Consider the following 230,686-nt stretch of genomic DNA (forward strand, 5'->3'; position numbering starts at 1 on the left):
ACTCTGGCCAACATCACCGCCCAGGACAACGCGGTGGAGCTGCCGATTCTGCGACCGCTGGTGGGCTGGGACAAGACCGAGATCATGGCCGAGGCCCGGCGCATCGGCACGCTGGAGATCTCGGAGCTGCCCGACGAGGACTGCTGCTCGCTGCTGGCTCCCAAGCGGGCCGAGACGCGGGCCAAGATCGAAGACCTCAAGCAGATCGAGAAGCGGCTCGACGCGGAGGAGCTGTGCGTGCAGCTCGCCGACTCGATCCAGGAGTACACCCTGTGATCAGGCGTCGACCTTGAACGGGTCGTGCTGGGTCAGGAGCTTGTCCAGCCGGGCCTGGTCGACGCGGTTGCTGACCTCCGAGAGCTCCTGCCGGTCCCTGACGACCTTGCACAGGGTGACCGTGGAGGTGACGACGTACAGGAGGCCGAGCCCGAGGAACGCCCTGATCCAGCCCTCGACGGGCAGGTAGACCAGGGCGATCACCACGGAGGTCAGCGAGACGGCGAACGACAGGATCGCCTGGACGTAGAACGCGGTGGTCTGCGTGGGTTGAATGGGCTTCGTCATGGAGCCATGGTGCGGCCCGGACGAGGGCGGGCACATGAGGATTCGTACTCAGGTTACCCATGAGTACGACCGGCGGTCCGCTTGTGGCGGCCGGTCGCACCCCGAGCGGATCAGGCCGTCGCGGCCGTCTTGCCGAGCAGCGCCGGGAAGTCGGTCATGATCTGCGCCAGCTCGCCCAGGTCGGCGTCCACCAGCGCCTGCGGCCCGTCACAGAGCGCCTGCTCGGGCTGCGGGTGCACGTCGATGATGACCCCGTCGGCGCCGACCGCGACGGCCGCGCGGGTCAGCGGCAGCACCAGGTCGCGCCGGCCGCCCGAGTGCGACGGGTCGACGATCACCGGCAGGTGCGACAGCCGCTGCGCCACCGGCACGGCCGAGACGTCCAGGGTGTTGCGGGTGGCCGTCTCGTAGGTGCGCACGCCCCGCTCGCACAGCACGATGTCGAGGTTGCCGCGCTGGGCGATGTACTCGGCCGCCATCAGCCACTCCTCGATCGTGGCCGTCATGCCGCGCTTGAGCATCACCGGCCTGCCGGCCGCACCGACCTCCTGCAGCAGCGCGAAGTTCTGCATGTTGCGGGTGCCGACCTGCAGCATGTCCGCGTACGAGGCCACCATCTGCACGTCCCGCGCGTCCACGACCTCCGTCACGATCGGCAGGCCCGTCTCCTCGCGCACGTCGGCCAGGATGCGCAGGCCCTTCTCGCCCAGCCCCTGGAAGGCGTACGGGGACGTGCGCGGCTTGAAGGCCCCGCCGCGCAGCAGCACCGCCCCGGCCGCCTGCGCCATCCTGGCCGCCGCGAGCGTCTGCTCGGGCGTCTCCACCGCGCACGGCCCCGCGATCAGCGTCACGGTGTCGGGGCCGATCGGCACGCCGCCCACGTGCACGGTGGAACGTTCCGGATGATTCTCCCTGCTGACCAGCTTGTACGGCGTGGACACGCGCATCACGTCGCGCACCCCCGCCATGCCCCGCAGGCTCGCCGCGTCGAGCTGCGTCACGTCGCCGACCAGGCCGACGATCGTGCGCGACACCCCCTTGCTGACGAACGCCTCCACCCCGGCCGCCTCGACGACGGACACGATCGACTCGATGTCGGCGGCGGTGGCCTCGGGCCCCATCACGATCACCATCTGCTTGCTCCTTGGAAGGGAAAACTCACCGGGAAACACAGAAGGCCCCGGGTCCGATCGGACCCGGGGCCTTCGTTCGCCTGTCTGCTAGCGCAGCATCAGATGGCGAACGGACTCGGGTCCGCCGCCATAGGAAAACAGGAACGCTGCGTGCATAGTGCGAAAGCCTACCGCACCGCACCCGCTCGCGAACCACTCATGACCCGATGGCAGGATGGCCCAAGACGCGAGACCGGTGAGGGGAGTGATCGTGGAGGAGTCGCGCCTGCCTCCAGGCCAGTACGTCCCGCGCGGCAGGCCCGTGATCCACTACGGCAGGGTGCCCGCGTTCAAGCCGGACAGCTGGGACTTCCGGGTGTTCGGGGCCACGGCGTCGGGCGAGGAGCACCGCTTCGACTGGGGCGAGTTCGAGCAGTTGCCACGCGCCACGCGCATCGCCGACTTCCACTGCGTCACCAAGTTCTCCCTCATGGCCAACGAGTGGCGCGGCGTCACCCCCGCCACGATCATGGCCGCCGCCCCGCCCGACCCCGGCGTGCGCCACGTGATGATCTGGGCCGAGTACGGCTACAGCGCCAACCTGCGGATGTCCGACTTCGCCGCGCCCGGCACGCTGTTCGCGACGGAGCTGGACGAGAAGCCGCTCAGCCCCGAGCGCGGTTTCCCGCTGCGCATCGTGGTGCCGCACCTGTACGCGTGGAAGAGCGTGAAGTGGGTGCGCGGCATCGAGTACCTCCTGGAGGACCGCAGGGGCTTCTGGGAGGAGCGCGGCTACCACAACGTCGCCGACCCGTGGCGCGAGCAGCGCTACTCCTACCAGGAAGAACCCGGAGAGGGCCCGCCCTGACACAACTCCGTGTTTTCCCCCGGGCACGGTCCGTTATTGGTTACGGTTTCCAGCATGCTGACCACCGTGTGCGTGGCGCTGTGCTCTCTGACCTTCCTCCTGGGCTACAGGCTCGCTCGCGCGCCGTGGCGCGGCCCGGCGGCACCGGAGGGACACAGGGCGGACGACGCCACGTACACCACGCTGCACATCGCCGCGATGGCCGCCCCCGCCCTGCGCGCGGGGCTCGATCGCGACTCCGCCCGTAAGGCCGTGCGGCACCTGCGCACCCTGCTCGGCACCTCGGCCGTCGCGATCACCTCGACCGACGCCGCGCTGGCCTGGGACGGGCCGTGCACCGACGACGTGCTCACCTACGCCCGCGCCACGATGGCCGCCGGGCAGGCCCAGGTGTTCCCCGGGCGGCCCGGGGGGCCTGAGCTGGGGGCCGTGGCGGTGCCGCTGACGGTGGACGGCACCGTGGTGGGCGTGCTGGCGGCCTTCGAGCAGGAGGTGAGCGCCGCGCTGGTGCGTACCGTCTGCGAGGTCGGCCGCTGGGTCTCCGGCCAGCTGGAGCTGGCCGAGCTCGACGCCTCCAGGCGGCGCGCGCTGGAGGCCGAGATGCGCGCCCTGCGCGCGCAGATCTCGCCGCACTTCGTCTACAACGCGCTGACGACGATCGCCTCGTTCGTCCGCACCAACCCCAAGCGCGCCCGCGAGCTGCTGCTCGACTTCGCCGACTTCTCCCGGTACGCGCTGCGCAGGGCCCACGACTTCACCACCCTGGCCGACGAGCTGACCTGCGTGGACCGTTACCTGCTGCTGGAGCGGGCCCGGTTCGGCGACAAGCTGCGCTTCAGCATGCAGGTGGCCCCCGAGGTGCTGCCCGTGCCGGTGCCGTTCCTGTGCCTGCAGCCGCTCGTCGAGAACGCCATCAAGCACGGCATGGCCGGCCGCGGCGGCCCCGGCGAGGTGCGGGTCGTGGTGCGGGACGCGGGCCCCGAGGCGCACATCACGGTCGAGGACGACGGCGCCGGCATGGACCCCGAGTGCGCCAGGCGCATGCTGGACGAGGACCCGGCGCGCGAGGGCAGCGGCATCGGCCTGGCCAACGTGGACCTGCGCATGCGCCAGATCTACGGCGACGGCTACGGCCTCGTCGTGGAGACGGCGCTGGGGGCCGGGACCAAGGTGCGGCTGCGCGTACCCAAGACGCAGCTTAGCTCTTTGTAGTCAAATCCTTACGCTATGCTAGCGTGGCGCTGATGGTCTCTGCTTTCATACGACAGCGTGGTGGACATGCTGAGGGTTCTGGCCGTAGACGATGAAGTGCCTGCTCTGGAGGAGCTCGCCTACCTGCTGCGCCAGGATGACCGGATCGAACACGTCACGACCGCGGCCGACGGCGTCACGGCGCTGCAGGACATGGTCCAGATGATCGGCGGCGGCGAGCGGCTCGACGGGGTGTTCCTGGACATCCGGATGCCCGGCCTCGACGGGCTCGACCTCGCCAGGCTCGTCGGCGGCTTCCCCAGCCCGCCGCGGCTGGTGTTCGTCACCGCGCACGAGGAGTGCGCGGTGCAGGCCTTCGAGCTGGAGGCGGTCGACTACCTGCTCAAGCCCGTCAGGGCCGAGCGCCTGTCGGAGGCGGTGCGCAGGCTGGAGGCCGCCACCAACCCGGCGCCCGAGCCGGGGCAGGACGACGTGATCCCGGTCGAGCTGGGCGGGCGCACCAGGTTCGTGCCGCAGCAGGCCGTGTGGTTCGCCGAGGCCAAGGGCGACTACGTGCGCCTGCACACGGTCGACGGCAGCTACCTGGTGCGCATGTCGCTGGCCGCGCTGGAGCGGCGCTGGTCGGATGCCGGGTTCATCCGCATCCATCGCAGCACGCTCGTCTCCGCCCGGCACGTCAGCGAGCTGCGCTTCGAGGGCGGGCGGGTGACGCTCACCGTCGGCACCGAGACGCTGCAGGTCAGCAGGAGGCACAGCCGTCAGGTGCGCGAGCAGCTCGTGCGCCAGCACAGGGGAGCGATCTCGTGACCGGCGGGCGCCGCGTCGTCGTGACGCGGCGGCCCCCGCCGATCGGCGCCAGGCTCGACTACGCGGGCACGGCGTGCCTGCCCGAGAGCCCTCCTGACGTGCCCGCCATGGTGGGCCTGCAGTTACGGCAGGCGCTGCGCACCGTGGGCGTCACGGCGGGGCTCCTGGTGGGCGTGCCGGTCCTCGCCATGTGGGCGCCGCACCCCTGGGTCTGGGTGGCGTTGTCGGTGGCGGTGCAGGGCGCCTGGGTGGGGTTGTCCGTGCTGCAGCTCAGGTGGGCGGAGCGGCTGGAGAGATGACCGTCGCGGTGCTGACCGGGATCGCCTTCGTGCTGGTTCTGGGCGTCATGGTGGGCGCCGCGCGACCGCGCCGCTCCAGCGGCGCCTCCGACTTCTACGTGGCGGCGAGGGCCGTTCCCCCGTGGTGGAACGGCGCCGCGATCACCTCCGAGTACACCTCGGCCGCCGCCTGCCTGGGCACGGCCGGGCTCATCGCCACGCACGGCTCGCCGATGTTGTGGTACCCGGCGGGGGCCGCCGCCGGGTTCGTCGTCATCCTGGCCCTGGTCGTCGCGCCGCTGCGGCGCTCCGGCACGTTCACGCTGCCCGACTTCGCCGAATGGCGGCTGCGCTCGGTGGTGCTGCGCCGCTTCACCACCTGCTTCGTGCTCGTCGTCGGGCTGGCGTTCCTGGTCGCCCAGTTCCACGCCGCAGGAGTGGTGGTGCGGCTGCTGACCGGGCTGCCGCCGTGGCTGGGCTGGGCGGCCGTGGCGGCCACGGCGCTGATCGTGGCGTTCGCGGGCGGTCTCGGGAGCGTGACGAGCGTGCAGGCCGCGCAGTTCTGGCTGAAGCTGGCGGTGTTCCTGGGTGTCGGGGCGGTGTGCTGGTGGATGGCCGGCAGCCGGTCCGCCGCCTGGTTCGAGGGGGCCTACCGGACCGGCGGCGCGGGGCTGGCGGGAGCGGGGGACCCGTCGCTGCCCGGGGTGCTGTCGGTGCTGCTGGCCTGCGCGCTGGGCACCATGGGGCTGCCGCACGTGATCGTGCGCGTCTACACCAGCAGGGACGGGCACGGCGCCCGGCGCTCGATCGTGGCCACCCAGGTCATGCTGGCCGTGTTCTGCGTCGTGCCGCCGCTGTACGGGGTCCTGGGCAGCGTTCACGTGCGGGGCGCCGCCGCGGACGAGATCGTGCTCCTGCTGCCCGCCACGCTGCTCTCCGGGCTCGTGGGGGACGTTCTGACGGGTCTGCTGGCGGCGGGGGCGTTCGCGGCCTTCCTGGCCACCTCGGGGGGCGTGCTGGTGGCCGTGGGCGGCGCGCTGTCGGCGTGCGTGACCCGGGCCGGGATCCGGCCGTTCCGCGCGGCCGTGGTCGCCGTCACGCTCGCCGGGATGGCGCTGACGGCGGTCAGCAGCCCGGGCGTGTCGGTGGCGCTGGTGCTGCTGGGCTTCAGCCTCTCGGCCGCCACGTTCTGCCCGATGCTGGTGCTGGGCATCTGGTGGCGGCGGCTGACGGACGTGGGCGTCGCGGCGGGCTTCGCCACCGGCGGGGGCGTGACCGCGGTGCTTGTGGTCGCGGAGCAGGCAGGCGTGAAGATGGGCTCGCTGACTTCCTGCCCCGCTCCGGTCGCGGTGCCGGTCTCCTTCGCCGCAATGGTGGTGATATCCCTGGTCACACCGGGTCGAGTGCCGCAGGCGGTGGGCCGGATGATGGCCAAGATGCATCTGCCCGAGCATCTCGCGGGCCCCCCGACCTGCCGTTCGTCGCTCGATGGCGACCGTTGGTCGTGACACCACTCTCCGCACATCGCTGACTACTAACCGTTCAACGAGCTGTCCGTAAACAGGGTTTCGCCCACAAGATCGCAACCGTAGTGTTTCGGCATCGGAAGCCTTCCCGGCGCACCGGGGGGACGGGCCGCAAGGTCCATCGAAAGGGTCGGTGCGCGGGGTTCTCCGGCGACACGCAGGTCGCCGCGGCGGTCGGGCCCCTTACCGGGGGGTGGGGCCCGCCACGCCGAACGTGAGGGGGCGCCCGCTGCGGCCGTTGAGTCGGCCCCGCGATCCGGCCTTCGGGGGCGGTCGGATCGCGAGAGCGGGCGCCCCTATCACGGTTGAAACCGCGATGGGCGTTTTATCCGGGGACTCCCGAGCGGCGGTGGTCAGCCGTCCCTGAGCTTCTTCAGCAGCGCGATGTCCTCCGCGTGCTTGGGCGCCTTGCCCGGCGTCTCGATGCAGATCGGCACCCCGGCCACCGCCGGATGCCGCATCATCTCGCCGAACGGCTCGGCGCCGATGTGACCGGCCCCGATGTTCTCGTGGCGGTCCTTCTTGGCGCCGCACACGTCCTTGGAGTCGTTGGCGTGGATCAGCTTCAGCCGCCCCGGCGCGATCGCGTGCAGCGCGTCGAACGTCTCGCGCACCCCGCCCTCGGCCGCCAGGTCGTGACCGGCGGCGAAGGCGTGACAGGTGTCGAGGCAGACGCAGGCCCGCGGGTGCCAGTCGAGGGCGGCGAGGTAGGGCTCCAGATCCTGGACGGTGGCGCAGAGCATCGCGCCCTGGCCGGCCATCGGCTCCAGCAGCAGGTCGGGCCCGCCCTCGGGGATCTCGTCGAGCAGCGGCAGCAGGTTGTCGTGGAGCTGGCGCAGCGCGTCGTCGCGCGGCTGCGTGACCGCCGAGCCGGTGTGCACCACGACCCCCTCGGCGCCGATCTCCACCCCGCGGCGCAGGCCGTGGCGCACCACCGCGATGGAGTTGGCCAGCGTCTCCGGGCTGGGCGAGCCGAAGTTGACCAGGTAGGGCACGTGGATGAACGCGGTGACGCCCGACTCGGCCAGCTTGGCGTCCTCGGCGGGCTTGCCGTCGTTGAGCGCCCAGCCGCGCGGGTTGGTGACGAACACCTGGATCATCTCGGCGCCGATCTCGGCCATGTACTTGAGGCCGCCCGTCGCCAGGCCGCCTGTCACGGACACGTGTCCGCCGATCAGGGAAGTTGGGGTCATGATGGCCCCCAGTGTAGGCGCAGCCCCCGACCGTTTCCGTCGCCGCGACGCGCGCTCACCTGCCGGATCGTCCGCCGGGCCGTCGCACGTGATTGGAGCATGACACCAAAAGTGCCCGGTATCCGGACCCCGAGTTGGGAGTTCTCGCGGATGGACCGGGCACGAAGCGCCTGTGTGTACTTCTGGCATGCTCACCGACTTCAACGCCCGGTCGCCGGCCGAGGCCGAGGCGGACCTGCTGGCCTGCTGCGCCTCCCGCGCGTTCGCCGGGAAGGTGGCCGCGCTGCGGCCGTACGCGGACCTGGAGCGGCTGCTCGACGCCGCCGGCGCGGCCGTGCTGGAGCTGGCCTGGGACGACGTCCTGGAGGCGCTGAGCGCCCACCCGAGAATCGGGGAGCGGCCGGGCGGGACGGACCGCGAGTCGGCGTGGTCGCGGCAGGAGCAGTCGGGCGTGGAGGACGGCCTGCGCGCGGCGCTCGCCGAGGGCAACCGGGCCTACGAGGAGCGGTTCGGGCACGTCTACCTCGTCTGCGCCACCGGGCGCACCGGCGCCGAGCTGCTGGCCAGGCTGCGCGAGCGGCTGGGCAACGACGAGGAGCGCGAGCGCGCGGTCGTCCGGCGGGAGCTGGCCGCCATCACCCGGCTGCGGCTGCGCGAGCTGGCGGGGGAGGCGGCGTGAGCTTCTCCACCCACGTGCTCGACGCGGTCACCGGCCTGCCCGCCGCCGGCCTGCGCGTCCGCCTGGAGCACGACGGCCGGGTCGTGGCCGAGGGCCGCACCGACGGCGACGGCCGCATCAAGGGCTGGAGCCCGGGCGCCGGCGTGCACCGGGTGATCTTCGACACCGGCGCGTACCTGGAGGACACCTTCTACCCCGAGGTCGTCGTCACCTTCATGATCACCGACCCCGAGCGGCACCACCACGTGCCCCTGCTGCTGAGCCCGTACGCCTACTCCACCTACCGAGGGAGCTGAATGATCGTCAAGCTCGGCGCCAACCGCTACGGCAAGGCGGAGACCAGGCTCGTGCACGTGCTGCGCGACGGCCCCGTGCACCACGTCAAGGACGTCAGCGTCAGCACCTCCCTGTCGGGCGACATGGAGGCCGCGCACCTGACCGGCGACAACTCCGCCGTCCTGCCGACCGACACGCAGAAGAACATGGTGTACGTCTTCGCCAGGCGCTACGGCGTCGGCCAGATCGAGGAGTTCGCCCTCCGCCTGGCCAGGCACTTCGTGGCGGCGCACCCCTCGATCCACCACGCCAGGGTGGAGATCGAGGAGTACGGCTGGAACCGCGCGGGGCCGCACTCGTTCGTGCGCGACGGCGGTGAGGTGCGCACCTGCGTGGTCCACCACGACCGCGACGGCCGCACCACCGTGCTGTCCGGGCTGACCGACCTGGTGGTGCTGAACTCGACGGGCTCGGAGTTCCACGGCTTCCTGACCGACGAGTACACCACGCTGCCGCCGACCACCGACCGCGTCCTGGCCACCGCCGTCCGCGCCCGGTGGCGGCACGCCTCGCCCGACGCCTCCTCCTACGCCAAGTCGTACGACGAGGCCAGGCAGTGCCTGATCGACGCGTTCGCCGGCACCCACAGCCTCTCGCTCCAGCAGACCCTGTACGCCATGGGCGAGCGCGTCCTGACCACCTGTCCCGAGCTCTGCGAGGTCAGATTGTCGATGCCGAACAAGCACCACTTCGCGGTGGACCTGTCCCCGTTCGGCCTGGACAACGAGAACGAGGTGTTCTACGCCGCCGACCGGCCCTACGGGCTGATCGAGGGCGGCGTGCTGCGCGAGGACGCCCCCGACGCCGCCTTCGCCTGGGAGTAGGGGGCGACGATGGACTTCCTACGCCCCACGACGTGGCAGGAGGCGCTGGCCGCCAAGGCGGACCAGCCGGGCGCGGTGCCCGTCCAGGGCGGCACCGACGTGATGGTGGAGATCAACTTCGGCGTGCGCAGGCCGCCCGCGCTGCTCGACCTCACCCGGGTGGCCGAGCTGCGCGAGTGGTCGATGACCGGCGGGCTGTGCAGGGTCGGGGCCGGGGTGCCGTACGCGGCGGTCATCGCCGAGCTCGGCGGCCCGCTGCCGGGGCTCGCGCAGGCCGCCCGCACGGTCGGCTCGCCGCAGATCCGCAACCGCGGCACCGTCGGCGGCAACCTGGGCGCTGCCTCGCCCGCGGGCGACAGCCATCCGCCGCTGCTGGCGGCCGGGGCGGTGGTCGAGGTGGAGTCGCGCGAGCGCGGCGTGCGGATGATCCCGGCCGCCGAGTTCTACCTCGGGGTCAAGCGTGCCGCCCTGGAGCCGGACGAGCTGATCAGGGCCGTGCACGTGCCCCCGGCCACGGGGCCCCAGTACTTCTCCAAGGTCGGCACGCGCAACGCCATGGTGATCGCGGTGTGCTCGTTCGCGATCGCGCTGCACCCGCGCGAGCGGCGGGTCGGCACCGGGCTCGGCTCCGCCGCGCCCACCCCGCGCCGCGCCCTGGAGGCGGAGGAGCTGCTGGCCGCCGAGCTCGACTGGGACGCGCCGCTCGACCCGGCGCTGCTGCGGCGCTTCGGCGAGCTGTGCGCGCGGGCCGCCGCCCCGATCGACGACGTGCGCGGCACCGCCGCCTACCGCGTGCACGCCATCGGCGTCATGGCGCGCCGCACGCTCACCTGGGCCTGGACCGACCACCTGGAGAAGAGGGCCGCCTGATGCGCGCACCTGGAGAAGAGGGCCGTCTGATGCGCGCACCTGGGAAGAAGGGCCGCCTGATGCGCGCGCACCTGGGAAGGAGGGCCGCCTGATGCGTGTCACCTTCACCGTCAACGGGCGGCAGGAGAGCGCCGACGACGTCTGGGAGGGCGAGAGCCTGCTGTACGTGCTGCGCGAGCGCCTCGGCCTGCCCGGCTCCAAGAACGCCTGCGAGCAGGGCGAGTGCGGCTCCTGCACGGTCTACCTGGACGGCGTGCCGGTTTGCGCCTGCCTGGTCGCCGCCGGGCAGGCCGAGGGGCGGCAGGTGCGTACCGTCGAGGGGCTCGCCGACGGCGACCGGCTCGACCCGGTGCAGGAGGCGTTCGTGGAGTGCGGAGCCGTGCAGTGCGGCTTCTGCACGCCCGGCCTGCTCGTGCAGGCACACGACCTGCTCGAACGCTGCCCCCGGCCGTCGGACGCCGAGATCAGGGAGGCGCTGGCGGGCAACCTGTGCCGGTGCACCGGCTACGAGAAGATCCTCGACGCGGTACGGCTGGCCGCCTCCCGCAAGGAGCACCGATGATCATCGAGAACGTCCACGTGGCCCCCGTGTCCGGCCCCGACCTCGAATCCGGATATATCCGCATCGAGGGTGATCGGATCGCCGAAGTGGCCGCGGGCCCCGCCCCTGACCCGCCCGGTGTCCCCCGCATCGACGGCACCGGCTGCCTGGCCACCCCCGGCCTGGTCAACACCCACCACCACCTCTACCAGTGGGCCTCCCAGGGCCTGGCCCAGGACGCCACCCTGTTCGAGTGGCTGGTCGCGCTCTACCCGGTGTGGGCCGCCATGGACGCCGAGGTGGTCGAGGGCGCGGCCACCGCCGGGCTGGCCTGGCTGGCGCTGTCGGGCTGCACCACCACCAGCGACCACCACTACCTCTTCCCCAAGGGCAGGGGCGACCTGCTGGCCGCCGAGATCGAGGCCGCCCGCGCCGTGGGGCTGCGCTTCCACCCGGCCCGCGGCTCCATGGACCTGGGGCAGTCCAAGGGCGGCCTGCCGCCGGACGTCGTGGTCGAGGAGCTGGACGACATCCTGAGCGCCACCGCCGAGGCCGTGGACGCCTACCACGACCCGTCGTTCTCCTCGATGCTGCGCGTGGCGGTCGCGCCGTGCTCGCCGTTCTCGGCCAGCGCCGAGCTGATGACCGAGTCGGCCGCGCTGGCCAGGGAGAAGGGCGTGCGGCTGCACACGCACCTCGCCGAGACCCTCGACGAGGAGGAGCACTGCCGCGAGCGGTTCGGGCTGCGCCCCCTGGACTACATGCTGAAGCTGGGCTGGCTGGGCCCCGACGTGTGGTTCGCGCACACCGTGCACCTCAGTGACGCCGACATCGGCAGGCTGGCCGCCACCGGCACGGGCACCGCGCACTGCCCCTCCTCCAACGGGCGGCTCGGCGCGGGCATCGCCCCGGTGTCGGAGCTGCTCAGGCGCGGCGCGAACGTCGGGCTCGGCGTGGACGGCAGCGCCTCCTCCGAGCTGACGCCGCTGGCCGGGGAGATGCGGCAGGCCCTGCTGTTCCAGCGCGCCAGGTACGGGCCGGAGGCGCTCACCGCCCGGCAGGCCCTGGAGCTGGCCACCCTGGGCGGCGCCCGCAACCTCGGGCGCCAGGACGAGCTGGGCACGCTGGAGCCCGGCAAGCTGGCCGACATCGCCCTGTGGCGGGTGGACGGCCCCTACACCGCCGCCGTCGCCGACCCGGTCTGCGCGCTGGTCTTCGGGCCGATGCCGCCGCTGGCCAGGGTGCTGGTGGGCGGGCGCACGGTAGTGGCGGACGGCGAGCTGCGGACCACCTCCCACGACGAGGCGGGGCGGGCCGGCGTGCGGGCGCACCGGCGGCTGACGCGGCTGGCGCGGGAACGCGGGATCACCCCCGCCGTACGGATCCACGGAGACCACTAGGCTGGACGTATCCGTAGAAACAGGAAAGGCGGTCCCGTGTCGGAGGAACTTCCCGAGGAGCGGCTGGCGGAGCTCAAGATTGCCTTCGCCGACATCGACACCGACGGCGACGGCTACATCAGCGAGGCCGAGCTGAAGCGGCACTTCCCCGGCCTCCCGGCCGAGGCGCTCGGCGCGATGAGCCAGGAGGCCGACTCCGACCAGGACGGCCGCTACTCCTTCGAGGAGTTCGTCCGCACGGTCTCATGACGCCAGCGTGCGCTCCAGCGGGGTGCGGAAGCGGGGCGTGACCCTGATCCCGCCGAGCCAGGCGGCCAGCCCGGCCGCCTCGGCCTCGATCGCGGCCACCGCGTCCGCGCCCACGTCCGCCAGCAGCCGCCAGACGATCTCCCCGTCCGGCCGCTGCGCCCAGCCGCCCACGACCCGGCCGTCCCACCACACCGTGGGGCCCACGTTGCCGTTGCGGTCGAACAGCTCGGCCCGGTGCTCCGGCGGCAGGTACCAGTCGCGGGCCTGCCAGCCCATCGGCGTCGGGTCGAGCGCGGGCAGCAGCGACGCCCACGGCGCGGACGGCGCGACCTCCTCGGTGTCGCCCGGCAGCACGTAACCGGTGCCCTCGTCCAGCTCGACGGCCACCGCGCCGACGGCCGACAGCGCCCGGCGCACGTCCTTGAGCGTCCAGCCGGTCCACCACTTCAGGTCCGACTCCGTGCCGGGCCCGAACGCCGCCAGCCAGCGGCTTACCAGCTCGGCCTGCGCCTCGTGGGCGGCCCATTCGGCCTGCTCCGGCGCCAGGCTCCAGTAGTGCGTGCCGCTGACCCACGTGCCGCCCGCGCGGCCCCGCCGTACCAGCAGGCCGTCGAGCGCCATCAGGGGCAGCAGCCGCGAGCCGATGCTCACCACGCCCTCGTACGGCTTGCCCACCGCCAGCGTGACCTGCTCGCGCAGCCGCGGCTCCAGCCTGCCCAGCTCGACGGTGGTCGCATCGCCCGAGGCCAGCAGGCGCAGCACGGACGCCTCCAGGTCCTTCAGCCGCGCCTCGTCCCAGCCGCCCGCGCCGAACGCCTTCAGCACCGAAGCGCGCTCCCTGCGGGCGATGGCCAGCGCCGTGGAGTGGTGCACGACCGGCGCCAGCGCCGCCGGCACCACGAACACCGTGCGCCGCATGCCGTGCATCCGCACCAGCGTGTGGTCGGCGTACAGGGCCCGCTCGACCGGCTCGGGGCCGGGCGCCGTCAGCCGCGCGCCCGCCGACAGGAACACCGTCGCCGGGTCCGTGCCGTGCAGCGCCACCACCGACGCCGCCACCTCCTCAGGGGTGGCGGCCTTGCCCGCCAGCCGGTGCCGCACCCCGATCCGGGCACGCCGCTGCTCCTGCGAAATCCGCACAAAGGCCCCCTTTCCTGCGGTGAGCCTACTTGGAGGATCACACATCCGGAGCCGGGTCCGGAGGGCGCCGGTTGATGAGCCCGTGCATAGGTTCGCGGGGGGAGTGGCGGCTTCACTGGAGATCACCCCCCGAACCTGGAGTGACCCATGAAGAGTGAGGTGCATCCGGTCGACGCCCGCCTGCCGGCCGCGCAACTCGGCACGCTCGGGCTGCAGCACGTGCTGGCGATGTACGCGGGAGCCGTGGCGGTGCCGCTCATCGTGGGCGGCGCGCTGAAGCTGCCACCCGACCAGCTCGCCTACCTGATCAACGCCGACCTGCTGATCAGCGGCATCGCCACGCTCATCCAGTGCGTCGGCGTGTGGCGGTTCGGCATCCGGCTGCCCATCATGCAGGGCTGCACGTTCGCGGCCGTTACCCCGATGGTGCTCATCGGCACCACCCAGGGCGGGCTGCCGGCCATCTACGGTGCCGTCATCGTCTCGGGGTTGCTCGTCGTGGCCGTCGCCCCGTACTTCGCCAGGATCGTCAGGTTCTTCCCGCCGCTGGTCACGGGCACCATCATCACGATCATCGGGATCTCGCTGCTGCCGGTCGCGGCCCGCTGGGCCGCCGGCGGGGCGGGCAGCCCGACGTACGGGGAGCCGCGCAACATCGCGATGGCCGCCGCCGTGCTGCTGTTCATCCTGGCGATCTACCGGCTGTCCAAGGGGTTCCTGGGCCGGGTCGCGGTGCTGGCCGGCATCGCGGCCGGCACGCTGGTGGCGATCCCGCTCGGGTTCACCGACTTCTCGAACGTGGGCTCCGCCGCCCTGTTCGGGATCAGCACGCCGTTCGCGTTCGGGCTGCCGACCTTCCAGGTGACCGCGATCATCTCGATGTGCGTGGTCATGCTCGTCTCCATGACCGAGACCACCGGCGACTTCGTGGCGGTGGCCGAGATGACCGGCTCCGAGCTGACCCCGCGGCGGCTGGCGGACGGGCTGCGCGCCGACGGGTTCTCCACCGCGCTCGGCGGCGTGTTCAACACCTTCCCCTACACCGCCTTCGCGCAGAACGTCGGGCTCGTCGGGCTGACCGGCGTGCGCAGCCGCTGGGTCGTGGCGACAGCCGGCGGCATCCTCGTGCTGCTCGGCCTCATCCCGGTGCTCGGCGCGGTGATCGCGGCCATCCCCCAGCCCGTGCTGGGCGGCGCGGGCATCGCGATGTTCGGCACGGTGGCCGCGTCGGGCATCCGCACGCTGTCGAAGGTGAGCTACGAGGGCAACCACAACCTGGTGATCGTGGCCGTCTCCATCGGCGTGGCAGCCATCCCGGTCGGCGCGCCCGACTTCTACGACGAGTTCCCCCACTGGGCCCAGACCATCCTGGACAGCGGCATCAGCACCGGCAGCCTGCTGGTGATCACCTTGAACCTCGTCTTCAACCACCTGCGCTCTGCCCCGGCCGAACGCGGGATGTGATGATGAGTCACGCCTTCCTGCCCGCTCGCACCGGGCAGGAAGGCGTGTCTGGACATTGTTCATCATCAGGTGGGAGTTCGTAGTGGTTCAGCATGTTCTGGTCGCCCCGGACAAGTTCAAGGGGTCGCTGACGGCCGCCGAGGTGTGCTCGCGGGTGTCGGCCGGGCTTGGTGTGCCCACGGTCGAGCTGCCCGTCGCCGACGGCGGTGACGGCACCGTGGACGCCGCCGTGGCATGCGGCTTCGACCGGATCACGATCGAGGTCACCGGGCCGACCGGCGAGCGTGTCCCCGCCTCCTACGCCTGGCAGCCCGCCGGCACCGCCGTGGTCGAGCTGGCGGAGGCGTCCGGGCTGCGCCGCCTGCCCGGCGAGTGCGAGCCGCTGACCGCCACCAGCTACGGCACCGGCGAGCTGATCGCCGACGCCGTGCGCCGCGGCGCCAAGCGCGTGGTGCTCGGGCTGGGCGGCAGCGCCTGCACCGACGGGGGAGCGGGCCTGGCCCAGGCGCTCGGCGCCCGCCTGCTCGACGGCGACGGCCGCGACCTGCCCAGGGGCGGGGCGACGCTGAAGGAGCTGGCCCGCATCGACCTGTCGGGCTTCCTCGACGTCTCCGGCGTGGAGTTCGTGGTGGCCAGCGACGTGGACAACCCGCTGCTCGGCCCGCACGGCGCCGCCGCCGTCTACGGCCCCCAGAAGGGCGCCACGCCCGACGACGTGAAGACCCTGGAGGCGGCGCTGGCCCGCCTGGCCGCCGTCGCCACCGCCACGCACGGGCTGATGGGCGCGGTCGAGCACGACGACGTGGTGCGCGCCATGGGCGTGGCGGGAGCGCCGGGGGCGGGCGCGGCGGGCGGGGTCGGGTTCGCGGCGCTGGCGTTCCTGCACGCCGAGATCAGGCCCGGCATCGACTACCTGCTCGACCTGCTCGGCTTCGGCGAGCTGGTGCAGGGCGCCCGCCTGGTGATCACCGGCGAGGGGTCGCTGGACGAGCAGTCGCTGCGCGGCAAGGCCCCCGTCGGCGTGGCGCAGGCCGCGGCCAGGGCCGGTGTGCCCGTGGTCGCCGTCTGCGGGCGGCGCACGCTCTCCGACGACGAGCTGCGGGCCGCCGGCATCGAGGCCGCCTACGCCCTGACCGACCTGGAGCCCGACCCGGCCCGCTGCATGGCCGAGGCCGGCCCCCTGCTCGAACGCCTCGCCACCCGGCTCGCCGCCGACCGCCACCTGGAGGGCAATGGATGACCCCGTTCGATCTCGTCGTAAGATCCCGCAGGACTGTCACGCCCGAGGGGGAGCGGTCCGCCGCCGTCGCCGTGCGGGGTGAGAAGATCGCCGCCCTGTACGACTACGCCGCGCCCCTGCCCGCGGCCGAGGAGGTGGACCTGCGCGACCTGGCGCTGCTGCCCGGCCTGGTCGACACGCACGTCCACGTGAACGAGCCGGGACGTACCCACTGGGAGGGTTTCGACTCCGCCACCAGGGCCGCGGCGGCCGGCGGCGTCACCACGATCGTGGACATGCCGCTCAACTCCCTGCCGCCCACCGTCTCCTGCGAGGCGCTCGACGCCAAGCTGCGGGCCGCCGAAGGGCAGTGCCACGTGGATGTCGGCTTCTGGGGCGGGGCCGTGCCCGGCAACGTCAAGGAGCTCGCGCCGCTGCACGCGCGCGGGGTCCACGGGTTCAAGTGCTTCCTGTCGCCGTCAGGCGTGGAGGAGTTCCCGCCGCTGGGCGACGGCGAGCTGCGGGAGGCGCTGGAGGAGCTCGCCGGGTTCGGCGGGCTGATGATCGTGCACGCGGAGGACCCCGCGCTGCTGTCCGAGCCCGCCGGGCCGGGCTACCGGGAGTTCCTCGCCTCGCGGCCGGGGGCGGCGGAGCGCAGCGCCGTCGAGCGGGTCGTGCGGCTGGCGGAGGAGACCGGGTGCCGGGTGCACGTCCTGCACGTCTCCGGCGCCGAGTGCCTGGAGGTGCTGGAGGCGGCCCAGGCCCGCGGCGTGCCGGTCTCCGCCGAGACGTGCCCGCACTACCTGACGCTGGCGGCCGAGCAGGTGCCCGACGGGGAGACCACGTACAAGTGCTGCCCGCCGATCCGCTCGCTGGCCAACCGCGACCTGCTGTGGGAGGGGCTGGCGCGGGGCGTGCTGAGCTGCGTCGTCTCCGACCACTCGCCCTCGACGGCCGACCTGAAGGTGCCCGACTTCGCCGCCGCCTGGGGCGGCATCGCCTCCCTCCAGCTCGGGCTGACGGCGGTGTGGACGGAGGCGGCGCGCAGAGGGCACGGGCTCGGGGACGTGGCCCGCTGGATGTCGGCCAACCCGGCCACCATGGCGGGCATCCCCGGAAAAGGCGGGATAAAGGCCGGTAACGATGCCGATCTCGTGGCATTCGACCCCGACGCCGACACCCTCGTGGACGCCGCCCGCCTCCACCACAAGAACCCCGTCACCCCCTACCACGGCCGCACCCTCAAGGGCGCCGTCCTGACCACCTGGCTGCGCGGACGACCGGTGGACGGCTCGCCGCACGGCCGACTGCTCCTGGAGGTGCGGTAGATGAACTCCTTCACCCGGCTGCCCGACCTGGCCCTGCGCACCCTCGGCGGCTCGGTGACGGCCGCCAGCGACGAGTCCTTCGCCGAGAAGGAGAGCCTCATCAGGCCCGGCAGACCGGGCTTCCGGCCGGAGACCTTCGGCAACAAGGGGCAGGTGTACGACGGCTGGGAGACCCGGCGCAGGCGCGAGCCGGGGCACGACTGGGCGGTGGTGCGGCTGGGGATGCCGGGCGTGATCCGCGGCGTGGTGATCGACACCGCCTGGTTCAGGGGCAACTACCCCACCCACGCCTCCGTGGAGGCGGCGGCCGTCGAGGGGCATCCGTCGCTGGAGGAGGTGCTGGCGGCGCCGTGGACGGAGATCGTGCCGCCCGCCAAGCTCGACGGCGACACCGAGCACCTCTTCGAGGTGTCCGACGAGGCCCGGTACACCCACGTACGGCTCAACATCCACCCCGACGGCGGCGTCGCCCGGCTGCGCGTGCACGGGGAGGTCCGGCCCGACCTGTCCCTCTACGACGGGCTCGGGCTCGACCTGGCCGCGCTCGCCAACGGCGGGCTCGTCACCGCCTGCTCCGACGAGTTCTACTCCGCGCCCAACAACGTCATCGCGCCCGGCACGGCCCGGCACCAGGCGGAGGGCTGGGAGACCGCCCGGCGGCGCGACGGGGGCAACGACTGGCTCGTCATCCGGCTGGCGGGGCGGGGCGTCGTGCGGCTGGCCGAGATCGACACCACGAACCTGCTGTTCAACGCGCCCGCCGCGGTGGCGCTGACGGGGGTGGACGGGGAGCGCGAGGTCGAGCTGCTGGCCAGGACCCGGCTGCAGCCCGACACGCCGCATCGCTTCCGGCTCGCGGTGGCGGAGCCGGTCACGCATGTGCGGGTGGACATCTACCCGGACGGGGGGCTGGCCCGCGTACGCCTGCACGGCCACCTGACCTGACCCTGCGGGGGCCGGGGCACACCGGCACAGAAACCCCGGCCCGAGCCTGCCTGGCCGGGGCGCGCCCGGCCCTCCGGCCCCGTCGGCGCGTGCCCCGCCCGGGGGCACGCGCCGACGGCTCACTGCCAGAGGTAGACGGTGCTGCCAGCCGGGCGCTCGCTGTTCGGGACCGGCCGCTGGTACTGCACCACGCCACCGCCGCCCAGCCGCTGCACCCGCACCTGGAACCCGAGCGCCTCCAGCTCGGCCTTGGCGTCGTTGACGTTCTTGCCGATCACCCCGGGCACCAGGGCGAACTGCTCGTCGTCCCTGGCCTCGCCGTGCCTGCGGAAGAAGTCCCAGATGTCGCTCTGGCAGCGCGCCACCGTCACCATGACCTGCGCGCCCTTGTCGACCTCGGCCTTGGCCTTGGGCGCCTGGGCGATGACCGTGCACGGCTCCGCGTCGTCGTCGACCTCGTTGACCTGCACGTTGAACCCTTGACGGCTGAGGAACTCGGCCGCCTGGTCCTTCGGCATCCCGTTCACGTCGGGCATGGTGAGCCCGGCGCTGACGTAGATGTTGACCTTGGCGCCCTTCTTGAGCTTCTCACCCGACTGCGGCGAGGTGCGGATCACCCGGTCGCGCTCGACCTCCGGGTTGGCCAGGCGCTTGACGGCGCCGACGGTCAGCCCGGCCCCGGCGATCTCGGCGCGGGCCTCGTTGGGGGTCTTGCCCTCCACGTTGGGCACCATGATGCGCTCGGGCCCGAGCGAGAGCACCAGCGTGATCGTGGAGCCCTTCTCCAGCTCGGCCTGGGCTCCCGGGTCGGTGCTGAGGACGAGGCCCTCGGCCACCTTCTCGTCGTACTGGCCCTCGGCCTTGCGCATCAGCAGCCCGGCGCCGGCGAGGTTCTTCTCCGCCGTGGTGAGGTCCTTGCCGACCAGGTCGGGCACGACGACGTACTCGGGCTGGGAGAAGTACCACCCCGTCAGCCCGACCGCCACCACCATCACGGCGGCGAGCGCCACCAGGAACCAGTTGGGACGGAAGCCGCGCCGCTGGGGGGCCTCGGCCCGCGGCTGGATCAGCGTGTGCGCCGGCGCGGGCTGCGGCATCGAGGGCGTGCCGAGCGGCATCGAGCCAGGGCCCCTGGGCGCGGCGAGCGGCTGCGAGTGCGACATGACGGGGCCGGTGCCCGGCGGGATCGTCGTACGCGGCAGCATGCGGTGCGCGTCGACGGCGGCCACGAGCATCGCGGTCGCGTCGGCGGGGCGGTGCTCGGGCTCGCGGGCGGTCGCGCTCGCCACCAGCGTGTCGACCAGCGGCGGCACCTCCGGCACCAGCGACGACGGCGGCGGCACCGTGTCGTGGACGTGCCGGTAGGCCACCGACATCGGGGTCTCCCCGTCGTACGGCTGCTGTCCTGTCACCAGCTCGAACAGCATGATGCCCGCTGCGTAGACGTCGCTGCGCACGTCGGCGGCGCCGGTGATGACCTGCTCGGGCGCCATGTAGCCGACCGTGCCGATCATCACTCCGGTGCGGGTCTGGTTCGTCGCCTCGATCGCCTTGGCCAGGCCGAAGTCGACGACCTTGACCCGGCCGTCGTCGGTCATCAGGACGTTCTCGGGCTTCACGTCACGGTGGACCATCCCGGCCTGGTGGGCCGCGCCGAGCGCGGCGAGCACCGGGATCATGATCTCGAGCGCCTCACGGGCCGGCAGCCTGCCGCGCTCCCGCAGGATGTCGCGCAGGGTCTTGCCCGGGACGTACTCCATCGACAGGTAGACGACGTCGTTGTCGGTGCCCTGGTCGAAGACGTGCACCACGTTGGGGTGCGAGAGGCTGGCAACCGATTTGGCCTCGCCGATGAACCGCCGGACGAACGCCGGGTCCTCGGCGAGCGAGCGGTGCATGACCTTCAGCGCCACCGTCCGGTCGAGCCGGATGTCCAGCGCGAGGTAGACGGTCGCCATACCGCCCCGGGCGATCCGGCTCTCGATGCGGTAGCGCCCATCGAGGAGCCGCCCGACCAGGGGGTCCGCAGTCGTCGTATCCACCCCGCTGAGTTTACGGGCGTTTTGCCACCGGCATGGCCTCGGCGCCCGAAACCGATGCGGAGACGTTCTCGGCGGAACGCCTCCGCCCTCCGTCTCCGGGGATCCCGCCCCGGCACGGCGCCTGCCCTCGGCGTGTCATCCGTGAGGGCACAGCGGCGGCCTCCGGGCGTCGCCAGGCCGCCTTCCGGCACGCCGTCGCCGGGATGGCCCGGCGGACGCCCTGCGGTGCCTCATGGAGGCCCACGCGCCGGTTTCGAGGGCGCCATCGGGCCGGCGCGGCGGGCGTGCCGCTGCCGTGTGGCGGCGGCCCGCAGGGCGTCAACGGGCGTGCCGCTGCCGTGTGGCGGCTGCCCGCAGCGCGTCCGCGGCGTGCCGCTGCCGTGCGGTGGCCGCCCGCAGCGCGTCCGCGGCGTGCCGCTGCCGTGTGGCGGAGGCGGCTGTCAGGGCGTCATCGGGGAGGACGCCTCGGCGTAGCGGCGGCGCGGGATGCGGCCCGCCTGCCGCGCCATCCGCCCGGCCACCACCGCCGCCTTCATCGCCGCGGCCATGAGCTCGGGCCGCTGCGCCCGGGTGACGGCCGTGGCCAGCAACACGGCGTCGCAGCCCAGCTCCATCGCCAATGCGGCGTCGCTGGCCGTGCCGATGCCCGCGTCGAGGATCACCGGCACGGACGCGGCCTCCACGATCAGCTCGATGTTGTGCGGGTTGCGGATGCCCAGCCCCGAGCCGATCGGCGCGCCCAGCGGCATCACGGCCGCGCACCCGGCCTGCTCCAGCCGCCGGGCCAGCGCCGGGTCGTCGCCGATGTACGGCAGCACCACGAACCCGTCGGCCACCAGCCGCTCGGCCGCGTCGAACGTCTCGATCGGGTCGGGCAGCAGCGTGCGCTCGTCGGCGATGACCTCCAGCTTGACCCAGTTCGTGCCCAGGGCCTCCCTGGCCAGCTTGGCCGTCAGCACGGCCTCGCCCGCGGTGAAGCAGCCCGCGGTGTTGGGCAGCACCTTGATGCCGCGCTCGCGCAGCACGTCCAGCACGGAGCCGCGGGCGCCGGGATCGAGCCGCCGCATCGCCACCGTGGTCAGCTCGGTGCCCGAAGCGACCAGCGCCTGGTCCAGCACCTCCAGCGAGGGGGCGCCACCGGTCCCCATGATGAGCCGGGAGGAGAACTTCTCCCCGGCGATGATCAGATCATCCACCTTGCACCGCCGTCAGAACCTCCACGCGGTCACGGTCGCGCAGCGCCGTCGTCTCCCAGGTGCTGCGCGTGACCACCTCGTCGTTCACGGCCACGGCCACTCCGGTGGTGGCCGAGGTCAGAGTATGTACGGCTTGAGCCACGGTCATGCCGTCGGCCACCTCGTGGGTGGAGCCGTTGATCACAACAATCATGAAATTTCCCGAAATCTCCCCGGCGTGCACAGTGCCGCCAGCTCGCTCTCCTCGCCCAGCAGGATCGCCGTCGTGAGCGGGGCGAGCAGCACGCCGCCCCGATGGTGCCCGGTCGCGTACACCAGCCCCGGCGTCCCGCTCGGGCCGATCAGCGGCAGGTTGTCCGGAGTCCCCGGGCGCAGCCCCGCCACCACGTCGGCGACCTCCAGCTCGGTGACGCCCGGCACCAGCTCCCTGGCGTCCCGCAGCAGCTCCCAGAGCCCGCCGGCCGTCACCCTGGTGTCGAACCCCATCTCCTCCTGCGTGGCCCCGACCACCAGCTCACCGTCTCCCCGGGGGACGAGGTAGACCGACGAGCCGTGCACGGTGCCGCGTACACACCGGCCGAGCAGGGGCTGGGGCGAGCGCAACCGCATGATCTGCCCCTTGACCGGCCGCACCGGCACCTCGGCCAGCTCGGCGCTCCACGCCCCGGCCGCCAGCACGACCCGCTCGCCCCGCAGCTCGCCGGGGAGGTCGTGGTGGTCCGAGCCGTCCTCGGCGGCCGGTGGCGCGAGGCGTACCCCTGCCACCCGGTCACCCTCCCGCAGCAGCTCGGTCGCGCGCGCCCGCACCACAGGGACGCCCAGCCGTTCCAGCGCGACCAGCAGGGCCGCCGTCACGCGGCGCGGGTCCACCCACGCGTCGCCCGGCGCCAGCAGGCCGCCGCGCACGGACGGGGCCAGCATCGGCTCCAGCCGGCGGCACTCGCGCCCGGTGAGCCGCTCGACCGGCAACCCCAGCTTCTCCATGTACGCGGCCAGCTCGCCCAGCGCCTCCATGTCGTCGGCCCCGAACGCCACGTCCAGCGTCCCGTCCGCCCGCAGGTCCAGCGCCCGCACATCAGCGAACCCCAGCCCGCCACCCGAGCCGACACCAGGATCGGCATCCGCAGGAGGGAAACCCGCGTCGGCGGCCAGTTCGGCGGCGAAGGCGGGCCAGCGGCGCAGCGACGCCACCCCCAGCCGCAACAACGGCCCTTCGGTGTAGGTCACCTCACTGACCGGCGCCAGCATCCCGGCCGCCGCGTACGACGCCCCCCTGCCCGGAGCCGGATCCACCACGGTGACGGGCCGCCCCGCACGGGCCGTCCGCCAGGCCACCGAGAGCCCGACGACCCCGCCACCCACGATCACATCCACATGCGCTCCCTTCGCCGGCATGATCCGGATCAGGTGTCTTGCGGTCGAAGGCCCGGTAAAGCCTTCCTCTCAGCCCGGTAACGGCCGGACTCCCGCGCGTCTTACATCGACCAGCCTACGGCCTCGGTGCGGCGTCCACGTACGCCCCCCGTTATGGTCATGAACGTGAACCATGTCGTGGTGGTGGGAGCGGGCCTGGCCGGAGTGCGTACGGTGGAGGCCCTGCGCGGGCGCGGCTTCACCGGCCGGATCACGTTGATCGGGCAGGAGCGCCATCGGCCCTACGACCGCCCGCCGCTGTCGAAGGCGGTGCTGAAGGGCGAGGCCGACAACAGCTTCGTCGACACCGACCTCGACGCGCTCGGCGTGGACTTCTGGCCGGGCGTCGCCGCCAAGTCGCTGCGCGCGGGCGTCGTGGAGACCACCGAGGGCGAGGTCGCCTACGACGGCCTGGTCATCGCCACCGGGGCCGACCCGATCCGGCTGCCCGGCGACGGGCCCCAGCACGTCCTGCGCACCCTCGACGACGCCCACGAGCTGCGCGCCATGCTCGTCCCGGGCGCCCGCGTCGCGATCATCGGCGCCGGCTGGATCGGCGCGGAGGTCGCCACCGCCGCCCGGCGCGCGGGCTGCGCGGTGACGGTCGTCGAGTCCGCCTCCGCCCCGCTGTCCACCGCCGTCGGCGCGGAGCTCGGGAAGCGCACCCTGCCCTGGTACGACGGGATCGACCTGCGGCTCGGCACCATGGTCGACTCCGTGGACGAGGGCGGCGTGCGGCTGGTGGGCGGGGAGTTCGTCGAGGCGCACGTGGTCGTCACCGGGATCGGCGTGCGGCCGGCCGTCGAATGGCTCGCCGACGCCGACATCGACCTGCACAACGGCGTGGTCACCGACGAGCACCTGCGGGCCTCGCTGCCCGGCGTCGTCGCGGTCGGCGACTGCGCCGCCTGGTGGTCGCGCCGCTGGCGGACCAGGCTGCGGGTGGAGCACTGGGACACCGCGCTCAACGCCCCTGAGGTCGCCGCCGCGACGCTGCTGGGGGAGGAGGCGGTGTACGACCCGGTGCCGTACTTCTGGTCGGAGCAGTTCGGGCACATGCTGCAGTACGCCGGCCACCATCCCGCCGGTGACCGGCTGATCTACCGGGGTGAGCCCGAAGGAAAATGGTCGGCCGTGTGGCTCACCGCCGACGACACCCTGGCCGCGGTGCTGGCCGTGGACCGGCCGCGGGACCTCGTACAGGGGCGCAGAATCATCGATGCAGGCTCCCGCCTCCAAGCCGAACGCCTGGTAGATCCACAAGTACCCCTACGGGATTGTGTTGTTTGAGCAAGCACGCCATGTGGTAGTTGTGGTTTCGTGACGCTTTCTGTTGCACAGATCGACCGGGAGACCGACCAGCTCGTAGACGAGTGGCTCACCCTCCCCGAAGTGGCCTCGCGCCTCGATCTCCCGATCGGCCGGGCCAAGCAACTCCTCAGGGACCACAAGCTCCTCGGCGTGCGCCGGGGCAGCGGCGGGCCACAGGTGCCTGCGGTGTTCCTCGATGGAAAGGACGTGATGAAGGGCCTGCCCGGCACACTGACCGTGTTGCAGGACGCCGGGTACGACGACGTGGAGTCGCTGCGCTGGCTCTTCACCCCAGACGAGTCCCTGCCGGGGTCGCCCATCGAGGCGATCAAGGCCGGCCGTCACACTGAGGTCAAGCGGCGTGCCCAAGCCCTCGCTTTCTGAGGCCCGCCTCTATCTCTGCACAGACGGCCGCCGCGACCGCGGCGATCTGGCAGAGTTCCTCGACTCGGTGCTGGCCGGCGGCGTGGACATCATCCAGCTGCGGGAGAAAGGCCTGGAGGCCCGCGAAGAACTCGCGCTCCTCGAAGTCTTCCGCGACGCCTGCGACCGGCACGGCAAGCTGCTGGCCGTCAACGACCGGGCGGACATCGCCTACGCCGCCCGGCCCGACGTGCTCCATCTGGGGCAGGACGACCTTCCTGTGACGGTCGCGCGAGAGATACTCGGCGACGACATCGTCATCGGACGGTCCACCCACTCCGCCGCCGAGGCTTCCGCCGCGGCTGTGGAGGAGGGCGTCGACTACTTCTGCTGTGGCCCCACCTGGCCCACCCCGACCAAGCCCGGCCGCCCGGCCCCCGGCCCGCCGCTGCTCCGGCACGCGGCGTCGCTGGAGACCTCGCGGCCGTGGTTCGCGATCGGCGGCATCGACCTCGGCAATCTGGATGAGGTGATGTCGTACGGGGTGCGGCGCGTGGTGGTGGTACGGGCGATCACCGAGGCCGACGACCCCGGGGCGGCGGCGGCGGAGTTCGTCAAGCGGCTGACTGGCGGCTGAACGCGCGAGGCGCCCGCTTCTCGCCGCGGGCGCCTTCGTCGTCGCCCACCTCGCCGCCGTCCTGCTGTGCTCGGCTCCCGGGCTCAGGCGGGCAGGGGCCGCCAGTCCTTGCGGGACGTGGCGGCGATGGCGAGCTCGGTGAGGGCCGTCAGGTCTTGCGGGACGTGGCGGCGATGGCGAGCTCGGTGAGCGCAGCCCGCGCCTCCGGCGTGACCGGCGCCGCGTCAAGGGCGGCCAACGCCTGCCCGAGATAGTCGCCGATCAGGTCCTCGCACTCCCGCAACGCCCCCGTGTCCTCGATGATCCCCCGCAACGTGGCGACCCCCCGCTCGTCCAGCCCCGGATCCCCCAGCAGCCGCCGCACCGTCTCGGCGTCGGCGGGGGAGGCGGCGGCCAGGGTGCGGGCCACGAGCATGGTGCGCTTGCCTTCCCGTAGGTCGTCGCCCGCCGGCTTGCCCGTCTGCGCCGGGTCGCCGAACACGCCCAGGATGTCGTCGCGCAGCTGGAAGGCGATCCCGACGCGCCGCCCGTAGCCGGTGCACAGCTCGTCCATCCACGGGGCGAGCTCGCGGGCGGCCAGGGCGAGGCCGAGCCTGAGCGGCTGCTCCACCGAGTACTTGCCGCTCTTGAACAGCGCCACCCGCAGCGCCGACTCGAACGTGTTCTCCCCGTGCGCCTGCTCCAGCAGGTCGAGGTACTGGCCGCACATCAGCTCGCTGCGCATGTGGTCGTGGACGGGCTGGGCGGTGTCGAGGGACTCGCGCGGCAGGCCGCTCGCCCGCCACATCTCGCCGGACCAGATCAGCAGCAGGTTGCCGAGCAGGATCGCGGCGCCCTCGCCGAACTGCTCGGCGGAGCCGTACCAGGCGGACTTCTCGTGCATCGCCTGGAAGCGGCGGTGCGCGGACGGCATGCCCCTGCGCAGGTCGCTCTTGTCCATCACGTCGTCGTGCACCAGCGCGCTGGCCTGCAGCAGCTCCAGCGAGGCCGCGGCGGTGAAGATGCCGGGCACGTCCGTGCCGCCGGCGCCGCGCCAGCCCCAGTAGCAGAACGCGGGGCGCAGCCGCTTGCCGCCCGACAGCAGCTCGTCGGCGGCCGTGCGCAGCGGCGCGAACTCGGGGTCGCCGGTCGCGGGCAGCTTCCGTTCGACGAACTCCGTGAGGGCACGCTCCACCTGCGCGCGCAAAATCTCCATGCCGGCGGCGTCAGTGGTCATGCCCTGAGACTAGTGGCCCCGGGGACAGGTCAGGATCTCCAGGTGGTTCTCTGACCCGCGGATCCCATGCATGTGACGGTAACCTTGGCTCATGGCGCTTGGTCGACCCTCCATCCGGCCCGATCGTGTTCCCACCGTCCGCGAGATGCTCGCCTCCGGTGGCCGGTCGTTCTCCTTCGAGTTCTTCCCCCCGAAGACCGACGAGGGCGAGCGGCAGCTCTGGCGCGCGATCAGGGAGCTGGAGTCGTTGCGGCCGACCTTCGTGTCGGTGACGTACGGCGCCGGTGGCTCCACCCGCGACCGCACGGTCGACATCGTCGAGCGGATCGCCCACGACACCACCCTCACCCCTGTGGCGCACTTCACCGCGGTCAACCACTCGGTGCGCGAGCTGCGTCACCTCGTGGGGCGCTTCGCCGACGCCGGGGTGCGCAACATCCTGGCCGTGCGCGGCGACCCGCCCGGCGACCCGATGGGCGAGTGGGTGCAGCACCCCGAGGGCGTGCTCTACGCCGAGGAGCTGGTGCGGCTGATCCGGCTGGCGGGCGACTTCTGCGTCGGCGTGGCCGCGTTCCCGTACAAGCATCCGCGCTCGCCGTCCATCGAGTCCGACACCGAGTACTTCGTGCGCAAGTGCCGGGCGGGAGCCGACTACGCGATCACCCAGATGTTCTTCCAGGCCGACGACTACCTGCGGCTGCGCGACCGGGTGGCGGCCGAGGGGTGTGACACGCCGATCATCCCGTGCATCATGCCGGTCACCCAGATGAGCACGATCGCCAGGTCCGAGCAGCTGTCGGGGGCGCCGTTCCCGCCGGACGTGGCCGCCAGGTTCGAGGCGGTCAAGGACGATCCGGCGGCGGTGCGGCGGCTGGGCATCGAGCACGGCGCCGAGCTGTGCCAGCGGTTGCTCGACGAGGGCGCGCCGGGGATCCACTTCATCACGTTCAACCGGTCGAGCGCGTCGCGTGAGGTCTTCCAGCGGCTGGAGCAGGTGCCCGCCTCCGCGTGAGCCGGCGGGCCCGGGGCGGGTGCTCGCCACCCGCCCGCAGGGGGACCGGGCGGATGGCCGAGCCGACGGCGCGTAAAGAGCCGGTTACTTTCCGTCATGGTTGATGCCCTGTGTCATGGCACGGCAAACCCACCGGTCACGGTCGCCCTGGCTCAGGTCAAGGGCAGCGGCCGGCCCGCGATCGCGTACTCCTCGGAGCCGCCGGGAAAGACGAACCTCGTCAGCAGGTCGGCGAAGCCCATGCTGGCGTAGAGGTGGCGGGCGGGCGTCGGCTGGTCGTGGGTGGACAGGACGGCGGAGCGCTCGCGGCGCCCGGCGCACAACGTCCGGATCATGGCGCGGCCGACGCCCTTGTTCTGGTAGTCGGGGTGCACGTGGATCTCGGCCAGCTCGAACGCGTACCCCATCCAGGCGTGGGCCGCCTCCTCGCCCAGCCGATCCTCCAGGCCGCGCAGGACGACGTCGTGCCACCACTGCCCCGGCGCGCCCCGGAATCCGTACGCGAAACCGACGATCCGAGGTTCCGGAGCGGGCATATCTGGGGATGAATCACGCAATTCTGCGAAATAACACTGAAAATGGGGATATGTCGCGTGATTTCGCATGATGGTCTTGCGGCCGGTGATCTGCTCCTCCGGCGGATTCATGGCCGCCGTGTAAACATCGATCACCGTCTCCAGCCGCTCAGCGAACTCGGCCGGCCCGGCCCCGCGAAACTCGATCACCCGTCGCACACTACTCGACGTCCACCGGCGTACCCCCGGTGATACGCACGAGCTCGTCGAACGTCGTCGGGAACACCGTGTGCGGATGCCCGCCCGCGGCCCACACCACCTCGTGCTTGCCCAGCCACGTGTCCACCAGGGTGCGCACGGGCGCGGGATGCCCCACCGGCGCCACGCCGCCGATGGGCTGCCCGGTGGCCTGCCTGACGAACTCCGGCGTCGCCCGGCGTACCTGCCCCACCCCCGCCGTGCGGGCGATCAGCTCGACGTCCACGCGGTGCGCGCCGCTGGTCAGCACGAGCAGCGGCGCGCCGTCGGCGTCGAAGATCAGGCTGTTGGCGATCGCGCCCACCTCGCACCCGAGCTGCGCCGCCGCGGCCGCGGCCGTGGGCGCCTTCTCGGGCAGGACCACGATCTCGCCGGTGGCGCCCGATGCGCGCAGGGCGGTTTGCACGATGACGGCGTTCGCGGGCAACTTCTCAGACATGGAGACACTCTAAACAGGTTGACGCCTCTATTACCCATTCCTGGTAAGTGGTGTAGGGTCCCCTGATCCGATCTTTAGGAGAGGTGGTACGGGTGCGGGTTCGACGGCTGCCCGGGGTGGCTGCTCTTCTGACGGCCGGCGCGGTCGTCGTCTCGGGTTGCGGCACGCAGCAGCCCGTACGGCAGGCGGTGGCCTCACCGCCGGTGTCCCCGCCCGCCGCCGCGGCCCAGCAGGGCCCGTCCATCGCCGCTCCCGACCCCGTCGTCGCGCCGCGCAAGACACTCAGGCTGGGCGCCAAGGGCAAGGCCGTCACCTGGATGCAGAAGCGGCTGACCGAGCTCGGCTACCGTCCCGGCAAGGTCGACGGCCAGTACGGCGGCACCACGCTGGCCGCGGTGTGGGCGTTCCAGAAGGTGAACGGCATCAAGCCGACGAGCACCGTCGCCAAGCGCACCTGGCAGGCCCTGGAGACGCCGCGGGCACCCAAGGTGCTGGTCCCCGACGGCAAGCCGACCCGCGCCGAGGTCAACCTGACCAAGCAGGTCATGGTCCTGTACGTGCGCGGCGAGGTGAAGCTGATCACCCACATCTCCTCCGGCAGCGGCATCCCCTACTGCGAGACCACCACCTGGCAGGGCAAGGAGCAGCGCTTCTGCGGCTCGGCCCGCACGCCGACGGGCAACTACCGCACCACGTGGCGGGTGGGCGGCTGGCACAAGTCGTACCTGGGCGAGCTGTACAACCCGATCTTCTTCAACGGCGGCATCGCCTTCCACGGCGCGCTGTCGGTGCCGCTCCACCCGGCCTCGCACGGCTGCGTCCGCATGCCGATGAACGTGGCCGAGGAGCTGCCCGGGCTGCTGGGCAAGGGCGTCCCCGTGCACGTCAGGGGCGCGTACCAGCGTGCCTGAGCCCAGATAACCCCCGTATAACCGAAATCGGTGACAGGCCGGTTATCCGGGCTCTGGTGAGCTTCCCCCGACTCTCAGGGGGATCTCATGACTACGGCTTTCATGGTGAGAACGCCCGCTTCGCCCGTACGGGGAAGTGTGGCGGGACCGCGGATGCGGTGGCTGCTCGCCGCCGGGTGGGTCGCGCAGGTGGCGCTGCGGCTGTGGCTGCACCGCTACCACACGATGCCCGTGGCGAACCCGGACGAGACCGGCTACCTGCTGGCCGCCCGGTGGCTGGCCGGCGGGGCGGGGGCCGATCTGACCGGCTCGACCTTCTACCAGGCGGGGTACGCGCTGCTGCTCGTGCCGATCTTCTGGGTGACCTCCGATCCGGGGCTCGCCTATCGGCTGGCCGTGGGGGTGGGGGCTCTGGCCGGGGCAACTGCCTACCCGGTGGCCTACGTGTTGCTGCGGCGGTTGGGGGTGAGCGGGCGGGCGGCGGTCGTGGTGGCGTTCGCGGCGGGGCTGTCGCCGGCGGTGCTGGTGTTCTCGGGGTACGCGCTGGCCGATGCGATCCTGCCGGTGATCGTGCTGGGGTGGCTGGTCGCGCTGCACGACCTGGTCGCGGGGCGGCCGGAGCGGCGGCAGACGCCGGCTGGGGTCGCGGGGCGGCCGGAGCGGCGGCAGGCGTGGATCGGATTCACGGCGAGCCTTGAGCGGCGGCAGGTGTGGGCCGGGGTCGCGGTGGGCGGGCTGGCGGCGTACGCGATGGCCGTGCACCTGCGGGGGACCGTCATCATGGCCGTCTGCCTGCTCCTGGCCGTCGCGTTGTGGCGCAGGCTGCCACGCGCCGCCCTGATCGCGACGCTCGCCGCGGCGGCCATCGGCGCGGTGGCCGGGGACGCGCTCAACGAGGCGCTGCGGGCCGCGCTCTACCCCGGCGGGCCCCGTGACCTCTCGGCGTTGCTGGTGGCGCGGCTCACGAGCCTGGAAGGGCAGGCGTGGGCGCTGTCGGGGGCGGCGGGGCAGATCTGGTACCTCATCGCCGGCACGTGGGGGCTGGCCGGGGTGGGGCTGGCGGGCGCGGCGGCCCTGCTCGTCCGTCGCTCCGCGCCGCTCGCGCCGCGCGTCCTGGCGGGGGCGCTGCTCGTGACCACCCTGGGCATCGCGTACGCGTCCTCGGCGGCCCTGCCGGACGAGCACCGGGTGGGGAACTTCGCCTACGGCCGTTACCTGGCGTGCGTCGCGGTGGCGTGGACCCTGGCGGGCCTGATCGTGCTGCTCCGCGCCAGACGGCCCTCGCCCGCCCGCCCTCTTCCGAGCGGAACGGGACGGTCTTCGGCGGCGCATCGTGCACCAGGTGGGGCAGCGAGCCAGGCCGCGAGGCGCCAGGCTGCGAGCCCGCCAACCTTGCACCAGTCAGCGGTGGGCGAGGCAGCGGCGCGTCAGGCGGCGGGCATGGCGACGGGCATGGCGGCGGGCATGGCGGCGGGCATGGCGGCGGGCATGGCGGCGGCCGGGCGTGGGTGGCTTTCTGCGGTGCGGCACGTGTCGGCCGCCGCCGGCCTGCTCGCCGTGACCGGCGGCGTGACCGCCTGGTACGCGGGCGACCGCCTCCACCGCCACGCCTTCATCGCCTTCGACTTCCCCGAAGTGATCTTCCTCACCCGCATCCCCGGCGCCCTCGACCTCGTAGCAGCCTCCCTCTCCGCCCTGGCCCTGCTGTCCTGCCTGGCAGCCGCGACCCTGGTCAGCCGGCCCCGGATGCTTCCCGTAGCCGTCCTGGCGCTGATCAACCTGGCGTTCGTCGCACACCTCGCACCATCCCCGCCCGCCCCCGGCCCCGGCTGGCTGCCGGAGCCGCCGCCACCGGGCCGGGTGGCGGTGGAGGCCGGCGTGCGGTGGAACATCAGGGTCCCGCTGGCGTACCAGGTGTGGTGGACCCCGATCGAACGCTTCGAGGGCACGCCTCCGCAGGACGTCTGCACCGCCGTGGTCGAGCAGGACGCCGGGCCACCACCCGAGGGCTGGACGGCCACCGGCGCCCGCCACGGCTGGACGACCTGGTCACGCTGCTAGTGCGGGCCGCGCTGCTCGTCCTCGCCCGGGTGATCGGCGTCCCAGCGGGCGCGGGCGTCCTCCATGGCGTGCTTGTGCTCGCGCGACCAGTCGGCCAGCCGCTGCACGGCCTCGGCGAGGCTGCGGCCCATCGGCGTGAGCCGGTATTCGACCTGCGGCGGGATCGTCGCGTACGCCGTGCGCACGGCCAGCCCGTCCCGGCACAGCCGACGCGTCGTCAGCGTCAGCATCCGCTGCGAGATGCCCGGCACGGCCCGGTGCAGCTCCCTGAACCGCCGCACCCCCTTGGCCAGCTCCACCATCACCAGCACCGTCCACTTGTCGCCGATGCGGTCGAGGACGTCCCTGATGCCGCAGTCGTCGTCCCCGCACGGGCCCGTGGCCTGGGGGGTTACCTCCGTGTGCGCGACTGACATGAGAGTGCCTCCTTACGGCGAGTGCGGGGGCTCGCCCATGCTGGGTCCGTTTCAACCTGGCATATCCACATTAGGGGGACCCATGATTGTCGTGACGGGCGTGTCCGGAGAACTGGGCGGGGCGATCCTCGGCGGGCTGCGGGCCGCCGGCGGGCTGGAGGTGACCGGGGCGAGCAGCTCGGGCGACGGCACGCTGGTGCGGCACGCCGACTTCGACCGGCCGCAGACGCTGCGGCGGGCGTTCGAGGGGGCGCGGGTGCTGGTGTTCGTCTCGGCCGGGTACGCCGAGGACGACGTGGTGCTCGCCCGCCACGGCGCGGTCGTACGGGCGGCGGCCGAAGCCGGTGTCGAGCACGTGATCTACACCAGCCTGGCCGGGTCGGCGGAGCGGCTCACGATCGCCCTGGCGCACCGGTGGACCGAGCAGCGGCTGGCCGAGGCGCCGTTCGACGTCACGGTGCTGCGCAACGCCCTGTACGCGGAGATCCCGGCGGGCCTGGCGCTGGCCGGTCTGCCCATGGCGGCGGACAGCGGGGTGTTCGCGGCGCCCCTCGGCGCGGGCCGGGTGTCGGTGGTGGCCAGGCAGGACCTGGCCGCCGTGGCCGTGCGCGTGGCGGCCGAGGCGTGGCGGGACGTCGTGTCGGGCGGGGATCGGCGGCACGCGGGCAGGACGTACGAGCTGGAGGGTGTCAGCGCGGTCGGCGGGCAGGATCTGGCGGAGGTGCTCGGCGAGGTGCTGGGCCGGCCCGTGGCCTACCAGCCGGTGCCGCTGGGGGCCGCGCGGCCGGGGCTGGCCGGGCTGGAGGCGTATCAGGCGGGCCACACGATCTCGACCTTCTCCAACATCGGCGCCGGCCTGCTGGAGGCCACCCGCAGCGACCTGCCCGCGTTCCTGCACGCGCCGCGCCCGGCCCGCGACGTGATCGCGGCAGCGGTGCGGGCGGCGGTCGATGCGGCCCCGGCCGCGCAAGCGGGCGTCGGCCAGGTCCGCTGACCACTGCGGCGCCGATCGTGCGGGCGGGCGTCGGCCAGGCCCGCTGACCACTGCGGCGCCGATCGTGCGGGCGGGCGTCGGAAAGGTTCGCTGACCACCGCGGTGCAAGCCGTGCGGGCGGGCGTCAGTCCGGCCCGCTGACCGCCGCCGCGTCGCGCCTGCGCCGGGTGGCCGCCCGCACCAGCCCCACCGCCTGGCACAGCCCACCGGCCAGCAACAGCCAGGCCGTGTACGGCTGCCACCCGGGCAAGCCGGACAGGAACTCGGGGGAGTCGTAGAAGTTCCCCATCATCACGGGCGGATTGAACAACGCCACCCCGAACCCCAGCGCGTACGGCACGATCAGCACCCCCGACATGACCAGGATCAGCGCCCGCCCCCGGCTCCCGCGCCGCAGCAGCACCCCGAAGACCGTGTAGAGCACCGACACCAGCCCCACGACCAGAGCGGTCCACCAGGTCAGCCGCCAGGTGTCCACGCCGAGCGTGGTCAGCCCGGAGGGATGCACGAGGCCGGTCCAGGTGGCGGGGTCGCCGATCTGCGCGCGCACCCCCGCCTCGATGGCCACGCGGCCGGCGCCCGCGTACGCCGCCACCATGATCGGACCCAGAGCCAGCAGGACGGCCCACCCCGGGCGACCGCTCCCCGCCATCCGCCATTCCTCCCCGTTCGCCGTTCGGGAGACAGCTTCTCAGAAGCACCCGCCGCTTTCCACGCGATGGCGCGCAGAGCGGACGCGCGCTAGTCCAGGGTGTGCAGGCCGGCGATGGCGAGCTCGGCCGCGCGGCGCGCGGTGCCCAGGATGTCCGTCAGCGACTGATCCTGCTCCAGGGTGGCCATCACCGACAGCTTGATCGCCCCGATGAGCGCGCCCACCGCCGCCGCGGCGTCGCCCGGCGTCAGCTCGGGGAACGCGCCGTGCAACGCCCTGCCCAGCTGGAGCTGGGTGTCGAACAGGATGAGCAGCGCCCGCGCCTGCAACTGGGGCTCGGTGAGGATCAGCCGCATCCGCAGCGCCGCCTCCTCGGCCGTGAGGTCCTGATAGGAGGCGGCCTGCTCGAAGCTCTCCTCGACGATCCGCAGCAGCACGGCCGTCACGGTCTCATCGGGGCGCCTGCTCTCCATCGTGGCGAGCGCCAGGCCCAGCCGGGCCGTGGTGTCGTAGAAGACCACGTCCTCCTTGCTGGCGAAGTAGCTGAAGAACGTGCGGGTCGACACGTCGGCCTGCTCGGCGATCTCCGCGAGCGTCGTCTCCTCGAATCCCTTCACCTCGAACAACCGCAGCGCCGCCTCGATCAGCGCCTGCCGCGTGCGCTGCTTCTTGCGCTCCCGGAGTCCTTCCACCATGCCGGAACTATACTGCACGTCCTTATTGTTTTCATCCATTGCAAATTTGCACTGCATGAGGTTTTCTGGAGGGCAGAGCTCGGAAAGGAGCCCCACATGCCAGAACTCACCATGCCCACCACCCGCCAGCGCCCCCTCGATCCACCCGACGAGATCACCGCGCTGCGACAACAGGCGGCGATCCACCGCATGACGTACGCCGACGGGCATCAGGGCTGGCTCGTCACCGGCCACGCCGCGGCCCGCGCCGTCCTGGCGAGCCCGTGCTTCAGCAACCGGCCCGAGCACGCGCACCCGCCGATCCCGTCCGCCAGGATGGAGCTGGCGACCAGGCCGGAGCGGCTCCGGGTGCCACCCGGCTTCTTCCTGCGCATGGACCCGCCGGACCACACGCGCTTCCGCCGGCTGCTGACCGGGCAGTTCACGGTGCGGCGGATGAAGACGCTGGAGCCGCGCATCGCGGAGATCACCGAAGCCTGCCTCGACGCCATGGAGGCCGCGGGGCCACCCGTGGACCTCGTGCAGGAGTTCGCGCTGCCGATCCCGTCGCTGGTGATCTGCGAGCTGCTCGGGGTGCCGTACGAGGAGCGCGAGCAGTTCCAGGCCGGCACCAAGGTGCTGGCGAGCCTGGAGTCCAAGGCGGACGACGCCGTCGCCGCGCTCGGCGAGATCTCCGCCTACCTGTACGGGCTCGTCGGCCGCAAGCGGGAGAAGCCGGCCGACGACCTGCTCAGCGGCCTGATCGAGAGCGGGGAGCTGAGCGACGAGGAGCTCACCGGGGTCGGCGTGCTGCTGCTCATCGCGGGGCACGAGACGACCGCGAACATGCTGGGGCTGGGGACGTACGCGCTGCTCACCAACCCCGACCAGCTCGCCGCCATGCGCGACGACCCCTCCGTGGTGGACAACGGCGTCGAGGAGCTGCTGCGCCACCTCACGATCATCCACCTCGGCCCGATCCGTACGGCGCTGGAGGACGTCGAGATCGAGGGCGTCACGATCCGCGCGGGCGAGAGCGTCACCATCCACCTGCCCGCCGCCAATCGCGACGCCGCTCGCTTCACCGACGCCGAGCGGCTCGACGTCACCCGGCCCGCCGGCGGCCACCTGACCTTCGGCCACGGCATCCACCAGTGCCTCGGCCAGCAGCTCGCCCGCGCGGAGATGCGCATCGCCTACCCTGCGCTGCTGCGGCGCCTGCCTGGCCTACGCTTGGCGGTAACACCCGAGGAGGTGCCGATGCGCTCGGACATGAGCATCTACGGAGTGCACCGCCTCCCTGTCACTTGGTAGGTCACGATGGAAATCAAGGCAGACACCACGGTGTGCATCGGCGCGGGCATGTGCGCGCTGACGGTGCCGAAGGTGTTCGATCAGAGTGAGGACGAAGGCACGGTCGTGCTCTTGCAGGACGATGTGCCGCAGGAGCTCGAGGACGCCGTGCGCCGGGCCGTGACCCTCTGCCCGTCCGGGGCGCTGTCCGTCTCCTGACGCGGGCCCACGCCTTGACGCCGTTCTGACAAGAGCCCTGACAACACCACTTCGCCGTCGCCGCATCCCGAACCCGCGGCGGCGGCTCTTTCGTTCTCGCACCTCGAACCGGGGGCTCTCGCTTGCGCATCGCCCCATTCGCTTCATGGTCATCGAACCTGTGTTCGTGGATCGGTTGACAACGGGCCGTGATCGAAATTATGTTCGACCTAGTGACGGTGAGGCTCGCGGCTCAGCGTCACCAGGACCTGGTCGCGGGCCGTTCGCTTCCCCAAGCGATTCCCGCGACCAGGCTCCTCGGGCGAAGGGCCCGTCCTCGTCGTCGGCGGAGACGAGTGGGCGTGTCCTGGCCGGACGGGGAGAGGGGAAGCTCCTCGTCCGGCCTGCCCGGCGGAAATGTCGGTGGCGTCTGCGATTGTTGCCTCCATCGGCACAGAAGCCGGACGCCGCCCACGACTCCAAAGGAGGCGCGCAAGATGGCACCACGGCCTAGAGAAACGCCCGGGCCCCGGCTGTCGCCTGCGGTTCGGGCACACCTGACCGACTCACGTTCCAGCCTGGCGGAAGCGACCGGCGCTCGCACCCCGGCATCCCGATATGTCGCCGCCCACCTGGGCGCCCTACGAGCGGCAGCGGCGATCCTCGCCGCCCGGCCCCGCCCCGCGGAGGGCCGCCGCCGCCGGCTGCGCAGCGCCTGGGAGCTGCTGCCCGAGGCGGAGCCCGAGCTGGCGCAGTGGGCCGCCTACTTCGCCATGACCGCCGCCAAGCGCGCCGCGGCCGAGGCGGGCATGGTGCGCCGGATCAGCGCGGCGGACGCCGACGAGATCCTGGCCGAGGCCGAGACGTTCGTCTCGACGGTCGAGGGCATCCTGGGGGTGCCGTCGCAGCCGCAACTGCCGGTGGATGTGCCACTGGCCGGCTGAAGAGTCGACCCTGAGGGGCCTTGACAGGAGGTTCTGCGCCGCCGGGAGGTGCTGGGGTGGTGCATGTGGTCGGCGCGGTCTCGGGGGGCTGCGTGGGTGGCGCTGTGGAGTGGCCGGCGCCGTGACCCGCTCCCTTGCGTGTGACCGCGTCGGTGCTTGCATGAGGTGCGGCTGACCCATGCGGGAGGTGTCGTGGCGCGAGGGGGCGTGAGCGGCCGGTGCCAGGCGGGCTGCCCGTGGCAAGGGGCGGGTTGGCGCGGTGCGGGGCCGTGGCACGAGGGCGAGCCGGTGGTGGCTGCTGGGGCAGGGCTTCCGTGATGCGCCGGCGAGGCGCCCGTGCCGTGGACGCGCCGTAGCCCGCGCACGGACGCTGCGTGCGCCCTCCCGGCGCCGGTGCGGCCCGTTCCAACCCCGTCGCAGAGCCCTGGAAATGCCGATGGGCTCGCCGAACATCCGGCGAGCCCTCGGTAGGAGCGGGCGACCTCAAAACCACAGGTCTGACAGGCCTCAGACCCAAGACAATCCGAACCGCCCAAAGACCGGACGTCGGACCGTCAAGAAAGCCCAGGACGTCAGAACGACTCCACGGCCCTGCGGGCCTCGGCGTCGAGCACGCCCCAGCTGATGAGCTCCTCGGTCAGCTCGCTCGGCGACTTGTCGTAGATCACGGCCAGGGAGCGCAGATCCTCCTGGCGGATCGACAGCACCTTGCCGTTGTAGTCGCCACGCTGGCTCTGGATCGTGGCGGCGTACCGGGCGAGGGCGCCGGCCTTCTCCTTGGGCAGCGTCGCGAGCCGCTCCAGGTCGATCACAAGCTTGGGCGTCGGCCCGAGCGGGCTGGGGGCGGCTCCGCCCGGCAGCAGCTCGGATACGGGCACCCCGTAGAAGTCGGCAAGCTCGGCAAGCTTCTGCACGGTCACCGCTCGGTCGCCACGCTCATAGGAGCCAACGACTACGGCTTTCCACCTGCCACGCGACTTCTCTTCGACTCCATGCAGGGACAGGCCCTGCTGGGTGCGGATGGCGCGGAGTCGTGCACCCAGCGACTTTGCGTACTCAGACGGCATCGTGTGGCCCCCCGGCTCTCGTATGTATCGCTCTCAGTAGATTGTGCTCCCTTGCGGCGTATGCCCGGGCCACCGGGGGGTCTGGTGCCAGGCTCGGCACCATCGGTAGCCATGGCTCTGGGTTTACCCCAGAACGCCGCGCGGTGTGGTTACGCACAGTGACGGTAAAGGGGTGGACGCCTAAGGTCAAGCTGATTGGAAAAAAGATGCCGAATCCGGTCCGGTAGGGAACGCCACAATCGCCCCGCATGTCCCACTGACAACGATGACTTCGTCAGAGTTTGACGAGAAATTCCTCCCGTCAGGGCTCCCTGGTGAGAATCATGACAGGGCAGGTGGAAGCCCGGACGATCTTGATCGAGGTGTCCCCGAGGAACACCCGCCTGAGTGGCCCCGTGTCGCTGGAAGCGCATATGATCATCTCGCCGGGCAACCACGAGGTCGTCCCGAGTGCCTGGGCCACGTTGCGGCCCTCCAGCACCTCGACCTCCACGGGCCGTCCCGCGGCCCCCGCCGGCCGCCGTCCCCGTGCCGCCGCGCGGAGGTCGGCCGCCGCCTGGTCGCGCAGGCGTACGAGCATCTCTTCCTCGATCCTCGCCCGCCTGCCGCTGCTGATCACCAGCGTGACCAGCCGCAGCGGCACGCCCAGCGCCGCGGCGGTGCCGGCCGCGTCCCTGACCGCCGCGTCGCAGCCGGGGCCGCGGCGGTAGGCGACGGTGAGGCGGTCGAAGGCGGGAGGCGGCTGGTCGCCGTAGCCGCGCGGGGCGAGCAGGACGGGAACGGAGGAGGAGTGCAGGAGCTGGTCGGCGGTGCTGCCCACCGAGATGCGGTCCTTGCCGCCACCCGGGGCCGAGCCGATCACCACCACGCCGGCGCCGCGCCTGCGCGCCAGCTCCACCAGCCCGCGCCCGCTGCCCCTGTGGGCGTGCGCGACATACTCGGCGCCCTCACTCGCCGATCCACCGCCCAGCTCGCGCACCAGCTCACGCGCCTGGGCGAGCGCGGCGTCCGCCTGCTCGCGCAGATAGGCCCGCCAAGCGCTCTCCTCGGCCCTGGCAGGCCCGGGCGTGGAGTGGGCGGGCGGCTGCACGGTCGCCACCGTCAGGCGCGCGTGCGCCTGCTCAGCCAGCAGTACGGCCAGCGCCAGCCCGTCCCGCCCCCTGGGCCCGGGGACGAATCCGGCCAGCACCTCGTCCAGCTTCATTCAGCGCACCTCGGAATTCAGCCGCGAATGGCCATAGCCGTACAGGAAGTAGCAGATCAGCCCCAGCAGCATCCACAGCCCGAACGCCACCCAGGTCACCCCGGCCAGCCCCGCCATGACCACCACGCACAGGATCGCGCCCAGCACCGGTGTGACGGGGAACAGCGGCGTGCGGAAGCTGCGCGGCAGCTCGGGGCTGCGGTAGCGCAGGACGAGCACGCCGACGTTGACGATGGCGAAGGCGAACAGGGTGCCGATGCTGGTCGCCTCGGCGAGCTGCCCGAGCGGCACCAGCCCGGCCAGCACGGAGATGAACGCGGCCACGATGAGGGTGTTGGCGACGGGCACCTGCCGGCGCGGGTCGACCTTCTGGAAGACGCGGGGGATGAGGCCGTCGCGGGACATCGCGAACAGGATGCGGGTCTGCCCGTAGATGACGGTCAGCACGACGCTGGCGATGGCGATGACCGCCCCGAACGAGACGATCAGGCCGGGCCAGGTGGCGCCCATGGCCAGGTCGGCGACGTACGACAGGCTCGCCTCGGTCTTGTCGGGATCGAACTCGGTCCACGGCATCGCGCCGACGGCGGCCAGGGCCACGAGCACGTAGACGGCCGTCACGATGGCCAGCGACAGGATGATCGCCAGCGGCAGGTCCCGCTTGGGGTTCTTGGCCTCCTCACCGGCAGTCGAGGCGGCGTCGAAGCCGATGTAGGAGAAGAAGACCTGCGAGGCCGCGGCCGTGATGCCGGCCACGCCCAGCGGGGCGAAGGGCGCCAGATTGCCCGAGTCGAACGCGGCGAACGTCACCACGCAGAAGAACAGCAGCACCGCGATCTTGATGAGCACGAAGATCGCGTTCGCCGTGGCGCTCTCCGAGGCCCCGTACAGCAGCAGCCAGGTGACCAGCAGCACGATGACGATCGCGGTGACGTTGATCACGCCGCCGTCCTGGCCGGGGGAGCGGGTGATGGCGTCGGGCAGCGCGAAGCCGAACAGCGAGCGCAGGAACGAGTTGAGGTACTCGCCCCAGCCCACCGCCACGGCCGCCACGGAGACCGCGTACTCCAGCATCAGGCACCAGCCGCAGATCCAGGCCACCAGCTCGCCCAGCGTCGCGTACGCGTAGGAGTAGGACGAGCCGGACACCGGGATCGTGCCGGCCAGCTCGGCGTACGACAGCGCCGAGAACAACGCCGTGATCGCGGCCAGCACGAACGCCAGCACCACCGCGGGCCCCGCCTTCGGCACCGCCTGCCCGAGGATCACGAAGATGCCGGTGCCCAGCGTCGCGCCGACGCTGAACAGCGTGAGCTGCCACAGCGACATCGTGCGCCGCAGCTCGCCGCCCTCGCCGTGACCGCCCTCCGCCACGATGCGCTCGGTGGGCTTGGTGCGCAGGAGCCGCTGGGCCAGCGTCATGGGGCACCCCCTACAACGTGCTCGTCAGCGGCCACCGGCCGTTGGGTGTGACGATGGTGCCCGCGCAGCCGCCGAGTATGCGCTCGGCGTCCTCCAGCCGGCCGATGGCGGCCATGTCGCCGGTCGTCTCCACGAACCGGCAGACCGCCTCCACCTTCGGCCCCATCGACCCGGCGGGGAAGTCGAGCGCGCGCAGCTCGTGCGGCGTGGTGTGGCCGATCTCGCTCTGGCCGGGCGTGCCGAAGTCCCGCATGACGCGCGGCACGTCGGTGAGGCTGAGGAACGCGTCGCACTCCAGCGCCTCGGCCAGCATCGCGGTGGTCAGGTCCTTGTCCACGACGGCCTCCACCCCGGTCAGCCGGCCGCGCTCGTCGCGCACGACGGGCACCCCGCCGCCGCCCGCGCACACCACGATCACGCCGTCGCTCACCATCCGGCGGATCAGCCGGGTCTCCACGACGCGCTGCGGGGCGGGGGAGGGCACGACGCGCCGCCAGTGCGAGCCGTCGGGCCGCACCGTCCAGCCGTGCTCGGCGGCCAATTTCTCGGCCTCCTCCTGCTCGTAGACCCGGCCGACGAACTTCGTGGGCTCGGCGAAGGCCGGGTCCACGGCCGACACCAGCGTCTGCGTGACCATGGCCAGCACCTGCCTGCCGGGCAGCGCGTTCTGCAGGGCCTGCTGCATCCAGTAGCCGATCAGGCCCTGCGTCTGCGCGCCGAGCGCGTCGAACGGGTACGGCCCGGACAGCCCCGGGTCGGCGGCGCTCTGCATGGCCAGCATGCCGACCTGCGGGCCGTTCCCGTGGGTGATGACCAGCTCGTGCTCGCCCGCCAGGCCGGCCAGCGCCCTGGCGGCGGCGCGCACGTTGGCGAGCTGCACGTCCGCGTCGGGCGGCTGCCCGCGCCGCAGCACCGCGTTGCCCCCGAGCGCCACGATGACCCGCATGCCGATCCCCCTCCAGCCGGTCTCTCAGACCGCGTCGCGCTCCAGCGGGCAGCTCATGCACCGCGGCCCGCCACGCCCTCTGCCGAGCTCGCTGCCCCTGATCGTGATCACCTCGATGCCGTTGTCACGCAGGTAGTGGTTGGTGGTGGCGTTGCGCTCGTAGGCCACGACCACGCCGGGCTCAAGCGCCAGCCCGTTGCAGCCGTCGTCCCATTGCTCCCGCTCGGCGGCGTAGACGTCCTGGGTGGGAGTCAAAACCTTGATGTCGGGCAGGTCAAGGGCGTGTGCGATGGCCTTGTGCATGTCCTCGGGCGGATGGTCGGTGACCTTCAGCTCCTTGGACGTCTCGCCCGGCTCGATCGTGTACGCCGGCAGCATCCCCAGGCCGGCGTACTTGGTGAACACGCCCACGTCCAGCATGGTCATCACGGTGTCGAGGTGCATGAACGCGCGGGCCTTCGGCATGTCGAGCGCCACGATCCGCCGGGCGGACCCGGCGCTGAACAGCCGCTGCGCCAGCATCTCGACGGCCTGCGGCTGGGTGCGCTCGCTCATCCCGACCAGCACCGCGCCCCGGCCGATGACCAGCACGTCGCCGCCCTCCATGGTGGCGGGGGCCACCGACTGGCCGGGCATCCAGCAATGGTAGCCGCCCTGCCCGGGCCGGTTGAAGCCGCCGGCGAACGTCGGGTGGTACATGTAGACGGCCTCCATGTTGACCGTCTCCCGCATGCGGGCCTTCTTGCGCATCGCGTTGATCGACACGCCGTCGTAGATCCAGCACGAGGTGTCGCGCGTGAACAGGTGGTTGGGCAGCGGCGGCAGGATGAAGCCGTCGTCGCCCGTGGCGTGGAAGGTCACCGACTTGGGGTCGCAGCCCATCGCGACCAGCTCGCGCTTGGTGATGCCGCCGGTCAGGTAGACCTGCAGCGTGGCCGAGTCCATCCCGTCGAGGGTGTTGCGGATGTCGTCGATGGCGACGGGGCCGAGCCAGCGCTCGTCGATGACCGCGTCCAGGATGTGCTTGCGCGCCTCGGGGATCTCGACGGTCTCCGTGAGCAGGTCGGCCAGCAGGTGGACCTGGATGCCACGGCTCGTCAGCACCTGCTGGAACTCCTCGTGCTCCTCGATCGCGCGCTGCACCCAGAGCACGTCGTCGAAGAGGAACGCGTCCTTGCTGGTGGGAGTCAGCCGTCTCAGCGCCAGGTCGGGCCTGTGCAGCAGGACCTGCCGCAGGTGCCCGACCTCGGAATCGACATGGAACGTCATCTGTGCTGTATCCCCCTTCAGGGAGCGGTAGTCACGCCCGATCCCGCTCCCGCGCGCCGGGTGGTCGTGCCCGCCGCGCGCCGCGCCGACACCGCGCGGCGCGGGAAATTACCTGATCCGGAAGGTCGCCCTGATCCGCGACCGCCTGGTCGCTCCCCGTACGGGAGCCACCGGAGGGCACTCGCGTTGTACCTGGTAGCCCCTGGTACTGTGTGTCCCGACCAACACCCTTTTAAGACCCGTCCCGTGAGGCGGGAAAGGTGGTGAGCTTCGCCATGTCCACCCCCATGGGTGACTCCAGGGCCGTGCTGGAGGCCCCGGACATCCACCGGGCGCTGACCCGGATCGCGCACGAGATCCTCGAGCGCACCAAGGGCGCGGGCGACGTCGTCCTCCTCGGCATCCCGACCCGCGGCGCCACGCTGGCGCGCCGGCTCGGCGACCGCATCGAGCAGTTCGAAGGCGTCAAGACACCCGTCGGCTCGATCGACATCACCATGTACCGCGACGACCTGAGGCGCGGTCCCGTTCGGCCGCTCGGCCCCACCGAGCTGCCCCCCGACGGCATCGACGGCAAGGTCGTCGTGCTCGTCGACGACGTCCTGTACTCCGGCCGCACCGTGCGCGCCGCGCTCGACGCGCTCAACGACCTCGGCCGGCCGACCGCCGTGCAGCTCGCCACGCTGGTCGACCGCGGCCACCGCGAGCTGCCCATCCGCGCCGACTACGTCGGCAAGAACCTGCCGACCGCCAAGAGCGAGAAGGTCAAGGTCTACCTCCAGGAGATCGACGGCCGCGACGCCGTCCTGCTGATGAAGGGGGGCGCCCGGTGAACCGGCACCTCATCTCGGCCGGAGACCTGGCCAAGGACGACGCGCTGCTCATCCTCGACACCGCCGAGGAGCTGGCGAGAGTCTCGGAACGTTCCATCAAGAAGCTGCCCACGCTGCGCGGGCGCACGGTGGTCAACCTCTTCTTCGAGGACTCCACGCGCACGCGGATCTCATTCGAGGCGGCGGCCAAGCGGCTGTCCGCCGACGTGATCAACTTCTCCGCCAAGGGGTCGAGCGTGTCCAAGGGCGAGTCGCTCAAGGACACCGCGCTGACCCTGGAGGCCATGGGCGCCGACGCGGTCGTCATCCGCCACGGCGCCTCCGGCGCGCCGCACCGCCTGGCCACCTGGGTGCGCGGCAGCGTCGTCAACGCCGGCGACGGCACCCACGAGCACCCCACGCAGGCGCTGCTCGACGCCTTCTCCATGCGCCGCCGCCTGGGCAGCCTCGAGGGCCGCAGGGTCACCATCGTCGGCGACGTGCTGCACAGCCGCGTCGCCCGCTCCAACGTGCTGCTGCTGCACACGCTGGGCGCCGAGGTCACCCTGGTCGCGCCGCCCACGCTGCTGCCCGTCTCCGTCGGCACCTGGCCGTGCGAGGTCTCCTACGACCTCGACGCGGTGCTGCCGAAGTCCGACGCGGTGATGATGCTGCGGGTGCAGAAGGAGCGGATGAACGCCGCCTACTTCCCGAGCGAGCGCGAGTACTCCCGCCGCTACGGCCTCGACCGGGACCGGTTCGCCAAGATGCCCGACGACGCGATCGTCATGCACCCCGGCCCGATGAACCGGGGCATGGAGATCGCCGCCGAGGTGGCCGACTCGGCGCGCTCCACGATCGTCGAACAGGTCGCCAACGGTGTGACCATCCGCATGGCCGTCCTGTACCTGCTGCTCGGGGGAGAGACCGCATGATCATCCGCAACGTGAGGATCCTGGGCGCCGAGCCCGCCGACATCCGGGTAGAGGACGGCGTGATCGCCGAGATCGGGCCCGGCCTGGCGGGCGGGGAGAGCGTCGACGGGGCGGGCGCGATCGCGCTGCCCGGCCTCGTGGACCTGCACACCCACCTGCGCGAGCCCGGCCGCGAGGACGCCGAGACCGTGCAGACCGGCACCCAGTCGGCCGCCCGCGGGGGCTACACCGCCGTGCACGCCATGGCCAACACCTCGCCCGTCGCCGACACCGCCGGCGTGGTCGAGCAGGTGTGGCGGCTGGGCCGCGAGTTCGCCCACTGCGACGTGCACCCGGTCGGGGCCGTCACCGTCGGCCTGGAGGGCAGGCAGCTCGCCGAGCTGGGCGCGATGGCCGACTCGGCCGCCCGGGTGCGGGTCTTCTCCGACGACGGCAAGTGCGTGGACGACGCGGTGCTGATGCGCCGCGCCCTGGAGTACGTCAAGGCGTTCGACGGCGTCATCGCCCAGCACGCCCAGGAGCCCAGGCTCACCGCCGGCGCCCAGATGAACGAGGGCGTCATCTCCGGCAGGCTCGGCCTGACCGGCTGGCCCGCCGTCGCGGAGGAGGCGATCATCGCCCGCGACTGCCTGCTGGCCGCGCACGTCGGGTCCCGGCTGCACGTCTGCCACGTCTCCACGGCGGGCTCCGTCGAGATCATCCGCTGGGCCAAGTCCAAGGGCTGGAACGTCACCGCCGAGGTGACCCCCCACCACCTGCTGCTCACCGACGACCTCGTGGAGGAGTCGCCGGTGGGCGCCTACAACCCCATCTACAAGGTCAACCCGCCGCTGCGCACCCGCGCGGACGTCGAGGCGCTGCGTGCCGCCCTGGCCGACGGCACGATCGACATCGTGGCCACCGACCACGCGCCCCACCCGGTCGAGGACAAGGAGACCGAGTGGTCGGCCGCGGCCATGGGCATGGTCGGCCTGGAGACCGCGCTCAGCGTGGTCCAGGAGGCCATGGTCGAGACCGGGCTGCTCGACTGGGCGGGCGTCGCCCAGCGCATGTCCGTCGTGCCCGCCCGCATCGGGCGGCTCGCCGGGCAGGGGCAGCCGATCGAGGTGGGCGCCCCGGCCAACATCACGCTGTACGACCCGTCCGTGCGCACGAAGGTGGACCCGTCCGCCTTCGCGTCCAAGAGCAGGAACACCCCGTACGAGGGGATGACGCTGCCCGGCCGGGTGGTGGCCACGTTCCTGCGCGGCAGGCCGACCGTTCTCGAAGGGAAGCTGGTTTGAACACTGCGGTGCTCGTCCTGGAAGACGGCCGCGTCTTCCATGGCACTCCATACGGCGCCGAAGGCGAGACGTTCGGCGAAATGGTCTTCAACACCGGCATGACCGGTTACCAGGAGACCCTCACGGACCCGTCCTACCACCGGCAGATCGTCGCCATGACGGCGCCGCACATCGGCAACACCGGCGTCAACGACGAGGACCCTGAGTCGGGGCGCGTCTGGGTGGCCGGCTACGTCGTGCGCGAGCCGTCCAGGGTCGTCTCCAACTGGCGGGCCAACCGCTCGCTCGACGACTACCTCAAGGAGCAGGGCGTGGTCGGGATCGCCATCCCGGGCACCCGCGCGCTCACCCGCCACCTGCGCGAGCGCGGCGCCATGCGCGCCGGCATCTTCAGCGCGCCGCAGGCGCCGGTCGAGGAGCTGGTCGAGCGGGTGCGGCAGGCGCCCCGCATGGAGGGCGCCGACCTGGCGCGCGAGGTGGCCACGGGGGAGAGGTACGTCGTGCCCGCCGTCGGCGACAGGCGCTTCACGGTCGCGGCCGTGGACCTGGGCATCAAGGGCATGACCCCGCACCGGATGGCCGAGCGCGGCTGCGAGGTGCACGTGCTGCCCGCCGACGCCACCTACGAGCAGATCATGGCGGTCGAGCCCGACGGCGTGTTCTTCTCCAACGGGCCCGGCGACCCCGCCACCGCCGACGTGACGGCCCTGCGGGGCGTCCTGGAGGCCAAGGTGCCGTTCTTCGGGATCTGCTTCGGCAACCAGCTCTTCGGGCGGGCCCTGGGGCTGTCCACGTACAAGCTGCGCTACGGCCACCGGGGCGTCAACCAGCCGGTGCAGGACGTGCGCACCGGGAAGGTCGAGATCTCCGCGCACAACCACGGGTTCGCCGTGGAGGCGCCGCTCGACGGGCCGTTCGAGACCCCGTACGGGCAGGCCGAGGTCAGCCACGTCAACCTCAACGACCGCTGCGTGGAGGGGCTGCGGCTGCTCGACGGCCGCGCCTTCAGCGTCCAGTACCATCCGGAGGCCGCCGCCGGCCCGCACGACGCCGCCTATCTCTTCGACGAGTTCTGCGAGGTCATGACCCGTGCCAAAGCGTGAGGACATCCAGTCGGTCCTGGTGATCGGCTCGGGGCCGATCGTGATCGGCCAGGCGTGCGAGTTCGACTACTCCGGCACCCAGGCGTGCCGCGTGCTGCGGGCCGAGGGCTTCCGCGTGATCCTGGTCAACAGCAACCCGGCCACGATCATGACGGACCCCGAGTTCGCCGACGCCACGTACGTCGAGCCGATCACCCCCGAGTTCGTCGAGAAGATCATCGCCAAGGAGCGGCCCGACGCGCTGCTGCCCACGCTGGGCGGCCAGACCGCGCTCAACACCGCCGTGGCGCTGCACGAGTCCGGCGTGCTGGAGAAGTACGAGGTCGAGCTGATCGGCGCCGACTTCGACGCGATCCAGGCGGGCGAGAACCGCGAGAAGTTCAAGGACATCGTCGCCAAGGTCGCCCGCGAGCACGGGCTGAACGCCGAGTCCGCCAAGTCCGTCATCTGCCACACCATGGACGAGTGCCTGGCCGCCGCGGGCGAGCTGGGCTACCCGCTGGTCGTGCGGCCCTCGTTCACCATGGGCGGCGCCGGCTCCGGCTTCGCGTACACCGAGGAGGACCTGCGCCGCATCGCCGGCGCAGGGCTCGACGCCTCCCCGACCACCGAGGTGCTCCTGGAGGAGTCCATCCTCGGCTGGAAGGAGTACGAGCTGGAGGTCATGCGCGACAAGGCCGACAACGTCGTCATCGTCTGCTCCATCGAGAACATCGACCCGATGGGCGTGCACACCGGCGACAGCGTCACCGTGGCGCCCGCGCTGACCCTGACCGACCGCGAGTACCAGAACATGCGCGACGTGGCCATCGCGGTCATCCGCGAGGTCGGCGTCGACACCGGCGGCTGCAACATCCAGTTCGCGGTGGACCCGCGCACCGGGCGCATGATCGTCATCGAGATGAACCCGCGTGTGTCGCGCTCCTCGGCGCTGGCCTCCAAGGCCACCGGCTTCCCGATCGCCAAGATCGCGGCCAAGCTGGCCATCGGCTACACGCTCGACGAGATCCCCAACGACATAACCAAGGAGACCCCGGCCTCCTTCGAGCCGACGCTCGACTACATCGTGGTGAAGGTGCCGCGCTTCGCGTTCGAGAAGTTCAGGGGCGCCGACCAGACCCTCACCACGCACATGAAGTCGGTGGGCGAGGCCATGGCCATCGGCCGCTCGTTCCCCGAGGCGCTGCAGAAGGCGCTGCGCTCGCTGGAGAAGAAGAACTCCTCCTTCACCTGGGCCGGCGACGTCGCGCCCAAGGACGAGCTGCTGACGGCCTGCCGCACTCCGCACGACGGCAGGCTGCGCACGATGCAGCAGGCCATCAGGGCCGGCGCGACGCCTGAGGAGCTGTACGAGGCCACCAGCGTGGACCCGTGGTTCATCGACCAGCTCTTCCTGCTGCACGAGGAGGCCCAGGCGGTCGCCGCGGCCGACGACCTGACCGCCGAGGTGCTCGGGCGGGCCAAGCACCTCGGGTTCAGCGACCTGCAGATCGGCGAGATCCGCGGCATCGACGAGGCCAGGGTCCGCGACCTGCGGCACGCGCTCGGGCTGCGGCCGGTCTACAACACGGTCGACACCTGCGCCGCCGAGTTCGCCGCCAAGACGCCCTACCTCTACTCGACCTACGACGAGGAGAGCGAGGTCCCGGCAGGGGAGCGGCAGAAGGTCATCATCCTCGGCTCCGGGCCCAACCGCATCGGGCAGGGCATCGAGTTCGACTACGCCTGCGTGCACGCCTCGTTCGAGCTGTCGCGGGCCGGGTTCGAGACCGTCATGGTCAACTGCAACCCCGAGACCGTCTCGACCGACTACGACACCTCCGACCGGCTCTACTTCGAGCCGCTCACGCTGGAGGACGTCCTGGAGGTCGTGCACGCGGAGCAGCAGACGGGCCCGGTCGCGGGCGTGATCGTGCAGCTCGGCGGCCAGACGCCGCTCGGCCTGGCGCAGGCGCTCAAGGACGCGGGCGTGCCCGTGGTGGGCACCTCGCCCGAGTCCATCCACCTGGCCGAGGAGCGCGGCGCCTTCGGGCGGGTGCTGGCCGAGGCCGGGCTGCCCGCGCCCAAGCACGGCACCGCGCTGACCGTGGCCGAGGCGCTGGAGATCGCCGAGGAGATCGGCTACCCGGTGCTCGTGCGGCCCTCGTACGTGCTGGGCGGGGCCGGCATGGCCATCGTGTACGACGAGCAGACGCTCACCACGTACATGGCGGCCCAGGAGGGCGGTCACCCGGTGCTCGTCGACAAGTTCCTCGACGAGGCCATCGAGATCGACGTGGACGCGCTCTACGACGGCGAGGAGCTGTTCCTGGGCGGCGTCATGGAGCACATCGAGGAGGCCGGCATCCACTCCGGCGACTCGGCGTGCGCCCTGCCGCCGATCACGCTCGGCGGCGCCGACATCAAGGCCATCCGCGCCGCCACCGAGGGCATCGCCGCCGGGGTGGGCGTGCGTGGCCTGCTGAACGTCCAGTACGCCATGCACGCCGGCATCCTGTACGTCCTGGAGGCCAACCCGCGCGCCAGCCGCACGGTGCCGTTCGTGTCCAAGGCCACCGGCACGCCGCTGGCCAAGGCGGCGGCCAGGGTGATGCTCGGCGCCTCGATCGCCTCGCTGCGCGAGGAGGGCATGCTGCCCGCCGAGGGCGACGGCGGCACGCTGCCGCTCGACGCCTCGATCGCGGTCAAGGAGGCGGTGCTGCCGTTCAACCGCTTCCGCGGCGTGGACATCGTGCTGGGGCCCGAGATGCGCTCCACGGGCGAGGTCATGGGCATCGACGAGTTCTTCGGCATCGCCTACGCCAAGTCGCAGGCGGGCGCGTACGGGCAGCTCCCGACCAAGGGACGCGCGTTCGTATCCGTGGCCAACAGGGACAAGCGTGCGATGATCTTCCCTGTGAAGGCGCTCGCGGATCTCGGATTCGAGATCCTGGCCACCGAGGGGACCGCCGAGGTGCTGCGCCGCAACGGCGTCCATGCCAAGATCGTGCGAAAGCACAGCGAGGGGACCGGTCCCGGAGGTGAGCCCACGAGCGTGCAGGCCATTCTCGACGGCGAGGTCGATCTGATCGTCAACACGCCCTTCGGCAGCCCCGGCCAGTCGGGGCCGCGGCTCGACGGCTACGAGATCCGCACGGCCGCCGTGCTGCGCGGCATCCCGTGCATCACCACGGTCTCGGGCCTGGCCGCCGCCGCGGCGGGCATCCAGGCGATCGTGCGCGGCGACGTCGGCGTACGGTCTCTCCAGGAGCACGCACAGGCACTCCGGGGCTGACCCCGCACGGGAGGTGAAGACGACTGGCCGGCACACCGGTGCAGGTGACGGGCACGGTGCTGACGACGCGCCGGGTCGACGCCTACCATGCGCTGACGGTGGTGGCGCCCGGCATCGCCGAGCGTTACCGTCCCGGCCACTTCGTCTCCGTGGCGGTCGGCGGGCCGTACTCGTCGATGGTGACGCGCCGCGCGCTGTCCATCCACGACGTGAAGTCCGACTACGGCGGCACGGTGGAGCTGGTCTTCACCGTGCGCGGCTCCGGCACGGCGTGGCTGGCCGAGCGGCGCGCCCGTGACACGCTCGACCTGGTGGGGCCGCTCGGGCGGCCCTTCCCGCTGCCGCGCGACCCCGTCCACTGCGTGCTGGTCGGCTCCGAGTACGGCTCCGCCGTGCTCTTCCCGCTGGCCGACGCGCTGCTGGCGCGGGGCTGCCGGGTGGACTTCGTGCTCGGCGGCGCCGGGGCGGAGCGGGTGTTCGGCGCGATGCGGGCACGCAGGATGGCCGAGACGACCACGCTGACCACCGAGGACGGCTCACTGGGCCTGCGCGGCAAGGTCACCGACGCGCTGCCCTCGGTGATCGCCGACACGCGGGCCGACGCCGTGTACGCCTGCGCGCCCATGGAGACGCTGCGGGCGGTCACGGCGGTGGCGATGGAGTTCGACATCCCGGTGCAGGTGGCGGTCGAGGAGGCGATGGCCTGCGGGATCGGGGTGTGCATGACGTGCGTGCTGCCCGTCATCGGTGACGACGGGGCGACCAGGATGGTCAGGGCGTGCGCGGAGGGGCCGGTGTTCCGGGGGGAGCGGGTGCGTTTCGAGGACGTGGGAACGATCCCGTTCGACGCGCTCGGCGCCCCCGGAGGCGGTGCGCGACATGTCAGTTGATATGCGGACATTTCTGGCGCACGTGGAGCTGGCGAACCCGATCACGACCGCCGCCGGCTGCGCCTCCTCCGGCCGGGAGCTGGCCCAGTTCTTCGACCTGCACCGGCTCGGCGCGCTGACCACCCGCTCGATCACCATGGCGCCGCGCGCGGGCCGGCCCACGCCCCGCATGGCCGAGACGCCCTCGGGCATGCTCAACGCCGTCGGGCTGCAGGGGCCGGGCATCGAGGCGTTCCTGGAGCGCGAGCTGCCCTGGCTGGCCCAGCGGGGCATCAAGACCATCGTCTCGATCGGCGGCGGCACCGTCGCCGAGTACTCCGAGCTGGCCCGCAGGCTCGCCGACGCGCCCGGGGTGACGGCGCTGGAGGTCAATCTCTCCTGCCCGAACATGGAGGACCGCGGGCGGGTCTTCGCCCGCGAGGGCAGCGCCGCCGCCGAGGTGATCGCCTCCGTGCGCTCGATCATGCGCTACGACGTGCCCGTGATCGCCAAGCTCGCGCCCGACGTGGCCGACATCGTCTCCGTCGCGCGCGCGTGCGTGGACGCCGGGGCCGACGCGCTGTCCATGATCAACAATCCGCTGGGCATGGCCATCGACACCGAGGCGCTGCGGCCCTCGCTCGCCGCCGTCACCGGCGGCCTGTCGGGGCCCGCCATCCTGCCGCTGGCCGTGCGGTGCGTCTGGCAGGTGCACGCCGCCCTGCCCGGCGTGCCGCTGATCGGCGTGGGCGGCGTCATGACGGGCAGGGACGCCTTCCAGCTCGTCCTGGCGGGCGCCTGCGTGGTCGCGGTGGGCACGGCGCTGTTCCACGACCCCTACGCCTGCCTGCGCATCGAACGGGAGCTTGAGGAGCTCCTGAGGGCCCGCGGCTTCCAGCGCCTGGCCGACGCCGTCGGCCTGGCGCACCGCCCGCCGGGGAGCGCACCCCGGCACCTGCTGGTCGACACCGAGGAGAGCACGCCTTGACTCCCGAACCTCTGGAGAGCACGTCTTGACCCCCGCACCCATCGCCGTCGCCCTCGACGCCCCGGACCTGGAGACCGCCGCCCGGTGGGCCGCCCTGGTCACGCCGCACGTCAGCACGGTCAAGGTGGGCCTGGAGCTCTACCTGCGCTACGGGCCCGACGTGATCGCCTCCGTGCGGGGGGCCAGCGGGGTGCGGGTCTTCCTCGACCTCAAGCTGCACGACATCCCCAACACCGTCGCGGGCGCCGCGCGGGCCGTGGCGCGGCTGCGGCCGTCGATCCTGACCGTGCACGCCGCCGGCGGACCCGCCATGATCAGGGCGGCCGTGGAGGCCGCGCCGCACACACAGATCGCCGCCGTGACGATCCTGACCTCGCTGACCGAGGGCGACCTGGAGCGCATCGGGATCGTCGGGCCGGCCGACGACGCCGTGCGCCGCCTGGCAGCGCTGTCGGTCGAGGCGGGCGCCACGGCGCTGGTGTGCTCGCCCAACGAGGTCTCGGCGGTGCGCGCCGAGGTGGGCCAGGACATCACGCTCATCACGCCCGGCGTGCGGCCCACAGGGGCGGACACGCAGGACCAGAAGCGGGTCGCCACGCCCGAGCAGGCCCTCGCGGACGGCGCCGACCTGCTGGTGATCGGACGGCCCATCACGGGCTCGGCCGACCCGGGAGCGGCGGCAGCGGCCATCGCCGCCTCGCTCCGGCGCGCCACCTGACGCACGCGCCTCGCGCACCGTCTGGCGCACGCGTCCGGCACACGGCCGGCAGGCTCCGCTCACAAGATCATAAGGCATCCGTGCGCCGGGTGACACAAGATCGTGGATCAGGTTTCGGCCCTGGTGCGGGCGGGGTTTCGGACATCGGCGACCGGCGCGAACGCGAGCGTCCTTGCGTTTCGCGACACCGGCGCGAGCCGACGCGCGAAGGCGGAAGTGAGGGCGATTTGATCAGCACAATGTGATTTTACGATCACGCAGAGTGATGAAGTGGATTTTGTCGCGAGAGAAACCGCTCTTGACGTTGCTTAGGGGGCGATGACCAGCTAGTTTCCCTTCCCGTCCGAGTACATCGACAGAAATTCGAGGTGACCCGGCGTGGCTCTTCCTCCCCTGACCCCTGAGCAGCGCGCCGCAGCTTTGGAAAAGGCTGCCAAGGCCCGTAAAGAGCGTGCCGAGGTCAAGAACCGGCTCAAGCATGGCGCGGTTTCTCTGGCTGAGGTGCTCAAGGATGGGCAGACCGACGACGTCATCGGCAAGATGAAGGTGTCGGCATTGTTGGAATCGCTCCCCGGCGTGGGCAAGGTCCGCGCCAAGCAGCTCATGGAGCGGCTCGCCATCGCCGAGTCCCGCCGCGTGCGGGGTCTCGGCGCGAACCAGAGGGCCTCCCTCGAGCGCGAGTTCGGTGGCAACGAGAGCTAATCTCTGTTCCACACGAAAGCGCAGGTTCAACGGGGGGTAGGAAGTGACCGACAGGTCCTGGTCCGGCGAAGTCAGTGCCTACGAGGCGGTCGGACCGGAAGTGGAGGTCGACTTCCCATCCCTGAGCGAACGACGGCTGACGGTCCTCTCAGGGCCGTCGGGCGTCGGCAAGTCCACGGTCGTCGCCGAGCTCCGGCGGGCACACCCCGAGGTGTGGCTGTCGGTCTCGGTGACCACCAGGAGGCCCCGGCCCGGCGAGGTCAACGGGGTCCACTACTTCTTCGTCGACGGCGAGGAGTTCGACCGGCTCGTGGAGTCGGGCGAGCTGCTCGAGTGGGCGGAGTTCGCGGGCAACCGCTACGGCACGCCGCGCGAGCCGGTGCTGAAGAAGCTCGCCGAGGGCGTGCCGACCCTGCTCGAGATCGACCTCGAAGGCGCCAGGCAGGTGCGCAGGAGCATGCCGGAGGCGCTGCTGATCTTCCTGGCCCCGCCCACCTGGGAGGAGCTGGAGAAGCGGCTGCGCGGCCGGGGCACCGAGCCCGAGGACGTCATCGCGCGCCGGCTGGAGGCCGGGCGGGTCGAGATGGCCGCCGAGTCGGAGTTCGACCTGACACTGGTGAACACGAGTGTCCAGGACGTGTGCCATCGGCTGATAGCCTTGATGACTGACCCTCAGGGGGTCACGACAACCACCAACCGAGAGGTCTGACATCGTGGCAGGCACCACCCCGGCCGCGGAGGGCATCACCAACCCGCCGATCGACGCGCTGCTCGACATCGTCGACAGCAAGTACTCCCTGGTGATCATGGGCGCCAAGCGCGCTCGCCAGATCAACGCCTACTACTCCCAGCTCGGCGAGGGCCTGCTGGAGTACGTCGGGCCCCTGGTCGAGACGCACGCCCAGGAGAAGCCGCTGTCCATCGCGCTGCGCGAGGTCTCGGAGGGCCTGCTCAACGCCGAGCCCATCGAAGGCGCGGCCTGACCCCTTCGATGCAGGTCGTCCTGGGCGTCAGCGGCGGCATCGCCGCGTACAAGGCGTGTGAGCTGCTGCGGTTGTTCACCGAGTCGGGCCACGAGGTGCGGGTCGTGCCGACCCGCGAGGCTCTGAAGTTCGTGGGCGCGCCCACCTGGGCCGCCCTGTCGGGCAACCCCGTGTCCCCCGAGGTGTGGGACGACGTGCACGAGGTGCCCCACGTGCGCATCGGCAAGCGCGCCGATCTCGTCGTGGTGGCGCCCGCGACCGCCGACGTGCTGGCCAAGGCCGCGCACGGGCTGGCGGGCGACCTGCTCACCAACACGCTGCTGACGGCGACGTGCCCGGTGGTCTTCGCGCCCGCGATGCACACCGAGATGTGGCAGCACCCCGCCACCCGCGCCAACGTCGCGACGCTGCGCGAGCGGGGCGCCGTCGTGATCGACCCGGCGGTGGGCAGGCTCACCGGCGCCGACACCGGCCCCGGCCGGCTGCCCGACCCCGCCGAGATCTTCCAGGCCTGCCTGCGCGTGCTGCGCGGCAGGCCCCGCGACCTGGCCGGCCGAAGGGTCGTCGTCTCCGCCGGCGGCACCCGCGAGGCCATCGACCCGGTCCGCTACATCGGCAACCGCTCCTCGGGCCTGCAGGGCTACGCCCTGGCCCGCACGGCCGCCGCCCGCGGCGCCGAGGTCACGCTCGTGGCCGCCAACGTCACGCTGCCCGATCCCGCGGGCGCCCAGATGGTGCGCGTGGAGTCCACGGCCGAGCTGCGCGAGGCCGTGCTGGCCGCCTCCGCCGACGCCGACGTGGTGGTCATGGCCGCCGCGGTGGCCGACTTCCGCCCCGCGACGCGGCACGACGCCAAGATCAAGAAGACCGACGGTGAGCCTGAGGCCATCCACCTGGTCAAGAACCCCGACATCCTCGCCGAGCTGGGCGAGCGCCGCCGCCTGGAGCAGGCCGGCCCGGGGGGGCCAGGGGTGTCACGGGTGCCACGGGTGATCGTGGGCTTCGCGGCCGAGACGCACGACGTGCTCGCCAACGGTCAGGCCAAGCTCGCCCGCAAGGGTTGCGACCTGCTGGTGGTCAACCAGGTGGGGGAGGGGCTGGCCTTCGGCACCGCCGGCAACGCGGCCACCGTGCTGGTGGCGGGCGGCGAGCCGGTGGAGGTGCCGTTCGGGCCCAAGGAGGATCTCGCCGACGTCGTGTGGGATCTGGTGGCCGTACGTCTCTCCTGAGTGGGCGGAAATCGTACAAAGCGTACAGATCCGATTACTCGATCACCTGTTGCAACATTCCTCCTTGCCTGCGGATACTTGGGGCGAAGGGGGATGGAATGCCGGTGGGTTCTGCTGTCAGGGAGCGTTGTAGAACATTGCTCGGCGATCAGGGGGAGATCCACTATGTCTTCCCCGCGTTCTCCGAGGGGCCCGCTGGGACGGGCAACTTCTTGATCGTGGTCACCGGCACGGCCATCTCCGTGCTGGCCACGAGGACGCTCAGGACCGACAGGCCGGTCTCGGTGTTCGCCGAGTTCCCTCGGCACACCAGGCTCGGCCCCATCCTGCCGGGGAACGTTCTCGAGCTCGGCTCGATCGTGTTCGAGTTCGACGAGGAGTACGCCGCTGTGGTGTCGGCCGCGGACGCGGAGATCTTCTCTCCGGAGATCTTGCCGGCCGATCCCCTGCCCGAGCTGTGATGGGAGACATATGGTGGACAGTTTCGCGACCTGGCGCCGGGTAGGGCTAGACTTCCCCGAGGCCCAGCCGCGCCCATGGGCGCCGGGTCCCACATCCGTCAGCAGCCGCTGCATGAGGAGCCACTGAGTTGTCACGTCGCCTGTTCACATCCGAGTCGGTCACCGAGGGCCACCCGGACAAGATCGCCGACCAGATCAGTGACGCGATTCTCGACGCCATGCTCAAGGACGACCCCAAGAGCCGGGTCGCCGTCGAGACGATGATCACTACCGGCCAGGTTCACGTCGCAGGCGAGGTCACGACCGAGACCTACGTCGACATCCCCGGCGTCATCCGCGAGAAGATCCTGGAGATCGGCTACGACGCCTCGCACAAGGGCTTCGACGGCGCCTCCTGCGGCGTCTCGGTGTCCATCGGCGCGCAGTCGCCCGACATCGCCCAGGGTGTCGACGACGCCTACGAGCACCGCGTCGACGGTGACGGCGACGAGCTCGACCGCCAGGGCGCCGGTGACCAGGGCCTCATGTTCGGCTACGCCTGCCGCGAGACCCCCGAGCTGATGCCGCTGCCGATCACGCTCGCCCACCACCTGGCCCAGCGCCTGTCCGAGGTGCGCAAGAGCGGCACAGTGCCCTACCTGCGCCCCGACGGCAAGACCCAGGTCACGATCGAGTACGACGGCGACACGCCCGTCCGCCTCGACACCGTGGTGGTCTCCACGCAGCACGCCGCGGAGATCGACCTCAAGGAGATGCTGGCCCCCGACATCAAGGAGCACGTCGTCGACGTCGTGCTCAAGGACATCGAGATCGAGACCGAGGGCTACCGCCTGCTGGTCAACCCGACCGGCCGCTTCGAGATCGGTGGCCCGATGGGCGACGCCGGCCTCACCGGCCGCAAGATCATCATCGACACCTACGGCGGCATGGCCCGCCACGGTGGCGGCGCCTTCTCCGGCAAGGACCCGTCCAAAGTCGACCGCTCGGCCGCCTACGCCATGCGCTGGGTCGCCAAGAACGTCGTCGCCGCCGGGCTCGCCGACCGGTGCGAGGTGCAGGTCGCGTACGCGATCGGCAAGGCGCAGCCGGTGGGTCTGTTCGTCGAGTGCTTCGGCACCGAGAAGCTGCCCGTGGAGAAGATCCAGGAGGCCGTGCTGCAGGTCTTCGACCTGCGGCCCGCCGCGATCATCCGCGACCTCGACCTGCTGCGGCCGATCTACTCGGAGACCGCTGCTTACGGGCACTTCGGACGGGAGGGCTTCTCCTGGGAGTCCACCGACCGGGCCGAGGCGCTGCGGACTGCTGCCGGGTTGTGACGGTTGTCTGACCGACCGGTGTCGTCGCCTCAGGGGGCGGCACCGGTTTTTGCTGGGCTCCTTGTCGTCGCCCGGGGGTCTGTGATCTTGGGTGGGGTAGTTTCCGGGTTGCCTTAAGAGGGATTCCGGGCTACCTGGGCGTGTCTTCCTGGGTGCGCAGTTCGCGGGGTGGACGTCTTCGAGCGTGCGCGTTTCGGGGGGTGTGCGTCTTCCGGCGTGCTCGCGCCGACGTGCTCGCCCGTGTAACGCTCGGCTGCCGGGCGGGGCGCCGGCCGGCTCGCTCCCGCACGCTGGCCGGGCGCTTGCTCCGGCACGTTCGCGCCCGGCGGCGTCCGGCTGCCGGGCGGGCCGCGCGGGGCGGTGCGTTGGCCGGCATACCGGCTCGTGCTCGGCGCGCACGGCGTGGGCGTGGGCGCGGGCGGGGGTCTGGTAGACCTTGTGCGTGACCCCTTCCTCCGACGACGCGCTCCTGCCGCTCGAAGCCGTACGGCCCGCGCAGTCGTCGAAGGACACCAAGGGAGCGCCCGTCCCCGCCCCGGAGAACCCCGTGGCCAGAGTCGTGGTGGACAGCCCGCTGCCGCACCTCGACCGGCCCTTCGACTACCTGATCCCCGAGACCATGCACGAGACGGCCGAGCCGGGGGTGCGGGTCCGGGTGCGGTTCGCGGGCAAGCTCGTGGACGGCTTCCTGCTGGAGCGGGTGCCCGAGAGCGAGCACGAGGGCAGGCTCACCCCGCTCGAACGGGTGGTCTCGCCCGAGCGGGTGCTCACCCCGGAGATCGCCGGCCTGGCCAGGGCGGTGGCCGACCGGTACGCGGGCACCCTGACCGACGTGCTGCGACTGGCCGTCCCGCCCCGCCACGCGAAGGCCGAGGCGGAGCCCCCGAAGGTCGCGGAACCTGCGAAGACCGCGGCTGAGCCCGCCACGACCGACCCCACCGGCGCGCCGCCCGTTCAGGATGCGAGCGCCTGGGACGCCTACCCCACCGGCCCGTCCTTCCTCGACGCCCTGCGCGACGGCCGCGCCCCCCGGGCCGTGTGGTCGGCGCTGCCGGGCGCGCGGGGCTGGGCGACGGCCATGGCCGAGGCCGTGCGGGCCACGCTGGACGGCGGCAGGGGAGCGGTCGTCGTGGTCCCCGACGGCAAGGACGTGGCGCTGGCCGACGCCGAGTTCGGGCGGCTGCTCGGGCCGGGCAGGCACGTGGCGCTCACCGCCGACCTGGGCCCCGCGGAGCGGTACCGGCGGTGGCTGAGGCTGCTGAGAGGGCAGGTGCGAGCCGTGGTCGGCACCAGGGCCGCCATGTTCGCCCCCGTCGCGGAGCTGGGCCTGGCGGCCATCTGGGACGACGGCGACGACCTGCACGCCGAGCGGCTGGCCCCGTACCCGCACGCTCGCGAGGTGCTCGGCCTGCGCGCCCACAGGACCGGCGCGGCCATGCTCATCGGCGGCTACGCGCGTACGGCCGAGGCCACTCAGCTCGTCGCGAGCGGCTGGGCCAGGCCGATCGTGGCGGCGCGGACGACGATCAGAGCCCTGGCCCCGCGCGTACGCCCCGCGGGCGAGGACGCCGAGCTGGCCAAGGATCAGGCCGCCCGCCAGGCCCGCCTGCCCAGCATCGCCTGGCGCGCCCTGCGGGCCGGGCTGGAGAGCGGCCCCGTGCTGGTGCAGGTGCCCAGGCGCGGCTATCTGCCCGCCCTGGCCTGCCAGCACTGCCGCGCCCCCGCCCGCTGCGCCCTGCCGCCCACCCGCACCGCGCCCAGGGAGCCGGAGGCGGCGCACGCCCCGTCGAACGTCCAGACGGCGGTCCCGCTGGACGCGCCGGGCGGGCAGGGGCCGCTCAACGGACCGCGCGGACACGAGCCGCTGCTCGGGCCAGGGCCGGGCGGGCAGGGGCCGCTGTGCCACGGGCCGCTGGCGCTCAGGGGCGGGCACGCGGCCCCGTACTGCCGGTGGTGCGGCCGGGTGGACGCCGGCTGGCGGTGCCCGTCCTGCGGCAGCCCGCGCCTGCGCGCCGTGGTGACCGGCGCCCGGCGTACGGCGGAGGAGCTGGGCAGGGCCTTCCCCTCCGTGCCGGTGCGCACCTCCGGGCGCGACGGCGTGCTGCCGACCGTGCCCGCCGCCCGCGCCCTGGTCGTCGCCACCCCGGGTGCGGAGCCGGTGGCGGAGGGCGGGTACGCGGCGGCGGTGCTGCTGGACGGGTGGGCGCTGCTCGGCCGGGCCGACCTGCGGGCGGGCGAGGAGACGGTGCGCCGGTGGATGAACGCCGCCGCGCTGCTGCGCCCCGCCGCCGAGCTGGTGGTGCTCGGGGACGCCGCGCTGCCGTCCGTACAGGCGCTGCTGCGGTGGGATCCGATCACCCACGCGGAGCGCGAGCTGGGCGAGCGCGCCGAGCTGGGGTTCCCGCCTGCTGTGCGGATGGCCACGCTCACCGGCGCGGCCGGCGCCGTCAGGCAGATGCTCGAAGAGGTACGCCTGCCGCCCGACGCCCAGGTGCTCGGCCCCGTGCCGGTGGACGAGTCCGGCCAGGAACGCGCCATGATCCGTGTCCGGCGGGGCGGGGGAGCGGCGCTGGCCGCCGCGCTCAAAGGGGCCAGTGGGGTGCGTGCGGCCAGAAAAACGCCAGATGTCGTGAGGGTGAGTGTCGACCCTCTCGACCTGATTTGAACCGTTTCCCCGATTCGCTCATCCGTGGGTCACCCGTTAGCGTGCCCCTGTGTCGATCGAATGGGTGAACCAGGCCATCGACGACCTGCGTGCTTGGGGTCGTACGCGGGAAGTCGAAGTGGACGCGGACGAGGTCCGCCTGCTCTGCGACTACGCCAGTGACTACCTCAACGTCAACGAACTGGGCGATTTCACTCCCGAGACCTTCGACGAGCTGCTGCTGTCCATCTACCCGCGCAAGGTCATCGCCCCTCCGGAGAGCGCGCCGGAGACCGTCGCCGCCGCCCGCACTCTCGTCGACTACCTCGCCGAGGAGGGCCAGGTGAGCGGCGACACGGCCACGCGGATGCGCGAGCGGCTCGACGACATCGCCTCCCGCATGCCGGAGGCGCTCGCCGACTCCTCCAACTTCGGCATGGCCAAGAGCCTGTTCAGCTCCATCGGGCCCGAGTCGCTGGAGCAGTCGGTCGCCATCCCCTCGGGTGAGCTGCCCGACCTCGGCGAGGCGCCCTGCGACTGCCCGGGCTGCACGCCGCTGCCCGCCGTCCGGCTGGCCGCGCCCGAGGAGCTGCGGGCCGCGCTGGGGAGCGTTCCCATGCTGGAGGAGGAGCCGCTGCCCGAGGAGGCCGGCGACCCGCTGGACGCCTGGGCTCAGCGCGTCACCCACCTCCTGGAGCAGGACACCGGCGGCGCGATCACCGGCTCGGCGGAGCTCGACGAGGGGCTCTACGACCTGTTCGACATGCTCTACCGGCTCCAGGCGCGGGTGCCCGTCACCGTGATCGGCGACTACCTCGACGACCTGGCCGGCGAGGGCGAGGCCGACACGGCCGCCGTGCTGGAGCGCCTGGAGCGTACCGGCATGGTCAGGGTCAGCGGCGACGGCGCCGAGCTGACGCCGCTGGCCGTGTGGGCGCTGCGCGAGCACTACCTCTCGCTCGGCATCGACGCCCCGCAGGCGCCCGACCTGGCCGAGGCCGACGCACGCGGGCTCATCGAGGGGCTGCTCGAAGGCGTGCCCACCGAGCTGGCCGAGGACGACATCGGCCGCTGGCTGTCCGGCAGGGAGCCCGCGGAGGCCGCCGCAGAGCTGCTGGCCGCCGCCTCGGGCGCGCCCGCGGTGGCCCGCGGCATCGCCATCACCATCGTCGACCGCCTCGACGTCAAGGCCGAGCCCGCCGTCCGCGACTACCTGGAGGACCAGGAGCTGCGCCCGCACGCCATCCACTGGCTGGCCGCCAGGAGGCTGCCCGCGCCGCCGCTGACGCAGGAGGAGCTGCTCTGGGTCAGCGTCGACATGCTGGCCCTGGCGATGCCCGCCGCCGAGGAGGACCCCGAGATCTTCGCCGAGAACATGGCCGCCTCCGGCCCGCCCGCCCACCTCATCGAGGAGATGTGGCGGGTGGACCACCCCGACGTCGTGGAGGTGCTGGAGCTGCTCGGACGTTCCATCCCCGACGGTACGGTGGCCAAGGCGGCGCGCAAGGCCGCGTTCAAAGCCCGCTCCAGAGGCATCCGTTGAGTACGCTCATGTGACCGGTGTGCAGTAAGTTTCGTGGGTGGCAAACAACGTCTTCGACCTCGCCGAGCTGCGTAAGCTGATCGATGAGCAGGCCGCCGTGCCTCCACGGCCCCCTGAGGAGACTCACGTGGAGCATGAGGCGCTGACGTTCCCGCCGGTGCTGCTGGCGCCCGACGCCGAGCTGGCCAGGGCGGTGCCCACGGTGCCGCTCGTGGCCGACGCCATCAGGCTCACCACGTGGACGGGCGAGCGCCAGGTCACCCCCGCCGGCCACCTGACCGACGACGACGCCGAGGCCGCCGCGCGCGAGCTCGGAGTGCCTCCCGCCCGCCTGCGGCTGATCTGGATCGTCGCGGTCAACACCGGCCTGCTGCAGATCCTCGGCGGGCGCGCCTCGCGGGGTCCGCTGTCGATGCAGCTCACGGTCGAGGCCACGCTGGAGTTCTGGGACGGCGTCGTCATGGACGTGCTCGACCGCGCCGACGAGGGCCTGACCGGCTCCGCCGTGGTCGACGGCCACCTCGCCGAGATGCTGGCCACCATCTATTCCGTACGGTCGGGGGTGGCCACCGCCAACCTCGCCCGCGGCATCCTCCAATCCCACGAGGTCGCCTGCGCGCCCGGCCCCGTCGAGATGCGCAAGATCGCCGCCGCGCTGCCCGCGGAGCTGCTGGAGGCGCTGTCGCTGCTGACGTACTGCGGCCTGGTCGAGCAGACCGCCGCCGGCCGCACCGCGCTGACCCCGCTCGGCGTCTGGGCCATCCGCCGCGACCTGCTGCGCGAGGGGCACGACGCGCCGACCGCCGCCGAGGTGGAGGTGTTCGCCGACCTGTCGGCGGCGGAGCTGGTGGACGCGCTGGTCAAGGGCAGCGCCACGCAGAGCGCGGTGGCCGGGTGGCTGGAGCGCCGCTCGCCCGAGTCGGCCGCCCGCGACCTGATCGAGATCGCCGCCACCGGCACGGCCGGGCAGCGCGGCGCCGTCGGCGCGATCCTGGAGGAGCTGGGGCCGGAGGCGGAGGCCCCGGTCAGGCAGGCGCTCGACCATCCGCTGATGCGCCGCTACGCCGCCTCCTGGCTGCACATCCGCGACCTCGAGGCGCCCACGCTCAGCCCCGAGGACCACACCTGGATCGCCGTCGACTCGCTGGCGGCCCTCATGCACCTGTCGGGCCCCGCCGCCGGCCGGATCGACCCGCCCGAGCCGGGCGAAGACCTGATCAAGCTGGTGGGCGAGATGCCCGCCGTCGGCCATCCCGACACGATCGCCGTCCTCGACATGCTGGCCAGCGCGCACGACGACAAGGCCGTGGTCAAGGCGGCGCGCAAGGCCGCGATGAAGGCCCGCTCGCTGGAGCACGCGCGCCAGAGCGGCTGACGAGGCCACCTGATCGGCCCCGCACCTGCACTAAACTGGGCTGATCCACGCTTGAGAACGGAGTGACCCCCTTGGCGATCCAGTCGATCCGGCTGTTCGGAGATCCGGTGCTGCGCACCCCGGCGGCCCCTGTCGTCGACTTCGACAAGGAGCTGCGCAAGCTGGTCAAGGACCTCACCGACACGATGATGGACGCTCCTGGCGCGGGCCTGGCGGCGCCGCAGATCGGCGTCGGGCTGCGGGTGTTCACCTACTACGTGGACGACCAGCTGGGCCACCTGATCAACCCCGACCTCGACCTGTCCGCCGAGCTCGACGAGGAGGGCGAGGAGGGCTGCCTGTCCTTCCCCGGCCTGTCGTTCCCCACGCCGCGCGCCGTCCGCGCCGTCGCCAAGGGCTTCAACATGCACGGCGAGCCGGTCACGCTGGAGGGCACCGACCTGATGGCCCGGTGCTTCCAGCACGAGACCGACCACCTCGACGGCGTCCTGTTCATCGACCGCATGGACCCCAAGCAGCGCAAGCTGGCCATGAAGGCCGTCCGCGAGGCGGAGTGGAGCGGCCTGTCCGCCCCCGTGATCAAGGTCTCGCCGCACGCCACCGGCGGAAAGGCACTCTGAGAGCATGCGTCTGGTCTTCGCGGGCACACCCGAGACGGCACTGCCGTCCCTGCGCACCCTGATCGACTCGCCCCGCCACGAGGTGGTCGCGGTGGTCACCCGCCCCGACGCCCAGTCGGGCCGCGGCCGCAAGGTCCACCCCTCGCCGGTGGCCGAGCTCGCGGAGGAGGCGGGCATCGAGGTGCTGCGCCCGCAGAAGGCCGGCGACCCCGCCTTCCTCGACCGGCTCCGGGCGCTGGAGCCCGACTGCTGCCCCGTGGTCGCCTACGGCGCCCTGCTGCCGCAGTCGGCGCTCGACGTGCCCCGGCACGGCTGGATCAACCTGCACTTCTCGATCCTGCCCGCCTGGCGTGGCGCCGCGCCCGTCCAGCACGCGATCCTGCACGGTGACGAGATCACCGGGGCGAGCACGTTCCAGATCGTCAAGGAGCTCGACGCCGGCCCCGTCTACGGCGTGGTCACCGAGGAGATCCGCGCCTCCGACACCAGCGGGGCGCTGCTGGAGCGGCTGTCGGTCTCCGGCGCAGGGCTGCTCGCCGCCACCCTCGACGGCGTCGAGGACGGCACCCTGGAGGCCCGCCCGCAGCCCGCCGACGGGGTCACGATCGCCCCCAAGATCGCCGTCGGCGACGCGCGGGTCGACTGGGCCAAGCCCGCCATGCACGTCGATCGCCTCATCCGGGCCTGCACGCCCAACCCTGGCGCGTGGAGCGAGTTCCGCGGGCAGCGGGTCAAGCTGGGGCCCGTGCGGGTGGTCGCGGGGGAGCGGCTGGCGCCCGGGCGGGTCGTCGCCACGAAGGCGTCGGTGCTGGTCGGCACGGCCAGTGACGCGGTGGAGCTGGGTGAGGTGCAGCCGCAGGGCAAGCGGCTGATGGGAGCCGTGGAGTGGGCCCGAGGGGTTCGCCCGGAGGGTGATGAGGTCTTCAAGTGATCGAGCGCGAGAGTCGGCGGGGATGAAGGCCAGGGGGCAGCAGGGGGCCGGCGGGAGAGGCGCCGACCGGGGCGCTGACAGAGGCGGTAGCCGGGGCGCCGATAGGGGTGGCGACAGAGGCGGTGGCCGGGGTGGCGGCGGCCAGGGGGGCGGTGGGGACCGCTCGGGAAGGCCGCGCAGGCCGTCGCGTGATCCCGCGCGCAACGCGGCCTTCGACGTCGTGCGCGCGGTGGACGAGCGCGACGCCTACGCCAACCTGCTCCTGCCGCGGATGCTGCGCGAGCGTGGCATCAAGGGGCGCGACGCCGCCCTGGCCACCGAGCTCGCCTACGGGACGCTGCGCGGGCTCGGCACCTACGACGCCATCATCGAGCTGTGCAGCGACCGCGCCCCCGACCCGGACGTGCGCGACGCGCTGCGGCTCGGCGCCCACCAGCTCCTGCGCATGCGCGTCCCCCCGCACGCGGCCGTGGGCACCACCGTCGATCTGGTACGTCTGCGCATCGGCCCCGGAGCCGCCAAGTTCGTGAACGCGGTGCTGCGCAAGATCGGCTCCAGGACTCTTGAGGAATGGGTGCCCATCGTGGCGCCCGACCCGGCCGACGACCCCGTCGGGCACCTCGCGGTCGCCTACGGGCACCCCCGCTGGATCGTCTCCGCCTTCCGCGACGCGCTGGGCACCGCCGATGAGATGGCCGACCTGCTCGACGCCGACAACGCCCGCCCGCTGGTGACACTCGTCTCGCGGCCGGGGCGCAGCTCGGTGGAGGAGCTGGAGGACGCCGGTGCACTCCCCGGCCGCTACTCGCCGTACGCCGCGTACCTGCGTGAAGGCGATCCCGGCCAGATCGAGGCCGTCGCCGAGACGCGGGCGGCCGTTCAGGACGAGGCCAGCCAGCTCGTGGCGCTCGCCCTGACCCGGGTGCCGGTGGGCGGGGATGGTGATGAGCTGTGGCTGGACATGTGCGCGGGGCCCGGAGGTAAGGCGGGGCTTCTGGATGCCATCGCCACCCATGGTGATCTCGCTGGGCTGGACGCGGAGGCTCGGCGGGGTGCGTCCGGGGATGCCGCGTCGGCTCCGGGAGCGGCGGTGGACGGTGGCGTCGCGGGTGATGGTGGTCCTGAGGCGTTTCCTGGTGGAGCGCGGGTGCTGGCCGCTGACGTGCAGTACCACCGGGCGCGGCTGGTCTGGGAGACGACCAGGAAGGCCTCCGTGGTCACCGCCGACGGCACCGAGCCTGCGTGGCGGCCTGGGGTCTTCGATCGCGTCATGCTCGACGCGCCCTGCACCGGGCTGGGTGCGTTGCGGCGGCGGCCTGAGGCGCGGTGGCGGCGCGATCCGGCCGGCATCGCCGAGTTGGGCAAGTTGCAGCGGCGGTTGCTCGAGACGGCGTTGGACGCCGTGCGGGCCGGGGGTGTCGTGGCGTATGTGACGTGTTCGCCGCATCTGGCCGAGACTCGGGTTGTGGTGGCTGATGTGATGGCGCGGAGGAAGGACGTCGAGCAGTTGGACGCCCGTGACTTTCTGCCCGAGGTCGAGGCGCTCGGTGATGGGCCGCACGCCCAGTTCTGGCCGCATCGGCACGGCACCGACGCGATGTTCCTGGCCCTGCTGCGCAAGACCTCCTGAGGCGGCCGGTCGCACAGGCCGAGCCGCCTGCCGTACCGCCGTCGGGCGGGGGCGGGGCGGGTCACTAGACTAGGGGGATCATGGCCGTACAGATCTCGCCCAGCATCCTCGCCGCCGACTTCGCCAGGCTCGCCGACGAGGCCGCCGCCGTGCCGAACGCCGACTGGCTGCACGTCGACGTCATGGACTACCACTTCGTGCCCAACCTGACCCTTGGGCTGCCCGTGGTCGAGGCGTTGCGCAAGGCGACCGACACGCCGCTCGACTGCCATCTCATGATCGCCGACCCCGACCGCTGGGCGCCGCAGTACGCGGAGGCCGGAGCGGGGAGCGTCACGATCCACGCGGAGGCGGCCAAGGCGCCCATCCGGACGCTGCGCGAGATCCGCTCGCTCGGCGCGCGGGCCGGGCTGGCGCTCAATCCCGCCACCGCCGTCGAGCCCTACGAGGACCTGCTCGGCGAGGTCGACATGCTGCTGCTGATGACGGTGGAGCCCGGGTTCGGGGGGCAGAAGTTCCTCGATGTGGTGCTGCCGAAGGTCCGGCGGGCCCGGGAGCTGATCGGGCGGCACGGCGGGCGGGTCTGGTTGCAGGTCGACGGTGGGGTGGATGCCGGCACCATCGAGCGGTGCGCCGAGGCGGGGGCCGACGTGTTCGTGGCGGGCAGTGCCGTTTACGGGACGTCCGACCCCGTGGCGGCGATCGACGGGCTGCGTGCTGCCGCCAATCGCGTCAGCTCCTGACATGAAGGTCGCCTCACCTGGGTAACCATCCACTTATGAGCGACCATGGCATCTTCGGGCCCCGCTCGGTGACGTGGCGGGTGATGGGTGAGCCGATCCTGCTCGTGGGCGGGATCCGCGCGCTGCTGATGCAGGGCCTGCATCCGAGGGCGATGCGCGGCGTGCTGCAGAACTCCGCCTTGATGGATCCGCATGAAGCCTGGTCCCGGTTCGTACGGACCACGGAGTTCGTCCGTGTGCGCACCTACGGCACCCACGCCGAGGTCGAGCGCGCGGGCCGGCGCGTGCGCAAGATCCATGCCAAGCTGACCGCGCACGATCCCGACACCGGGGTCACCTTCCGGCTCGACGACCCCGACGCGCTGCGCTGGGTGCACGTGGGCGAGGTCGACTCCTACCTGTCGGTCGCCCGCCGCGCCGGGGTCCGGTTGTCGGACGCCGAGGCCGACACGTTCGTGGCCGAGTGGCGGCGGGCCGCCGAGGTCGTGGGGCTGGCGGCGGAGGACGTGCCGGGTTCGGTGGCCGAGTTGCACGACTACATCGAGGCCGAGCGTCCGGACCTGCGGTTCGTGCCCGAGGCGGCGCACCCGCTGCGCATGTCGCTCAACGCCCCGCTGCCGCGCCTGCTCACCCCGCTCAAGCCGGCGATGCCCGCGCTGACGCTGCTGGCGTTCGCGACGCTGCCGCGCTGGGCCAGGCGACTGTACGGGCTGCCCGCCACGCCGATCGGCGACCTGTGGGCGACCGCGACGCTGCGTACCCTGCACACGGGGCTCGGCCTGGTCCCCGGGCACGTCCGCTACAGCCCGGCGGCGCGGCGCGCGCAGCGGCTGATGGCCGCCTGAAGCGAGCGCTTGCTAGGTTTTGCCGGGGTGGTCGCGTGCTCGGTCACCGGCATGGCAAACTGGTACGAGAAGAGAGCTAGCGTGCTCCGGGGTCGGTGAAATTCCGAACCGGCGGTGACAGTCCGCGACCCGGCCGATGCCATCGGCCGGTTGACTCGGTGAAATTCCGGGACCGACGGTTAAAGTCCGGATGGGAGGAAGCGCGCGAGGTTGTCCGGCGTCCCAGCCGGGCGGCCTGCTGTGGTGCACGTGTCGGCATCATGGCGAAATATCCCCCGGGGCCCGCCGTGGCTTGAAGCTACTGGCGAGTAGGAGACCCGGGGTTGCAGACACCCGCGCAGGACATCGCGCACATGGCGCGCGCCATCGAGCTGGCCGCGCTCGGCCACGGCACCACCAGTCCCAACCCCGTCGTGGGCTGCGTCGTGCTGGACGCCGCCGGGCAGGTCGCCGGCGAGGGCTTCCACGCGTACGCCGGTGGGCCGCACGCCGAGGTCGTCGCCCTGGCGCAGGCGGGGGAGCGGGCCCGCGGCGGCACCGCGTACGTGACGCTGGAGCCCTGCGACCACACCGGCAGGACGGGGCCGTGCAGCCGGGCGCTGCTGGCGGCGGGGGTGGCACGAGTGGTGATCGCCGTGTCCGACCCCAACCCGAAGGCGGCCGGTGGGGCGGCTCGGCTGCGGGAGCACGGGGTGGCGGTCACGTCCGGGGTGCTGCGGGAGGCGGCCGAGCGGGGCAACGAGGAGTGGCTGACGTACGTACGGCTCGGGCGGTCGCACGTGACCTGGAAGTTCGCCGCCACGCTCGACGGGCGGTCGGCGGCCGAGGACGGGACCAGCAAGTGGATCACCTCCGCTGAGGCGAGGGCCGACGTGCACCGGCTGCGGGCCGCCTCCGACGCGATCGTCGCCGGGATCGGCACCGTGCTGGCCGACGACGCCCGGCTCACCGCCCGCCCGGCCGGCCGCTCGGGTGGGGCGCCGGGAGACGGCACGGATGCCGTCCACACGATGCGGAGCGCCACGGAGGGCTCCGGCGCTGGGCGCGAGGGCGGGGCGGGACCTGAGGGCGCGGGATCTGAGGGCAGCGCCTGGCGCGAGGGCGGCCGGGGGCGGGTGCCGTTGCGGGTCGTGGTGGATCCGGACGCCAGGACACCCCAGTCCGCCCGCGTGCTCGACGACCAGGCCCCCACCCTCATCGCCGTCGCCGACGACACCGACACCTCGCTCAAGGCCGACCTGGTGCGCCTGCCCCGCCGCGACACCGGCCTCGACCTGGAGGCGCTGCTGCGGGAGCTGGCCGCGCGGGACGTGGTGAGCGTGTTCCTGGAGGGCGGCCCGACGCTGGCCGGCTCGTTCGTGCGGCGAGGGCTGGTCGATCGGGTGGTGGCGTACCTGGCGCCGGCGTTGCTGGGGTCCGGGCGGGCGGCGCTGGGTGCGGCCGGGGTGGGGACGATCGGTGAGCTCCACCGCCTGACATTTGACGAAATTTCCCCTATTGGGCCGGATGTGCGGCTTGTTGCCCGGCCCCTTACCCAACCAGGCAGGGAGAAGTGATGTTCACCGGAATCATTGAGGAAAAGGGCGAAGTGGTGGCCATCGAGCAGGCGGGCGGCGGCGCCCTGCTGTCGGTGCGCGGCCCGGTCGTCACCTCCGACGCCAAGCACGGCGACTCGATCGCCGTCAACGGCGTGTGCCTCACGGTCGTGGAGGTCAAGGACGACGTGTTCACCGTGGACGTGATCAAGGAGTCGCTCGACCGCAGCTCCCTGGGCGGCCTCGCCGAGGGCTCCGCGGTGAACCTGGAGCGCGCCGTACGCGCCGACCAGCGCCTCGGCGGCCACATCGTGCAGGGCCATGTGGACGGCACCGCCGTGCTGCTGTCCCGCGACCCCGGCGAGAGCTGGGACGACCTGCGTTTCTCCCTGCCCGAGCCGATCGCCCCCTACGTGGCGGAGAAGGGCTCGATCGCCATCGACGGAATCAGCCTGACGGTCACGACGGTTGACGACGACAGCTTCGGTGTGAGCCTCATCCCGACCACGCTGAAGCTCACCACGATGGGCGAGCGGCAGGTGGGCGACGTGGTCAACATCGAGGTGGACGTGATCGCGAAGTATGTGGAGAGGCTGGTGGTCAGGAAATGAACTGGCTCAACGCCGGATTTGAGATCTTCGACACGCATGTCCTCTGGACCGACCTGGTGGGCAACATCGCCGCCCTGGCCACGGTCCTGCTCGCCATGCGCACGTCGATGTGGACGTGGCCGGTGCAGTTCGCCGGGGCGGTGCTGCTGTTCGCCGCCTCGATCAACGCGCACGTCACCGGCAACGCGCTGAAGCAGGCGCTGTTCGCGGGCCTGGCGATCTACGGCTGGTGGGCGTGGCGGCGCGGCACCCAGGGCGGCGGTCAACTGGCGATCAGGCCCGCCCACTGGTGGGAGCGCTCGATGCTGATCGGCGTCATGCTGGTGGGCACGGCCGTCGTCGGGGTGCTGTTCTACGTGACGGGCCTGTCGTGGGGCGCTTCCGTGCCGGGGGTCAAGGGCATGGCGCTGGTGGCCGCCGACGCCTACATCTTCGTCGGCAGCGCGATGGCCACCTGGGCGCAGGGCAGGGCGCTGGTGGACTTCTGGATCGTGTGGGTGGCGGTGGACCTGGTCGGGGTGCCGCTGGCGTTCAGCTCGGGGCTGGTGGTCTCCGGAGCCGTGTACGGCGTGTTCTTCGTGCTGGTCCTGGTCGGATTCGTGAAGTGGCTGCGTGAGTACCGCACGGGGCCGCTGGGAGTGGCGGTGGCGCAGTGAACGAGATCAAGCTCGACCCCATCGAGCGGGCCATCGACGACATCCGCAACGGCAAGCCCGTGGTGGTCGTCGACGACGCCAACAGGGAGAACGAGGGCGACCTCATCTTCGCCGCGGTCAAGGCCACGCCGGAGCTGTGCACGTTCACGATCAGGCACACCAGCGGCATGATCTGCGTGGCCATGGAGGGCAAGGAGCTCGACCGGCTCGGGCTGCCTCTCATGGTCTTCCACAACAAGGAGCGCATGCGCACGGCGTACACGATCACCGTGGACGCCCGCGACGGCGTCAGCACGGGCATCTCGGCGGCCGACCGGGCGCAGACCATCCGCACGCTGGCCGACTCGGCCACCGAGCCCAACGAGCTGGTCCGCCCCGGCCACGTCTTCCCGCTGCGCTACCACGAGGGCGGCGTGCTGGCCCGGCGCGGCCACACCGAGGCGGCCGTCGATCTGGCCAGGCTGGCCGGGCTGTCGGCGGCCGGCGCGCTGGCCGAGGTGGTCAACGACGACGGCACCATGGCCAGGCTGCCCGAGCTGCGCCGCTTCGCCGACGAGCACGACCTGGCGCTGGTGTCCATCGAGCAGCTCGTCGACTACCGGCGGCGGGCCGAGAGCATGGTCACCAGGGTCGCCGAGACGCGGCTGCCGAACACGTACGGGATGTGGCAGGCGTACGGGTACGCCAGCGCACTCGACGGCGGCGAGCACGTCGCGCTCGTCTACGGTGACCTGTCCGACGGCGAGAACGTCCTGGTCAGGGCCCACTCCGAGTGCCTGACCGGCGACGTGTTCGGCTCGATGCGCTGCGACTGCGGGGTGCAGCTCGACAACGCCATGTCGGCCATCGCGCAGGAGGGCCGCGGTGTGATCGTCTACCTGCGCGGGCACGAAGGCAGGGGGATCGGCCTGCTGGCCAAGCTGAAGGCGTACAGCCTCCAGGACAACGGCAGCGACACCGTGGACGCCAACGTGGAGCTGGGCCTGCCGATCGACGCGCGGGAGTTCTCCAACGCGGGGCAGATCCTCGCCGACCTGGGCGTCAAGTCCGTGCGGCTGCTGACCAACAACCCGGCCAAGCTCAAGGGCATGGACGGGTACGGGATCAAGGTGCTCGGCCGGGAGCCGATGCCCGTGGCGATGAACCCGTACAACGAGCGTTACCTGAAGGCCAAGCGCGAGCGGCTCGGCCACGACATCATCGAGGAGAGTGCATGAGCGGGGAAGGACGGCCGGGCGTCGCGGTGCCCGAGGCGTCGGGGCTGTCGGTGGGCGTGGTCGCGGCCAGCTGGCACGCCAAGATCACCGACCAGCTCGTCTCGCGGGCCGTGCAGGCCTGTGATGACAGCGGCGCCAGCGCGACCGTGGTGCGCGTGCCGGGCTCGCTGGAGATCCCGGTGGTGGCCCAGGCACTGGCCCGCCGCCACGACGCGGTGGTGGCGCTGGGCGCGGTCATCCGTGGCGAGACGGCCCATTTCGACTACGTCTGCGACTCGGTGACGTCGGGGCTGACCAGGATCTCGCTGGATGAGGAGACGCCGATCGGCAACGGCGTGCTCACCTGCGAGAACATGGACCAAGCGCTCGACCGCTCCGGTCTGCCGGGGAGCAAGGAGGACAAAGGGTACGAGTCGACCATCGCCGCGCTCGAGACCGCCCTCCTCCTGCGGACCCTCCACTGACCTGCGGTAGGTTTCCCTCGTGTCAGAGCCCGTATCCCCTCCGCCCCTGCCCGTCACCTGGCGCCCGCGCCGGGGCCGCGTCGTCGCCTACGGCTTCGCGGCCGTGATCGTGCTGGGGGCGGTGGTGATGGCGGTCTTCATCGCGCAGCCGTTCAAGCTGCCCGACCGGGTGGCCATCGTGGCGTTCGGCTGCGCGGTGGCCTGGGTGCTGCACCTGCTGGGGCGGGTGCGGGTGGAGGCCGACGACGAGGGCCTGACGATCGTCAACGCGGTGCGTACGCAGCGGGTGACGTGGCCGGAGGTGCTCGGGGTCACGATGGTGGTCGGCGACCCGTGGCCGCGGCTCGACCTGTCGGACGGGCGTACGGTCGGGGCCATGGGGATCCAGGGCTCGGAGAAGGCCCGCGCCCGCCGGGCCACGGCGGAGCTGCGGGCGCTGATCCGGGAGCGCGGCGAGGCGCGCGAGGCCTAGCCCGGCTCGGCGAACAGCTCCTCCACCGTGTCGACGGTGAGGATGCGGATCAGCCACCGCTGGAGCAGCTCCAGATCCTCGCAGGTGGCGATGGCTTCGCGTTTCTCCTGGCTGACCCACAGGAAGCGGGTCTGCAGGGCGACGTCGATCGCCCTGCGGGCGGCGGTGATCTTGCGTTGCTCTCTCGTTGCCGGGGTCACGTGGTGGTCGTCCCACGACTCCGGCATGCCGGGGGGTACGGGCACGCCTGGTCGTCCTTTCGGTCGGTGAGCAAGAGCTTACATGCTGTGATGGTCACTTCGGGTGATTATCGCCGAAGCGAGTGGCGACGTAGCCTGAAGGCGTGCTGCGGCGGACAATCAGGGCAATGGACATCGAGTCGCCGGAGAAGCTCATCGAGCTCCTCGACCGGCACGCCTACCTGGCCGACGAGGGCCTGGCCACGGCCGCCTTCCTCGCGTTGCGGATGGGGCGCCCGCTCTTCCTCGAAGGGGAGGCGGGGGTCGGCAAGACGGAGCTGGCCAAGACGCTCGCCGCGCTGCTGAAGGCGCCGCTCATCAGGCTCCAGTGCTACGAGGGCCTGGACGCGGCCCAGGCGCTGTACGACTGGGACTTCGCCCGCCAGCTCCTCCACCTCAAGGCCGCCGAGGCGGCCGGGATCACCGACGTGAGCAGGCTGGAGGGGGAGATCTACGACCGCAGGTTCCTCATCGCCAGGCCGCTGCTGAAGGCGATCGAGACGCAGCCGAGCGTGCTGCTGGTGGACGAGATCGACCGGGCGGACGACGAGTTCGAGGCGTTCCTGCTGGAGGTGCTGTCGGACTTCACCATCTCGATCCCCGAGCTGGGCACGGTCAAGGCCGGCACGCCGCCGGTGGTCGTGGTCACCTCGAACAGGACGCGCGAGGTGCACGACGCGCTCAAGCGGCGCTGCCTCTACCACTGGCTGGAGCACCCCGGCTTCGACCGCGAGGTGGCCATCCTGCTGCGGCGGCTGCCCGGCTGCACCGAGACGCTGGCCGTGCAGGTGGCGCGGGCGGCCGAGCGGCTGCGGCAGGCCGACCTGGTCAAGCCGCCGGGCGTGGCCGAGACGCTCGACTGGACGGAGGCGCTGCTGACGCTGGGCGCCAAGGAGCTCGACCCGGACCGGGCCGCCGCCACGCTGGGCGCGGCGCTGAAGTACCGGGAGGACGTGGCGGCGGTGATCGGCAACGGGCTGCTCTCCCATGGATGAGCTGGCCGCCACCATGACGGGCTTCGCCAGGACGCTGCGCGCCGCGGGCGTCGCGGCCGACCACGAGCGCACGCAGAACCTGCTCAGGGCGCTGGACCACCTCGACGTCACCGACCAGGGCGAGGTGTACTGGGCCGGCCGGCTCACGCTGTGCGCCACGCCCGACGACCTGCCCCGTTACGACCGGTGCTTCGACGCGTACTTCGGCGGGCGCAAGGCGGTGCTGTCGCGCGCCGCGACCACCAGCGTCACCCGTCACCTGGCCGAGCGTCAGGACGACGGCGAGAGCGGCGACGACGACGGCACGCCGGCTCCCGCCACCGCGAGCCGCATCGAGGTGCTGCGCCACCGCGACGTCGCCCGGCTCACCGAGGCCGAGCGGGCCGAGGTGCACCGCATGCTGGCGCTGCTGAAGGGCGGCAGGGCGCGGCGGCGCTCCAGGCGGTTCGAGAGCGCCCACCGGGGCCGCCTGGACCAGCGCCGCACCATCCGCGACGCGCTCAGGAAGGGCGAGGTGGCCAGGCTCAGGCACCGCAGGCACACCACCAGGCCGCGCCCGGTGGTGATGTTCGTGGACGTCAGCGGCTCGATGGCCCCGTACGCCGAGACCCTGCTGCGCTTCGCGCACGCGCTGGTCAGGAGCGAGCCGAGGGCCACCAGGGTCTACTCGGTCGGCACCCGGCTCACCCCGATCACCGCCGAATTGCGCCACCGCGACCCGGGCACCGCGCTGAACGAGGTGTCCAAGGTCATCCCCGACTGGAGCGGCGGCACCCGGCTGGGGGAGGAGCTCAAGGAGTACCTCGCCCGGTTCAGCGCCAGGGGCGCGATAGCGTTGATCGCCTCCGACGGGTGGGAACGAGGTGACCCGGAGCTGCTGGGCACGCAGCTGGCCAGGCTGGCCAGGCAGGCGTACCGGGTGATCTGGGTCAACCCGCACAAGGGGTACGCGGACTACCAGCCGCTCACCGGTGGCATGCGGGCCGCCCTGCCGTACCTCGACGACCTGGTGGCCGGGCACAGCCTGGCCGCCTTCGAGCAACTCAGCGAAAGGCTCGCCCATGCGTGACGTGCTCCCGGAGATCATGAAGTGGTGGCGGTCGGGGCTCAGGTTCGGGCTGGCCACGGTGGTCGGCACGTGGAGCAGCGCGCCCAGGCCGCCGGGCGCGGCGATGGCGGTGCGCGGCGACGAGGTGGTCGGCAGCGTCTCGGGCGGCTGCGTCGAGGGCGCCGTGTTCGAGCTGGCGACCGAGATCGACGGCCCCGTCCTGCAGCGGTACGGCGTCAGCGACGACGACGCCTTCGCCGTCGGGCTCACCTGCGGCGGCATCATCGACATCCTGGTGGAGCCCGTCTCGATCGAGACCTTCCCCGAGCTGGGCGAGATCGCGGCGTCGGTGGCCGCGCACGAGCCGGTCGCCGTGGTCACCGTCGTCTCCGGCCCCGGCCAGGTCGGCGCCCGCCGCGTCATCTGGCCGGACCGCGCGAGCGGCACGCTCGGCCTCGAACGCCTCGACGACGCCGTGGACGACGACGCGCGCGGCATGCTCGCCCAGGGGCTGACCGGCCTGCGGCACTACGGCGGGCAGGGCGAGCGGCGGCTGGACGATCTGGCGGTTTTCGTGCACTCCTTCGCGCCGCCGCCGCGGATGCTGGTGTTCGGCGCGATCGACTTCGCCGCGGCGGTGGCCAGGGTGGGCAAGTTCCTCGGCTACCACGTCACGGTGTGCGACGCGCGGCCGATCTTCGCCACCGCCAAGCGGTTCCCCGACGCCGACGAGGTCGTGGTCAAGTGGCCGCACGACTACCTGGCCTCCGTGCAGGTGGACGAGCGTACGGTGATCTGCGTGCTGACCCACGACCCCAAGTTCGACGTGCCGCTGCTGGAGGTGGCGCTGCGCACCGAGGCCGGGTACGTCGGCGCCATGGGCTCGCGCCGCACCCACGACGACCGCCTGTCCCGGTTGCGCGAGGCCGGGCTCACCGACGAAGAGCTGGCCAGGCTGAGATCGCCGATCGGTCTCGACCTGGGGGCGCGGACGCCGGAGGAGACGGCCGTGTCGATCGCCGCCGAGCTGATCCAGCTGCGCTGGGGCGGCTCGGGGCGGCCGCTGTCCACGACTGAAGGACGCATCCACCACGAGCTGCCTCAGGAGGCGCCATGAGGTCGTCGCGGACGGCCGGCCTGCTGCTCGCGGCCGGCGAGGGCACCCGGCTGGGCCGGCCCAAGGCCACGGTGGAGTTCGCCGGGGAGCGGCTGGTGGACCGGGGGGTGCGGCTGCTGGAGGAGGGCGGCTGCCATCCGGTCGTGGTGGTGCTCGGCGCGGCCACGGTGCAGGTGCGCGGGGCCGTCATCGTACGCAACCCGGACTGGGCCTCCGGCATGGGCTCGTCGCTGCGGGTCGGGCTGGCCGCGCTGCCGGAGGAGGCGGAGTCGGTGGTGGTCGCGCTGATCGACCAGCCGCTGATCGGGCCGGGCGCGGTGCGCGCGCTGATCGGCGCGGGCGCCGCCGGGCTGGCGGTGGCGACCTACGGGGGCCGGCGCAGGAACCCCGTGCTGATCGCCCGCGCGCACTGGGCCGGGGTGGCGGAGCTGGCCGAGGGCGACGTCGGGGCGCGGCCGTTCATGCAGGCGCACCCCGAGCTGGTCACCGAGGTGCCGTGCGACGGGCACGGTGACCCGGCCGACATCGACACGCCCGAGGACCTGGCCCGCCTACAGGCGTAGCGACGCGATCGCGGCCCGGTGGTCGCTGCCGGTGGCCGGGGCCACCCCGGCCTCGGTCGCCGTCATCCCTCTGAACAGGATGTGGTCGGGCCGGGTGATCGGGAACTCCGAGGGCCAGGTGAACCCGAACCCGTCGCCCGCCACGCTCTGCGCGTCGGTCAGCGGCGGCGTCAGGCCGCGCATGCCCCGGTCGGTGGTGGCGGTGTTGAGGTCGCCGAGCAGCAGGACGCGCTTGCTGCGGTCGGCGTCGAGGAGCTTGCGCGCGTGCGCCAGCGAGGCGTCGCGCGAGGCGGTGTGGCCGGGCCTGGCCGAGGCGAGGTGCATGACGTAGACCGTCACCTTGCCCTTGGGGGTGGTGATGACCGCGCGCAGGGCGCGCGGCCAGCCGAGGCCCACGTCGAGGGGCTTGGTGTCGCTGATCGGGTAGCGGCTCCACAGGCCGACCGTGCTGACCGGGTAGTGGTACTTGAACATCTTGTTGAGCTGCTTGGCCGCCGGCCCGCCCGTGGTCAGCTCCTGGGCGGCGAGCACGTCGAGGTCCTTGGCGATCACGCGGACGGCCTCGCCCGACGCGCTGTTGCGCACGCCCACGTTGACGGTGCCGACCGTCAGGTCGCTGGGCCCGCCGGGCGGCGTGCGCAGGAGCGTGGAGCCGAACATGAAGGCCCACACCAGGCCGGGCACCAGCGCCGCGGCGGCGGCAGCGGTGGACCGTGCCACCGCGGCGCCCGCGAGCAGCACCGGAACGGCCAGCCCGATCCAGGGCAGCAGGCTCTCGAGGACGGGCGTGAACCCGCCGAGCGCGGGGATCAGCCCGTGCCCCGCCAGGGCCGCGGCCACGAGCACGGACCCGACGACGACGACGCGACTCAGCACCTGAACCAGGCTAGTGGCTCCCACCCCGCGACGCCCTCGCGATAACATGTCCGAGTCGTAACAGAACATCATTCGGTCCAGCGGGAGCCCGGCATGCGCATCGGTATGGCACTCAAGTACTCCGGCGGTTTCAAGGAATCGGTGGCCGAGCTGGCCGACTACGAGAAGGCCGGGCTCGACATCGTGTTCGTGGCCGAGGCGTACTCCTTCGACGCGGTCAGCCAGATGGGCTACATCGCGGCCAGGACCGAGCGGGTGCAGATCGCCTCGGGCATCCTGCCGATCTACTCCCGCACGCCGACGCTGATGGCCATGACGGCCGCCGGGCTCGACTACGTCTCCGACGGGCGGTTCACGCTCGGCATCGGCGCCTCGGGGCCGCAGGTGATCGAGGGCTTCCACGGGGTGCCGTACACCGCGCCGCTGGGGCGTACCAGGGAGGTCATCGAGATCTGCCGCCAGGTCTGGCGGCGCGAGCGCGTCCAGTACGACGGCAGGCACTACACGGTGCCGCTGCCGGCCGACCAGGGCACGGGCCTGGGCAAGCCGCTGAAGATCATCAACCACCCGGTGCGCTCCCGCATCCCCATCGTGGTGGCCGCCATCGGCCCCAAGAACGTCGAGCTGACCGCCGAGCTGGCCGAGGGCTGGGAGCCGATCTTCTACGTGCCCGAGAAGGCCGCCGAGGTGTGGGGGCCCTCGCTGGCCGCCGGCAAGGCCAGGCGCGACCCCGAGCTGGGCGAGCTGGACGTGATCGCCCAGGCGAGCCTGGCGATCGGCGACGACGTGGCCGGGCTGCTGGAGTTCGGGCGGCCGATGGCGGCCCTGTACATCGGCGGCATGGGCGCCAAGGGCCGCAACTTCTACAACGACCTGGCCAGGCGCTACGGCTACGAGAAGGAGGCCGAGCAGATCCAGGACCTCTACCTCCAGGGCAAGAAGGAGGAGGCGGCGGCGCTGGTGCCGGCCGAGCTGCTGGAGAAGATGTCGCTGGTCGGCAGCGAGGGCTTCGTCCGCGACCGGCTGCAGGCGATGAAGGAGTCGGGCGTGACGACCCTGAACGTGACGCCGCTCGCGGGGACGCACGAGGAGCGGGTGCGGCTGATCGAGACGATCAAGGAGTGGGCCGCCTAGTGAGGTAGATCACCCGATTCGTGGGGAATGCTCCACTTTTAGTGGGTGTTGTGTGACCTCGTGAGGTTTTCCCTGGTGTTCGTGTGGCTCGTCGAGCGGCTGCACATCGACCTGTGCCGGTTGCACGGGTCGCTGTGTCGCTGACGGCCGTCCCAGACCGTCCACACCCCTCACCAGGCGTGCCGTCGCGGCATGCCCTTCGCACGAAGGTTTCCTCATCCGTGAAGAGATTCTCCTTTTCCCTGCAGCTCCTGCTGGGCCTGGCCGTCGGCGTCGCGCTCGGCTTCGCCGCCAAGATCTGGGACGTGGCCTGGCTCAGTGAGACGCTGAAGCAGGTCGGCTCGATCTTCGTCCAGCTCCTGAAGCTGGCCGTGCCGCCGCTCGTCTTCACCGCCGTGCTGGTCAGCGTGGCCAACCTGCGCAACGTCAACGGCGCGGCCCGGCTCGCCTCCAAGACACTGCTGTGGTTCCTGATCACGGCGTTCGTCTCGGTCTCGCTGGCGATCGGGCTGGGCCTGCTCATCAACCCCGGCCAGGGCGTCACCCTCGACACCTCCGCGGCCAAGCCCTCGGACACCCAGGGCACCTGGCTCGACTTCGTCACCGGCATCCTGCCGACCAACGTCGTGACGGCCTTCACCGAGGTGAACGTCCTCCAGATCGTGTTTCTGGGAGTCGTCCTCGGTGCGGCGGCCATGGCCGTCGGCGAGAAGGCCGAGCCGTTCCTGAACCTCGCCCGCTCCGTGCTGGAGCTGGTGCAGAAGGCGCTGTGGTGGGTGCTGCGGCTGGCGCCCATCGGCACCGCGGGCCTGATCGGCAAGGCCGTGTCCACGTACGGGTGGGAGCTGCTGGCGCCGCTGGCCAAGTTCAGCGCCGGGGTCTACCTCGGCTGCTTCGTGGTGCTGCTGGCCGTCTACCCGACGCTGCTGGCCGTGTGGGGCAAGGTCAGCCCCATCACGTTCTTCCGCAACGCCTGGCCCGCCATCGAGCTGGCCTTCGTCTCCCGCTCCTCGGTCGGGACGCTGCCGCTGACGCAGCGCGTCACGGTCGAGCGCAACGGCGTGGACCGCGACTACGCCTCGTTCGCGGTGCCGTTCGGCGCCACCACCAAGATGGACGGCTGCGCCTCGGTGTACCCGGCGCTGGCCGCGATCTTCGTGGCCCAGGTGTTCGGCGTGCCGCTCGGGTTCGGTGACTACCTGCTGATCGCGTTCGTCTCGGTGGTCGGCTCGGCCGCCACGGCGGGCCTGACCGGCGCCACCGTCATGCTGACGCTCACGCTCAGCACCCTGGGGCTGCCGCTGGAGGGCGTCGGCCTGCTGCTGGCGATCGACCCGATCCTCGACATGATCCGCACCGCGACCAACGTGGCAGGGCAGCTCGTCGTGCCGGTGCTCGTGGCGCGCTCCGAGGGGCGCCTGGACACGGCGGTCTTCAACGCGCCGCCGCAGTCGCTCGACAGCGCGCCCGCGCCGCGCGTGCCGGAGCCCGCCGCGGCCTGATCGGGGCTGAAAGGTGAGGGGGTGGCCGCGGCCGCCCCCTCATTCGTACGTCAGGAGGTCTCCCGGCTGGCACCCCAGCGCCTCGCACAGGCGCGCCAGCGTCGAGAAGCGCACGGCCTTGGCGTGGCCGTTCTTCAGTATCGACAGGTTGACCACGGTGATCTCCACGCGGTGCGACAGCTCGGTGAGCGTCATGCCGCGCTCCTTGAGCAGCTCGTCCAGCCGCACCCTGATGACGGGCTCGGCCATCAGATCGTGGCCTCGACCTCTTCGAGCAGGGCCAGGCCCCGGCGCACGATCTCCGAGACGCCGAGCGCGGCCATCCCCGCCACGACGCCGCCGATCACCTCGCCCGGGGGTGCGTAGAACGGATACCTCTCGGTCAGCAGCATGGCAGAGAGTATGGTCTGCGCCACGGACCCGAGCACGCCCGACACGAGCGAGCCCACGATCAGGGTCCAGCCCAGCGTGCGCAGGTGACGGGCCGTGACGGCGGAGAACAGGGCACGATCACCCGACCTGGCCCTGCGCAGCGCGCGGACCACCGCGAACAGCGCCAGCAGCACCGTCACCGCGCCGGGCGCCCACATCAGCAGATGGAGCAGGCCGCCCAGCGGCGAGGCGCCGTTCGGGTGGACCGTCACCTCGGCGGTGACGTCGTCGACGGTGGCGCCGCCCGCGGTCATCCCCGCGGTCGGGACGTCGAAGACGGTCAGGGGGATGCCGATGCCGTGCGGAACGCCGAAGAACGCGATCGCGACGGTGCCGGCGAGCGCGGCCAGCGCGCCGAGGACGCCCAGGACCAGGGCGGTGCTCAGCAGAGTCTCCAGTCGGATGATCCAGCGAGTTGGCATAACGATAATCGTAAATAACGAAAGTCGTTATGTCGAGGGCGTGCCCGGGCGAAGTGGGGCGGGTGGGGGCGTGCGGGCCCTATGGTTGGTCGAAAATCCTGATGTTCGAGTATTTGGCGGGAATATGTCCGACGGGACAGAGCGTGCGCCGTCCTTGGTCGCCGACCGGTACCGGCTTGACGAGCGCATCGGCGGCGGGCCGATGGGTGAGGTGTGGCGCGGGTACGACACGCGGGCCGACTGGGTCGTGGCCGTGAAGGTGCTCGGCGCCAGGGCGGCCGGGGCCGCCACCCGGGAGGTGCTCAGGCAGCACGCCCAGGCCGTGGCCAGGGTCATCCATCCGAACGTGGCCATGGTCCTCGACGTCGGCGAGCACGACGGGGCTCCGTTCCTGGTCATGGAGTTCCTCACCGGGCTCAGCCTGGGGGAGGAGCTGGCGGCGCGCGGGCCCATGAAGATCGTCGAGGTGTGCGACCTGATCGGGCAGGCGGCGGCCGGGCTGGACGCCGCGCACCGGGCCGGGGTCGTGCACGGGCGCGTGGACGCCGACAGCTTCCGCCAGGCCGGCAGCGGGGTGCTCAAGGTCGTCGGGTTCGCCTTGGACGAGCGGGCGCCGGTGGCCCCCGGGAGCCGGTATGTGGCACCGGAGCGGGCCGGCGGTGAGGCGGCGCAGGCTCCGGGGGATGTGTACGCGCTGGGGTGCGTGCTGTACGAGCTGCTGTGCGGGCGATCGCCCTTCGAGGGCGGGGACGCGACGGCACCAGGGGGGCGGCCCGTTCCGCCCGGCACGATCAGGCGTGAGGTGCCGCCCGAGCTGGACCGGCTGGTGCTGGCCATGCTCGCCGAGGACCCGGCGCAGCGGCCCGCCAGCGGCGAGGCCATCCGGCGGTCGCTGGCGGCGATCGCACGGCCCAAGCCCGGCCTGGCCGGCTCGCCGGTGACCGGCGTCTCCCTGCGCGACCCCGGCCTGCACCAGGGAGCGGCGGGCGCGGCCGGCGTCAGTGGGGGTGGTCCGGCTACGGTGCCCGGCGGGGTCGGCGGGCAGGGGGCGACGGAGATCTTCCAGGCCGGCGGGATCGGCGGGCCGCCGCCCAGGGCCGGTGACACGGCGGTCTTCCAGGCGGGCGACCTGGAGCCGGAGCCACCCTCGTCCCCCAACCGCAAGCTGATCCTCCAGCTCGGCATCGCCGTCGTCGTCATCGCGGCCGTGACCATCGGCATGGTGATGTGGGCGGGCTCCCGTGAGGAGCCGCCCGTCGCGGTGAGCACCCCGACGGCGCAGGCCACCACGGCCCCGACCCCGACGTACACCCCCGAGCCGTCGCCGAGCTTCGAGGTCACCACGGGCCCGGGCGAGGACGACGAGCCCGACTCCCTGCGCGAGACCTCGGTCCCCAAGGCCACGCTGGGCGACGCGATCCCGCCCGGCGGGTACGCCACGTGGCTGCGGGAGTTCGACGAGGCGCTGATGGCGCAGCAGAGCATGGGCGGCATCAACCCCAAGGTCGCGGGAAAGGCCAGCGACAAGATCCGCAAGGCGGCCAGGAAGTACGAGCAGGGGCAGATCGACGCCACGCTCGAACAGATCGCCGACGTCTACCGCGAGCTGGCCAGAGCCCAGGCGAAGGGCGACATGGACGGGTCGGGCCCAGCCTCGGACTTCATGCGCGACTGGCAGGTCCCCGCCCGGTAGGCGACCGTCGGGCATTTGGGACGTGACGGGCAATAGTGACGTTAGGGGCGTGACGCGTACATTGGGCAGATGACCTTCGACTACGCGGCGCGCCGGGCGCGGCTGGCCGAACTGCTGCCCGCCCACGAGGTGCACGCCCTGCTCGTCACCTCCCCCGTCAACGTCCGCTACCTCACCGGCCTGGCCAGCTCGAACGCCGCCGTCCTGGTCAGGATGGACGGCACCGCGATGCTGGCCACCGACAACCGCTACATCGAGGCGGCACGCAGGCTGGACGTGCCGTCCGTCGAGGTGGCCGACGTGGCGGGCAGGCTGGCGGCGCCCGGCGTCGGCATCGAGGCCGCCGGCATGAGCGTGGCGGCCTACCGCAGGCTGGGCGACGGGCTCGTGCCGCTGGGGCCGCTGGTGGAGGTGCTGCGGGCGGTGAAGGAGGAGGGCGAGCTGGAGCTGATCCGTACCGCCTGCGCCATCACCGACGAGGCCTTCGCCGACGTCTCCCCGCGCATCGCCCCCGGGATGACCGAGCGCGAGCTGGCCGGGCTGCTCGATCGCCGCATGACCGAGCTGGGCGCCGACAAGCCCGCGTTCGACACGATCGTGGCGGCGGGCGAGCACGGCGCGATCCCGCACCACGCCCCCACCTCACGGGAGCTGCGCGCCGGGGACCTGGTGACCATGGACTTCGGCGCCCGCTACCAGGGCTACCACGCCGACATGACCAGGACGGTGAGCCTCGGCCCGCCCGCCGGCTGGCAGAGGGAGGTCTACGAGCTGGTCGCCGCCGCCCAGCGGGCGGGCAGGCACGCGCTGGCGCCCGGCGTTCAGGCGGGCGAGGTGGACGCCGCCGCCCGCTCCGTCATCGAGGACGCGGGCCACGGCGGGTACTTCAGGCACGGTCTCGGGCACGGTGTGGGGCTGGAGATCCACGAAGAGCCGTTCCTGGGCCCTTCGCGGACCGGTAGACTAGAGGATCGAGTTCCGATCACCGTCGAGCCTGGGGTGTACCTCCCGGGCCGGGGCGGTGTCCGGATCGAGGACACCCTCGTCACACGTGCGGGCGGGCCGGAACTTTTCACGAAGACGACCAAGGAGCTGCTCGTCCTTTAGAGCGGCCACACGCGGGAGAAGAACGAGTGGCGACGACCAACGACCTCAAGAACGGCATGGTGCTGAAGCTCGACGGCGGTGAGCTGTGGGCCGTTGTGGAGTTCCAGCACGTCAAGCCGGGCAAGGGCGGCGCGTTCGTGCGCACCAAGCTCAAGAACGTCCTCTCCGGCAAGGTGGTCGACAAGACCTTCAACGCGGGCGTGAAGGTCGAGGTGGCCAACGTCGACAAGCGCGAGATGCAGTACTCGTACAAGGACGGCGACGACTTCGTCTTCATGGACACCGAGACCTACGACATGGTCAACGTGCCCAGCGCCACGGTCGGCACCGCCGCCAACTACATGCTGGAGAACACCCTGGCCACGGTGGCCTTCAACGAGGGCTCCGCGCTCTACGTCGACCTGCCCGCCGCCGTCGAGCTGACCATCTCCAACACCGAGCCCGGCCTGCAGGGCGACCGCTCCACGGGCGGCACCAAGCCCGCCACGCTGGAGACCGGCGCCGAGATCAAGGTGCCGCTGTTCATCACCACCGGCGAGAAGGTCAAGGTCGACACCCGCAGCGGCGAATACCTCGGCCGGGCCTGAGGTGTCGGCACGGGGCAAAGCACGCAGGCGGGCACTCGACATCCTCTTCGAGGCCGAGCTGCGCAGCGAGGATCCGCTGCGGATCCTCGCCGAGCGCGTGGAGCGGCAGGAGCCGCCGGTGAACGAGTACACCTCGACGATCGTCGAGGGCGTCGCCAGGCACCACGCGCGCATCGACGAGCTGATCACCACCTACGCCGAGGGCTGGACACTCGACCGGATGCCCGCGGTCGACCGCAACCTGCTGCGTGGTGGCACGTACGAGCTGCTCTGGATGCCCGGCGTGCCCGAGGGCGTGGTCATCAGCGAGTGGGTGCACCTGGCGGGGGAGCTGTCGACCGACGAGTCCCCGCAGTTCGTCAACGGCCTGCTCGCCCGCTTCAAGCAACTCAAGCCAAGCCTCACCCTTTAGACACCCCCTTCGATTGCGTCTTTGAGGGGCCGGGGCGGCGCGTTCGGGGTACGTTCCAACCACGCCGGCCTGCACCACGGCTCGCGCGAGGCGAGGGACGTGTAACGTCGCGCGGTCAGGCGTCGCACCCGCAGCCCGGGGCGGGGGCCTGACCGTGTGGCCGTGGCGAGACCGTACGGGAAAGTGGCGCGTCACCAGCCGCGACGCGCCCTTTTCCATGCCCGGGCCCGTGCGGCGGCGCGTCCTTCGTCGCGGTGGGCCCGTTCGGCGGTGCCACGGATGCCGTCCGGCGACTGAGCGGAACGGGTATCGGCGGTGGGGAGCGGGAGCTCCCGCGTACGGCGTAGGCTGGGGCCCGACCACGAAGAGAGCCGTTCGCGACGTGCACCTTCGCGGGCGTGCACATCATGCGGGGAGAGAGGCGAGCCGACGTTGCGTGCTGAAGGCGTCACCACGAGGACCCCGGCGGTGCGGACCGCCGTCGTCTGGGACGCGTTGCGCTCCATGCTGGCCGAGCGCACGGCGGCCACCGGCCGGGAGTCGCTCGACATCGTCGACGCAGGCGGCGGCACGGGCGGGTTCGCCGTCCCGCTGGCCGCGCTCGGTCACGCCGTCACCGTGGTCGACCCGAGCCCCGACTCGCTGGCCGCGCTGGAGCGCCGCGCCAAGGAGCAGGGCGTCAGCGTGCGCGGCCTGCAGGGCGACGCCGCCGACCTGGGCGACCTGCTCGACCGCGACTCCGCCGACCTGGTCCTGTGCCACAGCGTGCTGGAGTACGTCGAGGACCCGCTCAGCGCGCTGACCGCGGTCGCGGCCCTGCTGCGCAGGGGCGGGGCCGTCAGCGTGCTGGCCGCCAACCCCGTCGCCAGCGCCATCCACCGGGCGCTGTCCGGCCAGTTCGAGGAGGCCAGGGCGGTGCTCGACGACCCGAGCGGCACCTGGGGCGACCGCGACCCCACGCCCCGGCGCTTCGCCGCCGACACGCTCGTCGAGCTGCTGACCGCGACCGGGTTCACGGTCGGCGCGATCCACGGCGTGCGGGTCTTCGCCGACCTGGTGCCCAGCAGGCTCGTCGACGGCGAGCCCGGCGCGGCGGAGGCACTGGTGGCGCTGGAGCAGGCCGCCGCGACCCATCCCGTGCTGCGCGACATCGCCACGCAGCTCCACGTGCTCGGCCATCGCGGCTGAAGGAAGAACGGATGATTGCTCCCCTCGGTGTAGAACGCGTGTTCGGATAGACTCGAAGGCGTGTCTCGCAAGCAGATCACCGGCATCGGCCCCGCTCCGCGGACCGGGGTCGATGACAGCGGCTGCCCGATCCTCCACGTCGACATGGACGCGTTCTTCGCCAGCGTCGAGCTGCTCGACCGTCCCGAGCTGCGCGGCCGCCCGGTGATCGTGGGCTCGCCGGCCGGGCGCGGCGTCGTGCTCAGCGCCACCTACGAGGCCAGGGCGTTCGGCGTGCACTCGGCGATGCCGATGAGCAGGGCGCGCAGGCTCTGCCCGCAGGCCACGATCATCCCGCCCAGCCACGTCAAGTACTCCGAGGTCTCCAAGGGCGTCATGGAGATCTTCCACACGATCACCCCGCTGGTGGAGCCGATCGCGTCCGACGAGGCGTTCCTCGACGTCGGCGGCGCACGGCGGCGACTCGGCCCGCCCGCCGCGGTGGCCGCGATGATCAGGGAGCAGGTCCTCGACCGCTACGGCATCACCTGCTCCGTCGGCGTGGCGAGCAGCAAATTCGTGGCAAAGCTGGCCTCCAAGCAGTGCAAGCCCGACGGGTTGCTGGTGGTGCCGGCCGACCAGGTCGTCGACTTCCTGCATCCGCTGCCCGTGTCGGCCCTGTGGGGGGTCGGTGAGCGCACCGAGCAGTCCCTGGTACGCCTGGGCATCCGCACGGTCGGAGATCTGGCCAGAGTGCCGCCCAGCACGCTCCAGCGGGAGCTGGGGCAGGCCGTGGGGGGCCATCTGGCGGCACTGGCCTGGGGGCGTGACGAGCGGCCCGTGAGCGCCCACGTGCCCGACAAGAGCATCGGCAACGAGGAGACGTTCGCGGCCGACGTCGACGATCCCGAAGTGATCAAGCGGGAGCTGCTGCGGTTGTCGGAGCGGGTGGCGGCCCGCATGCGTAAGGCCGGTCACGTGGGAAGAACTGTAAGTGTGAAGCTACGCCGAGCCGATTTCACCACGATCAACCGCTCGCGCACGCTGCGTGAGCCGACCGACGTGGCACAGGTGATCTACGCCACCGCCTGCGAGCTGTTCGAGGCGGCCGGGCTCGACCGGGTGCGGTTGCGCCTGGTGGGGGTGCGGATGGAGAACCTGCGGCCGGCTGACGAGGCCACCCGCCAGCTCGCACTGGGGGAGAAGGAGACCGGGTGGCGCGAGGCTGAGCAGGCCATGGACAAGGCGATCCGAAGATTCGGGCCCGATGCGGTGCTCCCGGCGTCGCTCGTACGTGGCAAGCTTGATGAAATAGAGACATGACGTTCGATGTCCGGACATGCTGGGGGCGCCCGTGTCAGGATTTTGGGGAGAGGGGGGCGAGATGGGCCACAATAGAGCCATGACGTCACCTCCGGTTTGGTCTGCGTTGGACGTTTGCTTTCGCCTACGTCTACAGCCTCGTATTCTGGGGATAACCGACCGCGAGGTTCGGACACCCCGTGTCGTCCGTTGCCGTCTTCCCCGTCCTGGGGCCGTCCTTGGGAGGCGCCGTGCCGCTCTCTGAGCACGAGCAGCGCTTGCTCGACCAGATCGAGCAGGCCCTCTACGCCGAGGACCCGAAGTGGGCCAACACCGTAAGGATCAGTGACCCGCGCAGCCATTACAAGCGTCGCCTGATCAAAGCCTCCATCGGCTTTGCCCTGGGCGTCGTCATCATGATGGTCGGCGTGGTGATGAGTCTGATCCCGCTCGGCGTCGGCGGTTTCGTGGTCATGCTCGCCGCGTGTCTGTGGGGCCTGTCCAGTTGGAAAAAGATGAATGGGTTCGGTGACTCCGCCCCAGCCTCAGGCACGGCACCTCCTCCGGGCAAGCAGGCCCGCAGGGGTAACCGGGGCAGTTTCATGGAGCGCATGGAAGAGCGCTGGCGCCGTCGTCACGACGAGCGCTGACCCGATCGATAGAGCGACTGCGCGCGGCCGCCCCCTTCTTCCGGGGACGGCCGCACGTGCGGTCGGTGTGAACGCGGGGCTCGACGGTGCCCGCCGCCCGATGGGCGTCCGGTGCTGTCGTGCCCCTTCGCATGCGGGCAGTGGTTCGTCCGGCCGGGGAGATACGGGGCCCCGGGTGTGAAGGACCGTCCGGCCCTCGCATGCGGAAGCTCGCGTGTGCGGAAGCTCTCGCATGGCGCAAGCTCCCGCGTGCCGAGGCTCGCGTGTGCGGATCCTCGGGTGCGCGGATCCTCGGGTGCGGGTGAGCGATCACCCGCACCCGAGGATCCGGTGCCTCAGCCGCCCTTCTGGGCCGCCGTCCGCCGCAACCTGATCGTCTCCAGCAGGTCGAACCCGTCCAGCAGGCGCTCGCCGAGTTGCCGCAGCCGGCGCAGCGTCGACGGGGGCAGCAGCACCGCCCGTACCCGCCGGCCGCGCGGCACCGTGACCGCCAGCGCCTGCCGCACCTTGCGCAGGTCCTTGCTCATGGGCTCGATCCGGCCCGGATCCCGGGCGAACAGCACCCGCTCGACCGCCGAGGCGATGGCCGTGACGGCCGCCGCCGAGTCGGCGTCGAACTCGTACTGCTGGATCAGCCGCCGGGCCAGCGCCCGCGGGGTCTCGCTGGACTCGCGGGCCATGCCGTAGTCGTACAGCACGTCGTCCAGCTCGGCCCACGCGGCGGCGACCGTCACCTGGTTGCGGCCCGCGACCATCCTGGCCGTCAGCTCGTCGGAAGGCTGCGACACCTTCCAGCCGAGGCTGCGCACCCGCCGGTTCCTGGTGATCAGCCGCAGGCCGGCCGGGATCAGCAGGACGAGCACCAGCGCCGCCGCCCCGATGCCGATCTTGCCGATCAGCGGCATCGAGTCGTCGGGCGGCAGGGTGCCGGTCGCGACCGTGCCCTCGCGGTCCAGCTCGCGGATGTTGCGCCGGGCCGTCGGGTCCTGCGGCTCGTCGGCGGAGGAGCTGGTCGCCCCCGGCGTCGGCGTGCTGCTCGTGCCGGGCGTCGGGGTCGGCCGCGGCTGGGCGTACACCGGGACGCGCGCGCTGCCCTGACCGGCGGCACCCGACGGGGTCGGCTCGAACGGCAGCCAGCCCACGCCCTCGAAGTACAGCTCCGGCCAGGAGTGGGAGTCGTTGGTGCCGACCTCCCAGCGGTCGCCGATCTGCACGCCGCCCGTGTAGCCGATGGCCACCCGCGACGGGATGCCCACCAGCCTGGCCAGCACCGCCATCGACGCGGCGAACTGCTCGCAGTAGCCGACCCGGTCACGGATCAGGAAGTCCCGCAGCGCCGAGCCGCTGTGTCCCTGCGTGCGCAGGTCGTACTGGAAGTTGCCCGGCTTGGTGAAGAACTCCTGCAGCTTCAGCGCCGCGTCGTAGGTGGTCTTGGCGCCCGCCGTGACCTCGTCGGCCAGCTCCGCGATCTCCGGCGGCAGGTCGCCCGGCAGGGCGAGGAAGCGCCTGTCCACCTCGGGCCTGATGCCGTCGAGGGAGTCGAGCAGGTCCACGGTGGGCTCCGGCTCGCTGGTCGAGACGTCGTACTCGATGCCGGCGGCCTCCTCGCGGGTGGAGAAGACCATCAGCGTGTCCACGTCGGCCCGCCAGTCGCCGTCCACCCGGATCTCCCTCGCCGGGTACGGCAGCGGCAGGAACTGCAGCCGCGCGATCTCGTCGCTGATCTGGACGTTGGTGACGACGCTGCCGAGCTTGACCTCGGGGCCGAGGCCCGGCGGATCGGGCAGCGGGCCGTTCTCCGTCCTGTTCTGCGGCGCGCCCTTCGGCTGCGTCATGCCGAACTGCTGCCCGTCGAAGGTGTCCAGCGCGTAGATGCGCAGGTACCGGGGCTTGTTGTCGTTGTTGGCGTAGGTCAGGACGACCCGCCGCTCCGGCAGGTCGAGCTGGCCCTTCAGGTTCGCGATCGGGTTCGGGATGCTGATCGAGTTGCCCGGCCCGGCGCCGCGCCCGCCCACGCCGAACGTGAAGAACGACACCGGCTCCATGGCCGGCAGCGCCGCGGGCAGCAGCACGGCCAGCAGGATCGCGGCGAACCCGATGCGCTTGCCCGACAGCCGCATGGCGCTGGTGTCCGCCGAGCTGCCGGTCGGCGTGCCCGCGGTGGCCTGGCGGGTACGGCGTACCAGCACCGCCCTGCCCCAGTGGCCCACCCGCTCGCGCCCGTCGGCGATCAGCAGGCTGACGAACCCGAGCGCGGCCACGATGAACGCCCACCAGCTGATCGGCTCGGTGAGGATCGTCGCCGGCACCGTGGCCAGCGCCAGCAGCGGCAGCCCTGACAGAGCTGCTCGCCGCACCCGCGCGGCGAGCAGGTCCACGCAGATCGCGATGAGCGCGACCCCGCCGGCGGTCAGCAGCGTGATGCCCTCGGTCTCCGGTACGGGGGCCGCGAACCGCTGGATGTCGGCCCAGCCGACGCCCAGCAGCCTGGCCAGCTCCACCACCGACCCCTTGGTGGGCACCACCCACGCCCACGCCTCCTCCGAGGCGAAGGCCGCGGTCAGGTAGATCCACGTCGCGGCCACGCCCAGGAACGGCGCCGACCATGCGGGCAGCGACAGGCGGCTGCTCACCAGGCCCGCCGCCACCACGGCCAGCACGGCCCCGAGCGAGGTCCAGAACCAGCCGCCGCCCTGGAAGAGCGGGGAGAGCAGGAAGGCCGCGGTGAACGCGGCCACTCCCGAGGCGATCGTCAGTCTCATGCCGCTCCTCCCGCGGGGCCGAGCGCGTATCTGCCGCGGTTGGCGGCGTCCTGCCAGACGGAGGCGATCGAGGTGCCCGCGGGCAGCCGTACGATGCGCCAGCCGTACCCGGCCAGCACGGTCTGCACGGCCTGGTGGTTGTCCTCGGCGGCCCGGTCGCGCCCCTCCCACGTGCTCACGTCGAGCAGCACGGCCACGCCGGTGATGCCGCTGTGCCGCAGCCTGGCCAGCTCCCTGGCCTCGTCGGCGTCCATCGCGCCGAGCACCGCCACGATCAGCCCGTCGCCGCCGCCTGAGCGCAGCGCCGAGATGCCCATCTCCAGGGAGCGGGCCGGGCTGTGCCGTACCACGGCCAGGGTGTCGAGCAGCGAGTAGCTCAGGCCGGAGTCCGTCAGGTGCTCGGCGCCCTGGTCGGTGACCAGCCGCAGGCCGAGCCCCTCGTGGGCGAGGTGCACGCCGATCGAGGCCGCGGCCGAGACCGCCACCTCGAACGACGAGCGCGGGCCCTCGCCGCGGTGCGCGTGCCTGCGCGTGTCCAGCAGGAGCGCGCCGCGGCTCTGCCACTGCTGCTCCTCGCGGCGCACCATCAGCTCGCCGTAGCGGGCCGTCGAGCGCCAGTGCACCCGGCGCAGGTCGTCGCCCTGCCGGTACTCGCGCGGCGCCACGTCGTCGTCGCCGGCCGCCGCCACGCTCCTGGTCCTGCTGTCGCCGCCGCCCGTCCACTCACCCGACAGCCGTACGTGCGGCAGCGCCGCCACGTGCGGCGTCACCACCAGCGTGTCGCTGATCGTGAACGAGCGGGTCAGCTCCACCAGCCCGAACGGGTCGGCGATGCGGATGGACAGCGGCCCGATCGTGTACCGGCCGCGCAGGTCGGAGCGGACCCGGTAGTCGATCTCCCGCACGCCGCGCGGCTCCACCCTGTCCAGCACGAACCGGGGCCGCACGCCCAGCGCGTACGGCACCGTGTCCTCGATGAGCAGCAGGCCGGTGGGCAGCCTGGTGACGTTCTCCAGCCGCAGGGTCACGGTGGCCTCTCCGCCCACCTCGGCCCTCGGCGGGTCCAGCCGCCTGGCGCAGCTCAGCCGGTAGCGGGTGCGCGCCACCACCATCGCGGCCAGCAGCGGCAGCGCCGTCACCAGCACGCCGATCCTGAACAGGTCGTTCTCGCCCAGCAGGAACGCCATCAGCAGGGCCGCGATGCCGGACGCCAGGAACGACCTGCCCCTGGACGTCAGCGCCCGCATCCCGGCTCTCACGCGCGGGTCTCCGGCACCGGTACGCGCCTGATCAGATCCGTCACCACCTGCTCGGGCAGGCGGCGCTGCCCCTGCGCCTCGACGCTGGGCAGGAGGCGGTGCGCCAGCACGGGGATGGCCAGGTCCTGGAGGTCGTCCGGGATGACGTAGTCACGCCCGGCCAGGGCCGCGTGCGCCCGCGCGGCGCGTACGAGCTGCAGCGTGGACCGGGGAGAGGCGCCCAGCCGCAGGTCGGGGGAGTGACGGGTGGCCACGACCAGGTCGATGGCGTACTTCTTGACCGCCTGCGAGACGTAGATCCCGCGGACGGCCTCGATCAGCGCGCGCACCTCCGCCGTCGTCGCCACCGGCTCCAGCTTGTCGAGCGGCGAGGTCCCCCCGTGCACGTCGAGCATCTCCAGCTCGGCGGTCGGCTCGGGGTAGCCCATCGCGACGCGCGCGGTGAAGCGGTCGCGCTGCGCCTCGGGCAGGGGATAGGTGCCCTCCATCTCGATCGGGTTCTGGGTCGCGATCACCATGAACGGCGCGTCGAGCTGGTACGTGCGCCCGTCCACCGTCACCTGGTGCTCCTCCATGCACTCCAGCAACGCGGACTGCGTCTTCGGGGAGGCACGGTTGATCTCGTCACCCACCACGATGTTGGCGAAGACGGGCCCCGGCTTGAACTCGAATTCGCGCGTCTGCTGGTTGTAGGCGCTCACTCCGGTGATGTCGCTGGGCAACAGGTCGGGGGTGAACTGCACGCGGCGCACCGGGCAGTCGATGGAGCGCGCCAGCGCCTTGGCCAGCATCGTCTTGCCGACACCCGGCACGTCCTCGATCAGAAGATGGCCCTCTGCGAGCAAGACGGTCAGCGTGAGGCGGACGGCGTCGCTCTTGCCCTCGATCACCGATTCGATGGCCTGCCGAATCCGGTGGGCTGTGGAGACCAGCTCGTCGAGCTGGGGAGGGACGTCATGGGTTACTGCCACCAGGCCTCCATCAGAAGTGCGACGGCTGTCCCGGTACGGTGCCTTTGCGGGAGCCATGCCATTCCTTTTCCATTGTCTGTACGACCCTACGACGCTGCGGGTTCTTGAGCGACATTTGCGGATATTCCAGCGAACACCGGCAAAGTTCCTGTTCTTGTGGCATAGCAGTGCGAATCCAGTGACACAGCGCACCCCACGGAGCGCCCCACTTTCCCCCACTCCGAAGCCCCCCGGCCCCTCCAGCCCCTATTTCCACGGGCTTGCGAACCCTCGACACGCCCATGAGGGTTGACCCCCCGCGCCCCGCCCCCCACCCCCCTCCATCGCTCTGACCTGCGGTAACGCATCGGAAACCGATGATGAAGACGGTTCGAATCAGTTGACGGTGGGGAGAAGTGGAGTATGGTGGTGCGCAGTGGAGAGCCCGGTGCACCAGCGCTGAGCGCTTCACGAGGCACGGGAGGTGGGGCCGATGTTCCTCGGCACCCATCAACCGCGTCTGGACGACAAGGGACGGCTGTTCCTGCCGGCTAAGTACCGTGAGGAGCTGGCGGAGGGTCTTGTGATCACCAAAGGCCAGGAGCGATGCCTCTACGTCTTTCCCGTGGAGGAGTTCCAGCGCATTACCGAGGCTCTCAGCACCGCCCCGGTCACCGCCAAGGCGGTGCGTGACTACAGCCGCGTCTTCTTCGCCAGCGCGTCCGACGAGAAACCAGACAAGCAAGGGCGCATCACGATCCCGCAGAGCCTCCGCGCGTACGCGGGGCTGGAGCGTGACTGCGTCGTCATCGGGGCCAACACCCGGCTGGAGATCTGGGACGCCCAGGCCTGGGACACCTATCTCAGCGCGCAGGAGCAGGCGTTTTCCGAGCTGTCGGAGGAGGTGCTGCCAGGGATCTTGTAGTGACCACGGTCGATCCGTCGGTGATGTCGTTCGGCGAGGTCTCCACCCGCAACCACTGTCCGCCAACTGATGCACCTTCCCCGGTGTCAGATGGCGGGCGTCCACGAAGAGGGTGCGGATGGGGACCTGGCCGGGCGGCTCCGGGTGGGGACCCAGGGAAAGGACCGGCGGACGATCGATGAACGCGTCATCCGCGAGCAAGGACGCGAGAGGGGGGTTGGAGATGAGTGACGACGTCGGCAACGGCGGTCACGTTCCGGTGATGCTCGAGCGCGTTCTGGAGCTGCTCGGCCCGGCGCTGTCCGCGCCCGCCCCGGTCGTCGTCGACGCCAACCTCGGCCTCGGCGGCCACTCGGAAGCCCTGCTCGCCGCCCACCCCGGGCTGCACCTGATCGGGATCGACCGCGACCCCTTCGCCATCGACTTCTCCACGCGCAGGCTCGCCCCCTACGCCGAGCGCGTCACCCTCGTGCACGCCTCCTCCGCGGACCTGGCCGACGTGCTCGCCCGCACGGGGCGTACCGCGATCAACGGGGCCCTGTTCGACCTCGGCGTCTCCTCACCGCAGCTCGACGAGGCCGAGCGCGGGTTCGCCTATTCCTACGACGCGCCGCTCGACATGCGCATGGACACCTCCCAGGAGCTGACCGCCGAGCAGGTCGTCAACACCTACAGCGCCGCGGAGCTGACGCGCATCCTGCGCGACTACGGCGAGGAGAGATTCGCCCAGCGTGTCGCGGGTCTGATCACCAAGGAACGGGCCAAAGAGGCAATAACGTCTACGAAGCGGCTGGCGGACATCGTGCGCGAGGCGATCCCCGCCGCGACCCGGCGCACCGGGGGCAACCCGGCCAAACGGACTTTCCAGGCGCTGCGCATCGAGGTGAACGCCGAGCTGTCCGCCCTGGAGGCGGCGCTCCCGGCGGCGCTCGACGCGCTGGTGCTCGGTGGGCGAGTCGTCGTGCTCTCCTACCACTCACTGGAGGACCGGCTCACCAAGCAGGCCCTCACGGCGCGAACCAGGGACACCAGCCCACCGGGGCTGCCCGTCCCGCTACCGGCTCACCAGCCGAGGTTCCGCCTGCTGACGAGGGGAGCGGAGCTCCCAAGCGACGAAGAGCTCGCCCGCAACCCGCGGGCGGCCTCGGCCCGGCTACGGGCGGCAGAGAGGATCCGTGTTGACGACTGAGCAGGAGACCGGCAAGGGTGCATCCGGCCGCCGCGCCGTGCCCAAGACGGGCACGCGCCGCTCGGCGACGGCGCACCAGCCCAAGCCGCGTCCCCGTCCCGACGCGCGGCGCGAGCCCGAGGCCAAGCGCTCGGCCGCCGAGCAGGCCCGCGCCGAGGCCGCCGGGAGGCGGCCGGCCGACGAACGCGCACGCGCCGACGCGGGCGGCACGACGCCCACCGCCGGCCGCGCGCGGGGCGCCGCCGGTCGTGAGGCGGGTGTGCGCGGTGCCGCCGGTCGTGATGCGGGTGAGCGGGTGCGTGACGCGGCCGGTCGTGAGGCGGGCGGGCGCGTGCGTGAGGCCGCTGGTCGTGATGCGGGTGAGCGCGTGCGTGAGGCAGCCGGTCGCGAGGCGGGCCAGCGCGTGCGTGAGGCCGCCGGCCGGGAGACTCCGGCCGCCGAGCGGTCGCGGGTCAAGAGCCGCAGGACGCCGGTCGTCGAGCGGGTGCGCGGCCAGGCCGCGGGCAAGCGGCCGGTCGGCGGCTCCTCACGGGCCGAGGCCGGCCGTCCCGCGGCGCGGCGCGGTCCCGCGCGCCGGCAGCGGGCGCCGTTCGTGCTGCTCGTCGTCGGGCTGCTCTGCGGCGGCCTGGTGAGTTTGCTGCTGCTCAACACCATGCTGGCCCAGGACGCCATCACCGACGCCAACCTGCGCAAGGAGATCGCCGAGGCGCGGCTGCAGAACGAGCAGATCGACCAGGAGTACCAGCGCAAGACGCAGCCGGAGAACATCGCCCGCCTGGCGGAGAACCAGGGCTACGGCCGCGACTGGGACGAGGTCAACAGCTGGAGCAGCGCGGGTGACCAGGCGAGCCAGGTGGACACGGAGCGGTGAGGGAATCAGGCGGCAGGGGGCAGGGTCCCGGCCGCGGCGCTGGCGGCGCCGGCTCTCAGGGAGGGCCAGGCGCCGCTCGTCGTACGCCGGGAGGTCCGGGGCGGACGGGGCGCCAAGGGGGCACCTCACGCGCTGACGGCGGGCGCACCGACGGCGGGCGTTCCGACGGCGGGCGTTCCGACGGCGGGCGTTCCGACGGCGGGCGTTCCGACGGCGCGGGCCGTCCCGCGTCGCCTGAGAACCCGCCGCGACGCCCGCGCGATCCTCTCGACCTGCCGTTCGGACGCGACACGTTCGGGCGCGACGACGGCCGCGACCGGCCGGGCCGCGACTCCGGCGACGACGCGCGCGGCCGGTCCAGGCAGGAGCCGTCGGACGACGGGCGTGGCCGATCCCGGGGGCAGGAGCCCTCCGACGACGCGCGCGGACGCTCGCGTTCCCGCGACGACCGCGCCGGTGGACGGTCACGCGCGGAGAGCGGCGACGGCACCCGCAGGCGGCCCCGCGACGACGGCGAGCGGCCGAGAGGTCCTCGCGGCGACGGCGAGCGGCCGAGAGGGCGCGGTGACGCCGACTCCCCGCGCGGGCGCGTCTCCAGGGACGGCGAGGACGCCGAGCGCCTCAGGGGGCGCGTGCAGGGACGTGACGACCGCGGGCGCGGCCGCCCTGGCGACCGCGCCGACGACCGGCACGCCGCCCCACGCGGCGCGGGGACAGGGCGCTCCGGGGCCGAGGCTGGACGCGGCGTGGCCGGGGCGGGGCGGGGCGGGGCCGAGGAGGCCAGGCGCAGGAGCAGGCAGGAGGACGGGCCGCAGCGCCGTACCCCCACGGGCAGTCCCCGGCCGGAGGCGCGCGAGCGCGCGGCGCGGCGCGGCGGCGACGTGCCGCCGCCCAGGGGCCCGCGCAGGCCGCCCCCCAGGCCACCGCGCCCGCCGCTGGTGCTGCGGCTGGGCAGCCCGCGCAGGCGCATCAACTTCGGCCTGATCGGCATGACGTTCATCCTGTCGATCTTCGCCGGACGGCTGATCCAGATGCAGGGCCTCGACTCCAAGGTGTACGAGGCAGCCGCGGCCGACCAGCGCCAGCACACCGAGACGATCCCGGCCAAGCGCGGCTCGATCACCGACGTCAGCGGCCACGACCTGGCGGTCACGGTGGAGGCCCGCGAGGTGTCGATCGACCCCACCAAGGTGCCGGCCGACGTGCGCGCCAAGATCGCCAAGGTGCTGGCCCAGCAGCTCGGCAAGGACGAGCAGGAGATCGCCGCCAAGCTGGCCAGGACCGGCACCCACTACCAGCTCCTGGCCAGGGACGTCGATCCGGTCGTGGCCACGCGCCTGCTGCAGGCGCGGGTGCCCGCGCTGTCGTCGAAGAAGACCTACAAGCGGTTGTACCCGGCGGGCGACCTGGCGGGCAGCCTGATCGGGTTCGTCGGCGACGAGGGCAACGGCCTGGGCGGCATGGAGCAGGCCAAGAACTCCCTGCTGGCCGGCCGCGACGGTGAGCAGCGCGTCGAGACCGGACGCGACGGCCAGCGCATCCCGATGACCAGCAGCCAGCGCACCGCGCCCGTGGACGGCCAGGACGTCCGGCTGACCATCGACCGCGACATCCAGTGGGCCGCCCAGAAGTCGATCGGCGAGCAGGTGCAGAAGTCCGGGGCCGACAGCGGCACCGTGATCGTCATGGACGTGCGCACGGCGCAGATCGTCGCCATGGCCAACGCCCCCGAGCTCGACCTGAACAACTGGCGCAAGGCCCCCGAGTCCCGCTACGTCAACAAGGCCGCCGCCGACGTGTTCGAGCCCGGCAGCACCAACAAGGTGATCACCGCCGCCGCCGCGCTGGAGGCCAAGGCGGTCACGCCCGACACGGTGTACCAGGTGCCCGACCGGATCAGGTGCGCCGACCAGGTGCTGCGTGACGCGCACGCGCACAAGGTGGAGGCGCTGACGTTCCGCCAGGCGATGGCGCAGTCCAGCAACGTGGCCACGGTCATGGCGGCGCGCAAGGTCGGCAGCCAGAAGTTGTACGAGATGCTCAAGGCGTTCGGGTTCGGCACCACGCCGGGCGGCGGCGTGCCCAGCGCGGAGGCGGGCCTGCTGCCCGACTATCGCAAGTGGTCGGGCAGCCAGAGCTGTACGGTGGCCTACGGCCAGGGTGTGTCGGTGACCGCGCTGCAGATGGCCAGCGTCTACCAGACGATCGCCAACGGCGGCGTGAAGATCGAGCCGCAGATCGTGGCCGGTACGACCGACGCCACGGGCAGGTTCGTCCCTGCTCCTGCTGGTAAGCAGACCAGAGTGGTGAGCGAGACGACTGCCGAGGAGATCACGACCATGCTGGAGAGCGCGGTGGGCGAGGAGGGCACGGGCCAGCTCGCGGCCATCGACGGCTACCGGGTGGCGGGCAAGACGGGCACGGCCAACCGGTACGACGCCGAGCTCGGCCGCTACGAGGGCTACACCGCCTCGTTCGTCGGGTTCGCCCCTGCCGACCAGCCCAGGCTGGTGGTGCTCTCGGTGCTGCAGAACCCGAAGAAAGGCCATTTCGGCGGGGAGCTGGCGGCCCCCGTGTTCAAGGATGTGATGACGTTCGCCATCAAGAGCAAGAAGATTCCTCCCACAGGCTCCGCCGCGCCGACGGTGCGTACGCGCGCCGGACAGTGACCAGGGAAGGTACGCTCTCGCCGTGCGTCCCCCGTCGTCTATGCGTCCCACGACCAGCCCGCCTCGCCCGCTGACCGGGCTCGCGACCATGCTCGACGCCGATTCGGGCACGTCCCGATCGGCTCATGCCGCGCTGACCGGCGTCACCATCGACAGCCGTGGCGTCAGACGCGGCGACCTGTACGTCGCGCTGCCCGGCAGCCGCGTCCACGGCGCCACGTTCGCCGCCGACGCGATGGCGCGCGGAGCGGTGGCCGTGCTCACCGACCGCGCCGGCCGCGACGCGGCCGTGGCCACCGGGCTGCCCGTGCTCATCGTGCCCGACCCGCGCGCGCTGCTCGGGCAGATCTCCTCCTGGGTGTACGGGCAGCCGGCCCACGACATCCAGGTGCTCGGAGTCACGGGCACCAGCGGCAAGTCCACCACCACGTTCATGCTGGAGGCGGGCCTGCGGGCCGCCGGGCACCGGGCCGGGCTGGTGGGCGGTGTCGAGATCCACGTGGACGACCTGCGCTTCCAGCCCACGCTGACCACGCCCGAGGCCAGCGACCTGCACGGCCTGTTCGCGCTGATGCGCGAGGAGGGCGTCACCGCGGCCGCCATGGAGGTCTCCAGCCACGCGCTCGCGCTCGGCAGGGTCGACGGCATCTACTACGACGTCGCCCTGTTCACGAACCTGTCGCAGGACCACCTCGACTTCCACAAGGACTTCGAGGACTACTTCGCGACCAAGGCGAAGCTGTTCCAGCCGGAGCTGAGCCGCGCCGGGGTGACCAACGTCGACGACCGCTACGGGCGCGAGCTGCTCGACCTGGCGAAGGTGCCGATGACCACGTTCTCGGCGCTGGGCGACCCGGCGGCCGAGTGGCGGGCGGTGGACGCCAGGCTCGGCTCCGACGGCAGCGTCTTCCGGGTGGTCGGGCCGGGCGGCGTCGAGGCCGACGCGAGCGTCGCGCTGCCCGGCCCGTTCAACGTGGCCAACGCGCTCGGCGCCATCGTCACGCTCGTCGAGGCCGGCGTGCCGCTGCACACGGCCGTGCACGGCGTCGGCTCGCTGACCGGGGTGCCGGGGCGCATGCAGCGCGTCACGGGCGCGCAGGACGAGTTCCAGGCCGTCGTGGACTACTCCCACAAGCCGGGGGCCGTGGAGTCGGTGCTGCGCTCGCTGCGTACGGTCACGAACGGCGCGCTGACGATCGTGCTCGGCTGCGGCGGCGACCGCGACAAGGGTAAACGCCCCATCATGGGGGAAATCTCCGCCGAGCTGGCGGATGTGGCCATTTTCACCAGCGACAATCCGCGCTCCGAGGATCCGCTGGCCATCCTCGCGACGATGATGGAGGGAGCGCTCCGCGTTCCGCAGCACGACCGCGCTCATGTGATCATTGAGCCCGACCGCGCGGCCGCCATCGGCCTGGCGATCGCCCGGGCCGGGCGCGGCGACGTGATCGTCGTAGCAGGCAAGGGTCACGAGCAGGGCCAGTACGTTTCAGGCGAGGTGATCCCCTTCGACGACCGCGAAGTGGTCGCCGAAGCGATCGACGCACGCAAGGAAAGCAGGAAGCACTAATGATCCCGTTGCCTCTGGCCAGGATCGCCGAGATGACCTCGGGCGCCCTGTCGGGCATGGCCGATCCCCGCGCGGTGGTGCGCGGGCCCGTCGTGATCGACTCGCGGGCCGTTGAACCGGGATCCCTGTTCGTCGCCATCAGGGGCGCGCGGGTCGACGGTCACGACTTCGCCGCGCAGGCCGTCCGGGCCGGAGCCGTCGCCGTGCTGGCCTCCAGGCCGGTCGACGCGCCTGCGGTGATCGTGTCCGACACCGCCGCCGCGCTGGCCGAGCTGGCCGCCGCACAGGTCCGCATGCTGTCGAACGTCACCGTCATCGGCGTGACCGGCTCGGCCGGCAAGACCAGCACCAAGGACCTGCTGGCCCGGCTCACCGCCAGGATCGGCTCCACCATCGCGCCCCAGGGCAGCTTCAACAACGAGCTCGGCCACCCGCTGACCGTGCTGCGCGGCGACCTCGACACCCGGTTCATGGTGCTGGAGCTGGCCGCGCGCAACGTCGGCCACATCAAGGAGCTGACCCGCATCGCGCCGCCGCAGATCGGCGTGGTGCTGAACGTCGGCACCGCGCACCTCGGCGTGTTCGGCGGCAAGGAGGCCATCGCCAAGGCCAAGGGCGAGCTGGTCGAGGCGCTGCCGCGCTCCGGCGTGGCCGTGCTCAACGCCGACGACCCGCTGGTGCGCGGCATGGCCTCGCGCACCGAGGCGCGGGTCACCTACTTCGGGCGTGGCGAGTCGGCGTCGATCAGGGCCGAGGGCGTCGTGATCGACGCGCGCGGGCGCGCCTCCTTCACGCTGCGCACCCCGTCGGGGGCCGCGCACGTGTCGCTGAAGCTGTACGGGGAGCACGTCGTCGAGAACGCGCTCGCCGCGGCGGCGGCAGGCTACGAGCTGGGCCTGCCGGTGGCCACGATCGCCGAGGAGCTGTCGGAGGCCACCCCGCGCAGCCGGTGGCGGATGGAGGTCACCGACCGGGCCGACGGGGTGACCGTGCTCAACGACGCCTACAACGCCAATCCCGACTCCATGAAGGCCGCCTTCTCGGCGTTCGAGGTGCTGGGCAAGGGGCGGCGGCGCTTCGCGGTCATCGCGGCGCTGCGGGAGCTGGGCGACGAAGGGCCGGCGCTCAACGCCGAGCTCGGGCGGCTGGCCGGTGGAGCCGGGCTCGCTGGGCTCGTCGTCGCCGGGCCCGACGCCGAGCCGGTGCTGGCAGGCGCGCACGCGGCCGTCCAGGAGCGCACCGCCCAGGCCGCCCAGCCGCCCGCCCAGCCGCCCGCCATGCCGCCTTCCGGGCCGCAGGCGCCTGGCGGGCCCGCGCCGGTGCCGCCTGGCGCGCCGCTGCCCGGCCCGCAGGGGGCGGTGCCCGGTGCTCATGGGCCGGTGCCGCACGCTCAGGTGCCCGGCCCGCAGGGAACGGGCGGCCCCGCGCCGGTGCCGCCCGGCGGGCAGGCGTGGCACGCCCCTGACGGCGCGCCGGCGTGGCAGGCACCGCAGGGCGGCGGACCGCAGGCGGGAGGTCCGCAGGCGGGAGGTCCGCCGGGAGCCCCCGCGTACCCCGCGCAGCCCGGTTACGGCCAGCCGACGCGGATCGTGCACGTGCCCGACGCCGAAGCAGCGGCGGCCGAGCTGGCGGCGTGGCTGCGGCCGGGTGACGCGGTGCTGATCAAGGGCCCGAGGGCGATGGGCCTGGAGCGGACGGCCGAGCTCCTGCTCGGAGGTGCCGCCCAGTGACCAACATCATCATCGCCGGCGCGGTGGGCCTGATCCTCTCGATGCTGGGCACCCCGCTGGCGATCAGGCTGTTCTCGCGGCGCGGCGTCGGCCAGAACGTCCGCGAGGACGGCGTGCAGGCCCACCTGGGCAAGAAGGGCACGCCCACGATGGGCGGCATCGTCTTCGTGCTGGCCGCGCTGCTCGCCTACGGTGCCTCCCACCTGGCCATGCTGGAGCCCCCGACGGTGTCGGGCATGCTGGTGCTGTTCCTGATGACGGGGCTGGGCGCCGTCGGCTTCCTCGACGACTTCATCAAGATCTACAAGCAGCGCAGCCTCGGCCTGCGCAGCGGCGCCAAGGCGCTCGGCCAGCTCGTCGTGGGCGCGGTCTTCGCGTTCCTGGTGACGCGCCAGCCGAACGTGTACGGCATCACCCCCGCCGAGACCCGCGTGTCGTTCCTGCGCGACATCGGCCCGTCCATCGGCATCGTGGGCTTCACCATCTGGGTGCTCATCATGATCGTCGGGTTCTCCAACGCGGTGAACCTCACCGACGGTCTCGACGGCCTGGCCAGTGGCGCGACCGGCGCCGTGCTGGCGGCGTACGTGCTGATCGGCAACTGGCAGCTGCGCAACAACTGCATCGACCAGCTCGGCCCCAACTGCTACTGGGTGCGAGATCCGCTGGACCTGGCCGTGGTGGCGGCGGCCGTGCTCGGGGCGCTGATCGGGTTCCTGTGGTGGAACGCCCCGCCCGCCAAGATCTTCATGGGTGACACCGGCTCGCTGGCCCTGGGCGGCGTGCTGGCCGGGCTGGCCATCGCCACCCGTACCCAGCTGCTGCTGATCATCCTGGCCGGCCTGTGCGTGGTCATCACGCTGTCGGTCATCATCCAGGTCGGCTCCTTCAAGATGACCGGCAAACGCGTGTTCAGAATGGCCCCCCTGCAGCATCACTTCGAGCTCAAGGGCTGGGCCGAGACCACGATCGTGGTCCGCTTCTGGCTGATCGCGATCCTGTGCGCGGCGCTCGGGCTGGGGCTGTTCTACGTGGAGTGGATGCCCAAGTAATGGATTACACCTGTGTGGCCGGGCTCGGAGTGTCCGGCACCGCCGTGTCCAAGGTGCTGGCCGCGCGCGGCGAGCGGGTCGTGGTAGTGGAGTCCGTGGAGGGTGAGCGGCAGCTCGCCGCCGCCGCGGAGCTCGCCCGGCTCGGCGTGGAGACCAGGTTCGGCGAGATGACGCTGCCCGAAGGGGTGACGCGGGTGGTCACCACCGGGTGGGCGCCGCACCATCCGCTGATCGCCGCCGCGCTGGACGCGGGGGTCGAGGTCGTGGGCGAGGTGGAGCTGGCCTGGCGGCTGCGCCCCGAGCAGGCCGCCCCCTGGCTGGCGCTCACCGGCACCAACGGCAAGACCACCGCCGTCCGCATGCTCACCTCGATCCTGCAGGCCGATGGCCGCAAGGCGCTGGCCGTGGGGAACGTGGGCGTGCCGGTCGTGCAGGCCGTCGGGGAGCCGTACGACGTGCTGGCGGTCGAGCTGTCCAGCTTCCAGCTGCACTGGTCCGGCACCCTGGCCCCGCACGCCGCGGCGATACTGAACGTGGCGCCCGACCACCTCGACTGGCACGGGACCATGGAGGCCTACGCCGCCGCCAAGGGCCGCATCTACGAGCGCGCCGGCACCGTGATCTTCAACGCCGACGACCCGGAGGCCGCCAGGCTGGCCGCGCCGTACCCCGGCGCCGTCGGGTTCACGCTGCGCGTGCCTAAGCGGGGCGAGATCGGCGTGGTGGAGGACCTGCTGGTGGACCGGGCGTTCGTGGCCGACCCGGTGGAGGCGGCCGAGGAGCTGGCGACGCTGGAGGACATCCGTCCCTTCGCGCCGCACAACGTGGCCAACGCGCTGGCCGCCGCCGCTCTGGCCCGCTCCGTGGGGGTGCCGTCCGAGTCCGTACGCCAGGGGCTGCGCGACTTCGTGCCCGACCCGCACCGGCTGGCCCACGTGGACCGGATCGGCGAGGTCGACTACATCGACGACTCCAAGGCCACCAACCCGCACGCCGCCGCCGCGGCGCTGGCGTCGTACCCGTCGGTGGTGTGGGTGGCGGGCGGGCTGCTCAAGGGCGCCGACGTGGACGACCTGGTACGCCAGGCGGCCCCCAGACTGCGCGGCGCGGTGCTCCTGGGCACCGATCGCGCCAGGATCGCCGAAGCCATCGCGCGACACGCGCCGAATGTCCCGCTCGTGGACATCCCGGATCGGGACACTGGTGCGATGGACAAAGTCGTCACCGAAGCCGCGCGGCTGGCCTCCCCCGGGGACACCGTGCTGCTCTCCCCGGCGGGGGCTTCCCTCGACATGTTCGCGAACTATCCGGCACGGGGGGAGGCCTTCGCGCGTGCCGTACGTGAGCTGAAGCAGCGACATGAGCGCGAGCGCTGAGGAACGGGTCCGGCCGCCCGCCCCCGCGCAGCAGGGCCCGCAGGGGTGGGCGCGCGAGCAGCTCGGCGCGCTGAAGGAGCTGCTCGACCGGCCGCTGACCACCTACTACCTGATCATCATGTGCAGCGCGCTGCTGCTCGCGCTGGGGCTGATGATGGTGCTGTCGGCCTCCAGCATCGAGGCCCTGCAGAAGACCGGCAGCCCGTTCTCGTGGTTCATCAAGCAGTCGCTGTCGGCGGCGCTCGGCGTGCCCGTCATGTACGTGTGCTCGCGCCTGCCCGTCAGGTTCTTCCGCTGGGCGGGCTACCCGCTGATGGCGCTGTCGATCATCGCGCTGGTCATGGTGCTGTTCATCGGCTCCTCGGAGCTGGGCGCGCAGCGGTGGATCTACCTCGGCCCGCTGACCATCCAGCCGTCCGAGCCCGCCAAGCTGGGGCTCGTGCTGTGGGGGGCCGACCTGCTGGCCAAGCGGGCGCGGCAGGGCCGCATCGAGTGGCGGCAGATGCTGATCCCGCTCATGCCCGGCACCGCGATCCTGGCCGTCATGGTCATGCTCGGCCGCGACCTGGGCACCACGCTGGTGCTGTTCATGATCTTCCTGGCGCTGCTGTGGGTGGTGGGGGCGCCGATCAAGCTGTTCGGCGGCATCATGGCGCTGGCGGTGCTGGCCGCGGTCATCATGATCAGGGTGGAGCCGTACCGGATGGCCCGCATCGGCGCCTTCCTCGACCCGTGGGCCGACGCGCAGGGCGCCGGCTACCAGGCTGTGCAGGGGCAGATCGCGATGGGCTCCGGGAGCTGGTTCGGGCTGGGGCTCGGCAGCAGCCGGCAGAAGTGGAGCTGGCTGCCGCACGGTGAGAGCGACTTCATCTTCGCCATCGTCGGCGAGGAGCTCGGGCTGATGGGCACGCTCATGGTGGTCATGCTGTTCGGGCTGCTCGGCTACGCGGGGCTGCGCGTGGCCGTCCGCGTCAACGACGCCTTCATCAGGCTCGCCGCCGCCGCCATGGTCGCCTGGATCGTGGGGCAGGCGACCGTCAACATGGGGGCCGTGCTCAGCGTGCTGCCGATCACCGGCATCCCCCTCCCCCTGGTCTCGTACGGCGGCTCCGCGCTGCTGCCCACGCTCGCCGCGCTCGGCATGCTGCTGTCGTTCGCCAAGCGCGAGCCAGGTGCGCGTGAGGCCTTGGCGGCTCGTGGCCCCGGACCGGCCGCCCGGGCCCTAAGCTGGCTTGGCCTGGGGGGTACGTCCAGAGGCCGAGCGACACGTTAGGGAGTGACCGAGATGAGGGTGGTCCTCGCCGGTGGGGGGACGGCCGGGCACATCGAGCCCGCGCTCGCCCTTGCGGACGCGCTGCGTCATCTTGACCGGAGCGTCGGCATCACCTGCGTGGGCACGGAGCGCGGCTTGGAGACGCGGCTCGTGCCTGCCAGGGGCTACGAGCTGGAGCTGGTGCCGGCCGTGCCGCTGCCCAGGGCGATCACTCCCAGCCTGCTCACCGTGCCCGGCAGGCTGGCCGGGGCGATCAACGCCACCGCGGCGATCCTCGACCGGGTCAAGGCCGACGTGCTGGTCGGCTTCGGCGGTTACGTGGCGACCCCCGCCTACCTGGCGGCCAAGCGGCGCGGCGTGCCGATCGTCGTGCACGAGGCCAACCCGCGCCCCGGCCTGGCCAACCGGCTGGGCGCGCGGCTGACCGACCACGTGTTCAGCGGTTTCCCCGACGCGGCGCTGCCCAAGGCCGAGTTCATCGGCACGCCGCTGCGGCGCGAGATCGTCACGCTCGACCGGCTGTCCACGGGCGACAAGGCGCGCTCGTGGTTCGGGCTGGAGAACGACCGGCCGACGCTGCTGGTGTTCGGCGGCTCGCAGGGCGCCAGGTCGATCAACGAGGCCGCGCTCGCCGCCGCGCCCGTGCTGCGCAGGGCCGGCGTGCAGGTGCTGCACGTGCTGGGCCCGAAGAACACCGTCGAGCACGAGCCGCCGCCCGGCGACCCGCAGTACGTCCTGCTGCCCTACGTCGACCGCATGGACCTCGCCTACGCCGCCGCCGACCTGGCCCTGTGCCGCAGCGGCGCGCTCACGTGCGCGGAGCTGACCGCGGTGGGGCTGCCCGCGGCGTACGTGCCGCTGCCGTACGGTAATGGTGAGCAGCGCATCAACGCCGAGCGCATCGCCGGGGGCGGCGGCGGCCTCATGGTCGACGACGCCGAGCTGTCACCCGAATGGATCATCCACAACGTGCTGCCCATCCTCCACGACCCGGAGCGGGTCGCCGTCATGTCGGAGGCCGCCTCCAGACTGGGGAGGAAGGACGCCGATATCATGCTTGCCAGGAAAGTGTTGGAGATAGCCCGATGAGTCTCGTGAAGCTGGTCGATCCCGTGTCCGTCGAAGAGCTGGGCCGGGTGCACTTCATCGGCATCGGCGGCGCCGGGATGTCGGGCATCGCCCGGATCCTGCTCAAGCGTGGCGTGCGCGTGACGGGCAGCGACGCGCGCAGCTCCGAGCTGATCACCGAGCTGCGCGAGCTGGGCGCCACCGTGCACATCGGCCATGCCGCCTCCCACATCCGCGACATCGACACCGTGGTGGTCTCCACCGCCATCCGCGACTCCAACCCCGAGCTGGGCGAGGCGCTCAAGCAGGGGCTGCGGATCATCCCGCGGGCCGCCGCGCTGGCCTCCGTCATGGCCGGGCGCACCGCGGTCGCCATCGCCGGCACCCACGGCAAGACCACCACCACCTCGATGCTCACCGTGGCGCTGCAGAAGTGCGGCGCCGACCCGTCCTACTGCGTGGGCGGCCAGCTCGTCACCACCGGGCTCGGCGCCGACGACGGGCAGGGGCAGGTGTTCGTGGCCGAGGCCGACGAGAGCGACGGCTCCTTCCTCATGCTCGCCCCCGACATCGCCGTGGTGACCAACGTCGAGGCCGACCACCTCGACAACTACGGCGACCCGCGGGCCGTGCACGACAGCTTCGCCCGCTTCGCCGATCGGGTCGGCTCGCTGCTCATCGTCTGCGCCGACGACCCCGGCGCGGCCGAGCTGGCGCACCGGGCCAGGGAGCGCGGGCTGCGCGTCAGGACGTACGGCGCGCAGGGCGAGGACTACCGCGTCTCCGGGGTCAGGCCCGACGGGTTCGGCACCGTGTTCACCATCGAGGGCAGGGGCGAGGTCCGGCTGGCCGTCCCCGGGGCTCACAACGCGCTCAACGCCACCGCGGTGATCGCCGTGGCCGACGAGCTGGGGCTGGCGTTCGAGGAGATCAGAGAGGGCCTGGGGGCCTTCACCGGGGCCAAGCGGCGCTTCGAGGCCAAGGGCGAGGCCGGGGGCATCGCCGTGTTCGACAGCTACGCCCACCACCCGACCGAGCTGACCGCCGACCTGCGGGCCGCCAGGGACGTCGTGGCGTCCTACTCCGGCACCGGACGGGTCATCGCGATCTTCCAGCCGCATCTGTACTCGCGGACGCGGTTCTTCGCCGACGAGTTCGGCACCGCGCTGGGGCTGGCCGACGAGGCCATCGTGCTCGACGTCTACGGGGCCAGGGAGGATCCCGAGCCCGGGGTGTCGGGGGCGATGGTGGCGGGGCGGGTGCCGTTGCCGCCGGAGCGGGTGGCTTACGCGCCTGATCGGTCGGCTGTGCCGGGGATGGTGGCCGAGCGGGCCCGGCCCGGGGACATCGTGCTGACCATGGGGGCCGGGGACGTCACGGAGCTGGGGCCGCAGATCGTGGCTCGCCTGTCCTGAGCCGCCACCGCCCCGCGCTCGCCCGCCGGCAGTGCGGCGGGTCCGCGCCGCGTCAGTCGTGCGCCGCGTCAGTCGTGCGCCGTGCCAGTCGTGCGCCGTGTCAGTCGTGCGCCGTGCCGGTCGTGCGCCGTGCCGGCGCGGGGGAGCGGCGGGCGTTCGCACAGGCGCGCGAGGGGCCGGTCGTTTGGGCGTGGCGCGCGGGTGTCGGGCCGTGCGTCGGCGTAGGTTCGGTGCCGACATGAGCCGCGTGTTGGCGGGAGGGTGATGAAGGCGCGCACGGCGTTCCTGGTGCTGCTGACGGCAGGGGTGGTGGGGTCGGCCGCGTGGCTGGTGTTCTTCTCGCCCGTGCTGGGCGTCCGTTCGGTGGAGATCGTGGGAAATCTCACAGTGCCCAGCGAGCGGATCGAGCAGCAGGCGGGTGTGGCGGACCTGCATCCTCTCGCCACCGTGAACCTCGCCGACGTCGAGGCCCGCGTTCTGGGCATCAGACAGCTCGCCTCGGCCAAGGTCGACCGGATCTGGCCCGGCACGCTCAAGATCGAGGTGGTCGAGCGCCGGCCGGTCGCCGCCGTGCCGGCGGGCGACAAGGTGGCGATCGTCGACGGCCAGGGTGTGGTGATCGAGGTCAAGCAGGCCGCCCCGCCCATGCTGCCGCTGCTCAAGGTGGACCGCCCGCAGCAGGGCGACCCCGCCATGATGGCCGCGCTCAAGGTGATCGAGGCCGTCCCTGACGACGTCGCGGCCAAGGTCAGGCAGGTGCGGGCGGGCACGGCGGAAGGGGTGACGCTGATCCTTTCGGACGGGCGTACCGTCCTGTGGGGCGGTCCCGACCGGCCGGAGGAGAAGGGCCGCATCCTCAGCTCGCTGCTCAAGCGCGAAAGGTCGGTCACCCTGTACGACGTCAGCTCGCCCGACGTGGTGACGCTGAAGTGATCGTGATCGTCAGGGTCTGGCAACTCAGCGGCAAGAGCATGGCCCAGCCTGTGCGAGGCGGGGGTCGCGCCGTGAGAGCCTGTAAGCCGGACTTTCGGCAAAGGAGGGCCGCCACCAGGCGCGACTGCGGAGCGAAACGGACAGCCCGCGACACGCCGGACGTGCTTGCGGCGCGGTTAGTTGACCCGCCTGGAGCGTAACTCCTACTGTCCGTATCAATCCTCAGGTTGACATAAATCTAAATCTCAACCTGAGGTTGAGAGTTACCCGAACTAACAAAAAGCGGAGACAATCCGCACCGAAATGGCAAGTCAACGAGCGGAAAGGCCCCTCGTCGTGGCAGCACCGCAGAACTACCTCGCGGTCATCAAGGTCGTCGGCATCGGCGGCGGCGGAGTCAACGCCGTCAACCGGATGATCGAGGAGGGACTCAAGGGCGTCGAGTTCATCGCGATAAACACCGACGCCCAGGCGCTGCTGATGAGTGACGCCGATGTGAAACTCGACGTGGGCCGCGAGCTCACGCGCGGACTGGGCGCGGGCGCCAACCCCGATGTCGGCCGTAAGGCGGCCGAGGACCACCGTGAGGAGATCGAGGAGGTCCTCAAGGGGGCCGACATGGTCTTCGTCACGGCGGGCGAGGGCGGCGGCACGGGCACGGGCGGCGCCCCCGTCGTGGCCAACATCGCCAGATCGCTCGGCGCGCTCACCATCGGTGTCGTGACCAGGCCGTTCAGCTTCGAAGGACGGCGCAGGGCGTCGCAGGCGGAAGCCGGCATCGAGACGCTGCGCGACGAGGTCGACACCCTCATCGTGATCCCCAACGACCGGCTGCTGTCGATCTCGGATCGGCAGGTGAGCGTGCTCGACGCGTTCAAGGCCGCCGACCAGGTGCTGCTGTCGGGTGTGCAGGGCATCACCGACCTGATCACCACCCCTGGTCTGATCAACCTCGACTTCGCCGACGTCAAGTCGGTCATGTCGGGCGCCGGCTCGGCCCTCATGGGCATCGGCCACGCGCGCGGCGACGACCGGTCGGTGGCGGCGGCCGAGATGGCGGTCTCCAGCCCGCTGCTGGAGGCCAGCATCGACGGCGCGCACGGCGTGCTGCTGTCGATCGCGGGCGGCTCCGACCTCGGCCTGTTCGAGATCAACGAGGCGGCCCAGCTCGTCTCCATGGCCGCCGCGCCCGACGCGAACATCATCTTCGGCACGGTCATCGACGACGCCCTCGGCGACGAGGTGCGCGTCACGGTGATCGCGGCCGGCTTCGACGACGTGCCCGGCCCGGCGGAGAAGCAGGCGCCGCGCCCGGTGGGCCGCGCGCCCGCACCGCCCGCGGCGGCTCCTGTGTCGCCTCCGCGGCCGAGCGCCGCGGCGCCGAGCGTGAAGTCCGAGCCGCCCGCGCCGCGCCCTGAGGTACGTCCTGAGCCGCGTCCCGAGCCGCGCCCCGAGTTCAGGCCCGAGCCGCGTCCCGAGCCCCGTCCTGAGCCGCGTGCGGAGTTCAGGCCCGAGCCGCGTCCCGAGCCGGTGCGCCCGGTCGAGCCGGTGCGGGAGATCCCGAGGGAGCCCGTCCGCGAGCCGGTGCGCGACTCGCTGCGCGACGCCGGGGCCGGTGACGACCCCGCCGACGAGCCGTCCGGCCCCGTCTCGATCCCCCGGCCCGCGCCCGAGCCCGCAAACCCGCCCACGCCCATCACCTCCCGCATGTCGGAGCCCCCCAAACGTCCTCGGGTGATCTTCGAGGAGCAGGAAGAGGAACTCGACGTTCCCGACTTCCTCAAATAGCCGTCAAGTAGCCGCGCCTGACGCCGCTCCCCACAGGGACACGGGAGCGGCGCCGTCGTGCTTACGGGGAGAGGGCGCGGTGGACGTACGTGCTTCAGGGGAGAGGCGCGGCGGGCGTACGGGGTGAGGGCGACGGATACCTGGAGTGAGGGGGAGAGGCACGTGAGAAGGGACGAGATCGCGGCCGGTCTCGCCGAGGTCGACGCGCGCATCGCCACGGCGTGCCACGCCGTGGGGCGCGACCGGGGCGAGGTCACGCTGATCGCCGTCACCAAGACGCGTCCGGCCGAGGACGTGCGCATCCTGTCGGACTTGGGTGTGCGCGACGTCGCCGAGAACCGCGACCAGGAGGCCGCCCCCAAGGCGGGCGAGCTCGCTGGCCTTCCGCTGACCTGGCACTTCGTCGGCCAGTTGCAGACCAACAAGGTCCGCTCCGTGGTCGGGTACGCCGACGTGATCCACTCCGTCGACCGCGTCAGGCTGGTGGAGGCGATCAGCAGGGAGGCCGTGCGCCAGGGCCGCCGGGTCGGCTGCCTGGTGCAGGTCGCGCTCGACGACGACCCCGCCAGAGGCGGCTGCCGCCCCGCCGACCTGCTGGAGCTCGCCGACGAGGTGGCGCTGGCCGAGGGTGTCTGGCTCGGCGGCATCATGGCGGTGGCCCCGCTGGGCGAGGAGCCGGCCAAGGCGTTCGCCCGGCTGCGCGACCTGGCCGTACGGCTGGAGGAGCAGCACCCCCGCGCCACGATGATCTCGGCGGGCATGAGCGAGGACCTCACGGAGGCCATCGCCTACGGCGCGACACACGTGCGGGTCGGTACGGCGTTGCTCGGTCGTCGCAAGCCCTTCGTCAGGTAATGTCCCCTCAAGTGGGTCTTCAGGCCCATGACCAAGTAGAGGTCGATCAGCGGTGAGCTCCAAGGGGGTACGGCTACCGCCTCGGACACGGCGACGGGCCCGAGCGAGTGCGACCATGAGCAGGAGGACGACGTAGCGATGGCCGGCGCGATGCGCAAGATGGCGGTCTACCTCGGTCTCGTGGAGGACGACCGCTACGAGAGGTACGAGACCTACACCGACGACTACACCTACGACGACGAGGTGCAGCGGCCCGGCGAGGAGCGTGCCGTGGCGGTCCAGGAGCGCGAGGACGAGCCCGAGGCCGGGGTCCCCGCACGACGGCCCACCACGACCATCCTCGAACGGCGCACGACCGATCTGGCCCGCATCACCACCCTGCACCCCCGCACGTACAACGAGGCGCGTACGATCGGCGAGCACTTCCGCGACGGCACCCCGGTCATCATGAACCTGACCGAGATGGTTGACAGCGACGCCAAGCGGCTCGTTGATTTCGCGGCAGGTCTGGTCTTTGGCCTACATGGCAGCATTGAACGTGTTACCAACAAGGTGTTCCTGTTGTCCCCTGCCAATGTCGAGGTGACTGCCGAGGACAAGGCTCGAATCGCGGAACGCGGGTTCTTCAACCAGAGTTAGAGTCTCTGTATGCCTATCGGACCCAACCCGGTCTCACCGAGGCCGGGCGGGCACATCAGAAGTGGAGGCGCGGCCGGGCCGTGGAGATCATCGGTGGGATCTTGGTCGTTGTCCTGTCTCTGTATTTGGTGCTGCTCATCGGCAGGATGATCTTTGAGACGGTGCAGGCGTTCGCCCGTCAGTGGCGGCCTTCCGGTGTCGTCCTGGTGCTGGCGGAGGCCACATACACCGCAACTGACCCTCCCCTCAAGTTCCTCCGCCGTTTCATTCCCCCGCTCCGGTTGGGTACGGTGGCCTTTGACCTAAGCTTCACTGTCCTGTTCATCGTGGTTCTGATCTTGATCCAGATCGCCGGAACTCTGCGATGATGGGACCGGTGGGGCGCCGGTCGTGATCCAACTCGTGTCCGCGCTGAGGTGATTCGGGTTACCGTCCTCCGGACAGACTCCAAGCGCGCCAAGGAGACCAAAAAATGCCGCTGACGCCCGCTGATGTGCGGAACAAGCAGTTCAGTACCACCCGGCTCCGGCCGGGCTACGACGAGGAAGAGGTCGACGCCTTCCTCGACGAGGTGGAGGCTGAGCTCGACCGCCTGATCCAAGAGAACGAGGAGCTCCGCGCCAAGCTGGCCGAGTGCCTGCGTGGGAAGGTGCCGGGCGGCATGAACATGCCCATGGCCTCCGCCCCGGTCCAGGAGCAGCCCAAGCCCGAGATGATGGCGCCGCAGCCGGAGCCCATGCGGGCCCCCGAGCCGCCGCCGGTGCAGCAGCAGCCCGTCCCCGTGGCCATGAACATGCCTCCCGCCGAGGACAACATGGACACCGCGGCCCGCGTGCTCGCGCTCGCCCAGCAGACCGCCGACCAGGCGATCGCCGACGCCCGCCGGGAGGCGGACGAGACGGTCACCCGCGCCCGCCGCGAGGCCGACGAGATCCTCACCAAGGCCCGCCGCCAGGCCGAGCAGGTCATCGGCGACGCCCGTGCCCGCGCCGAGACGCTCGAGCGCGACGCGCAGGAGCGCCACCGCCAGGCCATGGGCTCGCTGGTGCAGACCCGCGACGAGCTCGAGCGCAAGGTCGAGGAGCTGCGCAGCTTCGAGCGCGAGTACCGCAGCCGCCTCAAGCTCTACCTGGAGAACCAGCTCGCCGAGCTCAACGTCTCCGCAGAGGGCAGCGGTGGGTTCCCGGTGATGTCCGGTGGTCCGCAGGGTCAGGCTCCCGCCATGTCGCACGCCGTGCCTCAGGGTGGCCAGCAGCCTCTTCCCGGTGGTCCGAGCCCGTTCGGTGGCGAGGCTCCGCAGGGCGCCTTCCCCGGCGGTGACGGTCCGCACAACGACCGCCGGTAAAGTAGCGGGTCACTAGGACCTGTCACTCGAAAGAGCCCCCTGTGATCCTTATCAGTGCTGGTTTGGTGCTCGCGGCAGTGGTTCTGCTGATCGCGGGCTTCGTACTGGCGAAGCCGTTCCTGATCATGTGGTCCATCGTGGTCAGCGTGTTGTCCGCGCTGTTCCTGGTGATCGGGGCGTTCCTGCGGCGGAACGAGCTTTTTCCCGGAGGTGGGCAGGCCGCTGCGCCGGCCACCCCCCCGAAGGGGCTCATGCCGTCCGCGCCGCCGTACAACCAGACCGGTCCGATGGTTCACCAGCAGCACCCGCAGCCCCGGCCGCAGCCTCAGGCGCATCCCCACGCGCCGCAGCGGACGGCGACCGCACCGGGCCCCGCTCCGCGCCGGCCCGCGCCGACCGGCATCGCGCCGGATGCGATCGTGCTGGTGATCCCCGGGCGCAAGCGCTACCACGTGCCCGGCTGCAGGCAGCTGATCGGCAGGGATCACGAGGAGCTCACCTACGAGGAGGCGCGCGAGGAGGGCTTCACGCCCTGCACCACGTGCCTGCCGGACGCAGCGCTCGGCGGACGGCAACTGCCGCCTGCCGCCGACCCCGAGCCCGCCGTCACCCCGGGTCCCGCCGCCGACGTTCCCGCGGCGAGCCGGGCCGAGAGCTCCGAGCAGACCCGCGACGTACGTCCGCCGGTCGCCCCGCCGAAGTCCGACACGAAGGCTTCCACCCCCAGCCCGGAGTCCGCCGCCTCCCACGAGGAGGAAGGCGCCACCGGGTGGTTCGGCCGCCCTGCCGCCGCTCCGGCGAGCCAGGCCAAGGCCCCCTCCTCCGCCTCCCCCGAGCCCGGCTCGGATGACGAGCAGGCGGACGACTCACAGACTTCCTTCTTCCGGCCGCCGCCCTTCGCGCGCAAGACCGAGTCCTCCTCCGCCCCCGGCACGGGCGAGCCCTCCGCCGACGAGACCGGCACGTCCCCGGCCAACGCCAGGCCGGTGGGTCCGGTGGGTCCGGTGGGCAAGACGCCGCGTCCCGCGTCCGCGAGCAGCCCCGAGCAGCCCGGCGGGAAGCCGGGCACCACGCCCGAGGCCCGGCCGGGGGGTCCTGGCACGAAGCCCGAGGGTAGGCCGGGCGGTTCCGGCACGAAGCCCGACACCAGGCCCGGGCAGGCCGACGGCACCTCCGAGCGCCCTGGGCGGCCGGACGCGGGTGCGGCGGCAGGTCAGGCTGGTGATCGGCCCGGCCAGGCGACCGGGCCTTCGGCGGGCCGGACGGCTGGTCAGGCGGAGGGCCGACCGGCTGGTCAGACGACCGCCTCGCCCGAGCAGGCCGGTGGTAAGAGCGGGCAGGCCGGTGGCAAGGCTGGGGAAGCAGCCGCCAGGCCTGGGGAGGCTGGGGGTAAGCCCGGGCAGAGCGGGGCCGAGCCGCAGACCTCTGAGACGTCCGCCGGCAAGGGCGGGCAGGCGGGTGGCAAGCCGGGTGTGGCTGCCAGGCGGGTCGAGGACGATGACGTGTCGGGGCCCGACACGGCGCCGCAGCCGCGGGTGACCGCGTCCGGGCTGCCGGCCGAGCCGTCGGGTGGATCCGCCGAGCGTCCGTCCGGCCCCGCCGGCGAGCCGCCCTCGTCCGGTGAGACCGTGATCCTGCACGAGCGGCCCGCGTCCTCGGCCGAGTCGACGGCCAAGCCCAAGGGGCCGCTGCCTCCTGGCGCTCCGGCCCGGCCGTCGGCCGCCAAGCCGGCTGCCGTACCGGGGAAGACCACCTCCGAGCGTCCGCCCGCGCCCAAGGCGGGGGTCGCCAAGGGGGAGCCGCCGAAGGGCGCCGAGAGCGGCGCTGCGGGTAGGGCCGGTGACGCGCCCGGCAAGGGCGGCGGTAAGGGGGCAGGGGAGAGCACGGTGAAGGTCATCGTGGGCACCCGCCGCTACCACAGTACCGCCTGCCCGTTGATCAGGGGCGCGGGGGAGACCGGCGTGGAGACGATGACGCTCGCCGCGGCTGAGGCGGCCGGGCTGACGAGTTGCTCGGTGTGCCAGCATGACCGGGAGACGGTCGGCTGAGGCCCCGGCAGGCTGACGGGTCGGTCAAGGTGGCACGGTCGTGAGGCGCCGACCGGGCGCCGCAGGTTGATCGCTCCCTTGTGTGAAGGCCTCTCGCGTGATGCGAGGGGCCTTTGTCATGCGGGCGGGCGCGCCGGCCAGGGCCCAAGGTGCGGCGGTTGACGTCCGGGATGGCGGCGGGTAACGTGCCCCACCCCTAGCGACGCTTCTGGAGCTGCGGGTGGGGTTTCGCACCCACCGGCTCTCTGGAGGCTCCCCGATGACTTCCGGCTCGCCGCTCAGGCGGCGCGACTTCCGGCTGCTCCTGTTCGGACAGACCACCACCCAACTCGGTACGCAGGTCAGCGGTGTGGCGATCCCGCTGCTGGCCGTCGTCACCCTCGATGCCTCACCCCTGCAACTGGGCCTGGTCACGGCGGCAGGAACGATCGCCTTCGCGCTGATCGGCCTGCCCGCGGGCGTCTGGATCGACCGGTGGCGGCGCCGCCCCGTGCTCGTCGCGGCCGATCTGGCGCGGGCGGTGCTGCTGGCCACGATCCCGCTGGCCGCCCTGCTCGGGACGCTGACCATCGCGCAGCTCGTCGTCGTGTCGCTGCTGGCCGGCCTCGCCAGGGTCTTCTTCGACGTCGGCTACCAGAGCTACCTGCCGTCCGTCGTCGGGCGGGGCGAGCTGATCGCGGGGAACTCGGCGATGGAGAGCATCCGCGCCTGCGGTCAGGTGGCCGGGCCCGGTGTCGGAGGCTGGGCCGTCACCGTGCTCGGCTCCGCGAACGTCGTCCTCGTCCAGGCCGTCACGTTCGCCGTCTCGGCCGCTTCGCTGCTGGCCATCAGGGCTCCCGAACCGTCTCCGAACCCGAGGCCGGGCTCGGGAGTGCCGGGGGCGGGGCGGGGTGCGGAGACTGCGGACTCCGGGGCCGGGCGGCGGTCGCGCGGCCTGGTGGCGGAGATCGGGGAAGGGCTGGCGTTCGTGACCGGGAGCAGGGTGTTGCGGGCGACGACGATCACCAGCGCGGCCGGCAACCTGGCCTTCGCGATCGCCTCGGCCGCGAGCTTCCCCTTCATGATCCACACCCTCGGCCTCACCCCCACCGGGATCGGCCTGGTGCTGGCGGCCGGTTCGCCGGCCGCCCTGGCGGGCGCGGCCCTGACGCCGCGCCTGGCCCGCCGAATCGGCTCCGCCCGGGTCATCTGGCTGTCCCTGGCCGTGACGGGCCCTGTGGCGATGCTGAGCCCCCTGGCAGGGCCAGGATGGGGAGTGGGGCTGTTCGTGTTCGGTACGGCCGTGGGCGAGCTGGGTCAGATCGTGTACGCCGTCACGAACGTGAGCCTGCGCCAGCGCCTGTGCCCCGAGCACATGCTCGGCCGGGTCAACGCCACCGTGCGCTGGCTCATGATGGGCCTGTTCCCGCTGGGCGCCCTGCTGGGAGGGATCCTCGGGGAGGCGGCCGGGCCGCGGCCGGCGCTCTGGGCGGCCGCTGTGGTCATCGTCCTGTCACCGCTGCCCGCGTACGCGGCCCTGCGCGGGATCCGCGAGGCGGGGGACGTCCCGCTCGTGACGTCGCCGTAGGGGGGGCGCGCCCCCCTACGGCGAACGGCGAACGGCGGTCAGGCGCGGCGGAGCTGGAAGGTGAGGCCGAGGTCGGCGTCCGAGTGGGACGGCAGGTCCGCGGCGGTGCCCTCCGTGATGGTGGTGGCCAGCACGTCCTCGCCCACCACGTGCCCCTCCGAGCGCAGCGCCGTGGCCAGGTCGTCGGACGTGGCGGTCCACCACAGCTCGATGCGGTCGGTGATCGACAGGCCGCTCGACTTGCGGGCCTCCTGCACCAGGCGGATGACCTCGCGCAGCAGGCCGGCGCGGCGCAGCTCGTCGGTCAGCTCCAGGTCGAGCGCGACGGTCTCGCCCGTGCCGGTGCCGATGGCGCCCGTCTCGACCGCCCAGCCCGAGCGGGGCTGCTCGTTGACGATCACCTCGTCCGGGCCGAGCATGACCTCGCCGAGCGAGTCCGCCTCCACCATGACCGTGGCGCCCGAGCGCAGGGCCCTGGCGACGCGGGTGGCATCGGCGGCGGTCACGGCGGCGGCCACGAGCTTGGTCTGCGAGCCGAAGCGCTTGCCCAGGGCGCGGAAGTTCGGCTTGACCGTGTAGGACACGAGGTCGGCGCTGAAGCCGGACATGTCCTCCAGGGTCTGCACGTTCAGCTCGTCGGCCACCAGGCCGCGCAGCTCGCCGGGGAGCGACGGCCAGCCGTGCGCGCCGACCAGGGCCCGCCGCAGCGGCTGGCGGGTCTTGACGCCCGAGGAGGCGCGGGCCGAGCGGCCCAGCTCCACCAGGCGCCGCACGAGGGCCATCTGGTCCGACAGCGCCGGGTTGAGCAGGTCCTCGCGCACCTCCGGCCAGCCGGTCAGGTGGACGGAGGAGGGCGCGTCGGCCGAGCGCAGGACGTCCCACAGGTAGTCGGTGACGAACGGCGTGATGGGCGCCATCAGCCGCAGCACCGTCTCCAGGCACTCGTACAGGGTCGCGAAGGCGTCCTGCGAGCCCTGCCAGAAGCGGCGGCGGGAGCGGCGGACGTACCAGTTGGACAGGTCGTCGAGGAAGTCGGCCAGGCGGCGGCCGGCGCGCTGGGTGTCGTACTCGTCGAGCGCCGTCGTGACCTCGGCCACCGTGCGGTGCAGCTCCGCCAGCGCCCAGCGGTCGAGCAGCGGGCGCTGCGCGGCCGGGGCGGCCTCGGCGAGCATGGCCGGCGACCAGGACTCGGCGTTGGCGTAGAGGGTGAAGAACGACGAGGTGTTCCAGAGCGTCAGCAGGACCTTGCGGACGATCTCCTCCAGCGTGCCGTGACCCACCCGGCGGGCCGCCCACGGCGAGCCGGAGCAGGCCATGAACCAGCGCAGCGCGTCGGCCCCGTGCTGGTCCATCAGCGGGATCGGCTCCAGGATGTTGCCCAGGTGCTTGCTCATCTTGCGGCCGTCCTCGGCCAGGATGAGGCCGAGGCAGAGCACGTTCTGGTAGGAGGACTGGCCGAAGACCAGCGTGCCGACGGCCATCAGCGAGTAGAACCAGCCGCGCGTCTGGTCGGTGGCCTCGCAGATGAAGTCGGCCGGGTAGACGCCCTCGGGCCTGCCGCGCTCGCCCCACTGGGCGAACGGCATGGAGCCGGAGTCGTACCAGGCGTCGATGACGTCGGGCACGCGGGTGGCCAGGGCGCCACACGACGGGCAGTCGAAGGTGACGTCGTCGACGTACGGGCGGTGCGGGTCGAGCGCGGAGACGTCCTGGCCGGCGAGCGTGCCGAGCTCCTCCAGCGACCCGACGCAGGTCACGTGCGACTCGTCCTGCGAGCACACCCACAGCGGCAGCGGCGTGCCCCAGTAGCGCGAGCGCGACAGCGACCAGTCGACGTTGCCGCGCAGCCACTCGCCGAACCGGCCCCACTTGATCGTGTCGGGGAACCAGTTGGTCTTGGAGTTCTCCGCCAGCATCTGGTCCTTGACCGCGGTGGTGCGGATGTACCAGGAGGGCAGGGCGTAGTAGAGCAGCGCCGTGTGGCAGCGCCAGCAGTGCGGGTAGCTGTGCTCCATGTGGCCGCCGCGGTAGAGCAGGCCACGCGCCCGCAGGTCCTCGGTCAGCTCCTCGTCGGCGTCCTTGAAGAACCTGCCGCCGACCATGGGCACGTCGTCGAGGAAGCGGCCGTCGGGGCCGATCGGGTTGACGACCGGCATGCCGTACTTCTTGATCACGGTCATGTCCTCGGCGCCGAAGGCGGGCGCCTGGTGGACCAGGCCGGTGCCGTCCTCGATCGTGACGTAGTCGCCGAGCACGACGTAGTGCGCGCCGGGGATGTCGACGAGGTCGAACGGGCGGGTGTAGGTGGTGTGCTCCAGCTCGCGGCCGGTGAAGCGGGCCACCTCGGTGGCGCCCTCGCCGAGCACCGACAGCAGGGGCTCGGCCACGACCAGGACCTCGCCGTCGGCGGTGCGGGCCGCGACGTAGGTGACGTCGGGGTGCACGGCGACGGCCGTGTTGGAGACGAGGGTCCAGGGCGTGGTGGTCCAGATGAGCAGGGCCGCGCCCAGCTCGGCCAGCGGGCCGGAGGTCGCGGGCATGCGGACGTAGACCGACGGGCTGGAGACCGTCTCGTACGCGCCCGGCTGGCCCAGCTCGTGGTCGGACAGCCCGGTGCCGCAGCGCGGGCAGTAGGGCGTGATCCGGAAGTCGCGGAACAGCAGCCCCTTGTCGAAGATGACCTTCAGCGACCACCACACGGACTCGACGTAGGACGGGTCCATGGTCCGGTACGCCTGGGACAGGTCGATCCAGTAGCCCATCCGCTCGGTCATCTGCTCGAACGCGTCGACGTGCCGCAGCACCGACTCGCGGCACTTGGCGTTGAACTCGGCGATGCCGTACGTCTCGATGTCGCGCTTGCCCGACAGGCCCAGCTCGCGCTCGACGCCGACCTCGACGGGCAGGCCGTGGCAGTCCCAGCCGGCCTTGCGGGGCACGCTGAAGCCGCGCATCGACTTGTAGCGCGGGAACAGGTCCTTGAACACGCGCGCCTCGACATGGTGCACGCCGGGCAGGCCGTTGGCGGTGGGCGGGCCCTCGTAGAACACCCAGGCGGGGTTGCCCGCGTTCTGCTCGACGGAGCGCTCGAAGATCTTCCCGTCCCGCCAGCGGTCGAGGACCTCGCGCTCGAGCGCGGGCAGGTCGACCTGCGCGGGAAGAGAGCGGAATGATGGGGAAGACATCTCGGGCGGGACCTCCACGCTTGATCGGCCGGTTGGCTGGACGCGTGAAGGGACGAAGCCTGGCGGCTCCGCGGTACCACCCTTCTTGACCCCGCGCGTGGCGGAGCCCTCTTCATTTGGTCTGCTGCCGGGTCTAATGAGCTCGCGAGAGCCGTTCTTCCGGCGGCTCCGGGGTGATATCCCTCACAGTCGGGCCCCATCAACGCCTTGCAGTCTCAAACCATAACGCAGAGTGGGGGCGAAGGCTTCCTTGTTTTCCTGGTGGCGTCCGCCCACCCGGCGAGCCCCGCCGGTACGCAAGTCGTAAACGGCGCAAAGTTGTGGGAATGGACGCCCCCGGGGAGGAGTTGAATGCGCGAGGCGGGATAGTACGGGGGAGGTAAACCGTCCGGCGGGTCGTTTGCCGTTCCGTTATATGGATCCTAAGCTGCCCGCACCATTTACGGCCTTGATCAGCAATGGAGGCAGCCATGGCGGCAGTCACGCAGACCGCTACACCGTCGATGTGGTCGGACGAGGAGCTGGCCGAGGTACGCGGCAGGCTCCAGGAGGAGATCGACGAGCTCGAGGCGGACATCCTCCGCCACGAGTCCGAGATAGCCTCTGGAGACGTGACCCAGGGCGCCGGCGACGACCAGGCCGACGCCGGCGCCAAGACGTACGAGCGCGAACGCGAGATCGCCCTTACCCTGAATGCGCGCGATCTGGTCGCGCAGAACGAACGTGCGATCGCCAGGATCGACGCAGGGACCTATGGAGTGTGCGAATCGTGCCACAAGCCGATCGGCAAGGAACGCCTCCAGGCGTTCCCGAGGGCGACGCTGTGCGTGGCCTGCAAGCAGAGGGAGGAACGCCGGTAAGCGGCCCCGCCGAAGGCTCAGGAGGCGCAGCGGGCAGGCCCCGCCGGCGCCTCTTCGCCGTCCTCGTGGTGCTGGCGGCCGTGATCTACGCGGCCGACCTCGCCACCAAGACGGTGGTGCTGCGCACGCTGGAGGGTGAGCCGCCGCTGGTCGTCATCCCGGGGGTGCTGCAGTTCAGGGTGATCTTCAACTCCGGCGCCGCGTTCAGCATCGGCACGGGGATGACGTTCATCTTCACCTTCATCGCGGCCGGCGTGGTCGTGGCGATCGTGCGTACGGCGCGCAAGCTCGGCAGCAGGTCCTGGGCCGTCACGCTCGGCCTCCTGCTGGGCGGCGCGACCGGCAACCTCACCGACAGGCTGCTGCGCTACCCCTCGGGGCTCGGGCGCTCCTCGCAGCTCCAGGGGCACGTCGTCGACTTCATCGAGGTGCTGCCGGGCAACTTCCCCGTCATCGACTACTTCCCTGTGTTCAACATCGCCGACTCGGCGATCGTCTGCGGCGGCATCCTGGCCGTGATCCTGGCCTGGCGCAACGTGCAGATCGACGGTTCCAGGGAGGTGGCCGAGGATGACTGAGCAGCGCAGCCTGCCCGTGCCCGACGGGCTGGAGGGCGAGCGGCTCGACGCCGCGCTCTCGCGCCTGTTCGGCTTCTCCCGCACCCGCGCGGCCGAGCTGATCACGGCCGGCGAGGTGTTCGTGGACGGCCGCCAGCCGGCCAAGTCCGACCGCGTGCATGCGGGCGCCTGGCTGGAGGTGACGCTGCCGCCGCCGGTCACCACCCCCATGCCGGTGGCCGAGCCGGTGCCCGGCATGACCATCGTGTACGAGGACGACGACATCGTCGTGGTCAACAAGCCCATCGGGGTGGCGGCCCACCCGACCGTCGGCTGGACGGGCCCCACCGTGATCGGCGGGCTGCTCGGCGCCGGGCACACGATCGCCACCAGCGGCGCCGCCGAGCGCCAGGGCATCGTGCACCGGCTCGACGCCAACACCACGGGCGCGATGGTGGTGGCCAAGAGCGAGCACGCCTACTCGCGGCTCAAGCGGGCCTTCAAGGAGCGTACGGTCGACAAGCGCTACCACGCGCTGGTGCAGGGGCACCCCGACCCGTTCAGGGGCACGGTGGACGCGCCCATCGACCGGCACCCGTCGGGCGACGGCCGCTTCGCGGTGGTGGCCGGGGGCAAGCCGTCCGTGACCCACTACGACACGGTCGAGGCGTTCAGGGCCGCGTCGCTGCTGGACATCAAGCTGGAGACCGGGCGTACGCACCAGATCCGGGTGCACATGTCGGCGCTGCGCCACCCGTGCGTCGGCGACATGCTCTACGGCGCCGATCCGACGCTGGCGGCCCGGCTGGGGGTCACCCGGCAGTGGCTGCACGCGGTGGCGCTCGGGTTCGAGCACCCCTCGTCCGGCGAGTGGGTGTCGTTCAGCACCGACTACCCGCAGGACCTGCAGAAGGCGCTGGACATCGTGCGCGCGGAGTCCTGACCCCGCGCCCAGCCCCACTTCGGAGCCCCCGTTCAGTCCCGGTCAGGCGGACTTCTTCTTCTTGGGCTTGCCGGCCGCCCGGCCGTTCTCCGACCCCTCGACCTGGCCGGGGGTGCGGGCGGCGGTCTCCTTCTTGGTCTTGGTCGGCTTCGGCTCCTCGCTGGGGGTCTTCTCCTTCTTCGCCGTGGGCGACGGGCTGCGCGGCTGCTCGCGGGTCGGCGGCGGGGTGCTGCGGGCCGGTGGTGCGCTGCTCTGCGGTGTGACGCTCTGGGGCGAGACGTTCTGCGGCCCGGTCCGCTCCGGCTCGGTGCTCTTCAGCTCCGGGGTGGGGGACTCGTACACGGTCGTCTTCTCGGTGGTCACGACGGCGGGCGCGGGGCTGGGGGAGACCGCATCCTGCGGACGCTGCGACCACCAGGCCGCGCCTCCCGTGACGAGCCCGACGGCCAGCGCGCCCGCGACGATCGCGGCCAGCGGCAGCAGGCGCCGCCGGGACCGCCAGGGCAGGGCCGCCGGCGCGACGGTGACGGGGCCGGTCCGCTCGGGCGCGTCGCCCGTGAGGACCGCGGCCAGGCGCCGCTCCGCCTCGTCGAGTGTCATGCGCTCCGCGGGGTCCTTGTGCAGCAGCCCCACCAGCACGGGGGCGAGCACGCCCGCGCGGGCCATCGGGCGCGGCTCGGCGTGCATGACGGCGCCCAGCGTGGCCAGGGCGCTGTCGCGCTGGAAGGGGGAGTGCCCCTCCACCGCCATGTAGAGCGTCACGCCCAGCGACCACAGGTCGGAGGCGGGCCTGGCCTGGCCGCCTGCCGCGCGTTCGGGGGCCATGAAGGCAGGGGTGCCGACCAGGATGCCCGTCCTGGTGACGGGCGCCTCGTCCTCGGTGGTGGCGATGCCGAAGTCGGTCAGGACCGCGCGGCCGTCCTCCGCGAGCAGCACGTTGTCGGGCTTGACGTCGCGGTGCAGCACGCCCGCCGCGTGCGCCGCCCGCAGCGCCTCCAGGAGCTGTAACCCGATCGCGGCGGCCCTGGCGGGCGGCATCGGGCCGTCCTCCCTGATCAGGGCGCCCAGCGTGCGCGAGGGCACGAGCTGCATCACGATCCACGGATGGCCGCGCTCCTCCAGCACGTCGTAGACGGTGGCCACGCCGGGGTGCGCCACCCGGCCCGCGGCCCTGGCCTCACGGAAGGTACGGACGGCGAACTCGTCGCGCTCGGGACCGGTCATGTTGCCAGGCGGCAGCACCTCCTTGACGGCCACGTCCCGGCCGAGCACCTCGTCGTGGGCATGCCAGACCATGCCCATGCCGCCCTTGCCGATCGTCCTGAGCAGCCGGTAACGCCCACCGACCACCAATCCAGCTGAATCGGACATGCACGGCGACTACCCAAGAAGGATCCGGGCAAGCGCGGTGACGACGGCCGCCGACGCCAGCACGACGAGGAACGGCGCCCGCAGCAGCAGCGCCACCACCGCCGCCCCCAGCCCGGCGGTCCTGGCCGGGTCGAAGCTCAGCCCGCCCTGCGCCGTGAACGTCTGCACCGCGATCAGCGCCGCCAGCAGCGCCACCGGCACCAGCTCCGCGAACCTGCGCATCCCCGGATGGTCCAGCACCCGCCGGGGCGCGGCCAGCCCCGCCAGTTTCAGCGCGTAGCAGCCCGCGCAGACGGCCGCGATCGCCCACCACAGCGTCATCGCAGCATCACCGCCAGGACCGCCACGGCCGACAGCAGCACCGGCACACCGGCGGGCAGGAACGGGGTGGCGCACAGCGCGATCGCCGCCGCGCCCGCCGCCAGCCAGCGCAGCTCGGCGCTCTCGGCCAGCCGCGGCCACAGGATGGCCAGGAACGCCACGGGACCCACCACGTCCAGCCCCAGCACGCCGGGGTCGCCCAGGAACGAGGTGCCGTAGGCGCCGGCCAGCGTGGTCAGGTTCCAGGCGGCGTACAGGCCGGCGAACGTGGTCACGAAACCCGTGCGGGCCGCCTCGGGGGTCGGCTGGGCCATGGTGACGGCCGTGGTCTCGTCGATGACGCCGTGGGCGGCCAGCAGGCGGCGCGCGCCCCGTACGCGCAGCAGGTCGGCCATGCGCAGGCCGTAGAGCGTGTTGCGGCCGCCGAGCAGCAGCGCGCCGAGCGTGGCGGCCAGCAGGTCGCCCCCGGCGGCGACCGCGCCGGTCAGCGCGAACTGCGAGGCGCCGGTGAACGCCAGCAGGCTCAGCACGCACGCCTGCGGCACGGACAGGCCCGCGGTGACCGCCGCGGCGCCGAAGGCGATACCGGACAGCCCCACGGCCAGCCCCACGCCGAGACCGTCCCGCACGGCGGCGGAACGGGAGGTCGTCTCTTCCATGCTGCCCGAGGCTAGGCGCCAGGCGAATCGCCCGTCTTGTACGTTCCTGCAGCACGTTGGTACGCGGCGGGCGGGACGCCCACGATGCGCTTGAAGTGACGGTTCAGATGGGCCTGGTCGGTGAAGCCCACCTCGGCGGCCACCCGCGCGGGCCGCACGCCGGCCTGCAGCAGGCGCCGCGCCTGCCGGACCCGCAGCGAGGTCAGGTACGCGTGCGGCGGCAGCCCCGTCGCGGCCTTGAACGCCCGCAGCAGCGCGAACGGCCGCGCCCCCACCGCCGCCGCCAGGTCCTCCAGCGCGGGCGGGTCCACGAGGCTCTCGTGCAGCAGCTCCAGCGCCGCCCGCACCGTCCGCCTGCCCTCCGCCGGCGGCACCGTGGCGGGCCTCGGCGTGGCGTGGCGGGTCACCAGCCGCGCGAACAACATGCGGCTCAACGACGAGGCCGCCAGCGCGTCGCCGCGCTCGGCCGCCTCGTGCGCCCGCGCCAGCAGCGCCGCCACCTGCTCGTCGCGCACCACCTGGCGCGGGAAGTACGGCGTGCCGCCCGCCGCCCCCAGCTCCGCCGCGATCCCGCGCACCGCCTCGATCGAGGGATAGAGCATCCGGTACGCCCACCCGCCCGGCACCCCCGCCTGGCCCGTGTGCACGGCGTCGGGGTTGACCAGCACCAGCTCGCCCGCCGCCGCCCGGTGCAGCGTGCCCCGGTAGTCGAACTCCTCCACGCCCGAGACGATCAGGCCGATCGCGTAGCCGTCGTGCGCGTGCCGGGAGAAGCGGTGGGTGACGTAGCGGGCCTTGAGCAGGTCGGTCTCCGGCACCGCCGGGTGCCGCCAGAAGCGCGCCTGCTCCTTCACAGCGGGCGGAAGGTCTTGACGAAGGTGTCGAAGTAGTGGCGGTCCCTGGCCCAGCGGGAGTGCGGGGTCTCCCAGTACAGGGCGTACGGGCGGCCGTCCTTCGTGTGGAAGCCGCGGTTGATCACGTGGATCGTCTGGCCGTCGCGGACCCGGGTGAACTCCCAGTCGGCGGCCTTGACGCCCAGGTAGCCGGTGGGGGTGATGCCGATCCGCTGGTAGCGCTGGAACTCGCCCTTGGCCTGGATCTCCTTCTCCAGGCCGCGCCAGTGGCGCTCGGGGTCGTCCCACGGGATGTCGGGGACGGTCCACTCCACGATCATCATGCCGGGGGTGTCAGGGCCCTTGAAGGAGATGCTGTCCCTGCCCTGGGTCTTCGCCGGTTTCCAGCCTGCGGGCATGGCGATCTGGAAGCGGCCGAGGGCGCTCCTGTAGGAGCGCCAGCCTGCCGGGGGCGCTGTGCGGGTGGGGCGGGGCGTGGTCGTGGCCGGCTCAGGGCTCGGCCCAGCGGTCGGCCCAGTGGTCGGCCCAGTGGTCGGTGCGGTGGTCGGTTCAGTGGCCGGTGCGGTGGCCGGCTGGCTGGTCGGCTCGCCGGTGGGGGACGCGGCCGTCCAGCGGTCGGACAGCAGCACGCCGCCCGTGCCGAGCACCGCCACGGCGGCCACCGCGAGGGGGACGCCGATCCACACCGCCTTGCGCCGCCCGCGACCGGGCCTGCCCCGCTGCTCCGGCATGGTCGTGTACGGCGCGCCGCCGGGGTGGGTGCCGCCGCCGGACTGCTGCCAGGGCAGCGGCGGCGTGGCGGGCCCGCCGGTGGGCGGCGTGGCGACGGGGCCGGCGCCGGCAGGCTGGGCGGGCGCGCCGGTGACAGCGGCGTGCGGGGCGTGCGGGGCGTGCGGCACGGAGGGCGGGGCGGAGGGTGGGGCGGAGGCGGCCTCGTACAGGAGGGCGGCGGCCTCGGCGGCGGGCAGCCGCGCGCCGGGATCGCGGCGCAGCAGCCCCATGATCACGGGCTCCAGCACCCCGGCCCGCACCGGCGGCTCCGGCTCGTCACGCAGCACCGCCGCCACCGTCGCGGCCCACGAGTCGCGCTTGAACGGCGGCCGCCCCTCGACCGCCGCGTACAGCGTGGCGCCCAGCGACCACAGGTCCGACTCGGGCCGGGCCGGATCGCCGTTCAGCCGCTCGGGCGGCATGTACGCGGGCGTGCCGACCAGGCCGCCGGTGGCCGTCAGCCCCGCCTCGGCCTCCATGGAGGCGATCCCGAAGTCGGTGAGCACCACCCGCCCGTCGTCGCCGAGCAGGACGTTCTCCGGCTTGACGTCACGATGCAGCACCCCGGTGGCGTGCGCGGCCCGCAGCGCGTCGAGCACCCGCCCGCCGATCACCGCGACCTGCGCGGGCCGCAGCGGCCCGCTCTCGCCGATCACCTGCGCCAGCGAGCGCGAGCGGACGAGCTGCATCACGATCCACGGCCGGCCGTCCTCCTCCACGACGTCGTGGATGACGACCACCGACGGGTGGTCGAGCCGCCCGGCGGCCCTGGCCTCCCTGATGGTCCTGCGGTTGAGCTCGGCCCGCTTGGCCTCGCCGACGCCCGTGTAGCGGACCTCCTTGATCGCCACCGTACGGTCGAGCAGCTCGTCGTAGGCGCGCCAGACGACGCCCATCCCACCCTCGCCGAGCGGTTCGATGAGGCGATAGCGATTGCTGACGTGCACGCGGCGCAGCTTACCTACTTGGGCGGCACGAACGTCGCGCAGAAGCCTTCGAAGAAGTCGTAGTCCTTCTTCCAGTGGCTGCTCAGCGTGTGCCAGTAGATGGCGTACGTCTTCCCGTTCTCGGCGACGAACCCCCGGTAGCGGATGCGGCTCTTACCGGTGTTGGTGGGCCAGTAGAAGTCCCAGTCGGCGGCGGCTTCGCGGTAGTCGACCTTCTCGATGCCGATCTTCTTGTAGCCGCCGTAGCGGTCCTTGAGGCTGGGCTCCAGCTTCTTCCAGCCCTTCAGCGGGTCCTTGCCCAGCTTGGGCATCTCCTCGACGCGCACGTGCGCGTTGGACGCGCCGCCGGGGCCCTTGAACTCCACGCCCCTGCTGCTGCGGACCCACTCGTCCCACCCCTTGGGCAGGCCGATCTTGAAGCCGAGCTTCTTGTCCGTGTAGTACTTCCACCCGGACGGCAGCGGATCCTTCTCGGCCTCCTCGGTCTTCTCCGGCGCGGAGGTGGGTGAGGCGCTCGGCGACTCCGTCGTCGGGGAGACCGAGGGCGAGGCCGACGGCGAGGCGGAGGCCGAGGGCGGGGAGGCGGACGTGCTCGGCGCGGCCTGGGTCGGGCTCGTCGTGACGGCCGCCGCGCGGGCGCCGGCGCGCTGCGCGGTCTCGTCGTCGGGGGCCGAGTTCAGGCCGAGGTAGCCGCCCACGACGGCCACCAGCAGGACCGCCACGGCCGCCGCGATGACGATCGTGGGCCGGCTCTGCTGGTCGGGCTTCCTGGCCGCGTCCATGGTGGACTCGGCGGGCGGCAGCGGCGGATCCACGGTCGGCGTCTGCGTGATGCGCGCGCCGGTCTCCGGCATGGCCTCCTGGGCGGAGGCGGCCAGGAGGTTCGGGTCGGTCGGGGTGTCGTCCTCGACCGGCTCGTACGGGCGCCTGGCCTTGGCGGGGCCCGGCCGCTTCGGCCTGGCCGGCGGCGCGGCGGGCGGGGCGGCGGGCGGCGCGGCGGATGGCACGGCGGGGCGCTTCGGCTCGGCCGGGGCCGGCACGTGCAGCTCCTGCGCGGCGGGGAACATCTTGGTGGGCGGCGCGACCGACGGCCCTGTCGAGCCGGTGTCAGGCTCGGCGGCGATCATGTGACGCAGGGCTCGGCGCAGCATGCGCTGCGTCTCCTCGTACGTCAGCCGCTGCACCGGCTCCTTGACCAGCAGCCCGTTGATCACGTCGGTGAGCGGGCCCGCGTGCGTGGCGGGGTCGGGCTCGTCGGTGAGCACGGCGTGCATGGTGGCCAGCGCCATCCCGCGCTCGTGCGGGGAACGGCCCTCCACCGCCGTGTAGAGCGTGGCGCCCAGCGACCACAGGTCGGACTCGCGCCGCGCGGGCAGGCCCTTGAGCCGCTCGGGCGCGATGAACGCCGGCGTGCCCGCCAGGCCCGTCACGGTGAGCTGCGTCTCGGTCTCCAGCGTGGCGATGCCGAAGTCGGTGAGCACGACGCGGCCGTCGTCGGCCAGCAGCACGTTCTCGGGCTTGACGTCGCGGTGCAGCACGCCCGCCTCGTGGGCGCGGTGCAGCGCGTCCAGCACGGCCAGGCCGATCTCGGCCACCCGCTTGGGCGGCAGCGGCCCGTCCTGCTTGATCACGGCGCCCAGCGACCGCGACGGCACGAGCTGCATGACGATCCAGGGACGATCGTCCTCCTCGATCACGTCGTGCACGACGATCACGTTGGGATGCTCGAACCTCGCCGCCGCCCTCGCCTCGCGCATCGTGCGCCGGTTCAGCAGCTGCACCTCCTCGCCCAGGGCGGCGGCGTACCTGACCTCCTTGACCGCGACCGTGCGGTCCAGGAGCTCGTCGTAGGCGCGCCAGACGATGCCCATCCCGCCCCTGCCGATGGGTTCCTGCAGCTGGTAGCGGCCGGCGATGCGGCGTCCGTCCTGCTTGCGATCCGACATCAACGGCCTCAAACCCTCCTCTAGGCCAAGAAATACTCTCACGGGCAGGGATCAACGGCGACTCGCCTGAAGGACAGTCCGCCATGTGAGAAGCGCCGCCCAGCAGGTGGAGGCGGGGGTGTAGGGTTCAGATATGACTTGTCGTCGCTACGCGTTTACCGAGCCGGCTCCGGGAGAGCCGGTCGTGAGCTAACCAGCGACCACCTGGAGTCGGCACGAGGCAGAGACACCCGTCTCTGCCTTTTTCGTTTTCGCCGGCTCCGGGGGCCGGCCGAGTGAGGAGTCGGGATGTCATCGACCTTGCAACGGCACGCGGTCGCCGTGGGCGGCCTCCTCGTGGGCGCCGGGCCCGCCGTGGTGATCGGCGACCGGGTGAGCCTGCGCACCGATCCGCCTGCCAGGTTGCGGGCGGGCGTCACGCTGGCTGAGCCCGCCACGGCGGCCGATCTGCCGGCCATCGCCGAGCACGCGGCGGCCGTCGTGGTGGGGGCGTCGTGGACGCGCGACATCCCTCTCGTGCGGGCGGCGGCGGGGCTGGGGCTGCCGGTCGTGGTGGAGCGGCGGGCGTCGGCCTCCATGGAGGAGTGGCTGGGGCTGGCCGCCTACTGCGCGGGTGAGGGCGACGGGAGGGTGATCCTCTGTGAGGGGGGCGGCCGTCCCGATCTGGCGCTCGTGCGGGCCGCGCGGGCCGCGTCGGGGCGCCCGGCGCTGGTGGACGTCTCCGCCGACCTCGGCCTGTCGGCCGCCGCCGTCGCGGCGGGCGCCGACGGCCTGATCATCGGCTCGGGCGCGGCGCAGGAGGCGGCGGCCGGGCGGCGGGTGGCCGAGGAGGCCGTCACCGTCGTGGGCGCGCTGCTGCGCGAGGAGACGCCCGCCACGCTGGCCGAGTGCAGGCAGGCGATCGACCGGGTGGACGCCGCCCTGGCCACGCTGCTGGAGCGGCGCGCCGAGCTGGCGGGCGTCGTGCAGCGGCTCAAGCCCGTCGGCGGCTTCGCGGGCCGCGACCTGGGCAGGGAGCGCGACGTGGTGGCCCGGATGGCCGTGCGGGCGCCCGCACTGGGCGAGTCGCGGCTGTCGGCCATCATGAACGCCGTCATCGAGGCGGGGCTGCACCTGGCGGAGGAGCGTTCGGGTCGGTGAGCAGGACGTTGTTCATCGGCCGGCCGGGGCCGGCGGCGATCTGCGCGGTGATCAGCTCGGCGAAGCGGCGGTACCCGTCGCCCGTCGGGTGGTAGCTGCGCGCGTTGACCCGCAGCTCTCCCATGTCCACGGCCAGCCCGTTCAGGAACGGGCGCGGCCGGCCCACCTCGTGCCCCGCGAACGCCTCGTAGGCGTCCACGTACTCGGCGCTCCCGGGCGCCCCGAACGCCACGATGGCCCGGTCGAACTCCGCCACCACCGACCCGACCGTGTCGTTGAGCCGCCGCGTCACGGCGTTCAGCCAGCGCTGGTCCGCCACGGTCAGGTTGTCGACGCTCTCCACCGGGTCCTTCGGGAACGGGCGCGGATAGCCGAGCACGATGACGCGGGCCGACGGCGCGCGCACGCGCAGCTCCCTGAGCACCTTGAGCATGCTCGTCCGCAGCTCCTCGATGCGCCGGTTCACCGCGGCGTCCTGGTCGACGCAGGCCGACGACCACGGGATCTTGACGATGCAGCCGGTCAGCACCTTGGTGAAGCCGGCGTCGTTGCCGCCGATGCTGAGCGTCACCAGGCTCGTCGCCGAGGTCACGCGGGTGATCTGGGGCCGGTGGCCGTACTGGCCCGACAGGAGCTGGCGGGTGGTGGCGCCGCTGCAGGCGTAGAACGCGGTGCCGCCGCCGAAGCGGTAGGTGCGGGCGACGAGCGGCACGTACGAGCCCTCCGAGCGGTGGCAGCGGTCGGCCCCGTCGTTGACCGGCGCCTGGCTCAGCTCCCAGACCCCCTCGCCGGAGGAGTAGGAGTCGCCGAGCGCCACGTACGCGCCGCGCTGCGCCACCTGGACGGCCGTCAGCCTGGTGATCCGGGGTAACTCGCCCCGCGGCGCGGCGCCGGTGGGGCAGCCCGCCTCCAGCACGGCGCAGGCCAGCCTGGGATACAGGCCCAGCGGCAGGCACGCCACGGCCAGCGCGACACCGATCGCGGCCGCGGCCGCCGTGCGGACGATCCTGCCTCTCGCGGCGTCCAGCGCGACCTCCCTGCCCGGCGACTCCACTGCTGCGCCATCGAGACTACCCAGCGACCCCGCCGCCGCGGGAGCGCCAGGCGGGGGGCTCGGACGGCGGCCTCAGGACGGGCGGCGGCGCCGGACCAGCCACCAGCCCAGGGCGATGGCGGCGACCAGCAGGGGGATCAGGTAGAACGCCACCCGCTGGTCCTCGTCGGCGAACGGCATCAGCAGCACCACCAGCGCCAGGAACGCCAGCGTGAGCCAGTTGGTGTACGGCGTGCCCGGCATCGGGAAGGCCGAGCGGTGGCCGGTGCGGCGCAGCCGGGTCTGGCAGTGCACCAGCACGCCCCACGTGGTGATCACGCCCAGCGAGGCGACGGCGGTGGCGATGTTGAAGGCGCGCTCCGGCAGGAAGTAGAACAGCGCCACCCCCGCCAGGAACATGCTCGCGGTGAACAGGATGCCGCCGATCGGCACGTGCCGGCCGCTGAGCGCGCCGGCGAAACGGGGGGCCTCCTGCTTCATGGCCATCGAGCGCAGGATGCGGCCCGTGGCGTACAGGCCGGAGTTGCAGGACGAGAGCGCGGCGGTGATCACCACGAGGTTCATGGCGTCGGCGGCCCACGGGACGCCGAGGCCGGAGAAGACCGTCACGAACGGGGAGGTGCCCGCGCGGTAGGCGGTCCACGGCAGGACCATGGCCAGCAGCGCCACCGAGCCGACGTAGAAGATCGCGATCCGCCAGACCACGCCGTTGATGGCCTTCGGCATGACCTCGTGCGGCCTGGCCGTCTCGCCCGCGGTGATGCCGACCAGCTCGATCGAGGCGTAGGCGAACACCACCGACTGCAGGCTCATCAGCACCAGCGGGAAGCCGGTCGGGAAGAACCCGCCGTGGCTGACCAGGTTGTGCGGGCCCGCCTCACCGACCGCGAGCACCACCAGCACCAGCCCCACGACCAGGAACACCGTGATGGCCACGACCTTCAGCATGGCGAACCAGAACTCCAGCTCGCCGAACAGGCGCACCGACAGCAGGTTGACCGTCATCACGAAGCAGAGCGCGATCAGCGCCGTGAGCCACTGCGGGAAGGCCGGGGCCCAGTAGTGGATGTAGGCGGCGATCGCGGTCAGCTCGGCGACGCCGGTGGCGGCCCAGTTGATCCAGTACATCCAGCCGCTGGCGAAGGCCGCCCAGGGGCCGATGAACTCACCGGCGTACTCGACGAAGGAGCCCGAGACGGGCCGGTAGAGCACCAGCTCGCCGAGCGCCCGCATGACGAAGAAGGCCGCCACCCCGGCGGCGGCGTAGGAGAGCACCAGGGCGGGCCCCGCGGCGGCCAGCCGGCCGCCGGCGCCCAGGAACAGGCCCACGCCGATGGCCCCGCCGATGGCGATCATCTGGACCTGGCGGTTGCCCAGCGCGTGCGTGTATCCCTCTTCGGTCTGCGTGCGCACCGTGACTCCTCGCTTACCCGGCGTGAGTCCGAGACTATCGGTGCTGCTGATCGCGCCGGCCCGCGGCGCGCCGGTCCGCGGGCCCGCCGGAGGGGCCCCGGGTTGTCGGCCGGGGCCACTAGAGTCAGATGCCACAACCCATCGAGACCGGGAGGCGCCGCTCCATGTCGTCCAGCGACTCGTTCGTGCACCTGCATGTTCATACGGAATACTCCATGCTGGACGGGGCGGCCCGCCTCAAGCAGATGTTCAAGCAGGTCGGCGACCTGGGGATGCCCGCGATCGCGATCACCGACCACGGCAACATGCACGGCGCCTACGACTTCTACAAGCAGGCCACGGGCGCCGGCATCAAGCCGATCATCGGCATCGAGGCGTACGTCGCGCCGGAGCTGCGCCACAACAAGAAGCCGGTGCTGTGGGGCGAGCCGCACCAGAAGCGGGACGACGTCTCGGCGGGTGGTTACTACACCCACATGACGATCTGGGCGCGCAACAAGACGGGCCTGCACAACCTGATGCGGCTGTCCTCGCGCGCCTACACCGAGGGCTTCGTGCGCAAGTGGGCGCGCATGGACGCCGAGATCCTCGCCGAGCACGCCGACGGCCTGATGGCCACCACCGGCTGCCCGTCGGGCGAGGTGCAGACGAGGCTGCGGCTCGGCCAGTACGACGAGGCGCTCAAGGCCGCCGCGAAATATCAGGAGATCTTCGGCAAGGACAACTTCTTCCTGGAGATCATGGACCACGGCCTCGACATCGAGCGCCGCGTCCGCGACGGCCTGACCAGGATCAGCAAAGAGCTGAACATCCCGCCGCTGGTGACCAACGACTCGCACTACACCTACGAGTCCGACGCCTCCTCCCACGACGCCCTCCTGTGCATCCAGACCGGCAAGCAGCTGTCCGACCCCGACCGCTTCCGCTTCGACGGGTCCGGCTACTACATCAAGAGCGCCGACGAGATGCGCGCGGTCGACTCCTCCGACCTGTGGGCCGAGGGCTGCCGCAACACGCTGCTGGTGGCCGAGAAGGTCGACGCGACCGGGTTCTTCGAGTTCAAGAACCTGATGCCGACCTACCCCATCCCCGAGGGCATGACGGAGAGCGAGTTCTTCCGCCAGACCGTCTGGGAGGGCATGGCCCGCCGCTGGCCCGAGGGCTACGACGAGGAGCACCGCAAGCAGGCCGAGTACGAGATCGGCATCATCGAGCAGATGGGCTTCCCGAGCTACTTCCTCGTGGTCGCCGACTTCATCATGTGGGCCAAGCAGAACGGCATCCCGGTCGGCCCCGGCCGTGGCTCGGCCGCCGGCTCGCTGGTCGCCTACGCGATGGGCATCACCGACCTCGACCCGCTCCCGCACGGCCTGATCTTCGAGCGGTTCCTCAACCCCGAGCGCGTCTCCATGCCCGACGTCGACATCGACTTCGACGAGCGCAGGCGCGGCGACGTGATCCGCTACGTGACCGAGAAGTGGGGCGCCGACAAGGTCGCCATGATCGCCACGTTCGGCACCATCAAGGCCAAGGCCGCCATCAAGGACGCGGGCCGCGTCCTGGGCTACCCCTACGCGCTGGGCGACCGGGTCTCCAAGGCGTTCCCGCCCGCCGTGATGGGCAAGGACATCCCGCTGTCGGGCATCTTCGACAAGGACCACCCGCGTTACGCCGAGGCGGGCGAGCTGCGCCGGCTCTACGAGGAAGACGTCGACGTCAAGGCGACGATGGACCTCGGCAAGGGCCTGGAGGGCCTGATCAGGCAGACCGGCGTGCACGCCGCCGGCGTGATCATGTCCGCCGAGGTGCTGACCGACCACATCCCGATCATGCGCCGCGACTCCGACGGCGCGATCATCACGCAGTTCGACTATCCGACCTGCGAGACGCTCGGCCTGCTGAAGATGGACTTCCTGGGCCTGCGCAACCTCACCATCATGGACGACTGCCTCAAGATGATCGAGGCGACCACGGGTGAGAAGGTCGATCTGCTCTCGCTGCCGCTCGACGACCGCAAGTCGTACGAGCTGCTGGCCAAGGGCGACACGCTGGGCGTCTTCCAGCTCGACGGCGGCGGCATGCGCTCGCTGCTGCGCCTGATGCGCCCCGACAACTTCGAGGACATCTCCGCCGCCCTCGCGCTCTACCGCCCCGGCCCGATGGGTGCCAACTCGCACACCAACTACGCCCTGCGCAAGAACGGCCAGCAGGACATCACGCCGATCCACCCGGCGCTGGAGGAGCCGCTCAGGGACATCCTCGACACGACCTACGGCCTGATCATCTATCAGGAGCAGGTCATGGCCATCGCCCAGAAGGTGGCCGGCTTCACCCTGGGCGCCGCCGACCTGCTGCGCCGCGCGATGGGCAAGAAGAAGAAGGCGGAGCTGGACAAGCAGTACGCCGGCTTCGAGAAGGGCATGCTCGACAACGGCTACCCCGCCGAGGCCATCAAGGCGCTGTGGGACATCCTGCTGCCGTTCTCCGACTACGCCTTCAACAAGGCGCACACCGCCGCCTACGGCCTCATCGCTTACTGGACCGCCTACCTCAAGGCCAACTACCCGGCCGCCTACATGGCCGCGCTGCTGTCGTCGGTCAAGGACGACAAGGACAAGTCGGCCCTCTACCTCAACGAGTGCCGCCGCATGGGCATCAAGGTCTTCCCGCCGGACGTCAACGACTCCGACTTCGACTTCACCCCGCGCGGCACCGACATCCGCTTCGGCCTGTCGGCCATCCGCAACGTCGGCGGCAACGTCGTCGACGGCATCATCTCCGCACGCAAGGAGAAGGGCCGCTTCGGCGACTTCAAGGACTTCCTGCGCAAGGTGCCGGCCATCGTCTGCAACAAGCGCGTGATCGAGTCGCTGATCAAGGCGGGTGCGTTCGACTCGCTCGGGCACGTGCGCAAGGGCCTGGTCATGGTGCACGAGCAGGCGGTCGACGCGATCATCGACATCAAGAAGAACGAGGCCATCGGCCAGGACTCCCTGTTCGGCGCGATCGACGGCGGCGAGGACCAGACCTTCGACGTGCAGATCCCGGTGGGCGAGTGGGACAAGAACACGCTGCTGCAGTTCGAGCGGGAGATGCTCGGCCTGTACGTGTCGGACCACCCGCTGTTCGGCGTCGAGCACATCCTGGCCGCCGGGGCCGACTGCTCGGTGGCGGCCGTTCAGGACGAGAGCCGCACCGACGGGCAGGTCGTGACCGTGGGCGGCATCCTCAGCGGGGTGCAGCGCAAGGTCACCAAGAAGGGCGACACCTGGGTGCTGACCCAGCTCGAGGACCTCGCGGGCTCCATCGAGGTGATGATCTTCCCGTCGGCGTACCAGCTCTGCTCGACGCTGCTGGCCGAGGACGCGATCGTGTTCGTCAAGGGGCGCATCGACAAGCGGGAGGACGTCGCCAAGATCATCGCGATGGAGGTGACGGCGCCCGACCTCACCGTGGAGGCCGGTGGGCCGCTGCTGGTGAGCCTGCCGCTGACCCGCTGCACGCCGCCGGTGGTCGGGCGGCTGAAGGAGATCCTCACCACCCACCCGGGCACCTCCGAGGTGCACCTCCAGGTGCACAACGGGCCCAAGACGACGGTGATGCGGGTGGACGACCGGCTGCGGGTCACGCCCTCGCCGGCGCTGATGGGCGATCTGAAGCAGCTGCTCGGCCCGGCCTGCCTGGGCGCCTGATCCGCCCACTCCGGCAGGACGTGCCGGGCAGGTGATCCGCACGTTCCGGCAGGGCGTTGTCGGCAACCCTCGCCGTCGCCCTGCCGGAGCCCGTGGGGCAGGATCGCAGACGTGAGCGAACTGCATTTCCTGACCGCGACCGAGCTGGCCCGGCTGATCAGGGCCAGGCAGGTGAGCGCCGTGGAGGTCCTCCAGGCCCACCTCGACCGGATCGAGCAGGTCAACCCGGACGTCAACGCCATCGTCACCCTCGTCGCCGACCGGGCCATGCGGGCGGCCGAGCGCGCCGACGCGGCCCTGTCGGCGCAGGAGGCGGTCGGGCCGCTGCACGGCGTGCCCGTCGCGCACAAGGACCTCGTCGACACGGCGGGGATCAGGACCACCTACGGCTCGCCGCTGTTCGCCGACCACGTGCCGGAGCAGGACGACCTGATCGTCCAGCGGCTGCGCGCGGCCGGGGCCGTGACCGTGGGCAAGACCAACACCCCTGAGTTCGGCACCGGCTCCCACACCGTCAACGAGGTGTTCGGCGCCACCAGGAACCCCTACGACCTGTCCAAGTCGGCGGGCGGCAGCAGCGGAGGAGCGGCGGCGGCGCTGGCGACCGGGATGGTGCCGCTGGCCGACGGCTCCGACATGGGCGGGTCCCTGCGCAACCCGGCCTCGTTCTGCAACGTCGTGGGGCTGCGGCCGACGCCCGGCCGGGTGCCCGAGGTCTCCGACCTCAACGCGTGGTACACGCTGAGCGTCTCCGGGCCCATGGCCAGGACGGTCGAGGACGTGACGCTGATGCTGGGCGTCATCGCCGGGTTCGACCGGCGCTCGCCGTACGCGATCAAGGAGGTGTTCGCGCCCGAGCCCGAGCAGGGGGTGGCCGGGCTGCGCGTGGCCTGGAGCCCCGACCTGGGCGGGCTGCCGGTGGATCCGCGCACGGCGGCCGTCACCGCCACCGCGCCCGCGGTGTTCGAGCGGCTCGGCGCCACCGTGGAGCAGGTCGAGCTGGACCTGGGCGACGCCGAGGACGCGTTCAGGACCTACCGCGCCTGGAACTACCTGCTCGTCCACGGCGACAAGAGCGGCCTCGGACCCAACACCGCCTGGAACGTCGAGCAGGGCCGCAAGGTCACCGGGGCCGACCTGGCCAGGGCGGAGACGGCGCGCAGCCGCCTCTACCAGCGCATGGCCGCCTTCTTCGACACCTACGACGTGCTGATCGCGCCGGTCAGCCAGGTGCCGCCGTTCCCGGTCGAGCATCCGCACGTCAGCGAGATCAACGGGGAGAAGCTGCCCGACTACCTGGCCTGGATGCGGTCGGCCTACTGGATCAGCGTGCTGCACGCGCCCGCCGCCTCCGTCCCCGCCGGGTTCACGCCCGAGGGGCTGCCGGTGGGCGTGCAGATCGTGGGCAGGCCGTTCGAGGACGCCAGGGTGCTGCGGGTGGCGCGGGCCTTCGAGCAGGCCACCGGGCACGGCCAGCGCCGCCCGCCGCGCTGATCGCCCGCCGCGCCCGTCGCTCGCCGTGGGTTCATCCGCTGCGGGTGATGCCGTCCGCCCGTCGTCCGTGGCACGTTCTCCCGAGCAGGTCGCGCGGCGGGCGGAGGTGCCGGGATGTTCGCGATGCACAGGGAGCACGGGCGGCGGGCGTGGTGAGCCGACGTCGTCCCCGGCCTTCGGACCGGGTCGGGGCCAAGGTGCTCAGGCGGCTCATGGCACCCGAGGCGGGCACCGTCGAGGCGGCCGGGCTGCTCGCCGCCGCCGGCAGCGTGGGCCCGTCCTTTCAGCCGGGCCTGCTCCCGCGGACCACCCGCGACCAGGCCCTGATCACCGGGGTGGTGGCGAGCGCCAACTACGCCTTCGCCGCCACGACCCAGGCGCTGGCGGAGGCGGTGGGCCGGGGCCTGCTCCCGCGCCGGGACACCGTGCGCAGGCGGGGCGCGCGGGCAGTGCTCACCGACCCCCGGACGGCCGCGCTCGTCACCCAGCTGTGCGCATGCGGAGCCGGGATCGCCCTGCAGCGGCTGGCGGTCCAGCACCCGGGGGAGCGGCTGGGGCGCGCGGCGGTCCGGGTGTTCGGGTGGCGGCTGACGGCGGGCGGCGTCGCCGGAGCCCTGGCCACGGCGGCGGACGCGGTGGCCGACCGGCTGACCGGCGCGCGCACGGCGGCGCGGGTCAACGTCGCCGCCACGCTCCTGGCGGGCGCGGGGGTCAGCGCCGTCCTGTACGCCCGTCAGCGCAGGGGAGCCGACGTGCCGGCCGGGACACAGGCGATCAGGGCGGCCGGCGTGGGCACGCTCGTCTCCGCCTCGATCCTGGCGGCGGCGCGGGCGGAGTCGGCCGCGGCGGCGGCACTCGGCCGGGCCGTCACCGTCGCCGTGCCGTCACTGGCGCCCGCCGAACGGCTCGCCGGCCACGCGCTCACCCTGTCCCTGCTCTGCTACGCCGGCCGCCGCGCGGCCCTGGCCGCCTACCGCCGCATCGACTCCGCCGGCGTGGTGGTGGAGCCCGCGCACCAGGAACGGCCGACGTCCCCGCTGGTCAGCGGCGGCCCCGGCAGCCTGGTCCAGTGGGCGGACTTCGGCCGCGAGGGCCGCAGGTACGTCGGCATGACGCTGAGCGCCCGGGACATCGCGCACGTCACCGGCGCCCAGGACTCCCGCGACCCGATCCGGGTGTTCGTCGGCCTCGCCTCCGCCCTCACCCCTGGCGAGCGCGCCGACCTGGCCATGCGCGAGCTGGAGCGGACCGGGGCGTTCGAGCGCCGGGTCCTGGCCTACTTCTCGCCCACGGGCAGCGGCTACGTCAACTACGTGGCCGCCGAGACCCTGGAGTACCTGACCGGGGGCGACGTGGCCTCGATCGCCATCGCCTACTCCGTCCGGCCGTCCTTCCTGTCACTGGACCGGGTGCGGGCCGCGTGGGAGGAGAACCTGGCCTTCCTGACGGCGCTGAGCTGGCGGCTGCGCGCGATCGACCCGGACCGCCGCCCCCGGCTGGTGCTGTTCGGGGAGAGCCTGGGCAGCCAGGCGGCCCAGAACGTCTTCCTGCACCAGGGCACGCGCGGCCTGGCCCTGCTCGGGATCGACCGGGCGCTGTTCGTCGGCACCCCGTTCGCCTCCGCCTGGCGGCGGGCCTGGCTGGACGACCCCGCGGCCTGCGACGGTGACGGCCGGGTCGTGGAGGTGGCGTCGTACGAGGAATGGCTCGCGCTGCCGGCGGAACGGCGGGCGGCGGCGCGCGTGGTCCTGCTGACCCACCACGAGGACCCGGTGCCGAAGCTGGGGCTGCCGCTGCTCATCCAGGCCCCCGACTGGCTGGGGCCGGTGCGCGGCCCGGGCATCCCGCAGGCCGCTCGATGGCGGCCGTTCGTCACCGCGCTCATCACGTTCGTGGACATGCTGAACGCCATCCACGTCGTGCCCGGGCAGTTCGTGTCCCTCGGCCACGACTACCGGGGTGATCTGGCGCGTTTCGTCCGGCTCGCCTTCGACCTGCCCGCCGACGCGGCGACCATGGCCGCCGTCGAGCGGGCGCTGCGGGAGCGCGAGCTGCACTGGGCTCACCGCAGGGTGGCCGGCGGGCCGAAGGACGTCACACTCCCGGCATGACCTCACCGTACGGCTGCCGCAGCGGCGACTCGCGGTAGCCGTGCATGCCCTCCAGCAGCCCGAAGAACCCCACGGCCAGCAGCGGCCAGGACACCAGCACGCCCTCCGCGGTCAGCTTCAGCGCGCCAGGGACGACCTTCACCCCGGCGGCCGTCAGCGCGGGAGCCGCCTCCACCGTGACGGCCCCCAACGTGAACATGGACCCGACCCACAACGTCAGGTACGCGGCCAGCACCCCGCCGGCGCACAACCCGAGCAGGACGGGCAGCATCCAGCGCCGCGCCGTGAACCAGGCCACTGCACCGCACAGCAGCCCCAGCCCGCCGGTGATCACCGCGAACCAGCCGTCGGCCGCGATCAGCGCCTGCGTGGTCGGGTCGGCCAGCACCGTGCCCTGCTCGGTGACCTGGTACGGCGCCCGCGGTGTCAGCCCTGACCAGAGCAGCCCGGCAGCGACCCCGAGAGCGGCGAGTGTGAGGACAGTTACCGCAAAAGCGCGTACTTCCCTCGTCACGCCACTCCCCCTCACATGTACGTCCGAATCAGCTCGATGGTATCCCCCGGCTAGGCTCACTCCGTGATTGCAGAAGAGGTCTGGCAGATTGAACCCTCCGGCCCGCTCCGGGGGGACGTCGAAGTACGCGGTTCGAAGAACGGCGTGTCCAAGCACATGGTCGCGGCCATGCTGGGCAACGGCGAGAGCAGCATCCACAACGCCCCCGAGGTGGGCGAGGTGGAGATCACCGCGGCCATGTTGCGGGCGCTGGGCATCCACGTCGAGATCTCCCGCACGGAGATCAGGATCGAGAAGGGCGCGGAGATCGAGCCCCGGGTCCCCGACGCGTTCACCGGCCTGAACCGCATCCCCATCCTCATGCTCGGCCCCCTGCTGCACCTGGCGGGTGAGGCGTTCGTACCGCTGGTCGGCGGCGACCCCATCGGGCGGCGGCCGGTGAACTTCCACGTGGACGCCCTGCGCGCGATGGGCGCCGAGGTGCAGGTGGGCGACACCGGTATCTACGCCAAGGCCAAGCGGCTGAACGGCACCCGGCTCGAGCTGCCGTACCCGAGCGTGGGCGCCACCGAGACGGTGCTGATGTCGGCGGTGCTGGCCGACGGCAAGACGGTGCTGAAGAACGCGGCCACCGAGCCGGAGGTGGTGGAGCTGGCGCTGTTCCTGCAGCGGATGGGGGCCAGGATCGAGCTGTCGCCCGACCGCCGGATCGTCATCGAGGGCGTCGAACGGCTGCGCGGCGCCCAGACCTGGCTGACCGGCGACCGCATCGAGGCGTTCTCGTACCTGGCGGCGGGCCTGGTCACCGGCGGCGAGGTGCGCGTGCACGGCTGCCCCCAGGACCGGCTGGTCACCGCGATCACCACGCTGGCCAGGATGGGCGCCCAGTTCGACATCAACGACGAGTACCTGTGCGCCACCGCGCCCCCCGAGGGCCTGCGCTCGGCGGCCGTGCAGACCGACACCCACCCCGGCTTCATGACCGACTGGCAGACGCCGCTGATGGTGCTGTTCACGCAGAGCCAGGGCATGTCGGTGCTGCACGAGACGGTCTTCGAGAACCGCCTGGTGTACGTGCCCGCGCTGCAGAAGATGGGCTGCGAGATCGAGGTGTTCGACCAGTGCCTCGGCGGGCCCGCCTGCCGCTACCACGACACCAACGCCCGTCACTCGGCCGTCGTGCGCGGGGTGTCCAAGCTGAAGGGCGCCGACGTGACGCTGCCCGACATCAGGGCCGGGTTCTCGGCGGTGCTGGCCGCCGCGGTCGCCGACGGGCCCTCCACCCTGCGCGGCGTGCACCACATCGAGCGCGGCTACCACCGGCCGTTCGAGCAGTTCGTGTCGCTGGGTCTGAACATCACACGGCAACGGTAAAGACGTCGGAAGCGGGCGTTTGCCGACGATCGGGACGTCGCAGATCATCTGACGTGACCGTACTCAGATCCGTCGGAGCGCTCGGCCTGGCGGGGGCGCTCGGCGGGGTGCTGGCGGCCGCGCTGGCCGCGCCGCTGGTGGGCGGGGGCGGCCTCGCGGCGATGAGCGTCACCAACACGTTCGTGGACCTGCCGCCCGCCCCGCGCGAGGAGCCGCTCGCCCAGGTGACCAGGCTGCTCGACAAGGACGGGCGGCAGTTCGCCCAGTTCTACGAGGCGAACAGGACGGCCGTCAGGCTGGGCGCGGTCGCGCCGGTGATGCGCAGGGCCATCGTGGCGATCGAGGACGCCCGCTTCTACGAGCACGGCGGCCTCGACGTCAGGGGCACGATCCGGGCCCTGCTCACCAACACCCAGGCGGGCGGCATCCGGCAGGGCGGCTCGTCCCTGACCCAGCAGCTCGTCAAGAACATCCTGGTGGAGAGCGCGCGCAGCGACGCCGAGCGCGACAGGGCCCGCGCCCCGAACCTGGCCCGCAAGATCACCGAGCTGCGGCTGGCGCTGGCCCTGGAGCAGAAGTACCGCAAGGACGAGATCCTGGAGCGGTACCTGAACATCGCCTACTTCGGCGCGGGCGCGCACGGGGTGGAGGCGGCGGCCAGGCGCTTCTTCTCCACCTCGGCCTCCCGGCTGACGCTGACCCAGGCGGCCACGCTGGCGGGCGCGGTGCGCATGCCGTACTCGACCGATCCCTCGCTCGGGCAGGCGCACAGGGAACGCCTGAAGATGCGCCGCGACCTCGTGCTCGACCGCATGGCGGGGCTCAAGCAGATCAACCAGCAGGAGGCGGCCGCGGCCAAGGCCACGCCGCTGGGCATCCGGCTGCGGCCCGAGCCCGGCGGCTGCGCGCAGAGCGCGTACCCGTTCTACTGCCTGTACGTGCAGCAGGAGCTGCTGTCGAACCCCATCTTCGGCAACACGCCCCGCGAACGCCAGCGCAGGATGGCCAGGGGCGGCCTGACGATCAGGACCAGCCTCGACCCGATCGCCCAGCACGCCGCCGAGCGGGCCATCCGCGAGCGGGTCTCGCCCGAGGACACCGAGGTGGCCGCCGAGGCCATGGTGGAGCCGCGTACCGGCAGGATCAGGGCGATGGCGGCGAGCAAACGCTTCGGCCGCAACCCCGGCAACCGCAAGAACGGCCCCAAGACCACCTTCAACCTGCCGGCCGACGTGGCGCACGGCGGCGGGCAGGGCTTCCAGGCGGGCTCCACGTTCAAGGTGTTCACCCTGGCCACCGCGCTGCAGCAGGGGTGGCGCTTCGGCGACGGCTTCCAGACGCCCGGCTCGCTGGTGCCGGGGCAGGGCTACCGCGACTGCTCGGGGCAGCCCGTCAACGACACCGACACCCGCGTGCTCAACGCCAGCGGCGAGGGCGAGGGCGGGCCGCACAGCATCGAGACCGGCACCTGGAAGTCGGTGAACATCTTCTACATGATGCTGGAGCGCAAGGTCGGGCTCTGCAACGTCGTGCGCATGGCCAGGACGCTCGGCGTCACCCGGGCGGACGGCAAGCCGCTGAAGGAGGTGCCGACCTTCACGCTGGGGGTCAACGAGATGGACCCCGTGACGGTGGCGGCCTCGTTCGCCGCGTTCGCGGCCAGGGGGCAGTACTGCCGGCCGCTGGCCATCATGGAGATCACCGGCAGGGACGGGCGGCGCACGCACGTGCCGCCGTCGTGCGAGCAGGTCATCGAGCGGCCCATCGCCGACGCGGTCAACCACGTGCTGGAGGGCGTGTTCGAGCAGGGCACGATGAAGGGGCAGAGCATCGGCCGGCCCGCCGCCGGGAAGACGGGCACCAACAACGGCTACACCTCGGCCTGGTTCGCCGGCTACACGCCGCACCTGGCGGCGGCGGTCAGCGTGGGCGACATCCGGGGGTCCTACCGGTTCCCGCTGCAGGGGGTGCGGATCGGGGACCAGTACTTCGGGTCGGTGCAGGGGGCGTCGCTGCCGGGGCCGATCTGGGTGGAGTCGATGAGCGCCGCGCTACGGCGTACGGAGCCGCGCGGGTTCGCCGGGCCCGACATGTCACGCTTCGGGGGCGGGCACACGCCGGGGCTGGAGAAGGCGCTGGCGGAGGAGGAGCGCAAGAGGCGCGGGAACAACCCGTTCGGGCGGCGGATGCGGCGGCTGTTCGAGCGGCTGCTCGGGCAGCCCCCGGGGTCGGCGTCGGCGGAGTGGCCGCCGCAGCGCGACGGCGAGCGGCCCGGCGTGCTCCTGGAGCCGCCGCGTCGCGACGGCGAGCGGCGCGGCGCGCTGCAGGAGCGGCCGTACCCGCGCCTGGGGCCCGAGGGACGGCGTCACCGGCGCGGGCAGTGAGGCGGCGCCTCAGCCAGAGGTGGGGAGGCGGCGCCTCAGCCGGCCTTGCCGATGGGTGCCGTGACGGCGCGGGTGATCGTGATGAGGTTGTCGGGGGCGGTCTCGATCTGCAGCCCCCGCTTCCCCGCCGAGAAGTAGATCGTCTCGAAGCCGAGCGCCGAGGAGTCGACCACGGTCGGCAGCTGCTTGCGCTGCCCCAGCGGGCTGATGCCGCCGACGACGTACCCCGTCACCCGCTCGACCTTGGCCGCGTCGGCCATCGCGGCCCGCTTGCTGTCGAGCGCACTGGCCAGAGCCTTGAGGTCGAGCTTGCCCGCCACCGGCACCACCGCCACCGCCAGCCCGCTCTCGACCTCGGCGACGAGCGTCTTGAAGATCCGCTCGTACGGCACGCCGAGCGCGTCGGCGGCCTCCTCGCCGTAGGCCTGAGCCGCCGGATCGTGCTCGTACGGGTGCAGCGTGAACGCCGCCCCGGCCTTGGTCAGTGCCATGGTGGCGGGGGTGCCGCCCTTGCCTTTCGTTTTGCTCACGGCACGCGATTGTAGGGCGTACTCCCCGGCCCGCCGATCGAACCCGGGCCAGGCTGCCGCAGCCGGCCGGGCGTGTACCCGAAGGCCCTCCTGAACACGTCGATGAACGCGCTCGCCGACGCCCACCCGCACCGGTGCGCGACCGTGGTCACCGGGACGCCGTCGGCGAGCAGGAGGAGGGCGTGGTGCAGGCGGAGCTGGGTGCGCCACTGCGGGAAGGTCATGCCCAGCTCGGCCCGGCAGAGGCGGGCCAGCGTGCGGTCGCTGGTGCCGGCCCGGGCGGCGAACTGGGCCAGCGTGCCGGGGTCGGCCGGGTCCTGGTGCAGGGCGGCGCAGACGGCGGCCAGGCGGGCGTCCCTCGCGGTGGGCAGGTGCAGCGGCTGCTCGGGGGCGTGCCTGAGCTGGTCGAGCAGCACCGCCAGCAACCGCGCCCGCTCCCCGCCGCCCAGCCTTCCCGCAGTGTCGCCCGCAGTGTCGATCGTGGTGTCGCCTGCAGTGTCGCCGGCGCTGTCGATCGTGGTGTCGCCTGCGCTGAGGCCCGCGTTGTGGCCCGTCGTGTCGCTCGTGGTGTCGCCGGTGTAGGCGATGATCAGCTCGCGGAGCAGCGGGCCGACCGCGAGGACCGCCGGCCGGTCCAGCCCGAGCGGATTCTCCGTGAGCCCGACCAGGCGCAGGTCCGTGTCCCCGTGGGCGCGGTGCTCGTGGACGGTTCCGGCGGGCACCCACAGGGCCCGGTTCGCGGGGGCCACCCAGGTGCCGGCGTCGGTGGTGACGGAGATGACGCCACGGCAGGCGTAGGCGATCTGGTGGGTGTCGTGCCGGTGCGCGTCGATGCCCGCCCCCGGCGCCAGCGGACGCCGCCCGGTCGGCGCCTCGGACAAGTGGCGTATTTCCGGCATGAGTTGGCATTTTATCGGAAGCGAGCCATCCACCCCCAGGCTGAGGATCGAGGGGTGAACAGGATCCCCGCCCTCGCCGCCGGCCACGCCACCGTGGACTTCTACCAGGGAGCCGTCCCCGCCCTCGTGCCCTTCCTCGTGGCCGGGCGGGGCTACGGGTACGTCGCCGTCTCCGGCATCGTGCTGGCCGCCACGCTGCTCTCGTCCATCGTGCAGCCGATCTTCGGCGTGCTGACGGACAAGTGGCGGATGCCGTGGCTCATCCCGGCGAGCATGATCCTGGCGGGCACGGGGGTGGCGATCTGCGGTGTGTCGGACTCGTACGTGCTGACCTGGCTGGCCGCCGCCCTGTCCGGGCTCGGCGTGGCCGCCTACCACCCGGAGGCCGCGCGCCTGGCCAGGCTCGCCAGCGAGGGCAGCCACGTGCGGATGAGCTGGTTCTCCACGGGCGGCACGCTGGGGTTCGCGTCGGCGCCGGTGCTGGTGACGCCGCTGCTGGCGGGGTGGGGGCTGGGCGCCTCGCCGTTCCTCGTGCTGCCCGCCGTGCTGGGCGCGATCCTGACGCTCCCGGCGATCAGGGTCCTGTCCGGCGGCGCCAGGACGGCCCGCGCCGCCGGGCCCGTCTCCGGGAGGGACGACTGGCCGTCCTTCACCCGGCTCACGCTGGTGATCGTCTTCCGCTCGGTCGTGTACGTCGGCCTGAGCGCCTTCGTGGCCCTCCACCTGGGCGGCGGCGCGGCCGGGGCGGTGGCGCTGTTCGTGCTGTTCGCGGGCGGCGCGGTCGGCACCGTGGTGGGCGGCAGGCTGGCGGCCCGCCTGGGCCGGGTGCGGACGATGCGGCTGTCGTACGCGCTGGCCGTCCCCGCGGTCGCCGGCGTGGTGTTCGTGCCGGGGCCCGCCGCGTACGTGTTCGTCGCCGCCTCCTCCATCGCCCTGTACGCCCCGTTCTCCCTGCACGTGACGCTGGGCCAGGACTTCCTGCCGACCAGGGTGGGCACGGCCGGCGGCGTCACCCTGGGGCTGGCGGTCAGCGTGGGCGGGCTGGCGAGCCCGCTGGTGGGGGCGGTCGCCGAGGCGGCGTCGCTGCGTACGGCGCTGGCCTGCCTGATCGCGTTTCCCGTGCTGGCCCTGCTCATGGCACGCACGATCAGGGAGCCCGACCCGGTGGCCGCCTAGCCGGAGGTCGCCAGCCGCAGGACGCCGGTGTTGTCGCGTTGCGTCGGGTCCAGGCGGGTGGAGGTGACGCGGGCCGAGACGGGCAGGCGGCGCGGGGCGTCGGCGGCGACGCGGAGGCGGGCGTGCAACCGTACCGGCCTGCCCGGGTGGATGGTGCCGATCGTGCAGGAGGCCTCGCGCTCGCCGCTCTTGCAGGTGGCGCCGCTGACCGAGGTGAGGGCCGCGCCGGGTGGCACGGTGAGCTTGACGGGGACCTGGGCGGCGGCCATCAGCCCGCGCATGGTGACGGTGGCGGTGACCGCGGTGGTGCCGCCGCGCCGGACCGGCCGGCCGGGGCCCGCGAGGCTGACGGACAGGGCGTCGTACACGCCGCGCGGGTCCGCCCGCTTGACGATGGCGCCGTAACCGTCGAGGTTGATCGCGTTGGCGACCGAGTTGCCGTCGGCCTCGCCGTCCTCCTTGCCCGCCGACAGCACGCCGACCAGGTCGCCGGTGCCCTTGACCACCCACGGCCCGCCGCTGTGCCCCTTGAACAGGTGGCAGTTGAACGTCTCCAGCCGCCCCGCCTTCGACGACAGGGCCGCGCTGCGGGCGGCGAGCATGGTGTCCGCGCGGGCGATCCCGAGCGCCTGCCGCGTCCTGCCCAGGCACCAGAGCTGGTCCTTGCCGTCGTACGGCTTCCTGCCGAGCAGCCCCGGATACCCGATGGTGGCGATCGTGTGCTTGCCGCCCTGGCTGAGCAGCGGGGTGAAGGCGCCCACGGCGTCCTGGAGGGTGCCGTTGCGGCGGCCGACCTCGATGAGGGCGACGTCGTAGATCGAGTTCCAGTCGCCGCCCGCGGCTCCGGTGTAGCCGTCGGGCTTCCACGCGCGCCGGCCGCCCCATCTCCCGTACGGCTCGCGCTGCTTCACCGTGGCGCCCCGGCCGTCGTAGGCGGGCACGAACGCGAAGCTGGTGTGCCACTTGCCGGTCGCCGCGCCCGCCGGTACGCCGTACACGCAGTGGGCGGCGGTGACGACGAGCAGGCGGGAGGCCGAGCGGATCACCGAGGCGCTGCAGGAGTCGCCGTTGCCGGCCGCGTTGACGAAGAACAGGCGGCCGCTGATGCGGCTGGCGGGCGTGGTCGTGTACGGGCGGCGCACGCGGGCGTACCCGTTGGTGTCGCCACCTGGAGTGATGCGTCTGCTCGACGGCACGCTGGCCTTCCGCTCGGCCGCCCCGCCACTGTCGTCCGACGCCCCCTCCGAGCCCGCGCCCGTGCCGGTACCGGTGCCGGAGTCCGCGCCCGCGCCCGCGCCCGTGCCGGAGCCGGAGCCGGTGCCCGGGCTCGGCACGCTGGCCGGCAGGTCGGCGGCCTTGGCCTTGGCCTGCTTGTCCGCCGTCCAGTACCGCACGGCCCGCCCCGGCCGCATCACCGGCGAGGCGGCGGCTCCCCACGAGCGATCGTGCTGGACAGGCCGCGCAGCGGCCGACTCGCCCGAAGCCTGCGAGCCGGGTACCGCGTGGGTGCGCGGCGCGCCCGGCGAGGACTGGGTGGCGGGCAGGCCCGGCGGCGGCTCGGCCACCGCGGGCGACGCGAGCGCGCCGACGGCCGGCGGGCTCAACGCGGTCAGCGCGGCCAGCGTGGTGACCAGAGTCTTCTGCACAATGTCCCCCGAGCAACTCGATGACCTTCTGATCACTTTAAGTCGCCAATAGGTGACTAAACGTTGTCCGAGGGTGTGTGTCGGGTAAATCAGCCCGCAGCCGCGTCCCCCTGCCCGGGCAGCAGCTCGGCGGTGGTGGCCTCGCGCGGCTCGCGGTCCGGCCGCAGCCCCCGCCACGACGGGTGCCGCAGCCGCCCGTCGCCCGTGACCTCGGCGTACTGCACCTCGCCGACCACCTGCGGCTCCACCCAGTGGGCGTCGCGGGCGTGCTCGCGCGGCACCACCTCGTCGAACGGCGGGTCGTCCCGCTCCAGGGACGCCAGCCGCTCGCGCAGGTCGCGCAGCATGGATTCGGTGAAGCCGGTGCCGACGTGGCCGACGTAACGCAGCCGGCCGCGCGGGTCGTACGCGCCGAGCAGCAGCGACCCGATCATCCCCGAGCGCCGCCCGCCGCCGGGCTTCCACCCGCCGATGACGATCTCGACGGTACTGACGTTCTTGATCTTGGTCCACTCGCCGCTGCGCCGGCCGGGCCGGTACGGCGAGCTCATCCGCTTGCACACGACCCCTTCCAGCCCGAGCTGCCGCGAGGAGTCGAACGCCCGCGAGGCGTGGTCGGCGAACCAGACGGGCACCTGCCACCGGTAGCCGGGCCGCAGCAGCCCCTCCAGCAGCTCCCGCCGCTCGGTGTACGGGCGCGCGACCACGCCGGCCTCGTCCAGGTGCAGGATGTCGAAGGCCATGAACGTCACCGGCACCGCCCTGGTCAGCTCCGCCACGGCGGCCGGGTTGCGCTGGTGCATCCGGGGTTGCAGCGCCTCGAAGCTGGGCCGCCCCGCCTCGTCGAAGGCCACCACCTCCCCGTCGATGACGGCCGCGTGCCTGCCGGTGGAGCCGGCCATGAGCTGCAGCTCGGGGTAGGCGGCGGTGATGTCCTTGCCGTTGCGCGACATCAGGCGGACGGCCCCGTCCTCGACGTAGGCGAGGGCGCGCACACCGTCCCACTTCATCTCGACGGCCCAGTCGTCGCCCTGGACGGAGGTCAGCGTCCCGAGCTGGGCCAGCATCGGCGCGTAGGCCGGCAGCCGCACCATGGTGCATGCCGTACCCCGTCCGCTTGATCGACAGTGGTGAAGAGGGGTCTACAGATGGTCAAGTGGCCTGTCTTCGACGAGCTCCGCCAGGTCCACGCCGTGCTGGCCCAGCTCGGCGACCGTGGCGCAGTAGCCGCGCAGGTAGATCCGGCCGTTGACCCGGTGGGAGACACGCAGCAGCGGGCGATCGTCCAGGATGATCGCCTCCACGAGGATGCCGCCGGGGCCACGCCACTGTCCCATGCCGGTAAGAGTAAATGCCCGGACATAATGGACAGGTAATAAAGCCGCCCTCACGGGAAGGCCGGACCCGGCTCCGGAGCGCTGCCCGGCCAGGTGCGCCGCAGGCGCAGCACGGCGGACGGGGCGTCCGGCGACTTCACGAACGCGTCCCTGAGCGGGAAGCACAGGTAGCCGCTCGTCGTCCAGATGTGGTGGCCGCCGAGGTCGAAGCAGCGGGCGCCGCGCTCGTCGTGCGCGGGGAATCCGGCCATGGCGAAATACAGGGACCCGGAGTAGACGCCGCCGATGCCGTGGACGTCGATCCGGCAGCGCTCGCCCGCCGTGACGAGCAGGTGCGCGTGCACGGTGTCGGAGCTGGGCCACGAGCCGCTGTCGCCGACCCCGTGCGTGTAGCTGCCGGTGAACTGGGCGTGCCCGGGGACGGTGATGTCGATCGTGCCGCCGGCCGCCCAGCCGCCGGACACGGTGACGACCTTGCGGATCTCGCTGCCCACGGAGTACCGCATCAGGGTGCCGCCCTCGGCGACGGCGGTGGCGGCCCGCCACGGGTAGCGGGTGCCCAGGCAGCCGCCGAACGCCAGGTGCCCGGCGTAACGGGCGATGAGCTCCTCGAAGTGGTCGAGCACCAGCCTGGCGGTTGGGTGCGGGGTGCGGTGGTCGATGACCGTGGTGCCGCGCTCCCGCTCGCGGTCGTTGAAGCAGCCGGGGCAGACCTTCTTCACCTCCGCCCACTGCTCCTCGCACGGCCCGGCCGCGGCGACCGTCTTCCACTGCGCCCCGCGCGGCACGCCGGCGGCGGCGACGTGCGCGGGGATCGTGTACCCCGGCTCGATCCCCGGCCGGACGAGCGGGATGCCCGCCACCGCGTCCGACTCGGCCTCCCCGGCCTGGTGTGAGGCGGCGGCGTGCTGACGAGCTGAGCAGACCACCGTGCTCAGGTGATGTGTTTCCGTGCCGATGCTGGTGTGGTGCATGTGACGGCCCCTCTACGACCCGTTCCCTGTCGCAAAGGTGACGTAACGTTAGCTTTGCATTACGCTAAGTTTTTCTTGGCGAGAAGTGTTAGAGGCGGCCGTTCCCGGGCAGTTGTGACCCCTTGAGCTTTTCCCTGCCGTGGCCGTGCCCCCGTGACGGCCACGGCTACCGCCCCGGCAGGCCCGGTCCGGGGTGATGGTGGCCGCGGGGCGTGCGTCGGCGAGCGCCGCCCCGCGGCCTTCACTCTGTACGGCGACATGTCCGGATCGTGGACAGAACCAGATTCAGGGCCCGGACTCCGTAGACTGTCAGGGTGATTTCCCGTATTGACATGCGCGGTTCTCTGCCCGAGGACCTGCGCGACGTGCTGCCCCGCGCCGAGCTCGACGTCGAGGCCGCCCTGGAGAAGGTGCGGCCCATCTGCGACGACGTGCGCCATCGCGGGGCGGCAGCCGTACGGGAGCTGACCGCCAGGTTCGACGGTGTCGAGATCGCCTCCGCCCGCGTGCCCGCCGAGGCGCTCGAGCGCTCCCTCGCCGAGCTCGACCCGAGGGTCAGGGCGGCGCTGGAGGAGTCGATCAGGCGGGCCAGGCTGGTCCACCGCGATCAGCGGCGCGCCGACGTCACCACGCAGGTCGTGCCCGGCGGCACGGTGACCGAGCGGTGGGTGCCGGTCGAGCGCGTGGGCCTCTACGTCCCCGGCGGCCGCGCGGTCTACCCCTCCAGCGTGGTGATGAACGTCGTGCCCGCGCAGGAGGCGGGTGTCAGCTCGCTGGCCGTGGCCAGCCCGGCGCAGAAGGAGTTCGGCGGGCTGCCGCACCCCACGATCCTGGCCGCGTGCGCGCTGCTCGGCGTCGACGAGGTCTACTCCGTGGGCGGCGCGCAGGCCGTGGCCATGTTCGCGTACGGCACCGAGGAGTGCGCGCCGGTCACCATGGTCACCGGTCCCGGCAACATCTACGTGGCGGCGGCCAAGCGGCTGCTCAAGGGCCTGATCGGCATCGACTCCGAGGCCGGCCCCACCGAGATCGCCATCCTGGCCGACGAGAGCGCCGACCCGGTGCACGTCGCCGCCGACCTGATCAGCCAGGCCGAGCACGACACGATCGCCGCCGCCGTCCTCGTCACGACCAGCCCCGAGCTGGCCGACGCCGTCGAGAAGGAGCTGCCCGGCCAGGTCTCGGCCACCAAGCACTCCGAGCGCATCACCGAGGCGCTGAGCGGCAAGCAGTCGGGCATCGTGCTGGTGAGCTCGATCGACGACGGCCTCAAGGTCGTCGACGCCTACGCCGCCGAGCACCTGGAGATCCACACCGCCGGCGCCGCGGCCGTCGCGGCCCGGGTGCGCAACGCCGGGGCGATCTTCGTGGGCACGTACGCGCCCGTCTCGCTCGGCGACTACCTCGCCGGCTCCAACCACGTGCTGCCCACCGGCGGCTGCGCCTGCCACTCCAGCGGCCTGTCGGTGCAGTCGTTCCTGCGCGGCATCCACGTCGTCGACTACAGCCGCGAGGCGCTCGCCGGCGCGGCGGCCCACGTGTCGGTCCTGGCCGACGCCGAAGACCTGCCCGCACACGGCGCGGCGATCCGCGCCCGATTCGACTGGCGAGTGCCCGAGTGAACCTCGACGACCTGCCGATCCGCGACGACCTGAGAGGCAAGACGCCGTACGGCGCGCCCCAGATCGACGTCCCGGTCCGGCTCAACACCAACGAGAATCCCTACCCGCCCTCGCCCGCGCTCGTCGCCGACCTGGCCAGGTCGATCGGCGAGCAGGCCGGCGAGCTCAACCGCTACCCCGACCGCGACGCCGTCGAGCTGCGCGCCGACCTGGCCGCCTACCTCGGCCACGGGCTGGCGACCGAGCAGCTGTGGGCGGCGAACGGCTCCAACGAGGTGCTCCAGCAGATCCTCCAGGCGTTCGGCGGCCACGGCCGCACCGCCATGGGGTTCGAGCCGTCGTACTCGATGCACCCGATCATCACCAGCGGCACCAGCACGGAGTGGATCGACGCCAGCCGCGAGGAGGACTTCTCGCTCGACCCCGGCAAGGCCGTGGCCGCGATCGAGGAGCACCGCCCCGACATCGTCTTCATCACCTCGCCCAACAACCCGACCGGCACCGCGCAGCCGCTCGACACGATCGAGGCCATCGCCTCGGCGGCTCCGGGCATCGTGGTCGTGGACGAGGCCTACGCCGAGTTCGCCCGCGAGGGCACGCCGTCGGCGCTGACGCTGCTGCCCGCGCACCCGCGGATGATCGTCACCAGGACGATGTCCAAGGCGTTCGCCATGGCGGGCACCCGGGTGGGTTACCTGGCCGCGCACCCCGCCGTGGTGCAGGCGCTGCTGCTGGTGCGGCTGCCGTACCACCTGTCGACGCTCACCCAGACGGCGGCGCGCGTGGCGCTGCGGCACCAGGAGGAGCTGCTCGGCACCGTCGACGCGCTGCGCCGCGAGCGTGACGACACGGTGACGTGGCTGCGGTCCAAGCAGCTGGCCGTGGCCGACTCCGACGCCAACTTCGTGCTGTTCGGGCGCTTCCCCGACCGGCGCGCGGTGTGGCAGGGGATGCTGGAGCGCGGCGTGCTCATCCGCGAGGTGGGCCCGCCCGAGTGGCTGCGTGTGTCGATCGGCACCAGCGAGGAGATGGCGGCCTTCCGCGCCGCCCTGGAAGGAGTGCTTTGAGCCGCGTAGGTCGCATCGAGCGTGTCACCAAGGAGACCTCGGTCCTGGTCGAGGTGAACCTCGACGGCACCGGCCAGGTCGAGGTGGCCACCGGGGTCGGGTTCTACGACCACATGCTGGCCCAGCTCGGCAAGCACGGGCTGTTCGACCTGACCGTCAAGACCGAGGGCGACCTGCACATCGACTCGCACCACACGATCGAGGACACCGCGCTCGCGCTGGGCGCCGCGTTCCGCGAGGCGCTGGGCGACAAGTCGGGCATCAGGCGGTTCGGTAGCGCGTCGTGCCCGCTCGACGAGTCGCTCGCCCAGGTGACCGTCGATCTGTCCGGCCGCCCCTACCTCGTGCACACCGAGCCCGAGGGCATGGCGCCGATGATCGGCCCCGAGTACGACACGACGATGACCCGCCACATCCTGGAGTCGTTCGTGGCGCAGGCCGCGATCTGCCTGCACGTGCACGTCCCGTACGGCCGCAACGCCCACCACATCGTGGAGTCCCAGTTCAAGGCGCTGGCCAGGGCACTGCGCGAGGCGTCGGAGCTCGACCCCAGGGCGACCGGGGTGCCGAGCACCAAGGGCGTGCTATGACCGACAACATGCTCGCCATCGTGATGGTCTTCCTCGGGCTGTTCCTGATCGGTGGCGTGTTCTCCCTGGGCAAGCAGGGGCTCAAGATCGGTGCCGCCGTCTGCGCGCTGGGCGCGGCGATGGCGATCACGGCGGGGGTGCTGTGGTGGTGAGCAAGAAGAACGTCGTGGTGCTCGACTACGGCTCGGGCAACCTGCGCTCGGCAGAGCGCGCCCTGGCCAGGGCGGGTGCCGAGGTGACCGTCACGCCCGACTTCGAGGCGGCGCTGGAGTGCGACGGGCTCGTCGTGCCGGGCGTCGGCGCGTTCGAGGCGTGCATGAAGGGCCTAAAGGCGGTGCGCGGCGACCAGATCGTCGGCCGCCGCCTGTCCGGCGGGCGCCCGGTGCTGGGCATCTGCGTCGGCATGCAGATCCTGTTCGCCAGGGGCGTCGAGCACGGCGTCGAGACCGAGGGCTGCGGCGAGTGGCCGGGCACGGTCGAGCGGCTGGAGGCGCCGGTGCTGCCGCACATGGGCTGGAACACCGTCAAGCCGCCCGAGGGCAGCGTGCTGTTCGCCGGGCTCGACGCGGCCACCCGTTTCTACTTCGTGCACTCCTACGGGGTGCGCGAGTGGGAGCTGCGCACCGGCGACGGCTTCGCCGAGCCCGTCGTCACCTGGGCCGAGCACGGCGTGCCGTTCGTGGCCGCCGTCGAGAACGGCCCGCTCATGGCCACCCAGTTCCACCCCGAGAAGTCCGGCGACGCCGGAGCGGCGCTGCTCCGCAACTGGTTGCAGACGCTGTGAGCCCATCATGAGCGCTGTGAGCCCATCATGAGCAAGGAACGCGCGCGCCGCAGGGCCGAGCGGGAGGCCGAGCGGGCGCGCGCGATCCGGGCCAACGAGGAGCGGCAGGCCCGCCGGGCGCGCCGCCGCGCCCTGCTGGCCCGGTTAACCCCGCGCCCGGTGCGGTTCTACCGCCAGGGCGGCCTGCTGGCCCGCCGCCACCGCGCGCAGAACGCCGTGGTGGCGCTCGCTTTCCTGCTCGTGCAGGTGATCGTCTGGCTGATCTGGGGCTCGTTCCCGCTCAGCTTCGGTGTCCTCGTCCTCTCCCTGCTGCTCGCGCCCGTTGTCGTGACCCTCGCCTTCGACCGGAGGATCTGAATGTCGCTCGTTTTGCTGCCTGCCGTGGACATCGTGAACGGCCAGGCCGTACGCCTGACGCAGGGCGAGGCCGGCACGGAGACCGTCCACGGCGCGCCGCTGGCCGCCGCGCTGGCCTGGCAGGAGGCGGGCGCCGAGTGGATCCACATGGTCGACCTCGACGCCGCGTTCGGCCGGGGCGGCAACCGGGAGCTGATCGCCGAGGTGATCGGCAAGCTGGACGTGAACGTGGAGCTGTCCGGCGGCATCCGCGACGACGAGTCCCTGGCCGCGGCGCTGGCCACCGGCTGCCGCCGGGTCAACATCGGCACCGCCGCGCTGGAGAACCCCGAGTGGTGCCGGAAGATCATCGCCGAGCACGGCGACAGGATCGCGGTCGGGCTCGACGTGCGCGGCACCACGCTGGCCGCCCGCGGCTGGACCCAGGACGCCGGCGACCTGTGGGAGGTGCTGGAGCGGCTGGAGTCCGACGGCTGCCCGCGCTACGTGGTCACCGACGTGACCAAGGACGGCATGCTCCAGGGCCCCAATCTCGGCCTCTATCGCCAGATCTGCGCCCGTACCGACAGGCCCGTCGTCGCCAGCGGCGGCGTTTCCAGCCTCGATGACCTGGTCGCACTGGCTTCTCTCGTCCCGGACGGAGTGGAGGGCGCCATCGTGGGCAGGGCCCTGTACGCTCACGCGTTCACGCTGGAAGACGCGCTTTCCGCGGTGCGCGTGTAACTCTTGCCGGGAGGGGGCGAGATGAGCGTCAGCAGCATCGGCATGGAGAGCACCGGTTACCGGGTGTTCTCAGGCGGCGTCTGGGAGGAGAAGTACGGCTACGCCCGGGCCGTGGTGGCGGGCGAGCGGGTGATCGTGTCCGGGTGCACGGCCACGGTCGACGGAGAGGTACGGCACGTCGGAGATCCGTACCAGCAGGCTCTGACCGCGATCGACATCGCGCTGGAGGCCGTCCTGATGGGCGGCCTGACACGGGAGGACGTCGTCATGGTCCGCTACTACGTGGTGGAGCAGCGGCACTTCGACCCCGTCGGGAAGGCCATCCACGAGGTCTTCTGCAAGGTACGCCCCGCCTGCACCGGGGTGCGGGTGGCCGGGCTGGTCGACCCTAGAATGCTGGTCGAGATCGAAATAGAGGCACTGCGAACATGACCGTAGCGGTAAGAGTCATCCCCTGTCTCGACGTGGACGCCGGACGCGTGGTCAAAGGCGTCAACTTCGAGAACCTGCGCGACGCGGGCGACCCCGTCGAGCTGGCCAGGCGCTATGACGAGGAGGGCGCCGACGAGCTGACCTTCCTCGACATCACGGCGTCCTCCGGCGAGCGCGAGACCATGCTGGACGTGGTGCGCAGGACCGCTGAGCAGGTGTTCATCCCGCTCACCGTCGGCGGGGGAGTGCGCGCGGTCGAGGACGTGGACCGGCTGCTGCGGGCGGGCGCCGACAAGGTGTCGCTCAACACCGCCGCCATCGCCCGGCCCGAGCTGCTCACAGAGGCGTCCAGGCGGTTCGGCGCCCAGTGCATCGTGCTGTCCGTGGACGCGCGGCGGGCGCCGGGCACCGAGAGCGGCTTCGAGGTGACGACGCACGGCGGCCGGCGCGGCACCGGCATCGACGCGGTGGAGTGGGCCGCCCGGGGCGAGGAGCTCGGCGTGGGCGAGATCCTGCTCAACTCGATGGACGGCGACGGCACGCTCGACGGCTACGACCTGGAGATGCTGCGCGCGGTCAGGGCTGCCGTCCGGGTGCCGGTGATCGCCAGCGGTGGCGCGGGCCGGCTGGAGGACTTCCCTCCGGCGGTGGCGGCGGGCGCCGACGCCGTACTGGCGGCCAGCGTCTTCCACTTCGGCACGCTGAAGATCTCCGAGGTCAAGGACACGCTCCGGATGGCGGGGCACCCCGTCCGCTGACCGGCTCGCCCCGGGCCGCGCCGCCCGGGGCCGAGAGCGTCAGAACACCCGCAGGTGGTGGAAGAGCTCGTAGGAGACGTCCTTGGCCGCGAACGCGGCGGCCTCGGACCGCTTGACGGCCAGGTACGCGCTGCGCCGCAACGGCCCGAGCGCCTCCATGAGCACCTCGTCGGCCTCCAGCGCGTCGAGGGCCTCCTCCAGCGACTGCGGCAGGCGGGGATAGCGGCCGGGACGCGTGTCGGGGTCGACGTCCACCGCCTCACCCGGGTCGAGCTTGCGCCGGATCCCGTCGAGCCCCGCGTGGATGACCGCGCCGAGCGACAGGTAGGGGTTGGCGGAGGAGTCGGAGGGCTTCAGCTCCAGGTTCGGCTCGCCGCTCTCGCCCAGCGGGGAGCAGATCCGGATCGCGGCCTCGCGGTTGTCGGGGCCGTACACCGCGTACGCGCCGGACCACATGCGGGGCGTCAGGCGGCGGAAGCTGTTGACGCTGCCGCAGGTGAGCGCCGTCAGGGCGGGCAGGTGCGCGAGCAGGCCGCCGATGAAGCCGTCGCGTACCTCGCTCTCCTCGGCGAAGACGTTCTGCGTGTCGTTCCACAGCGACAGGTGCAGATGGCAGCCGTTGCCCGCCTGGTCGGCCAGCGGCTTGGGCGCCAGCGAGGCCCACATCTGCATGCGCATGGCCACCCCGCGCACGGTCTCGCGGTAGATGACGTGGTTGTCGGCGGCCCGCAGCGCGGGCGCATGCCGGATCGACAGCTCCTGCTGCCCGGGGCCGAGCTCCGGGTGGTAGTGCTCGACGCGCAGCCCCTGAGTCTCCAGCGCGCGGATCAGCTTGACCGTGTAGTCGTGCGCCGTGTCGAAGCCCGTGGCGGCATAGCAGAGCGAGTCGTCGAGCGGCACCAGCCGATCGTGGCCGCCCGCCGGGTCGGGCAGCCGCCGCCCGAGCGTGAACTCGGGCTCGAAGGCCGCCACCAGCGCGTACCCCTCCGTGCTGAGCTCGGCGATGGCCTCCTTCAGGAACGTCCGCGCGCACGCCCCCCACGGGCCGCCATCGGGCAGACGCAGATCCGACAGCATGGCCGCCGCGCCGGGGGCGTGGGGCAACGGGACGTACGTGGCCGGGTCGGGGACGATGCGTACCTCGCCCACCGGACCCAGGTGCTCGACCTCCTGGAGCTGGTCGAGCATGTTCATCGCCATCATGGCCACCGTGTGCCCGATGCCCGTGCTGAGCCGTTCGGCCAACCGTGACCGGGATGCCGCCTTGCCACGGATCACGCCACCGTGGTCGGCGTACAGAAAACGGATCAGCTCGATACCCTCGAGCTCCGCTCGCTCGAGGATGCGCCGCGCATGGGGGTCGAGCTGATGGGGTTTGGTGCCGCTGGGGCGATCTCTCATCCTGCCTGCGTAACACGATCTGGCAGCGCGGGGAAGCACCTGACGCAGACAGAACCTTCCGTCAGGTCAGAACACTTGAGAAGAACACGGCCAACTGATTGGCTCCTTGAATGATTCCGTCGAACACACCGTTGACCGCGGCGGCGGCTTGGGCCGGCCGGGTGAACAGGTAGAAGACCACGAACGCGACAGCCACGTAGGTGATCACCTTCTTGACCTGCATGGGGGGCCTCCTGCAGTCCATTCCCAGCCGTATATACCCGGATCTGGGCGATCCCTAGGCATCTTCTGTGAAGATGTACATGATCCTAACCGGGGGGCTTCCTACTCATGCCATGGTAAGGGCAGGAGATTACCCGCGAGCGCCTTCCACAAAGCGATTTCCGCGGTAGCGCCGCCGCCTCGCGGCGCGCTCACACGCCCAGAGTGGCCTCGCGCAGCAGCTCGACGGAGCCGGGGTCGCCGGTGAGCTCCACGCGGGCGTGAGCCTGCCGCCCGAAGCAGAACATCAGCAGCTCCGCCGCCTTGCCGGTGACCTCCACCCGCGCGCCCCCGCGCGGGCCGCCGAGCGCCACGCCGCCGCCGAGCCGGTGCAGCACCACGCCGACGGGTGAGCGGCGCAGCATCAGGCGGGCGCCGGTGGCGACCCGCTTCCAGATGAGCGCCTCCAGGTCGGCCGGCAGCTCGCGCGGCTGCCACGCCTGCTGCGCCCGGCGCACGTCCTCGTGGTGCACGAACAGCTCCAGCGTGTTGACGGCCTCGTCGAGCGCGGGCACCAGGCCGTACACGCCGCCGGGCCTGCGCACGATGCCGACCAGCTCGGGGAACGGGTAGCGGGCCTTGAAACCGTTCTGGACCGAGGCGGTGTAGCCGGCCAGCGCCTTGATCGCGATGCCGCCCATGGCGTCGGGCCGGCGCTCGCGGATGGCGAGGTGGGCCGCCAGGTCGTAGGTGGTCCAGCCCGTGCACAGGGTCGGCGCGTCGGGGCCGAGCCGGTCGAGCAGGTCGCAGAGCGCGGAGCGTTCGCCACGGGCATGTGTCACGCGGTCAACCCTACCGCTGGGAATAACAGCTTGATCGGGAGTGATAGAGACATACGGAGAAACGTCAGATTGACATCAGATATGAGAGGAAACCCCCCGAGTGGCGAGCAAGGTCACCTCGGCCGTGATGCGTCAAGGGCTCCGGGTCCTTGGGGTGGCCATTCGCACGGAGAAGACGGTGTTCACGCTGGCGGTGCTGGCCAGCGCCGTTTACGGCGGCATGACCGTCGCCTCGGCCTGGGCCCTCGGCTGGGCGACCCAGCACGTGGTGCTGACGTCGTTCGCCGACGGTGACGTCAGCGCGGGCGCGCTGTGGACCGGCACGCTGCTGATCCTCGGCACGGCGCTGCTCAAGGCGCTCGGCGTGGCGGGGCGGCGCATCCTGGCCGGCGTCATGCAGTACCGCATGCAGGCCCGCTCGCGCCGCGACGTGACCAAGCAGTACCTGCGCCTGCCGCTGTCGTGGCACCACCGGCACCCCACCGGCCAGCTCCTGTCGAACGCCAGCGCCGACGCCGAGGCCGCCTGGGCCCCGCTCGCGCCGCTGCCGATGGCCGTGGGCGTGATCGTCATGCTGTTCACCGCGGCCGTCGCGATGTTGTTCACCGACCTCGTGCTCGCCCTGGTGGGCTTCCTCATCTTCCCGGCCATCGCCGTCCTCAACCTGGTCTACCAGCGCAGGCTCAGCCCCCTGGCCACCCGCGCGCAGCAACTGCGCGCCGAGGTCAGCGAGATCGCGCACGAGAGCTTCGACGGCGCGCTCGTCGTCAAGACGCTCGGCCGCGAGGACCTGGAGACCGAGCGGTTCCAGCGGCGCGCCCACGAGCTGCGTGACGCCAACATCGCCGTCGGGCGGGTGCGCGGGCTGTTCGACCCGATGCTGGAGGCGCTGCCCACGCTCGGCGTGCTCGCCGTGCTGGCCGTGGGCGCGGCCCGCCTGTCCGCGGGCGCGATCGACGCCGGCGGGCTGGTGCAGGTGGCCTACCTGTTCACGCTGCTCGCCTTCCCCATCAGGGCACTGGGCTGGGTGCTGGCCGAGCTGCCGCGCAGCGTCGTCGGCTGGCAGCGGGTGCAGGCCGTGCTGGACGCGACCGGCTCCATGGAGTACGGCGCCACCTCCGTGAGCTCGACGGCCCCGGCGAAACTGGCGGTCGAGGACGTCTCCTACGCCTACGGCGAGGCCGAGGTGCTGCACGACGTCACCTTCGAGGTGCCCGCGGGCCGCACCGTCGCCCTCGTCGGGCCCACCGGCTCGGGCAAGTCCACGCTCGTGCAGCTCCTGGCCCGCCTGGTGGACCCCGCGTCGGGCCGGGTGCTGCTCGACGACGTGGACCTGCGCGAGCTGCCCTACGGCGGCGTGGCGGCGTCGGTCGCCCTGGTGCCGCAGCAGACGTTCCTGTTCGACGACACCGTGCGCGGCAACGTCGCGCTCGGCGGCGGTGCCCCCGACGAGGCCCCCGACGAGGCCCCCGACGAGGCCCCCGACAAGGCCCCCGATGAGGTCTCCGACGAGGACGTGTGGGCGGCCCTGCGGCTGGCCCAGGCCGACGGCTTCGTCGGCCGCCTGCCCGACGGCCTCGACACCCGCGTCGGCGAGCGCGGCGCCTCCCTGTCGGGCGGCCAGCGCCAGCGCCTGGCCCTGGCCCGCGCGGTCGTGCGCCGCCCCCGCCTGCTCGTCCTCGACGACGCCACCTCCAGCGTGGACCCGCAGGTCGAGGCCAAGATCCTGCACGGGCTGCGCGACGCCGCGGAAGCCTCGACCGTGGTGGTCGTCGCCTACCGCATGGCCACCATCGCGCTGGCCGACGAGGTCGTCTACCTGGACAAGGGGCGCGTCGTGGACCGGGGGCCGCACGAGGAGCTGATCGAGCGCTGCGCCGGCTACCGCAACCTGGTGACCGCGTACGAGCGGGAAGAGGCCGAGCGCGCGGCCATCGAAGTGGAAGAAGCGGTCGAAGAGGTGCAGGCATGACGGCGCAGAACATCCGGCGCGACTCGGAGCGTTCCGCGCTGGCCACGGTCCGGCAGGGCCTCTCACTCACCCCCGAGTTCCGCAAGGGCCTGATGGGGACGCTGGCGCTGGCCGTCATCGCCACCATCGGGAAGATCATCGTGCCGATCGCGGTCCAGCAGACGATCGACACCGGGCTCAAGGGCGGCAAGCCCGACATCTCTTACATCACCAGTGCTGTGGTGATCTGCGCGGCGGCGGTCGTGCTGACCGCTCTGGCGGGCTACGTCATGAACGTCCGCCTCTACAAGGCCACCGAGTCCTCGCTGGCCACCCTGCGCGTGCGCGGCTTCCGCCACGTGCACGACCTGTCGGTGCTCACCCAGAACACCGAGCGCCGCGGCGCCCTGGTCTCCCGCGTCACCAACGACATCGACCAGATCAGCAACTTCATGCAGTGGGGCGGGCTGATGATCATCGTGGCGCTCGGGCAGCTGCTCGTGGCCACGGTCCTGATGTTCGTCTACTCCTGGCAGCTCACCCTGCTGGTGTGGGTCTGCTTCATCCCGCTGATGATCGCCCTGCCGCGCTTCCAGCGGCTGCTGTCGCGCGCGTACACGATCGTCCGCGAGCGCACCGGCGACATGCTGGCCGCCGTCAGCGAGTCCGTCGTCGGCGCCACCGTCATCCGCGCGTACGCCTCCGAGCAGCGCACCGCCGAGCGGATCGACGCCGCCGTCAACGCCAACAGGAAGGCCCAGACCAGGGCGCAGACCATCGTCGGCTTCGTCTTCCCGCTGACCGAGATCGTGGCCGCCGTCGCCATCGCCGGCATCGTGCTGCTCGGCGTGCGGCTGGGCCTGTCGGGCGACATCACGCAGGGGCGGCTGGTGGCGTTCCTCTTCCTCGTCACGCTGTTCGTCTCGCCGCTGCAGACCGCCACCGAGGTGCTCAACGAGGCGCAGAACGCCGTCGCCGGCTGGCGCCGCATCCTCGGCGTCCTCGACACCCCGCCGGACGTGGCCGACCCCGGCGAGGCGGGTGTGGAGCTGCCCCGCGGGCCCATCGAGGTCGCCTTCGAGGGCGTGCACTTCTCCTACCCCGGAGGCGCGCCCGTGCTGCGCGAGGTCACGGTGGACATCCCGCCCCGCTCCCGCGTCGCCGTCGTGGGGGAGACCGGCTCGGGCAAGACCACGTTCGCCAAGCTGCTGACCAGGCTGATGGACCCCGGCTCAGGACGTGTCACCGTCGACGGCCACGATCTGCGCCACGTGCGCTTCTCTTCGCTGCGCGAGCGGATCGTCATGGTCCCGCAGGACGGCTTCCTGTTCGACGGCACCCTGGCCGACAACATCCGCTACGGCAAGCCGGGGGCCACCGACGAGGAGATCGCGCTGGCGATGACCGAGCTGGGCCTGGCCGACTGGCTGGAGGGCCTGCCCGCCGGCCTCGGCACGCCGGTCGGCCAGCGCGGCGAGTCACTCTCCGCAGGCGAGCGCCAGCTCGTCGCCCTGGCCCGCGCCTACCTCGCCGACCCCGACCTGCTCCTGCTGGACGAGGCCACCTCGGCGGTGGACCCGGCCACGGAGGTACGGCTGGCGCGCGCCCTGGAGGGCGTCACCCGGGGCCGCACCGCCGTCTCGATCGCGCACCGCCTGTCCACGGCGGAGAACGCCGACGAGGTGCTGGTCTTCGACAGCGGCCGCCTGGTGCAGCGCGGGCCGCACGCGGAGCTGGTCAAGGAGAGCGGGGTGTACGCCGACCTGCACGCCTCGTGGATCTCGGCGGCCCGCTCCTGACCCGCCTCGATCAGCCCCGCACGGCCGCGAACGTCACGGTCGTGCCCGCCGGCCCGGACACGATCGTGATGTGGTCGCACAACATGCTGGTCAGCCACAACCCCCGCCCGCGGAAGTCGAACCCCGCGGGCGGCCGCATGTCACCCATCCACCCGGCGGGCAGCCCCGGCCCCTCGTCGCTGACCTCGCACCACAACCACTCGCCCTGCGACCACAGCCGCAGCCGTCCGTGCCCGCCGCCGTGCAGCACCACGTTCGTGGTGATCTCGTTGACCGCCAGCACGAAGTCCTCCAGCCGCCTGCCGGTGAGCCCCTCGTACCTGGCGTGCTCGGTTACGGCCCTGCGCAGGAACGTGATGCGGCCCCGGGCGAAGGCCGTGCAGAGCACCTGTCTACCCATCGCCCACCCGGCGCACGACGACGTACTCGTCCGCGCTGATCAGCCGCAGCACCCGCGCCATGGAGTCGCGGCACACCACCACGGTGGAGCCGCGCGGCCTGGCCATCGCCGTGACGGTGAGGAGCTGCGCCGAGCCCGCGTCGATGAAGTCCAGCCCGGACGCGTCGATCACGATCTCGCCCGGCTCCTTCTCCAGCGGCGCCAGCAGCGAGGCGAACGCCGGCCGGTTCGTCAGGTCGACGTCCCCCCACACCCGCAGCCCGGAGCCGGTGCCGGCGAAGCGCAGCAGCGCCTGCTCAGGCGAGATCGGATGCACGGAGGCGGCCCGGTCGATGGCGTCGCGGGGGAAGAGCCGGCGGTCGTACTGGCACACGGCCGCCAGCCACCGCTCGCCGAACACCTCGTTGGCCGCCGCCTCGAACGCCGCCTGCTCCGTCGCGTCGCCCGCTCCCCAGGAGGCGTCCACCAGCGCGTACACGCCGTGCTGGCCGTGCTTGCCGGCCCGCGCGCGGGCGTCGGCCAGCCCGGTGTACATGCGGTCGAGGTCGAGCCGGCCGTCGGTGAAGTGCGTGTCGATCGACCGCAGGATCTCGATCTGCCCGGCGGACACCGCGTCGGCGAACCCCGGCACCAGCGGCGCCAGCCACCCGCGCGTCCGCTCCGGACTGTCGGCATGTGTGATGATCACCACCTTGGTACGGCGGCGCAGGCCGTTCCTCGTGAACAGCCCCGCAGCCGTCATCCGCTCCCGCTCGCCCTCGAACGGCAGGCACACATGATCACCGAGGTCGGGATCGAGCACGGAGCCCGCGACGTGCACCACGATGGTCCTCCCCCTAGCACGCGTCGGGAAGAAAGTACCCCGATCCCTGCCATCACGTAGCGCATTCTCGGCAAAACCCGCTGTGACGCGCCGCAGACAGGTGTACCTTTTCGGCGGGGCCGCCCGCGGGAGGGGTCGTGAGGAGCATGGGCGTGGATGTGCTGGAGATGTCGCGACGCCGACACGGCGAGCTCGTGGTGGTCAGCCTGGCCGGGGAGATGGACGTGGACAACGTCTCCGAGGTCCGCAAGTGCCTCAACGAGGCGGCCGCCGCGCCGGAGCCGCGGCTGGTGGTCGATCTGAGCGCGCTCACCTTCATCGACACCACCGGGCTGGGGGTGCTGGTGCGGATGCTGGCGTCGCTGCGCGACCGCAACGGCACCATGGCGCTGGTGGCGCCCGACGGGCAGGTGCTGCGGCGGCTGCGGCGGACGAACCTGGCGCCGCTGTTCCCCATCTACGACACGTTGTCGCAGGCACTCGCCTGAGGGGCGCCGGGGCGGGCTGGTTGAATGGGACACATGTCCCTTGACCCCAAGATCGCCGCGAGACTCAAGCGCAACGCCGACGGCCTGGTCCCCGCGATCGCCCAGCAGTACGACACCGGCGAGGTCCTCATGCTCGCCTGGATGAACGACGAGGCGCTGCACCGGACCCTGACCACCGGCAGGGCCACCTACTGGTCGCGCAGCCGCCAGGAGTTCTGGGTCAAGGGCGACACCTCCGGCCATGTCCAGCACGTCAAGGCGGTGGCGCTCGACTGCGACGGCGACACGATCCTGGTGAAGGTGGACCAGGAGGGCGCCGCCTGCCACACGGGCGACCGCACCTGCTTCGACGCCGACCAGCTCGAGATCGCGCTCGGCTAGGCGGCGGGCGTGCACAGGGAGTTGTGGGTGTGGGTGGCGGCGACCGCGCTCGGCTGCCTGGCGGTGCTCGTCGCCGCAGGGCAGGGCTGGGCGACGGTGCTGCAGGGGGCCGAGGTGGAGGCGCCCACCGGCGGCGACCTCGCCCCCGCGCTGACGCCCGTGGCGCTGGCCGGGCTGGCCGGGGTGGTGGCGGTGCTGGCCACCAAGGGGCTGGGGCGGCGGCTCGTGGGCGCGTTGCTGGCGCTGTGCGGCGCCGGCGCGGCGGCGGCCACCTGGACGGCGCTGAGCGGCGACCACGTGGCCACCTGGCTGCGCGAGCAGAACGTGTTGCGGGGCGCCGCCGAGGTCCCCTGGGAGGCCGCGCCGCTGTGGCCGGTGGTCGCGGCGGCGGGCGCGGTGCTGATGGTGGCGGGCGGCGTCGTGGCGATCGTGCGCGGCGGCAGGTGGGCGGGGATGTCCGCCCGGTACGACCGCGGGGCCGGCGCGGGCAGCGCTGCGGGCACGGGCGCGGGCTCCGAGGCGAAGGCGCAGGTGAGTGACGACAGGGCGCTCTGGGACGCGCTCGACAGGGGAGACGACCCGACGGATTCCCGCTGAAATCAGGCGCTGTCGAATCCTCCACTGTTCTGAACCATTGTCTGCTTGGCAAACGTTTCCTCAATAAGCTGCCGTTGCAACTCGCCACGAACAATGAGGAGCCAGCTCATGACCTACGGGGATCAGGGCGCCAACGGCGGCTACGGGCAGCAGCCGCAGAGCGGGGGAGGCTACGGTCAGCAGCCCCCCGGTTATGGCGGCGGTTACGGGCAGCAGCCGCAGAGCGGGGGCGGCGGCTATGGTCAGCAGCCGCCGGGCTACGGCCAGCAGCCGCCGAGCTACGGCGGCGGCTACGGTCAGCAGCCGAACAGCCAGCAGAACCTCGGCTACGGCCAGCTGCCGCCGAGCGGCGGCTTCGGCTACGGCCAGCAGCCGCCCCCCGGCTACTACCCGCCGCCCCAGCCGCGCTCCACCAACGGCATGGCGGTGGCCTCGCTCGTGCTGGGCATCATCGGCCTGGTCTTCTGCGGCCTGACGAGCATCCCGGGCGTGATCCTCGGGCACATCGCCCTCAACCGGATCAAGAAGACGGGCGAGGAAGGCTCGGGCATGGCGGTGGGCGGCCTCGTCACCTCCTACATCACGGTCGTGATCTGGGTGTTGTGCTGGCTGTTCTTCGGCGGGTTCTTCCTATGGATGCTGGGTCTGTCGGCCGCCGCCTCGTCCTCCTACGATTACTGACTCGCGGGTAACCTGCCGATCGCGTAGCCGGGCCGTGACGACCTGCTTGCGGTCCGATTACGAATTGTCCGCAAAATGGACGTTCGTCCACGTGAAAGATGCATTATCGCTAGGCTGCCGCGCGCAACTCGAACTCAAAGATGACGACATGAGGGGTCTCGAGCATGAGTTACGGTAACCAGGGCGACGGCGGCTACGGTCAGCAGCCGCCGAGCGGCGGTGGCTACGGCGGTGGCTACGGGCAGCAGCCCCCGTCCGGTGGCGGTTACGGGCAGCAGCCCCCGTCCGGTGGTGGCTACGGGCAGCAGCCGCCGAGCGGTGGCGGTTACGGGCAGCAGCCGCCGTCCGGTGGCGGTTACGGCGGTGGCTACGGCCAGCAGCCGCCGTCCGGTGGTGGCTACGGTGGCGGTTACGGCGGCGGCCCCGGGGGCAACCCGCCGGACAACCAGCTCGTCCCGGCCATCCTCACCACCCTGTTCTGCTGCCTCCCGCTGGGCATCGTGGCGATCGTGAAGTCGTCGCAGGTGAACCAGAAGTGGCAGATCGGCGACTTCGCCGGCGCCCAGCAGGCGGCCGAAGAGGCCAAGACGTGGTGGAAGCGCAGCCTGATCATCGGTGCCATCGGCATCGGTCTGCTCATCATCGCCTACGTCCTGTTCTTCGTGATCCTGGCCGCCAGCGTGTCCACGACGTACTCGTACTAGGCCGCATCACGAGCGGCACGCAGCGGAAGGCGGATACTGGAGTCATGAGCCTCGCAACAACCGGGCGGCACGGGACACAGCGTCTCAAGGGCCTGCTCGCGCCACTCGGTGTTGCGGCCGCCACCGGCGCGGTGTTCGCGTTCGTCGGCGCGGTGGACCCCAACGAACCGGGCCACTATCCGACGTGCCCGTTCCTGTGGATCACCGGTCTCTACTGCCCGGGTTGCGGCACGCTGCGCAGCATCCACGCGCTGGCCCACCTCGACCCGGTCGCCGCCCTCGGCCTCAACCCCCTCGCCGTCGCCATGGTTCCGTTCCTGGTGTTCTGGTGGGGCCGATGGGTGGTCCGGGCGTGGCAGGGGCGGCCCAGGCGCACCACGCTGGCACATCCGGCGTGGCTGTGGGCCTTCCTCGCGATCGTCATGGTCTACTGGGTCGTCCGTAATCTGCCTTTCGGAGCGTTCCTGGCCCCTTGACCCGGCGTCCACATGGGGACCGGTGGTGAGGTGACCCCGTAGGGGCCGATACCATCGCAGGACAAGGCGAAGAGCGGACGCGACGCGAACTCTCCGCCACCCCCAGAAGCCGACCGGAGGGACCTCAAGCGCGTGAGTGAGCGGACGGAAGGGCCGAGTGTCCTCGACGACATCCTCGACGGGGTGCGCGCCGACCTCGCCGCACGTCAGCAGGCCGTGTCGATCGACGAGCTCAAGCAGCGAGCCGAGCGGGCGCACGCGCCCAGGGACGCGATGGCCGCGCTGGGAGGCGACCGGATCTCGGTGATCGCCGAAGTCAAGCGCTCCAGCCCGTCGAAGGGCGCGCTCGCCGCGATCGCCGACCCGGCGGCGCTGGCGGCCGACTACGAAGCGGGTGGCGCACACGTCATCAGCGTGCTGACCGAGCGGCGCAAGTTCGGCGGCAGCCTCGACGACCTGGCCGCGGTGCGCGCCCGGGTCGACATCCCGATCCTGCGCAAGGACTTCATCCTCACCTCCTACCAGCTCTGGGAGGCCCGCGCCTACGGTGCCGACCTGGCTCTGCTCATGGTCGTCTGCCTGGAGCAGGAGGCGCTGGTGTCGCTCATCGAGCGGGCCGAGTCGATCGGGCTCACCCCGCTGGTCGAGGTGCACACCGAAGAGGAGCTGCAGCGAGCGGTCGCCGCCGGCGCCCGGGTCATCGGGGTCAACGCGCGCAATCTGAAGACACTCGAGGTCGACCGCGATGTCTTCGCGAAGATCGCGCCGAAGATCCCCGATAATGTGATCAAGATTGCCGAGTCGGGCGTGCGCGGCCCGCACGACCTGCTCGCCTACGCGCGGGGCGGCGCCGACGCCGTCCTGGTGGGCGAGAGCCTGGTCACCGGCAAGGACCCGCGCAAGGCAGTGGAGGCGCTGGTGACCGCCGGCGCTCATCCGTCGACGCGCCCCGACCACTCAGCAGAGGGATAGCAGTGGCAAACGAAGGCAGCATCCTGACCGCCGCCGACCTGGCGGGCAACGGCGCGTACGCCAACGACCCCGACGTGCACGGCAAGTTCGGCATCTTCGGCGGCCGCTACGTGCCCGAGGCGCTCATCCCGGCGCTCGACGAGGTCGCGGCCACCTACGAGAAGGCCAAGAACGACGCGGAGTTCCTGCGCGAGTTCGACCACCTGCTGCGCACGTACGCGGGCCGGCCCACCACGCTGACCGACGTGCCCCGCTTCAGCGAGCAGGCCGGCGGCGCGCGGATCGTGCTCAAGCGCGAGGACCTCACCCACACCGGCGCCCACAAGATCAACAACGTGCTGGGCCAGGCCCTGCTGACCAAGCGGCTGGGCAAGAAGCGGGTGATCGCCGAGACCGGCGCGGGCCAGCACGGCGTGGCCACCGCCACCGCCGCGGCCCTGCTCGGCCTGGAGTGCGTCATCTACATGGGCGCGGTCGACTGTGAGCGCCAGGCGCTCAACGTCGCCAGGATGAAGCTGCTCGGCGCCACCGTGGTGCCCGTCAAGAACGGCTCCCAGACGCTGAAGGACGCCATCAACGAGGCCTTCCGCGACTGGGTGACCAACGTCGACACCACCCACTACCTGTTCGGCACCGTGGCGGGCCCGCACCCGTTCCCCGAGATCGTGCGCGACTTCGCGCGCATCATCGGCGTCGAGGCGCGCCGCCAGATGCTGGAGCTGACCGGCAGGCTGCCCGACGCGGTGTGCGCGGCGGTCGGCGGCGGCAGCAACGCCATCGGCATCTTCCACGCCTTCATCGGCGACCAGGGCGTCCAGCTCCACGGCTACGAGGCCGCCGGTCACGGCCTGGAGAGCGGCGAGCACGCGCTCACGCTCACGGCCGGCTCGGTGGGCGTGCTGCACGGCTCGCGCACCTACGTGCTGCAGGACGACGAGGGCCAGACGATCGAGTCCCACTCGATCTCCGCCGGGCTCGACTACCCGGGCGTCGGCCCCGAGCACGCCTGGCTGAAGGACTCGGGCCGCGCCACCTACCACGGCGTCACCGACGACCAGGCGATGGCCGCGTTCTCGCTGCTGGCCAGGACCGAGGGCATCATCCCGGCCATCGAGTCCTCCCACGCCCTGGCGGGCGCGCTGGAGCTGGGCCGCGAGCTCGGCCCCGAGGCGACCATCCTGGTCAACCTCTCCGGCCGCGGCGACAAGGACATGGGCACGGCGATGAAGTACTTCAACCTGTAAGACTCCCGACGTCCGCGCCGGGCGCGAGTCCTCCCGGCGCGGGGGATTCAGGGGCGGGCCCGCCGCAGGGCATCATGGGAGGACTCGACCTTCGAAACGGACAGACATGACGACTCTTCAGACGGTTTTCGCCAAGGCGAAGGCGGACAACCGGGCCGCGCTCGTCGGCTACCTGCCCGCCGGCTTCCCCACCAAGGGTGGTGACGTCGCCGCCGCCGCGGCCCTGGTGGAGGCCGGCTGCGACGTCATCGAGATCGGCCTGCCCTACTCCGACCCGCTGATGGACGGCCCCACCATCCAGGACGCGGTGCACAGGTCGCTGACCAACGGCACCCGCATCGCCGACGTGATGCGCACGGTCGAGGGCGTGGCCGCCACCGGCGCCGCCACACTCGTCATGACGTACTGGAACCCGATCGACAAGTACGGCGCCGACCGGTTCGCCCGTGACCTGGCCAACGCGGGCGGCGTGGGCACGATCACGCCCGACCTGACGCCCGAGGAGTCGGAGCCGTGGCGGGAGGCGTCCGCGGCGGCGGGCATCGACACGGTGTTCCTGGTCGCGCCCAGCTCGACCGAGGCGCGCATCAAGGCCGTCGTCGACTGCTGCACCGGTTTCGTGTACGCGGCGTCGCTGATGGGCGTCACCGGCGCCAGGGAGACCGTCAACGTCGCGGCCGAGGGCCTGGTCAAGCGGACCAAGGCGCACACCGATCTGCCGGTGTGCGTGGGGCTGGGGGTCGGCACGGGGGCGCAGGCGGCCGAGGTGGCCACCTATGCCGACGGGGTGATCGTGGGGTCGGCGTTCATCCGCCGCATCCTCGACGCGCCCGACGAGGCCGCCGGGCGGGAGTCCATCGGGACGCTGGCCCGTGACATGGCCAGGGGCGTGCGTCGCTGAGGCCGGCTCGTTGACCTGAAAGCGCGGTTCCCCAACGGGGGGCCGCGCTTTACCGTCTATGTCAGACGGTCCCGAAAGGACGGGTCATGCGTCCCCTGTTACTCGCAGCAGCCCTCGCCCTCACGGCCACGGCCGCTCCGCCACCGCCGCCCGCCGCCGCCACGACACCGCCGCCTTCCGCCGCGGCTGCCGCCTCACTTCCGCCGCCCACCGGCTCCGCGACTGGCGCCTCGCCCGCGCTCGCCGCGTCCGCGGCTTCTGCGGCGAACCCGGAGCAGGCACCGCCCGGGCCGGAGCCGACCCCCACCTACGAGCTGCCCTCCCCGGAGCCCCGGCCCACCGGCGCGCCGCCGCCCAGCCCGACCGCGCAGAACCTGCCGCCCACCCCCGCCCAGGTGGCCGAGCCGATCACGATCGCGTCGGCGGCCCTGCGCGTGGAGCTGGACCCGGCCTTCCCGCGCGTCCTGCGCTACACCGACCGCGCGAGCGGCGCCACGCTCGGCGGCAGCACGGGAGTGCCCGCCGTGGTGATCAACGGCTCGCCCAGACCCGCCCAGGTACGGCTGACCGCTGACGACGGCGCCACCGCCCGCTACCGGCTCGACCTCGGCGACGGCGTCGCACTCCGGGCCAGCATCGGCGTCAGGGGCAGGGTGACGACGTTCGCGATCGACGAGGTGACCGACACCGAGGCGTTCAGGGTCGGCACCATCGACCTGCCGGGCCACGACCTGGTGTCCGTGTCCAGCGCCCACCCCGGCGCGGCCACCGCGTTCACCCGCCTGGACCCGAACTCCACCCGCACCGCCGACGTCTTCGCCCAGGTCACCGCGGACACGCCGGCGGAGGAGACGCCGGTCGGAGCCACGTACGCGATCGTGCACACCGACCGCCTGGCCGCGGCCGTCGAGACGAACTCGACCTACGACCGCGCGTCAGGCGCGACCGACAGGGACGCCGCCAGGCTCTGGCACCAGGCCAGGAAGGACCAGGACGGCACGGTACGGGTGGGCGTCTGGAGCGGCCAGTGGACGCACCGCGCGAGCGGCTCGCCGTTCACGGAGGAACGCCCGTGGGCCAGGATCGTGGTCACCCCGGAGGCGAACGGCGACGGCACGCTCGACTGGCAGGACGGCGCGATCGCGTTCCGCGGCATCGCGATCAAGGCGCTCGGCGCCGGGCAGACCAGGGACCGGGTGGTCACGCACATCCCGTTCAACTTCTCCAGCCAGGCCGCCCACCCGTTCCTGCGCACGCTGGACGACGTCAAGCGCATCGCGCTGGCCACCGACGGGCTCGGGCAGCTCGCGCTGCTCAAGGGGTACCAGTCGGAGGGGCACGACTCCGCGCACCCCGACTACGGCGGCAACTACAACCGCCGCGCGGGCGGCCTCGCCGACCTCAACACCCTGGTGGCGGCGGGCCGGGCGTGGAACGCCACGTTCGGCGTGCACGTCAACGCCACCGAGGCCTACCCCGAGGCGAAGAGCTTCGACGAGCAGCTCGTGAACAAGGACGCCAAGGGCTGGAACTGGCTCGACCAGGCGTACCTGATCGACCAGCGCGGCGACCTGACCAGAGGCACGCTCGCCGGACGCCTCGCCCGCCTGCGCGAGGAGACGGACAGGAACCTCGCGGTGCTGTACGTGGACGTCTTCCGGCCCTTCGGCTGGGTCGCGGACCGCACGCTGGCCGAGCTGCGCGCGCAGGGCTGGCAGGTCACCACGGAGTGGTCGGACAAGCTCGAACGCTCCTCGTTGTGGGCACACTGGGCCAACGACCTCAACTACGGCGGCGTCACCAACAAGGGGCTGAACTCGCAGATCATCCGGTTCGTCCGCAACCACGAGAAGGACGTCTGGAACGCCCATCCGATCCTGGGCAACGCCCGCATCGTCGAGTTCGAGGGCTGGACGGCGGAGAACGACTTCACCGCCTTTCAGCGCAACATCTGGGAGCACAACCTGCCGGTCAAGTTCCTCCAGCAGCACCCGATCACGGACTGGAACGCCGACGAGATCGTGTTCGCGGGAGGCGTGCGCGGCACATACCGGGACGGCAGGCGCGAGCTGTACGCCGGCGGGCGCAAGGTGCTCGACGGCGGCACCTACCTGCTGCCGTGGAAGGGCCGCTTCTACCACTACAACGCGGCGGGCGGCGAGACCACGTGGGAGGCCGACCGGGCGATGAGCGTGTACGAGCTCACCGACCAGGGCCGCGTCCCGGTGGGCACGGTCACCCCGTCGGCCGGGAAGATCACCCTGCGGGCGAAGGCGGGCGTCGCGTACGTGCTCTATCCCGGCAAGGCGCCCAGGCAGGCCGATCCCGGATGGGGTCAGGGCAGCGGCGTGCGCGACCCCGGGTTCAACGGCGACAGCCTGCCCGGCTGGACCACCAGCGGGCCTGTGAACGTGCAGCGCAACGCCCTGGGCCAGCGGGTGGCGCTGCTCGGCGCGGGCCCGCAGGCGCGGCTCGAGCAGCCACTCCGGGGCCTGCGGCCGGGCCGGACCTACACCGCGTCGGCGTTCGTCGAGGTGCAGCCGGGCGCCACCCGCGCGACCACGCTGGAGGCGGGCGGGCGGTCCGTGACGATGTCGCGTTCCACGGCCAGGAACTACATGGCCTCCGACGAGAAGCACGACACCTTCTTCCAGCGGGTGAAGGTGACGTTCACCGCGGCGTCGACGGCCACCGTGCTGCGGATCAGCGCGGCGGCGGGTGAGGGGGAGGTGCGGGTGGACGACGTCCGCGTCTTCGAGCGGGAGCCGGTCGGCGCGGTGGAGACGTTCGAGTCGGTGGAGCCCGGATGGGGGCCGTTCGTGAAGGGGGACGCGGGCGGGTCGTTCGACGCGCGCACGCACCTGGCCGAGCGGCACGAGCCGTACACGCAGGCCGGCTGGAACGGCAAGACGGTGGACGACGTGCTGAACGGCGAGTGGTCGCTGAAGGCGCACGAGGAGCGTCAGGGCCTGATCTACCGTACGGTGCCGCAGACGGCGTGGTTCGGGCCAGGGCACGCGTACGAGGTGTCGTTCGCCTACCAGAACGCGCTGGCCGGCACCTACCAGTGGGTCACCGGCTACGACCGGGGCGGCGCCGCCGTGGAGACGCGCCGCACGCCGATCCCCGAGCAGCGGGAGACCGCCCGGTTCAGCGAGCGGGTGGTGGCCGGGTGCGGCGAGGTGTGGGTGGGGCTGCGCTCGCTGCAGCCGGAGGCGGCCGGGGCCGACTTCGTCCTCGACGACTTCGCCGTCACCGACCTCGGGCCCGCTCAGGACGCCCAGGCGTGCGGGACGCTGGCGGTGACGCCCGCCTCACCGGTGTTCGAGCAGGGGGCCGCCGGTGAGGTCACCGTGACGTTCACGAACCTCGAAGAGGTGGCGGTCCAGGACGTGGCGGTGCGGATGGAGGTGCCCGAGGGCTGGACGGCGCAGGGCGACGGCGGCGGGACCGTGGAGCCCGGCCAGGCGCTGGCCACGACGTGGCGCGTCACTCCGCCCGCCGACGCGCCGTACGGGACGTACGAGCTGGCCGCCACCGCCGCCTACACCGTCGGGGGAGCGGCCAGGACGCTGATCGCCGCCGTCTCCGTGCGCACGCTTCCGCCGCCGCCCGCGGCCGACGCCTACGCCAGTGACCTGGAGTGGGTCAGCGCGGTCAACGGGTGGGGGCCGGTGGAGCGCGACCGGTCCAACGGGGACACCGGGGCGGCCGACGGCGGGCCGATCGTCATCGGCGGGCGGGCGTTCGACAAGGGGCTCGGCACGCATGCGCGGGCTCAAGTGCGTTTCTCTCTAGGAGGGCGGTGTACGTCGTTCACGGCTTTCGTCGGTGTTGACGACGTGCAGACCGTGCGGGGGTCGGTGGAGTTCGGCGTCGTGGCCGATGGGGTGGAGAAGGCGCGCAGTCCCGTGCTGCGGGCCGCCGACGCCGCGTACGAGCTGAGTGCCGACGTGACGGGCGCCCGGTACGTGGACCTCGTGGCCGGGGACGCGGGTGACGGCATCGGCAACGATCACGCGGACTGGGGCGAGGCCCGCTTCGGCTGCTCCTGAGTCCGTGTCCCTTCGGCGGGGTCCGTGGCTGTCCGGGCGGTTCATCGGCTCTGGTCGGTCAATGCGGCGACCCTCCCTGCTCGGAGGCGGAAAACTCGCTTAACTGATGCTTATCCGCGACGTGATGCGATGGACTCCGGGTACTGTGCGCATTCCGGCGCAGAGACAGAGGAGAACGCTTGTGGCCGCGTCACTACCGTCACCTTGGGCGAGATCGGCGATACCCTGGGTGACGACCGTCGCCCGTTTGGTGCTGGGCGGGGTGCTGATCGCGGCGGGTGCGCTCAAGATCGGTAACCCGGCCGACTCCGTCGTGGCGGTCAAGGCCTACCAGTTGCTGCCAGAATCGATCGCCGTCGCGGTGGGCTACGCCCTGCCGATCCTGGAGATCGTGGTCGGCGTGCTGCTGGTCGTCGGTCTGCTGACCAGGGTGGCCGCGGTGATCGCCGCGCTGCTCATGTTCGCGTTCGTCTTCGGCATCGGCTGGGCGTGGGCGAAGGGCCTGCGGATCGACTGCGGCTGCTTCGGCGGCGGCGGCCAGCTCGGAGCCGGGCAGGAGCCGACCTACCTGCTCGACATCCTGCGCGACTTCGGCCTCGTGCTGCTCGGCGCGTGGGTCGCGCGTTTCCCGCCGGGCCGCTTCGCGCTCGACGGGGCCCTCGGGCTCGGGGGCGATACTCATGATGAGGACGAGGGGGACGACTGATGAGCAAGGGTGAGCGGACGAAGACGAAGTCTCAGTCGGCGCGCGAGAAGATCAAGGCGCAGCAGGCCGAGCAGCGGGCCAGGGAGAAGCGCCGCAAGACGATCACGTACGTGACCGCGGGCGCCGTCGCGGTGGCCGCGGTCGGGCTCGGCTGGTGGTACGCCGCCAGCATCTCCCGCTCGGAGGAGGCCACCGGCGCCCTCGCGCCCGTCACCGTGCAGGCCGACGGCACCGCCGTGATGGCCAAGGCCGGCGTCACCGCGCCCGTCGTCGACATCTACGAGGACTTCCAGTGCCCGGCCTGCAAGGAGCTGGAGCGCGTCAGCGGCCAGACCTTCAAGAACCTCGCCGCAGAGGGCAAGGCCAAGGTCGTCTTCCACCCGATCACGATCTTCTCCCAGGAGCCGACCAAGTCCAACTCCGTACGCGCGGGCAACGCCGCCAGGTGCGTCGCCGACGGCAAGCAGTGGCTGGCCTTCCACGACCTGCTCTTCGCCAACCAGCCCTCGGAGACCGAGGAGGGTTTCAAGGTCGACCAGCTCCAGCAGTGGGGCAAGGAGGCGGGGGTGAGCTCGCCCGGCTTCGACCAGTGTGTCGCGTCCAACAAGAACGCCCAGGCGCACCTCGCGTACAGCAAGAAGATCAGCGACGAGCAGAAGCTCGACCACACGCCGACAGTGAAATTGAACGGCACAGAAATAGACAATCAGGTACTGTTCAGTCCGTCGCAACTGCGCGATGAGATTACGGGGGCCGCCAAGTAGCCTCGCTTCCGCTACCCTCACCTGACATGCCCCTTGCCTCGATTCCCAGCCCTTCCCAAGGGGTCTGGTATCTCGGAATCATCCCGATCCGGGCTTATGCGCTATGCATCGTGCTCGGCGTCGTCGTCGCCGTCTGGCTGAGCGAGCGCCGCTGGCGCGCCCGCGGTGGCGAGCCGGGGACGATCATCGACATCGCGGTCCCCGCGGTCATCTTCGGCCTGATCGGCGGCCGGCTCTACCACGTCATCACCGACTGGCAGACCTACTTCGGCAGCCGCGCGATCAAGGAGCCGATCCAGGCCCTGTACATCTGGGAGGGCGGCCTCGGCATCTGGGGCGCGATCGCGCTCGGTGGCGTCGGCGTCTGGTGGGCCGCGCGCAGACGCGGCCTGTCCATGACCGCGCTCGCCGACACGATCGCGCCCGGCATCGCCTTCGCGCAGGCCATCGGCCGCTGGGGCAACTGGTTCAACCAGGAGCTGTACGGCTCGCCGACCACGCTCCCGTGGGGCCTGGAGATCGACGTCGACCACGGCGGCGAGCCCGGCGTCCTCTACCACCCGACGTTCCTGTACGAGTCGCTGTGGGACGTCGCGCTCGGCTTCGCGCTCATCTACCTGGGCCGCCGCCTCGCGCTGCACCACGGGCGGCTGTTCGCGCTCTACGTCGCCGGCTACACCCTCGGCCGCTTCTGGATCGAGGGGCTGCGCATCGACCCCGTCGGCGGGGTGGACCACGCGGTGGAGTTCCTCGGCCTGCGGATCAACCAGTGGACCTCGATCGTGCTGTTCGTGGGGGCGCTGGTGTACTTCTGGGCCACCAGGAACAAGACGGGCGAGGAGATCGTCGTCTCGCCGTCGTCCCACTACGACCCTGACCCGGCTCATTCCTCCGGCCAGGCCGACATCGACACGCCCGAGCAGGAGACGCCGGAGAAGGACGGGACCTCGGGCTCGGAACCGGACCAGGAAGGGGCTGCCCCGAAGGCTGAGTCCACCTCGGACGAGGAGCCCCCGGCGAAGGCGGAAGCGGCCGCCGACCCGGGCGCCGGAGCCCCTGCCGGCACGGCCGCCGGCACGGCCGCCGACACGGCCGCCGACACGGCCACCGACACGGCTTCCGACGCCGATGCTGACGACGACCGGGCGGAGCTTTCCGACGCCGAGCCCGTGACGAAGGAGAAGAACTCGCGATGAACGGTCGCGCGGAGATCCACCACCGACATCGTGACGTCACCGGAGGCTGGTTGCGGCCCTCGGTGTTCGGCGCGATGGACGGCCTGGTGTCGAACTTCGCGCTCATCGCGGGTGTCGCGGGCGGCACCACCAACACCAGGGTGATCGCCCTCGGCGGCGTGGCCGGGCTCGCCGCCGGGGCGCTGTCCATGGCGGGCGGCGAGTACGTCTCGGTGGCCAGCCAGCGCGAGCTGGCTCAGGCCGAGATCGCCGTCGAACGGCGCGAGCTGGCCCGCCACCCCGACGACGAGCAGGCGGAGCTGGCCCAGACGTTCGTCGACAAGGGCGTGACGCCCGACCTGGCCGCCGAGGTGGCCAGGCAGATCTCGGCGCACCCCGACCGGGCGCTCGAGGTCCACACCCGCAACGAGCTGGGCGTCGTCCCGGGGGAGCTGCCGTCGCCGACGGTGGCCGCGATCTCGTCGTTCCTGTCGTTCGCGTTGGGCGCGGTGCTGCCGCTGCTGCCGTATCTGTTCGGAGCCCAGGGGCTGGGTGTGTCGGCGGGGGTCTCGATGGTGGCGCTGTTCGCGGCGGGGGCGGTGGTCTCCGCCGTGACGGCGCGCAGCTGGTGGTACTCAGGGTTGCGCCAGCTCGTGGTGGGGGCCGTGGCGGCGGGCGTCACGTTCGCCGTGGGCACCTCGATCGGGGCGGCGGGGCTGTGATGGCGCGTCGCAGAGGCCCGTCCGGATCCGGCGGCGGGCGATCCAACGGCGACCGCTCCAGCCGCATCCGAGGCACCCGCGCCACCCCGCCCCCCGGCACCCACGCCCCGGGCCCGGACGGCCAGGGCTTCCACGCGGCCGGCCCGGACGGCCAGGGCTTTCACGGCTTGGACAGCCAGGGCTTTCACCCCGGGGATGCTGACGGCCAGAACTACCACACCACCGGCCCGGACGGCCGGAGCTTCCACGGCCCGGGCACGGACGGCCAGGGCTTCCACTCCCGGGGTGCAGACGGTCAGGGTTTTCACACCCGCGGTGCGGACGGCCGGGACTTCCACACCGGAGGCACCGATGGCCGCGGCTTCCGCGCTTCGGGCGCGAATGGGCGTGACTCCCAGACGCAGGGCCATGACGCCTGGCCGGCGGGCGACGGCGGCGGTGGTCACCGCGCTGCGGGCACTGACGCCAGTGGCTGGCCGGTGGCTCGTGCCGGTGGTGACCACGGCGTGGGCGGCGCCGACATCAGCGGTTGGCCGGTGGCTCGCGCCGGTGGCGATCACGGTGTAGGTGGCACTGACATCTCGGGTTGGCCGGTGGCCGGCGCTCAGAGCGGTGGCCAGGGCGGCGGCCAGCCTGCGGGAGGCACGGACGGGGGCGGCTGGCCCGGGTCCGGTGCCCATGGCGGTGGCCCGGGCGGTTCCCACGGCGCGAGCGGCACGGACGGCGGTGGCTGGCCGGCGGCCGGCGGCGGCCGGTCCGGGGCCGACGCTGGGGGCAGCGGACGGCCGGGGGGCACTCGCAGCAGCCGGAGGGCGGCCCGCTCGCGCGGCGCCCGCTCCGCGGAGCCGTCCGGCGGCGACTGGCAGGCAGCGGGTTCGGACGCCGGCACCAGGTCGATCACGGGTTCGGGCGGCGGTGACCGTCCGGCCGCGGGTTCGCACAGTGGCAATCATGCGGCTACGGGTTCGCACAGCGGCAGTCATGCGGCTACAGGTTCGCACAGCGGCAGTCATGCGGCTACGGGTTCGGACAGCAGCGGCTGGGCGGCAACAGGCGGAGACAGCAGCGGTTGGCCGGCCACGCAGAACGAGAGCGCCGGTAGGCCGGCCGCACCTGGCGGCGACGACGACATCTGGTCGGTCTTGGACGCCGACGGTGGCACCTGGCTCCCCAAAGACCTTCCCAACGTACGAGCAAGAATGGCCGAGCCCAGCGGAGGCCGTTCCGCGAACAAGGACCGACGCGCCGCCGAGACCACCGACGGAGCTGATCAGCCCGACGCCGCCGGATGGGACGACGACGCCCCGCAAGGCGACCGAAAGGGAAGGGGCAGGGGAGCCCGCAGAGGCAAGGGGCCTGGGGGAGAGGACGACCCGGGAAGAGGCGACGGAGCCGGCCAGCAGGTGGCCTCGTCCAGCAAGCGACGCCGCACGCCACGCTCGGACTGGCAGCTCCCCCTGCTCACCGACTGGGGTTTCCGCCCGGAACAGCAGCGGCTGATGGTCATCATCGCCACGGTCGTGGCCGTGCTGGCAGGCGGCACGGGTCTGATGGTGGCGATCACCAACCTGGGCACGTACTCGCCGGAACGGCAGGCCAGCGCCGCCGTGCTCGGCCCTGACGCGGCGGTGCCGCAGGTGTTCCACGGGTGGGGCTCGCCCAAGCTGTTCGACCCGCTGGCGGAGCGGGCCAAGGACGCCAAGGCCCTGACCGAGAAGGAGGTCTTCAGCCAGGGCGAGCTCGCCGTCACCAAGAAGCTCAAGCTGAAGCTCGTCGCCAAGCAGCTCGACGCCGACTGTGCGGCGGCGCTGTGGGGTGGCACCCTCCTCGAACGGGTCTCGGACGCTGGGTGCACCCAGGCGGCCCGCGGCCTGTACGCCAGTTCCGACGGCCGGTACGTCGGCCAGTACACGCTACTCAACCTCAAGGACGGCAAGTCGGCGGCCGAGCTGGTCGAGTCTTTGAAGACCCTTTACCGCGGCGGCTGGGCCCGGCCCCTGACCTCCACCAAGGCCTCCTTCCCCGGCGGCGGCTACTCGGAGGCGGGCGGCTACGCGCTGGGTCACTACGTCGGCCTGGTCTGGATCGGCAAGGTGGACGGCGCCGAGCCCACCACCAAGGACGACTTCGTCTCGCTCACGCTGGCCCTGCGCGGAGCGGAGAAGGCCGTTTACCGCCGGGTCGTCGCGATCACGGGAGCGGCCTCCTGATGGCACGCACCAGCACCGGAGCAACCCCGCCCGACGATTCGGCCGCGCATGCCCCACACAACCCGGCCGCGCATGCCCCACGCAATCCGGCCGCGCATGCTCGGCGTGACCCGGCCGCGCATGCCCCGCGTGACCCAGCCTCGGACGACCTTCCCGGCGACCGTGCCCCGGACGGCCCGTTGAGCGATGCGGCCCCGGCGAGCGTGCCGGGCGTTTCCGCCTCGCGAGGAGGCCCTCTGCGCCACCCGGCCTCGGAATCCCCACCAAGCCCGGACGCGACGGTCAAGCCAGGCGATCACGCCTCAAGCGCCACGTCCGGCCAGCCCGCCTCCGAGGTCCTCTCAAGCAGGCAGGCAGCCGACACCTCCGCAGGCAAGCCCGCCTCGAACACCGGCAAGCCCGCCTCGAACACCGGCAAGCGCGACTCCACCGCGGAGACCTCCGGCAGTTCCTGGGAGGACGAGCGGAGCGGACGCCCGAAGGCGCGCATCCTCCTCATCGCGGCCGCCATCCTCATCGCCGCCGCCGTCGGCGTGGGCGGCTGGATGTGGCTCGGCCGCGAGCAGCCCCGCCCCGCCACCTTCCACGCCGAACCCACCTCCGCCTTCTACACCGCCATCGACACCCGCCAGAACGACGCCTCCCCGCTGACCCTCCAGGAGGTCTTCACCGGGGCCACCAAGACGCTGGGCAAGATGAGCCTGGTGGGGACACGCGAATTCACCGACTGCGACGAGGCTCTCTGGGGCGCCACGGCACCGGGCTGCACGCAGGCGCTCCAGGCCATGTACCAGGGCGGGGCCATGGCGGGGCAGTTCGTCGTCTTCAACCTAGCCGACGGGCGGGCGGCCGACGCGCTGGTGGCGGCGCTGCGTACGGACGGGTTCGTACGGCAGGACATCGCCTTCGAGGCGGCCGGCAGCCGGGCGCAGGCCCGGGCGATGGGGCATTATGTGACGGTGAGCTGGGTCGGCGGCACTGCCCAGGCCCCGGCTGAGGGCCTGGTCGCGGCCGAGGACCTGGTCACGGCGCTCGTAGCCCTCGACGGCCTCGGCCGCGCGGTCCAGGGCCGCATCATCGCAGCCACCTGAACCCGCGCATCCGGCTTCCAGGGCCGCACGGGCCGGTATCGCTTCAGGGCCGCGCGGGCCGGGATCGCTCAGGGGCTGTGCGTGTCGGCGTCGCTCATCGGCCGCATGGGCCGGCATCGCTTCAGGGCCGCGCGGGCCGGGATCGCTCAGGGGCCGCGCGTGTCGGCATCGCTCACGGGCCGCAGGTGCAACGCCTCTCAGGGTGTTGTGCTCGTCAGGGCCTTGACCGTGGTGGCGACCGCCTCCCGGAGGGCGGAGAGGCGGTGGAGGGGTGCTTCCAGCGGGGTCAGGTCGTCGGACCAGTCGGCGGCCTCGCGGATCAGAACGCGGGCCTCGTTCTTGGTCAGCGTCGTGCCCTGCGCCCTGGCGAGCGCGATGAGGGCCTCGCGCCAGGTGTTGGCCAGCTTGGCGTGGCCGTTGTCCAGGATTCTGCGCAGGACCGTGTCCACCTCGGCCTCGGGCTGCGGCAGCCGTACGGCGTCCAGGACGCCCTCGCCCGCCTCCGCCAGCGTGTACACGGCGGAGAGGGCGGCGGGCAGGCGGGACGGGAGGCCTGGGCCGACGAGGCGCAGGTGAGCGGCGCGGGAGGCCAGCAGGAGGCGGGGGAGTGCGGCTTCCAGGCCGGGCGGGACGGCCACCGCCACCCGGGTGGGTGCGGCGGCGTAGGGCTTGGCGAGCCAGGTGGAGAGCTTGACGCGGGGCTGGGTGAAGGACTTGGGCCAGTCGCCCACCAGGAGGTCGGCCTCGAACCCCGCCAGCGCCCCCGCCTCCGTCGCGCCCGTGGCCGCCGGCGCCTGATCCGCGCTGGGGTCCGGCGTCGCTTCTGCGACATGTGACGCTGGAGGAGCCTGCACGGCTTCGGACGCTGAAGTCGCCGACGTGGCGTCCAGCGCACGCGCGGCGCTCTCCACCGCCTGCGGCCCCTGCGTGTAGATCGCGGTCGTCACCCGGCTCAGCCGCGACTGCACAGCCGGCCGGGTCTTGCTGGTGGGCCTAAGAACGTAGAGATCAGCAGCGGACCCGATGGCCTCCGCCCCGAAATACCGATTGAAATCGGGATAGATCGCCTCATAGGCAAGGTTGAGCTCCGACAACTCCTGCTGCACCTTGAAGGCCAGCAACGGCGTCCGCTCGCTGGCCCCGTAAGCCAGCAGCACCCGCCCCCCATCCTTGAGCCCTTCGACGGCGCGCGCCACGAACAGGCCGGTGCCCTCCGGCGTGTACGGCGGATCGGTGAGCGCGAGGTCGTGATCTTTGGCGGAGGAGGGCAGGCCGAGGCGCAGGTCGGCCCACCGGGTGCGGACGCCCAGGCGCTGCTCGTCGATGTAGGCCAGGATGCGGTCGTCCACGTCTACCACGGTGACGTCCGTCGCGGGATGGACGAGCTTGACCGCCAGCGAGGTGAGGTCGTGGTCGCCCACGCACAGCAGGCGCGAGCCCGGCAGCCAGAAGCGGGCCCCGAGCAGCAGGGCCCGGCGCAGGACGGTCTCGGGGGTGGCGGAGACGTGGTCGAGCACGTGGCGGGCGCGCGGGGCCTTGGCGATGAGGGTGGTGAGGCGGTCGAGGACGGGGGTGTAGTGGGGCAGGAGGTGGGCCACCGGGTCCTCGGGGGGCGGGGCGACGGCGATGAGGTCCTGGTAGGCGGGCGTGTCGGCGAGGGGCACGCGGAAACGGTCGCCGTCGCGCTCCAGCCTCAGCTCGCGCAGCAGCGCCTCGATGGTGCGCCGGGACGTGGCCGTATCCCTGACCAGATCCGGAAGGGTCCACCACTGACCGTCGCACACCAGGCTCAGGGCGTGCCTGAGCCGCCTGCTGTCGGCCCCCGCCTCGATGAGCAGGCGCTCCACCCCGTCACGCTCCATGGCCCAAACCCTATCGGCTCGCGGGGACTCGCTCCCGCTGGCGGAAATCGCTGTACGGACCGGGAATTTCGGTGGCCACGCCCAGGGTTTGGGATAGGGAGTTCGGATGTCGAGATGGGCGCAAAAGTTCGTAATGCGGACGCGGCGGGCACCATTCCGGCAGGGTGAGGTAACCTCTACCCACGATATGCAGCAGGGCCAACGTCGTCCCTCGCCTGTGAAGCAGTTCTAGACAGACGAAGACGACGGGAGGGATTCAATGCCTGCTGCCCACCTCGGGTTCCCCGAGCCCCAGGGCCTGTACCACCCCGCCAACGAGCACGATGCCTGCGGTGTCGCCATGGTTGCCGACGTCGCCGGGCGCCGTGGTCACGGCATCGTGGTCAAGGCGCTGACGGCGCTGTGCAATCTTGATCATCGGGGGGCCAAGGGTAGCGAGCCGGACACCGGCGACGGAGCCGGGATCCTGACGCAGATCCCCGATGGGTTCTACCGGGCGGTCGTGCCGTTCACGCTGCCCGAGGCCGGTGCGTACGCCACCGGCATCGCCTTCCTGCCGTTCGACGCCGAGGCCAGGAGCGTCGCGACGCGCCTGATCGAGGAGATCGCGGCCGAGGAGGGCCTGACCGTGCTCGGCTGGCGCGAGACGCCGGTCGACCGGGAGCTGCCGGGGCCGAGCGCCCGGGCGGTCATGCCGCACTTCGCCCAGCTCTTCGTGTCCGACCCCGAGGGGCGCACGGGGCTGGAGCTGGACCGGCTCGCGTTCTGCCTGCGCAAGCGGGCCGAGCACGAGGCCGACGTGTACTTCCCGTCGCTGTCGTCGCGGACGGTCGTCTACAAGGGCATGCTCACGCCCGACCAGGTCGAGCCGTTCTTCCCCGACCTGAGCGACGAGCGTTACGAGACCGCGATCGCGCTGGTGCACTCGCGCTTCTCCACCAACACCTTCCCGAGCTGGCCGCTGGCCCACCCGTACCGTTACATCGCCCACAACGGCGAGATCAACACGGTCAAGGGCAACCGCAACTGGATGCGGGCTCGCGAGGCGATGCTGGCCTCCGCCCACATTCCGGGCGATATTTCGCGACTTTTCCCCATCTGTGACCCGGATGGCAGCGACACCGCCAGCTTCGACGAGGCCCTCGAGCTGCTGCACATCGGCGGCCGGAGCCTGCCGCACGCCGTCCTGATGATGATCCCCGAGGCGTGGGAGAACCACACCGAGATGGACCCGGCGCGCCGGGCCTTCTACGAGTTCCACTCCACGATGATGGAGGCCTGGGACGGCCCCGCCTCGATCACCTTCACCGACGGCACCCTGGCCGGCGCCGTGCTCGACCGCAACGGCCTGCGCCCAGGACGCTTCTGGGTGACCGCCGACGGCCTGGTCGTGCTCGCCTCCGAGGCCGGCGTGCTGGACATCAAGCCCGAGGACGTGGTCCGCAAGGGCCGCCTGCAGCCGGGCCGGATGTTCCTCATCGACACCGCCCGCGGCAAGATCATCGAGGACGACGAGATCAAGGCCGAGCTCGCCGCCGAGCTGCCGTACAACGACTGGCTGCACGCCGGGCTCGTCCGCTTCGAGGAGCTCCCCACCCGCCGCCGCGAGATCCCCACCCACGAGGCGCTCGTCAAGCGGCAGCAGACCTTCGGCTACACCGAGGAAGAGCTGCGCATCATCCTGTCGCCGATGGCCAAGAGCGGCCAGGAGCCGATCGGCTCGATGGGCACCGACACGCCTGTCGCCGTGCTGAGCGAGAAGCCGCGCCTGCTGTTCGACTACTTCTCGCAGCTGTTCGCGCAGGTCACCAACCCGCCGCTGGACGCCATCCGCGAGGAGCTGGTCACCTCGCTGGCCAGCACGATCGGGCCGGAGGGCAACCTGCTGGACCCGGGGCCCAGCTCCTGCCGCCAGCTCGTGCTGCCGTACCCGGTGATCGACAACGACGAGCTCGCCAAGATCATCCACATCAACGACGAGCACGACCTGCCGGGCTTCCACCCGTACGTCATCAGCGGCCTGTACGAGGTCGCCGGCGGCGGCCAGGCGCTGCTGCGGCGGCTGGAGGAGATCAGGGCCGAGGCGTCCAAGGCGATCGCCGACGGCGCGCGCATCCTCGTGCTGTCCGACCGCGGCTCCTCCGACGCGCTCGCCCCGATCCCGGCGCTGCTGCTCACCGGCGCGGTGCACCACCACCTGATCCAGGAGAAGACCCGCACCAAGATCGGCCTGGTCATCGAGACGGGCGAGGCGCGCGAGTGCCACCACATGGCGCTGCTGATCGGCTACGGCGCCGGCGCGATCAACCCGTACCTCGCGATCGAGACGATCGAGGACCTGGTCGACACGGGCGTGCTGCAGCTCGACAAGCACAAGGCCGTCCGCAACCTGATCAAGGCCTACGGCAAGGGCGTCATCAAGGTCATGTCCAAGATGGGCGTGTCCACGGTGGCCTCCTACACCGGCTCGCAGATCTTCGAGGCGCTCGGCCTGAGCCAGGAGGTCATCGACTCCTGCTTCACCGGCACCACCTCCCGCCTCGGCGGCGTCGGCTTCGACGTGCTGGCCGAGGAGGTCGCGCAGCGGCACCGCCACGCCTACCCGCGCGTGGAGAACGCCCACCGCAAGCTCCAGGTCGGCGGGGAGTACCAGTGGCGGCGCGAGGGCGAGCCGCACCTGTTCAACCCCGAGACCGTCTTCAAGCTGCAGCACGCCACCAGGACCCGCCGCTACGAGATCTTCAAGGAGTACACCGACCTGGTGGACTCCCAGTCGGAGCGGCTGATGACCCTGCGTGGCCTGTTCAAGCTGCGCAAGGGCAACCCGATCCCCATCGAGGAGGTCGAGCCCGTCTCGGAGATCGTCAAGCGGTTCTCCACGGGCGCGATGTCGTACGGCTCCATCTCGATGGAGGCGCACGAGACGCTCGCCATCGCGATGAACCGGCTCGGCGGCAAGTCCAACACCGGCGAGGGCGGCGAGGACCCCGAGCGCCTGTACGACCCGGCCCGCCGGTCGGCGATCAAGCAGGTGGCCTCGGGCCGGTTCGGCGTCACCTCCGAGTACCTGGTCAACGCCGACGACCTGCAGATCAAGATGGCCCAGGGCGCCAAGCCCGGCGAGGGCGGCCAGCTGCCCGGCCACAAGGTCTACCCGTGGGTCGCCAAGACCCGGCACTCCACGCCCGGCGTCGGCCTCATCTCGCCGCCGCCGCACCACGACATCTACTCGATCGAGGACCTGGCCCAGCTCATCCACGACCTGAAGAACTCCAACCCGGAGGCCAGGGTCCACGTGAAGCTGGTCGCCGAGGTCGGTGTCGGCACGGTCGCGGCCGGGGTGTCCAAGGCGCACGCCGACGTGGTGCTCATCTCCGGGCACGACGGCGGCACCGGCGCCTCGCCGCTGACGTCGCTCAAGCACGCGGGCGCCCCGTGGGAGCTCGGCCTGGCCGAGACCCAGCAGACGCTGCTGCTGAACGACCTGCGCGACCGCATCGTGGTGCAGGTGGACGGTCAGCTCAAGACCGGCCGCGACGTGGTCATCGCCGCGCTGCTGGGCGCCGAGGAGTACGGCTTCGCCACCGCTCCGCTGGTCGTCTCCGGCTGCGTGATGATGCGCGTCTGCCACCTCGACACCTGCCCGGTGGGCGTGGCCACGCAGAACCCCGAGCTGCGCAAGCGCTTCACCGGTAAGCCCGAGTTCGTGGTGAACTTCTTCGAGTTCATCGCCGAGGAGATCCGCGAGTACCTCGCCGAGCTGGGCTTCCGCTCGCTCGACGAGGCGATCGGGCACGTCGAGATGCTCGACATGACCGCGGCGGAGAACCACTGGAAGGCCAGCGGCCTCGACCTGTCGCCGATCCTGCACCAGCCGGAGCTGCCCGCGGGCACCCCGCTGCGCCGCACGGTGGAGCAGGACCACGGGCTGCAGCACGCGCTCGACAACACGCTCATCCAGCTCGCCGAGGGCGCCATCAACGACGGCACCCCGGTCACGCTGGAGCTGCCCATCCGCAACGTGAACCGCACGGTCGGCACCATGCTCGGCTACCAGGTCACCCGGCGGCACGGCGGCAAGGGCCTGCCCGACAACACGATCGACATCTCGTTCACCGGCTCGGCGGGCAACTCGTTCGGCGCGTTCCTGCCGCGCGGGATCACGCTGCGGCTGACCGGCGACGCCAACGACTACCTCGGCAAGGGCCTGTCCGGCGGGCGGATCACCGTCCGGCCGCACGACGAGGCCCCGCTCGACGGCCACATCATCGCCGGCAACGTCGCCCTGTACGGGGCCACGTCAGGCGAGGTGTTCGTCCGGGGTGTCGTGGGCGAGCGGTTCTGCGTGCGCAACTCCGGCGCCACGGCGGTCGTGGAGGGCGTGGGCGACCACGGCTGCGAATACATGACCGGCGGCAAGGTCGTGGTGCTCGGACAGACCGGGCGCAACTTCGCGGCCGGCATGTCGGGCGGCATCGCGTACCTGCTGGATCTCAAGCCCGAGCGGGTCAACCGCGAGATGGTCGCCATCGAGGCGCTCACCGAGCAGGACGCCGAGTTCCTCAAGGAGACCGTCGAGAAGCACTTCGCGGAGACCGGCTCGCCGGTCGCCAAGGCGCTGCTGGCCGACTGGGACGCGGCGCTCACCAGGTTCGGCAAGATCATGCCGACCGACTACAAGAGGGTGCTGGAGGCCGCCGAGGCCGCCCGCATCGAGGGCCGGGACATCGACGAGGCCGTCATGGCGGCCGCGGTTAAGGGATAAGGGAGGCGTACCGAATGGCTGACCCGAAGGGTTTTCTCACGCACGACAGGGAGCTGCCGGCGCGCCGCCCCGTGGACGTCCGCATCAGCGACTGGCGCGAGGTCTACCAGGACTTCTCGCAGGAGAAGCTGACCAAGCAGGCGGCCCGCTGCATGGACTGCGGCATCCCGTTCTGCCACAACGGCTGCCCGCTCGGGAACCTCATCCCCGAGTGGAACGACCTGGTCTACCGCACCGACTGGCGCGAGGCGATCGAGCGGCTGCACGCCACCAACAACTTCCCGGAGTTCACCGGCAGGCTCTGCCCGGCTCCGTGTGAGGCGGCGTGCGTGCTCGGCATCAACTCCGACCCGGTGGCGATCAAGCGGGTCGAGGTCGAGATCATCGACCGCGCGTTCGCCGAGGGCTGGGTGGCCCCGCAGCCGCCGGCCGTCAGGACCGGCAAGAAGGTCGCGGTCGTCGGCTCGGGCCCGGCGGGGCTCGCCGCCGCCCAGCAGCTCACCCGCGCCGGGCACGACGTGGTCGTGTTCGAGCGGGCCGACCGCATCGGCGGGCTGCTGCGCTACGGCATCCCCGAGTTCAAGATGGAGAAGCGGCACATCGAGCGCCGCCTGGAGCAGATGCGGGCCGAGGGCACCGAGTTCCGCACCGGCGTGAACGTCGGGGTCGACATCACGGCCGCCGAGCTGCGCGAGCAGTTCGACGCCGTGGTGCTGTCCGGCGGCGCCACCCAGTGGCGCGACCTGCCGGTGACCGGGCGCGAGCTCAAGGGCGTCTACCAGGCGATGGAGTACCTGCCGCTGTCCAACAAGGTCCAGGAGGGCGACTACGCGGTCTCGCCCATCTCGGCCGAGGGCAAGCACGTCGTCGTCATCGGCGGCGGCGACACCGGCGCCGACTGCATCGGCACCGCGATCCGGCAGGGCGCCAAGTCCGTCACCCAGCTGGAGATCATGCCGCAGCCGCCCAGGTCCAGGCCCGGCAGCCAGCCGTGGCCGACGTTCCCCATCCTGTTCAAGATGGAGAGCGCGCACGAGGAGCTGGCGGACGGCGGCGGGCAGCGCGTGTACGCCGTGTCCACCACCGAGTTCGTCGGCGACGCCGACGGCAACGTGCGGGCGCTGCGGCTGGTCGAGGTCGAGGGGCCGCAGAACGGCTTCAAGCCGATCCCGGGCACCGAGCGCGAGATCCCGGCCGAGCTGGTGACGCTGTCCATGGGCTTCGTCGGGCCGGAGAAGGGCTCGCTGCTGCAGGACCTGGCGGAGGTCGCCGGTGACGGCTTCTACGACGCCAGGGGGAACGTGGCGCGCGACAAGACGTACATGTCCAAGGTGGACGGCGTCTTCGTGGCGGGTGACATGGGGCGCGGGCAGTCGCTGATCGTGTGGGCCATCGCCGAGGGACGCGCCGCCGCCTCCGGCGTCGACCGCTTCCTCACCGGCGACACCGCCCTGCCTTATCCGATTCTGCCCACCGCACGTCCGCTCGTCTGACGCCATCTCGACGCGGCCCGGTTCGTCCGGGCCGCTGTCGTGTTTCCAGGCCGTACTTCACTTCCAGGCCGTACTTCACTTCAAGGCCGTACTCCACTTCAAGGCCATACTTCACGGCACAGCCAAGGTCACCGCCACCCGCCGTACGGTGCTGAGGACCTCCAGGAAGACGCCCGCTGAGCCCGCACGGGGCCGGCCGCCGTTACGCGCACCCTCTTGACCGTCCGCGTGGTCAGGCCGCACAGGCGCGTGCGATCGCGTCGAGCACCCGCTGGGAGTCCGGGTCCGCGGCCCGGTAGATCACCAGCCGCTGACCGGGCGCCTGCAGCGGAGCCAGCACCTCGTACTCCACCGTCAGCGGCCCTTCCGCGGCGTGCCGCAGCCGCTTCCGCCCTCTGGCGTTGACCCGCACGTCGCGCATCGCCCACAGCCGGGCGAACTCCTCGTTGCCCGAGGTCAGCTCCTCCACCAGGTCCGCCAGGCCCTTGTCGTCGGGATGAGCGGCCCAGGAGGCCCGCAGGTCGGCGATGCCCTCCCGGATCGTGCGCTCCCTGTCGCGGAAGAAGTCGCCGAGGCCGGGGTGGAGCATGCACAACCACAGGCTGTTGCGCTGCCTCGGCGGCAGCGTGCCGAAGTCGAGCATGAGCCCGGCCATCTCGGGGTTCCAGGCGATGATGTCGAAGCGGTGGTTGACCACCATGGCGGGCAGCGGCGACAGGTCCAGGACCAGCCGGGACAGCGGGCCTGCCTCGTCGTCGGCGGGGCCCTCGCGCTCGGGCCTGCTGGCCGGTCGCTGCTGGGCCAGGTCGAACAGGTAGCGCCGCTCGTCCTCGCTCAGCCTCAGCGCGCCTGCCAGCGCCTCCAGCACCTCGGGGGAGGGGCGCAGGCCGCGGCCCTGCTCCAGGCGGGTCACGTAGTCGACGCTCACGCCGGCCAGCTCCGCGACCTCCTCCCTGCGCAGCCCCGGCGTGCGGCGGTGGGCGCGGCGCGCAGGCAGCTCGACGTCGCCGGGACGCAGGCGCTCGCGGCGCGTCCGCAGGAAAGCGGCGAGCTCGCGGGTCTGGTCGACGGTGCTCATCGCCTCGATTTTAAGGCCGCCGGCACGCCCCGCACCGCCGCCCCGGACTCCCAGGAGCGCCGTCCCCGACTCGCCGCCCCGGACTCCGGGGAGCGCGGCCCCGACCTGATGCCCGGAATGGCCGCCTGGCGGGCAGTGCCGTCCCTCACCGCTGCCTGGGACGGCTGATCCCAGGAAGAGCCTTCCCTTACCCATGCCCCGCCGCCCGAGCACGCTGGGACGCATGACCACTCTCGACACCTACCGCCTGCTGGGCCGTTCCGGGCTGCGGGTCTCGCCGCTGGCGCTGGGCACGATGACGTTCGGGACCGACTGGGGCTGGGGCGCGGACCAGGACGAGTCACGCCGCATCTTCGACGCCTACGCCGAGCGCGGCGGCAACTTCATCGACACCGCCAACCAGTACACCGACGGCACGTCCGAGGCCCTGGTGGGCGAGTTCGCGGCGGGGCGGCGCGAGCAGCTCGTGCTGGCCACCAAGTACAGCGCGAGCAGGCGCCCCGGGGACCCGAACGCAGGCGGCAATCACCGCAAGAGCCTGGTGCAGTCGGTGGAGGCCAGCCTGCGCCGCCTGCGCACCGACTACATCGACCTGCTCTACCTGCACGCCTGGGACTTCACCACGCCCGTGGAGGAGATCCTGCGCGGCCTGGACGACCTCGTCAGGGCCGGCAAGGTGCTCTACACCGGCATCTCCGACACGCCCGCCTGGCAGGTGTCCCGCATGCAGGCCATCGCCGACCTGCGGGGCTGGTCGCCGCTGATCGCCCTGCAGATCGAGTACAGCCTGATCGAGCGGACGGGGGAGCGCGACCTGATCCCGATGGCGCGGGAGCTGGGGCTCGGCGTGATCCCGTGGTCGCCGCTGGGCAGCGGCGTGCTCACCGGCAAGTACACCCGTGCGGACCTGGCCCACGAGATCTCCGCCGATCCGGCGGGCACGCGCAAGAACGTGGCGGCGGCCAACGGCTCGCTCACCGAGCGCTCGCTCGGCATCGCCGACGTCGTCAAGGGCGTGGCCGAGGAGCTGGGCACCACGCCGTCGCAGGTGGCGCTGGCCTGGGCGCTGCTGGAGCCGGGTGTCACGGCGCCCGTCGTCGGAGCCCGCACGCTCGCCCAGCTGGAGGACAACCTGGGCGCGCTGGACGTGCGGCTCAGCGACGACCAGCGCGCCAGGCTGGCCGAGGCCAGCCGGGTGGACCTGGGGTTCCCGCACGAGTTCCTGAGGCGGCCGATGCCGCGCAGCGTGATCATGGGCGGGGTCACGCTCGAACACACCCGCTGACCTTCCGGCGCCGGGGCCGGGGGCGTGGACGGAGCGGGCTTCCCCTGGAGGTCCGCTTCGTCGTCTATCGACCGAAATTTCACCACTAAGTTGCATCAGGGGATTCCTGTCGGGAAGATTCAGGTTCTGCGGCAAGTCGGCGGATGGGGGAAGAATGCGGCGGGTCGCCTCGGGCATGACGGCGCTGGCCGCCGTGGTGGCGCTCGGCGCCTGCACGCCGTCCGCGACCCGGGAGGCCGCCACGTCGCGCGCCGAGTTCCTGGTCTTCTACGACTACGGCAAGCGGCACCAGGCCGAGGCCGCCGTCGAGCGCGCCGGCGGCACCGCGGTCTCCGCCGACACCAGGCTCGGCTACCTGATGGCGGCCGGCTCCGGCGCCGGTTTCGAGGAGGCCGTGGGCGCGGACCCGGCCATCGTCGGCGTCTCCCCGGACCGCCGCATCGGCTACGCCACCTCCGGCCCTGCCACCCCGGCCACCGCCCGCACCACCACGCAGGCCGCCCGTACCGGAAAGCTCTCCACCCGCCCCGCCGCGTTCCCCGACGAGAAGTCGTTCACCACGAAGCGGGGCGAGCCGCTGGCGAGCCGCCAGTGGGACATGCGCATGATCGGCGCCGACCGCGCCAACGCCAAGGCGCCCGGCAGCAAGCAGGTCCTCGTCGGCGTCATCGACACCGGCGTGGACGGCAGGCACCCCGACCTCGCCCCCAACTTCAACCGCGAGCTCAGCCGCAACTTCGTCACCGACAAGCCCAAGGACGAGTACGGCGAGACGCTCGACGGCCCCTGCGAGGCGTCCGGCTGCAAGGACGGCGTGGACGTGGACGACGACGGCCACGGCACCCACGTGGCCAGCACCATCGCCTCCCCGCTGAACGGCATCGGCATCGCCGGCGTCGCGCCCGGCGTGCAGATCGTGAACATCAGGGCGGGCCAGGACTCCGGCTTCTTCTTCCTCAAGCCCAGCCTCGACGCGCTCACCTACGCCGGCGACATCGGCGTGGACGTGGTGAACATGAGCTACTTCGTCGACCCCTGGCTGTTCAACTGCGCGAACAACCCCTCCGACACCAAGAAGCAGCAGCTCGAACAGCAGGCCATCATCACCGGCATGCAACGCGCGCTCGACTACGCCAGGCAGCGCGGCGTCACGCTGATCTCCGCGCTCGGCAACGGCTCCACCGACCTCGGCCGCCCCCAGGTGGACAAGCAGAGCCCCGGCTACCCGAAGGGCGACGAGAAGGAGCGGCGGGTCGACAACTCCTGCCTCAACGTGCCCGCCGAGTCGGACGGCGTCATCTCCGTCTCCGCACTCGGCCCCTCCGGTCGCAAGGCCGTCTACAGCGACTACGGCGACGAGCAGACCGACGTGTCGGCGCCCGGCGGCGACGTGCTCGACGGGCAGGGGACGCAGGCCACCCGGTCGATCCTGGCGGCCGCGCCCGAGCACGTGCTGCGCGCCTCCGGCCGCATCGACGCCAAGGGCGAGCCCAAGGGCACCGACGTGGTCAAGGACTGCACCGGTGGCACCTGCTCCTACTATCAGTACCTCGAAGGCACCTCGATGGCCTCGCCGCACGCGGCCGGCGTCGCGGCGATCCTCGTCAGCCGCTTCGGCAAGCCGGGCAAGGGCGGGCTGGAGCTGGCCCCGGCGACGGTCGAGCAGCTGCTCTACAAGACCGCCACGCAGAAGGCCTGCCCCACGCCGCGCCAGTACGTCTACAAGGTCTTCGGGCAGACCGAGACGCACGACTGCGAGGGCGGCCCGGCCGACAACGGATTCTACGGGCACGGCATCGTGGACGCCTGGAAGGCGGCTACCGTCGAACCATGACGTACCGGCTCCTGGCCGACGCGGCGATGGTGGTGCACTTCGCTTTTCTCGTCTACATGGCCGTGGGCGGGTTCCTCGCGTGGCGCTGGCGGCGTACGATCTGGGCGCACCTCGCCGTGGTCGCCTGGGGCCTGCTCTCGGTCACGACCGGCGTCGAGTGCCCCCTCACCCTCGCCGAGGACTGGGCGCGCCGTGGCGCGGGCCTGGAGGGGTTACCCGCCAGCGGCTTCATCGACCACTACATCGAAGGCGTGATCTACCCACAGGAGTACACGAACTTGGCGCGACTTGGGGTCGCCGTTCTCGTTCTGTTCTCTTACGTCGGGTACGTTCTCCGTCGTCAGTGACTGCCAAGTGGTCTGTACCAATTAAGGTAGGACTCGTGACTCGTCGCGCGAAAATCGTCTGCACCCTAGGCCCCGCCACATCGTCCAAGGAACGTCTCCGCGAGCTGATCGCCGCGGGCATGGACGTGGCACGGTTCAACCTCAGCCATGGCAATCATGACCTGCACAGAGAGGTTTACGACCGGGTCAAGGAGGTGGCGGCCGACCTCGGCCGCGGTGTAGGCGTGCTCGCCGACCTGCAGGGCCCCAAGATCCGGGTCGGCACGTTCGAGGAGGGCCCCGTCCGGCTGGGCTTCGGTGACGTCTTCACCATCACCACCGAGGACGTGCCGGGTGACCGCGAGCAGGTCTCCACCACCTACAAGGGGCTGCCCAAGGACGTCCGTCCGGGTGACACGATCCTCGTCGACGACGGTCGCCTCGTGCTGGAGGCCACCCGCGTCGACGGTGAGCGCATCACCACCCGCGTCGTCATCGGCGGCATGATCTCCGACAACAAGGGCCTCAACCTGCCGGGCGTCAACGTCAGCGCCCCGGCGCTCACCGACAAGGACGAGGCCGACCTGCGCTGGGCGCTGCGCACCGGCTTCGACATGATCGCCCTGTCCTTCGTCCGCCGCCCGTCCGACGCCGACGTGGTGCGCAACATCATGGAGCAGGAGGCCGTCCGGCTGCCGCTGCTCGCCAAGATCGAGAAGCCGCAGGCCGTCGACCGCCTCCCCGACATCGTCGAGGCCTTCGACGGCATCATGGTCGCCCGCGGCGACCTCGGCGTCGAGCTGCCCCTGGAGCAGGTGCCGATCGTGCAGCGGCGCATCATCGAGCTGTGCCGCGAGAAGGCCCGCCCGGTCATCGTCGCCACCCAGATGCTCGACTCGATGATGAACGCCCCGCGCCCCACCCGCGCCGAGGCCTCCGACGTCGCCTACGCCGTCATGGACGGCGCCGACGCGGTCATGCTGTCGGGCGAGACCTCGGTCGGCAACTACCCGATCGAGGCCGTCTCCACAATGGACCGCATCGCCTGCGCCGCGGAGAAGTCCTCGCTGCACGCCACCCACACCCTGGAGCGCATGCCGGAGACCACCGGCGGCGCCATCGCCCGCGCCGCGGCCGAGGTGGGGGCCATCGTGGGGGCCAAGGCGCTGGTGGCGTTCACGATGTCGGGCGAGACTGCGCGGCGGCTGGCCCGCTACCGCTCGCCGATCCCGCTGCTCGCCTTCACCTCCGCGCCGCACGTGCGCGGGCAGCTGTCGCTGACGTGGGGGGTGGAGACGTTCCACGTGCCGTTCGTGCACCACACCGATGACATGGTGCGGCAGGTGGAGGCGTCGCTGCTGTCGCTGGGGCGGCTGGAGAAGGGCGACAAGGTGGTCATCGTGGCCGGCTCGCCTCCCGGCACGCCTGGCTCGACCAACGCCCTGCGCGTCCACACGATCGGCTCCGCCGTCTCCCACGCGCACTGACGCGATCACGGCGCGCCGCCGGTCGTGAGGCGCTGCTGTTGTGGTTACGAGGCCACCCGCCGCACCGCGGTGGGTGGCCTCGCCGCTGCACAGCCCGTGCGTGATGCTTCTCCGTCACGTCCGGCCGCGTGAGCCAGTCTCCGTCACGTCCGGCCGCCCCAGGCCCATCCCTTACGCTCCGCCGTGGCCCCCCACCCGCCGCACTCCGGCTGAGGGCCCTCCAGGAAACGCCCTCTGACCCTGCACCGGCTCAGCGCCGTCACGCGAGCCGGGCTGAGCCGCCGAGGTGGTCAGTCGTTGGCGTGCAGAGCCGCGTTGAGCTCGATGCCGCCGCCCTTGCGAGGCAGTGCCTCCACCGCGCCCGACTGCGAGTTGCGCCGCAGCAGGATGCCGTTGGAGCCCGACAGCTCGGCCGCCTTGACCACCGTGCCGTCCGGCAGCGTGACGCGGGTGCCCGCCGTGACGTACAGGCCCGCCTCCACCACGCAGTCGTCGCCCAGCGAGATGCCCAGGCCCGCGTTGGCGCCCAGCAGGCAGCGCTCGCCGATGGAGATGACCTGCTTGCCGCCGCCCGACAGCGTGCCCATGATGGAGGCGCCGCCGCCCACGTCGGAGCCGTCGCCGACGACCACGCCGGCCGAGACCCGGCCCTCGATCATGGAGCTGCCGAGCGTGCCGGCGTTGAAGTTCACGAAGCCCTCGTGCATGACCGTGGTGCCGGCGGCCAGGTGGGCGCCGAGCCGAACACGGTCGGCGTCGGCGATCCGGACACCCGAGGGCAGCACGTAGTCGACCATCCGGGGGAACTTGTCGACCCCGAACACCGTCACCGCGCCCCTGGCCCGCAGCCGCAGCCGCGTGCGCTCGAAGCCGGGCACCGGGCAGGGACCGAAGTTCGTCCAGACCACGTTGGCCAGCAGGCCGAAGATGCCGTCGAGGTTGACGCCGTGCGGCTGGACCAGCCGGGCCGAGAGCAGGTGCAGGCGCAGGTAGACGTCGTGCGCGTCCACGGGGGCCTCGGAGAGCTTGGCGATGCCGGTGCGCACGGCCACCACCTCCACGCCGCGCGCCGCGTCGTGGCCGGCCTGCTCGGCCAGCTCCCCCGCCTCGTCGGCGGAGAGCCGCTGGGTGCCCGTATGGGGCGCGTCGCCCAGCTCGGGGGCGGGGAACCAGGTGTCGAGGACGGTGCCGTCGGCGGCGATGGTGGCGAGTCCGGCGCCGAACGCGCCGGTCGAGGTGGGATCGATAGCAGTCACGGGCCCAAAAATACCGTTTCCCAGGTCGGCACACGGCCTCCAGGGCACCGGTTCGCGGCGCGCGTCAGCCCAGGGCGCCCAGGTCGGCCGAGAGCCAGTGGTCGGGGCACATCCTGAACGTCACCAGCATGTTCAGGTCGGAGCCCTGGACGTAGCCGGACACGGCGTCAGGCGGCAGGTAGCGGGAGGAGATGCGGGTGAGGTCGTCGAGCGTCGTGGGCCCCGAGCGCACCACCGGGCCCTCCACGGACACGTAGCGGTAGGTCGGGCTGTCGCGCTGCACCAGGATCGAGAACCGGCCCGCCTTGGCGATCAGCCGGGCCTTGTGCGAGTCGCCGTCCGTCAGGAACCGGATCTCGCCGCCGGGGCTGTAGTCGTACCAGACGGGCACGACCAGCGGCGCCCGGCCGGCGCCCGCCTCCACCGCCAGGCTGGCGATGTGCGACTCCGCCAGGAACGCCTCCCGGGCCGCCACGCTCAACGGCATCCCGCCCCACCCCCGTAGTCGACCCGTAGTCATCGATCTTGCAACGGCTATTCCCGGTGGGAGCGATCCCGAAAAGTCCCGACCGCACCTGGTAACCGGGCGGCCACCTCCGCCGCCGTGCGCACGAACTGCGCGAGCGCCCGCGACCGGGCCCCCTCCGGCCAGGCCAGCACCACGGTCGTCGGCGCGCCGTCGATCACCGGCACGCACGCCAGGTCCCGCCGCACCTGCTCCCGCACCGACTCCGGTGCCACCACCACGAGCTGCCCCAGCACGACGAGCTGCATCAGCATCGCGGGATCGCTCACGTCCGGATGGGCCCCGGGCCAGCGGGGCGTCGGGTCGGCCTCGAGGTCGGCCAGGCGCACGTGGTCGCGGCCGGCCAGCGGATGGCTTGCCGCCATGACGGCCACGCTGCCCTCCACCAGCAGCGGCTCGCTGTCGAACCCCGTCAGGTCCTCGTACGGGCTGTGCAGGAACGCCACGTCGGCCGTGCCGTCACGCACCAGCCGCGCCCGCTCCGCCACCCCGCACAGCGCCAGCTCCACCGCCACGGCGCCGGGCAGCGCGCCGTAGGCGGCCAGCAGGTCCGGCAGCAGCCCGCCGTCGCCGCCCGGCTTCAGCGCCACCACCAGCCGTGGCTCGGCCAGCCCGGCTCGGCGGGTGCGGGCGGTGGCCGCGGCCACCGCGTCGAGCACCGTCGCAGCCTCCCTGGCCAGCACCTCGCCCGCCGGGGTCAGCGACACGCCGCGGCTGCCGCGCTCGAACAGCCGCACGCCGAGCCGCCGCTCCAGCTTCTGGATCGCCCTCGACAGCGGCGGCTGCGCCATGCCGAGCCGTGCCGCCGCGCGCCCGAAGTGCAGCTCCTCGGCGACGGCCGCGAAGTAGGCCAGCTCGCGCGTCTCCATACCCTCAGGGTATTGCCCGTGACCCATCCGGTGTTGGCCCCCGGATCGGGGCGGGTGGTGTGCTTCCTGCCATGGCAGAAACCACCACCGTGGCCCTGGTGACCGGGGCGAACAAGGGCATCGGCTACGCCGTCGCCGCGGGGCTCGCCGCCCGCGGCCTGACCGTCCTGCTCGGCTCCCGCGACCGCGCCCGCGGCGAACAGGCCGCCGCCCGCCTCCGCGCCGAGCTCACCGCCACCGGAACGAACGGGGATCGGCAGGCGCGGGCCGCGGAGCCCGAGGTGCGCGCGATCGTCCTGGACGTGACCGACCCCGCCACCATCGAGGCCGCGGCCGCGTCGCTGGACCGCCTGGACGTGCTGGTCAACAACGCCGGCATCGCGGGCCCCATCGGCCTGACGCCGGGCGGCACCCCGGCCGCCGTGATGCGCGAGGTCTTCGAGACCAACGTCATCGGTGTCCTCATGGTCACCAACGCCCTGCTCCCGCTGCTGCGCCGCTCACCCGCTCCCCGCGTCGTGAACGTCTCCAGCGGCGTCGGCTCCCTGCACCACCACACCGACCCCGCCCACTACCTGTCGGCCCTCCCGGCCTCCGCCACGTATCCGCCCTCCAAGACCGCGCTCAACTCGCTCACCGTCCAGTACGCCAAGGAGCTGCGCGAGGACGGCATCCTGGTCAACGCCGCCGCCCCCGGCGCCTGCGCCACCGACTTCACCAAGGACCTGCCGTTCCCCATCACCCGCACGGCGGCCGACGGGGCGGCCGTCATCATCGAGCTGGCCACGCTGGGGCCCGACGGCCCGACGGGCGGTTTCTTCGACGAGCACGGCCCCGTGCCCTGGTGACCACAATTTCGGTCAAGATTTCGGCCAGCGGTCACGGATTGCGCTATCGTGCATGCGGAGAGTGTCGCGCCCGGGTGCGACAGAGCCGCCCGGCACGGGGCCGGGCGGTCAGGTGAGTGCCCCGGGTGGGATTCGAACCCACACTGAATGGATTTTGAGGCCATCGACTCTGCCGATTGGTCTACCGGGGCGGCAGTTGTCCGGTCTGTGATCTCGCAGCGTAGCGCTGCGAGTCGCACCGGCGTGGATCTAATCTACCGGACGTCTGTACTCTTCTGCTCGTGAGTACGCAGCGGCGAGTAGTGATCGCGGAAGACGAGGCCCTGATCCGCCTCGACCTCAAGGAGATGCTCCAGGAGGACGGCTACGTCGTCGTGGGCGAGGCCGGTGACGGCGAGCAGGCGATCAGGCTGGCCGCCGAGCTGAAGCCCGACCTCGTCATCCTCGACGTGAAGATGCCCGTGCTCGACGGCATCTCGGCGGCCGAGCGGATCGTGTCCGAGCGGATCGCCCCCTGCCTCATCCTGACCGCGTTCTCCCAGCGGGATCTGGTCGAGCGGGCCAGGGACGCGGGCGCGATGGCCTACCTGGTCAAGCCGTTCACCAAGGCCGACCTGGTGCCGGCGATCGAGATGGCGGTCAGCAGGCACGAGGAGATGGTGGCGCTCGCGGCCGAGGTGTCGAGCCTGTCGGAGCGGCTGGAGACCAGGAAGCTGGTCGAGCGGGCCAAGGGGCAGCTGATGACGCTGCACGGCTGGACGGAGCCGCAGGCGTTCCGATGGATCCAGAAGGCGTCGATGGACCGGCGGCTGAGCATGCGCGAGGTTGCCCAGATCGTTATAGACGACGCGGCGGAGCGATCCTGAAAAAGCCGTATATCAGGTGATTTAGCCCGGCGGGTTGTGGTGCGGTCACGAGTGGGCATCCAACCGGCTTCGGCCGCTTACCCCGGGGGGCGTCCCGGCGCGTAACTGATGGGCGGACGCAAAGGTCCGCTCATCTCGATCGGAGACGCACCCCATGATCCGTAATCTTCGCGCGCCGCTCGCCGTCACCGCGGCCGTCCTGGCGCTGGCGGCGTGCTCGTCCGGCGGCACGACCGCCGGCACCGTCACCTCAGGCTCCGCCTCCGCGCCGCAGGGCGACGGCACGCTGACCCTCGGCACCGTGTTGCCGCAGACCGGCTCGCTGGCCTATCTGGGCCCGCCCATGTTCGGCGGCGTCGACCTGGCGCGCAAGGAGATCAACGAGGCCGGCGGGGTGCTCGGCAAGCCCGTCGCCAAGTTCGACACGGACTCGGGGGACACGACCACCAACATCGCCTCCCAGTCGGTGGACAAGCTGCTGACGCAGAAGGTGGACGCGATCGTCGGGGCGGCGTCCTCGTCGGTGTCGGAGTCGATCATCGACAAGATCACGCGGGCGAAGGTCGTGCAGTTCTCGCCCGCCAACACCTCCGACAAGTTCACCACGATCAAAGACGACGGCCTCTACTTCCGCACGGCCCCGCCGGACAAGCTGCAGGGGCGGGTCCTGGGTGACCTGGTGGTCGCCGATGGCAACGACACCATCGGGATCCTGGCCATGCAGGACTCCTACGGTTCCGGCCTGGCCGACCAGGTGACGAAGACGGCCGAGGAGGGCGGCGGGAAAGTCGTGGAGCGGGTGGACTACGACCCGAAGGCGGCCGACTTCTCCGCCGACGTGGCCAAGATCAAGGCGGCGAACCCGAAGGGCATCGTGCTCATCGGCTTCGAGGAGACCTCGAAGGTCGTGCAGGAGCTGGTCAAGCAGGGGCTGACCAGCGACAGGCACAAGTGGTACATGGTGGACGGCAACATGTCGAACACCAACTTCGTCAAGGCCCCGAAGGGCACCTTGGACGGGGTCAAGGGCACGCTGCCGGGGGCCGAGGCGCCCGGGGCGTTCCAGGAGCGGCTGCTGCAGGTGAACCCGGAGATCACCGAGTACACCTACGCGGCGGAGTCGTACGACGCCGTGACGCTCCTCGCGCTGGCCGCGGAGGCGGCCAAGTCGGACGCGGGCCCGGCCATCGCGGGCAAGCTGGTGGAGGTGAGCAAGGGCGGCACCAAGTGCACGGGGTTCAAGGAGTGCGTGGACCTGGTGCGGGCCGGCACGGACATCGACTACGACGGCGTCAGCGGCCCGGTGGACTTCAACGACGTGGGTGACCCGTCGGTCGCCACGATCGGCGTCTACCAGTACGGCGCGAACAACAAGTTCAACGCCGCCAAGGCGATCGAATATCGCCGGGGGAACATCGACGGCTGATCCACGTCCTCATTCTCGCCCTGGCCCGGCTATTTCGGGCCAGGGCATCATCGTTTACGGACGCATCCGTAACTCTCCTGAAACAGTCCATTACTCTGTGTATTTGGGACATTACAATCGAGTATAAAAGTCGGGTAAGAACTCCCCAACCGTGCTGCGGACAGGCAAGCTGAGCTCGGAAAACCCGGCGGAGGTGATCGTCTCTTCGCCGAGATTGGGGGAGTCTCTTATATGAACCGCATTGCTCCGATGGGGCGCCTGCTGGCCGTCGCGGCCGCGGCGAGCCTGGCCCTGACGGCCTGTGGCGGCGGTGGCGACACGGCCGGGCAGTCCGCCTCCACCGCGCCGTCCGCCGCGACGTCCACGGAAGCCTCCTCGGCGCCCGCGGCGAAGGGCGACGGCACGCTGACCCTCGGCACGGTGCTGCCGCAGACCGGCTCGCTGGCCTTCCTCGGCCCGCCCGAGTTCGCCGGCGTGGACCAGGCCGTCAAGGAGATCAACGAGGCGGGCGGCGTCCTCGGCAAGCCGGTCACCAAGGTGCACACCGACTCCGGCGACACCACCACGAACATCGCCTCGCAGTCGGTGGACAAGCTGCTGGCGCAGAAGGCCGACGCCATCATCGGCGCCGCCTCCTCGTCGGTGTCGGAGTCGATCATCGACAAGATCACGGGCGCGGGGGTCGTGCAGTTCTCGCCGGCCAACACCTCCGACAAGTTCACCACGATCGAGGACAACGGGCTCTACTTCCGTACGGCGCCGCCGGACAAGCTGCAGGGCCGCGTCCTGGGTGACCTGATCGCGGCCGACGGCAACGACACCGTCGGCATCCTGGCCATGCAGGACTCCTACGGCTCCGGCCTGGCCGACCAGATCACCAAGACGGCCGAGGCGGCCGGCGCCAGCGTCGTGGAGCGGGTCGACTACGACCCGAAGGCGGCCGAGTTCTCCGCCGACGTGGCCAAGATCAAGGCGGCGAACCCGAAGGCCGTGGTGCTGATCGGGTTCGAGGAGGGCGCCAAGGTCGTGGCCGAGCTGGTCAAGCAGGGCCTGGGCGCCGACAAGGTGAAGTGGTACATGGTGGACGGCAACATGTCGAACACCAACTACCTGAAGATGCCCAAGGGCACGCTCACCGGCGTCAAGGGCACCATCCCCGGGGCCGAGGCGCCCGAGGAGTTCAGGGAGAAGCTGCGCAAGCTCGACCCGAAGCTCGACGACTTCACCTACGCCGCCGAGTCCTACGACGCGGCGAACCTCATCGCGCTGGCCGCCGAGGCCGCCAAGGACGACAGCGGCGCGTCCATCGCGGCCCAGCTGGCCGAGGTGAGCAAGGGCGGCGAGAAGTGCAAGACCTTCAAGGACTGCGCCGACCTGCTCAAGGCCGGCAAGGACATCGACTACGACGGGATCAGCGGCCCCGTCGAGTTCGACGCCAACGGTGACCCGGCGGTGGCGACCATCGGCGTCTACCAGTACGGCGACGACAACAAGTACGCCAGCAAGGCGCTGGAGTACCGGACCGGCAAGATCGAGGGCTGAGCCCGCCTGCCGGACGGAGCCCCTCCCCGCACGCCCGGGGGAGGGGCTCCCGCGTGTCAGGAGCCGAGGCCGCAGGCTCGCTGGGCGTAGCGGATGAAGCGGTCCTGGAGGGGCTTGGGCATGGTGACGATCACCACGCGCTCCTCGCCGCCGTCCACCGACGCCCGTACGGGGAACAGGAAGGCTTTCTTGGCCTCGGCGAAGGCGTGGCCGTCGCACCGGGCGGGGCTGAGCGTGAGCGGCACCTCCAGCCGCTGTGCCGCCGCGGCCAGCGTGCCCAGCGGCGTGCCCGGTGACGTGCTCGGCGGCGTGCCCGGTGACGTGCCCGGCGACGTCGCCTCGGGCGTGACGAGGTAGTGGGTGGTGCCGCCGACGTCGGTGAGCGTCACCGTGCCCTGGCCGCGCCGCGTGACCACCAGGCTGCCGCGCATGACCCGCTCCCGCTTCGGCCCCGACTCCGTCCACGTGGGGCCGAACTCGATGCTCGCGCTCTGCTTGACGAGGAACTCCGAGCACTCGTCGCGCAGCAGCCTGGCCAGCAGCGGGTCGGGGTGGGGCACCTCGAAGACCACCTTGCGGGGCTGCTCGGAGCCGGTGCGGACGTGGGCCACGACGGTCGCGGGCCGCACCTGGGGCAGGCCCTGGGGCAGGCAGCTGGCGGCGCCGTAGGTGAGGGGCAGGTCCGTACGCTCGGTCTTCTTGATGACGGCGTCGGCCCGCTGCGGCGGCAACGTTTTGAAGGACGGCGTGACGAGCTGGACGTCAGCGAAATAAACAGGTGTTTCACTAGTATTTCGGACAGCCACTTGAAGCACGTGCACCGGCTCGTCCGAGCGATATTGGGCCAGTGAGACCGACACTCCGGGCGGTGGTCCGGCGGGCGGCGGAGAGGGCGAGGCGGGCGAGCTGCAACCGGCGGCGAACGCGACCATCAGCAGGAGAGGCGTTTTGCGCTTCACCTGTCGCACATTAAGCGTCCGTGCGCAGCTCTCGTAAGTTGAGGACTGATTACGACTCCGCATCCAAGTGCCGACAGTTCTCCAGCGGATCTGGTTCGAGTGTGCAGCAGTTTTGTACGTTTCCGTCATTCGATCGGGAACGCTCGGCGGTGCTGAGGATCCCGGCCTGGAATCGGAGGAGACACTTCATGATCCGCATTGCTCCCGTGGGACGGGCGCTGGCTGTCGTGGCTGCCACCAGCCTCGCCCTGACAGCCTGCGGTGGTGGCGGCGGTGACACCGCCACGCAGGCTTCCCAGAGTGCCGCGCCGGCCTCATCCGCGCCCGCGGCGAAGGGTGACGGCACGCTGACCCTCGGCACGCTGCTGCCCCAGACCGGTTCGCTGGCCTTCCTCGGCCCACCCGAGTTCGCGGGGGTCGACCTCGCGCTCAAGGAGATCAACGAGGCCGGCGGCGTGCTCGGCAAGCCCGTCGCCAAGTTCGACACGGACTCGGGCGACACCACCACCAACATCGCCTCGCAGTCGGTGGACAAGCTGCTGGCGCAGAAGGCCGACGCCATCATCGGCGCCGCCTCCTCGTCGGTGTCGGAGTCGGTGATCGACAAGATCACGGGTGCCGGCGTGGTGCACTTCTCGCCGGCCAACACCTCCGACAAGTTCACCACGATCGAGGACAAGGGCCTCTACTTCCGTACGTCCCCTCCGGACAAGCTCCAGGGCCGCGTGCTGGGTGACCTGATCATCGCCGACGGCAACGACACCGTCGGCATCATGGCCATGCAGGACTCCTACGGAACCGGTCTGGCCGACCAGGTCCAGAAGACGGTCACCGATGGCGGTGGCGAGGTCGTCGAGCGCGTCGACTACGACCCCAAGGCCGCCGACTTCTCCGCCGACGTGGCCAAGCTCAAGGCGAAGAACCCCAAGGGCATCGTCCTGATCGGCTTCGAGGAGACCGCCAAGGTCGTGCAGGAGCTGGTCAAGCAGGGCATGCCGGCCGACAAGCACAAGTGGTACATGGTGGACGGCAACACGTCGAACACCAACTACGTCAAGATGCCCAAGGGCACGCTGACCGGCGTCAAGGGTACGATTCCCGGCGCCGCGGCTCCGGAGGAGTTCCAGAAGAAGCTCACTGCGGTCGACCCCGACCTTGAGGACTTCAGCTATGCTCCCGAGTCCTACGACGCGGCGAACCTGATCGCGCTGGCCGCCGAGGCCGCCAAGAGCGACGCGGGCGTCGACATCGCGGCCAAGCTGATGGAAGTCAGCAAGGGCGGCACGAAGTGCAAGAGCTTCAAGGAGTGCGTCGACCTGCTGAAGGCCGGTACGGACATCGACTACGACGGCGTCAGCGGCCCGGTCGAGTTCGACGAGGCCGGTGACCCGGCCGTCGCCACCATCGGCATCTACCAGTACGGCGACGACAACAAGTACGCCCCCAAGGCGCTGGAGTACCGCACCGGCAACATCGCCGGCTGATCAAGCACCACCCAGGCACCACCTCGAAGGGCCCGGCCGTCTCGGCCGGGCCCTTCCCGCTATCCGCCGCATTCCGCCACGATCCGGTCGGCGGCGGCGCGGTACTGCTTCAGCAGCGCCACCTGCCGCTCCCTGGGCACGCCGCTCTTCGACAGGGCCGCGGTGGTGCTCTTCACGGTCTCGGCGGCGTCCCGCAGCGAGCCGGGCAGCCGGTCGCCGAACTCCCTCGTGATGCCGTTGGCCTCGGCCAGGCGGCCGAGGACGGCGTCCTCGAAGTTCTGCCGCTCCTCCTGGCCCTTCGGCTCCAGCATGAGGCCGGCGTACCCCAGGGCGGAGACCACGCGGTCGCAGGGGCTGTCGGTGGGGTCGCCGCCGGTGCTGTACTTCTGCGAGGAGGAGGCGCCCTCCTGGCAGCCGACGAGCAGGGCGGGCAGGATGAGCGCTACTGTCGCTAATCGTTTCACACCGGACATTAAAAAACGGAGAAGGGGCCCGGGGGAGTCCCTTCTCCGTTTTTAGCCGGATTACGCCTTGGCCAGTGTCCCGAGGTACAGCTCGATGACCTTGGGGTCGTTGGCGAGCTGCTTGCCGGTGCCGGTGTAGGCGTTGCGGCCCTGGTCGAGGACGTAGCCGCGGTGGCAGATCTGCAGGCAGCGCCGCGCGTTCTGCTCCACCATGACCACGGTCACGCCGGCCTTGTTGATCTGCTGGGCCTGGATGAAGACCAGGTCCTGCAGCTTGGGCGACAGGCCCGCCGACGGCTCGTCGAGCAGCAGCACGGAGGGCTCGGTCATCAGGGCCCTGGCCATCGCCACCATCTGCCGCTCACCGCCCGACAGGGAGCCGGCGCGCTGCTTGCGCCGCTCCTTGAGCGCGGGGAACAGCTCGGCCACGAACTCGAAGCGCTCCTTGAACTTGCCGGGCACCTGGAAGGCGCCCATCTCCAGGTTCTCCTCGATGGTGAGGCTGGGGAAGACGTTGTTGGTCTGCGGCACGTAGCCGACACCCCGGGCCACCAGCGAGTGGGCCTTCATGTTCGTGATGTTCTCGCCCTTGAGCACGACCGTGCCGCTGCGGATGTTGACCAGCCCGAACATGGCCTTGAGCAGGGTCGACTTCCCGGCGCCGTTGGGGCCGATGATGCCGATCAGCTCGCCGTCCTTCACGTACAGGTCGGAGCCGTTGAGGATGTTGACGCCCGGGAGGTAGCCCGCGATCAGCTCGTCGCAGCGCAGCACCGCGTCCTCGGCCCCCTCCAGGTGGGCGCTGCGGTCGGTGACGGCGGCCTTCGACTGGACGGGCGCTTCGTCGGCGCTCACTTCTGCTTCTCCTCTGCGGTCTGGGGCTCGGGGACGGTGGTCTCCCCGGTGGAGCCGTCGGTCTCGTGGATCTCCGCCTCCAGGGCCGCCTCGGCCTCGTGCAGCTGGGCCTCCAGCTCGCTCTCCGACAGCGGCGCGTCGTGGTGGGCGCCCAGGTAGGCGTCGATCACGCGCTCGTCGGACATGATCGTCGAGGGCGGGCCCTCGGCGATCACCGCGCCCTGGGCCATGACGATGACCCAGTCGCTGATGTCGCGGACCATGTCCATGTCGTGCTCCACGAACAGCACGGTCATGCCCTGCTCGCGCAGGTCCTTGACGTGGCCGAGCAGCGACTGCGTCAGCGCCGGGTTCACCCCGGCCATCGGCTCGTCGAGCATGACCAGCTCGGGGTCGACCATGAGCGCGCGGGCCATCTCCAGCAGCTTGCGCTGGCCCCCGGACAGCGACCCGGCGAAGTCGTCGCGCTTGGCGTCGAGCTTGAAGCGGACCAGCAGCTCCTCGGCGCGTTCGGTGATCTCCTCCTCCTGCCGGCGCCAGACGCCCGGGATGAGGGCCCGCCAGAAGTTCTCGCCCTTCTGCTGCTGGGCGCCCAGGCGCATGTTCTCCATCACCGTCAGGCGCGACAGCGCCTTGGTGAGCTGGAACGTGCGCACCATGCCGGCCCGCGCCACCCTGTGCGCGGGCACGCCGTTGATGGCCCGGCCGTTGAACGTCCACGTGCCGGAGTCGGCCGTGTCGAAGCCGGTGAGCTGGTTGAAGAACGTGGTCTTGCCCGCCCCGTTGGGGCCGATCAGCGCGGTGATGGAGCCGCGCTGGATCTCGACGTGGTTCACCTCGACGGCGGTCAGGCCGCCGAAGCGGCGCACCACGTTGTCCGCCACGAGGATGGGATCCGGCTTGGGCACGCCCGGCTCGCGGGCCAGGTCCTGGAAGGCGGCCAGGGCGGCCGCCTTGCGGTCGGCCGTGCCGGTGGTCGCAGTCGTCTCAGCGTCGTGCATCGATCGCTATCTCCCTCTTGTCACCCAAAATGCCCTGCGGCCGGAAGATGAGCAACAGGATCAGACCGAGGCCGACCAGGATCCAGCGCATGGCGCCGACCTGGTTGGTGTCCAGGAACGTGATGTACCCGGCGGCGACCGCCTCGGCCATCACGTTGTAGAACAGGACCAGGAGCACCCAGAAGATCATCGAGCCGAGTACGGGGCCGAGCACGCGTGCGGCGCCGCCGAGGATGAGCATCGTGTACATGTAGAACGTGGTCTCGGTGCCGAACACGTCGGGTTGCACCGAGGCGTAGCCGAGGCCGTAGATGAACCCGCCGAAGCAGCCGATGACGCCGCCGAGGACGAGCGCCTGCATCTTGTACGAGAACACGCTCTTGCCCAGGCTGCGCACCGCGTCCTCGTCCTCGCGGATGGCCTTGAGCACGCGGCCCCACGGGCTCTTCATCAGCAGGTAGACGATGAAGCTGAAGACGGCGATGAGGATCCAGCCCACGGTCAGCACCCACATCGTGCGGTGGCCGAAGAGCAGCGGGACGGGCCCGAGGTTGAAGCCGTACTCCCCTTCGGGGTACGGGTTGAGCGCGTAGAAGCCGTCGGAGAAGCCGCGCTGGCCGTCGGAGCCGCCGAAGACGCTCTTGAACTGCACCGAGCGGAAGATGAGGCGGACGATCTCCGCCGCGGCGATGGTGACGATGGCCAGGTAGTCGGCGCGCAGCTTCAGTGTCGGGATGCCCAGCAGGATCGCCAGGATGACGGCGGCGGCCAGGCCGACGAAGATGCCGACCCAGAACGGCAGGCCCATGACGGTGACCGTGACGGCCAGCCCGTAGCCGGCCACGCCCATGAACGCGGCCTGGCCGAAGTTCAGCAGGCCGGTGTAGCCGAAGTGCACGTTCAGGCCGATGGCACCGATGGCGTACAGCACCGTCTCGACGTTGATCGCCGCCTTGATGGTGGTGCTGAGAATCGTGATCCAGTCCATTCTGATCCTCCCCCGATCAGCCGATCCGCTCGCGGCGGCCGAGAATGCCCTGCGGCCGGACGAGGAGCACGATGATGAGTACGGCGAGCGCGCCCACGCTCTTCAGCTCCGGCGGCACCCACAGGGTCGAGACCTGGATGAACAGGCCGACCACGAGCGAGCCGACGAGGGCGCCGAAGGCCGTGCCGAGCCCGCCGAGCGTCACGCCGGCGAAGATGAGCAGCAGGATGTCCTGGCCCATCGTGTACTTCAGGTTCTGGGAGAGGCCGAGCATGATGCCCGCCAGCGCGGCGATGGCGCCGCCGAACGTCCAGATGATCCTGATGACCCGGTCGACGTTGATGCCGGACGAGGCCGCCAGCGCGGGGTTGTCGGCCACGGCGCGGGCCGCCTTGCCGGTGCGGGTGCGCAGCAGCGCGATGCCGACGATGATGAGGACCGCCAGCTCGATGCCCATGGCCACGAAGTTCTTGGGCGCGGCCGAGATCGGGCCGATCTCGATGCCGGGCTGGGCGGTGTACTGGGCGTAGGCCTCGGTCTGGCCGCCGAAGAAGATCAGGTACACGTACCGGAGGAAGAGCGCCACGCCGATCGAGATGATCATCATGGCGATCGTGCCGGTGCCGCGTTTGCGCAGTTGCCCCCAGAACAGCCGGTCCTGGAAGTAGCCGAGGATGCCGGCCACGATGACGGCGATCACCGCCGCCGGGATGAGATGCAGCCCGAAGCCGATGTTGAAGGCGTAGGCGAGGATGGCGCCGAGCGTGACCAGCTCGCCGTGGGCGAAGTTGGTCAGGCCGGTGGTGCCGTAGATGAGCGACAGGCCCAGCGCGGCCAGGGCGATGATCAGGCCGAGGTTCAGGCCCTCGAAGGTGAGCTGCGCGGCCTGCGTCCAGAACGAGCTGGTCTCACCGCCGCCCTGCTGCTGGTTCGCGCCGCCCTTGGGCTGCAGGGCGTACAGGACCGTGGAGCAGTTGTCCTCGTAGACCGTCGGCGTGCGGACGTTGTTGCCGCCCCGCACCTCGGCGTTCTGCGGAAGGCTGCTGGGGTCCAGCGTGACCTTGTACTTGCCCGGCTTGTCGACCTGAACGTCCCAGGTGCCTTCCGCGTTTGTCGTGACCTCCTGGACGGGTTGTCCGCCCTCGGTGGTCACAGCGATTTTGGCGCCGTTCACTGGCTGGCCTTGGAGTTTGAGTGTTCCCCTCAAGCCCTGGCAGTCGGCTGGGCCCGCGTGGGCGGGCCCGGCCAGCAGGAAGATGAGTCCACCCAGGAAGGCCGTGAACGCGATCACGGCTCTGCGCAATGGTGCTCCCTCAAAAGTAGGTCAAGGCGGGGTTGTGCCCCTCCATCTCGACACGCGCGCATCGCAGGCACAACTGGGATGCAATGGCGGGAGCTTATTCCGGCGGCGCCCGGTTCAGTATCGTTCGTCACCAATTAGTGACATGTGTGTGTCACTGATGTGAGGAATCAACGAGCCTGGTCAGGGGCTAAATGAGAGAATACGCCTGGCGCTTCGCAGAACGAATCGATAACGATCAGGGTGAAAACCTGGACGAGCCCGCGGGAGCGGCCTTTGGGGCCATGTAAGGATCCCCTTGGCGAATGCGAGAGCACCCTCGCACCCGTTGGGGCCGAACACGTTTTCTACTGGGCCTCCCCGCGGGCTCTGTTGCGACCACGGTAGCGACCACCGGGGGCGGTGCGCAAAGGGTCGGCGAAAGTGACGGACGTGACCGAAGCGGTTTCAGCGGTCGCGCAGCATGCACGTGAGGCGGGCGGTGCAGACGCGGCGGCCCTGCTCATCGGTGATCCCGATGTCGTACGTCGCCAAAGTGCGACCTCCGTGCAACCGGGTCGCGACCCCCGTGACGTACCCGGACGTCGCCGAGCGGTGATGGGTGGCGTTCAGCTCGATGCCCACGGCGATCCGGTCCGGGCCGGCGTGGACGGCGGCCCCCACGGAGCCCAGCGTCTCGGCCAGCACGGCCGAGGCCCCGCCGTGCAGCAGCCCGTACGGCTGGGTGTTCCCCTCGACCGGCATGCGGCCCACCACCCGCTCGGGCGAGACCTCCAGGAACTGGATGCCCATCTTGTCGGCGAGCGTGCCTTCGTGCAGGTCACCGAAGATCGACACGTCTATGGGGTTGGTCTGCGTCAAAGTGACGCCTCCACTCTTCCGAGCTCGGGTTTTCTGTCGGAGACGCAGACTAGGCTGCGTACGTGCCGAAGAGTGAAGTGACCCCCAGCCGCCCGTGCCTGCTGCTGCTTGACGGGCATTCCCTGGCCTACCGCGCGTTCTACGCGCTGAAGGACGCCAACCTGATGACCACCGACGGTCAGCACACCGAGGCGGTCTACGGGTTCACCTCGATGCTGACCAACATCCTGCGCGACGAGCAGCCCACTCACGTCGCCGTGGCCTTCGACCGCTCCGAGCCGACGTTCCGGCACGAGGAGTACGCGGAGTACAAGGCCAACAGGAGCGAGACCCCGGAGGACTTCCGCGGTCAGATGCAGCTCATCTTCGAGCTGCTCGACACGATGCGCATCCCGCGCCTGTCCAAGGCGGGCTTCGAGGCCGACGACCTCATCGCCACCCTGGCCACCCGCGCCGCCACGGACGGCATGAACGTCCTGATCGTCACCGGCGACCGCGACGCGCTGCAGTTGGTCAACGAGCACGTCACCGTCCTGATGACGCGGCGCGGCATCAGCGACATGACCCGGTTCACCCCCGAGGCGGTCGAGGAGAAGTACGGCCTGACCCCCGCCCAGTATCCTGACTTCGCCGCCCTGCGCGGCGACCCCAGCGACAACCTGCTGAGCATCCCCAGCGTGGGGGAGAAAACCGCCGCCAAGTGGGTGCGCGAGTTCGGCTCGCTGACCGCGCTGGTCGACCGGGTCGACGAGGTCAAGGGCAAGGTCGGCGACAAGCTGCGCGAGCACGTCGCCCAGGTGTTGATGAACCGGCGCCTGACCGAGCTGCTGCGCGACGTGCCGCTCGAGGTCGAGATCGGCGACCTCAAGCAGGGCGCCTGGGAGCGCGAGGAGATCAACAAGCTGTTCGACACCCTGCAGATCCGCGGCGAGCTGCGCGAGCGGGTGTTCAAGGTGCTCGGCACCGGCGAGCAGGAGCCCGAGCAGGGCTTCGAGGTCGAGACCGTGCTGCTCGGCCCCGACCGGGTGGCCGGCTGGCTGGCGGCGCTGCCCGAGGGCCGCGCCGGGCTGGCCTTCAAGGGCACCTACGGCAGCGGCACCGGCCGGGTCGACGCCATCGCGGTCGCCTCGCCCGACGGCACCGCCGCGCACATCGACCCCGTCAAGCTCACCGAGGCCGACGAGGCGGCCCTGCGGGCCTGGCTGGGCGACGACACCAAGCCCAAGGCCGTGCACGACGCCAAGGGGCCCATCCTGGCCCTCTGGGCGCAGGGCATGGAGCTGCGCGGCCTGAGCTGCGACACCGCGCTGGCCGCCTACCTCGCCATGCCGGGCCAGCGCACGTTCGCCCTGGAGGATCTGGCCAGGCGCTACCTGCACCGCGACCTGCGGGCCGAGGAGGAGCCCAGCGGGCAGGCCGCCCTGTTCGGCGACGACGAGGACGCCCCCGCCAAGGACCTGGCGCTGCGCGCCCACGCCGTGCGCGAGCTGGCCGAGGCCCTGGAGACGTTCCTGGCCGGGCGCGGCGGCACCCAGCTGCTGGCCGACGTGGAGCTGCCGCTGCTGTCGGTGCTGGCCGAGATGGAGCGGGCGGGCATCGCCGTCGACAGCGAGTACTTCGCCGGTCTGGAGGCCGAGTTCGGCGCCGCGGTCAAGCACGCCGTCGAGGAGGCGCACCGCGCGGTCGGCGAGCAGTTCAACCTGGGCTCGCCCAAGCAGCTCCAGGAGATCCTGTTCACCAAGCTCAACCTGCCCAAGACCAAGAAGATCAAGACCGGCTACAGCACCGACGCCGACCAGCTCGCCTGGCTCGCCACCCAGACCGAGCACGAGCTGCCCACGATCATGCTGCGCCACCGCGACCAGCAGAAGCTGCGCACCACGGTGGAGGGCCTGATCAAGGAAATCTCCGACGACGGGCGCATCCACACCACGTTCAACCAGATCATCGCCGCCACCGGCCGGCTGTCCTCGGAGAAGCCCAACCTGCAGAACATCCCGATCCGCACCGCCGAGGGCCGCCGCATCCGGCAGGGCTTCACGGTCGGCGAGGGCTACGAGACGCTGCTGACCGCCGACTACAGCCAGATCGAGCTGCGCATCATGGCCCACCTGTCGGGCGACGAGTCGCTGATCGAGGCGTTCGAGTCGGGTCACGACTTCCACCAGGCCACCGCGGCCAGGGTCTTCGACCTGCCGCCCGAGCAGATCGACGGCGAGCTGCGGGCCCGCATCAAGGCGATGAACTACGGCCTGGCCTACGGCCTGTCCGACTTCGGGCTGTCCACCCAGCTCAACATCGCGGTGTCGGAGGCGCGGGCGCTGAAGGAGGAGTACTTCCAGGAGTTCGGCGGCGTGCGCGACTTCCTCAACGCCATCGTCTCCCAGGCCCGCACCGACGGCTACACCGAGACGATCATGGGCCGCCGCCGCTACCTGCCCGACCTCACCAGCGACAACCGCCAGCGCCGCGAGATGGCCGAGCGGATGGCGCTCAACGCCCCGATCCAGGGCTCGGCCGCCGACATCATCAAGGTCGCCATGCTCCACGTGCACCAGGCGCTGCGCGAGGAGGGGCTGGGCTCGCGGATGTTGCTGCAGGTCCACGACGAGCTGGTGTTCGAGGTGGCGCCGGGCGAGCTGGAGCGGCTCACGCAGCTCGTGTGCGACCAGATGAACGCCGCCTACCACCTGCGGGTGCCGCTGGAGGTCTCGGTGGGCGTGGGGCGCACCTGGGAGGACGCGGGGCACTGAGCCGGGGGCGGCCCGCGGTGGCCCCGGAGCCGCCCCTTGTGCCCCGGATCCTCCATTAGCCTGGAACCGTCTTCACCGAGCGGCCGGGGGTTTCGTGCGGGCACCAGGGGCACTACCGCGGATCATCGGGGTCGCGAACGTCGTCGTGATCACGGTGGCCGCCGTCGGCCTGAGCCTCTTACCGGACGAGCCGCGGCCCCAGGCCCAGCCCAAGGGCGCGGCCGAGAGCGCGGCCGAGGTCCAGGAGAGCCCCGCGCCCCCCGTGCCGTCCACGAGCCCGGTGGGGCAGCCGCCGGGGGTCGTGGCCACGCCCGAGTTCGCCAGGCAGGTGCGGGCCAACGAGGCGGGGCTGGTGCCGGTCCTGATGTACCACCGCATCCTGGCCGAGCGGCACGCCTCGCTCGACCGCACGCCCGACCAGCTCAGGAAGGAGCTGGAGAAGCTGGCCGAGCGGGGTTACGTGCCGATCACAGCCAGGGAGTTCGCCGCCGGCGACATCCGGGTGCCGGCCGGCAAGCACCCCGTCGTGCTCACCTTCGACGACGGGCACCCCAGCCACTTCGGGCTCGACGCCAACGGCGCCCCGCTGCCCGGCACCGCCGTGGCCGTGATCCAGGAGGTGGCGAGCCGGCACCCCGACTTCCGGCCCGTGGCCACGTTCTGGATCAACAGGGAGCCGTTCGGGCTGCGCGACAGGGCCGCGCAGGAGGCTGCCGTGCGGTGGCTGGTCGATCACGGCTACGAGGTCGCCAACCACACCTGGGGCCACCCCAACCTGAGGATGCTCAAGCGCAAGAAGGTCAGCGAGCAGATCGTCAGAATCGAACGCCTGCTCAAGAAGCTCGGCGCGCCGCCGTCGCAGACCATGGCTTTGCCGTACGGGTCGATGCCCCGTGACAAGGCCGCCGCGCGGAGCGGATCTTGGGACGGCACGCGGTATGATTTCGCGGGCGTGTTCCTCGCCGGGGCCGAGCCGTCGCTTTCGCCCTACGCGAAAAAGTTCGACCGCGGGGCGATCCAGCGTATCCAGAGCAACGGCAAGAAGGGCGAGTGCCGCAAGTGGTGCTCGCAGTACTGGCTGGAATGGCTGGACGAACACCCTGGCGAGCGCTACGTCAGCGATGGCGACCCGGAGCGGATCTCCATACCGGAGCGGCTCCGAGGTAATATCGTGACCAAGCGAGGGCTCCAGGTCATCGCCTACTGATGTCTCCCCGGATTGACCCAGTGGCGAAGGTCTCATATGCTGATCGCTGCGCTGTGGGCTCGCGCGCGCCTCAGACGGAGCGGGCTCGCGCTCGGTCACGTCGATGTCGTAATTCCTCGGCTTGATGCGGAAGAGGGCCTGCCGCGCATCCGCCACATCGACATCCTGTCCGCGTTCGGAGCAATTCCACACATGACGTCCAGCACTGAGGCCACCTCGAGCACCCCGCAGGTAGCGGTCAACGACATCGGGTCCGAGGAAGCCTTCCTCGCGGCGATCGACGAGACCATCAAGTACTTCAACGACGGCGACATCGTCGAGGGCACCGTCGTCAAGGTCGATCGAGACGAGGTTCTTCTCGATATCGGCTACAAGACCGAGGGTGTCATCCCCTCGCGTGAGCTTTCGATCAAGCACGATGTCGATCCCGCTGACGTCGTGGAGGTCGGGGAGCACGTCGAAGCCCTGGTTCTCCAGAAGGAGGACAAGGAAGGGCGCCTGATCCTGTCCAAGAAGCGGGCTCAGTACGAGCGCGCCTGGGGCACGATCGAGAAGATCAAGGACGAGGACGGCATCGTCACCGGCACTGTCATCGAGGTCGTCAAGGGTGGTCTCATCCTCGACATCGGCCTGCGTGGCTTCCTCCCGGCGTCCCTGGTCGAGATGCGCCGTGTCCGCGATCTGCAGCCGTACGTCGGGCGCGAGCTCGAGGCGAAGATCATCGAGCTCGACAAGAACCGCAACAACGTGGTCCTGTCGCGCCGCGCCTGGCTCGAGCAGACGCAGTCGGAGGTCCGCCAGACCTTCCTCAACACCCTCCAGAAGGGTCAGGTCCGCAAGGGCGTCGTCTCCTCGATCGTCAACTTCGGTGCGTTCGTGGACCTCGGCGGCGTCGACGGCCTGGTCCACGTGTCCGAGCTGTCCTGGAAGCACATCGACCACCCGTCCGAGGTGGTCGAGGTCGGCCAGGAGGTCACGGTCGAGGTCCTCGACGTCGACATGGAGCGCGAGCGCGTCTCCCTGTCGCTCAAGGCCACTCAGGAAGACCCGTGGCAGCAGTTCGCCCGCACCCACCAGATCGGCCAGGTCGTGCCGGGCCGCGTCACCAAGCTGGTGCCGTTCGGCGCGTTCGTCCGGGTCGAGGAGGGCATCGAGGGCCTGGTCCACATCTCCGAGCTGGCCGAGCGCCACGTGGAGATCCCGGAGCAGGTCGTCCAGGTCGGCGACGAGATCTTCGTGAAGATCATCGACATCGACCTCGACCGTCGTCGCATCAGCCTCTCGCTGAAGCAGGCCAACGAGGGCGTCGGGGCCGAGGTCGAGTTCGACCCGACCCTGTACGGCATGGCGGCCACGTACGACGACCAGGGCAACTACATCTACCCCGAGGGCTTCGACCCCGAGACGGGTGAGTGGCTCGAGGGCTTCGACAAGCAGCGTGAGGAGTGGGAGCGGCAGTACGCCGAGGCCCAGCAGCGCTTCGAGGCCCACCGCAAGCAGATCGAGGAGGCCCGCAAGGCCGAGGCGGAGGCCGGCGAGGCCGCTCCCTCGTCCTACCAGGGCGAGACGCCGGCCCAGTCCGGCAGCTCCTCGTCGTCGTCGGCTCCGGCCAGCGGCGCGCTCGCCTCTGACGAGGCGCTCGCGGCTCTGCGTGAGAAGCTCGCGGGCGGCCAGAGCTGAGATCCTCCCTGGTGAGAATCTCGGCCGCCTGAGGCACAGGTAGTCGGAAAGGCCCCGCACGGTTCGCCGTGCGGGGCCTTTCCGCGTTCCCCTGGCTAATGCGGAACGAATCTTGCCGCATTGCGGTCTACCTTCTGGGTCATGGACGAGACCAAGCCTTTTCGCATCGACATTCCGCAGGCCGACCTGGACGACCTGCGAGCCCGGCTCCGGCGTACCCGGTGGGCCGCCCAGCTGCCCGGCGGGTGGAGCAGGGGCGTGCCGGTGGCGTACCTGCGGGAGCTGGCCGCGTACTGGGCCGACGGGTTCGACTGGCGGGCCCAGGAGGCCAGGCTCAACGCCTTCCCGCAGTTCACCACCGTCATCGACGGGCAGCCGATCCACTTCCTGCACGTGCGCTCGCCCGAGCCGGACGCGCTGCCGCTGATCCTGACGCACAGCTGGCCCAGCTCCGTTGCCGAGTACCTGGAGGTGATCGGGCCGCTCACCGACCCGCGCAGCCACGGCCTCGACCCCGGCGTCGCCTTCCACGTCGTGGCGCCGTCGCTGCCGGGGTTCGCGTTCTCGCCGTTCCCCGAGCCCGCCGACGAGCGGCCGTGGAGCGTCGAGCGGGTGGCGCGGACGTGGGCGGAGCTGATGAGCGGGCTCGGCTACGAGCGCTACGGCGCGCACGGCAACGACGCGGGAGCGCTCGTCACACCGCGACTGGCGGCGCTGGACAGCTCGCGCGTGGTCGGCTCGCTCATCACGAGCGGGCTCGGCATCCCCACGGGGGTGCCCGGGGAGCTGGACGGGCTGGGGGACAAGGAGCTGGCCGAACTGGAGGAGATGGCCGCCTGGATGACCGGGGGCAGCGGGTACGGGCCCTACCTGGCGGCCAGGCCGCAGACGCTCGCCTTCGGGTTCGCCGATTCGCCGGTGGCGCAGCTGGCGTACCTGGTGGAGAGGTTCAAGGAGTTCGACGGGTGGGGGTCGGGGGAGGAGCCCATCGGGCGGGACCTGGTGCTCACCAACGCCAGCCTGTACTGGTTGACGGCGACGGGTGGCTCCTCGTCGTGGACGTACTACGAGGGGGCGGCGGGGCTGCCGATCTCCCAGCGGGCCGTGCCCACAGGGGTGACGCATGGAGGGCCGGAGGTGATGCGGCGGGTGGCCGAGCGGGGGAACGACATCGTGTACTGGGGGGAGGGGCGGAGTCCGAGTCACATGGTGGGGTTGGCGGCGCCCGACACGCTGGTGACCGGCATACGGGAATTTTTCCGGATCATCGGCTGAGGGGGGCCGGAGATTTTACCTATGGGCTTTGCAAGGCCGTGACCTGCGGGGTTGGGCGCTGGGAGACTGAGCGGCGGCGCTGGTGGTCGTGACTCTCCCTGGGGTGATGTGGTGGGCATGGTTCAGCGGGTGATCCAGGTTACGGCCGTGGTGGCGGCGGGGCTCGCCGCCTCCGTCCCGGCCACCCCCCAAGGGCGCGCGGCCTCGGCCACCGGCTCGGAGGGGCTCGCCACCCGGGCCACCGGCTCGGAGGGGCTCGCCGTCTGGGCCACCGGCTCGGAAAGGCTCGCCACCTTCGCCTCGGTCACCACTTCGCAAGGGCTGGCCGCCTCGGGCCAGGCCACCGGCTCGGAAGGGCTGGGCGCTGCTTCCGGCTCGCCGAGCGCGATTGGGCCGGCCGCTTCCGGCTCGCCTAGCCTCGCAGGGTCGGCGGCTTCCGCGCGGCCGGTTCGCGCGGGGCTGGCCGCCTCCCCGGCGCCGAGTCCGGTGGGAGCCCTCCCTACCGGCAGGGTGGCGTGGTGGGGGTGCGGCGACGGGCTGGAGTGCGCGAAGTTGTCCGTGCCCGTGGACTGGGCCAGGCCGCGCGGGCAGCGTACCGAGATCGACCTGGCCAGGATGCCCACGCGGGACCCGCACGGCAGCCTCGGCCCGCTGGTCGTCAGCACCGGCTCCGGGCCCACGATCCAGGGCGTGCGGGCCAGGCCGGACTCCGTGAGCGAGCTGGCGCGCTGGTTCGACGTGGTGTTCGTGGAGTCGCGGGGGATCGGCGATCGCGGCAGCGCGGCCACCGTACGCTGCTCCGTGCCGCAACCCGACCCCCGCCGCCTCCAGATCACCCCTGGAGCGGCCGCATGGCGCGCCTACGCCCGCGACAACGCCGCCTACGACCGCAGCTGCCGGATCGCCGCCGGGCCCACCTACGCGGGCCTCACGTCCTGGCAGGTGGCACACGACCTCGACGCCGTACGCGCCGCGCTCGGGCAGCCGCGGTTGCGGTACTTCGGCAACGGCTACGGGGCTGTTTACGGGCAGGCGTATCTGGAGCTGTTCCCCAGGCGTGTGGAGCGGATGTATCTGGAGGGCGTACCCGATCACGGTCAGTCGAGCGTGGGGCGGCGGTTGATCGCGCACGCGCGGGCGGCCGAGCGGCAGCTCGCGGCCTTCCGCGCCTGGTGCGCCAGGCGGATGGGCTGTCCTCTCGGGGGTGAGGACGCGGTGGAGGTGCTCGACGGCCTGCTCGAACGGGCGCCCCTGCCCGCCGGCTACGGCCACACGGCCTATGACCGCACGGTAGACGGGCGTGAGGCGGGAGGTCGTGAGGCGGGTGGCCACGCGGTAGGCGGGCGTGAGGTGGATGGTCGTGAGGCGGGCGGCTACGCGGTAGACGGGCGTGAGGTGGGCGGTCGTGAGGCGGGCGGCTACGCGGTAGGCGGGCGTGAGGCGGGCGCGCGTGAGATGGACGGCCGCACGGTGGATGCCCGCGAGGTCGTGGTGGCCGTGCTCGCCGGGCTCGTGCCGCAGCGCTGGCCCGAGCTGGCCCGGGCGCTGGCGGCGGCCGAGGCGGGTGACGCGAGCGCGCTGGCGGCCATGGCCGCACCGGCGCCGCCCGTGGCGCCGGCCCTGGTGGACCGGTCGCTGCACTGCCACGACTTCATGCCCGCCGTGCCCGGGTACCGGCGCTTCCTGGCGATGGAGGCGCGGCTGCGGGCGATCGCGCCACGGGTGGGCTGGCTGACCGGCCGGTACGAGGTCGGCCGCTGCCTCGGCATCGACGGCCACCCGAGCTGGCCACCCCGCCCGGCCGCCCTCGCCCCCAAACCCCACAGGGACGCGGCGGCCAGCGCACGGGTGAGCGAGGATGCGGCGACCCAGGCGCGAGCAGGCGAGGACGCGGCGGTGAGGGGCCGGACTCGCGGGCACGGGGCGGCTACGCAGCGGGGGCGCAAGGCCCCCGTCGTGCTGGTGGGCATCGGCCGGCTGGACACCGAGAGCCCCGCCTCCGCGGCCGCCCAGGTCGCCGAGCGGATCCAAGGGGCCGTGGTGCTCTGGCACGGCGACGGCCACGGCGCCTACCTGCTACAGGGCACCGCCAAGCTCCGCGCCACCTGCCTGCGCGCCCGCGTGCACGACTTCCTCGTCAACGGCACCCCGCCCAGAACCCGATGCCCCGGAGAACTGACGGCCGCCATGGACTCCTGAGATAAGCTCCGACAGGTGGTGATCGAACGAGCGGACCCCGCCGACGCGGGCGAGATCCTCACCGTGCAGCGCGCGGCCTACCTCACCGAGGCCCAGCTCTACGGCGACCCGTACATCCCGCCGCTCGTCGAGTCGCTGGAGCAGGTGCGCAAGATCGTCGAGAGCGCGCTCGTCCTCAAGGCGCTCGACGGCACGCGGATCGTCGGCGCCGTACGCGGCCAGCTGTCGGGCACCACCTGCCTGGTGGGCCGCCTCGTCGTCGCGCCCGACCGGCAGGGTCAGGGCGTGGGCACGGCCCTGCTGCGCGCCCTGCACGAGCAGGTGCCGGAGGCCGAGGCGTTCGACCTGTTCACCGGTCACCTGTCGGAGGGGAACCTGCGGCTCTACCGCCGTCTGGGCTACCGGGAGACGAGCCGCGAGCGGATGGACGACCATCTGACGGTGGTGTACCTGCGCAGGACGCCAGATCGATCCCCTCCTCCGCGGTGATCACGGCGCGGCCCAGGTCGTCGTCCACCCAGTTCCAGGCCCACCGCCACTCCGAGCCGGGCGGATGCGCGGCGTTCAGCCGGTCGAGCACGGCCTGCAGCGCGGCGGCGGGCACCACGATCTGATGCCGGCCCCGCCACGGCACGTGCTCCGGCGCGTCCAGCGGCGGCACCGGCACCCCGTGGCGCCGCAGCGCCTCCAGCACCTGCCCCGGCGACACCCCGAACGGGTGCAGCGGCGTCGCCCCGCGCTCCACCTCGGCGTCGTGGGCCAGCGCGATCAGCCAGTGCTCCGGCGACGGCACCCGTTCGCCCACGGCCAGGGCAAGGCCGGTCGCGATGCCGTACAGCTTGTGGAAGGCCGGGCTGTCGAACCCGCCGCCCCGGTGCTGCCCCGGCCGCCCGTGACGCGGCAGCAGCTCCAGCGCGCGCCCGTGGTCGAGGCCGGCCTCGTTCAGCACGCGTGCGGCGAGTGAGTCGCCGCTCAGCAGGGCGAGCACGACGTGCCCCGGCCCCACCCAGTCGTCGCCGGCGGCCGCCGCCTGCTCGTGGGCGGCCCGTACGATCCAGCTCACCATGTCTCTGATGATGCACCTTGGATAGGCTGCTCGGGTGCTGAAGATCGGACTGACCGGCGGCATCGGCTCCGGCAAGAGCGAGGTGGCCAAGCGGCTCTCCGCCAAGGGCGCCATGGTGATCGACGCCGACCGGATCGCGCGCGAGGTGGTGGAGCCGGGCACCCCCGGCCTGGCCCGGGTGGTGGCCACGTTCGGGGAGGAGGTGCTCCGGCCGGACGGCTCGCTCAACAGGGAGAAGCTGGGCTCGCTGGTGTTCGCCGACTCCGAGAAGCTGGCTGCGCTGAACTCGATCGTGCACCCGCTCGTCGGGGAGCGGGTGGCGGAGCTGCAGCGCGGCGCCGCCGACGACACGATCCTGGTGTACGACGTGCCGCTGCTGGTGGAGAACAATCTGGCCCCCATGTACGACGTCGTCATCGTCGTGGACGCCCCCGACGACCTGCGCATCACCCGGCTGGCCGAGCACCGCGGCATGCCGGAGGCCGACGCCAAGGCGCGCATCGCCGCGCAGGCGAGCCGCGAGGAGCGGCTGGCGGCGGCCGACATCGTGATCCCGAACGACGGCCCGCTGGAGGAGCTGGACGCCCGGGTGGCGGAAGTCTGGCAGGACCTGCTCGCCCGCGCCGCCCGAGGCTGACCCGCCCGAAGGCTGACGTGCCCGAGGCTGACCCGCCCGAAGGCTGACGTGCCCGAGGCTGACCCGCCCGAAGGCTGACCCGCCCGGGGCGGCGCGGCTCCGGGCCTGACGCGACGGACGGGCGGTTGACGGCCTGACCGGTTTCCGTGACGATCGGAAAGATCGCCCGGCAGACTCCCCGGAAGGACCGCCGATGCCGCGTCCCTGGCGTGCCGCCCTGGCAGCATCCCTCATCGCCATGACCGTGCTCGTCCCGGCCGGGCAGGCGAGCGCGGCGACGCAGTCGTTCCGCAACCCGGTGAACCCGTCGGCCGACCCCAGCCTGATCCACCACAACGGCGCCTACCACGTGGCCACCACGCGCGGCGACCGCATCGGCATCTGGCGCTCGACCAGCCTCGCCACCCTCCTGGCCGCCCCCGAGCAGGTGGTCTGGCGCGACAGCGACAGCAGCCGCAACCAGCAGATGTGGGCCCCCGCCTTCCGCCACGTCGGCTCCCGCTGGTACCTCTACTACACGGCCTCCGACGGCGTGGACGCCAACCACCGCATGTACGTCCTGGAGTCGGCGGGCGACGACCCCATGGGCCCGTACACGTTCAAGGCCAAGATCGCCGACTTCGGCGAGTACGCCATCGACGGCGAGCCGATCACCCACGACGGCCGGTCCTACTTCGTCTGGAGCGGCCCTGGCCGCGGCCTCGGCGGCCCCGCGCAGCTCTACATCGCCAGGATGAGCAACCCGTGGACGGTCACCGGCGGCCGGGTCGCGATCCCGGCGGACGGCGGCTGCACCGAGGTCCGCGAGGGCCCGACCCCGCTCTACCGCAACGGCAGGACGTTCCTGACCTACTCCACCTGCGACACCGGCAAACCGGACTACCAGCTCTGGATGAAGAGCATCGCGAACGGCGCCGACCCGATGGTGCCCGCGAACTGGCGCCAGCACCCCGGCCCGGTGTTCTCGCGCAACGACGCGACCGGCGTGTGGGGCCCGGGGCACCACTCGTTCTTCCGCTCGCCGGACGGCGCCGAGGACTGGATCGCCTACCACGGCAAGAACACCAGCACCTACACCTACGACTTCCGCACCACCCGGGTGCAGAGGTTCACCTGGAACGCCGACGGCACCCCGAGCTTCGGCCGCCCCCTGGCCGCGGGCGCCACCCAGCAGCTCCCGTCCGGCGATCCCGGCGCCGCCACCTCGGTGATCAACGACTTCGACCCCCAGGTCACGTACGCGGGCGCGTGGCAGTCCGGCTCCGGCTGCGGCAACCAGTGCTTCTGGAGCAACGACCACTGGAGCGGCCAGACCGGCGCCACCGCGACGGTCACCTTCACCGGCAGCCGCGTCGCCCTGCTCAGCGTCCGCGACCGCGGCAACGGCATCGCCGCCATCTCCATCGACGGCGGCCCCGAGCAGCGGGTGGACTACTACAGCGGCATCCGGGTGGGGGAGCAGCTCAACTACCTGAGCCCGGTCCTGCCACGCGGGCAGCACACGCTGCGGGTGCGGGTGACGGGCGAGCGCAACCCGGCCTCGGGCAGCACGGTGATCAGCATGGACCGCATCGAGGTGTTCTGACGATCGCCGTACGTAACGGGCGATGTCGGGGACGTAGCGGGGAGATCTGGCGCATACTGCCGTCATGCGAGGCAGTTATGACCTCGTTCGGCTGGGCAGCGCGCGCTTCCTGCAGCTCGTCACCAAGGTGCTGGAGGCGGAGCTGGGCATCGAACGAGATATCACCTGGACCTCCCACGGCTGGACCACGTCGCGGTCGACGAGGGCCGCCTTCGCCCAGCCCCTCAGATTCGAGGGCAGCGGGGTCAGCTGGGGCGCCGAGACACGTGTCCAGGTCGCCTTCGCCACGCCGGAGGCATCCGGCGACGACTCGGAGATCACCTGGCTGCGAACCCGGATGAGGGACGACCTGAATGATCTGAGGCACTCCGAGGGCAAGCCGCAACAGGTTCTCTACATCACCAACGTGACCCTGGACGGTCCCGGCGACTACACCTATGAGCTGCTGAGGGAAGGCACGCTGAAGGCCGGGCTGCGCGACTCCGTGCTGTGGTCGGCCGACGAGATCGGGGAGTTGCTGGACCGTCACCATCGCGTCAGGCACGAGGTCATCGGTTACGTCACGGCCGACCTGCTGCAGAGCGTCTTCGACAAGCTCGCGGCACAGGATCAAGAGACCGCCAACGCACTGAGTACCCATTTGGCGACCATTCTCAAGAGTGAGCGTTACGCCGACGTTCACCAGGCCGGAGCGGCGGACGATCTCAAGGTGCGCCTGGCTGAGGTCTTCGTGGACGTACCGAGTGTGGCGCCGGGGGAGCCGGAGGAGTCGAAACAGGTCAGAACCTGCGCCGCCCTCATCAAGGGGCTCGACGAGCAGGCTGTGCCGGGTGACGGCCCTGCGCACAGCGGCAGGTACGTCGTGATCGGCGGCCCCGGGCAGGGTAAGAGCACGATCGGCAGATTCCTGTGTCAGATCTACCGCTCCGAACTCCTCGACCGGCATCCCTACCATCGCGATCGGCCTCCGTTAAGAGAGGAGATCGCGCAGGTCAGGACTATCTGCGCGGAGGAGGGCATCGACCGGCCGGTCAATCTCCGCTTCCCGGTCTTCGTGCCGCTGACGAAGTTCGCGGACGCGCTGTCGTCCGATCCGCGGGTCACGCTGCTCAAGTTCCTGGCCGCCCGGATGGGGGACGTGGATCACCAGATGTTGCGTCGCTGGCTGCGCACGTATCCCTGGCTGGTGATCCTCGACGGGCTCGACGAGGTGCCGGCCTCGGCCAACCGCGGGGCGGCGCTGATCGCCGTGGACGAGTTCATCGACGCCGCTGTCTCGGCCGGGACCGATCTGGCGATCGTGGCCACCAGCCGCCAGCAGGGATACGAGGGCGAATTTCTCGACTATCAGCAGCTCAACCTGCTGCCCTTGACACTCGAACAGGCGCGGAAATATGCGTACCGGCTCATCAACATCAGGCACGAGCCGGGCAGCGAGCGCGCCCAGACCGTGACCAAACGGCTGGACCGCGCCAGCAACGAGGCTGAGATCAAGCGGTTGATGACCAATCCGTTGCAGGTCACCATCCTGGTCATCCTGCTCGCCAAGCACGGCCGTCCGCCCGGCTTGAGGTTCTCGCTGTTCGAGAGCTTCTACGACATCATCTACGCGCGCGAGCTCGAGAAGGACACGCCTCTTGCGGGGGTGCTCGCGAGTCATCGCGCGCACGTGAACGCTCTGCACGCGCGGGTCGGCCTCATCCTGCAGACCCGTGCCCAGCGTTCGGGAAACACGACTTCCCGGATCTCCCGCGACGGGGTGCGTGAGGTGCTCCGCGAGTTGCTGATCGAGGAGGGCTGGGGCGGGGACGATCTGGATCGCCTGGTGGAGAGCCTCATGAGGGCGGCCACCGACCGGCTGGTGTTCCTGATCGCGGTGACCGACGAGCAGTTCGAGTTCGAGCTGCGCAGTCTGCAGGAGTACTGTGCGGCGCTCGGCCTCACGTCGGGGTCGTCCTCGGACGTGGCCGGCAATCTGGCCGAGGTGGCCTGCTCGGAGCACTGGTTCAACACCGTGCTGTTCGCCTTCGGCCGGATCTTCTCCGACGCCACCACCGATCGTGACATGGTCGTCAAGCTCTGCCTCGACCTCAATCACGACGATGTGCGCGGACTCAGCGGGACCGGCGCGCCGCTGATGGGCTCGCGGCTCGCGCTGGACATCATTCTGGAGGGTATGGCCGACACCGCGCCCACCTATGTACGGTCGCTCGCGCGCCTGGCTGTGCGCCTGGTGGAACTGGCCGACGACCTGCCGCTGGAGGACCTCGTCCGGCTACGCGGGCACAAGGAGGCGGGCCCGATCCTGGAGGAGAAGATCCGGGCTCTCCACCGCGACGAGCGGCTCGTGGCGCGGCTGGGATTGGTGGTGCTGACGGCGTACGAGAGCCGGAAGCGTGCGGGCGCCAAGGGGTGGCTGGAGACGATCTGGCACTCTAGCGACGCCGAGCAGCGGTCGATGCTGCTCAGCCTGGCCCTCAGGACACAGGACGAGGTACTGCTGGACCTGTCCGGCGAACACCTGAAGACGCTCGATCCGGTGCAGGCCATGGCTTTGATCGGACGCACCCAGAGATTCGTGTCCTCCGCGCACTCTCTCCCTCTGCAAGCCCTTTTCTGGAGTTCCGAGAGTCCGGTTCGGATTCACGACGCCGACGAGGACAAGTCGGAAATCCCATGGGGCCGTCTCGCCAGGATGGAATCAGCCCGGGGATGGGGCTTCCTCGCATCGGCGGCGCGGTTCGCGCGCAACCCCTCGCAGCGGACCTGGGAGGACGCGGTGGCGGCCATCGAGGCGACTCGCGCTGCGTTCGTGGACGCGTGGAGTAGCTGGCTGCCGTGGCCGCTGGCACTCTGGTGGGAGACGAGCCGCAGCCGGGCGCTCACGGTCGAGGCGGACACCATCGAGGCGTGGCGTAAGGCACAACGGCGGTGGGTGCATGTGCGGGATTTCCCCGTCAGGACAGTGGCACGGTTCCGCGGGAACCAGCCCGTGGGAGTGCCCCGCAACGGCTGGATCTATCGAGGCCAACACACACAGGTCGCCGTCAGTTCCGCGGAGAGAGTCGCAGCCGCCCCGCCCTCCCGCTTCCGCGCCGATGCGGCCGCGACTCTTCTGATCGCTCTGGGGTTGGACGGCAACGCGTGGCAACTGCGGCCTCAGCTGGCCTGTGAACTGGCGAAGGCCGCATCCTATGTGCCCCTCCGCTGGTTGGGGCCTGTCATCGATGATCCAGAGTGGGCCGACGCGATTGAGGAGATCGGCCGACTGCCCAGGCTCGAAGTCTCCGAGCTTTCGGCGCGGTCACATCACCGGCTGGTCGGTCGCTGGCTGAGCATGCCCGCGAGCACGGGGTTCGCGAGGCTGGCCCTGCACACCCTGCGCCCCTCCTCGGCGCTGACGTGGGACCAGCTACCTGATCTGCCACCCGCTCATCGCCCGATGGGCGAACTGCTCGCCGTGTGGAACGCATCATGGGCACTCGATCAGGCGGCAAAGGCGGCTCAGATCGTGGTGCAGGAGAGTCACCGTGCGATCGTGCCGATCACGCACTGGAAGATGCTGGATTCCCAGGAACACCGTGCCGCGCTGGCGGCGCGGCTGTCCCAGATACTCCGGTTCACCGACTGGTGGGAGTCTGCTGAGTACGCATCCATCAGCGGCAGCTTCCACGCCATCCGGCGTAACCCCCGTCTGGCCATGCCGTATCTCCTCGCCCATGCGAACGAAGGCGCGGACACATGACTGCGGGCCCCGTCATCCCCATCCTCGCCGACGTCCCACACGCCAACCCCGGCCTCGGCTTCCAGGACTACGCGGAAGCACTGGCCGGGGCCGTCGTGGGAGGTCGCCCTGCCCGGTTCACCATCGGCGTCTACGGCCCTTGGGGCAGCGGCAAATCGTCCCTGCTCAACGCCATCAAGTACCAGCTGGACCAGCACGACGACGTCATCACCGTCACCTTCGACGCCTGGCGCTACGAGAACGCGGGCCCCATCGTCGTCCCGCTGCTCCACCGGATCTCTTGCGCCGACGGCCTGAAGGACCAGCGGTTACGCAAGCACGTCATGCGCGCGCTGGGCTCGGTGGTGGCGAGCTTGAAGCTCAAGTTCGGGCTCCTGGAACTCGATCTGGCCCGCACCGCCGACGGCCTGGCGAAGGAGCCGCTGACCTCACTCGACGTGGCGTTCGCGAAGCCGCACGAGGAGATGAGCGAGCTGGCCAAGGCGCTCGGAGAGCGGCGCATCGCCGTGCTCATCGACGACCTCGACCGCTGCTCACCCGAGAACGTCGTGGGCCTGCTCGAAGCCATCAACCTCGTCATGGACGTGCCCGGCATGGTGTTCGTGCTGGCACTGGACTACGACGTGCTCGTCCAGGCGGTCAACCGCAAGTACGGATACTCGGAGCAGATCGGGCACGCGTTCATCGAGAAGATCATCCAGGTCCCGTTCCGGGTGCCCAGGATCGACTTGCATCCGTCCTCCTTCCTCGATGACCTGCTGCCAGACTGGGAGGCCAGGTCGGACCTTTTCCCCAGTGGCTTCGGGGGGTACGCGTACGAGATCTGCACGCTCGCGCTGGACGCCAACCCGCGCCAGGTCAAGCGTTTCATCAACTCGTTCCTGCTGCTGCGCCACGTGCTGCGCAGGCGCCGGCTCAAGCTCGACGAGTCGTTGCTGGCGGCGCTCATCGGGCTGCAGCTCGGCTGGCCGCTGCATTACCGGGATTTCGCGACCGCTGTTCACACCGACGACGCCGATCCGGTGGCCGAGCTGCAGAGCCCCACGACACTGTCCCAGTACGCCAGGCGCTTCTTCAGCAGTCCGGAGGCCCGGCGCCAGCTGCGTGCGCTCCTGACTCTCACCGAGTCCGTGTTCGCGGAAGACCCGGTGGAGGAGGCACCCGCAGCCGACCGTGAGCGAGTGGTCAAGGCGTTGCACGACAAGAGCTGGCGACCGGCGCGGGGCAGCAAGAACACCTTCTACAAGGGCGAGGGCCCGACCGCCAGGCAGACCAAGCGCGTCGTGCTGGGCGCCACACGCGTACGCCTGGAGAACAGGGACGGCGGCAAGTGGGCCTTGTGGAAGTCGTTCCCGATGAACGAGAACCTGGGGGCCGTCATCGCCCTCCTCAGCGACAGCGGTGAGTACTTCTGACTCAGAACGGCGAGTCGAGCGGCACCTGCCGTACCCCCGGCAGGTACGCGTCCAGCTCACCCAGCTCGAACCGCGCCATCCCCACCACGTGCCAGAACTGCCCGCCCGGATCCCCCTGCACCTTGTACCGCCCGTCAGGCGAGAGCGCCGCCCACCCCTCGGGCAGCCCGAGCAGGGTCGCCCGCCGCTCGCCGCCCGCCCAGAGGATGACCATGCCGTCGTCGCCGGCGCTGGCCAGCAGGTCGTCGGCGGGGCTGAAGGCCACCGACCAGATCCTGCGGGCGTGCCCGGCCAGCGTGTGCAGCAGGCGCCCGGTGGCGGCCTCCCACACGCGGACGAGGAGGTCGTCGCCGCCGGTCGCCAGGCGCGCGCCGGAGGCGTCGAACGCCGCGCTCCACAGGCGCCCCTCGTGCTCCAGCGTGCGGAGCGGCCGGCCGGACGCGGTGTCCCAGAGCACGGCCCTGCCGTCGTTGCCCGCGCTGGCCAGCAGGCGGCCGTCCGGGGAGAACAGCACGGAGTAGACCCGGTCGGTGTGCCCCTCCAGCGTCGTCGCCAGAGCGCCGGAGGCCACGTGGTACAGGCGGACGAGGTGGTCGTCGCAGCCGGTGGCGACGATCTCACCGTCGGGGCTGAAGGCGATCGAGCGCACCCGGCCCCGGTGGTCCAGCAGCTCGCCCGCCAGGCGGCCCGTCGGCCGGTACCAGATGCGGACGCTGTCGTCGTCGTTGGCCGTGGCCAGCATGTCGCCGTCGGGGCTGAACGCCTCGGCCCAGACGTGGTCGGTCTCGGCGTTCAGCTCGCGCTCGTAGTCGCCGGTGGCGGCGTTCCAGAAGTGCACGCCGCCGTCGTTGCTGGAGGTGGCCAGGACGGGCCCGGCGGGGGAGAAGGAGGCCGAGACGAGCCGGTCGGCCGTGCCGGTGAACTCGCGCAGCCGCCGTCCGGTGCGCGGCTCCCACAGCCGTACGACACCGTCGTTGCCGCTGGTCGCCAGCAATGTGCCGTCGGCGCTGAAGCGGACGGAGGAGATGCGCCGGCCGTGGCCGCGCAGCACCCGCCTGCACTGGCCGCTGTCCGGGTCCCACAGCCGCACGGTGCCGTCGTTGCTGCTGGTGGCGAGCTCCTGGCCGTCGGGGCTGAACGCGAACGGCCAGACGGAGCTGCGGTGCCCGGTCAGCTCCACCCG

The 230,686-nt window shown here is 71.7% G+C and carries 206 protein-coding genes, 1 tRNA gene, 1 pseudogene and 2 riboswitches (2 of these 210 cut by a window edge); of the genes and pseudogenes, 146 read left to right on the forward strand and 62 right to left on the reverse strand.

The window, feature by feature from the left end; translation table 11 throughout:
- On the forward strand, positions 1-276 hold the end of the coding sequence (thiI, locus tag LCN96_RS17870; RefSeq protein WP_225273845.1) for a tRNA uracil 4-sulfurtransferase ThiI. Its footprint begins 921 nt before the window's first position; 276 of the gene's 1,197 nt are visible here — the last part of the coding sequence; its start codon lies beyond the left edge, outside the window; it ends in the stop codon at positions 274-276.
- On the opposite strand, the gene LCN96_RS17875 is transcribed toward thiI, so the two are convergent.
- Together LCN96_RS17875 and aroF are read right to left on the reverse strand one after the other, a co-directional pair.
- Positions 277-564, reverse strand: coding sequence for a YiaA/YiaB family inner membrane protein (locus LCN96_RS17875; RefSeq protein WP_225273846.1), 288 nt, complete (start codon positions 562-564; stop codon positions 277-279).
- 110 nt (positions 565-674) lie between these two features.
- Positions 675-1,697: a 3-deoxy-7-phosphoheptulonate synthase gene (aroF, locus tag LCN96_RS17880; RefSeq protein WP_225273848.1), complete on the reverse strand. Its 1,023-nt coding sequence runs from the start codon at positions 1,695-1,697 to the stop codon at positions 675-677.
- A gap of 250 nt (positions 1,698-1,947) precedes the next feature.
- On the opposite strand from aroF, the gene LCN96_RS17885 reads away from it, so the two are divergent.
- The 5 genes from LCN96_RS17885 (at position 1,948) to LCN96_RS17905 (ending at position 6,349) form a co-directional block, all read left to right on the forward strand.
- Positions 1,948-2,544 (forward strand): molybdopterin-dependent oxidoreductase, encoded by a 597-nt coding sequence (locus tag LCN96_RS17885; protein WP_225273849.1) that lies wholly within the window; start codon positions 1,948-1,950, stop codon positions 2,542-2,544.
- 54 nt (positions 2,545-2,598) lie between these two features.
- Entirely contained in the window at positions 2,599-3,756 is a 1,158-nt protein-coding gene (locus LCN96_RS17890; protein WP_225273850.1) for a sensor histidine kinase, read from the forward strand.
- A gap of 66 nt (positions 3,757-3,822) precedes the next feature.
- Positions 3,823-4,563: a LytR/AlgR family response regulator transcription factor gene (locus tag LCN96_RS17895; protein ID WP_225273851.1), complete on the forward strand. Its 741-nt coding sequence runs from the start codon at positions 3,823-3,825 to the stop codon at positions 4,561-4,563.
- Positions 4,560-4,862 carry a hypothetical protein gene (locus LCN96_RS17900; protein WP_225273853.1) on the forward strand — a complete coding sequence of 101 codons (303 nt, stop codon included), beginning with the start codon at positions 4,560-4,562 and terminating at the stop codon, positions 4,860-4,862. The genes LCN96_RS17895 and LCN96_RS17900 overlap by 4 nt, the downstream gene beginning before the upstream one ends.
- Complete coding sequence (locus LCN96_RS17905) at positions 4,859-6,349, forward strand: sodium:solute symporter family transporter (RefSeq protein WP_225273855.1); 1,491 nt, start codon at positions 4,859-4,861, stop codon at positions 6,347-6,349. Before LCN96_RS17900 ends, LCN96_RS17905 begins: the two co-directional genes overlap by 4 nt.
- Positions 6,350-6,720: 371 nt before the next feature.
- Here the strand turns inward: LCN96_RS17905 and LCN96_RS17910 are convergent, their stop codons facing one another.
- Positions 6,721-7,560 carry a deoxyribonuclease IV gene (locus tag LCN96_RS17910; RefSeq protein ID WP_225273857.1) on the reverse strand — a complete coding sequence of 280 codons (840 nt, stop codon included), beginning with the start codon at positions 7,558-7,560 and terminating at the stop codon, positions 6,721-6,723.
- 187 nt (positions 7,561-7,747) lie between these two features.
- On the opposite strand from LCN96_RS17910, the gene uraD reads away from it, so the two are divergent.
- From uraD to LCN96_RS17945, 7 genes are all read left to right on the forward strand, one after another.
- Positions 7,748-8,239, forward strand: coding sequence for a 2-oxo-4-hydroxy-4-carboxy-5-ureidoimidazoline decarboxylase (gene uraD, locus LCN96_RS17915; protein WP_225273858.1), 492 nt, complete (start codon positions 7,748-7,750; stop codon positions 8,237-8,239).
- The gene (gene uraH / locus LCN96_RS17920; RefSeq protein ID WP_225273860.1) at positions 8,236-8,535 is read left to right on the forward strand and encodes a hydroxyisourate hydrolase; all 300 of its coding nucleotides are present in this window, start codon (positions 8,236-8,238) and stop codon (positions 8,533-8,535) included. Before uraD ends, uraH begins: the two co-directional genes overlap by 4 nt.
- Entirely contained in the window at positions 8,536-9,399 is an 864-nt protein-coding gene (gene pucL / locus LCN96_RS17925) for a factor-independent urate hydroxylase (RefSeq protein ID WP_225273861.1), read from the forward strand.
- 9 nt (positions 9,400-9,408) lie between these two features.
- A complete protein-coding gene (locus tag LCN96_RS17930; protein ID WP_225273863.1) occupies positions 9,409-10,269 on the forward strand; it encodes an FAD binding domain-containing protein in 861 nt (286 codons plus the stop codon).
- 91 nt (positions 10,270-10,360) lie between these two features.
- Positions 10,361-10,831, forward strand: a complete 471-nt coding sequence (locus tag LCN96_RS17935; RefSeq protein ID WP_225273864.1) for a (2Fe-2S)-binding protein — start codon at positions 10,361-10,363, stop codon at positions 10,829-10,831.
- A complete protein-coding gene (locus LCN96_RS17940; protein WP_225273866.1) occupies positions 10,828-12,210 on the forward strand; it encodes an 8-oxoguanine deaminase in 1,383 nt (460 codons plus the stop codon). The genes LCN96_RS17935 and LCN96_RS17940 overlap by 4 nt, the downstream gene beginning before the upstream one ends.
- Positions 12,211-12,246: 36 nt before the next feature.
- Positions 12,247-12,459, forward strand: a complete 213-nt coding sequence (locus tag LCN96_RS17945; protein WP_225273867.1) for an EF-hand domain-containing protein — start codon at positions 12,247-12,249, stop codon at positions 12,457-12,459.
- Here LCN96_RS17945 and LCN96_RS17950 read toward each other — a convergent pair.
- Positions 12,454-13,599, reverse strand: coding sequence for a winged helix DNA-binding domain-containing protein (locus tag LCN96_RS17950; RefSeq protein ID WP_225273868.1), 1,146 nt, complete (start codon positions 13,597-13,599; stop codon positions 12,454-12,456). The two genes, LCN96_RS17945 and LCN96_RS17950, sit on opposite strands and share 6 nt — an antisense overlap.
- Positions 13,600-13,746: 147 nt before the next feature.
- Between LCN96_RS17950 and LCN96_RS17955 the strand changes: the two genes are divergently transcribed.
- The 4 genes from LCN96_RS17955 to alc all read left to right on the forward strand — a co-directional run bounded on the left by LCN96_RS17955 (position 13,747) and on the right by alc (position 18,555).
- Positions 13,747-15,063 (forward strand): nucleobase:cation symporter-2 family protein, encoded by a 1,317-nt coding sequence (locus LCN96_RS17955; protein ID WP_225273869.1) that lies wholly within the window; start codon positions 13,747-13,749, stop codon positions 15,061-15,063.
- Positions 15,064-15,145: 82 nt separating this feature from the next.
- Positions 15,146-16,303, forward strand: a complete 1,158-nt coding sequence (locus tag LCN96_RS17960) for a glycerate kinase (RefSeq protein WP_225273871.1) — start codon at positions 15,146-15,148, stop codon at positions 16,301-16,303.
- Positions 16,300-17,610 carry an allantoinase AllB gene (allB, locus tag LCN96_RS17965; RefSeq protein WP_225273872.1) on the forward strand — a complete coding sequence of 437 codons (1,311 nt, stop codon included), beginning with the start codon at positions 16,300-16,302 and terminating at the stop codon, positions 17,608-17,610. The genes LCN96_RS17960 and allB overlap by 4 nt, the downstream gene beginning before the upstream one ends.
- Positions 17,611-18,555 (forward strand): allantoicase, encoded by a 945-nt coding sequence (gene alc / locus LCN96_RS17970; protein ID WP_225273873.1) that lies wholly within the window; start codon positions 17,611-17,613, stop codon positions 18,553-18,555.
- Positions 18,556-18,674: 119 nt separating this feature from the next.
- Here the strand turns inward: alc and pknB are convergent, their stop codons facing one another.
- The 4 genes from pknB to LCN96_RS17990 form a co-directional block, all read right to left on the reverse strand.
- On the reverse strand, positions 18,675-20,597 hold the full coding sequence (gene pknB / locus LCN96_RS17975) for a Stk1 family PASTA domain-containing Ser/Thr kinase (protein ID WP_225273875.1): 1,923 nt from the start codon (positions 20,595-20,597) through the stop codon (positions 18,675-18,677).
- Between the two features lie 440 nt (positions 20,598-21,037).
- Positions 21,038-21,793: a thiazole synthase gene (locus LCN96_RS17980; RefSeq protein WP_225273876.1), complete on the reverse strand. Its 756-nt coding sequence runs from the start codon at positions 21,791-21,793 to the stop codon at positions 21,038-21,040.
- Positions 21,786-21,986 carry a sulfur carrier protein ThiS gene (gene thiS, locus LCN96_RS17985; protein ID WP_225273877.1) on the reverse strand — a complete coding sequence of 67 codons (201 nt, stop codon included), beginning with the start codon at positions 21,984-21,986 and terminating at the stop codon, positions 21,786-21,788. The genes LCN96_RS17980 and thiS overlap by 8 nt, the downstream gene beginning before the upstream one ends.
- Positions 21,983-23,188: an FAD-dependent oxidoreductase gene (locus LCN96_RS17990; protein ID WP_225273878.1), complete on the reverse strand. Its 1,206-nt coding sequence runs from the start codon at positions 23,186-23,188 to the stop codon at positions 21,983-21,985. The genes thiS and LCN96_RS17990 overlap by 4 nt, the downstream gene beginning before the upstream one ends.
- Positions 23,157-23,273, reverse strand: a riboswitch (TPP riboswitch). Its footprint overlaps the gene before it by 32 nt.
- 59 nt (positions 23,274-23,332) lie before the next feature.
- On the opposite strand from LCN96_RS17990, the gene LCN96_RS17995 reads away from it, so the two are divergent.
- The 3 genes from LCN96_RS17995 to thiE are packed head-to-tail and all read left to right on the forward strand — an operon-like array spanning position 23,333 to position 25,517.
- Positions 23,333-24,496, forward strand: a complete 1,164-nt coding sequence (locus LCN96_RS17995) for an NAD(P)/FAD-dependent oxidoreductase (RefSeq protein WP_225273879.1) — start codon at positions 23,333-23,335, stop codon at positions 24,494-24,496.
- 30 nt (positions 24,497-24,526) lie between these two features.
- Complete coding sequence (locus LCN96_RS18000; RefSeq protein WP_225273880.1) at positions 24,527-24,901, forward strand: Rv2175c family DNA-binding protein; 375 nt, start codon at positions 24,527-24,529, stop codon at positions 24,899-24,901.
- Positions 24,879-25,517: a thiamine phosphate synthase gene (thiE, locus tag LCN96_RS18005; RefSeq protein WP_225273882.1), complete on the forward strand. Its 639-nt coding sequence runs from the start codon at positions 24,879-24,881 to the stop codon at positions 25,515-25,517. Before LCN96_RS18000 ends, thiE begins: the two co-directional genes overlap by 23 nt.
- Before the next feature lie 148 nt (positions 25,518-25,665).
- Here thiE and LCN96_RS18010 read toward each other — a convergent pair whose 3' ends face one another.
- Positions 25,666-26,733 (reverse strand): polyprenyl synthetase family protein, encoded by a 1,068-nt coding sequence (locus LCN96_RS18010; protein ID WP_225273883.1) that lies wholly within the window; start codon positions 26,731-26,733, stop codon positions 25,666-25,668.
- Between the two features lie 91 nt (positions 26,734-26,824).
- On the opposite strand from LCN96_RS18010, the gene metF reads away from it, so the two are divergent.
- Complete coding sequence (gene metF, locus LCN96_RS18015) at positions 26,825-27,745, forward strand: methylenetetrahydrofolate reductase [NAD(P)H] (RefSeq protein ID WP_225273884.1); 921 nt, start codon at positions 26,825-26,827, stop codon at positions 27,743-27,745.
- A 152-nt stretch (positions 27,746-27,897) separates the two neighbouring features.
- Here metF and LCN96_RS18020 read toward each other — a convergent pair whose 3' ends face one another.
- Entirely contained in the window at positions 27,898-28,281 is a 384-nt protein-coding gene (locus tag LCN96_RS18020; RefSeq protein WP_397351912.1) for a GNAT family N-acetyltransferase, read from the reverse strand.
- A gap of 199 nt (positions 28,282-28,480) precedes the next feature.
- Entirely contained in the window at positions 28,481-28,957 is a 477-nt protein-coding gene (locus LCN96_RS18025) for a YbaK/EbsC family protein (RefSeq protein WP_225273885.1), read from the reverse strand.
- A 92-nt stretch (positions 28,958-29,049) separates the two neighbouring features.
- On the opposite strand from LCN96_RS18025, the gene LCN96_RS18030 reads away from it, so the two are divergent.
- Positions 29,050-29,868, forward strand: a complete 819-nt coding sequence (locus LCN96_RS18030; protein WP_225273887.1) for a L,D-transpeptidase family protein — start codon at positions 29,050-29,052, stop codon at positions 29,866-29,868.
- A gap of 153 nt (positions 29,869-30,021) precedes the next feature.
- Positions 30,022-31,929, forward strand: a complete 1,908-nt coding sequence (locus LCN96_RS18035; protein ID WP_225273888.1) for a hypothetical protein — start codon at positions 30,022-30,024, stop codon at positions 31,927-31,929.
- On the opposite strand, the gene LCN96_RS18040 is transcribed toward LCN96_RS18035, so the two are convergent.
- Entirely contained in the window at positions 31,926-32,345 is a 420-nt protein-coding gene (locus LCN96_RS18040) for a winged helix-turn-helix transcriptional regulator (RefSeq protein ID WP_225273889.1), read from the reverse strand. The two genes, LCN96_RS18035 and LCN96_RS18040, sit on opposite strands and share 4 nt — an antisense overlap.
- A gap of 82 nt (positions 32,346-32,427) precedes the next feature.
- Here LCN96_RS18040 and LCN96_RS18045 point away from each other — a divergent pair, with 82 nt between their 5' ends.
- Positions 32,428-33,339 carry a Rossmann-fold NAD(P)-binding domain-containing protein gene (locus LCN96_RS18045; RefSeq protein ID WP_225273890.1) on the forward strand — a complete coding sequence of 304 codons (912 nt, stop codon included), beginning with the start codon at positions 32,428-32,430 and terminating at the stop codon, positions 33,337-33,339.
- A gap of 124 nt (positions 33,340-33,463) precedes the next feature.
- Here the strand turns inward: LCN96_RS18045 and LCN96_RS18050 are convergent, their stop codons facing one another.
- Complete coding sequence (locus tag LCN96_RS18050) at positions 33,464-33,991, reverse strand: hypothetical protein (RefSeq protein WP_225273892.1); 528 nt, start codon at positions 33,989-33,991, stop codon at positions 33,464-33,466.
- 89 nt (positions 33,992-34,080) lie between these two features.
- The gene (locus tag LCN96_RS18055) at positions 34,081-34,686 is read right to left on the reverse strand and encodes a TetR/AcrR family transcriptional regulator (protein ID WP_225273893.1); all 606 of its coding nucleotides are present in this window, start codon (positions 34,684-34,686) and stop codon (positions 34,081-34,083) included.
- Positions 34,687-34,782: 96 nt separating this feature from the next.
- Between LCN96_RS18055 and LCN96_RS18060 the strand changes: the two genes are divergently transcribed.
- From LCN96_RS18060 to LCN96_RS18070, 3 genes are all read left to right on the forward strand, one after another.
- Entirely contained in the window at positions 34,783-35,979 is a 1,197-nt protein-coding gene (locus tag LCN96_RS18060; protein WP_225273894.1) for a cytochrome P450, read from the forward strand.
- 6 nt (positions 35,980-35,985) lie between these two features.
- Positions 35,986-36,177, forward strand: a complete 192-nt coding sequence (locus LCN96_RS18065) for a ferredoxin (protein ID WP_225273895.1) — start codon at positions 35,986-35,988, stop codon at positions 36,175-36,177.
- Between the two features lie 476 nt (positions 36,178-36,653).
- Positions 36,654-37,100, forward strand: a complete 447-nt coding sequence (locus tag LCN96_RS18070; protein ID WP_225273897.1) for an SAV_6107 family HEPN domain-containing protein — start codon at positions 36,654-36,656, stop codon at positions 37,098-37,100.
- Between the two features lie 572 nt (positions 37,101-37,672).
- Here LCN96_RS18070 and bldD read toward each other — a convergent pair.
- From bldD to LCN96_RS18095, 5 genes are all read right to left on the reverse strand, one after another.
- Positions 37,673-38,167 (reverse strand): transcriptional regulator BldD, encoded by a 495-nt coding sequence (gene bldD / locus LCN96_RS18075; RefSeq protein ID WP_026214021.1) that lies wholly within the window; start codon positions 38,165-38,167, stop codon positions 37,673-37,675.
- A gap of 301 nt (positions 38,168-38,468) precedes the next feature.
- Entirely contained in the window at positions 38,469-39,371 is a 903-nt protein-coding gene (locus LCN96_RS18080) for a universal stress protein (RefSeq protein ID WP_225273899.1), read from the reverse strand.
- Positions 39,372-40,793 (reverse strand): amino acid permease, encoded by a 1,422-nt coding sequence (locus LCN96_RS18085; RefSeq protein ID WP_225273900.1) that lies wholly within the window; start codon positions 40,791-40,793, stop codon positions 39,372-39,374.
- Between the two features lie 10 nt (positions 40,794-40,803).
- A complete protein-coding gene (arcC, locus tag LCN96_RS18090) occupies positions 40,804-41,739 on the reverse strand; it encodes a carbamate kinase (protein WP_225273901.1) in 936 nt (311 codons plus the stop codon).
- 24 nt (positions 41,740-41,763) lie between these two features.
- Positions 41,764-43,008: an arginine deiminase gene (locus LCN96_RS18095; RefSeq protein WP_225273902.1), complete on the reverse strand. Its 1,245-nt coding sequence runs from the start codon at positions 43,006-43,008 to the stop codon at positions 41,764-41,766.
- 275 nt (positions 43,009-43,283) lie between these two features.
- Between LCN96_RS18095 and pyrR the strand changes: the two genes are divergently transcribed.
- The 28 genes from pyrR (at position 43,284) to LCN96_RS18235 (ending at position 72,967) form a co-directional block, all read left to right on the forward strand.
- A complete protein-coding gene (pyrR, locus tag LCN96_RS18100) occupies positions 43,284-43,841 on the forward strand; it encodes a bifunctional pyr operon transcriptional regulator/uracil phosphoribosyltransferase PyrR (RefSeq protein ID WP_311132319.1) in 558 nt (185 codons plus the stop codon).
- Positions 43,838-44,755: an aspartate carbamoyltransferase catalytic subunit gene (locus LCN96_RS18105; protein WP_225273903.1), complete on the forward strand. Its 918-nt coding sequence runs from the start codon at positions 43,838-43,840 to the stop codon at positions 44,753-44,755. Before pyrR ends, LCN96_RS18105 begins: the two co-directional genes overlap by 4 nt.
- Positions 44,752-46,038, forward strand: a complete 1,287-nt coding sequence (locus LCN96_RS18110; RefSeq protein WP_225273904.1) for a dihydroorotase — start codon at positions 44,752-44,754, stop codon at positions 46,036-46,038. The genes LCN96_RS18105 and LCN96_RS18110 overlap by 4 nt, the downstream gene beginning before the upstream one ends.
- Positions 46,035-47,141, forward strand: coding sequence for a glutamine-hydrolyzing carbamoyl-phosphate synthase small subunit (gene carA / locus LCN96_RS18115; RefSeq protein ID WP_225273905.1), 1,107 nt, complete (start codon positions 46,035-46,037; stop codon positions 47,139-47,141). The genes LCN96_RS18110 and carA overlap by 4 nt, the downstream gene beginning before the upstream one ends.
- A complete protein-coding gene (gene carB, locus LCN96_RS18120) occupies positions 47,128-50,415 on the forward strand; it encodes a carbamoyl-phosphate synthase large subunit (protein WP_225273907.1) in 3,288 nt (1,095 codons plus the stop codon). Before carA ends, carB begins: the two co-directional genes overlap by 14 nt.
- Positions 50,416-50,453: 38 nt before the next feature.
- Positions 50,454-51,305, forward strand: coding sequence for a dihydroorotate dehydrogenase electron transfer subunit (locus LCN96_RS18125; RefSeq protein WP_225273908.1), 852 nt, complete (start codon positions 50,454-50,456; stop codon positions 51,303-51,305).
- Positions 51,295-52,272, forward strand: a complete 978-nt coding sequence (locus LCN96_RS18130) for a dihydroorotate dehydrogenase (protein WP_225273909.1) — start codon at positions 51,295-51,297, stop codon at positions 52,270-52,272. The genes LCN96_RS18125 and LCN96_RS18130 overlap by 11 nt, the downstream gene beginning before the upstream one ends.
- Before the next feature lie 25 nt (positions 52,273-52,297).
- The gene (gene pyrF / locus LCN96_RS18135) at positions 52,298-52,990 is read left to right on the forward strand and encodes an orotidine-5'-phosphate decarboxylase (RefSeq protein WP_225273911.1); all 693 of its coding nucleotides are present in this window, start codon (positions 52,298-52,300) and stop codon (positions 52,988-52,990) included.
- A 378-nt stretch (positions 52,991-53,368) separates the two neighbouring features.
- Positions 53,369-53,692 carry an integration host factor, actinobacterial type gene (gene mihF / locus LCN96_RS18140; RefSeq protein ID WP_020541698.1) on the forward strand — a complete coding sequence of 108 codons (324 nt, stop codon included), beginning with the start codon at positions 53,369-53,371 and terminating at the stop codon, positions 53,690-53,692.
- Between the two features lie 100 nt (positions 53,693-53,792).
- Entirely contained in the window at positions 53,793-54,401 is a 609-nt protein-coding gene (gene gmk, locus LCN96_RS18145) for a guanylate kinase (RefSeq protein ID WP_225276003.1), read from the forward strand.
- Positions 54,402-54,405: 4 nt separating this feature from the next.
- Positions 54,406-54,675 carry a DNA-directed RNA polymerase subunit omega gene (gene rpoZ, locus LCN96_RS18150; protein ID WP_080041099.1) on the forward strand — a complete coding sequence of 90 codons (270 nt, stop codon included), beginning with the start codon at positions 54,406-54,408 and terminating at the stop codon, positions 54,673-54,675.
- Positions 54,676-54,683: 8 nt separating this feature from the next.
- Positions 54,684-55,904, forward strand: a complete 1,221-nt coding sequence (gene coaBC, locus LCN96_RS18155) for a bifunctional phosphopantothenoylcysteine decarboxylase/phosphopantothenate--cysteine ligase CoaBC (protein ID WP_225273912.1) — start codon at positions 54,684-54,686, stop codon at positions 55,902-55,904.
- A gap of 137 nt (positions 55,905-56,041) precedes the next feature.
- Positions 56,042-56,365 carry a hypothetical protein gene (locus tag LCN96_RS18160; protein ID WP_225273913.1) on the forward strand — a complete coding sequence of 108 codons (324 nt, stop codon included), beginning with the start codon at positions 56,042-56,044 and terminating at the stop codon, positions 56,363-56,365.
- A 128-nt stretch (positions 56,366-56,493) separates the two neighbouring features.
- Entirely contained in the window at positions 56,494-57,681 is a 1,188-nt protein-coding gene (gene metK, locus LCN96_RS18165; RefSeq protein ID WP_225273914.1) for a methionine adenosyltransferase, read from the forward strand.
- Between the two features lie 442 nt (positions 57,682-58,123).
- Positions 58,124-60,346 (forward strand): primosomal protein N', encoded by a 2,223-nt coding sequence (locus LCN96_RS18170; protein ID WP_397351913.1) that lies wholly within the window; start codon positions 58,124-58,126, stop codon positions 60,344-60,346.
- A gap of 49 nt (positions 60,347-60,395) precedes the next feature.
- The gene (locus LCN96_RS18175) at positions 60,396-61,868 is read left to right on the forward strand and encodes a hypothetical protein (RefSeq protein WP_225273915.1); all 1,473 of its coding nucleotides are present in this window, start codon (positions 60,396-60,398) and stop codon (positions 61,866-61,868) included.
- A 37-nt stretch (positions 61,869-61,905) separates the two neighbouring features.
- Positions 61,906-63,243 carry a hypothetical protein gene (locus tag LCN96_RS18180; protein ID WP_225273916.1) on the forward strand — a complete coding sequence of 446 codons (1,338 nt, stop codon included), beginning with the start codon at positions 61,906-61,908 and terminating at the stop codon, positions 63,241-63,243.
- Between the two features lie 71 nt (positions 63,244-63,314).
- Entirely contained in the window at positions 63,315-63,863 is a 549-nt protein-coding gene (def, locus tag LCN96_RS18185) for a peptide deformylase (RefSeq protein WP_311132320.1), read from the forward strand.
- 4 nt (positions 63,864-63,867) lie between these two features.
- Positions 63,868-64,794: a methionyl-tRNA formyltransferase gene (fmt, locus tag LCN96_RS18190; RefSeq protein WP_225273919.1), complete on the forward strand. Its 927-nt coding sequence runs from the start codon at positions 63,868-63,870 to the stop codon at positions 64,792-64,794.
- A gap of 22 nt (positions 64,795-64,816) precedes the next feature.
- Entirely contained in the window at positions 64,817-66,424 is a 1,608-nt protein-coding gene (locus LCN96_RS18195) for an RsmB/NOP family class I SAM-dependent RNA methyltransferase (RefSeq protein ID WP_311132321.1), read from the forward strand.
- A gap of 80 nt (positions 66,425-66,504) precedes the next feature.
- The gene (gene rpe, locus LCN96_RS18200) at positions 66,505-67,167 is read left to right on the forward strand and encodes a ribulose-phosphate 3-epimerase (RefSeq protein WP_225273921.1); all 663 of its coding nucleotides are present in this window, start codon (positions 66,505-66,507) and stop codon (positions 67,165-67,167) included.
- 35 nt (positions 67,168-67,202) lie between these two features.
- Positions 67,203-68,012, forward strand: coding sequence for an oxygenase MpaB family protein (locus LCN96_RS18205; RefSeq protein ID WP_225273923.1), 810 nt, complete (start codon positions 67,203-67,205; stop codon positions 68,010-68,012).
- A 77-nt stretch (positions 68,013-68,089) separates the two neighbouring features.
- Positions 68,090-68,220: riboswitch (FMN riboswitch) on the forward strand.
- Between the two features lie 115 nt (positions 68,221-68,335).
- Positions 68,336-69,568: a bifunctional diaminohydroxyphosphoribosylaminopyrimidine deaminase/5-amino-6-(5-phosphoribosylamino)uracil reductase RibD gene (gene ribD / locus LCN96_RS18210; RefSeq protein WP_225273925.1), complete on the forward strand. Its 1,233-nt coding sequence runs from the start codon at positions 68,336-68,338 to the stop codon at positions 69,566-69,568.
- The gene (locus tag LCN96_RS18215) at positions 69,568-70,158 is read left to right on the forward strand and encodes a riboflavin synthase (protein ID WP_225273926.1); all 591 of its coding nucleotides are present in this window, start codon (positions 69,568-69,570) and stop codon (positions 70,156-70,158) included. The genes ribD and LCN96_RS18215 overlap by 1 nt, the downstream gene beginning before the upstream one ends.
- The gene (locus LCN96_RS18220; protein ID WP_225273927.1) at positions 70,155-70,814 is read left to right on the forward strand and encodes a nicotinamide mononucleotide transporter family protein; all 660 of its coding nucleotides are present in this window, start codon (positions 70,155-70,157) and stop codon (positions 70,812-70,814) included. The genes LCN96_RS18215 and LCN96_RS18220 overlap by 4 nt, the downstream gene beginning before the upstream one ends.
- Complete coding sequence (locus tag LCN96_RS18225; RefSeq protein ID WP_225273929.1) at positions 70,811-72,031, forward strand: bifunctional 3,4-dihydroxy-2-butanone-4-phosphate synthase/GTP cyclohydrolase II; 1,221 nt, start codon at positions 70,811-70,813, stop codon at positions 72,029-72,031. Before LCN96_RS18220 ends, LCN96_RS18225 begins: the two co-directional genes overlap by 4 nt.
- Entirely contained in the window at positions 72,028-72,495 is a 468-nt protein-coding gene (gene ribH, locus LCN96_RS18230; protein WP_225273930.1) for a 6,7-dimethyl-8-ribityllumazine synthase, read from the forward strand. The genes LCN96_RS18225 and ribH overlap by 4 nt, the downstream gene beginning before the upstream one ends.
- Before the next feature lie 19 nt (positions 72,496-72,514).
- A complete protein-coding gene (locus LCN96_RS18235) occupies positions 72,515-72,967 on the forward strand; it encodes a PH domain-containing protein (protein WP_225273932.1) in 453 nt (150 codons plus the stop codon).
- On the opposite strand, the gene LCN96_RS18240 is transcribed toward LCN96_RS18235, so the two are convergent.
- On the reverse strand, positions 72,964-73,212 hold the full coding sequence (locus LCN96_RS18240) for a hypothetical protein (RefSeq protein WP_225273933.1): 249 nt from the start codon (positions 73,210-73,212) through the stop codon (positions 72,964-72,966). The two genes, LCN96_RS18235 and LCN96_RS18240, sit on opposite strands and share 4 nt — an antisense overlap.
- Before the next feature lie 122 nt (positions 73,213-73,334).
- Between LCN96_RS18240 and LCN96_RS18245 the strand changes: the two genes are divergently transcribed.
- From LCN96_RS18245 to LCN96_RS18260, 4 genes are read left to right on the forward strand one after another with little or no spacing between them, the layout of a single operon-like run.
- Entirely contained in the window at positions 73,335-74,201 is an 867-nt protein-coding gene (locus tag LCN96_RS18245; RefSeq protein ID WP_225273935.1) for an AAA family ATPase, read from the forward strand.
- The gene (locus LCN96_RS18250) at positions 74,194-75,270 is read left to right on the forward strand and encodes a vWA domain-containing protein (RefSeq protein WP_225273936.1); all 1,077 of its coding nucleotides are present in this window, start codon (positions 74,194-74,196) and stop codon (positions 75,268-75,270) included. Before LCN96_RS18245 ends, LCN96_RS18250 begins: the two co-directional genes overlap by 8 nt.
- Entirely contained in the window at positions 75,263-76,366 is a 1,104-nt protein-coding gene (locus LCN96_RS18255) for an XdhC family protein (RefSeq protein WP_225273937.1), read from the forward strand. Before LCN96_RS18250 ends, LCN96_RS18255 begins: the two co-directional genes overlap by 8 nt.
- Positions 76,363-76,929 (forward strand): nucleotidyltransferase family protein, encoded by a 567-nt coding sequence (locus tag LCN96_RS18260; protein ID WP_225273939.1) that lies wholly within the window; start codon positions 76,363-76,365, stop codon positions 76,927-76,929. The genes LCN96_RS18255 and LCN96_RS18260 overlap by 4 nt, the downstream gene beginning before the upstream one ends.
- On the opposite strand, the gene LCN96_RS18265 is transcribed toward LCN96_RS18260, so the two are convergent.
- Complete coding sequence (locus tag LCN96_RS18265) at positions 76,918-77,805, reverse strand: endonuclease/exonuclease/phosphatase family protein (protein WP_225273940.1); 888 nt, start codon at positions 77,803-77,805, stop codon at positions 76,918-76,920. The two genes, LCN96_RS18260 and LCN96_RS18265, sit on opposite strands and share 12 nt — an antisense overlap.
- A gap of 93 nt (positions 77,806-77,898) precedes the next feature.
- Between LCN96_RS18265 and LCN96_RS18270 the strand changes: the two genes are divergently transcribed.
- From LCN96_RS18270 to LCN96_RS18275, 3 genes are all read left to right on the forward strand, one after another.
- Complete coding sequence (locus LCN96_RS18270) at positions 77,899-78,939, forward strand: LLM class F420-dependent oxidoreductase (protein ID WP_225273941.1); 1,041 nt, start codon at positions 77,899-77,901, stop codon at positions 78,937-78,939.
- An 81-nt stretch (positions 78,940-79,020) separates the two neighbouring features.
- Positions 79,021-79,083, forward strand: coding sequence for a putative leader peptide (locus tag LCN96_RS57420; RefSeq protein WP_350729229.1), 63 nt, complete (start codon positions 79,021-79,023; stop codon positions 79,081-79,083).
- A gap of 77 nt (positions 79,084-79,160) precedes the next feature.
- A complete protein-coding gene (locus tag LCN96_RS18275; RefSeq protein WP_225273942.1) occupies positions 79,161-80,441 on the forward strand; it encodes a dicarboxylate/amino acid:cation symporter in 1,281 nt (426 codons plus the stop codon).
- Positions 80,442-80,480: 39 nt separating this feature from the next.
- On the opposite strand, the gene LCN96_RS18280 is transcribed toward LCN96_RS18275, so the two are convergent.
- Both LCN96_RS18280 and LCN96_RS18285 read right to left on the reverse strand, forming a co-directional pair.
- A complete protein-coding gene (locus tag LCN96_RS18280) occupies positions 80,481-80,690 on the reverse strand; it encodes a helix-turn-helix domain-containing protein (RefSeq protein WP_080041076.1) in 210 nt (69 codons plus the stop codon).
- Positions 80,690-81,295 carry a DUF2975 domain-containing protein gene (locus LCN96_RS18285; protein ID WP_225273943.1) on the reverse strand — a complete coding sequence of 202 codons (606 nt, stop codon included), beginning with the start codon at positions 81,293-81,295 and terminating at the stop codon, positions 80,690-80,692. Before LCN96_RS18285 ends, LCN96_RS18280 begins: the two co-directional genes overlap by 1 nt.
- Before the next feature lie 124 nt (positions 81,296-81,419).
- On the opposite strand from LCN96_RS18285, the gene LCN96_RS18290 reads away from it, so the two are divergent.
- The 7 genes from LCN96_RS18290 to LCN96_RS18320 all read left to right on the forward strand — a co-directional run bounded on the left by LCN96_RS18290 (position 81,420) and on the right by LCN96_RS18320 (position 88,213).
- Entirely contained in the window at positions 81,420-82,988 is a 1,569-nt protein-coding gene (locus tag LCN96_RS18290; RefSeq protein WP_225273944.1) for a serine/threonine-protein kinase, read from the forward strand.
- Positions 82,989-83,057: 69 nt separating this feature from the next.
- The gene (locus LCN96_RS18295) at positions 83,058-84,095 is read left to right on the forward strand and encodes a M24 family metallopeptidase (protein WP_225273945.1); all 1,038 of its coding nucleotides are present in this window, start codon (positions 83,058-83,060) and stop codon (positions 84,093-84,095) included.
- A 26-nt stretch (positions 84,096-84,121) separates the two neighbouring features.
- Positions 84,122-84,682, forward strand: a complete 561-nt coding sequence (gene efp / locus LCN96_RS18300) for an elongation factor P (RefSeq protein WP_225273946.1) — start codon at positions 84,122-84,124, stop codon at positions 84,680-84,682.
- A gap of 1 nt (position 84,683) precedes the next feature.
- Complete coding sequence (nusB, locus tag LCN96_RS18305) at positions 84,684-85,094, forward strand: transcription antitermination factor NusB (RefSeq protein WP_225273947.1); 411 nt, start codon at positions 84,684-84,686, stop codon at positions 85,092-85,094.
- A gap of 468 nt (positions 85,095-85,562) precedes the next feature.
- The gene (locus LCN96_RS18310; RefSeq protein ID WP_225273949.1) at positions 85,563-86,282 is read left to right on the forward strand and encodes a methyltransferase domain-containing protein; all 720 of its coding nucleotides are present in this window, start codon (positions 85,563-85,565) and stop codon (positions 86,280-86,282) included.
- 60 nt (positions 86,283-86,342) lie between these two features.
- On the forward strand, positions 86,343-87,584 hold the full coding sequence (locus tag LCN96_RS18315) for a DNA polymerase IV (RefSeq protein WP_225273950.1): 1,242 nt from the start codon (positions 86,343-86,345) through the stop codon (positions 87,582-87,584).
- 230 nt (positions 87,585-87,814) lie between these two features.
- Positions 87,815-88,213: a DUF3040 domain-containing protein gene (locus tag LCN96_RS18320; protein WP_225273951.1), complete on the forward strand. Its 399-nt coding sequence runs from the start codon at positions 87,815-87,817 to the stop codon at positions 88,211-88,213.
- Positions 88,214-88,548: 335 nt separating this feature from the next.
- Here LCN96_RS18320 and LCN96_RS18325 read toward each other — a convergent pair whose 3' ends face one another.
- Genes LCN96_RS18325 through LCN96_RS18335 form a run of 3 tightly spaced genes read right to left on the reverse strand, consistent with a single transcriptional unit; the run spans position 88,549 to position 93,205 of the window.
- Entirely contained in the window at positions 88,549-90,975 is a 2,427-nt protein-coding gene (locus LCN96_RS18325) for a transglutaminase family protein (RefSeq protein ID WP_225273952.1), read from the reverse strand.
- Positions 90,972-92,234 carry a DUF58 domain-containing protein gene (locus LCN96_RS18330; RefSeq protein WP_225273954.1) on the reverse strand — a complete coding sequence of 421 codons (1,263 nt, stop codon included), beginning with the start codon at positions 92,232-92,234 and terminating at the stop codon, positions 90,972-90,974. Before LCN96_RS18330 ends, LCN96_RS18325 begins: the two co-directional genes overlap by 4 nt.
- The gene (locus LCN96_RS18335) at positions 92,231-93,205 is read right to left on the reverse strand and encodes an AAA family ATPase (RefSeq protein WP_225273955.1); all 975 of its coding nucleotides are present in this window, start codon (positions 93,203-93,205) and stop codon (positions 92,231-92,233) included. The genes LCN96_RS18330 and LCN96_RS18335 overlap by 4 nt, the downstream gene beginning before the upstream one ends.
- 472 nt (positions 93,206-93,677) lie before the next feature.
- On the opposite strand from LCN96_RS18335, the gene mraZ reads away from it, so the two are divergent.
- The 19 genes from mraZ (at position 93,678) to LCN96_RS18430 (ending at position 117,497) form a co-directional block, all read left to right on the forward strand.
- Entirely contained in the window at positions 93,678-94,109 is a 432-nt protein-coding gene (gene mraZ, locus LCN96_RS18340) for a division/cell wall cluster transcriptional repressor MraZ (protein ID WP_225273956.1), read from the forward strand.
- A 223-nt stretch (positions 94,110-94,332) separates the two neighbouring features.
- Positions 94,333-95,298: a 16S rRNA (cytosine(1402)-N(4))-methyltransferase RsmH gene (rsmH, locus tag LCN96_RS18345; RefSeq protein WP_225273957.1), complete on the forward strand. Its 966-nt coding sequence runs from the start codon at positions 94,333-94,335 to the stop codon at positions 95,296-95,298.
- On the forward strand, positions 95,288-96,169 hold the full coding sequence (locus LCN96_RS18350; RefSeq protein WP_225273958.1) for a hypothetical protein: 882 nt from the start codon (positions 95,288-95,290) through the stop codon (positions 96,167-96,169). Before rsmH ends, LCN96_RS18350 begins: the two co-directional genes overlap by 11 nt.
- 938 nt (positions 96,170-97,107) lie before the next feature.
- A complete protein-coding gene (locus LCN96_RS57650; RefSeq protein WP_449867115.1) occupies positions 97,108-98,838 on the forward strand; it encodes a peptidoglycan D,D-transpeptidase FtsI family protein in 1,731 nt (576 codons plus the stop codon).
- 40 nt (positions 98,839-98,878) lie between these two features.
- Complete coding sequence (locus tag LCN96_RS18360) at positions 98,879-100,408, forward strand: UDP-N-acetylmuramoyl-L-alanyl-D-glutamate--2,6-diaminopimelate ligase (RefSeq protein ID WP_225273961.1); 1,530 nt, start codon at positions 98,879-98,881, stop codon at positions 100,406-100,408.
- Positions 100,408-102,138: a UDP-N-acetylmuramoyl-tripeptide--D-alanyl-D-alanine ligase gene (locus LCN96_RS18365; RefSeq protein ID WP_225273962.1), complete on the forward strand. Its 1,731-nt coding sequence runs from the start codon at positions 100,408-100,410 to the stop codon at positions 102,136-102,138. The genes LCN96_RS18360 and LCN96_RS18365 overlap by 1 nt, the downstream gene beginning before the upstream one ends.
- Positions 102,135-103,190, forward strand: coding sequence for a phospho-N-acetylmuramoyl-pentapeptide-transferase (mraY, locus tag LCN96_RS18370; protein WP_148434844.1), 1,056 nt, complete (start codon positions 102,135-102,137; stop codon positions 103,188-103,190). The genes LCN96_RS18365 and mraY overlap by 4 nt, the downstream gene beginning before the upstream one ends.
- Positions 103,190-104,566, forward strand: coding sequence for a UDP-N-acetylmuramoyl-L-alanine--D-glutamate ligase (gene murD / locus LCN96_RS18375; protein ID WP_225273963.1), 1,377 nt, complete (start codon positions 103,190-103,192; stop codon positions 104,564-104,566). The genes mraY and murD overlap by 1 nt, the downstream gene beginning before the upstream one ends.
- Complete coding sequence (gene ftsW / locus LCN96_RS18380) at positions 104,550-105,839, forward strand: putative lipid II flippase FtsW (protein ID WP_225273964.1); 1,290 nt, start codon at positions 104,550-104,552, stop codon at positions 105,837-105,839. The genes murD and ftsW overlap by 17 nt, the downstream gene beginning before the upstream one ends.
- Before the next feature lie 12 nt (positions 105,840-105,851).
- A complete protein-coding gene (murG, locus tag LCN96_RS18385) occupies positions 105,852-106,928 on the forward strand; it encodes an undecaprenyldiphospho-muramoylpentapeptide beta-N-acetylglucosaminyltransferase (RefSeq protein ID WP_225273966.1) in 1,077 nt (358 codons plus the stop codon).
- Positions 106,925-108,322, forward strand: a complete 1,398-nt coding sequence (gene murC, locus LCN96_RS18390; protein WP_225273967.1) for a UDP-N-acetylmuramate--L-alanine ligase — start codon at positions 106,925-106,927, stop codon at positions 108,320-108,322. The genes murG and murC overlap by 4 nt, the downstream gene beginning before the upstream one ends.
- Positions 108,323-108,586: 264 nt before the next feature.
- The gene (locus LCN96_RS18395; protein WP_225273969.1) at positions 108,587-109,255 is read left to right on the forward strand and encodes a cell division protein FtsQ/DivIB; all 669 of its coding nucleotides are present in this window, start codon (positions 108,587-108,589) and stop codon (positions 109,253-109,255) included.
- Between the two features lie 336 nt (positions 109,256-109,591).
- Entirely contained in the window at positions 109,592-111,043 is a 1,452-nt protein-coding gene (ftsZ, locus tag LCN96_RS18400) for a cell division protein FtsZ (RefSeq protein WP_225273971.1), read from the forward strand.
- Between the two features lie 162 nt (positions 111,044-111,205).
- Positions 111,206-111,898 (forward strand): YggS family pyridoxal phosphate-dependent enzyme, encoded by a 693-nt coding sequence (locus LCN96_RS18405; protein ID WP_225273972.1) that lies wholly within the window; start codon positions 111,206-111,208, stop codon positions 111,896-111,898.
- A gap of 138 nt (positions 111,899-112,036) precedes the next feature.
- On the forward strand, positions 112,037-112,537 hold the full coding sequence (locus tag LCN96_RS18410; protein WP_225273973.1) for a cell division protein SepF: 501 nt from the start codon (positions 112,037-112,039) through the stop codon (positions 112,535-112,537).
- 80 nt (positions 112,538-112,617) lie between these two features.
- The gene (locus tag LCN96_RS18415) at positions 112,618-112,905 is read left to right on the forward strand and encodes a YggT family protein (protein WP_080041054.1); all 288 of its coding nucleotides are present in this window, start codon (positions 112,618-112,620) and stop codon (positions 112,903-112,905) included.
- 104 nt (positions 112,906-113,009) lie between these two features.
- Complete coding sequence (locus LCN96_RS18420; RefSeq protein WP_225273974.1) at positions 113,010-113,882, forward strand: DivIVA domain-containing protein; 873 nt, start codon at positions 113,010-113,012, stop codon at positions 113,880-113,882.
- Between the two features lie 77 nt (positions 113,883-113,959).
- Positions 113,960-115,930 carry a hypothetical protein gene (locus LCN96_RS18425; RefSeq protein WP_225273976.1) on the forward strand — a complete coding sequence of 657 codons (1,971 nt, stop codon included), beginning with the start codon at positions 113,960-113,962 and terminating at the stop codon, positions 115,928-115,930.
- A gap of 259 nt (positions 115,931-116,189) precedes the next feature.
- Positions 116,190-117,497 (forward strand): MFS transporter, encoded by a 1,308-nt coding sequence (locus LCN96_RS18430; RefSeq protein ID WP_225273977.1) that lies wholly within the window; start codon positions 116,190-116,192, stop codon positions 117,495-117,497.
- A gap of 38 nt (positions 117,498-117,535) precedes the next feature.
- On the opposite strand, the gene ileS is transcribed toward LCN96_RS18430, so the two are convergent.
- Positions 117,536-120,682, reverse strand: a complete 3,147-nt coding sequence (gene ileS, locus LCN96_RS18435; protein ID WP_225273978.1) for an isoleucine--tRNA ligase — start codon at positions 120,680-120,682, stop codon at positions 117,536-117,538.
- A gap of 470 nt (positions 120,683-121,152) precedes the next feature.
- Between ileS and LCN96_RS18440 the strand changes: the two genes are divergently transcribed.
- From LCN96_RS18440 to LCN96_RS18450, 3 genes are all read left to right on the forward strand, one after another.
- Positions 121,153-121,542, forward strand: a complete 390-nt coding sequence (locus LCN96_RS18440) for a TraR/DksA family transcriptional regulator (protein ID WP_225273980.1) — start codon at positions 121,153-121,155, stop codon at positions 121,540-121,542.
- A gap of 65 nt (positions 121,543-121,607) precedes the next feature.
- Entirely contained in the window at positions 121,608-122,120 is a 513-nt protein-coding gene (lspA, locus tag LCN96_RS18445) for a signal peptidase II (protein ID WP_263657492.1), read from the forward strand.
- Complete coding sequence (locus LCN96_RS18450) at positions 122,113-123,042, forward strand: RluA family pseudouridine synthase (RefSeq protein WP_225273983.1); 930 nt, start codon at positions 122,113-122,115, stop codon at positions 123,040-123,042. The genes lspA and LCN96_RS18450 overlap by 8 nt, the downstream gene beginning before the upstream one ends.
- Positions 123,043-123,084: 42 nt before the next feature.
- On the opposite strand, the gene LCN96_RS18455 is transcribed toward LCN96_RS18450, so the two are convergent.
- The 6 genes from LCN96_RS18455 to LCN96_RS18480 are packed head-to-tail and all read right to left on the reverse strand — an operon-like array spanning position 123,085 to position 129,911.
- On the reverse strand, positions 123,085-124,413 hold the full coding sequence (locus LCN96_RS18455; protein WP_225273985.1) for a serine/threonine-protein kinase: 1,329 nt from the start codon (positions 124,411-124,413) through the stop codon (positions 123,085-123,087).
- A 9-nt stretch (positions 124,414-124,422) separates the two neighbouring features.
- Positions 124,423-124,734, reverse strand: coding sequence for an AzlD domain-containing protein (locus LCN96_RS18460; RefSeq protein WP_225273986.1), 312 nt, complete (start codon positions 124,732-124,734; stop codon positions 124,423-124,425).
- Positions 124,731-125,393: an AzlC family ABC transporter permease gene (locus LCN96_RS18465; RefSeq protein WP_225273988.1), complete on the reverse strand. Its 663-nt coding sequence runs from the start codon at positions 125,391-125,393 to the stop codon at positions 124,731-124,733. The genes LCN96_RS18460 and LCN96_RS18465 overlap by 4 nt, the downstream gene beginning before the upstream one ends.
- Before the next feature lie 11 nt (positions 125,394-125,404).
- Positions 125,405-126,247, reverse strand: coding sequence for an AraC family transcriptional regulator (locus LCN96_RS18470; protein ID WP_225273990.1), 843 nt, complete (start codon positions 126,245-126,247; stop codon positions 125,405-125,407).
- Positions 126,244-127,965, reverse strand: a complete 1,722-nt coding sequence (locus LCN96_RS18475; protein WP_225273992.1) for a serine/threonine-protein kinase — start codon at positions 127,963-127,965, stop codon at positions 126,244-126,246. The genes LCN96_RS18470 and LCN96_RS18475 overlap by 4 nt, the downstream gene beginning before the upstream one ends.
- Positions 127,966-127,979: 14 nt before the next feature.
- On the reverse strand, positions 127,980-129,911 hold the full coding sequence (locus LCN96_RS18480) for a serine/threonine-protein kinase (RefSeq protein ID WP_225273993.1): 1,932 nt from the start codon (positions 129,909-129,911) through the stop codon (positions 127,980-127,982).
- A 288-nt stretch (positions 129,912-130,199) separates the two neighbouring features.
- On the opposite strand from LCN96_RS18480, the gene LCN96_RS57115 reads away from it, so the two are divergent.
- Positions 130,200-131,051 (forward strand): chorismate mutase, encoded by an 852-nt coding sequence (locus tag LCN96_RS57115; protein WP_311132331.1) that lies wholly within the window; start codon positions 130,200-130,202, stop codon positions 131,049-131,051.
- Here the strand turns inward: LCN96_RS57115 and LCN96_RS18490 are convergent.
- Positions 131,005-132,105, reverse strand: coding sequence for an SGNH/GDSL hydrolase family protein (locus tag LCN96_RS18490; protein ID WP_225273995.1), 1,101 nt, complete (start codon positions 132,103-132,105; stop codon positions 131,005-131,007). The two genes, LCN96_RS57115 and LCN96_RS18490, sit on opposite strands and share 47 nt — an antisense overlap.
- A 72-nt stretch (positions 132,106-132,177) precedes the next feature.
- The gene (locus LCN96_RS18495) at positions 132,178-133,518 is read right to left on the reverse strand and encodes an amino acid permease (RefSeq protein ID WP_225273997.1); all 1,341 of its coding nucleotides are present in this window, start codon (positions 133,516-133,518) and stop codon (positions 132,178-132,180) included.
- Between the two features lie 164 nt (positions 133,519-133,682).
- Between LCN96_RS18495 and dnaE the strand changes: the two genes are divergently transcribed.
- The 3 genes from dnaE (at position 133,683) to LCN96_RS18510 (ending at position 140,815) form a co-directional block, all read left to right on the forward strand.
- Positions 133,683-137,210, forward strand: a complete 3,528-nt coding sequence (gene dnaE / locus LCN96_RS18500; RefSeq protein ID WP_225273998.1) for a DNA polymerase III subunit alpha — start codon at positions 133,683-133,685, stop codon at positions 137,208-137,210.
- A 111-nt stretch (positions 137,211-137,321) separates the two neighbouring features.
- Positions 137,322-138,704 (forward strand): amidase, encoded by a 1,383-nt coding sequence (locus LCN96_RS18505; protein ID WP_225274000.1) that lies wholly within the window; start codon positions 137,322-137,324, stop codon positions 138,702-138,704.
- Between the two features lie 212 nt (positions 138,705-138,916).
- The gene (locus LCN96_RS18510; protein WP_225274001.1) at positions 138,917-140,815 is read left to right on the forward strand and encodes an alpha/beta-hydrolase family protein; all 1,899 of its coding nucleotides are present in this window, start codon (positions 138,917-138,919) and stop codon (positions 140,813-140,815) included.
- Here LCN96_RS18510 and LCN96_RS18515 read toward each other — a convergent pair.
- Positions 140,799-141,329 carry a hypothetical protein gene (locus LCN96_RS18515; protein ID WP_225274003.1) on the reverse strand — a complete coding sequence of 177 codons (531 nt, stop codon included), beginning with the start codon at positions 141,327-141,329 and terminating at the stop codon, positions 140,799-140,801. The two genes, LCN96_RS18510 and LCN96_RS18515, sit on opposite strands and share 17 nt — an antisense overlap.
- 63 nt (positions 141,330-141,392) lie before the next feature.
- Between LCN96_RS18515 and murA the strand changes: the two genes are divergently transcribed.
- Complete coding sequence (gene murA, locus LCN96_RS18520) at positions 141,393-142,703, forward strand: UDP-N-acetylglucosamine 1-carboxyvinyltransferase (protein ID WP_225274005.1); 1,311 nt, start codon at positions 141,393-141,395, stop codon at positions 142,701-142,703.
- Between the two features lie 53 nt (positions 142,704-142,756).
- Positions 142,757-145,087, forward strand: a complete 2,331-nt coding sequence (locus LCN96_RS18525; protein WP_225274007.1) for a transglycosylase domain-containing protein — start codon at positions 142,757-142,759, stop codon at positions 145,085-145,087.
- A 35-nt stretch (positions 145,088-145,122) separates the two neighbouring features.
- Here the strand turns inward: LCN96_RS18525 and ybaK are convergent, their stop codons facing one another.
- Positions 145,123-145,578 (reverse strand): Cys-tRNA(Pro) deacylase, encoded by a 456-nt coding sequence (gene ybaK, locus LCN96_RS18530; protein WP_225276006.1) that lies wholly within the window; start codon positions 145,576-145,578, stop codon positions 145,123-145,125.
- Positions 145,579-145,613: 35 nt separating this feature from the next.
- Entirely contained in the window at positions 145,614-146,516 is a 903-nt protein-coding gene (locus LCN96_RS18535; protein ID WP_225274009.1) for an AraC family transcriptional regulator, read from the reverse strand.
- A 54-nt stretch (positions 146,517-146,570) separates the two neighbouring features.
- On the opposite strand from LCN96_RS18535, the gene LCN96_RS18540 reads away from it, so the two are divergent.
- Positions 146,571-147,692, forward strand: coding sequence for an MFS transporter (locus LCN96_RS18540; protein ID WP_225274011.1), 1,122 nt, complete (start codon positions 146,571-146,573; stop codon positions 147,690-147,692).
- Here the strand turns inward: LCN96_RS18540 and LCN96_RS18545 are convergent.
- The 4 genes from LCN96_RS18545 to LCN96_RS18560 form a co-directional block, all read right to left on the reverse strand.
- Complete coding sequence (locus LCN96_RS18545; protein ID WP_225274013.1) at positions 147,689-149,338, reverse strand: trypsin-like serine peptidase; 1,650 nt, start codon at positions 149,336-149,338, stop codon at positions 147,689-147,691. The two genes, LCN96_RS18540 and LCN96_RS18545, sit on opposite strands and share 4 nt — an antisense overlap.
- Positions 149,339-149,427: 89 nt before the next feature.
- Positions 149,428-150,432 carry a non-homologous end-joining DNA ligase gene (ligD, locus tag LCN96_RS18550; protein WP_225274014.1) on the reverse strand — a complete coding sequence of 335 codons (1,005 nt, stop codon included), beginning with the start codon at positions 150,430-150,432 and terminating at the stop codon, positions 149,428-149,430.
- 48 nt (positions 150,433-150,480) lie between these two features.
- Positions 150,481-150,675 carry a hypothetical protein gene (locus LCN96_RS18555; protein ID WP_225274016.1) on the reverse strand — a complete coding sequence of 65 codons (195 nt, stop codon included), beginning with the start codon at positions 150,673-150,675 and terminating at the stop codon, positions 150,481-150,483.
- Positions 150,676-150,725: 50 nt separating this feature from the next.
- Positions 150,726-151,649, reverse strand: coding sequence for a hypothetical protein (locus LCN96_RS18560; RefSeq protein WP_225274017.1), 924 nt, complete (start codon positions 151,647-151,649; stop codon positions 150,726-150,728).
- A 314-nt stretch (positions 151,650-151,963) separates the two neighbouring features.
- On the opposite strand from LCN96_RS18560, the gene hisD reads away from it, so the two are divergent.
- The 9 genes from hisD to hisF are packed head-to-tail and all read left to right on the forward strand — an operon-like array spanning position 151,964 to position 157,982.
- Positions 151,964-153,271: a histidinol dehydrogenase gene (gene hisD, locus LCN96_RS18565; protein WP_225274019.1), complete on the forward strand. Its 1,308-nt coding sequence runs from the start codon at positions 151,964-151,966 to the stop codon at positions 153,269-153,271.
- The gene (locus LCN96_RS18570; RefSeq protein ID WP_225274020.1) at positions 153,268-154,338 is read left to right on the forward strand and encodes a histidinol-phosphate transaminase; all 1,071 of its coding nucleotides are present in this window, start codon (positions 153,268-153,270) and stop codon (positions 154,336-154,338) included. Before hisD ends, LCN96_RS18570 begins: the two co-directional genes overlap by 4 nt.
- Positions 154,335-154,928 carry an imidazoleglycerol-phosphate dehydratase HisB gene (hisB, locus tag LCN96_RS18575; protein WP_225274022.1) on the forward strand — a complete coding sequence of 198 codons (594 nt, stop codon included), beginning with the start codon at positions 154,335-154,337 and terminating at the stop codon, positions 154,926-154,928. The genes LCN96_RS18570 and hisB overlap by 4 nt, the downstream gene beginning before the upstream one ends.
- Positions 154,925-155,080: a hypothetical protein gene (locus tag LCN96_RS18580; protein ID WP_225274024.1), complete on the forward strand. Its 156-nt coding sequence runs from the start codon at positions 154,925-154,927 to the stop codon at positions 155,078-155,080. The genes hisB and LCN96_RS18580 overlap by 4 nt, the downstream gene beginning before the upstream one ends.
- A complete protein-coding gene (gene hisH / locus LCN96_RS18585) occupies positions 155,074-155,712 on the forward strand; it encodes an imidazole glycerol phosphate synthase subunit HisH (protein WP_225274026.1) in 639 nt (212 codons plus the stop codon). Before LCN96_RS18580 ends, hisH begins: the two co-directional genes overlap by 7 nt.
- Positions 155,713-155,739: 27 nt before the next feature.
- Positions 155,740-156,069, forward strand: a complete 330-nt coding sequence (locus LCN96_RS18590) for a hypothetical protein (protein WP_225274028.1) — start codon at positions 155,740-155,742, stop codon at positions 156,067-156,069.
- The gene (gene priA / locus LCN96_RS18595) at positions 156,070-156,792 is read left to right on the forward strand and encodes a bifunctional 1-(5-phosphoribosyl)-5-((5-phosphoribosylamino)methylideneamino)imidazole-4-carboxamide isomerase/phosphoribosylanthranilate isomerase PriA (RefSeq protein WP_225274029.1); all 723 of its coding nucleotides are present in this window, start codon (positions 156,070-156,072) and stop codon (positions 156,790-156,792) included.
- A 21-nt stretch (positions 156,793-156,813) separates the two neighbouring features.
- On the forward strand, positions 156,814-157,224 hold the full coding sequence (locus tag LCN96_RS18600) for a Rid family hydrolase (RefSeq protein ID WP_225274031.1): 411 nt from the start codon (positions 156,814-156,816) through the stop codon (positions 157,222-157,224).
- Positions 157,221-157,982 carry an imidazole glycerol phosphate synthase subunit HisF gene (gene hisF, locus LCN96_RS18605; RefSeq protein ID WP_225274033.1) on the forward strand — a complete coding sequence of 254 codons (762 nt, stop codon included), beginning with the start codon at positions 157,221-157,223 and terminating at the stop codon, positions 157,980-157,982. Before LCN96_RS18600 ends, hisF begins: the two co-directional genes overlap by 4 nt.
- A gap of 39 nt (positions 157,983-158,021) precedes the next feature.
- Here the strand turns inward: hisF and LCN96_RS18610 are convergent, their stop codons facing one another.
- The 3 genes from LCN96_RS18610 to LCN96_RS18620 all read right to left on the reverse strand — a co-directional run bounded on the left by LCN96_RS18610 (position 158,022) and on the right by LCN96_RS18620 (position 160,426).
- A complete protein-coding gene (locus LCN96_RS18610; protein WP_225274035.1) occupies positions 158,022-159,383 on the reverse strand; it encodes a glutamine synthetase family protein in 1,362 nt (453 codons plus the stop codon).
- A gap of 61 nt (positions 159,384-159,444) precedes the next feature.
- On the reverse strand, positions 159,445-159,606 hold the full coding sequence (locus tag LCN96_RS18615; RefSeq protein WP_169789240.1) for a hypothetical protein: 162 nt from the start codon (positions 159,604-159,606) through the stop codon (positions 159,445-159,447).
- 190 nt (positions 159,607-159,796) lie between these two features.
- Positions 159,797-160,426, reverse strand: coding sequence for a TIGR03085 family metal-binding protein (locus LCN96_RS18620; RefSeq protein WP_225274037.1), 630 nt, complete (start codon positions 160,424-160,426; stop codon positions 159,797-159,799).
- Positions 160,427-160,553: 127 nt separating this feature from the next.
- On the opposite strand from LCN96_RS18620, the gene LCN96_RS18625 reads away from it, so the two are divergent.
- Both LCN96_RS18625 and LCN96_RS18630 read left to right on the forward strand, forming a co-directional pair.
- Entirely contained in the window at positions 160,554-162,398 is a 1,845-nt protein-coding gene (locus LCN96_RS18625) for an ABC transporter ATP-binding protein (protein WP_225276007.1), read from the forward strand.
- Positions 162,395-164,176 (forward strand): ABC transporter ATP-binding protein, encoded by a 1,782-nt coding sequence (locus LCN96_RS18630; RefSeq protein WP_225274039.1) that lies wholly within the window; start codon positions 162,395-162,397, stop codon positions 164,174-164,176. Before LCN96_RS18625 ends, LCN96_RS18630 begins: the two co-directional genes overlap by 4 nt.
- A gap of 10 nt (positions 164,177-164,186) precedes the next feature.
- Here the strand turns inward: LCN96_RS18630 and LCN96_RS18635 are convergent, their stop codons facing one another.
- Together LCN96_RS18635 and LCN96_RS18640 are read right to left on the reverse strand one after the other, a co-directional pair.
- A complete protein-coding gene (locus LCN96_RS18635) occupies positions 164,187-164,576 on the reverse strand; it encodes an ATP-binding protein (protein ID WP_225274040.1) in 390 nt (129 codons plus the stop codon).
- A complete protein-coding gene (locus tag LCN96_RS18640; protein WP_225274042.1) occupies positions 164,569-165,399 on the reverse strand; it encodes an MEDS domain-containing protein in 831 nt (276 codons plus the stop codon). The genes LCN96_RS18635 and LCN96_RS18640 overlap by 8 nt, the downstream gene beginning before the upstream one ends.
- A gap of 152 nt (positions 165,400-165,551) precedes the next feature.
- Between LCN96_RS18640 and LCN96_RS18645 the strand changes: the two genes are divergently transcribed.
- The 16 genes from LCN96_RS18645 (at position 165,552) to LCN96_RS18720 (ending at position 182,566) form a co-directional block, all read left to right on the forward strand.
- Positions 165,552-165,887 (forward strand): STAS domain-containing protein, encoded by a 336-nt coding sequence (locus LCN96_RS18645; protein WP_225274044.1) that lies wholly within the window; start codon positions 165,552-165,554, stop codon positions 165,885-165,887.
- A gap of 24 nt (positions 165,888-165,911) precedes the next feature.
- Positions 165,912-166,268 (forward strand): phosphoribosyl-AMP cyclohydrolase, encoded by a 357-nt coding sequence (hisI, locus tag LCN96_RS18650; protein WP_225274045.1) that lies wholly within the window; start codon positions 165,912-165,914, stop codon positions 166,266-166,268.
- Positions 166,269-166,277: 9 nt separating this feature from the next.
- Positions 166,278-166,865 (forward strand): Trp biosynthesis-associated membrane protein, encoded by a 588-nt coding sequence (locus LCN96_RS18655; protein WP_225274047.1) that lies wholly within the window; start codon positions 166,278-166,280, stop codon positions 166,863-166,865.
- Positions 166,866-166,973: 108 nt separating this feature from the next.
- Positions 166,974-167,546, forward strand: a complete 573-nt coding sequence (locus tag LCN96_RS18660) for a DUF4190 domain-containing protein (protein WP_225274049.1) — start codon at positions 166,974-166,976, stop codon at positions 167,544-167,546.
- A gap of 164 nt (positions 167,547-167,710) precedes the next feature.
- Complete coding sequence (locus LCN96_RS18665; RefSeq protein ID WP_225274050.1) at positions 167,711-168,250, forward strand: CD225/dispanin family protein; 540 nt, start codon at positions 167,711-167,713, stop codon at positions 168,248-168,250.
- Positions 168,251-168,294: 44 nt separating this feature from the next.
- The gene (locus LCN96_RS18670; protein ID WP_225274052.1) at positions 168,295-168,726 is read left to right on the forward strand and encodes a DUF2752 domain-containing protein; all 432 of its coding nucleotides are present in this window, start codon (positions 168,295-168,297) and stop codon (positions 168,724-168,726) included.
- 132 nt (positions 168,727-168,858) lie between these two features.
- Positions 168,859-169,698 (forward strand): indole-3-glycerol phosphate synthase TrpC, encoded by an 840-nt coding sequence (trpC, locus tag LCN96_RS18675; RefSeq protein WP_225274054.1) that lies wholly within the window; start codon positions 168,859-168,861, stop codon positions 169,696-169,698.
- A 38-nt stretch (positions 169,699-169,736) separates the two neighbouring features.
- Positions 169,737-170,942, forward strand: coding sequence for a tryptophan synthase subunit beta (trpB, locus tag LCN96_RS18680; protein ID WP_225276008.1), 1,206 nt, complete (start codon positions 169,737-169,739; stop codon positions 170,940-170,942).
- 106 nt (positions 170,943-171,048) lie between these two features.
- The gene (gene trpA, locus LCN96_RS18685) at positions 171,049-171,843 is read left to right on the forward strand and encodes a tryptophan synthase subunit alpha (protein WP_225274055.1); all 795 of its coding nucleotides are present in this window, start codon (positions 171,049-171,051) and stop codon (positions 171,841-171,843) included.
- Positions 171,844-171,929: 86 nt separating this feature from the next.
- Positions 171,930-175,898, forward strand: a complete 3,969-nt coding sequence (locus tag LCN96_RS18690; protein ID WP_225274057.1) for an endo-alpha-N-acetylgalactosaminidase family protein — start codon at positions 171,930-171,932, stop codon at positions 175,896-175,898.
- Between the two features lie 229 nt (positions 175,899-176,127).
- Positions 176,128-176,604, forward strand: a complete 477-nt coding sequence (locus LCN96_RS18695) for a MauE/DoxX family redox-associated membrane protein (protein ID WP_225274059.1) — start codon at positions 176,128-176,130, stop codon at positions 176,602-176,604.
- Entirely contained in the window at positions 176,604-177,368 is a 765-nt protein-coding gene (locus LCN96_RS18700; protein WP_225274061.1) for a DsbA family protein, read from the forward strand. The genes LCN96_RS18695 and LCN96_RS18700 overlap by 1 nt, the downstream gene beginning before the upstream one ends.
- A gap of 26 nt (positions 177,369-177,394) precedes the next feature.
- Complete coding sequence (gene lgt, locus LCN96_RS18705; RefSeq protein WP_225274063.1) at positions 177,395-178,564, forward strand: prolipoprotein diacylglyceryl transferase; 1,170 nt, start codon at positions 177,395-177,397, stop codon at positions 178,562-178,564.
- Positions 178,561-179,265, forward strand: a complete 705-nt coding sequence (locus LCN96_RS18710; protein WP_225274064.1) for a VIT1/CCC1 transporter family protein — start codon at positions 178,561-178,563, stop codon at positions 179,263-179,265. Before lgt ends, LCN96_RS18710 begins: the two co-directional genes overlap by 4 nt.
- Before the next feature lie 1,403 nt (positions 179,266-180,668).
- Entirely contained in the window at positions 180,669-181,475 is an 807-nt protein-coding gene (locus LCN96_RS18715) for a hypothetical protein (RefSeq protein ID WP_225274066.1), read from the forward strand.
- A gap of 179 nt (positions 181,476-181,654) precedes the next feature.
- Entirely contained in the window at positions 181,655-182,566 is a 912-nt protein-coding gene (locus LCN96_RS18720) for a hypothetical protein (protein ID WP_225274068.1), read from the forward strand.
- 197 nt (positions 182,567-182,763) lie between these two features.
- Here LCN96_RS18720 and LCN96_RS18725 read toward each other — a convergent pair whose 3' ends face one another.
- Positions 182,764-184,428, reverse strand: a complete 1,665-nt coding sequence (locus LCN96_RS18725; RefSeq protein WP_225274070.1) for a bis-aminopropyl spermidine synthase family protein — start codon at positions 184,426-184,428, stop codon at positions 182,764-182,766.
- Between the two features lie 259 nt (positions 184,429-184,687).
- On the opposite strand from LCN96_RS18725, the gene gltB reads away from it, so the two are divergent.
- Both gltB and LCN96_RS18735 read left to right on the forward strand, forming a co-directional pair.
- The gene (gene gltB / locus LCN96_RS18730; RefSeq protein ID WP_225274071.1) at positions 184,688-189,193 is read left to right on the forward strand and encodes a glutamate synthase large subunit; all 4,506 of its coding nucleotides are present in this window, start codon (positions 184,688-184,690) and stop codon (positions 189,191-189,193) included.
- 14 nt (positions 189,194-189,207) lie between these two features.
- Complete coding sequence (locus tag LCN96_RS18735; protein WP_225274073.1) at positions 189,208-190,686, forward strand: glutamate synthase subunit beta; 1,479 nt, start codon at positions 189,208-189,210, stop codon at positions 190,684-190,686.
- 232 nt (positions 190,687-190,918) lie between these two features.
- Here the strand turns inward: LCN96_RS18735 and LCN96_RS18740 are convergent, their stop codons facing one another.
- A complete protein-coding gene (locus LCN96_RS18740; RefSeq protein ID WP_225274075.1) occupies positions 190,919-191,764 on the reverse strand; it encodes a helix-turn-helix transcriptional regulator in 846 nt (281 codons plus the stop codon).
- 223 nt (positions 191,765-191,987) lie between these two features.
- Between LCN96_RS18740 and LCN96_RS18745 the strand changes: the two genes are divergently transcribed.
- The 4 genes from LCN96_RS18745 to pyk all read left to right on the forward strand — a co-directional run bounded on the left by LCN96_RS18745 (position 191,988) and on the right by pyk (position 196,696).
- Positions 191,988-193,049, forward strand: coding sequence for an aldo/keto reductase (locus LCN96_RS18745; RefSeq protein WP_225274076.1), 1,062 nt, complete (start codon positions 191,988-191,990; stop codon positions 193,047-193,049).
- A gap of 154 nt (positions 193,050-193,203) precedes the next feature.
- On the forward strand, positions 193,204-194,883 hold the full coding sequence (locus LCN96_RS18750; RefSeq protein WP_225274078.1) for a S8 family peptidase: 1,680 nt from the start codon (positions 193,204-193,206) through the stop codon (positions 194,881-194,883).
- Positions 194,880-195,230 (forward strand): DUF2784 domain-containing protein, encoded by a 351-nt coding sequence (locus LCN96_RS18755; RefSeq protein WP_225274079.1) that lies wholly within the window; start codon positions 194,880-194,882, stop codon positions 195,228-195,230. Before LCN96_RS18750 ends, LCN96_RS18755 begins: the two co-directional genes overlap by 4 nt.
- Before the next feature lie 35 nt (positions 195,231-195,265).
- Positions 195,266-196,696 carry a pyruvate kinase gene (gene pyk, locus LCN96_RS18760; RefSeq protein WP_148441547.1) on the forward strand — a complete coding sequence of 477 codons (1,431 nt, stop codon included), beginning with the start codon at positions 195,266-195,268 and terminating at the stop codon, positions 196,694-196,696.
- A 290-nt stretch (positions 196,697-196,986) separates the two neighbouring features.
- On the opposite strand, the gene dapD is transcribed toward pyk, so the two are convergent.
- The 3 genes from dapD to LCN96_RS18775 form a co-directional block, all read right to left on the reverse strand.
- Positions 196,987-197,952, reverse strand: coding sequence for a 2,3,4,5-tetrahydropyridine-2,6-dicarboxylate N-succinyltransferase (dapD, locus tag LCN96_RS18765; RefSeq protein ID WP_225274081.1), 966 nt, complete (start codon positions 197,950-197,952; stop codon positions 196,987-196,989).
- A gap of 64 nt (positions 197,953-198,016) precedes the next feature.
- On the reverse strand, positions 198,017-198,439 hold the full coding sequence (locus LCN96_RS18770) for a pyridoxamine 5'-phosphate oxidase family protein (RefSeq protein ID WP_225274083.1): 423 nt from the start codon (positions 198,437-198,439) through the stop codon (positions 198,017-198,019).
- Positions 198,440-198,486: 47 nt separating this feature from the next.
- Positions 198,487-199,347 (reverse strand): LysR family transcriptional regulator, encoded by an 861-nt coding sequence (locus tag LCN96_RS18775; protein WP_225274084.1) that lies wholly within the window; start codon positions 199,345-199,347, stop codon positions 198,487-198,489.
- Between the two features lie 71 nt (positions 199,348-199,418).
- On the opposite strand from LCN96_RS18775, the gene LCN96_RS18780 reads away from it, so the two are divergent.
- Positions 199,419-200,195 (forward strand): SDR family NAD(P)-dependent oxidoreductase, encoded by a 777-nt coding sequence (locus LCN96_RS18780; protein ID WP_225274086.1) that lies wholly within the window; start codon positions 199,419-199,421, stop codon positions 200,193-200,195.
- 117 nt (positions 200,196-200,312) lie between these two features.
- Here LCN96_RS18780 and LCN96_RS18785 read toward each other — a convergent pair.
- A tRNA-Leu gene (locus LCN96_RS18785) sits at positions 200,313-200,386 on the reverse strand.
- 90 nt (positions 200,387-200,476) lie between these two features.
- On the opposite strand from LCN96_RS18785, the gene LCN96_RS18790 reads away from it, so the two are divergent.
- From LCN96_RS18790 to LCN96_RS18800, 3 genes are all read left to right on the forward strand, one after another.
- Positions 200,477-201,061, forward strand: a complete 585-nt coding sequence (locus LCN96_RS18790; RefSeq protein ID WP_225274088.1) for an ANTAR domain-containing response regulator — start codon at positions 200,477-200,479, stop codon at positions 201,059-201,061.
- 154 nt (positions 201,062-201,215) lie between these two features.
- Positions 201,216-202,487, forward strand: a complete 1,272-nt coding sequence (locus tag LCN96_RS18795; protein ID WP_225274090.1) for an ABC transporter substrate-binding protein — start codon at positions 201,216-201,218, stop codon at positions 202,485-202,487.
- A 231-nt stretch (positions 202,488-202,718) separates the two neighbouring features.
- Positions 202,719-204,029, forward strand: coding sequence for an ABC transporter substrate-binding protein (locus tag LCN96_RS18800; RefSeq protein WP_225274091.1), 1,311 nt, complete (start codon positions 202,719-202,721; stop codon positions 204,027-204,029).
- Positions 204,030-204,085: 56 nt separating this feature from the next.
- Here LCN96_RS18800 and LCN96_RS18805 read toward each other — a convergent pair whose 3' ends face one another.
- Positions 204,086-204,760 carry a hypothetical protein gene (locus LCN96_RS18805; RefSeq protein ID WP_225274093.1) on the reverse strand — a complete coding sequence of 225 codons (675 nt, stop codon included), beginning with the start codon at positions 204,758-204,760 and terminating at the stop codon, positions 204,086-204,088.
- A 416-nt stretch (positions 204,761-205,176) separates the two neighbouring features.
- On the opposite strand from LCN96_RS18805, the gene LCN96_RS18810 reads away from it, so the two are divergent.
- On the forward strand, positions 205,177-206,472 hold the full coding sequence (locus LCN96_RS18810; protein WP_225274095.1) for an ABC transporter substrate-binding protein: 1,296 nt from the start codon (positions 205,177-205,179) through the stop codon (positions 206,470-206,472).
- 59 nt (positions 206,473-206,531) lie between these two features.
- On the opposite strand, the gene LCN96_RS18815 is transcribed toward LCN96_RS18810, so the two are convergent.
- From LCN96_RS18815 to LCN96_RS18840, 6 genes are all read right to left on the reverse strand, one after another.
- Entirely contained in the window at positions 206,532-206,936 is a 405-nt protein-coding gene (locus LCN96_RS18815; RefSeq protein ID WP_225274097.1) for a hypothetical protein, read from the reverse strand.
- A gap of 60 nt (positions 206,937-206,996) precedes the next feature.
- Positions 206,997-207,791, reverse strand: a complete 795-nt coding sequence (locus tag LCN96_RS18820; RefSeq protein ID WP_225274098.1) for an ABC transporter ATP-binding protein — start codon at positions 207,789-207,791, stop codon at positions 206,997-206,999.
- On the reverse strand, positions 207,788-208,792 hold the full coding sequence (locus LCN96_RS18825) for an ABC transporter ATP-binding protein (RefSeq protein WP_225274099.1): 1,005 nt from the start codon (positions 208,790-208,792) through the stop codon (positions 207,788-207,790). Before LCN96_RS18825 ends, LCN96_RS18820 begins: the two co-directional genes overlap by 4 nt.
- On the reverse strand, positions 208,779-209,780 hold the full coding sequence (locus LCN96_RS18830) for a branched-chain amino acid ABC transporter permease (protein WP_225274101.1): 1,002 nt from the start codon (positions 209,778-209,780) through the stop codon (positions 208,779-208,781). Before LCN96_RS18830 ends, LCN96_RS18825 begins: the two co-directional genes overlap by 14 nt.
- A 16-nt stretch (positions 209,781-209,796) precedes the next feature.
- Complete coding sequence (locus tag LCN96_RS18835) at positions 209,797-210,933, reverse strand: branched-chain amino acid ABC transporter permease (protein ID WP_225274103.1); 1,137 nt, start codon at positions 210,931-210,933, stop codon at positions 209,797-209,799.
- Positions 210,934-211,527: 594 nt separating this feature from the next.
- Positions 211,528-211,872 (reverse strand): PaaI family thioesterase, encoded by a 345-nt coding sequence (locus LCN96_RS18840; RefSeq protein WP_225276009.1) that lies wholly within the window; start codon positions 211,870-211,872, stop codon positions 211,528-211,530.
- Positions 211,873-212,003: 131 nt separating this feature from the next.
- Between LCN96_RS18840 and polA the strand changes: the two genes are divergently transcribed.
- From polA to LCN96_RS18870, 6 genes are all read left to right on the forward strand, one after another.
- Positions 212,004-214,694, forward strand: a complete 2,691-nt coding sequence (gene polA, locus LCN96_RS18845; protein WP_225274105.1) for a DNA polymerase I — start codon at positions 212,004-212,006, stop codon at positions 214,692-214,694.
- 145 nt (positions 214,695-214,839) lie between these two features.
- Positions 214,840-215,901: a polysaccharide deacetylase family protein gene (locus tag LCN96_RS18850; RefSeq protein ID WP_225274106.1), complete on the forward strand. Its 1,062-nt coding sequence runs from the start codon at positions 214,840-214,842 to the stop codon at positions 215,899-215,901.
- A gap of 192 nt (positions 215,902-216,093) precedes the next feature.
- Positions 216,094-217,581, forward strand: a complete 1,488-nt coding sequence (rpsA, locus tag LCN96_RS18855; RefSeq protein ID WP_225276010.1) for a 30S ribosomal protein S1 — start codon at positions 216,094-216,096, stop codon at positions 217,579-217,581.
- Positions 217,582-217,722: 141 nt separating this feature from the next.
- Positions 217,723-218,856, forward strand: coding sequence for an epoxide hydrolase family protein (locus LCN96_RS18860; protein ID WP_225274108.1), 1,134 nt, complete (start codon positions 217,723-217,725; stop codon positions 218,854-218,856).
- A gap of 129 nt (positions 218,857-218,985) precedes the next feature.
- Positions 218,986-221,055 (forward strand): alpha/beta hydrolase, encoded by a 2,070-nt coding sequence (locus tag LCN96_RS18865; RefSeq protein WP_225274110.1) that lies wholly within the window; start codon positions 218,986-218,988, stop codon positions 221,053-221,055.
- An 18-nt stretch (positions 221,056-221,073) separates the two neighbouring features.
- Complete coding sequence (locus LCN96_RS18870) at positions 221,074-221,544, forward strand: GNAT family N-acetyltransferase (protein ID WP_225276011.1); 471 nt, start codon at positions 221,074-221,076, stop codon at positions 221,542-221,544.
- A 427-nt stretch (positions 221,545-221,971) separates the two neighbouring features.
- On the opposite strand, the pseudogene LCN96_RS57120 reads toward LCN96_RS18870, so the two are convergent.
- Positions 221,972-222,235, reverse strand: a pseudogene (locus tag LCN96_RS57120) (Clp protease N-terminal domain-containing protein); the annotation flags it as partial.
- Between LCN96_RS57120 and coaE the strand changes: the two are divergent.
- The 4 genes from coaE (at position 222,156) to LCN96_RS18895 (ending at position 229,503) form a co-directional block, all read left to right on the forward strand.
- On the forward strand, positions 222,156-222,758 hold the full coding sequence (gene coaE / locus LCN96_RS18880; RefSeq protein ID WP_225274111.1) for a dephospho-CoA kinase: 603 nt from the start codon (positions 222,156-222,158) through the stop codon (positions 222,756-222,758). The pseudogene LCN96_RS57120 and the gene coaE overlap by 80 nt on opposite strands.
- 193 nt (positions 222,759-222,951) lie before the next feature.
- Positions 222,952-224,343: a glycoside hydrolase family 43 protein gene (locus LCN96_RS18885; protein ID WP_225274112.1), complete on the forward strand. Its 1,392-nt coding sequence runs from the start codon at positions 222,952-222,954 to the stop codon at positions 224,341-224,343.
- Between the two features lie 64 nt (positions 224,344-224,407).
- Positions 224,408-228,088: an NACHT domain-containing protein gene (locus tag LCN96_RS18890; RefSeq protein WP_225274114.1), complete on the forward strand. Its 3,681-nt coding sequence runs from the start codon at positions 224,408-224,410 to the stop codon at positions 228,086-228,088.
- Positions 228,085-229,503 carry a KAP family P-loop NTPase fold protein gene (locus tag LCN96_RS18895; protein WP_225274116.1) on the forward strand — a complete coding sequence of 473 codons (1,419 nt, stop codon included), beginning with the start codon at positions 228,085-228,087 and terminating at the stop codon, positions 229,501-229,503. Before LCN96_RS18890 ends, LCN96_RS18895 begins: the two co-directional genes overlap by 4 nt.
- A gap of 1 nt (position 229,504) precedes the next feature.
- Here LCN96_RS18895 and LCN96_RS18900 read toward each other — a convergent pair whose 3' ends face one another.
- On the reverse strand, positions 229,505-230,686 hold the 3' end of the coding sequence (locus LCN96_RS18900) for a WD40 domain-containing protein (RefSeq protein WP_225274118.1). 4,371 nt of this gene lie beyond the right edge of the window; the window shows 1,182 of its 5,553 coding nt (coding positions 4,372-5,553); its start codon lies off the right edge, out of view — the gene reads right to left on this strand; the stop codon is at positions 229,505-229,507.

The sequence above is a fragment of the Nonomuraea gerenzanensis genome, from assembly GCF_020215645.1.
Lineage (GTDB): Bacteria > Actinomycetota > Actinomycetes > Streptosporangiales > Streptosporangiaceae > Nonomuraea > Nonomuraea gerenzanensis.

Coding starts and splice junctions, on each gene's coding strand:
- LCN96_RS18535 (WP_225274009.1), bottom strand. CDS start 146,516: ATGCCGGAAATACGCCACTTGTCCGAGGCGCCGACCGGGCGGCGTCCG.
- LCN96_RS18065 (WP_225273895.1), top strand. CDS start 35,986: ATGGAAATCAAGGCAGACACCACGGTGTGCATCGGCGCGGGCATGTGC.
- LCN96_RS18040 (WP_225273889.1), bottom strand. CDS start 32,345: ATGTCAGTCGCGCACACGGAGGTAACCCCCCAGGCCACGGGCCCGTGC.
- LCN96_RS18670 (WP_225274052.1), top strand. CDS start 168,295: ATGAGCCTCGCAACAACCGGGCGGCACGGGACACAGCGTCTCAAGGGC.
- LCN96_RS17930 (WP_225273863.1), top strand. CDS start 9,409: ATGGACTTCCTACGCCCCACGACGTGGCAGGAGGCGCTGGCCGCCAAG.
- uraD (WP_225273858.1), top strand. CDS start 7,748: ATGCTCACCGACTTCAACGCCCGGTCGCCGGCCGAGGCCGAGGCGGAC.
- fmt (WP_225273919.1), top strand. CDS start 63,868: ATGCGTCTGGTCTTCGCGGGCACACCCGAGACGGCACTGCCGTCCCTG.
- lgt (WP_225274063.1), top strand. CDS start 177,395: ATGCCCCTTGCCTCGATTCCCAGCCCTTCCCAAGGGGTCTGGTATCTC.
- LCN96_RS18555 (WP_225274016.1), bottom strand. CDS start 150,675: ATGGGACAGTGGCGTGGCCCCGGCGGCATCCTCGTGGAGGCGATCATC.
- mraZ (WP_225273956.1), top strand. CDS start 93,678: ATGTTCCTCGGCACCCATCAACCGCGTCTGGACGACAAGGGACGGCTG.
- LCN96_RS18010 (WP_225273883.1), bottom strand. CDS start 26,733: ATGACCACTGACGCCGCCGGCATGGAGATTTTGCGCGCGCAGGTGGAG.
- LCN96_RS18070 (WP_225273897.1), top strand. CDS start 36,654: ATGGCACCACGGCCTAGAGAAACGCCCGGGCCCCGGCTGTCGCCTGCG.
- LCN96_RS18420 (WP_225273974.1), top strand. CDS start 113,010: ATGCCGCTGACGCCCGCTGATGTGCGGAACAAGCAGTTCAGTACCACC.
- LCN96_RS57115 (WP_311132331.1), top strand. CDS start 130,200: ATGTCATCGACCTTGCAACGGCACGCGGTCGCCGTGGGCGGCCTCCTC.
- LCN96_RS17890 (WP_225273850.1), top strand. CDS start 2,599: ATGCTGACCACCGTGTGCGTGGCGCTGTGCTCTCTGACCTTCCTCCTG.
- metF (WP_225273884.1), top strand. CDS start 26,825: ATGGCGCTTGGTCGACCCTCCATCCGGCCCGATCGTGTTCCCACCGTC.
- LCN96_RS18745 (WP_225274076.1), top strand. CDS start 191,988: ATGACCACTCTCGACACCTACCGCCTGCTGGGCCGTTCCGGGCTGCGG.
- murG (WP_225273966.1), top strand. CDS start 105,852: ATGAGGGTGGTCCTCGCCGGTGGGGGGACGGCCGGGCACATCGAGCCC.
- LCN96_RS18440 (WP_225273980.1), top strand. CDS start 121,153: ATGGCGGCAGTCACGCAGACCGCTACACCGTCGATGTGGTCGGACGAG.
- LCN96_RS18130 (WP_225273909.1), top strand. CDS start 51,295: ATGTCAGTTGATATGCGGACATTTCTGGCGCACGTGGAGCTGGCGAAC.
- LCN96_RS18085 (WP_225273900.1), bottom strand. CDS start 40,793: ATGACGCTGGCCCAGCGGCTCCTGCGCACCAAGCCCACCGAGCGCATC.
- ftsW (WP_225273964.1), top strand. CDS start 104,550: ATGAGCGCGAGCGCTGAGGAACGGGTCCGGCCGCCCGCCCCCGCGCAG.
- arcC (WP_225273901.1), bottom strand. CDS start 41,739: ATGCGGGTCATCGTGGCGCTCGGGGGCAACGCGGTGCTGCGGCGCGGG.
- LCN96_RS18465 (WP_225273988.1), bottom strand. CDS start 125,393: ATGGAAGAGACGACCTCCCGTTCCGCCGCCGTGCGGGACGGTCTCGGC.
- coaBC (WP_225273912.1), top strand. CDS start 54,684: ATGCAGGTCGTCCTGGGCGTCAGCGGCGGCATCGCCGCGTACAAGGCG.
- alc (WP_225273873.1), top strand. CDS start 17,611: ATGAACTCCTTCACCCGGCTGCCCGACCTGGCCCTGCGCACCCTCGGC.
- LCN96_RS18035 (WP_225273888.1), top strand. CDS start 30,022: ATGCGGTGGCTGCTCGCCGCCGGGTGGGTCGCGCAGGTGGCGCTGCGG.
- LCN96_RS18055 (WP_225273893.1), bottom strand. CDS start 34,686: ATGGTGGAAGGACTCCGGGAGCGCAAGAAGCAGCGCACGCGGCAGGCG.
- LCN96_RS18045 (WP_225273890.1), top strand. CDS start 32,428: ATGATTGTCGTGACGGGCGTGTCCGGAGAACTGGGCGGGGCGATCCTC.
- LCN96_RS18095 (WP_225273902.1), bottom strand. CDS start 43,008: ATGACGTTCCATGTCGATTCCGAGGTCGGGCACCTGCGGCAGGTCCTG.
- hisI (WP_225274045.1), top strand. CDS start 165,912: ATGGGACACATGTCCCTTGACCCCAAGATCGCCGCGAGACTCAAGCGC.
- LCN96_RS18660 (WP_225274049.1), top strand. CDS start 166,974: ATGACCTACGGGGATCAGGGCGCCAACGGCGGCTACGGGCAGCAGCCG.
- LCN96_RS18590 (WP_225274028.1), top strand. CDS start 155,740: ATGAGCAAGGAACGCGCGCGCCGCAGGGCCGAGCGGGAGGCCGAGCGG.
- LCN96_RS18795 (WP_225274090.1), top strand. CDS start 201,216: ATGATCCGTAATCTTCGCGCGCCGCTCGCCGTCACCGCGGCCGTCCTG.
- LCN96_RS17895 (WP_225273851.1), top strand. CDS start 3,823: ATGCTGAGGGTTCTGGCCGTAGACGATGAAGTGCCTGCTCTGGAGGAG.
- LCN96_RS18610 (WP_225274035.1), bottom strand. CDS start 159,383: ATGAGAGATCGCCCCAGCGGCACCAAACCCCATCAGCTCGACCCCCAT.
- hisF (WP_225274033.1), top strand. CDS start 157,221: ATGACCGTAGCGGTAAGAGTCATCCCCTGTCTCGACGTGGACGCCGGA.
- trpA (WP_225274055.1), top strand. CDS start 171,049: ATGACGACTCTTCAGACGGTTTTCGCCAAGGCGAAGGCGGACAACCGG.
- rpsA (WP_225276010.1), top strand. CDS start 216,094: ATGACGTCCAGCACTGAGGCCACCTCGAGCACCCCGCAGGTAGCGGTC.
- LCN96_RS18615 (WP_169789240.1), bottom strand. CDS start 159,606: ATGCAGGTCAAGAAGGTGATCACCTACGTGGCTGTCGCGTTCGTGGTC.
- LCN96_RS18110 (WP_225273904.1), top strand. CDS start 44,752: ATGATCATCCGCAACGTGAGGATCCTGGGCGCCGAGCCCGCCGACATC.
- LCN96_RS18285 (WP_225273943.1), bottom strand. CDS start 81,295: ATGCCAACTCGCTGGATCATCCGACTGGAGACTCTGCTGAGCACCGCC.
- LCN96_RS18825 (WP_225274099.1), bottom strand. CDS start 208,792: ATGCACGACGCTGAGACGACTGCGACCACCGGCACGGCCGACCGCAAG.
- LCN96_RS18295 (WP_225273945.1), top strand. CDS start 83,058: ATGACCTTCGACTACGCGGCGCGCCGGGCGCGGCTGGCCGAACTGCTG.
- dnaE (WP_225273998.1), top strand. CDS start 133,683: ATGTCGTCCAGCGACTCGTTCGTGCACCTGCATGTTCATACGGAATAC.
- LCN96_RS18220 (WP_225273927.1), top strand. CDS start 70,155: ATGAACTGGCTCAACGCCGGATTTGAGATCTTCGACACGCATGTCCTC.
- LCN96_RS18250 (WP_225273936.1), top strand. CDS start 74,194: ATGGATGAGCTGGCCGCCACCATGACGGGCTTCGCCAGGACGCTGCGC.
- LCN96_RS18060 (WP_225273894.1), top strand. CDS start 34,783: ATGCCAGAACTCACCATGCCCACCACCCGCCAGCGCCCCCTCGATCCA.
- LCN96_RS18800 (WP_225274091.1), top strand. CDS start 202,719: ATGAACCGCATTGCTCCGATGGGGCGCCTGCTGGCCGTCGCGGCCGCG.
- pucL (WP_225273861.1), top strand. CDS start 8,536: ATGATCGTCAAGCTCGGCGCCAACCGCTACGGCAAGGCGGAGACCAGG.
- LCN96_RS18080 (WP_225273899.1), bottom strand. CDS start 39,371: ATGAAGCTGGACGAGGTGCTGGCCGGATTCGTCCCCGGGCCCAGGGGG.
- LCN96_RS18245 (WP_225273935.1), top strand. CDS start 73,335: ATGGACATCGAGTCGCCGGAGAAGCTCATCGAGCTCCTCGACCGGCAC.
- LCN96_RS18510 (WP_225274001.1), top strand. CDS start 138,917: ATGGCACCCGAGGCGGGCACCGTCGAGGCGGCCGGGCTGCTCGCCGCC.
- pyrR (WP_311132319.1), top strand. CDS start 43,284: ATGTCCACCCCCATGGGTGACTCCAGGGCCGTGCTGGAGGCCCCGGAC.
- LCN96_RS18630 (WP_225274039.1), top strand. CDS start 162,395: ATGACGGCGCAGAACATCCGGCGCGACTCGGAGCGTTCCGCGCTGGCC.
- ybaK (WP_225276006.1), bottom strand. CDS start 145,578: ATGGCACTGACCAAGGCCGGGGCGGCGTTCACGCTGCACCCGTACGAG.
- LCN96_RS17940 (WP_225273866.1), top strand. CDS start 10,828: ATGATCATCGAGAACGTCCACGTGGCCCCCGTGTCCGGCCCCGACCTC.
- LCN96_RS18810 (WP_225274095.1), top strand. CDS start 205,177: ATGATCCGCATTGCTCCCGTGGGACGGGCGCTGGCTGTCGTGGCTGCC.
- LCN96_RS18270 (WP_225273941.1), top strand. CDS start 77,899: ATGCGCATCGGTATGGCACTCAAGTACTCCGGCGGTTTCAAGGAATCG.
- murD (WP_225273963.1), top strand. CDS start 103,190: ATGGATTACACCTGTGTGGCCGGGCTCGGAGTGTCCGGCACCGCCGTG.
- LCN96_RS18770 (WP_225274083.1), bottom strand. CDS start 198,439: ATGCCGTTGAGCGTGGCGGCCCGGGAGGCGTTCCTGGCGGAGTCGCAC.
- LCN96_RS18450 (WP_225273983.1), top strand. CDS start 122,113: ATGACTGAGCAGCGCAGCCTGCCCGTGCCCGACGGGCTGGAGGGCGAG.
- LCN96_RS18290 (WP_225273944.1), top strand. CDS start 81,420: ATGTCCGACGGGACAGAGCGTGCGCCGTCCTTGGTCGCCGACCGGTAC.
- LCN96_RS18260 (WP_225273939.1), top strand. CDS start 76,363: ATGAGGTCGTCGCGGACGGCCGGCCTGCTGCTCGCGGCCGGCGAGGGC.
- LCN96_RS18690 (WP_225274057.1), top strand. CDS start 171,930: ATGCGTCCCCTGTTACTCGCAGCAGCCCTCGCCCTCACGGCCACGGCC.
- LCN96_RS18410 (WP_225273973.1), top strand. CDS start 112,037: ATGGCCGGCGCGATGCGCAAGATGGCGGTCTACCTCGGTCTCGTGGAG.
- bldD (WP_026214021.1), bottom strand. CDS start 38,167: ATGCCGTCTGAGTACGCAAAGTCGCTGGGTGCACGACTCCGCGCCATC.
- priA (WP_225274029.1), top strand. CDS start 156,070: ATGTCGCTCGTTTTGCTGCCTGCCGTGGACATCGTGAACGGCCAGGCC.
- LCN96_RS18840 (WP_225276009.1), bottom strand. CDS start 211,872: ATGGGCATCCAGTTCCTGGAGGTCTCGCCCGAGCGGGTGGTGGGCCGC.
- LCN96_RS18635 (WP_225274040.1), bottom strand. CDS start 164,576: ATGGGTAGACAGGTGCTCTGCACGGCCTTCGCCCGGGGCCGCATCACG.
- LCN96_RS17935 (WP_225273864.1), top strand. CDS start 10,361: ATGCGTGTCACCTTCACCGTCAACGGGCGGCAGGAGAGCGCCGACGAC.
- ribH (WP_225273930.1), top strand. CDS start 72,028: ATGAGCGGGGAAGGACGGCCGGGCGTCGCGGTGCCCGAGGCGTCGGGG.
- LCN96_RS17955 (WP_225273869.1), top strand. CDS start 13,747: ATGAAGAGTGAGGTGCATCCGGTCGACGCCCGCCTGCCGGCCGCGCAA.
- LCN96_RS18325 (WP_225273952.1), bottom strand. CDS start 90,975: ATGAGACTGACGATCGCCTCGGGAGTGGCCGCGTTCACCGCGGCCTTC.
- LCN96_RS18600 (WP_225274031.1), top strand. CDS start 156,814: ATGAGCGTCAGCAGCATCGGCATGGAGAGCACCGGTTACCGGGTGTTC.
- LCN96_RS17910 (WP_225273857.1), bottom strand. CDS start 7,560: ATGACCCCAACTTCCCTGATCGGCGGACACGTGTCCGTGACAGGCGGC.
- rpe (WP_225273921.1), top strand. CDS start 66,505: ATGGCCGTACAGATCTCGCCCAGCATCCTCGCCGCCGACTTCGCCAGG.
- LCN96_RS18580 (WP_225274024.1), top strand. CDS start 154,925: ATGACCGACAACATGCTCGCCATCGTGATGGTCTTCCTCGGGCTGTTC.
- LCN96_RS18700 (WP_225274061.1), top strand. CDS start 176,604: ATGAGCAAGGGTGAGCGGACGAAGACGAAGTCTCAGTCGGCGCGCGAG.
- LCN96_RS17875 (WP_225273846.1), bottom strand. CDS start 564: ATGACGAAGCCCATTCAACCCACGCAGACCACCGCGTTCTACGTCCAG.
- gltB (WP_225274071.1), top strand. CDS start 184,688: ATGCCTGCTGCCCACCTCGGGTTCCCCGAGCCCCAGGGCCTGTACCAC.
- thiS (WP_225273877.1), bottom strand. CDS start 21,986: ATGATTGTTGTGATCAACGGCTCCACCCACGAGGTGGCCGACGGCATG.
- LCN96_RS18455 (WP_225273985.1), bottom strand. CDS start 124,413: ATGTCCGATTCAGCTGGATTGGTGGTCGGTGGGCGTTACCGGCTGCTC.
- LCN96_RS18895 (WP_225274116.1), top strand. CDS start 228,085: ATGACTGCGGGCCCCGTCATCCCCATCCTCGCCGACGTCCCACACGCC.
- LCN96_RS18460 (WP_225273986.1), bottom strand. CDS start 124,734: ATGACGCTGTGGTGGGCGATCGCGGCCGTCTGCGCGGGCTGCTACGCG.
- LCN96_RS18710 (WP_225274064.1), top strand. CDS start 178,561: ATGAACGGTCGCGCGGAGATCCACCACCGACATCGTGACGTCACCGGA.
- LCN96_RS18025 (WP_225273885.1), bottom strand. CDS start 28,957: ATGTCTGAGAAGTTGCCCGCGAACGCCGTCATCGTGCAAACCGCCCTG.
- LCN96_RS18365 (WP_225273962.1), top strand. CDS start 100,408: ATGATCCCGTTGCCTCTGGCCAGGATCGCCGAGATGACCTCGGGCGCC.
- LCN96_RS18780 (WP_225274086.1), top strand. CDS start 199,419: ATGGCAGAAACCACCACCGTGGCCCTGGTGACCGGGGCGAACAAGGGC.
- LCN96_RS18890 (WP_225274114.1), top strand. CDS start 224,408: ATGCGAGGCAGTTATGACCTCGTTCGGCTGGGCAGCGCGCGCTTCCTG.
- LCN96_RS18395 (WP_225273969.1), top strand. CDS start 108,587: ATGAAGGCGCGCACGGCGTTCCTGGTGCTGCTGACGGCAGGGGTGGTG.
- LCN96_RS17990 (WP_225273878.1), bottom strand. CDS start 23,188: ATGCCGGCGAAGGGAGCGCATGTGGATGTGATCGTGGGTGGCGGGGTC.
- LCN96_RS17905 (WP_225273855.1), top strand. CDS start 4,859: ATGACCGTCGCGGTGCTGACCGGGATCGCCTTCGTGCTGGTTCTGGGC.
- LCN96_RS18280 (WP_080041076.1), bottom strand. CDS start 80,690: ATGGCCGAGCCCGTCATCAGGGTGCGGCTGGACGAGCTGCTCAAGGAG.
- LCN96_RS18020 (WP_397351912.1), bottom strand. CDS start 28,281: ATGCCCGCTCCGGAACCTCGGATCGTCGGTTTCGCGTACGGATTCCGG.
- LCN96_RS18860 (WP_225274108.1), top strand. CDS start 217,723: ATGGACGAGACCAAGCCTTTTCGCATCGACATTCCGCAGGCCGACCTG.
- ileS (WP_225273978.1), bottom strand. CDS start 120,682: ATGTCTTCCCCATCATTCCGCTCTCTTCCCGCGCAGGTCGACCTGCCC.
- ligD (WP_225274014.1), bottom strand. CDS start 150,432: ATGGTGCGGCTGCCGGCCTACGCGCCGATGCTGGCCCAGCTCGGGACG.
- LCN96_RS18740 (WP_225274075.1), bottom strand. CDS start 191,764: ATGAGCACCGTCGACCAGACCCGCGAGCTCGCCGCTTTCCTGCGGACG.
- LCN96_RS18625 (WP_225276007.1), top strand. CDS start 160,554: ATGCGTCAAGGGCTCCGGGTCCTTGGGGTGGCCATTCGCACGGAGAAG.
- LCN96_RS18885 (WP_225274112.1), top strand. CDS start 222,952: ATGCCGCGTCCCTGGCGTGCCGCCCTGGCAGCATCCCTCATCGCCATG.
- LCN96_RS18755 (WP_225274079.1), top strand. CDS start 194,880: ATGACGTACCGGCTCCTGGCCGACGCGGCGATGGTGGTGCACTTCGCT.
- aroF (WP_225273848.1), bottom strand. CDS start 1,697: ATGGTGATCGTGATGGGGCCCGAGGCCACCGCCGCCGACATCGAGTCG.
- LCN96_RS18215 (WP_225273926.1), top strand. CDS start 69,568: ATGTTCACCGGAATCATTGAGGAAAAGGGCGAAGTGGTGGCCATCGAG.
- rsmH (WP_225273957.1), top strand. CDS start 94,333: ATGAGTGACGACGTCGGCAACGGCGGTCACGTTCCGGTGATGCTCGAG.
- LCN96_RS18725 (WP_225274070.1), bottom strand. CDS start 184,428: ATGGAGCGTGACGGGGTGGAGCGCCTGCTCATCGAGGCGGGGGCCGAC.
- LCN96_RS18195 (WP_311132321.1), top strand. CDS start 64,817: ATGAAGGCCAGGGGGCAGCAGGGGGCCGGCGGGAGAGGCGCCGACCGG.
- LCN96_RS18255 (WP_225273937.1), top strand. CDS start 75,263: ATGCGTGACGTGCTCCCGGAGATCATGAAGTGGTGGCGGTCGGGGCTC.
- LCN96_RS18560 (WP_225274017.1), bottom strand. CDS start 151,649: ATGCACCACACCAGCATCGGCACGGAAACACATCACCTGAGCACGGTG.
- murC (WP_225273967.1), top strand. CDS start 106,925: ATGAGTCTCGTGAAGCTGGTCGATCCCGTGTCCGTCGAAGAGCTGGGC.
- LCN96_RS18830 (WP_225274101.1), bottom strand. CDS start 209,780: ATGGACTGGATCACGATTCTCAGCACCACCATCAAGGCGGCGATCAAC.
- LCN96_RS18480 (WP_225273993.1), bottom strand. CDS start 129,911: ATGTCGGATCGCAAGCAGGACGGACGCCGCATCGCCGGCCGCTACCAG.
- allB (WP_225273872.1), top strand. CDS start 16,300: ATGACCCCGTTCGATCTCGTCGTAAGATCCCGCAGGACTGTCACGCCC.
- LCN96_RS18205 (WP_225273923.1), top strand. CDS start 67,203: ATGAGCGACCATGGCATCTTCGGGCCCCGCTCGGTGACGTGGCGGGTG.
- LCN96_RS18735 (WP_225274073.1), top strand. CDS start 189,208: ATGGCTGACCCGAAGGGTTTTCTCACGCACGACAGGGAGCTGCCGGCG.
- LCN96_RS18430 (WP_225273977.1), top strand. CDS start 116,190: ATGACTTCCGGCTCGCCGCTCAGGCGGCGCGACTTCCGGCTGCTCCTG.
- LCN96_RS18775 (WP_225274084.1), bottom strand. CDS start 199,347: ATGGAGACGCGCGAGCTGGCCTACTTCGCGGCCGTCGCCGAGGAGCTG.
- LCN96_RS18750 (WP_225274078.1), top strand. CDS start 193,204: ATGCGGCGGGTCGCCTCGGGCATGACGGCGCTGGCCGCCGTGGTGGCG.
- LCN96_RS18360 (WP_225273961.1), top strand. CDS start 98,879: ATGCGTCCCACGACCAGCCCGCCTCGCCCGCTGACCGGGCTCGCGACC.
- LCN96_RS18050 (WP_225273892.1), bottom strand. CDS start 33,991: ATGGCGGGGAGCGGTCGCCCGGGGTGGGCCGTCCTGCTGGCTCTGGGT.
- LCN96_RS18665 (WP_225274050.1), top strand. CDS start 167,711: ATGAGTTACGGTAACCAGGGCGACGGCGGCTACGGTCAGCAGCCGCCG.